The sequence below is a fragment of the Trueperaceae bacterium genome, from assembly GCA_002707365.1.
Lineage (GTDB): Bacteria > Deinococcota > Deinococci > Deinococcales > Trueperaceae > UBA6957.
The window spans coordinates 1-178499 of record PAMQ01000017.1; the positions used below are offsets into that span (position 1 = coordinate 1).

Genomic DNA, 178499 nt, shown 5'->3' on the forward strand with positions numbered 1-178499 from the left:
ATGGCTAAGGTTGAGTTTGAGCGTACCAAACCTCACGTGAACGTTGGAACGATCGGGCACGTTGATCATGGAAAGACGACCCTTACGGCGGCGATTACGTTTACTGCCGCGGCAGCGGATCCTAGTATCGAAACCCAGAGTTACGATCAGATTGATAAGGCTCCGGAGGAGAAAGCACGGGGGATCACTATTAATACTGCCCACGTTGAATACCAAACTCCTGATCGTCATTATAGTCATGTTGATTGCCCTGGGCACGCGGATTACATTAAGAATATGATCACGGGTGCTGCGCAAATGGATGGTGCTGTTCTAGTGGTTAATGCGGCCGATGGGCCCATGCCACAAACTAGGGAGCATATTCTGCTTGCGCGACAAGTGGGCGTACCTTACATCGTAGTATTTATGAACAAGGAAGACATGGTTGATGACGAAGAGTTACTTGAACTCGTAGAGATGGAAGTGCGGGATATGTTGTCCGAATACGAGTTTCCTGGGGATGATATTCCAGTGGTGAAGGGTAGTGCTTTGAAAGCGTTAGAAGCTTTGGACGCTAACCCAAATGCACAACGCGGAGAAGATGAGTGGGTCGACAGGATTTGGCAGCTTCTAGATGCTATTGACAGTTATATACCTACGCCTGAGCGGGATGTTGACAAGCCGTTCCTGCTACCCGTAGAGGACGTGTTCACGATTACTGGTCGTGGGACGGTGGCCACTGGCCGCGTGGAGCGGGGAACAGTTAACACTGGCGAAGAAGTAGAGATAGTCGGCCTAAAAGAGACTACTACTAGCGTGGTGACAGGTGTTGAGATGCACCGGAAGACCCTGAATCAGGGTTTAGCCGGGGATAATGTTGGTGTGTTGCTTCGAGGTATAGCTCGGGAAGAGATTGATCGAGGTCAGGTTTTAGCGAAGCCCGGTTCTATTACACCTCACACTGAGTTTAAAGGTAGCGTGTATGTTTTAGCCAAGGCAGAAGGTGGTCGGCATAGCGCGTTCTTTTCTGGGTATCGTCCACAGTTTTACTTTCGGACGACTGATGTTACAGGTGTTGTGACGTTACCGGATGATGTGGAGATGGTTATGCCTGGGGATAATGTGGAGCTGATGGTGAGTTTGATTAAGCCGATAGCTATGGAGGAAGGCTTGCGGTTTGCTATCCGCGAGGGTGGTCGTACCGTTGGTGCGGGTGTCGTGACACAAGTCACCAAATAATCCTGCAAGGCCTTAGTTTTAGTTTGGTGACTGTACTTTCTTAACGGGAAGGACTCGCAAGGTGCTTAGTCTGCTATCATGACTGGATTGGGAGGACGCCATGGCAAGTGACGTTCGGATCAAGCTGTTGCTTGAGTGTTCAGAATGCAAGCGTCGCAACTACGCGACAAACAAAAATCGACGCAATACTCAAGGTAAACTTGAGCTTCGGAAATATTGTCGCTGGGATAGAAAGCATACTCTTCATCGGGAGGTCAAGGTCTGAGATGAATCGAGTGATCAATTATCTTCGTAACTCGCGAGCTGAGTTAGGTCGAGTTACTTGGCCGACTAGGAGTGAGGTATTCCAGTCTACCCAGGCAACCCTAGTTTTTGTACTTTTGACAGTGGCATTTCTGCTGGTTGCAGATAAAACTCTTGGTAGCCTTATCGGCTTGATCACCTGAAATTCCCTAATCGGGGGAGTTAGAGAGAATAATGAGTATAGAGTGGTATGCAATTCACACCTATGTTGGGCATGAGGAAAAGGTCAAGCAAAACATCCTGAATCGTGCCAAATCTCTCGGGATAGTTGACCATATATACCAAGTGGTCGTACCGACCGAAGAGACAGTTGAGCATGCTGGTGGCGGCAAAAGGGAGATTGTCGATCGGAAAATTTTTCCCGGGTATATATTTGTTCAGATGGACCTTGGCGACAATCCTGACGAACCAAACGAGTCGTGGGAGGTTGTGCGGTACACCCCGGGAGTGACGGGATTTGTGGGTACAGCTACTCACGCTGTGCCGCTTACTCGGGATGAGGAAGAGCGCATGCTGGCTTCTCTAGGAATTACCGGATCAAAAGAAACTCCAAAAGTGAAAATTTCTTTTACTCTTGGCGATATGGTACAGGTGACTGCAGGGCCATTCGCCGATTTTACTGGAGTTGTTTCTGAGGTTAATCCTGAGCGGGGTAAGGTAAAAGTGTTAGTCTCGATCTTCGGTCGAGAAACACCTGTTGAACTGGATTTCGCGCAGGTCTTGCGTACATAACAGTTTGCCCATTGGCTTGGGTAAATGGCGATTGAACCCCACCAAGCAGACTGTCTTGGCTAGGGGGAGCTAATAAGGAGGAACAATGGCTAAGAAGATCGAAGGATTGATAAAGTTGCAGCTGCAAGCAGGTGGGGCTACCCCTGCCCCTCCGGTAGGCCCTGCATTAGGGCAGTATGGTGCAAACATCATGCAATTCGTAAAAGAGTATAACGCTGCCACAGCATCCCAAGGTGATGCTATAATTCCGGTTGAAATTACCGTTTATGCTGACCGTTCATTTAGTTTTGTTACTAAGACTCCTCCGGCAAGCTATTTGATTCGTAAAGCCGCAGGTATACCTAAAGGATCTGGTGAGCCGAATCGAGAGAAAGTGGCCACATTGGCTTGGGATCAGTGCATAGAGATCGGTAAGTTGAAGATTGAGGACCTCAACGCCAATGACGAGGTAGCAGCTGCCAGGATTATTGCAGGTACAGCCCGTTCAATGGGAGTAGTAGTAGAGGGTACACCAGATGCCTAGGCAGGGAAAGCGTTACCTAAGCTTGCAAGAAAAAGTCGACCGGAACAGGACATATTCTGCGTCTGAGGCAGCTGAATTAGTTAAGGAGCTTGCCACGGCCAAATTTGATGAGACCGTCGAGGTTCATTTCCGGCTTGGTATTGATCCAACGAAATCCGAACAAAGTGTTCGCGGTACGGTTTCATTGCCACACGGAACTGGAAAGACAATTAGGGTTTTGGCGATCGTACAAGCTGAACAGGTTGCTGATGCTGAAGAGGCTGGTGCTGATATGGCTGGTGGCGAGGAAATTATCGAGAAAATATTAAGCGGCTGGATGGAGTTCGACGCTGTTGTCGCCACACCAAACATGATGGGTCAGATTGGTAGCAAACTTGGACGGATTCTTGGTCCCCGCGGGCTGCTTCCTAACCCGAAATCTGGTACAGTTGGCACTAATGTAGGCGAAATCGTTGGCCAACTTAAGGCAGGTCGTATTGAGTTTCGTAGCGATAAGACCGGTGTGGTACATGCGGCAATAGGCAAAGCCAGCTTTGCACCCGAAAAGCTTGCCGAGAACCTGGAGACTTTAAGAACCGCGCTTGAGGCTGTCAAGCCGGAAGGATCTCGCGGTATTTTCCTTCGAACCGCCTATGTATCATCTACAATGGGCCCTAGTGTTAGGGTGACAGTTTGAATTGAGTAACACCGGTGTGTAAAGGTGACCTTCCCTTTTGGTCGGGATTCACCAAGAGCACCTTGAAGGCGTTGGAGACAGCAGGGGCCGGACCAGGCTTAAAGATCCTGCCGAGGCGTTTCATTCTGCTTCGTGGTTGTTCCTAGGAAGGAACTTAAGTTCTTTAGTAAGAGGAAAGGCGGCGATGACTAACCCCAAAAATGTGGCATCGGTCGAGATGCTCAAAAGTGTTCTCGCTGAGGCGAAAACCTTCTTTTTGGTTGATTATCAGGGACTGGGTGCCGAGGAAATCAATGTTCTTAGGACGAAGATTCGTGCTGCTGGCGGAAGGATGCTTGTAGCTAAAAATCGACTCATCAACGTAGTTCTTCAGGACCAAGGAGTGGATGGATTCCAAGACATACTTAAAGGGCCTACCGCTTTGGTTGTTGTGGGTGACGATCCAGTTGGTCCTGCAAAGGCATTGGTAGACTTTGCTGACGAACACCTCCTCGACCTGCCGTTTCCTAAAGGAGGATTACTTGAAGGCACTGTGGTAGCGAGCGAGGCCATAAATCGCATCGCTGAGCTACCTGGAAGAGAACAACTATTGAGCCAAATAATTGGCCTTCTGCAGGCCCCTATGCAGCAACTTGTTGGAGTACTAGAAGGACCGTCGCGCAATTTGGTCTCTGTTTTACAAAATTACTCAGAAAAAATTAAGGAGAATTGAAATGGCTTTCGATAAAGATGGAATGGTTGAACAATTGAGTGGCTTGACAGTGTTAGAACTTGTGGATTTGCTGGATACATTGAAGGATAAGTGGGGTGTTGAAGCTGCAGCGGCAATGCCAGCCGGCGCCATGATGGCAGTTCCCGGCGGAGATGCTGATGCAGGAGTCGGCGCCGAGGAGCAGACTGAATTTACGGTAAGTATAACTAGTGCAGGTGAGAAGAAATTGCAGGTTATTAAGGCTGTTCGGGAAGTTGTTTCGGGACTGGGCCTTAAAGAAGCTAAAGAACTCGTGGAGTCTAATGGCGTGGTGCGGGAAGACGTTCCCAAGGAAGAGGCGGAAGAAATCAAGACTAAACTCGAGGAAGCTGGTGCTTCTGTCGAAGTAAAATAACAGCATTTTCACGAGACTAGAGAGGCACCAAGTCACCGTAACCTAGAATACGGCCACCACCTTTGGCATTAGGTTTAATGGTAGGCTGTCGTTACCAAATAGCTTTACGTGTTGATCGTATCTGGGGAGGAAAATGGAGAGCTGCGCAAATCAAGGTGCAATCCTTTACTTGCTAGCTAAGCACAGAATTATCAATTTGGGACGGAGTGGTGCCAAACGTACTACGTATAGGTGAAGGTATCTAGGTTGCAGGGATTAGTTAGCGTAATTCTAATCGACGGCATTGAGGGGTATAGGATGCTAAGTGAAGAAAGTCCCTGCGGAACAGATGTCTAGGTTGACGTTGCCGTGAAAGGCGCGTGGGGTTTATACAAGAAGTGAATAAGGGGTGAAGATGCGCGAAATCCGGGCTTTCGGTAGCATTCGCGAGGTCATAGACCTGCCGAATTTGACCAATATCCAAATTTCGTCTTATCAGCAGTTTCTTCAACATGGCGTTATTGCGCCTGAAAGGCAAGAAACCGGTCTTCAAGCGGCCTTCAAAGAGGTTTTTCCGATCGATGAAACCGAACGAGGGCGACAGACGGGTCTGGTTCTTGATTTTTTAGAGTACACTCTCCAAGAACCTGAATATTCTCCCGAAGAATGTAGAGAAAAGGATTTGAGCTACCACACGGGTCTTTTTGCAAAGCTCCAGCTCGTCCACAAAGATACTGGTTTGATCAAAGAGGATCAGGTGTTTCTTGGTGATTTGCCGCTAATGACCGATGACGGCTCTTTCGTTATCAATGGTGCAGATCGAGTTATTGTTTCGCAGATACATCGGTCTCCAGGCGTGTACTTTACCTCGTCTTTGAAGGGCCCTAATCGGGGTCTTACTGCAAGCGTTATTCCAATGCCGAAACGTGGTCCTTGGATAGAGATCGAGTTTGATAATTCAGATGTACTTTGGATGAAAGTTAATAAACGCAAATTCCCATTCACGCTCATCCTGCGTGTTCTCGGCTACAGTGATGACCAAATCCTTAACTTGTTTTCAGGTAACGAGGACTTGGTTACGCCTACATTTGAGAGTGAAGGGGCTGCCGGCATTACGTCTGACGAGGCCTTGTTGAGGTTATTCACGGTATTGAGACCCGGCGATCCTCCGAAGGTAGACAAAGCTGCGAATTACCTTTCGAGCCTTCTTGCTGATCCGCGACGCTACGATTTAGGCGATTCAGGACGTTTTAAGGTAAATTCTAAGCTTGGCCTTGACCATGAAGTGGGTACGTTGCTTGGGTATGAGGATGGGAAGTTCGTCGATTACGGTTTATTACCGACAATCCAGTACCTTGTAAAACTTCAAGCCGGTGAGGACGGTTATCGAGAAGACGATATAGATCACTTGGGGAACCGTCGTATAAGAACAGTTGGAGAATTAGTAGGCGACCAAATTAGAGTAGGTCTTGGCCGCATGGCACGAGGGGTTCGAGAACGTATGTTACTAGGCAACCCTGACGCAGCCACCCCTCAAAAACTTGTTAATAACCGGCCTATTGTTGCTGCCTTAAGGGAATTTTTTGGTCGGAGTCAGCTGAGCCAGTTTAAAGATCAAGTTAACCCGCTTTCAGAATTGAGACACAAACGCCGTATTTCGGCTCTCGGGCCAGGTGGTTTGACCAGAGAACGGGCAGGGTTCGACGTGCGGGATGTTCATAGGACGCACTATGGTCGCATATGTCCCATCGAAACTCCTGAGGGAGCTAATATTGGACTAATAACTTCATTGGCGTCTTATGCCCAGGTTAATGGGCTCGGATTTATTGAAGCTCCGTACCGTAAGGTGGCAAAAGGCAAAGTTACGGACGACGTAGTTTACATGACGGCACATACTGAGGACGACTACATCATCGCCCAAGCAAATACTCCCGTTGGAGAAGGGGGATCTTTTTCGGCCGATTCAATAGTCGCTCGTAGCTTAGGAGATCCGGTATTTGTGGATCCGGCTGAGGTTGATTACATGGATGTTTCGCCTAAGCAGATAATATCTGTTCCGACGGCGCTGATTCCATTTCTTGAGCATGATGATGCCAACCGGGCCCTCATGGGTTCGAATATGCAGTCACAAGCTGTCCCCCTAGTCAAGGCCGATGCTCCTTATGTAGGTACTGGGGTAGAGGAGCGAGTTTCTCGAGATTCGGGGACAGTACTGGTTACAGAAGAATCTGGGACAGTAACTTATGTTGACGCTAATAGAATAGTTATTGAAAGTTCCCAAAAGGTCGAGAAGACGTACCCGCTTGTGCGGTTTCAGCGTTCAAATCAGAATACTAATCTTGATCAACATCCAATTGTTTCTCTTGGCGAAAAGGTCGAGGCCGGACAGGTAATAGCCGATGGTCCTGCTTCCCAGAATGGAAGGCTTGCTCTCGGACAGAATATTCTGATCGCAATAATGCCCTTCGATGGTTACAATTTTGAAGACGCTATTGTGCTTTCGGAAAAACTTGTTCGTACTGACGTCTATACTTCGATTCATATAGAGAAATTCGAGAAAGAAGCTCGTGATACCAAACTCGGACCTGAGAAAGTAACCCGTGATATCCCGGGGCTCTCTGAGGCTGCCTTGAGGGATCTTGATGAGGACGGAGTTGTGCGTATTGGGGCCGAGGTAAAACAAGGAGATATCCTCGTTGGGCATACGAGCTTTAAAGGTGAAAAAGATCCGACTCCTGAAGAACGGTTGCTACGGTCGATATTTGGCGAAAAGGCACGTGAGGTAAAGGACACATCCCTTAGGGTGCCTCCTGGCGATGGAGGTGTAGTGCTTCGCACAGTACGTTTTAATAGGGGTGACGATGGCGTTGAACTGAAACCTGGGGTTCAGGAGATGGTTCGCGTGTATATTGCCCAAAAACGTCGGCTGATTGAGGGAGACAAGTTAGCTAATCGTCATGGTAACAAGGGGGTAGTTGCTAAGATCCTTCCACCAGAGGATATGCCTTATTTGGAAGACGGAACTCCTGTTGATCTTGTTTTCAACCCTTTAGGAGTGCCTTCAAGGATGAATCTCGGTCAAATACTTGAAACGCATCTTGGTTTAGCTGCTTATAAGCATGGTGTTTCATTTGTGACACCAGTTTTTGACGGTGCAGGTGAGGAGAACATTAAATCGTTATTGGGGGAAGCAGCCGACAACGATATTTTGGAGAAAAACAAGTCAGGGTACGAACCTGATAAGCGACAACTAGAAGTACTTCGTCGCTCAGCTAAGTTAGGAATTATTCCTGACGATCTTGATCCTGATGAGGCTCAGAAAGCCCTATTAAAAGCTGGCAAAGCTGTTCTGTATGATGGGCGTACTGGTGAGGTAATTGATGCACCTATAGTCGTCGGCATCATGTACGTGATGAAGCTCTACCATATGGTGGAGGATAAGATGCATGCCCGCTCGACAGGGCCCTACTCTCTTATTACGCAACAGCCTCTAGGAGGTAAGGCCCAATTTGGTGGCCAAAGGTTGGGGGAAATGGAGTGTTGGGCTTTGCAAGCCCATGGGGCTGCTTATACGTTGCAGGAGATGCTTACTATCAAATCTGATGATATTGATGGTAGGAACGCTGCTTATGAAGCGATTGTTAAGGGTAATGACGTGCTCGAGCCCACGATTCCCGAGTCGTTTAAGGTATTGGTAAAGGAGCTCCACTCCCTTGGCCTTGACGTCAAGGTACTTGATGAAGCTGAAAAGGCTGTAACAATTTTTGACGAGTCCGGACGTCAGTGGTAAGGGGTTTCTTATGAATGACAGAGAATTCTCCCGAGTGCAGATTTCGATTGCGTCACCTGAGCGTATTCGTAATTGGAGCTATGGGGAGATTACTAAGCCCGAAACTATTAACTACCGAACACTTAAACCAGAACGAGACGGTTTGTTCGATGAGCGAGTTTTCGGCCCTGAAAGGGATTGGGAATGTGCTTGTGGAAAGTATCGGGGGCAGCGTTTCGCGAGTAAGCATTGTGAGCGTTGTGGGGTAGAAGTCACTAAATCTACGGTTCGACGTTACCGAATGGGGCACATTGAGCTAGCGACTCCTTGCACACACATCTGGTATGTCAAAGATATTCCTAGCAAGGTAGGTTCTTTGTTGAATCTTTCAACGAACCAACTAGAACAGGTTTTGTATTTCGCTAAGTACATAGTTACTGAGCCAGAGGGAGCCTTCAAAGAAGGTAAACCTTTGCGTCGCGGTGACCTTCTTACCGATGATGAGTACCGTAGGCTTAGGAATGGTCACATAGAAACTTATAGCGTGCAGCAGGGTGAAGACGCTGTTGTTGCGGATGGTGAGACAGTAGCAGCTGGACAACATCTTGCAAATGGTGTGAAATCAAAGCTGGATGGAGTGGCGCAATATCGATTCGTGCGTAAGATCTCTTTCGATTATTCTGAATCTAGAGAGATTCGATTTGAGGTACCGAAATCCTCCTGGATTGAAGAGGAGAGCTACAAAGGGGGCCAGCCCTTTGCTGAACTCGAGAAAGACCTAAGTTTAAAATCTTCCTGCGAAGGTGTTGTTGAATTACTGCCTATTGGCAGTGATGGAGGTGTACTTAATCTGCGGGATCCGGATGAGGATGAGTTGTTAGAAAGCTTTCTTATCCCTACTGGTTTAGAGCTAAGTGTTGGCGATGGTGAGTTTGTCGAAAAGGGAATAGAGTTAGCTCGAGGCGACAAGGATAGTACGATTACGATGCCAAGTGAGGTTTCCGCCCAAGTCCTGAGTAATAAGACTAAAAGCAAAATTACCACGGTTAATATGCGAGTCGAATGGGACCGTACTGAAGTACACGAAATTAATCCCACTATGCACGTGTTGGTTGGCGATGGTTCGCGTGTCGCTGAAGGACAAAAAGTTGTGGGTGCCATTGATGCCGCTCAGGAAATAGTCGCAGCTGCTGACGGCGTTGTTCGCCAATTTGAGCCGGCTAGCATAATGGTGTCGAGAGCTCAAGTGTATTCCTATAAGGATGAGCCAATCGTAGTTAACGGAGATCGTGTGAAGCCTGGTGATGAACTTGCAGATGAGGGTGGGGTCAAGACTGGTATATCAGGTCGAGTGGAGATTGATCTTATCCGTAAACAGGTTCGTGTTATTGAAAGCTACGACTTTGAAGCTAAGATGGGGGCCGATGCGGTTAAGGAGCTCCTGGAGACCCTAGACCTTAAGGAGCTTGAGGCGGAGCTTGTTGAGGAAATGTCTAGTCCCAGTCGCCATAAAAGGGCAAAAGCTCGTAAAAGGCTGGAAATCGTGCGCCATTTTCTACGGTCTGATAATAACCCTTCCTGGATGGTTCTCGATGCGGTTCCTATCATGCCACCAAATTTACGACCTATGGTTCAGGTGGAAGGTGGTCGTTTCGCTACCAGTGACCTTAATGATCTCTATCGTCGGCTGATAAATCGTAATAACCGTTTGAAAAAACTGATTTCGCAGGGTGCTCCTGAGATGATCATCAGAAACGAAAAACGGATGCTGCAAGAGGCTGTCGATGCCTTAATTGATAATGGCCGTCGTGGTTCGGCAGTTGTTCACCCAGGTAGTGATAGGCCCTTAAGATCACTTACTGATCTTCTTGGGGGTAAGCAAGGGCGTTTCCGACAAAACTTATTGGGCAAAAGAGTGGACTACTCTGGACGAAGCGTCATAGTAGTTGGACCGCAATTGCAATTGCACCAGTGTGGTGTGCCGAAACGTATGGCCCTGGAATTGTTTAAACCCTTTCTTTTCAAGAAGCTTGAAGAACGAGGAATTGTAAGCAACATTAAGAGTGCGAGGAAGTTGCTGGAACGGTATAGAGACACTAGGGACGAAATTTGGGACACACTTGAAGAGGTTATTCAGGACCGTGTGGTTCTTTTAAACCGAGCTCCTACACTTCACCGCCTTGGGATCCAAGCTTTTGAGCCAGTTTTGGTGGAGGGTCAGGCTATTCAGCTGCACCCATTGGTTTGCGAAGCTTTTAATGCCGATTTTGATGGCGATCAAATGGCTATTCACGTCCCTCTATCTGTATACGCTCAGTCTGAAGCCCGTCTTCTAATGCTCAGTTCCCATAATTTGTTATCCCCTGCTCATGGAAGTCCCAATGTGTCTGCTAGCCGGGATATTATTCTTGGGCTTTTTGTACTTACTCAAGTGCACAACGGCCGTAAAGGTGTTGGCAAAAAATACAAGAAAATTACCACAGCCTTTAAAGACTTTGATGATGGTAAATTAGACCTCAATTCTTCCATAACAGTTGAGGGAAACGAGACTAGTATAGGCAGGCTTAAGTACCGATTCAGCTCAGTCGATGAGGCTCTTTTGGCTGCTGATCGCCATGAAATTGACATGCAGGATGTAGTTTCTGTGAGAATTAATGGCGAAATGATACATACAAGTCCAGGGCGTATGTATTTTGCAAGATTAGTTAGGGAAACGGTTGCTGAGGATGGGGAAGAATTACCTGCCTCGATGATAAGGTATGACGTAGCTTACGAACGGACCGCCTTACGGGATCTTGTAACTGATTCCTTCGAGATGCTAGGGATTGACCGGACTGCTAAACTACTTGATGGCTTAAAGGAATCTGGATTTGCGCTATCAACTACTAGCGGAATAACTATCGGTATCGACGATGTCTCTATACCAGAGGCTAAACGGGCACTACTAGAGGAAGCTCAGGATAAACTTGATCGGATCAATGTTGCTTTTGATCGTGGTTTTGTGACTCCGCAAGAACGGTTTCAGCAAGTAGTACGCCTTTGGAACGACACAACGGAGAGTGTTAAAGAGGCGGTGTTCGATAATTTTGAGGAGAACCTGCCTTTCAACCCTCTTTTTGTCATGGCCCAATCTGGTGCTCGAGGGAACCCTCAGCAGATCAAACAATTGGCTGGAATGCGTGGCTTAATGGCCAAGCCTTCCGGTGAGACTATTGAGTTGCCAATTAGAGCAAATTTCCGTGAAGGCCTTGATGTACTAGAGTATTTTATTTCTACGCATGGGGCTCGAAAGGGTGGCGCGGATACTGCTCTCAGGACAGCGGATTCTGGTTACTTGACTAGGAAGCTTGTCGACGTGGCACACGAGCTTGTGGTGCGCGAACAAGATTGCAATACTGCGGAATCCATCTCCATAGATTTGTATACGACAGATTCACGTCTTCGTACTTTGTCCCAGATTGAGATGAGTCTTTACGGTCGATATTTAGCGTCGGACTTTCAGATAGGCGATGTAAGTCTGTCGGCAAATAAACTTCTTAGCAAGGTTGATGTCAATATGATTCATCAACGACTTGTTGAGCACCCAGATGTGACCACAATAGATATACGTAGCCCTCTTACTTGTCAAACTCGGGCGGGAGTATGTCGCACTTGTTACGGTATGGATATGTCCACAATGCGTGATGTGGGTCTTGGGGAAGCGGTTGGCGTGATTGCTGCTGAATCTATTGGTGAACCAGGTACACAGTTAACAATGCGAACTTTCCATACTGGTGGTATTGCTACTGGTAGCGATATTACCCAAGGTTTACCCCGGGTTATTGAGTTGGTTGAGGCTCGTAAGCCTAAGGTTCGGGCGGTTATATCCGATTTGGATGGCGTGGTTACTACGGAGGAGGATGACGATCGTATAAGACTCACAGTAACTAGCGAAGATGGAGATTTTGACAAGTCTTATCGCATCGATCGCAATGTACGTCTTCTTGTACGTGACGGCGACTCTGTAGAGGCAGGGGATCAATTGACGCGGGGTGCTGTAAATCCCCACGATCTTCTAGAATCCAGGGGACCTGATGCTGTCGAGCGGTATCTGGTAGAGGAAATACAAAGAGTTTATCGGGGACAGGGCGTAAGTGTTCATGACAAGCATATTGAGGTCATCGTTCGGCAGATGCTCAAATACGTAGAAATTTTAAGTCCTGGGGATAGTGGATTCCTAGAGGGACAAACAGTCGAAAAATTTGACGTCGAAGAGTCTAATAATACGCTTCTAGAGAATGGGGATGAGCCAGCGAGTTGGAAGCCAATTCTGCTCGGAATTACGAAAGCAAGTCTATCTACGAAGTCTTGGCTTTCAGCTGCTAGCTTTCAACACACTACTCATGTGCTTACAGAGGCTGCTGTTTCCGCAAAGACGGATATTTTAGTCGGCCTAAAGGAAAATGTCATCTTGGGGCGCCTGATACCGGCAGGTACGGGACTTGAGTCAATTCGGGAGACTCGGGTGGCAGATGAAAAAATGCTAGAACGTCAGCGACAGGCCGAATCGAATGCTCGAGTTTCGGCGCAGAAGCCGCCAAGTGAAGAACAACAAGTCGAAGCAAGTAATTCATCGAGCTAATCGAGCTAACCCTATTCCAGAAGGAATAGCACGACCAAACCATCAAATGATGGTTTGGTCGTTCTCGACGTTGAGCCGATGGGATTGTTATGCTCGATGAAGTGATTCTGGCTATAGATCCTGGTTTGAATATTGGTATAGCTTTAGTGCACTTAGATGGGAGCATAAAGCACCGAGAAATAGTTACGCTTGAGGAGTTACGTGATTATTGCTTGAGCCGTGGGGAGATAGTTGTAGTAGGTAACGGCACGGGTAGCGGAAAAGTCCTAGAGATACTACAACAAAAGGGATGCAATTACACTATCTGCGATGAAACTAACACCTCATTCGAGGCTCGCAATCTTTACTTTCAAGATTTCCCTCCTAAAGGGTTGGTTAGATTTCTTCCGCGCGGGTTATGGTTTCCTAACGTACCTATAGATGATTATGCAGCCTGTGTAATAGCTAGGCGCTACCTAACCGGTTCCTGTAATTCAGAAAAGCTGAAGCGATGAGGTTCGTCTGGTTGGTTACTTTATATTGTTCAGATAAATACGGCCAGTAAGGCCGATGATTACCTACAATAATCGGATTGTTCCCTGCTAACCTTAAATGTGAGGATGATTGATTCTTAGTTAAGGTCGTGGTCTTCGGAAGCTTCGAGAAGTGCTCTGGCTTCCACGTTGGTTAACTCCATAACGGCGCTTATTTCTCCAGCAAGTAGCCTTAGGGCTCTCCTATATGCCTGGCGATCTAAGTCGGGTAGGCCACGTTCAAGATCCCAACGGCGTAGCTCACTTGCAAGTGTTGCAATCTGATAAGGATCTCCGCTGGTGAGGATGTCCGTAACTTTTCGATGCCGCGCTGCCCATTGTTTCGGCAGGTTAATCCGTCCATTCTGGAGTCTTTCGAGGACATTTTGAACCTCTTCGCCAGTCAGAGCGGGTCTTAAGCCAGCTTCTTGCGGCGACTTGACTGGAACATAAGCTTTAGAGGTGCCGTTTGGGAATTCTACCTGGTAGTACTGGAGGTCCGCACCGGCAATGGTTTTAGTGGTTGTACCCGACACGATGCCAACGCCATAAGGTGGAAGGACAACTTGGTCACCGTTTTTGAAGTTCCTGGGAATATTTTTCAATTCGCTCTCCTTCCAATCAAAAACCGCCGCGGTAGGGGGCGGTTAGTTTAGGGTTAACTACCTCTAATCTGTACCAAATATTTTGTCTTTTCCGGCCGGCTTAAATGTTGGACCGAAAACTTAATCACTCAATAATCATAGCAAAAATTTTTGTCTTATGCACGGATTTAGTTTTGGACAAAAGTTTCTTCACAGGTCCCATCAGGTGACCTTGCTGAGGAGACCTGTGTGGTGACCGTTATGCCCAGTAAGATAACTAAAGCACCTAGTATAGTCATGAGTGGGGGTATTTCTTTAAAGAATAAATATGCCAAGATAGTTGCGCCAACAGGTTCGAGGAGAATAAGGGTTGCGACCAAAGTAGCGTCGAGGTGCTTCATGGCAAAATTAAGTCCCGTATGACCAATAAGAGTGGGTAACAATGCCAGCAAACTAATCCAGATAACGGTTTCAAATGTATAACCAAAATATGGGAAACCAATGATTCCTGGTAGAGGAATTAGGGAGACCGCAGCTATGCCGTAAGCTATCCCAATATAGGACTGTAACCCTAGACCGCTCCTTTGAGAAGCTTGGCCGAGCAAGAAATAGGCGGCTAGGAATATAGCGCCAGCCAAAGCAAGTGCGTCACCAAGGAGTGGCGATTTTCCTCCACCGAGATCGCCAAAACCAATCATGGCTGCTCCTAAGGTTGCAACGACCATGCCTATTACTATTAGCGATGAGGGAGGGGATGACATGAATAACCATTTCGCTAGCGTAATCCATAGGGGTGTAGTGGCAACCAGTATTGTACTTGACGCAACGGTAGTGAAAGATAGAGAAGTTATCCAGGTAGCGAAATGAGCGCCGAGAAACATTCCCGCCAAGATGCTCAACCAGAGGGTTCTTCGGGTGGGTGGAGTAATTTTCAAGCTACGTATGGTCAATGGTAAAAGTACGAGTCCAGCGAGCGCCATCCGATAGGCTGCCACAACTAATCCTGGGGCTTCGGCTAAGCGTACGAAGATCGCAGCGAAGCTTGTTGCCGATATAGCAATGGCTAGAACTATATATGCTCGCTTACTGGTGGTTACCGGCATACGTACTATGGTACCCCTGGAGAGATCTTATTATGTTTTGATCCCAATTCAGAGGGCTTGACTGGGCCGTTCCTTCTGTTAATTCAAGTAAAACGCCGAAAAAATAGTTTTGGCCTTAAGTCATCTAAACTCCCAATTAAATGCTTCGGTTAGTAGCTCTATAAATTTTCATCAGTACAAGACTCCGGTTACTTTCTTGACCCGTTTTTTTGAAACCTCCGGTATTTGGTTAGATAGCCTTTAATTTTACAGTGTTGATGGATGGGGGTGGTGACCGTGTCAGGTCAAATAGGTTGCTTCTATGGTTACGTTGACCGCCGTTCAAGGTTTAATTGCGAGATGCCAGACCAATACTGCTCAGCGTGAGAATGAACGCCCTAAGACTTCACCGGGATTTCCTAATGGGCCCAGGTCTTCGTCTCCAATGGCTAGGTGTACACCAATCCCGTTGCCCGCATGAATGTAGACTGGGAGTGGAAATTCGAACTCAGCCGGCGGTTCCACGGTGGCGTATACGAGTCGTTGGCCGTCGTTTCTCATACTACTTTTAAAAACTTCGAGCCAAGTGGTTGCGGTGATAGTTATTACGATAGTGGCGTCTTGGGGGGAGGTATAAGTACCAACTGTAGGTGTCTGTACTGAGGATTCTGGGGTTAGTGCAATTTCTAATCGCCGGTCTGAGCTTAAGTCAACCTGCTGTTTGTACACTTGGTAGCCATCAAGAGAAACAACTAATTGCCTAGAGGACAACGCCGTAATAGGCGCATCCTTGATGGGCGTGATATTGGCTAAAGTAAAAGAGTCGATACTCACTTCTGCTCCTGGGGGATCAGTAACGATAGTCAAGAGACTTATAGCGGTCGTTTCTTCGTGCTGCGCTTTAAGGGTGGCTCTAGGCTCAGGTGGTTCCTCAGTTTGGTTCAAAAGTTGTCCCGGTTGAGGCGGTATTTGGGGTTCTTTCTCTGACTGGAACAGTGAAGCGTTGAAACCCCAAAGAATGAGGAGTATTACAGCAGAAATAAGTAGCAAATAGGATAGAACGGGACCTAAATTAAGTTGTCTTCGCCGAAGTGATTCTTCCTGATAGATTTCTTCAGTGTTATTTTCGACCTGGTCAGATTTCTGAGCTTTAGAGCGTTCTTCAGCAAACAGCTTAAGAAGTGAATCAGGATTTTCTCCTATAGCGAGCGCAAAAAGTTTTAGAAAATTACGCGTGTATACGTCTTCTGGCAAATCGTCGTAACGAGCATTTTCCAGTGCCGAGAGATATTCTTTTCTCACATTAGTTAGCTCTGAAATGTCAGCCAAATCTAATCCTTGGCGGTCTCTTGCAGAGCGTAATCTCTCGTTTAGGTTTTTAGCTTGATCTTCGTCATAAAGCGGACTTTTGCTCATGATTTAACTTTCACCCTTGAAGGCCTATTAACAGTTGACCTAATTAGGGAAGCCGCGACCTGGGCAGCTAAAATAGCGTTTTCTTCTAGTATTTGTAAATTTACTTTGACGGTGCGGCCTTCAGATAGCTCGGCGAGACGATTAAGTAGGAACGGAGTTATTTCTTGTGCGCGAATTCCTGATGCGATAGCTTCATTGTCGGCGACTGACAGGTAAATCTTTAACTCTTCACTTGATAGGCCTTTTGAAACTGGATTACTCACCAATAATCCGGTCCCTCCAAGAGAGAGGTGTTGCTCAAACGCTTCAGCTATCTCGTTAGGGGTGTCTAGTTGGGACGGCAGCAGGAGTGTTGTCTCTGGGACATGAAAACCGGCAAGATAGGATGACCGGTATCCGACAGTAGGCACACCTAGACTTTCAAGGCGCTCGAGAGTGGCCGAGGCATTTAGAAAGCTCTTTGGGCCAGAACAAACTGTAATGAGTGGGAAACGTGAAAGCGCAACAAGGTCGGCCGATTGGTCATTCACATTTTTGTGCACGCCACCAATTCCACCTGTCGCAAAAACCTGGATACCGCTGAGGTGAGCTAGCTGCAGGGTAGTAGCTACCGTGGTACCTGCGGTTAACTTTTTTGGACCCAAGAGAGTCGCGAGGTTCCAAAGGCTTGCTTTTGCGGGATTTTCGCTGACCAGGGTTTTTAACTCGAATTCGTCCATTCCCACTATTGCCTCTCCCTTGGATATGCCGATCGTAGCGGGGACAGCTCCTTCACTACGTATGACTTCCTCGATATGATGTGCCAGTTCAAGGTTTTGAGGAGAGGGTAGTCCATGGGTCAGGACTGTGGACTCGAGAGCGACTATCGGCTGCCGTATATCCTGAGCCAATTTAACCTTCTTGGCGATCCGGAAATTCACTCTCTCATGATACCTCAAGCTTGGAATGAGGATGACGCCGGGCGGGTCCTGTGCTAGACTCCCGCCGTGGAGATTCCAAGCTTACAAACGGTGGCTCCTTATCTCGAGCAGCTGAGCTTTGGCCTTATTGCTGGTTTTGCGGCCGGATATGCTCTGAAGAAATTGGGCAAGGTAGTGGTGTTTGCTCTCGGATTGCTTTTCATTGTTATTCAGATACTCGCATATTATGATTTTGTCGCTATTAGTTGGATTGAAATTGAGAATTCCGTAAAACCTTTGCTTGAGGCTGATTCAATTACGCAAATGTGGCAAGCTTTAGTTCAACTTCTGACTCACAACGTAACCTTCGCGGGTGCGTTTGTTCCCGGCTTAATTATTGGTTTGCGGAGAGGTTAGTCAAGTCCGAATATTCCTTTGGTTCTGAATGGTTTTTAGTCTAAACAATCTTGTCTAGCTGATTCTTTAAGCGCCAAAAATTAACTTCATGCGGAAACTAGATAGTTCTCTGAATGTCTTCGAGTTAGTTTAGGCAAGTCCTTCGGATCTGAGCGATTAGCACTCAAGGTACTTGACATAGCACTTACGTCCGACTTACGATAGGTGGCCTTAGCACTCTTGGTTAGGGATTGCTAAGAATCATACGGAATAGTTTTATAATCCGGTACTTAAATTGCGGAGGAGACACATGAATCTAAAGCCCCTTGGTGACAAGGTCGTTGTTGAAGTGATCGAAGAATCACAGACGACGGCGAGCGGTATTGTACTGCCCGACACCGCACAGGAGAAGAGCCAGCGTGGGAAGGTCCTCGCTGTTGGTAGTGGCAAGGTTCTAGAGAGTGGTGAACGCGTTGCTCTAGAAGTTGCCGAAGGAGACACCGTGGTGTTCGCCAAATATGGTGGTACCGAGGTTAGTCTTGAGGGTAAGGAACTAATGGTTCTCTCTGAGCGTGACATTCACGCCATCGTCCAGTAACAGGAGCGCACAAATGGCTAAAGAGCTGATTTTTAAGGAAGAAGCCCGTCGGAGTCTCGAGCGAGGCGTTAACGCTGTAGCAAACGCCGTAAAGGTTACTCTCGGCCCGAAGGGCCGTAATGTAGTGCTCGAGAAAAAGTTCGGTAGTCCCACCATAACCAAAGATGGGGTTACCGTTGCTAAAGATATTGAACTTAATAATCATTTGGAGAACGTAGGCGCAAAACTCCTAATCGAGATTGCCAGCAAGACCAACGATATCACTGGTGATGGCACTACAACCGCCACCGTGTTAGGTCAATCTATTGTTCGAGAAGGCCTCCGGAATGTAGCAGCGGGTGCTAATCCACTTGCTTTGAAACGGGGAATCGATAAGGCAGTTGAGGCGGCAGTAACTAGCATTCAGGGTATGTCTCAGGCTGTGGAGGATAGCAAAGCTGTTGCCGAGGTTGCTGCGATTAGCGCCAACGAGCATGCTGTCGGTGAATTGATTGCTGATGCGATGGATAAAGTTGGTCGCGATGGAGTAATTACGGTTGAAGAGTCCAAGGGACTCGATACGGAACTCGATGTTGTTGATGGAATGCAGTTCGATAAAGGGTACTTGAGCCCTTACTTTATTACTGATTCGGACGCCATGGAAGCTATCCTTGAGGATCCGTACATTCTTATCCACGAAAAGAAGATTAGTGCTTTAAAGGACCTATTACCGTTATTAGAGCAAGTTGCACAGACTGGTAAGCCATTTCTAATCATTGCCGAGGATCTCGAGGGCGAAGCTCTTGCTACCTTGGTGGTTAATCGTCTACGCGGAACGTTAAATGTTGCTGCTGTAAAGGCCCCCGGTTTCGGTGATCGCCGTAAAGAAATGCTCAAGGACATTGCTTCAGTCACCGGTGGCGAAATGATTAGCGAGGAACTAGGTCACAAACTTGAGAATGTCTCGTTAAGTCAGTTAGGTAGCGCCAAGAGAGTCCGGATTTCCAAGGACGAGACTACTGTCATTGAAGGTCAGGGTGATAGTGGTGAGATCGAAAGTCGCGTTAAGGGTATCAAGGCCGAGATAGATACTACTGATAGCGATTATGCTCGCGAGAAGCTTCAAGAGCGGCTAGCCAAACTAGCTGGTGGAGTAGCCGTAATTCGTGTTGGAGCTGCTACTGAAACAGAATTAAAGGAAAAGAAGCATCGTTTTGAGGATGCCCTATCGACAGCAAGATCAGCTGTTGAGGAGGGGATTGTCGCAGGAGGCGGTGTTACCCTTATTCACGTACTTGATGCTGTCGAAAAGGTTTCAAATGATCTTGAAGGTGACGAACGCACTGGTGCGTTGATTTTGATGCGAGCACTTGAGGAGCCAGCACGCCAAATTGCTGCTAATGCTGGTGCGGAAGGATCGGTCGTAGTGAATGCCATCATGAATACCAACGATGGGCGTTACGGCTATGATGCTGCCAACGATGATTACGTAGATGACATGTTCGCTGCGGGTATTGTCGATCCGGCAAAAGTGACTCGTACTGCTTTGCAGAACGCCGCCTCGATTGGTGGCCTCATGCTTACTACCGAGGCGGTTATTGCTGATATGCCTGAGAAGGAAGCGCCTCCGGCTGGTGCTGGCGGTCCACCTGACATGGGCGGCATGGGCGGCATGGGCGGCATGGATTTCTGACCATCCGTAATTAACTAGTAAAAGTATTGGTTTCTGGATCGAACAACAATGTGGTGGACTTAATATTAAGTCCACCCCATTGTCAATGTTAAGAACATTTTGGCAGATGTCACAGGCTTGTTAGACAACGGTCAGTATTTTGGCACCGGCTAATATGTTTTGTTCAACTTAATTCTCTAAGAGAGACTGGCCGGTCATCTCCTTTGGTTGACTCAATCCCAGTAATTGTAAAACGGTCGGAGCCACATCTCCGAGAATTCCTCCTGCCCTAAGTTTCAGTTGTCTATCACTGCCGACCAAAATGCATGGCACAGGGTTGGTAGTGTGAGCGGTATGTGGCTCACCATCCTTCGCGCTCATCGTTTCGGCGTTACCGTGATCGGATAAGATAATGGCCGTTCCTCCTCTGGCCTGTACTGCTTCTACAATCATGCCCATACCGCTATCAGCAGCTTCGCAGGCTTTTACTGTAGCCTCAAAAATGCCGGTGTGGCCGACCATATCGGGGTTGGCAAAGTTTACCAAGATGAAGTCATCACGAACACTGAGGAGTCGCTTGACTGACTCGTTAGCTAGATCAGTAGCACTCATTTCCGGCTTTAAATCATACGTTGCTACTTTTGGCGAGGGCACTAAGAGGCGATCCTCTCCAGGGAAAGACTGCTCTCGTCTAGCGTTGAAGAAGTATGTCACATGAGCATATTTTTCTGACTCAGCAGAATGATACTGAATCAATCCCGAGTTGCTCAATACCTCAGCAAGACAGTTCTTGAGTGGTGGCATTTCAAATGCGAATGGAGTCTTAAACGACGAGTCAATTTCCATAAGAGAAGCAAAACGCAAATCTGGCGTTTTTATTCGAGGGAATTCAGCCCATTCTGAATTACTTATTAGGGCACGCGATAACTGACGAGCCCTATCAGCTCGGAAGTTAAAGAATACTAAGGAATCACCGTTGTTGATAGGGCCAACCGGTTGGCCATTTTTTGTTATGACGGTAGGGCTCAGGAACTCGTCTGTTTCGCCGCGCGTATACGCGGTTTCAACAGCTTCAATACCAGAGTTAGTCTTTTTGTCGGCTTTGCCCGCCACTATTGCATCGAATGCCCGAGATGTCCGGGACCAGCGATTGTCTCTATCCATAGCGAAGTAACGTCCCGAAACTGTAGCGATTTGGATATTGTGATTGAGAGATACTATGAAGTCTTGAAGTTCTTGTACGTATTGCAAGCCACTTGTAGGCGAAGTGTCACGGCCATCGGTAAAAACATGTACGTAGACGGGGCTAGTTCCTTTCAGCTTTGCTAACTTCAAAAGAGCGAAGAGGTGGTTTAGATCGCTGTGTACACCACCTCTACTTACCAGCCCTAGAAGGTGTAACGCTTGTTTTTCCACATGAAAACTGTTAGTTAAAACCGGGTTATCGAAAAAAGTGTTGGTATTGATCTGTTGTTGAATATAACTTAGGCTTTGCGGAACTACCCGACCTGCACCAATGTTCAAATGACCTACCTCACTATTACCAATTTGGCCCAGTGGGAGTCCTACGGCGGCACCCGATGCTTCCAGAGTGGTAAAAGGATGCGTTTTACGGTATCGATCGAAATTTGGGGTGGTGGCTCTAGATACTGCGTTGCTAGAGCTATCTGGCGCGATACCGAAGCCGTCGAGAATGATGACCGCAATAGGTTTAGACATAACTTCCTCTCAAAGTGAGCAAACTATAACTGGTGCTATTGGAACTCGCTAAATTAATTTTTTAAAGACCTGAGTTAGTTTTGGGGGAAGGTTATTAAAATCTTCCGAAGAGATATTAGTAAGGGATCGTTCTAGCCGTAGGGCTAGAAAACAGCAGGCTGCTGTTTTCAGTTGAGCACTTATAATGGGGTCAGTAAGGGCTTGAGGCAATAGTTCGTTGAGTTGCGTCAAGAGAGTTTGTTTTGCCAAATGACGGGCAACGTTACGTTCCTCCATGCTTAGTTCAGGTGTAACCGCATCAGGTTTTACCGTGAAAGTACGACTGGCCCTTTGTACGTTGCTTTGAGATGTATACCGCTGACAAGTATCACATAATCCTTGCTTCGGAGATATGGAGCTGCATAAAAAGCATGGGGTCCATCCTTCAGCTTCTTTGCGAGCGCGATAGGTAAGCATGGCTCGTCCCGCCTGCATAGCTTGACTGGCAAGATCCTTAGGCAAATTGAGTTCATCAAGTTGGAGAGCTAGTTGGTTAAGAGCTATCGGATCCAATGAAACGTCTAAGGAGCTAGGTTCATTTTCTTTCGAACGTGTTTTTAAGGCGGGCCGACCAGTGCGGAAACGTAAATCCTTTACCTCGTTAATATCGAAACGATCGCGGTAGGCATCTAAGAACCGTTCTCGCTGCATAGAAAGATGCATAGAAGTTTCGCTGTCAGGAACGTCAACGTAAAGGATGCCGTCCTTAAAAGATCGGCCGGTGGTAAAGCTGCCCAATTCTGGGCCGGCAATTTTGGGCCACAAAAGAACTACCTCGGCTCTACGAATGGCTCGCTTAATTCCTTTACGCTGGAAAAGTTTAGTGAGCAAGTAGGATACGTGTCGAGTGTCACGAGGCAACTATGGTTCCCCCATCTATTCGAAAGTCGTTGTGGGTCCCGGGTGGTGGTTCGGTCCCACTAACCAAAGCTTGAGAACTTGTGTTGGCTAAATCTAGCAGAAATTCTCTACGAGAAGCATCAAGTTCAGCACTGAAGTCGTCAAGTAGTAAAATCGGCGTTTCCTGATGTTTTGTTTCTAGCAGTCTGAATTCGGCTATCCGGAGTGCGAGGGCCGTAGTTCTTGCCTCACCCCGAGATCCATAAGTTTGAATGCTATGACCGGAAAGTCGCAGGTCTAGGTCGTCCCGATGAGGCCCAACAACTGTAATACCTCTGACTTTTTCTTCAGGTCGACTGGCGATTAGAGCTTCAGTAAACGGTAGATCACCGTAGGCTCGCTTCAGGGTGATAGTAAGTGGTTTTAGCGGACCAGCAATGTCTCGGTAAGCTTGGTTTGAAAGCTCCTCAATACGTACAGATACCCTTGTTCGTAAGCTGTCTATTTCTTGGGCTAGATTTGAAAGGCGTTCAGTCCATATATCTAGAGAGGTTCCTGCATTATGAGATTTTAGACAGGCATTTCGTTGTTCCACAACGCGATTATACTCGCGAAGAATGACCGTATAGCGAGGGGATAGCTTGGATAGTACCCCATCAATGTAACCACGTCTTTTTGAAGGAGATCCGTGTATAAGCTCGGCGTCATCTGGTGCTATCAGTACTGCGCTACTGATCCGAGAGATGTCTTGGGTACGAGCAATTTGACCGTCAATCTTCAAAATTTTTCGTCCTGGGGATAGGCCAACTTCGATAGAGTTTAGCCCTAACTGATTTTCTATAACAACCCCGATGTGGGCCTGCTCTTGCCCTAAAGATACTGACTCTGCTATTCGTTTCCCTACTAATTCTCCTGTTAGTCCTAGGTAAGCAGCATGAAACAAGTTAGATTTCCCCGCAGCATTTGGGACAACTACGCCTGTAATTCCTCCCTTGAAACAAAGAGAAGGTGTAACCAAATTACGGAAATTCAAAAGGGAGAGAGAGTAAAGTCTCACTTGACTAGTCTAACTCCCTGTTAATTGGAATCATGTTGACTTTGTTTTTAGGTAGGCAAAAAAGGTTATGTTTTATTGGTTTTGAGTATTGGTTGAAGTAGTGAGTTCAGTATTGTTGATAGGGGTATCAGTTTAGATCTGAGGAGTTATCTTATTTGCTTCTTCCGGTAAATTGCGTGATAGGGTTCCATCCTTTAACGTTTTGCATTGGACTAAAATACGGACGCTAATTGGTTATGAGAGACCGGAATCTTTGAATAAAGACTATTCGCAGAATGTTTCTAAAAAATAAACCTGCATTTTGTTTACAGAGCCCATTCTTACTGAAATACAGGTGTGTAAATATTATTCGGAATCGTTATGATTTATGTTAAGGTGAGGTTATGTTTTTGGATCCCCTTGTTTTACGGAGGGATTTTCCTATTTTGGACCGGCAGATCAATGGTAAGCCACTCGTTTATCTCGATAGTGCAGCGTCTTCACAAAAGCCGAAGCAGGTAATTGAAGCAATGACTGAATATTATTACCACCACCATGCCAATGTACATCGGGGGGCACATACGCTTGCTAGCGAAGCCACGCAAATGTATGAAGCAGCGCGCTGCAAGGTGGCTGGTTTCATAGGGGCAACAGATCCGGCCTCAGTGGTGTTCACCCGTAATACAACTGAAGCCATGAATCTAGTTGCGTATAGCTGGGCTAGGACTAATTTAGTAGCTGGCGACGAGATTGTCGTTACAGAAGCGGAACATCACGCTAATCTTGTGCCTTGGCACCAGCTAGTCGAAGAGCGTGATGTTCGCTTGCGGGTTGTGAGTTTAAGTTCGGACCATAGAACTCACCTTGAGGCTTTTCAAGAAGCAGTCACCAAGCGTACTCGATTGGTTTCTACCTGGCACATGTCGAATGTGCTTGGAGCTATCAACCCAATCGAGGAGATTGCTGATATCGCACATGCTGTCGGAGCATTATTGCTAGTGGATGGGGCTCAAGCAGTTCCTCACCTACCAGTAAATGTAGAATCGCTCGGTGCGGACTTTTATGCTATCAGCGGCCACAAAATGTGTGGTCCTACCGGGATAGGAGCTCTCTGGGCAAAACCTGAGATTCTCCGAGAGATGCCCCCGTTTATGGGAGGGGGGGAAATGATTGAAAGGGTAGCGTTGGAGGCTAGTACTTATGCGGATATTCCGACTCGGTTTGAGGCTGGAACCCCTAGTATTGCTGAAGCTATTGGGTTTGGTGCTGCTGTTGACTATCTTGAAACTATCACTATGGAAGCAATTGCAAAGCATGACGCGGAGCTAGTAAGTTACGCTTTAAATAGCTTAAAGGCCATTGAGGGTATCACTCTGTATGGTCCAGAGGGTGCTGATCGCGGCGGTATTGTCGCCTTTAACGTTGAAGGTGTACATCCTCATGATGTTGCAACTGCTCTTGACCAGGAAGGTATTGCGGTGCGGGCTGGTAAGCATTGCGCTCACCCTCTCATGGATGCGTTAGAGGCCCCCTCAATGGTGCGAGCGAGCTTCTACTTTTACAATACAGAGACAGAGATTGATCAGCTCTCATATGGACTCCAAAAGGCCCACGAATTTTTTACGGCTTTCTCCTGAGCAGGAGGGAATGTTGTGGCGTTTCTTGACAACCTCTACAAAGAAATAATTCTCGAGCACTATAAGAGACCCCGCAATCGTCGTGAGATACTTGATGCTACCGTGATCCAAGACGGTATTAATCCTTCGTGCGGCGATGAGCTGGAACTATATTTAGTCATAGATAGTGGGGTTATCAGTCAGGTCGGATTTATTGGTGAGGGTTGTGCAATTAGTCAGGCGAGTGCGTCGATGATGACCGAAGCAATTCAGGGGAAGTCAGTATTGCAAGCCCTTAAGACAAGTGAAAGTTTCAAGAAAATGATTCATAATGGCGAGCCTGATGAGGATTTAGGTGATTTGATAATGTTGCAGGGAGTTAGCAAGCTTCATGCTCGGGTAAAATGCGCAACCCTATCGTGGGTCACTCTTGAACGTGCTCTTGCAGAGGCTGATGAGTCGTAAAAGCCTCAAGGAGGTATAGGAGATTTACGGTAGCATTAGAATATGGACGTCTAAGGTAGAGATTGTTTACGATTAAATTAACTATATATTCAGAGAAGTATTCAGCATGCCAGATGTTAGATAATCCAGATAGGTTTCGATTCTTAAAAGTGGTTTTGAGGTAAATGAGGATAAGTATTGATTCGGTGGTCTGTTTACCTTAATATTTTGTTGCCCGCAAACCAGAAAGCCATCTCAATGCTTTAGTTCGTTCCCTATCTGAAACATAAGAATTCATAAGAACAGAGATGAACCAATACGTACTATGGTAGCCCCTTCTTCTATTGCTACTTCGAAGTCACCACTCATGCCCATTGACAAGACTGATAGCCCTAACTCATTGCATAGTTTGCGTAATCTTTGGAATGAAGCTCTTGACATTTCAGGATTAGGGTTAAAAGGTGCCATTCCCATTAGTCCCTCAACAGAAACGTGTTTTAACGTTCGGGTGTAGTCTAATAGAGCTGCTGCGTTTTCTGGTTCAATGCCTAGTTTGGTTGCTTCCCCCGTCATATTCACTTCGATGAGGGTACGGAAGCGGTGATTTAGTTTCAAGCCCTGCAATTCTAGGGCATCAGCTAACTTATGAGAGTTTAGGGAGTGAATAAGGTTTGCTTCGGTACAGTATTTAACCTTATTTCGCTGGAGGTTTCCCACTAGATGCCATTCGATGCCCTTAAGCGAAGAGGCTTTCTTCCTCCATTCTTGAATCCGATTCTCAGCAAGTATGCGATGTCCGTGGCTTAATACGGCGGTTTCGATCTCTTGCAGAGAGCGTCCTTTAGTTACTGCTACTAGTGTGATGTCTTCGATGTTTCGGCCTGAGCGTTTAGAAGCGTTAGCGATACGCTCCATAACTTCAGGAAACATGGAATATGTGATCTAAAGGACTATTAGAAACTATCCTTTGGAGTTTACAAAGAGGGCCGGCATCCACCTTCTTTGGCCTTAATTCTTTTTCGTGATGATTATAGTAAGCAGCTGAGCATCTGCTTGGATGGCATTTGAATCTCCACCTTAAAATGCATCGAAAGTGTCCCAACTTGACTTTCATGACCACGATTCACCCAAATCTTGATTCCATAATGCTCATTGTTTCGTAGTTAGAATTGGTTCTGTTTCAACGCCCATACCTTACCCTTCATTGACTTTAAAAGCCAAACTCACACCTAATTATCCTCCAATACTAGTAAAGGTTACTTTGTTAATAATGTAATTATTAGTAATTATTAAATGATCTATGAGAAGTTCTCACCGGAATCAATGTAGACTAATCTTAATGCTGCTCAGATCAGTTGTTATAGCCCTAGTTGTATTAGTCTCTTGGTGCGCATCGCAAGATCTCAAGGGGCCTCTTGCCGAAGTGGTAGTTGAAGGTACAGACAATTACACTGATTTGATTAAGGTGGTTATCAGTGCCCGACCAGGGACTCCGGTAGAGCGAATTCAACTTGAAGCTGAGAGAAATAGAATTTATTCACTTGGGACGTTCGAAGAGGTTTCTGTTAGCCTCCAGGACCGGGGTGCTGGTCCTGTACTGATGATAGTAGTTCGTGAGAACCCAAAAATATTTGAGGTGTCTTTTGACGGAGTTAAGGTGTTGGAAGCCCGATCCTTAAAAGACTATATTAGCCGACAGAATCTGGTTGAAGCTGGTGGGGTATACAACACAATTAGAGCCGAAGAAGCTATACGTACGCTCCAGTCTGCTTACCGCCAGGTAGGGTTTCCTTTTGATGTGTCAGTTGTTCTGACTGTCGAGCCTGTCCCAGGGGCGGGGGATGGGTACATGGAGGATCCAGTTCGCCTCCGGTACGAAATAACCGAAAATCAGTCGGTTAATGAGATTGCTTATGAGGGTATAAGTGTAATTGAAATTCCTAGGCTTAAATCTTTGTTCCGTCCGTTACGCGATAGGGAAGAGGGGTTTGATCTTAGAATCTTTAAGGCAGCTATTGATTCTATTTCAGATGAATATCAAAGTCTTGGATATCGTCAAAGTGGTGTCAATACAGATACTACCGAACTAGTTGATGGTGTGTTGACTATACGTTTTCGAGAGCTTCGTATTATTAGTATTGATACCACAGCGATTGGGATAGATCCTAAAGAGTTGAGTTCTGAAATTGGTGATCTATTTAATTTTGATGTGCTTTTGGAGGATGTTAGACGAATCTCAAAGGGTCGAAGTAGTGATGTAAGGCTGGTACCACGGGTAATTCCTGCCACAGGTGAAGTTCGCGTGATATTCGAGCTAGGCCCTCCGGAAACTGCCGGGCCCGTAGCCCAGATTAGGATTGAAGGTAACACTGTACTAGATGCAGAAGAGATCCTAGAAGTTCTTGAACTTCGAAAAGGCGATACTTTTACGTCTACGTTAGCGGAGGAAGACTTTTTCAAGATTAGGGACCGATATGCCGAGGATGGTTATCTTATTTTGAACCAGTCAGATTTTAATTATCTTGATGGTGTATATGTGCAACGCATTACCGAACTTAGGATTTCTGATTATCGAGTTACGTTTAGGGGCGGTAAAGATAACTCCGAAGAATTTCTTGTAACCCGCCAAATGCCAAATGTAGGAACAGTAGCGAATGAGGCCTTTATTTTAGAAGGACTACGTGCTTTGGCTAAAGAGGGAGCCGTAAGGCCTCTTGGTCGGGAAATCATACCCACTGAGGACCCTGAAATGGTCATCGTGAATTTGATAGTCGAAGAAACTAATACTGGTCTTTTTACGCCCTCAGCTCAATACGCTACAAACAATGGATTTTCAGCAGCAGTGGCTTTCAGTGAGGCTAATTTTTTTGGTCGTGCACATAATATTAGTGCTGATTTGACTGCGCAGACATCAGACATAGGGTTCCAATTCGGTGCAGCTGTTAGTTACGCGATTCCTTGGGTATATTTTGACCGATTTGGTTTCCGCGATAATCGTACTTCTGTCGCGTTCTCGCTCTTCAGCGAACCTACGATTAACACGCCGTTAACTGCAGATGGTAGCCTCCGAGTTCTCCATCCTGATGCAACTGGTGATAACGACGAGGCAAATCTGGTGCGGGTTGGTGAATACACCTCAAGAAAGACTGGAGTTCGCCTTAGTGTCGGACGGTCAATATTTCAGGATACTTTTTTGAAAGCTAGCATGTCAGGGGGTGTTAGTCAGAATTGGCTAGAGCCACCAAGTACGTTGTGTACATTTGATCAGGCCGGAAATGTTGAAAATGGTGGAGCATGTTTCTTACCAGAGGACGAAGCGACCTCGTTCATCCCACTGGGCGGGCTCTCATCATTTGTGAGTACCCGTTTAACTTTTGACAATCGAGACAGTATAGATTTCCCTCGGACTGGGGTGGTTGCAACTTCACATGCAGGAATAGGATTCGGGAACGACCTTCGCGGCGACGATGGCGGTCGGCAGAATTATGTTTATCAACAGTTGGAATTTGGGGTTAAGACTTATGCAGCTTTGAAAGGTCTCGCTTCAAGAGGGAGAAATTCTAACCACGTCGTGGCATTTAGGGTTAATGCCGGTCATCAGCTTGGTAATAATTATCCTGCTAGTCGTAGATTTCTGGTTGGGCGAACCAATGTCGAAGCGACACTAATCCGCGGGTATAAGCTTATTGACTTTAATTTTTCCCGTACCTACCTTACAGGTAGCCTGGAATATCGTTACGATTTTGAGCTGGCTACAGCTGCCACCCAGACAGTTATTGGGATAGCTTTCGTTGACCTCGGCTATGCTTCTAGCATGAGTGATTATTCTGACTATGGTACTCCTGTAGTCGGGAGTGCTGGTCTCGGTGTACAGGTAAATCTAGGTTTTGGTGGCGTGTTGCTACCAGCCTTGCGCTTCGACTACGGGTTTAGTCAGCGGAATCCCAAAGGGGTATTTTCTTTTAGGTTAGGGCCAGTGTTTTAAAGGGCTAACCCAATTTTGTCAACATATTGAATTTTGAGAGTAGCCTCTTAAACTAAAAGAATGAATTTCTCCCCCAATATCTTGTTTATTGACCGACAGGTTTAGAGCTAAGGGGTAATTATCAAACAAGTGTTGTTTTTGGAAAATTAGCAGTCAGCTTATTCGGAGAATTTCATGTGCAATCTCTGATCCCGTATTTTGGTAATTAGGTGGGGTTTAAACGTTGAATAGGAAATGAAGTACGTCACCGTCAAGTACTTCGTAATTTTTCCCTTCTGTGCGTAACTTCCACTTTGCTCTAGCTTCTACTAACCCGCCAGTTAGGATTAGTTCTTCGTATGTAATTGCTTCTGCTCGAATAAATCCGCGCTCGAAATCAGAGTGGATTGTACCTGCTGCTTGGGGGGCCTTAGTGCAACGTGTTGTTGTCCAAGCTCTAACCTCTTTTGTGCTGGCGGTAAAGAAGGTGATTAGGTCTAAAACTCTATAACCTGTCCTTACTACTCTGTGCAAACCTGGTTCTTTTAGGCCAAGGTCTTTGAGGAATTCCAATGCTTCTTCTGTCTCGAGATCACTGAGTTCTTGTTCAATTTGAGCAGACACTAATACAATTTCGCTGGTGCCGGTAGCAGAGGCTATGGCTTTTTGGACGTCTTCTACATGTTGATTGCCTCCTAATATATCTTTTTCAGCTACATTGCATACGTAAAATATGGGTTTGGCAGTTAAAAGGTTTAAATCTCTCGGGAGATCGATATCAATATCTCGTGCTGGTCGGCCTTGCGAGAGATGTTCAATCATGACTTCAGTTTTTCCAAGAAGGATTTCATCAGCTTTGTTAGCTTTGGCGCTCCGTTGCAGTTTTTCAAGACGCCGCTCTAATGTTGCTATGTCAGCTAGAGCGAGCTCGTTATCAATAATTTCTATGTCTTCTAAAGGATTGATTCTTCCATCAACATGGACAACGTTTGGGTCCTCGAAACACCTTACTACATGGGCAATTGCAGAGACCTCACGAATGTGTGCTAGGAATTGATTTCCTAAACCATCACCTTGGCTAGCTCCCCTCACTAGGCCTGCTATGTCGACGAATTCTACGGTGGTGGGTATAAGGGGCGCCAAGTTTCCTGCCTTGCTATAAAGTTTTCCTAGGACCTCAAGCCGCTCATCTGGTACTGGTACGACGCCGATGTTTTTATCTATTGTCGCAAACGGATAGTTAGCCGCTTCAACACCTGCTCTGGTAAGAGCATTAAAAAGGGTGCTCTTGCCGACATTTGGTAGTCCTACTATTCCGATTCCAAGCATGCGATTGTCACCTTTGGCTTGTGAAGTTCTGTTCGAAGGAGGAGTATAACAGGTGCTAAGTGCATGGTATCCTCCCTCGCATGACATCACTAGAACACAGTACGGTCAGGGTTGGTCTTCTTGGTGCTGGAACTGTCGGAAGTGCATTGATGGGATTAGCCAGCAGAAGACGGGATTCAGGCTTTCAGGTAAGTCAAGTGTTAGTGCAAGATTTAAAGAAAAGTCGACCGGCTTCAGTGGCTAAGGAACTTCTTACATTAGATCCCGACGAAGTAGTTAGTAATAGCGATATTCTCGTAGATGTGATGGGCGGCGTCGGGCTTGCCACCAAACTAACTTTAAGATTTCTGGAAAGCGGTAAGACTGTGGTGACGGCGAATAAAGCCGCTCTAGCTGAACGTTGGTCAGATTTTATTCCTCATTTCGCAGAAGGACGGATTCACTTTGAAGCAGCGGTAATGGCTGGCACCCCAGTTGTCGGGCCTCTCTGGCAAGTCTTACGAAGTTCTCAGCCTCTTGAACTTCATGCGATTCTTAACGGAACTTGTAATTACATCGTTGGTCAACTTGAGGCTGGAATTAGTTACCCCGAGGCATTAGCAGAAGCTCAGCGGCTGGGTTTTGCGGAAGCAGATCCCACCTTGGACGTGGGAGGATATGATACGGCACATAAATTATGTCTTCTGGCGCGTCTCGGTTTTTCACCTGAGTTGTTATGGGAAAGCGTAAAGTCTGACACCCGCGGGATTAACCATTTGACTCCGATGATTATCCGCGAGGTAATGGAACAAGGGGGAAGGGTCCGGCTTGTCGGGAGTGTAGTTCCCCGGGATGAGAGTTGGCGGCTGTGTGTTCGGCCAGTTATTTTACCTGAAGACCACCCTCTCATCTCAGCTTCGGGAAGTAAGAATGGATTACTTTTTAGAGGTGATCCTGTAGGCGAGGTATTAATTTCTGGGCCGGGCGCGGGTGGAGGTCCTACAGCTAGTGCGGTATTGGCAGATATTGAAGCTGTGGTGCAAGGTCGATCTGGACCAAAACAACCGACGTTTGCTGCTTCAGTTCCGAGAGACTACTCATTTGAAGATCTTGTTGAATTGGAGTGAAAGTGGTGACGCCGACCTATCAGAGCACCCGAGGTAAGTCTCCAGATATTTCTTTTGATGAAGCTCTCATGAGTGGCCTCGCCCCGGATGGTGGACTGTACTTACCCTCTTCTTACCCACAACTTCCAGGAGATTGGAAAAGCGCTAAGTCGCTCATCAAGCTTGCTAGCATCATATTTTCGTTGTACGTCAATCAGAGAATACAGGCGAGCCTTTTTGAGGATGCTCTAGATTTTCCAATCCCCATCAAGATTTTATCCAGAGAACGCTATGTCCTTGAGTTATTTCATGGTCCTACATTGGCCTTTAAAGATATTGGCGCTCGGGTAATGGCAAGGATGATGCAAACTGCTTATCAGGATTCCCCTCAGAAACTAACAATTTTGGTTGCAACTTCTGGCGACACAGGTAGTGCCGTGGCTGACGCCTTTTCAGGACTTGATGGCATCGAGGTTGTTGTATTTTACCCGAAAGGCCTGGTTAGTCAATTACAAGAAACTCAACTTATCACTGTTAGGCCAGGGGTAAGGACGTTTGCTGTAAACGGGACTTTTGATGATTGTCAGCGCCTGGTTAAGGCGGCATTTTTAGAGCCCAGATTGAAAGGTATGTTGCTTACAAGTGCTAACTCCATCAATATTGGTCGACTTCTTCCCCAGGCCCTTTACTATCTTTGGGGAGCTCTAGAGGTGGAACGAATATCAGCTGGTAAGACACAAGAGATCGTCGTTTCAGTGCCTGGGGGTAACCTTGGCAACATAACCGGTGGGGTTCTTGCTACTCGAATGGGATTATCCGTTCGACGTTTTATAGCAGCTCATAATGACAATGACTATTTTCCGGAGTTTCTGGCAGGAAATCGATGTGCGTTTGACTTTAAGAATACGATTCCTACGATTTCTAATGCTATGGACGTAGGGGCACCAAGTAATTTTGAGCGTATACATGCTTTATCCCGCAATAGTAGCGATGAGGCCATTTGGGGGGTTAGTGTCGATGATGAGACCACACTAAAAAGAATTAGTATCACTGATTCTGAAGATGACTATATTGTTTGCCCTCATACCGCAGTGGCTCTTGAGGCAGCTGAGCGTTATCGACTCTGTACAGAGGATAATTCTCCAATACTAATACTCGGAACTGCTCATCCAGCGAAATTCCCAACTGCTTTAGAAAAAGCCCTCAAACGTCCTCCTCCCTATAGCGAGAGGTTAGAAGAGCTCAGATCACTGCCAACTAACTTCGAAGAATTAGAGCCAACTAAGGATGCTTTGATTGAAATGTTGCTTCAGCATGGTGGTTCGTAGGGACCCTCTACACTAGCACCCAAGCGTTTGACCTTACCTTCCTGGATAAGTTTTGCTAGATGCGCTAGAAGAGTTCCGTTGGCAGGGTAGACGAGTCTGTTGTCCAGCTTTGGATATATACTTTTCCGTAATTCAGATAGGGTGATCGTATGTTCTTTGGAGACGGCTTTTAACACTTGTTCCTCACGAGCGAGGCGGTGAGATCGCACCGTGCCTAATCGTTGATTCGGGTTACAGCATACTGGACCATGTCCGGGCCCCAGGATTTCGCTGTAAAGGCTTTGGGCTAGGTCCAGACTGCTCAGATAGGCTTTAATATTTCCGTCTGGAAGGCCTATCCAAGTTGAACCCTGTCCGGATACTAGATCGCCTACCAGGATAGCTTGGCCTTCTAATATTTCAAATATTACGTGTCCTGGGGTGTGACCAGGGGTGTGATGAGTTCTGACCAATTTGCTTCCAGCGGTTAGGACGGTCCCTCCCTTTAGAGTGGTTGTCTCAATATTGTTTGGCATATGGTTAGAATCGTCATCGTGAAGATAAATTGTAAGACCGGGTTTATGGGCAAGGAGTCTGCCCAGGCCAGCATTGTGGTCAGGATGTCCGTGAGTTAGCAAGACTGCTTTCAGCTCGTTAATCCTTGCGAGTTCGAAGAGCCTCAATACCTCGTGGTACGAATAATCGTCTTTAAATCCCGGATCAACAAGTAGGCCGATTCCTTTGTCAGCGATAAGATAAGTATTTGTCGTCTGGTTAGGGGGGAGGGTGTCACTTGGTACCTCTATTCGCCAGAGCCAGGGTAGTAGCTTTTCAGGAACAATGGGTTTCATTGGGGTGTGGTCAGTAACCGTAGAGCTGTTGTAAGAGTATCGCTTGGGTGGGTATTAATATCAGGAATAACGCCTCGTCCTTCCCAAGTTGCTCCTACTATGGGAGCCAGTACCCCGGTCGCTATCCAGGCCTGAGATCCATCTGGGAAGCAAAATGGCAATATGGCCTCAACATTGCCAGCTGTTTTCTCGCCGATCAACGTGGCTCTTCCGGTATTTTGGAGAGCACCAGCTAATCCTTCGGCGGCACTGTGCACGTCACTATCTATAAGGATAGCAAGGGGTAGTTTAGTTTCTATTACACCAAGGGCTGGGTAGGGTATAGGAAGTGTCCAGTTAGTAATGGTTCGCCATAAGAACCCCCGGGTGAAGATACCTGCCACCTGCATCATTGCCAACAAACGGCCACCGGGGTTGCCGCGTAGGTCCAATACTATTCCAGTAGCTTGTTGTTCAACTAGCATCCGAACTGCTTGTCGTACATGCTTGGCTACGTTTTTTGAGGCTAATTCAGGAAGTTTTATATAGCCGAGGCCGTTTAGCATTAATTCAAAATGGATAGTATCTGGCATTTTGTCGGCTTGCATAAAGATTCCGATACAGGGAAGATCTCCGTAGGTGGAGCTAAAGGCTTCTAATCGGTTGGGAGGTACAAAAATTGAGTGATTGTCGCCTAGTTCCAGGTACATATTTTCGAGAATAGTGTAGAAACTAGTCTCATTAGTAGCTTCCAGTGCCTTGGCGCTGTACAGCTTACGAATTTGGTCCCAATCAATGTCTTGTTCTTCTAGGTTCCAATAACGATCATTAACTAATCGCCAAGCAGCTTCGAAGCGATCTCTGTAGTCAGTCTGACTTAGGCCAAGAGAAGCTCCTAGTATTAGGGTTAGGGTGATAAATAAACGCCTCATCTTAGTGGAGTACTTTATTCGTGATGACACTGGTTATTGCTGCTTAACCTGACTCCAGGTCATTAGTAAGATTTTCCAGAGCGCCCTTGTCTAGCCTGTAGGTTTGAGCACCAACTACCGTGGTACTTAAACCCCCAGCGACGTTACCGAGTCGAGCCGAATAGAGTAAATCGTGTCCTTTCATGATTCCGTACGCAAAGGCTGCTGTAAAGTAATCTCCAGCGCCAGTAGAATCAATTACGTCATCTATATTTAGGGCTTCAACAAGTTCGGTGATCTCTGGTGTGATAACTATTGAGCCCATCTCTCCAACTTTGACTACAAGTCGCTCGATTCCCTCCTTTCTCAATCCGGAGACAGCTTCGGAGATTGAAGTTTCTCCCGTCAAGGCGTAAAGCTCTGTCTCATTCATAATCAAGTAGTCAATCTCACCAATTAAAGAAACGACACGGCCCTCTAGTGCGTTCATTGCTCCGCTACCCATATCAACAAAGGTTGTTAGGCCTGCTTTACGAGCATGTCCTAGTGATTGAACGGCATATTCTCTTTGGCGTCCTGAAACTAAAGAATAAGCACTCATTACAAGAGCGTCATATTCTGCGACTATTTCATAACTTAGTTCGGCAGAGTCCAAATTACGGCTTGCCCCTGAGGCGCTGATCATGGTCCTTTGCGTGTCTGGAGTTATTAATAGTGTAACGCTACTAGTCTGAAGGTGTGTGTCGTTTTGTATTAGCTGGGTTTCAACACCAGATTCACGTACGTTACTCAAAGCTAGATCAGAAAAAGGTCCTAATCCTACTCGAGTAGCTATAGTTACTGGCGTAGATAATCTGGCCAAGACAGTAGCTATGGTACCGCCAGCTCCTCCGGGCTCCATTACTGCCCTAAGGGCTGTGCGTTCACCGCCTTGATCAGGCAGGGTTTCTACAAAGTACATTTGGTCAACGGTAACGTCGCCGACAACCAGGAACTTACACATCTTTTCCTCTCCGAGTTAGGAGCCAGATGAACTTGATTTGCTTAAATAAGTATAACCGAAAAAATGGGGTGGTTGTGGGTCAAGAATTCAGGGCTTCATATAGAGCCTGGAACTCAGCTAGGGAGAGTTCTTCGGCCCTAGATAACTTGTTTGTTTTAGACCCCTGCAAAGCTTTAGTTAAGGTAGTTCTCGCGTAACCAGCCTTAATTAAGTTTCCCATCAGTGTTTTTCGGCGGTGCTTAAAGGACTGTCGAACAAGCATAAAAAGATCTGGGTCGGGGGTTATGCCTTCATGCATGTCAAAACGCAGAATAGTACTGCGGACTTTCGGTTTGGGAAAGAAGCATCCGGGGGAAACATCACGGACCTTCCTTATCCTTGCGTAATAGCGGCAAAAAATGGTGAGAGCGCCATAGGTTTTTGTGCCAGGTTTTGCAAGTAATCGGTCGGCAACTTCAGATTGAATTAGAATTACCGCCATTTTAAACTTCCCTGAGCTTAGGACCCTTCGTAAGATCGGATTAGCAACGTTATAAGGAAGGTTTGAAACAAAGCAACTATACGGAGGCAAGTTGTTTAGATCAAATTTTAGGGCGTCTTTGAGTATTACTTCAACGTTTTTTGCTCCCTTGATTGTTTCCTCGAGGGCAGGAAGTAATCTTGAGTCAGCCTCTATAGCTGTAACGCCTTTAGCCTGGGCCGCAAGGTTTTTAGTTAGTACTCCAAGGCCGGGACCTATTTCCAGAACGGTGTCACTATTTTCAATTTTTGTAGCGCTAATTATTGACCTCATAGCAGTTTCGTCAATTAAGAAATTTTGTCCGAAAGCACGATCCGGCGAGATATTATGCCTTCGCATAATTTCAACAACTTTGTTTGGGGTGTGGAACCAAATCAACGGGTATCTTAAGGGATCAGGTGATCTTTTCGTCGATGATTGTTTCTAGCATTTCTACAGCCTCAGCTAGATCGATACCCTTCACTACGGCTACTTCACTGGCCAGGGCACCTTTAGCGCTTTCAAGGACTTCTCTTTCGGTCGCAGCTAATCCCTTTTCGAGATCACGTTGAGTCAAAACACCAATTAAGCGAGCTAATTCATAAGGATTACCTATTGCTAGTATCTCTTGTTCAGCTCTGTAACGAGGAGGCCATTGGGAAGGAAGGCTAATGTCTCCCTTAATCATTGCTTCGGTGAGTCGCTCAATTTCGTCCTTGCCGATGGCATGCCGAAGGCCCACCTCATCCCCCTTCTTTAAGGGTATAAGCACTTCGAGTCCACCGCGAACAAAAACTATCTTTAAATACTCATCAGTTTCGCCTAGCACTTCACGGGTGGTAGTTTCAGCAACTACACCCGCACCTTGGGAAGGATATACGACTCGATCTCCGATTGCGAAAGCCAACGAATGCCTCCGCTGATCAGGGTACCACAGCCTACTTTCAATGTAGAGATTAGCGCCCTAAATGTTTACCAATGATTGTCTTGTTGATCGTTTTCCGCATCGTAAAGATCAAGTAAAACTACCAAAAACTTGTACGGTTAACTCATAACTGAGGGTTCTAACCTAAGCCTTGATCCTAGGTTTTTTCAGTTTTTGAGGGATTGTTGGTAATTTAAGGTCGTTACCTTGAAGCTCGGCTTCAATTTCGCGGATTCGGTCCCGGATCGCAGCTGCCTGTTCGAAATCTAAATCTTCTGAAGCCGTCCACATACTGGTAGAAAGTTCGATTAGTTCTTGACGTAACTCATCGAATTCAAGTTCACGGTCCCACTGGCTAGAGGTTTCGGCAGGGAAAGTAGCTTCCTCAGTTTGAATGACGTTTCTAATTCCCTTACGTATTGTTTGTGGGATAATTCCATGCTTCTTGTTATAGGATATTTGTTTTTTGCGTCTCCTTTTAGTTTCTGTGATGGCCTTGTCCATCGCGTCGCTTATTTGATCTGCGTAGAGGAATACTTCACCGCGTAGGTGTCGTGCAGCTCTGCCTATCGTTTGAATTAGGCTTCGTTCGCTACGTAAGAACCCGGTCTTGTCAGCATCTAATATTGCTACTAAAGATACCTCAGGGAGATCGAGTCCTTCGCGAAGCAAGTTTATTCCGACTAGCACATCAAAGTGACCTAATCTTAGGTCCCTTATAATAACTTGGCGTTCAAGAGCATCAATATCCGAATGCATGTATCTAACCCGTACGCCATGTTCAGCAAAGTGCTCAGTCAAGTCCTCTGCCATTTTTTTAGTTAAGGTCGTTACGAGTACTCGTTCACTGTGTTTGACTCGGTCCCGAATTGAGAATAGTAGATCATCAATCTGGCCTTGGCTCGGTTTAATAAATATTTTTGGATCAATCAATCCTGTAGGTCGTATTACCTGTTCTACTACTCTGTCGCTGAGGCTTAACTCTTCATCTGCTGGTGTGGCTGAGACAAACACAATCTGTCCGACGCGTTCAAAAAACTCCACATGTTTTAAAGGTCGATTGTCGAGAGCAGCAGGAAGCCTGAAGCCATAGTCTACAAGTGTCTGTTTGCGTGATCTATCGCCATTGTACATACCTCGGATTTGCGGCACCATTACGTGAGATTCGTCTGCAAACACCAAAAAATCATCAGGGAAGTAGTCTAGGAGCGTGTGTGGTGGCTCTCCTTCCTTTCGTCCGTCAAGGTACCTAGAATAGTTTTCGATCCCGTTGCAGTAGCCGAGCGTCCGGAGCATTTCGAGGTCATAATTTGTACGTTCCTTGAGCCTCTGTGCTTCTAGAAGTTTACCCGTTTTCTGGAAAAAAGCTAATCGCTTAGCCAAATCCTCTTCAATAGTATTAATTACAGGTTGTAGTTCCTCGAATGGCTTAATGTAGTGCTTGGCAGGGAAAATCGTGATGCTTTCCAAACGGTTAAGTTCATTGCCAGTAACAGGATCTACGAGGGATAATCTTTCGATTTCGTTTCCCCATAACTCGATTCTTAGCGGCATTTCTTCATAAGCCGCCCAAATATCAACCACATCTCCCTTGGCTCGAAAGCGGCCAGGAGCAAGTTCTATATCGTTTCTCTCATATTGCTGGGCGACTAGCCTTGTAAGTAACTCTTCGCGAGGGCACTCTCCCCCTACTGATAAGATCAAATTTAGATCCCGATAAGCTTCAGGTGATCCTAGGCCATAGATCGCAGAGACAGAGGCTACGACAATCACATCCTTGCGCGTAAGTAGACTTCTGGTCGTAGAGTGGCGCAGTCTCTCTAACTCCGCATTTATGTTTGCGTCTTTTTCAATGAACAGGTCTCTTGCAGGTACATAAGCCTCCGGTTGGTAGTAGTCGTAATAGCTGATAAAAAATTCTACGGCAGCACTAGGAAAGAATTCCCGGAATTCAGCGGCTAGTTGTGCGGTTAAAATTTTGTTAGGGGCTAAGATCAATGCGGGGCGTTGCTGCGCTTCTATAATTTTAGCTGCTGCATAGGTCTTACCAGTTCCGGTTGCACCCAACAAAGTCTGGAAGCGAAGACCGTCGTTAAGGCCTTCGACTAAACTAGCGATTGCTTGAGGTTGGTCACCCTTTGGGGTAAAGGGGTAATCGACCTTTAGTGGCATAACTGTCTACATTCTAGACCTTTCCACGCCTAGTTGTCATTCTTCTGGTTTTCCAGTTGTTCGCATAAAAAAAGATCATAAACATGGTTCTCCAATCTTTGAGAACTCGACTCAGAACCTTACTAAGTTCCTAGGGCTTCTGAGCCCGAATATAGAAAAGTTGTGTTTATGGTCTGTTAAGAGGGTTTGTCTGATTTAGATGTAAGAGAGCCTTGTCAAAAACTAACTGCATAAGAGAAAAAAATCAGATCTATTCGATTAACTTTACCGTCTAGAGAACCAATTACGGCGTTAAAGACAGAAAGGTCAGGTCTTAACGATCAGTATTTTATTTCCAAAAACAGTTTAGGTTGCTGCAAAGGCAAATGTCAGCGATACCCAGGGAAGGTGGAATTATGTATAGGCAAGACTATTAGTGGTCCATTTGTTTACCGTATAGCTCTCTGTACAAGCCAGATTTATTTACGAGTTCTAAATGAGTACCTGTTTGCACAATTCTGCCCTCGTCTAGTACGACGATGCGGTCCGAATTAACAATAGTGGAGAGACGGTGGGCGATAATGAAAGTAGTCCGCCCTCTCATCAAAGTTTCAAGAGCCGCCTGCACCAGAGATTCAGATTCGCTATCAAGCGAACTAGTTGCTTCGTCTAGTATAAGTATCCTTGGGTCTTTTAACAGAGCCCGAGCAATTGATATGCGCTGGCGCTGGCCCCCGGAAAGTTTTATTCCTCGTTCACCTACAAGTGTGTTGTAACCGTCAGGAAACCTACTAATAAAGCTGTGAGCGTTTGCTGATTCAGCAGCTGCTAATAGCTCAGATTCTGAAGCCGTTGGTCGTCCATATCTTATGTTGGATGCGATTGAGCCTGAGAAGAGTGTTGTTTCCTTGGGGACAATGCCTATGTGACCCCTGAGTAACCTAGTTTCTAGTGAACGAAGATCTATACCATCCAGTTGAATTGAACCTTTAGTTGGGTCGTAAAATCTTGGAATGAGGGTGATTAGAGTGCTTTTGCCCGCACCTGATGGACCTACTAGGGCAATCACTTCACCTGGACAGGCTTCTAGGGTTAAATCTTTTAGGGTTGGGGTGAAGGGACGGTCCTTGTAGAAAAAGGTTACCCCATCGATGGAAATATGACCGTGTACCTGTTTCAGGTTTCTTGGGTTCTTGGGCTGCGAGAGGTCGGTATTAATATCGAGTAGCTCGAAAATCCTATATGAAGCTCCCAAAGCTTGTTGGAGTTGGGCATATAAGTTGGTAAAAGATCCGACAGATCCTGCAACGAATATAGTAAGCAACAGGAATGCAATTAAATCTCCTGGAAGGAGATTTCCGGTTAGCACCTGTCGTCCCCCGAACCAAAGGACAATAGTTATACCTGTGAAAACCGCCAGAATAATACTCGGCACAAAGAAAGACCTATATAATACCCGGAGTCGCGCTTGGTCAAAAGAGCTATCGATCAGTTGTCCGTAATGCTCTCGTTCATTTTGTTCGGCGGTAAATGATTGGACAACTCGAATACCAGCAATTGCCTCTTCAGCGCTCGCATTGGCGTCAGCAACTCTGTCTTGAAATCGAGTACTTATTCGTTTTAGGCGTGTGCCGAAATATGCACCAGCAATGATGATTCCCGGGATAACAGCCAACATCACCAGGGTGAGTTGAAGGTTTATTACGATCAAGACGCTTAAACCGCCTACCAGCGTGATCAATTGGGTCACAAATTGAGCTAGGTCTTGTGCTACAAGCCCTTGGACAGTACCTACGTCTGAGGTGAGTCGGGACGTAATTTCTCCGGTTTTCCGTTCCTCGAAGAATGGGATTGAAAGGCCAAGAAGGTGGCTAAAGAGTTTTTTCCTAAGGTCTGCTACTACGCGTTCCCCGACCAATCCAAGAAAATAAACGCGGACGAAATTGAACCCCGCCTGTGAGAGAAAAACGATTAGGAGGATCACTACGATTCGATTAATGTTAGGTAAGTCAGGATTGTTTCCGGTATGGGTAAACGCAGTGTTGAAAAGATCGCGTATTAGGAGGGGAAATATTATTTGCAAAGAACTAGCGACAACTACAGAAACTATACCAATCACCAATTGCCACTTGTAAGGTCGGGCAAAGGCTATGAGGCGCCAAAGTTGTGCAAAATTATCTTGCGTGAGCCGAGGTTGATTTCGGGGGTGGTCAGTACTAGTGGAGCGTTGAGGACTATTTGATCTGATACGGAACACAACTCAGTGTACTGCGTTCGAATCTCTTATTAAATTCAGGAGAATAACTAAGACCGTTAGAATGAGTTTATGGGCGCTACGACACCTGGTAGATATATGTGTAAGGAGGGCGAACAGCCATTGCCTCTTTGGACACCCTCGTCGAACCGGATTTCAACAACTAATTTAGAGAAGTTTAGGCAGGCTGTAGGAGTCTACGTAAGGCGGGAAGTGCCTGATTATGCTTCACTCCATGAGTGGTCAATTGGAGATATAGGTGATTTCTGGTCTTTCTACGCCGGATACGCAGGGATCGCTTTTTCTGATGAGCCGCGGTTTATCACCAATGGAGATCCAATGCCAAATACCCGATGGTTCGGTGGAGCTACATTGAACTATGCCCAGGCTTTACTCTACCCGCCTGGAGTCAAGGGTTCAGACGCAGCCGTGGTTTCTGTAGTTGAGGGAGGGGCTGAACAGGTAACTACCTTTGCTGATCTCAGGAGACAGGTGGCTCAGGTCCAGGTCGCTCTTCGCAGAGAGGGAGTAGAAATTGGTGACCGCGTTGCAGCGTTCGCCACAAACACCACAGAAACCGTGGTACTTTTTCTTGCTTGTGCTAGTTTAGGAGCGGTTTTTTCAAGCTGCTCACCTGATTTCGGGCCTGAATCTGCATTAGCTCGTTTCGGCCAGATCAAACCTAAGCTACTTTTTGTTTCGGAGGCTTACTTCTATGGCGGCCATTTCTTCGATACTAGTAGTCAATGTGCGGTACTAGCAGCTTCTCTAGGAGTCACCAATGTCATCTCCCTTCCCTATCTTAGTGAAACATGGGAAACCTCGTCTGGTGCAGTTGCTTGGTCTTCTTGGTTAGAATCAGGCGAGTGTGAATTAGAATTTTTACAACTACCTTTTGACCATCCTCTCTATATCCTTTTTTCTTCTGGCACAACAGGCCTACCTAAAGCCATTGTGCACAGGGCTGGTGGTGTACTAATAACGCACCATAAAGAACATCATTTACACAACGATATTAGCAGTGGAGATAGGGTCCTATACTTCTCAACTTGTGGGTGGATGATGTGGAACTGGTTAGTCTCGGGGTTGGCGCAAGGTGCAACTATTTTCTTATACGAGGGATCTCCCGCGTATCCAGATTTGGGTGTTTTGTGGCGCCTTGCTCAACGTTACCGGATGACATATTTCGGAATAAGTGCCCGGTTCCTACATGGCATGGCAGCCCAAGGTGTTTCGCCAAAGTCGGATGTTGATCTTGATGACCTCCGGACTATCGCTTCGACGGGTTCACCATTATCCCCAGCTGGGTTCCGTTACGTTTACGAGCACATTAAGGCTGATGTGCATCTAGCTAGTATCGCAGGGGGTACTGACGTGGTGGGTTGCTTTATGGCGGGGGTACCGACATTACCCGTTTTTGCTGGACAAATCCAGGGACCAACACTCGGGGTTGACTTAGTTGCACTAAACAATCATGGCCAAGTGGTGATTGGTGAGCCAGGTGAGTTGGTGATTCGCCAACCTATGCCATCGATGCCCCTTAAATTTTGGGATGATCCCAATGGAGGTAAATATAGAAGAGCCTATTTCACAGGTTTTGCAGGGTTATGGCAGCATGGAGATTTGATTGAACTAACAACTGAGCAAGGAATCGTAGTTTATGGTCGTAGTGATGCTACCTTGAATCCTGGTGGAGTTAGGATTGGTACGGCTGAGGTTTATCGACCCCTTGAAAGTCTTCCGGAAATTGTTGAGGCTGCTGCGGTTGGTCGGCAAGTTAAGGACGATGAAGATATATGGCTATTCGTGGTATTGAAACAGGGTGTGAACTTAGATTCCGGGTTAAAAGAACGTATTTGTCATGTTATTAGGATCGGTGCTAGTCCGCGGCATGTGCCTAAACGGTTTTTTCAGATTGATGAATTACCCCGGACTCAAAGTGGAAAGTTAATGGAGATTGCTGTTGCTCAACTAGTGAATGGTGCAGAGATTACTAATCTTTCAGCGGTAGCTAATCCTGGGGCGCTTGATCATATTGCTGATCAAATCCAAAAAATCTACTGAAATACACGAACTGGTAACTAAGGGAGGGTTATTTAAAATCACTATCGGTTGTACCTACCAATTAAGCTAGCTGATTGTTTCATAAGTTTGAGAATTATAGGTTGATATCGAAACGGTAGCAGGTTTGTACGAATGTCTCAAAATTGCCTCTGTTCAACTAGGACGGGCGCGGTTTTAGCTAGGACAGATTATTAATTGGTGGTGGTGAAAGCGGTTGGCTGTTCTGCAGACTATATTCTAAAGCAACACGATGCGTCAGGTTCGACTGTTTCGTTAGGCATCCGAATCATGGATATGGTTTTACGAGTCAGTAAGTAGGCTTGAAGGTTATGCTGATGTTATCGGATAACCAAGATGACCATAGGCATGTTCTGTCGCTGTTCGACCACGAGGAGTCCGCCGAAGTAAACCAAGTTGAATGAGGAAAGGCTCGTGTACTTCCTCTAGGGTGGTAGCATCTTCACCAATAGAGGTGGCAAGAGTTTCAAGTCCAACTGGGCCACCAGCAAATTTTTCAATTAGGCTTGTCAGAATTGCTCGGTCTCGCCCGTCTAGCCCTATTTGATCGATTTCTAACTCACCGAGAGCAGTCCTAGTTCTTGCTAGACCTATAGTGCTTTCTCCAGCTACATCAGCGAAGTCCCTTACCCGCCTTAGTAAGCGCTTAGCAATCCTCATGGTTCCACGTGCGCGACGTCCTATCTCAAGTGCTGCGTCTGCATCTAGTGCAAAATTAAGGATTGTAGCATCACGGGTGACGCCCTCAGCTAGTTCAGTTTCAGTGTAGTACTCGAGGTGTTCTATAATTCCAAACCTACTTCTCATCGGCCCCGTAATGAGCCCGGCTCTAGTGGTGGCTCCGACTAATGTGAAGTGAGGCAAATCGAGTCGGATAGTTCGTGCTGCTGGACCTTGGCCCAATACTATGTCGATCTTAAAATCCTCCATAGCGGGATAAAGATGTTCTTCTGCTATTCTTCCAAGCCGGTGCATTTCGTCAATGAAAAGGATATCGCCAGTTTCAAGAGTGTTAGTTAAGATTGCGGCAAGATCTCCAGGTTTTTCTATGGCAGGTCCGCTAGTTACTCGAATTCCAGTGTTTAGTTCGTAGGCAATAATGTGGGCTAGCGTTGTTTTTCCTAAACCTGGGGGTCCATATAACAGGACATGGTCTAAAGGTTGACCCCGATTTTTAGCCGCCTCGAGATACACTCGGAGCTTTTCCTTAAGTTTTTCTTGCCCTACGTAATCACTTAGGCTTTGGGGCCTTAGTGTACTTTCTTCCACGCTCCTTAGATTAACATGGGGTTAAGACCCATTCTATCAACCAAGGGAAATCGGAATGCGGAATTACCTGTTTTTGAGAAGGTGGTTATAAAATAATTTCGAAACCTAACTAACCCTTACGCATACAAACCAAAATTTTGTTGTCACATAATGATTGATGCAAGGTTCCAGGCTTGGTGCCTAATTAAACAAAATTATTTAGCGAGTCTTTAGGTTAGTCTATAGGGAATTCCAATCTGCTAGGAAGGCTTTAATGAACACACATCGGATACAAATCGGCGAGGAAATTAGAGATCTACAGGTAATTAACCTTGGCGATGTTTCGCTGGCCCTGCTAAATCTTTTAGGGGATGCCCGGTTGACAGAGGCTGCAGCAACCGAACTTGTACCTCTTATCCCTAGTCAAGTCGAGGTTTTAGTAACTCCAGAGGTTAAGGCGGTGCCTCTTGCACACGCTATGAGCGTTAGGACCGACCTACCTTATGTCGTTGCGCGTAAGACCGAGAAGGCGTATATGGTTGATCCCCATTCAAGGCCTGTTTCGTCTATAACCACACGGACTCCACAGCTACTCGTAATTGACGGTGCTGATGTGCCTAAAATAGAAGGCAAAGTGGTGGCCATAGTCGATGACGTGGTTAGTACTGGGGGTACTTTAGAAAGCCTAGTTAATCTAATAACTGACCTAGGTGGCGAGGTTGTGACCACTTTAGTCGTATTTACTGAAGGGGTGCGTAGAAATGATGTGATTTCTCTTGGTCATTTGCCCTTGTATGACAAAGTGGATGGGGTTTGAACCTGGTCATCATCAAGCCAAACAATTTTTCTTTTCTACGTTCTAAGGAAGAGTTATAAAGGGTTTCCATATGGAGGTAAGAACCGTATTCCGGGAGGTTATTTACCTGGTAAAATTTGTCCCCCCTAAAGAGACTCTGTGCTATATTGACTGACCTGCTTCCTTTGTGGGTTTTAACCGATTTGGGGGCATAAGGGTGATCATTCTTGATTGCCATTTTGGAGAACGATTTGCAGACCGATACCAAGGAGTTGATACGGCAACGCTTAGATATCGCCGAGGTGGTCGGGGAGATGGTTTCTCTCAAGCCAGCAGGTCGTAGCCAGCTCAAAGGCTTATGTCCGTTTCACAATGAGAAGACCCCGTCCTTTCACGTTCATCAGGATAGGGGCTTTTTTTATTGCTTTGGTTGTCAGGCTCGGGGTGATGTTTTCGATTTTGTGATGAGGACTCGGAGTTTAGAGTTTTTCGAAGCGCTACACTTTTTAGGCCAACGTGCCGGGATAGAAGTAGAGATAAATGCGCCGCGTGACCGTAGGCGGCGTGATTTGTTTGAAATAAACCGTATTGCAGCCGAGTTTTTCCGAACACATTTAAAGGGCGAGCCTCTCGAATACCTTCAAGGACGGGGATTGAGTGCTAATACGATTAGTTCGTTTGAACTTGGATATGCACCCAAGAGTTGGGATGATTTATTAAAGTTCGCGGTTACAAAAGGGGTGCCTGAAAAAGATCTCCTCGATGCTGGCTTAATCGTGGAGAATGAACGAGGGCGACGTTATGATCGCTTTCGTGATCGGGTTATGTTTCCGATCCGCGATTACTTAGGGCGTACTGTCGGCTTTTCGGGTAGGGTGATCGACGATGGTTCCCCTAAATACTTAAATACTTCAGAAACAGAAGTGTTCAAGAAGGCCGAGTTGCTTTATGGCTTAGATGTATCCAAGGCAGCGATACGTGCTAAATCAGAATGCATCGTTGTAGAGGGGTACATGGATGTTATAGCACTACAACAGGTAGGTTTAGAAAACGTGGTAGCTACTCTTGGGACTACTTTGACACCGCAGCAAGCGCTGCAGTTGTCGCGATTGGATGTTCAACGATTATTTCTAGCTTTTGATGCCGATGAAGCAGGTCAACGTGCCGTATTAACCGGGCTGGAGCAATCAGTCGGTAGGCAGTTTTTGGTAAGCGCAATAAGCATACCTGCAGGTAAGGATCCAGCTGATGCAGTTTTGGGAGGCCATCTTGAAGAATTCAAGGTAGCTCTTCGAGGAGGAATCTCGGAAGTAGAGTACCGGTTTAGCTCGGTTTTAGAAAAGCATGAATCAAATAGTATTGAAGGGAAAAGGGCCATTCTCAATGAACTGTTACCTTCGTTACGACCCCGAGATGTTTTTGATCCAGTCGCTACAGAGATGAGGCGCCGGGTAGTGGACTACTTGGGAATTGAAGGATCACGTCTCGATGATTGGTTAAATAGTCAGAGACAGGCACAGCTTAATAATACTCAAGCTCGGGGTTTGCTTCGGTCGACAGAGCAATACTCGCCGCTAGCCCTAATTGAGATTGAGGTTATCGCCCTTCTGCTTCTTGAGCCTGACAGGCTCAAGAAGCGTTTGCAAGTGGTAATCGCGGCACTGCCGCCAGGAGAAGATGAAGCATTACTACGGGAGTTTGAGGGTATATGTATTGATTGTGAATTTGATGATCAGGCAATCCTTATGCGTTATCGTGAACGGCCAGAGGCTCAAACACTGTTCGAGCGATTATTAATTAAGCCGGAGCAAGAGGAATTTCGTATCGACATTGATGGGCATATTGAGAAGTCCCTTTCACGTTTAAGGGAGCTTTATCTGGACGGAGAAAAGGAGACTCAGCGAGCGAGATTAATAGAAAGAATGAATGAAGTTAATCAGACTTTAACTGATCCAGATCTTTCGCCCACGAAGTTAGAGAAATACTATAAGGAACTTGGTGAAATTAACACTGTGCTAGCTGCTCGTGACGCAGAACGTAGACTGCGTACTTCTGCCTCACATAAAGAGCGTAAGCGTTAAAGTGATACTAAAGTCGTGTCTAAATTAAGAGCTTACAGGTAGTAAAACAATGGACTACAAGAGGGTGAGTGCCTGTTACATCTTTGTTTCCGATTGACTTTGTAAATTCGCCCCTGGTATGCTGACTTCAAGAGCGTTAAGCGGTGTAAAAAGCCTTGTTTTTCGCTATTTTTTTGACATCATTCTGGTTGACGTTTACCAAGAAAAGTGCGATTTGATTCGCAAAAATCATATTTGAGATAGTGATAGGAGAGTGGGTTGGAAGCCAAGGGCGAAAAACTCCTGCAAGACCTTGCAAGTCACGAGCAGATCCTTGTTGGCCAAGTTGAAGATGCTCGGAAGCAAGCACTGGATATCGTCCAGCGAGCAAAGGACGAGGCAGATAAACTAATTTCCAAGTCTAAAGAGGACGGAAGCGTTTCGGCAACAGCCCGATTAAAAGATGCCGAAGTGGAAGCGGAGAACATACGTCAGGGGATCTTAGAGGCTGCTAAATCGGAAGTTAATGGCCTTGAAAAGCGGGCCGAAGATAACATCGATGAAGCAATAAAGACAGTCCTCGATAAGGTTATTCCGTGATAGCAAAGATGGACCAAATTACGGTTGTTGGTTGCCGTAAAGATGCTCCTAAGGTACTTGTTAGCCTACAGAGCCTGGGAGTTGTTCAGCTTGATCCGCTAGAGGTTGAAGATTCACGGCTTAACCGGTTGCGTTTAGAAGGTGACGATCGTGCTGATAAAGAAGGATGGGAGGCCGTGGTTGCCCGGAGTGGTGCTCTTTTGGACGTACTTAATGCCTCGGACGTACAAGGTTCTGGTCGTTGGAAAGGCCCATCAGCGTTGTCAGACATTAATGAACACCTTGAGGCCGTTGGTTCGCAAGTAGACGAACTCGTCGCTGAGCGGGCAGAGTTAGCTGATACCCTAGATGTAATCGATACTTTTCTCCCAACTTTACGTGAGGTAGCTCCCTATCTTGCTCTGTTTGAAAATAGTAATTATTTATATTCCACCGCGTTTTCGGTACCGAGCGACATGTATGAAAAGGTCAGTGCAGCGCTATCAGCTACAGTGGAAGAACGTTTATTACTAGCTTCCATTGACCAGGGTAGGAATCTTTTAGTTGTATTAGTTGGCCTCAAGGCGGATTTGGATAAACTTCGTGGTGTTATTAACCGGTCGGGTCTAAGCGAGCTTGGCCTGCCAGATGACTATGGTGAACGGAGTATAGCCAAAGCCGTTCACATGATGGAAGAACAATCGCGGACTTTTCCTAGGCAATATGCTTTGATTGGCGAGAAGCTCTCCGAGTTAGCTAATGAGCAGGGCGGAAGATTAAGAGCTATGCGCACAATTGCCTCCAATAATAGTAATAGGTTGGGTCGCCTTGAGGACATGGTCCAAGGCCGTTATGGATTTGCCCTCCAGGGGTGGGTTCCAAGTAGTGAAAGGGTACGAGTTGCTGAAAGCTTAAAGAAGCAATATAAGGACGAACTAGTAATCGAATCCAGGGCCGCAGATCAGCACCACGATCAGAATATTCCAGTGCTGCTAGATAATCCATCCTGGGTAAAACCATTTCAGGGTCTACTTGCGCTCTTTTCACCACCAAAATACGGGTCTTTTGATCCAAGCTGGACCTTGGCGGTATTTTTCCCCTTCTTTTTTGGGCTTGTTGTTGGAGATATTGGATTTTCTCTGATGTTCGCTGGCATTGGTTTGTTTCTTAGGCGTCGTGGGCGTTCAGGTAGATCGCTTTCACTTGGACCGCTAGGCATAGTCATTCCGGTGCGAGCGCTAGCACCAATTAGTACTGTAATTTACTGGTGTGCTGGTTGGGGGGCGCTATTTGGTTTCCTGTTCGGTGAATTCTTTGGCAATTTCCTTGAACGGTTTCCTATTGGTCAGCCTGTTTTCTATACCAATCTTCACCACGAAGCTGGCTACGGACTGATACCAATAGCGCTGTTCAGGGTAGAGGTATTTACTCCTATACTCCTAGTTTCGCTCGCTTTTGGCGTTTTACAAGTGCTGGCAGGGTGGGCTATTCGAGTGATTTATGGAATTAAACACAATGACATGAGGCACGTATACGAGGGTGTGGGAATGTTCAGCGGACTGTTGGCATTAGTCATATTCGCTACTTCTTTTCTAACAGGTAATATCAATCCGGTGGTTACGGGGCTAGTGCTTACGGGATTACTGATATTTATTGTCGCTACAGTTTTGGCGCGTATGCCTCTGATGCTCTTAGAGATCTTTTCTAACTCGGGACATATTTTGAGTTATCTAAGGATATTCGCAGTAGGACTTTCTGCAGCCTTGGTAGCTAATTTGGCTACAGATTTAGGTTTTGCAATAGGCGGTAGCCTACCGATTATCGGGCCGATTCTTGGTATTTTGGTGGGACTTTCGGTTCACCTTATTGCAATCGCACTTACTATTATCGGTCATACACTTCAACCATTACGCCTTCAGTACGTTGAGTTCTTCACTAAATTTGGGTTTTACGATGAGAGCGGTCGCCCATACCGACCGTTTCGTCTCTTGGGAGGAAATTCATGAAGAAGATTGTAAGCATTATCGTGTCCATCGCAATTTTGACAATAGTCGTCGGAATTGGTTTCGCCGAGGAGGCGGTTCAGGCGGCGGAAGCTGCCCGCAGCTTAGGCGATGGCCTTCTCGGAATCGGGGCTGGTCTCGCGATTGGCTTGGCAGCTATTGGGGTTGGAATCGCCCAAGGGTACATCGGTTCTGCAGGCTTAGGGTTGCTAGCAGAACGGCCTGGGGCCTTTGGTCAGGTACTGATCTATTTGGTGATTCCCGAAACTTTAATCATCTTCGGTTTTGTAATAGCTTTCTTCCTCAACGGGCAGATTGGCGGTTAATGTGGCTAACCTCTCGGCTCTTCTCGACAAAGAGGTGAGTGCGGAGATCGAAGCAATCCTCTCTGAAGCGAAAGAAAGCGCAGCAGAATTACTTTCGCAGGCTCAGGCTGAGGCCGACGCCATAAGTGCTCAGTTGATGCGAGGTTCGGAGGTTCAACGTGACGCTGCTTTAGTGAGAGCCCAAAGTAGCGCTAAGTTGGAGGCGGCCTCCCTCAAATTAAAAGCCCAGCATGCGGCCGTGGAAAACGTCTTTGCTGGCGTCGGTAGGCGATTTGATTCTCTTAGACAAGATGCTGATGCGTACCGACTAATCCTGTCTAAGCTCATCAGTGAGGCTGCCTCTGCGTTTCCGGACAGTGGTGTAAAAGCTATTCATGTCAATCCTGCTGACGTAGAGTTGGCTGAGGGCATAATAGCCTCTCTCGGTTTGGTTGCTAGCATTCGCAGCGATAACGATGTTGGTGCTGGGGTACGACTACGGGGTCAGGATAACGTCGTAGTGGAAAATACATTAGGGCAACGCCTAGATGCGCTCAGAGATGAACTCGCTTCAGATGTTTCAGGACTTTTGTTTAGCGCGGAGACCTGAATGTCGAGCGACTACGGATTCATTAATGCCCGAGTTAAGGGGCTTAAGGCAGGATTGCTGCTCCAGGAGTTCTTTTCAGAAGTTTTAGACTCCAGTGATTTTGGTGCCTTCATGGCTCTTATGGGCCAGTCTTCTTATTCACAAGACTTAGAGGAGGCCAAAACTCGAAATTCAGGAATCCGTACGGTTGATTCGGCAGTAGCAAGGAACTTCTATCGCACAACACAAAACCTTTTGCACCTTGCTGATGGTATCCCAGGGCAGCTAGTAGCTTTGATGTTGTTAAGGTATGATTTAGCTAATATTAAAGCGATTGCACGTGCAAAGCATGCTGGTCGGGGGGCAGATGCTACCCAAGAGGCTCTTTTTCCGGCAGGTAAGTTAAAACCCGCTGTTCTGGATGTACTTGCAGAAGCGTCTGACATGGCTGCTGTAGGTCAGGCGCTCCTTAGTACTGGAACGCCCCTAAGAAGCTCTTTCGTTCGGGCTGCTGCTCAATATCAGTCGGACGGTGATCTTTACGCGCTAGAAGTTGCTCTCGACCGTTCCTACTATAGGTCTGTTTTTAATTTATTGAAACGAGTGTCAGCACCATCGGGTTTTGTCCGACATCTCAGGCGTGAAGTGGACGCTACTAACCTGCGTACAGCTTTGAAGCTTCGGGGTCAGGTCGTTGATGACCTAATGTTTGTTGAAGGCGGTAGAGAAATTACCCGTAGTTTATTCGATTCAGTCGTTAACGATGAATCTTCTGGAGGGCTTGCGGTTTTGGCAGGAACCAGCTTCGGGGTTGTGGACGAAAATGATAGCCTTAGTGAGGCAGAATCAAAGATCCGTGACATCATCAGCCAAAGCGCTAGGCGTATTGCCGCCAACCCGCGTCATATCGGTGTTATTACGAACTATCTTCAAGCTAAAGAAGAAGAGATATCTCGGGTACGACTTCTTGCTCGGGGTAAGTATTATGGCGTGGATAGAAGAGATCTAGAAAAGGAGCTCGGTGTCGATGCCTAGAATGCTGGTCTTAACGGATAGCGAAACGGCGATCGGGTTTAGACTTGCTGGCGTGGAAGTTAGGGAGACTACATCTGAGGAGGCACAAACGGATCTGGAAGAAATTATCCTATCTGATAAGTATGGACTTGTCGTGGTAGATGAGGCATTTATCGATGACCCCAATCGATCTAGCGAACGAGCCATGCGTGGGCGTAATCTACCGGTTTTGTTACCCATGCCTAGCTTAGCAGCGACTTTCGGTGAAGAGGCCGATGCAACCGAATACATGAAGAAGCTAGTACGTGACGCCATCGGCTTTGATGTCAGGATGGAGTAAACCCCTGCCGGGGAGTACCCAAGGCAGGCCGATTTAAGGAGGCCCTTGGTGGCAATTGAAGGTAAAGTACAGCGCATTTCTGGTCCCGCGGTGATTGCCGAGGGGATGATGGGTGCCCGAATGTACGACTTGGTACGAGTCGGCGAAGAAGAGTTAGTAGGCGAGATTATTCGTCTCGACGGGGATACTGCTTTTGTGCAGGTTTATGAAGATACTGCCGGTCTTACAGTAGGCCAAAAGGTTATATCAACCAACCTTCCATTAGCGGTAGAGCTTGGTCCCGGGATGCTCAACGGCATCTTTGATGGGATTCAACGTCCTCTTGACAAAATTCGTGAGGAGTCCGGCACCTATATTGAGCGAGGTCTAGTGGTTAACTCCCTATCCCGGGAAGCCAAATGGGAATTTACTCCTCAAGTAACTCCTGGCGACAAGGTTGAATCTGGAGCTATTTTGGGTACGGTGCCTGAATTTTCATTTACTCATAAAATCTTGGTACCACCAGGAGTCAGCGGTACAATACAAACCGTCAAGCCTGCCGGAGAGTATACGGTTGAAGAGGTCGTTGCAATTCTTGACGACGGTACAGAATTGAAACTGTATCACCGTTGGCCAGTGCGCCAGGGCCGGCCAGTTCAGGTAAAACTTGACCCAGTTACCCCTTTCCTTACTGGGATGCGAATCCTGGATGTACTGTTTCCTCTCACCATGGGCGGTACTGCTGCTATTCCGGGACCGTTTGGCTCGGGCAAGACTGTTACTCAACAGTCAGTCGCAAAATATGGGAATGCTGACATCGTTGTCTACGTAGGTTGTGGTGAGCGTGGCAATGAAATGACTGACGTGCTCGTGGAATTCCCAGAGCTCGAGGATCCCCAGACAGGTAACCCGCTGATGCACCGGACGGTACTCATAGCTAATACGTCTAATATGCCAGTGGCAGCTCGTGAGGCATCAATCTACACTGGGATTACATTGGCAGAATATTTTCGCGACCAGGGCTACGGTGTATCAGTAATGGCTGATTCTACTTCTCGTTGGGCGGAGGCTCTGCGAGAAATCGCTTCGCGTCTTGAGGAGATGCCTGCAGAGGAGGGTTACCCACCCTACCTTGCCTCACGCCTGGCTGCTTTCTATGAACGAGGAGGGCGAGTTACGACATTGGCTGGAGAAGAAGGAGCGGTATCTATTATCGGAGCTGTTTCCCCAGCTGGCGGTGATTTTTCCGAGCCGGTTACACAATCTACTTTGAGGATTACCGGCTGTTTCTGGGCGCTTGATGCTGGTTTGGCTAGGAGACGTCATTTTCCAGCAATTAATTGGAGCAATTCTTATACGTTATTCGGTAGCATTCTTGACGAATGGTACGGCGAAAATGTTGCCGAGGACTATACAGAACAGCGAGATTTAGCAATTGGAGTACTGCAACAAGAGGCTGATCTTCAGGAGGTAGTTCAATTGGTTGGGCCAGACGCCCTGCAGGATCAAGAGCGCCTAGTCATCGAGATGGGCCGCATTCTAAGAGAGGATTTCCTTCAGCAAAACGGTTTTGACCCAATTGATGCTTCTTGTTCTATGGAAAAATCGTATGGCATGCTTTTAATGATGACCAAATTGAATGCCTTGGCAGCGGAATTTATCCGTGAAGGTGGCACTGTCGACGAGGTCCTACAACAGCCCGTAGTTGAAAAAATTAGCCGCTCGCGCTACGTGCCGGAAAATGAGTTCGATGTATACCGGGACGAAGTGATGGGCGAGTTAGACACTGCCTTCGCGGTAGGGTCATAAGGAGGGTTTCGTGGCCAGCAACCTATTAAAAAAAGAATACAGTGACGTCAATTACATATCTGGACCTCTACTGTTCCTGGAAAATGCGCCTGACCTTGCATACAATGCTATTGTCCGCATTCGTGATGGTCAAGGTCGTGAGCGTGGAGGCCAAGTCATCGATGTTTCTGAAAAGACGACGATACTTCAGGTATTTGAGGAGCCTTCAGGAATTGATCTTTCTACTACTTCTGTTAGCTTAGTAGAAAACGTAGCTCGTCTCGGAGTAGCCCGGGACATGATTGGTAGACGCTTCAGTGGTAGCGGTAACCCGATTGATGGCTTGCCGGCTGTGGTTGCTGACAAGCGACTTCCAATCGGAGGGGCCCCTATCAATCCAGTATCGCGTCGGAAACCAGAGGAATTCATTCAGACAGGTGTATCAACTATTGACACCTTGTTGACTTTGGTTCGTGGTCAGAAACTTCCGATCTTTTCTGGGGCTGGTCTGCCCGCAAATGAATTGGCAGCACAAATTGCTCGCCAGGCTAAGGTGCTTGGGGAAGAAACTGAATTTGCTGTAGTTTTTGCTGCTATGGGTATTACCCAGAGGGAGGTAACATTTTTTACCCAGGAATTCGAACGGACTGGGGCTCTTGCCCGAAGCGTCTTATTCCTTAATAAGGCCGATGATCCAGCAGCAGAGCGTTTATTGACACCGCGCATGGCATTGACAGCAGCTGAATATCTCGCTTTCGAACATGACTTCCATGTTTTAGTAATTCTTACTGACCTCACTAATTATTGTGAGGCGTTAAGGGAGATTGGTGGTGCTCGTGAGGAGATTCCTGGGCGTCGTGGCTATCCTGGGTACATGTACACCGATCTTGCGTCTATTTATGAACGTGCTGGTGTAGTGGAGGGCGAGAGTGGATCTATCACTCAGCTACCAATCCTTACGATGCCAGATGACGACATCACCCACCCGATTCCTGATCTGACTGGTTACATCACTGAGGGGCAAATATTCTTAGCGCGGAATTTACATACCCAGGGAATTTATCCGCCAATCAATCCCGGTCCTAGCTTGAGTAGATTGATGAACAATGGGATCGGTGAGGGTAAGACCCGTGATGACCATGGAGATATGCAATCCCAGCTTCAGGCTGCTTATGCTAATGGGATTGACTTACGACGTCTTGTTGCCATTACCGGAGAAGATGCTCTTAGTGAGAATGACAAGCTTTACCTTGCCTTTGCTGACGATTTTGAGAGTCACTTTATCAGCCAAGGAGACGCAGAACGTAGTATTGAAGAATCACTACAGATTGGTTGGGCGCTACTTTCAACCCTCCCGAAAAGCGAGCTTACGCGTTTAAGCAGAGACCACATTGATAAATACTATGGTTCCAAAATGGATGAAATCTGGAGTTCCAATAAAGGGGTCTAGTTGACGATGGCTGAACAGGTTGCTCCCACTCGATCTAATCTTCTTCAGCGCAAGGACCAATTGGGACTTGCCCAGAGGGGTGTCGATCTCCTTAAGCGTAAACGTGATGCCCTAATATCGGAGTTCTTCGGACTGGTAAAAGAATCTCTCAACGCCAGGCGGATGTTAACGAAAACCAGTAGGGAAGCCTACTTTAGTCTTTTTTTGGCTAATGCTTGGGACGGCCCAGAAGCTGTTCAAAGCCTCAGTTTAGCTTCTAGTACAGAACTAGACCTTCGGGTAGATGTGGAGAACATATTCGGAGTTCGCGTACCGCAAGTTCAGCCTCCAGAGTTCAGTTCAGAGTTACCATTTTCTCCAATTAATGCTGGTGTCAAGACGCTTGATACGGCAGCCCAGTTCCGTAAGTTAACCGAAGCTATTATCAGAGTAGCAGCTACTGAGACACGGCTGAGACGCATAGGTGAGGAGATCAAGAAGACCAGTCGACGGGTGAATGCTCTAGAGCAGGTGGTTATTCCAGGGATTGGTTTAGAGATACAGCAAATTCGTAGTGTACTTGATCAGAGGGCTCTTGAGGAAGTCACGGTTTTGAAGCGAATCAAGGCTAAACTTCAAAACCGTGAAGAGAAAACAGATACCCAATCTGTTTCAACTTAAACCCATAGATTATTTCAAAGTGGAGTTGGATCGCAAAGGTCAATTGTGAGTACTGTAATGAGATATTTGGAAAAGATTTGCAGTAATGGGTCACTTACCAATTCTCTGCAAACTGAAAACAACATTTTCTTTGGAAGATTCATTGCTGTTGCGTTAATTTAGTTTGAGTCGCGCAAGGAAAGATCTTTGCTGTAGGAAAGTTGGATCACTTTGTAACGGGGTTGAACTGTAGCTTTCGAAGAAGTCCGGCGTAGAAGAAAGCGAGACATTAAGCTTTCATCGAGTAGAAATGTCGTTAAACCTGTACAAAAATTATGCTTAATTCCATTGCGGGACGGTAGGGGTCCAAGGGAGCGATTTTATTAATTTTCCTTCAAGGTCGTAAGGGGAGGTTGCTCCTGTAACTTTAGCCAAAACCCTGTCACCGATTTTCACTGTACCGTCGGTTTTAAGTACGATGGAACCATCGATTTCTGGTGAATCCACTAGGGTCCTACCTATTACTTCTCCCGGTAGGTCACCAAAGGCATCGATTATCACTTCAATGCTGGTTCCCACTCGTTCGCGGTTTTTTTCTTCACTAATTTTCTGTTGACATTCCATTAAACGGGCACGTCGTTCGCGGCTTAATTCTTCAGGAATGGGTTTGCCTAGATCATTAGCTGCAGCCCCATCGACGGCACTATAGGTGAAGGCCCCAACCTTTTCAAGTCGTGCTTCACGAAGAAAATCAAGAAGTAGTTCAAAATCATGAGGGGTTTCTCCAGGGAAACCAACAATGAAAGTTGAGCGAATAGTTAAATCTGGACATATGGATCGCCATTCGGAGATGGTCTTCAAGTGACTTTCGGGCCCGCCAGGCCTCCTCATAGCTTTCAGGATAGACGGGCTGGCGTGTTGAAGAGGAACATCGAGATAGGGAAGCACTTTCCCTTCAGCCATAAGCGGGATAATATCTCTTACGTGAGGATAAGGATAAATGTAATGTAATCGGATCCATATGCCCAGTTCAGCAAGTTCTTCCACTAGGGGCACAAGGTGAGCTCGAACCTTTTGGTCACCGAAAGTACTTTCACGGTGTCGGAGATCTGAGCCATATGCACTAGAGTCTTGCGATATTATGATCAACTCACGAGTTCCAGTAGCGACTAATCGGGTTGCCTCAACCAGAATGTCTGAAGCGTCTCGAGAGATTTGAAGGCCGCGGAGTTGCGGAATTATGCAGAAGCTACAGGTATGGTTACAACCCTCAGCAATCTTTAGGTAGCTATAGTGGCGCGGTGTAAGTTTAATACCGTTGGCGTTTGGTATTAGTCGCTTGAACGGATCTAATTCAGGGGGAAGAGCGTTGTGTACGGCAGACATCACCCCATTAAGGTCTGCTTGGCCGGTGACAGATAATACATTTGGATGTCGTTCCATGATTACTTCGGGGCGTTCACCGAGGCAACCTGTTACCACTACTCGGCCGTTCGACTCTAGTGCGTTTCCGATAGTTTCAAGAGATTCCTCTACTGCTGGAGTGATGAAACCACACGTATTAACAACGACAAGATCCGCATCCTCAAAGGTGGGTACTAGCTCATACCCTTCAGCGCGGAGCTGCGTAAGAATATGTTCACTATCAATTAAGGCTTTGGGGCACCCAAGACTTACAAAACCAATCTTTCCCGACATAAGAACCTAAGTATAGCTGGGGTTGGTCCCATATAGGTCTATAAAAATCACTTTCGTGGTTTTCGGCGGCGTCTACGGCGTTGCTTTTTCTTACGCGCGTTGCCAGTTCCAGAGAATTGGCCACCAGGCATTTGTGTGATTTCTTCAATTTTTGACAAGCTAGATTCTATATTTGAACCGGCCAGTCGCTGGGTTAAGTGCAAAATATGGTGAGGCTCTTCAGTATCAACATATACATGGCTACCGCCGGGGTACAGGGAGTAGGCCCAAGCCGTCTTTTTCCCTGAGGAAGTTTGCACTTGTGTAGTCCCCTTAGGAACTATGGCGACCTCTTTACCGAGTAATGGGATTTTCTTTGAACATCCGTCAGGGTTGTGCCAATTCCGTATTTCGAAGAGTACAGAAAGAGGATCGCGGTAGGGTACAAGGTAGGGGATAGAAGCTTCATCCTTCTTTCCCCGCCTTGCCGTAACAAGGCCTGAAGGCTGGTCAAAAACTACTTCGTAAAGTCGTTTCTCTCCGCGAGCTTCGGTAGTTTCAGAGAAGCGATAACTGAAAAAGCGGCTAGCGTGACAGGAGCTCTGTTGGGTAATCGTACTCTGGCTGAAGTTACCACGGAGTGATAATAGGCTTTCTAAATTTGTCGTCTGGTTTTGGGTACGGGTCCAGATGACGTTTCTGCCTATTTCGTTACCGCGTAGGCTTAGCCGATAAGTACTTACTTCAACCGACATCAATCAAGCGTAGCATGAGAGGTGTTAGATGAGGACATCCAGATAAACTAATGGAAATCTATTGGTGGGTTGGTTGATCTTATGCTGAACAGTAGTTATAGCCTTATTTCGAAGGACATCAAGTTATGAAAAGAGGCTTGGTTGGGCTTTAATGAGACGTTTATATGGTTGGTTGGTCAAAAATCGAAGTTGATCATGCAAATCAGTATTGTGGTGAATTATCATTGTCGACAAAAGTTTAGAAGAGTATCATTTTGCCTACGAGCCTAGGGTTAATAGCGCTAAAAGACCTCAAGCCTAGGGCTAAATATGATGCAAGTAGTCAGTTTAGCGTTTGACTTGGGGGCATCTAAGCCCAATAAAGGAGATAAAGAAAATGAAATCAAAGGGTCTGGCGACAAGGCTCACGCAGTATGGAGATGTGGAGTTCTCCAAATTTATGCGGCAGACATTTGCTTTGTCAATGGGTTACGGTACAGAAGCTATCGGTCGTCCGGTAGTCGGGATTATTAATACGGCGAGTGATCTAAATAATTGCCATCGAGGTCTCGTAGAACTCATACCAGCAATTAAACGAGGCATACTACTTGAGGGTGGTTTGCCGTTAGCGTTTCCCACTATTTCTCTTGGCGAGGCCTTCCTATCCCCGACAAGTATGCTATTTCGCAATCTGATGTCAATGGATGTCGAAGAGATGATACGGGCTCAACCAATTGACGCCGTAGTACTTGTAGGTGGTTGCGATAAGACCATACCAGCTCTACTTATGGGCGCCGCTAGCGCTGGCCTACCAGCACTAGTTGTGGTTGCTGGCCCTATGCTTACGGGTGGTTATAAAGGGGAGCAAATTGGAGCTTGTACAGATTGTAGGCGTTTCTGGGCATCTTATAGGCGTGGTGAGCTTAATCGTTTAGAAATTGACGAGATAAAAAGCGAGCTAGTAGTTACAACAGGAACCTGTGCTGTTATGGGTACTGCTAGTACTATGGCCTGTATGACTGAAGCCATGGGAATGATGTTGCCTGGCGGCGCGACCATTCCAGCTGTATATGCTGAAAGGTTACGTCATGGAGAGGAATCAGGGAGAAAGGCAACCCAACTAGCGAATAGTGGGCCAACTCCAGCAGATATTATGACGCCGGCCGCCTTTGGTAATGCCATCCGGGTACTCCAAACCATTGGTGGTTCGACTAACGCAGTTATACATCTTACCGCTATCGCAGGTCGCCTTGGAATTGAACTCGACTTAAATCAATTTGATGTCGTGAGTGAGCAAACACCTGTTTTACTTGATCTGAAACCAACGGGGAAGGGTTACATGGAGGATTTTCATCGTGCAGGAGGAATTCCTACAGTGTTGCAAGAATTAGGTGATCTGATCGACCGGAGTACTTTAACTGTTACGGGTCAGACGCTAGATGTTTTGTTGGGGGAAGCTGTAGATTTACCGAGATGGCAAGAGATAATTCGACCGGCCGCCGAACCTTTCCAGGCCAGTGGAGCTCTTATTGGTTTATGGGGAAACCTTGCCCCTGATGGAGCCGTGCTCAAGCGCTCAGCGGCTAGCCCCGAGCTTCTTCAAAAAAGAGCACGCGCGGTAGTGTTCACTTCACTTGAAGATTTAGCCCACAGGATAGATGACCCTAATCTTGACGTTACGCCGGAAGACATCCTTGTTCTACAAAATGCTGGATTAGTTGGAGCTCCCGGTATGCCTGAAGCAGGTTATTTTCCTATACCAGGCAAGCTTCATGGGGTGACCGATATGGTACGCATATCTGATGCTCGAATGAGTGGAACGGCTTTCGGGACAATAGTTTTGCACGTCTCACCGGAAGCTGCTGTAGGTGGCCCTCTAAGTCTCGTGAGAAATGGAGATATTATTGAGCTGGATGCAAAATCGAGGCGCCTAAGTCTTTTAGTATCCGAAGAAGAGCTCGATAGGCGTAGTGTTAATAACCCCGGCCGGCCAGAACTTCCCAAACGTGGATATGCCCGACTGTTTTCTCAAGCAGTTCAGCAGCCACACCTTGGGGCTGATTTTGATTTTCTTCGGCATGAGTCTCTCCAAGGCAAAGAAGAGCAAGGTGGATAGGACGCCTAATACAATTGACTTGTATTGGGAGTTCAAATCGCGGATAGTACAGACAAGATTAGGGAACCAGTTAACTAAGATTAGCATTTGGTTGTGCACAATGACTATAAATGTGGCATCTGGTACTAAATTACGAGGAAAAGCGGTAATGTCAGGTACAGCAGACCTAGGGTGATTTGGGTAGGTTGGCTGCAGCGTGAAATCTGGTTTTAACTTACGGAACCAAATGGCAGAGGAGGAACGATGACCATCAGGATTAATCCAGATCTTTCCGAAATACTGGGTGGAGCTGGTGATGCAGAGACCACTCGCATTGTCGGTGGTGGGCCAATAGGTAAATTGCCGCTTACCCCAGAAATGTTGCGGCAGGAGCCGAGTGGAAACTTATTCGGCCTCACCCAGAATGCCGGTATGGGTTGGGAGCCTTCTGAGGTAGCAAGAGGCCAGGTGCTCATAGTCAGTACTCAAGGGGGGCTTCGTGCAGAAGACGGTAGTCCGGTTGCGCTTGGGTACCATACGGGACACTGGGAAATTGGTCTAATGGTCAAACAGGCTGCCGAAACCCTTCGTGAACGGGGGGCATTGCCCTTTGCAGCTTACTGCAGCGATCCGTGTGATGGCCGTAGCCAAGGGACGACTGGAATGTTCGATAGCTTGCCATACCGAAATGACGCAGCTACTGTACTTAGACGCCTCATCCGTTCATTACCTACACGCGCTGCTGTAATGGGAGTCGCCACTTGTGACAAAGGCCTCCCTGCGACTTTACAGGCCTTAGCCGGTAGTAGCGGACTACCTGCAATTGCAGTTCCTGGGGGCGTGACTTTGCCGACCGTTGGCGGCGAAGATGCTGCACAGGTACAGACATTGGGAGCTCGTTTTTCTCACGAACTGATCGATATTGAATACGCTGCTGAAATGGGTTGCAAGGCGTGCGGGTCCAGTGGCGGGGGCTGCCAATTTCTCGGCACTGCAGCGACTGCTCAGGTCATTGCAGAGGCTCTAGGTATGGCTCTTCCTCATAGTGCCCTAAGCCCTTCTGGTGAACCAATTTGGTTAGATCTAGCTCATCGTTCAGCGCTGGCACTTCTACGCCTTACATCCCTCGAAACGCCTCTGTCCATGATATTGACTGAAGCTGCTGTCGATAATGCGTTACTTGTCCACGCTGCTTTCGGAGGATCCACTAACCTCTTACTACATATTCCCGCTATTGCTCATGCTGCTGGTCTCAGACCACCCACCGTTAGGGAATGGAATCAGGCCAATCGAGCAACCCCGCGTTTGGTAGACGCCTTGCCTAACGGACCTCGTAATCACCCAACTGTCCAGGTGTTCATGGCTGGTGGTGTGCCCGAGGTGATGCTTCACTTAAGGAATATGGGGCTTCTTGATACTCAGGTAAAAACGGTGACCGGGGAGACTTTAGCTAGCAACCTAGATTGGTGGGAATCAAGTGAACGCCGTGTAGCTGTACGGAATCGAATTGAACAAGCGGGTATTAATGTCGATCAGATCATTATGGATGCTGATACCGCTCGTTCCGCAGGATTGACAAGCACAGTCCTCTTTCCAGTAGGTAATCTTGCTCCGGAAGGTTCAGTGATAAAGGCTACAGCCATTGACCCTTCATTAGTTGGCAACGATGACGTGTATCGGCACAGTGGTTCTGCAAGGGTGTTTGTGGATGAGTCCGATGCTATTGAGGCGGTTAAGGGTGGAGGCGAAAGACCTATAGAGGTAGGTGAAGTACTAGTTCTCATAGGTGCAGGACCGTCCGGTACTGGGATGGAAGAAACAGCGCAACTCACGAGCGCCCTTAAATACTTACCGTGGGGAAAGCACATTCCGATACTTACTGATGCCCGTTTTTCTGGATTGTCGACTGGCGCCTGCATAGGTCATGTAGGACCTGAGGCCCTAGCAGGAGGACCAATTGGGTGTCTTCGTGACGGTGACCAAATAGAGATCATAATCGATCGCCATAATTTAGTAGGAACGATAGATTTGGTTGGCACTGCTGAAGGAACGCTAGGGTCTCAGGAAGCTACTGCTCTTCTAGCCTCTCGATCACCACATCCGGCGCTCAGTCCACACCCAGATCTACCGGATGACACTAGATTATGGGCGGCTCTGCAGCGTGTCAGTGGAGGTACATGGGCTGGATGTATCTATGATGTAGATAGGATAGTCGAAGTCCTTGATGCGGGTTTAGCAGCCTTGAATGGCCAAGAACCGTGGAAGAGTGAGGAATTTAGTGAACAATAATTAGTTAAACTAAAGCATTGGGGGCAAACTAGATATGGTGAGGCCTAATTATAGGCAATTCGTCTTAGAGGAGGGCTGTTGAGTTGAGTCCTAATTTTATTGATGGCACCACTGTAAACGAAAATGGGAGTATTGGAGGCTTCTACCGAGAAAACGGATATGTCGTGGTTCCCGATGCTCTGGGTCGAGCTGAAATTGATGAACTAATTGCTGAAACGCTACTTATTTGTCGTGGGGAACGGGGGGAGATAAATCGCCTCCAGCCTTCAGTCCCTGAAGAGGAGGATGCGGAGGTTCTTAAGAGAACGCTTTGTGTTCACTTTCCTCACAAGATTTCAGCTGTTATGCGCCGCTACTTGGCTCACCCAAATATGGTCAAAGTGCTTACAGAAATTATTGGGCTTAATGTCAAAGCTATGCAATCAATGCTGTTTATTAAGGCCAGTGGCAAGCCAGGCCAAGCATGGCACCAGGATGAGGCATTTATTCCTACTCGAGATCGTTCACTAACCGGTGGTTGGATAGCTCTCGATGATGCCACGTTAGAAAGTGGTTGCCTTTGGGTGATTCCAGGGTCTCATAAACTAGGTACGTTATGGCCGACACAGGTGCAGAACGATGACCGATTTGACTGTACGGCCGAGTCAACAGGATTCCCGTATTCCGATTCCGATGCAATACCCGTACAGGTCAAAGCTGGCGCCATTGTCTTTTTCAACGGGTACCTTCTGCACCGGTCGTTTCCTAACAAGTCCCATGGAAACTATCGGCGAGTGCTAGTAAACCACTATATGAATGCAGCGTCGTTGCTTCCCTGGCAGAAACCGCAGGAAGAAGAAGGAATGGGAAGTCTAGACTATCGAGATATTGTGATGGTAAGCGGTAAGGATCCGTACGCGTGGAAGGGAACAAAGAACATCGCTGAACCATCCGTACGCCCGTCTGGCGAAGGAGGTTGCGAAAAATGGGGTTCAAAAGAGTAAGATGACAACGGTAAATTCCCTTACCTCTTATTACGAAAAACATTTCGGCGTGGGTTTTATGTACCTTGTGTCCTAATAACGGCTCCAACTAAAGGTTAGATGAAAGGGTGGAAGTTGACAGATCTTAACCAAGCATTTTTTGAAATGGATGTGCATGGGTTTACTTTGCTCGAAGATGTTTTAACCGATGACCAAGTTACCAAGATGCGTGAGGTACTTATGGATCTCGACGCTAAAATCGGTGAAGAACAACGCTTTTTAGGAAGCGCTGGTCACGTTTCTAATCTGCCGGCCCTTGATCGTATCTACCATTCGATAATTGATCACGCTCGTACGTTGCCTGTCATTGAGCATGTCCTTGGGGAATCAATTGTGCTGGGTAGTTTGAATGCCCGGGTAGTGCGACCCGGAGATCCAGAACAAGGGCTTCACAGTGATATAAGAGCTGATCTTCTCAATTCGAACTCACCCGTAATGGTTAACACAGTGTGGTTGCTTGACGATTTTACTTTCGAGAATGGGGGAACTCGTATCGTTCCTGGTTCCCACCAGAGTGGTCTGGCCGGCCCACCCGATGGGATGATAGTTAAGCACGTTCATCATCTGGTCGCCCCAGCTGGAAGTGTATTGGTCTTTAATGGTCAGTGTTGGCACGGTGGAGGCGCAAATACTACCAACGAGAGGCGACACGCTCTTTTTGGGCATTACCGAAAAAACACGTTATTGTTTCAAAACGATCCACATGACGGCTTTAACCCTGATTGGCATCAAAGTCTATCGCTCAGACAGCGACAGTTGCTTAGGATGGAGGGCGGTGTCGGTACTCCGCACGCGTCTGATGCTCAGCTAAGAGCATCTTTCTCTCAAGGCAATATCCCAAAAGGGGAATGATTGGAATCCATCACAATCTACTCTGGTATTGTGCTTATCAACATACTTTCGGTAACCTTGTGGCGTTAAGAAAATTCACAGATCTACAAAGAGATTAAGAGTGAATTAATTAAGTGTAGTTACGATGCGGCAGTACCTAAAGGTTTTGATGTAGGTGCTAAGCGGATCACTCCAATATAGAGTAAGTTTTGACAGTGCAATTAAGCATTATAGGTACGTGATGAGACTTTTCCGCCTCGTCCAGTCCAGTTAGTGTGATGGAACTCTCCCCGCGGATGGTCAACCCTTTCATAAGTATGGGCCCCAAAGTAGTCTCGTTGGGCCTGGAGAAGATTCGCTGGCAGTTCGGCGTGACGATAACCATCAAAAAACGCTAGAGCTGCTCCCATAGCTGGTGTTGGTATCCCTGCCTGGACCGCAGTAGACACCGTACGCCTCCAAGACCCCTGAGAAGATTCGATTTCATCACGAAAGAAGTCATCAAGTAAAAGGTTTTTTAGGGCTTGGTTTTTGCTGTAAGCAGAGCGGATGTCTTTGAGAAAACTGGATCTGATGATGCAACCACCGCGCCACATTTGTGCTATGCCACCGTAATTGAGCTCCCAGTCGTATTGCTCAGCGGCAGCCCGTATGAGCATGTATCCCTGAGCGTAAGAGCATATTTTAGAAGCGTATAGTGCTTGCTCCAGGTCTTCAATGACCTTAGCCCGATCCAGTTTTGGGGAGACTGAAGGTCCTTTAAGGACCTGTGAGGCCTCTTCACGTTCAGCCTTGATAGAGGAAAGAAAACGAGAAAAGACAGCCTCACCAATGAGCGTAAGAGGGATACCCAGTTCTAAAGCATTGACAGCTGTCCATTTACCAGTTCCTTTTTGGCCTGCAACGTCAAGAATCTTTTCTACTAGAGGTTCCCCATCAGAATCTTTAACAGTGAATATTTCAGCTGTAATATCGATCAAGTAAGAATCAAGTTTGCCTGACCGCCAACCGGAAAATACTTCTCCGATTTCCTCGGCTTGCATCCCGAGGCCAGATTTCATTAAGTGATAGGCTTCAGTGATGAGCTGCATATCACCATATTCAATGCCGTTATGAACCATTTTTACGAAATGTCCTGCCCCACCATCACCAACCCAATCGCAACAAGGGGTACCGTCTACTTGGGCGGCGATACTTTGAAAAATGGGCCCAATGTGTTCCCAAGCTTGGTGAGAACCACCTGGCATTATTGAAGGTCCAGTCCGGGCGCCTTCTTCTCCTCCTGAAACTCCGGTACCGACAAATAAGAGTCCTCGAGACTCGAGATTTTCTGCTCGTCGTACTGAATCAGGATAGTTAGTGTTTCCGCCATCGATTACGATATCTCCAGCCTCAAGGTACGGCAATAGAGAATCAATAACTTTGTCGACTGCAGGTCCCGCCTGAACCATTAGCATGATCTTGCGGGGTCGCTTTAAATTTACAACGAGATCTTCTAGCGAATCGAAACCAACTACTGACGTTCCTTTGGCTGGGCCCTCAATAAATTCGGTCGTTACACTAGTCGTTCGGTTATAAACTCCAACTGTGAAGTTATGGTCGTTCATATTGAGGACCAAATTTTGGCCCATAACGGCGAGGCCAACAAGGCCAATATCAAGGTTCGGGGTGTCCATTAAGCTCTCCTCTTCCATCGGTATGCCTGGAGCAGTTGTAATCAGCCGCCTTTGCTCTAGTTAAAACCTTTCTTCCACTCTGCGTGTGAGGACCAAGGCCTAAGGACTAACATAAGCCGATTGGAGCAGAAGAATTCGCCGAATTTAAGGCGGCTTGCATCAATACTGCCGCCCTAGTCTAACATCGGAACCGCCAATAAATCATAAAGCTTCATTACCTTAATCACCTTAATCTTCGTGATTCAAATCGGTTAGGATGCTGGTTCGTTACTCCACCGATTGTCTTGGCTGTGGAATGGAAAAGTGATCCAAAGAACGGAGGGTCTTGGTTTTGTGCACAGGGAACTAAACCGAGTCATCCTAACGCCTATCAAAAAATATTTTCCCAACTCCTTTTAGAGCGCTATGGTCTATGTCAGCAGCTTGTTTAATTGCTTTGAGGGAAGGAACGCTGTGCAATGTATCGGAGAGGCCAGAAAGATATAGTTCGTAAGACTTTGCTATTTGCCCCCCAAGAATGATGCTTTCGGCACCAAAAGGAATAATGTGGCGTTCCAGGAGTACGTTACCAATTATTGTAGCCACTTCTCTGAAAACCCCTCTAGCTGTATTATCTCCAGCAAAGGCTTTATTGGCGATATCTACGACTTCAAGGCTTTCGCCTCTGCGTTCCCGATAAAGCTTCATAATGTGAGAATTTGAAGTGTAGTGATCCACGAGACCGTCGCGGTACGGTTGTCCCGCAACCCAACCAAGCCTAGGTACTCCTGGGCCTTTTTCAACAACCTCTCCATCCACAATAAATGCGCTACCGAGGCCGGTTCCCAATGTTAGGACAATCGTTCGGCGATAATCGCGGGCAGCACCACACCAAGCTTCGCCCCGGGCAAAGCTCGCAGCATCAGGATCAAAAATCATCGGGATATTGACATGAAGATTGAGGCGTTCACGGAGTTCTTTCTGAATGTTAACCCCGTAAATAGCTTCGTACTTGTTCAAGCCCCTAATTCGACTGATTCCTTCCTTGTAATTCAAAGGGCCGCAGATGGAAATGCCGATTCCTAAAATATCTAGGTTGTTGAGTCGCGCAAACGAAAGAGCAGAATCTAGTATCGCTGCGAAGGTTGTAACTATGATTTCGGCAGGTCCGGTGGAATCAATTTCGCAGTGATTAAGAGAGTCAGGTAGGACAAAACCGGAGTTGTCGACTATAGCTGAGGCCAAAGAGGTCCCACCTACGTCCATAACCGCAGCGTAATCAACGCGAGTACTCACAGCTCAGCTTTCTGAATCCAGTGTTTTTGAGTGCGCAATGCCATGGATGTTTTACCTAACTTTTGTGGGTGTCCAGAATTTCATAAGGCTTTCCGATGTTTTGAAACAGGCCTCTTCGGGGCTCATCTTAAAAAGCTCACTCTTGAAAGGTTCGACGCCTATGGGCCCATTAAAGCCGAGGTCCTTTAGGGTGCCAAGGAAACTAGAAATCGGGATTACACCTGTAGCACCAGGCAGATCGCGAACACCGTCAAGCTGGTCAGCTACTGGGCAATCAGGAGCATCGTTTATGTGCACTTCAACAACCTCTTCAAGATTGAGTTTAGCAATGTCGCCTATGGTTTCCTTAGCCGTATACCAGTGGAAGCAGTCGAGTAGCAAACCGGTATTCTGACCCACCGCTTTAGTTAGCTCTTTCATCTCTATCATCGTGTGGATAAAAGGGTAGCGCATGGCCGACCACATTGTTTTGGGTCCCACGTATTCGAGGCCGAGTCGCAATCCATGATCGTTAAGTATTTCCGCAACAGGCTTGAGCCGTCGTACATGAAGATCAAAATTCTGCCGATACGTGAGGTCATCAGAGGAAGGCAGGACGTAGGTTGAAGTACGCGATATACCTAAACTCGCAGCTAACGCGGCTAGTTCGGGTAGCTCAGAAAGGTCTTCGCTATAGGCTGATTGACTGACACGAAAATCCACTGGTAGCGTAAAAGAGGAAAGCTTTAGTTTGCATTCGTTAGCAAAGTCTGTGACCTTATTAACATCCAGCTCGGAAGCCTCCCTAATATCAATATGGCAAGCCTCAAAACCATGCTCCGATGCGAGGCGCAGTGTCGCTAAAAGGGGTTCAGAAATACCGATTGCCCGAGGTAGTAGTGTTGTGTACATAAAAATCCCCTTGTGATTACTGGCATTGAAGGCTACTTATCTTCAAGTTCGGCCCATACACTCGTCAATCCTACCTGCCCGTAAAGTTAAAATGTTGGAATTGGTAATGTTCCATATAGAAACACTATGATTCTGATGAGCTTTTTCAAGTCATTTGATTTATGGTTCGGTGGTTCACAAGTTGGGGTACAGAAAAATCTTAGAAAGTATCAGTACGGCAAAATATCAGAATGGGGCGTCAAGTTATGAGCGAAACTCTTAAGGTAGGGGTCATAGGTGTAGGTGGGATCAATCGTTCTCATATGCCAGGCTGGGAAGCTTCTGATCACGCTGAAGTTATCGCTGGAGCCGACATTAACGAGGAGGCTTTAAAGCAATGGGGCGCGAAACACAACATTAACCAGCTTACAACCAATCCACAGGAAATCTTTGATAATCCTGATATCGATATTATTGATGTCTGCACCCCGAACATGTATCACATGCCAATTACAGTTAGTGCTCTAAACGCAGGAAAGCACGTAATTTGTGAAAAGCCCCTAGCTCCCACTACAGACGATATCCGTACAATGATTAAGGCACGTGATCGCTCTGGAAAACAACTAATGACCGCTCAGCACTGGCGCTTTGCTGGTACCTCGCAAGCTATTAAACGTGAAGCTGATAGTGGTGTTTTGGGCGATGTGTACCATGCCCGCGCTTGGATGCTTCGTCGTAACCACTTCATTCCCACACCTACTTTTATTCACAAGCAGCATTCTGGTGGAGGAGCCTGCATTGACATTGGTGTACACGTTCTTGATCTCACTCTGTGGTTAATGGGTAATCCTCAACCGGTTGCAGTGAGTGGTGTCGCTCGTACGGAGTTAGCGATGAAGGACGGACAGTTCACTCCCTGGCGTCCTGGAGTAGAAATCCCTAAAACATGGGATGTTGAGGAATTCGCGTCTGCTTTTGTCCGTTTTGAAAATGGTGCGACGTTAATTCTAGAAGTGAGCTGGTTATTGCATCATGATACGCAAGGGGACGATATGCAGGTGTGGCTTTATGGTTCTGAAGGAGGATGCCATTGGCCCAGTGCGAAGTTTCTCAATAGTAATTACCAAACTAAAGAACTCTACAAACGTTATCTAGGTATGACAGCTGATCTTATGGAACCCCATGCACTAGAATGCGTCGAGTTCGCCAAGGCGATTGCGGAAGGTAGGCCATCACCAGTCCCAGCTGAACAATCGCTACAAGTACAAAGTATTTTGAACGGTATTTACGAGAGCCAGAAAAAAGGTCGGGAGATCCGATTAGATATCTAGGTCAGGAGGGGAGAAAAAAATATGAAGACAAGGACAGCTGCGGTACCAATTGGGGTAAGGCGTACTAATTTAGAAGCTTGGCAAAGAAATATTCACGACCTCATCGACTGGTTAAACAGTGTGGAAATCAATGTGGTTGACCTTGGTCCTGACGGCGACAAAATTGCTGAGGTAGTTTCTTTGGCGGGGCTGCAAGTTGGCTCGGCAGACCTTCCCGATCCAGAGGGCTTAATTTCTCCAGATTTAGAGACGAGGCAGCAAGCCTTAACCGTAAATACTAAATACGTACAAGAATGCTCCGAGTTTGGGGTGGAAAACTTTTTTGTTCTGATGAAGCCAGAAGACCCAATGTGCTCTAGGGATCAGAACTTCGGGTACATGGTTGAATCATTTACCGAACTTACCCCTGTTCTGGAAAAAACAAGTTCCAGGATCGTGATAGAAGGATGGCCTGGACCTGGGGTTCTCGTCTCTACTCCAGAGACGTACCGGGCTTTCTTTAATGAGTGCCCGTCACCCAACATTGGCGTTAACTACGACCCATCTCACTTGATTCGCATGGGCATAGATCACATCCGTTTTCTGGAAGAGTTCATCGACCGCATCTATCACGTACATGGTAAAGACACGGAGATTTCTAATGAACGTCTCTATACTTACGGCAATGAAGTGCCAACAACTTTTACTACACGTGACTATGGCGGACCGCATTGGCGTTACACTATTCCCGGACACGGCGAGGCGCGTTGGGTCCGAATTCTAGAGATCCTAAAAGCATCCAGGTACAAAGGTTACATTTCTATAGAGCTTGAGGACACTAACTATAACGGTTCTGAGGAAGGCGAAAAAGCCGGGCTGATCAACAGTGCTACTTTCCTCGCCAGCTGTTGAGCGTGTCTTTGCCCTCAGTTAGTTCTAGGTCGATCTTTGACTAAGCCACCACCTGTTTTCAGCTAAGTGACGTACACTGTGGTTCATGACCAGACCGACCATAGGTCTCCTTCATCCGGGTTCAATGGGATCCTCTATAGGTAGAGCAGCTACGACAGGGGGACTAGATGTCCTTTGGGCCTCTGAACATAGGTCAAGAGAGACATGTGAAAGAGCAGAAAAAGACGGCCTGAGCGACGTTATTAAGGTGGTTAAATTAGCCCGCACGTCCGATATTGTGCTTTCCGTCTGCCCGCCTCATGCGGCTATTGATGTGGCTGAAACAGTCATCCAAGCAGGGTTTAAAGGCATCTATGCGGATCTTAACGCACTTTCTCCAGAAACCGCTCGGGGAGTTTCTCAAATCATTATGGAGTCAGGCGCGGACTATGTCGATGGAAGCATAATCGGGCCTCCAGCCAGAAGCGAGGGAAGCACTCGTTTATACCTGTCGGGGTTCCGGGCACAAGAACTCAACAGTCTCTTCGCAGGTTCGCCCCTTGCTGTCGTCGTTATGAATGGTAATGGAGTAGAAGCATCTGCACTTAAGATGGCGTACGCCTCTTGGACGAAAGGCACGACTGCGCTACTCTTAGCGGTCCGGGCGCTCGCGGTTGCGGAGGGAGTTGAGGACGAATTAATGTCCGAATGGGACGTATCTCAAAAAGGATTACGAGATCGTTCAGAGAAAGCCGCGGAAGGAACTACCGAAAAAGCATGGCGTTTCGTAGGCGAAATGAACGAAATAGCGGCTACTTATGATTCAGCGGGCCTCCCTGATGGATTCCATTGTGCAGCAGCAACTGTTTATGAGCGAATGAGTAAATTCCGGGGGGTAGAAGCAACTATGCAAGAAATCTTAAGCGCCTTATATGAAGAACAAGGCAATGGCTGAGCCTGAACCTTTGAACCCACCAGCACTTTACTGGAGGGTCGGATGAAGGCAATTTATCTTGACGCTCCCGGATCTTTCCGCCTCGCGGAAGTATCAGAGCCAAAAAAGCCCACAACTGGTGAAGTTTTAGTTCGAGTCCTACGGGTAGGAATTTGCGGTACAGATCTTCACGCCTTTCAAGGCAATCAAGCTTTCATAAAATTCCCACTTATTCTTGGCCATGAACTTGCAGTTGAGGTTCTGGAAGTTGACCCTAGCGTGTCCGGACTAAATCCAGGAGATATTTGCACCGTAATGCCATACCTATCGTGCGGGACTTGCATAGCGTGCCGGAGTGGGAAGACCAACTGCTGCGTGACGTTACAGGTCCTCGGTGTTCATTCTGACGGTGGAATGTGTGAGCGGATAGTACTTCCCTCCGACTTGCTTTTCAAGCTTGGTGACATCCCAATTGCTGAGGGGGCTCTTGTAGAAATGCTTTCTATAGGCGCCCACGCTGTAAGCCGCGCAAGCATAGAACCCGACGAAGTTGTGTTAGTCATTGGTCTCGGACCGATTGGATTAGGCACGATTGCTTTTGCTAAAGAACGAGCGGCCAGGGTTGTGGGAGTAGACATTAGTGAGAGTCGCCTAGATTTTGCGCGAAGCCTCGGTTTGGCGGCAGTCATTGACGGCCGTGATTACGCCGAAGGAGGTATTGAAGGGTTGCTGGAGGAGCTTGGCATTAGGGAGTTACCCATTGTCGTTTTTGACGCTACCGGTAATTCTAAATCAATGATGACTGCAATTGATGTTGTCCCTAACGGCGGTAGGTTAGTTTTCGTTGGGCACACCGTCGATCAACTATCGTTCTTTAACCCTGAGCTACATAGGCGAGAGATCACAATCCTTTGTAGTCGAAATGCAAACCGAGGGGATTTCAAAACCGTCCTGGATTTATTACGTGCTAGAGAAATTGAAGTAGGATCTTGGATCACTCATCGAGCATCTCCTGAACAGCTTATAGCTGACTTCTCCACTTGGATTGATCCCGAAGAAGGAGTTGTGAAGGCCATGTTGGAGTTTTGAAATTCTGTAGCTAATTATAAGGGTCTTGGGCAAAGTCATAGTTGTTGCTTCCAAATTAACCAACACACTCAGGAAAACAAGGCTAGGGATTAAAAAATAAATTGTGGAGTCGTTGTTTCGCAATAATCGATAGGAGTAAATCGCATGGTCGAAAAATGGACAGTAGACCAGGTTAATCCGGAGGCAGTAGGAATATCCTCACTAAGGCTCGAGCGAGTTCGCAAGTGGCTTGATTCGCAGGTGAGTTCAGGAAGAGTTCCGGGCGTCAGCGCCCTGATAGCTCGTCGGGGAAGAGTAGCATTCTTTGAAGCTAGTGGGATTGCCGATGTTGATTCTTCAAGGCCTTTTACCCAAGACACTATCGTACGTATCTTCTCAATGACCAAGCCGATCACTTCCGTTGCAGCCATGATGCTTTACGAGGAAGGACTTTTCCAACTAGATGATCCAGTTGGACTCTATTTACCAGAGTTCACCAAAACACGGGTTTGGGCGGGTGGCGATGCGGTTTTGTCACAAACTATACCCACGGAACGACCAATGACAGTGCGTCACCTTTTGACGCATACTTCGGGCCTCACTAAGGGATCAGGAGTAGATCCAACAGGTTTCATGCAAGATAATCCAGTTGCCGAAGAGTACCGTGCTCGCGGAATAAATTTTCATGGAAAGCACGGTACTCTCTCAGAGGTAATATCCAGGCTTCCTGGAATTCCCCTCTTGTGCCAACCAGGCACTGCCTGGAATTATGGCGTCTCCACAGATGTGCTCGGACACCTAATAGAAATTTGGTCAGGACTCTCCCTCGAAGAGTTTTTCCGTGTCCGAATTTTCGAGCCTCTAGGTATGAACGACACGGATTTTCATGTGGAACCTAGTAAACACGATCGTTTTGCAGCTTGTTATCGCCCGCTGGAGGATATCCGGGTTAGTCAGGACGGTACTAAGGATGAATCAACTGCCAACCCTACTGGCTATAGGTTGTTTGACGGTATTAACGATAGTCGTTTCATACGTCCGGCTGGAACGTTCTCGGGCGGTGCTGGGTTAGTTGGTTCAATGCCGGATTACGCTCGCTTCTGCCAAATGTTGCTTAATCGAGGGCAGTTAGATGGCAAAAGGTTATTGAGCCGTCCTACTGTAGAGTACATGTGTACCAACCAGTTGCCGCAGAATCGTGATTTGCCAGCTATGAACCAGGAAGCCTGGAATTCAACTAGTTACGCTGGGATTGGTTTTGGACTTGGTTTTGCTGTGGTAGTAAACCCCGTTAAAGCCCACTTGATTGCTTCGCTTGGTGAGTGCCACTGGGGTGGTTCCGCGAGTACCATGTTTTGGATAGATCCTAAAGAGGATTTATTCGCTATCTTTTTCACGCAATTGCGTCCGTCTAACACTCACCCATTCCGTCGGGAATTTCGTGTTCAGGTGAACCAAGCTTTAATAGATTAATCAGTGGTTTTTGTGGAACCAAACAAATTGCATTGAAGTTAATCAAACATAGGTGAGGGCCCGTGCTTAGGTTACGACAACCCGAAATTCTTATGGAGGAATTTCCAGCATGATGCAGCCTCCTCGTCAAAATTTTGCCAGTTGCATTCAACGGAAATCATTCCGGTGTACTCAGCTAGTTTTAGCTCAGTGTAAAAATCACTCAGTGGCCAATTGCCTAAGCCAGGGGCAACTCTACCTGTGTCAGCAACATGGACGTGTCCCAGCCAATCACCAAGATCACGAAGTGACTTGATTGGTTCTTCTTCGACCTGCATGTGGTAAAAGTCCGCAAGGACCCGTACGGTGAGGCGATTAACTTGTTTAGCTAGTTCTACGCCCTCCACAACAGTGTTGATGATGTTGCTTTCACCTTTGTTCAGCGGCTCAATAACTATTGTTACGCCCGTGCCTTCTGCCGTATCACCAACTAATTGAAAGAAGCTTGTTAGTTGATCGAGGGCCCGCTCATGGGAAAATCCCTCGGGTACATTACGGGCGCCCGCACTACCGATGACGGCTATGCGAGCACCTAGAGAATCAAGGCGACTGACGGCCCTGCAGACGTAAGTAGTTAAACGCTCTTGGTCGATCGTGTTGCCGACGATTTTCAGGTCTTTCGGAAGAAACACATTGAATGCTCTTGTCCGAATTGGTGAGTTGATAAAGCGTTGGTAAATCGGTTCGTAAACGCTGTCGTTTTCGTCTGGAATTAGGGATGTTACCTTAGGCTCAATGTAGTTGAAGCCGGCAGTCTGGACGGTATGGGCTTTCTCAATCGGTGCGCAACATCCCAAAAGCACTAATGTTCTCCTATCTTCAGTCTATACGTGTTTATTTCTTTAACCCCATCGCTTGTAAGTTCCGGTAGCTAATCGCTAGGCTCTCGAAAGGGTCGCGTTGACATATGTCTTGCTCAACCGCGTAAATTTCTGTGCCTGAGGACCGACAAGCATCAAGGATGGCAGGCCAGTTTAAGTTTCCCTCACCCACCTCTGCCATAATCTGCTGCCCATTTTGATGGATAACCATATCTTTCAAGTGAATCACGGGAATCCGGCTAGATAGCGCCTTGATCCAGGCGGCTGGGTCACCACCGCCATGTTGGATCCAATAAGTATCGAGTTCTGAAAATACATACCGGGGGTCTAACTCCTCAAATAGCATTTCGAATAATGAACGTCCATTTACGCGGAGGAACTCGAAACTGTGATTATGGTAGCTGAAGGTAAGGCCAGCTTGGTTTAAGCGAAATCCAATTTCGTTAGCTTCAGTTGCGAAGTTTCGTACTCCGTCCACACCTGATTCGCGAAAGGCACTAGGCATACTTCCAATTGCCACATGACGACAGCCCCATAGTTGGTGTTCGGCTATGACAGCTTGTAAGTCATCCTTGAGGCGTTCATACGAAATGTGGGTAGCGCCACAAGATAGTCCGTGCTCATCAAGCAGGGATTTAACTTCGTGCGGGTCGATGGCTCCAAACTGAGAAATCTGTACTGACTTGTAGCCGATAGCTGCAATCTTTCGGAGTGTTTCAGCTATATCCTTTGGGGTCTGTGTGTAATCACGAACTGTGAAAAGCTGAGCAGCAAGAACTTTATTCGGCATTGGGACTCCCAACCATGCGACTTACGTAAACATAATAAGCGCCAACAGAAAACCCCTAATCGCTAAGAAATTCGGTCACTTGTTTTCCGAGTAAGGCGTCATTGTAGCCCAATCAAACTCGACGCCTAAACGACCCAAAAGATCAACAAGATAGGGGAGATTAACTACTTTTAACTTCAGGAGGCACCTGCCTTTAAAATCTCGCGTGACGAAGGAGTTTGCTTCTCCTCACGGTTACAGTACTAGGCTTTCCTCTCCGAGATTGTCTCTAAGCCATGTTTTTAACGGTACGTCTTCTTCTCTTGGTGATGTGAAAGAGTAGTTGGCGCCTGCTCCTAGTAGTTGCCTGCGGATGGGGTCGCTTCTTTCCATGTAATGGGCGACAGTCATGTCATCCCTTGGTTTTAACCAGCGGTAACTATAGCCGTAGAACAATACCTTACGAGTTATATCTGAAGTGTTGTGTCCACCAGCGTGCCATAACCTACGGTCAAAAAACACTGCAGTTCCGGGAGGAACACGTACAGGTATTGCTCCTTCAGGTTCGCTAACGCCGTCATCTGGCAGTTCAATACTGTTCTTCAAGTGACTTCCTGGAATTACGTGAAAATTACCTCGGTTGGTATCGGTTGTATCAGTAAGGAAAAAACCAACTTTTAGCGACACGCGTGGTCGCGGTGTAGTCTCAAGATCGTTATTGAGTTGTCCTGTGTCTTGATGCCAACCGAGCCTCTTTAATTGAGGTCTTTCTTCTATTGGTACTGGTGGGGTCATGAGCATGTGACTGTGATACAGCTGAATGTGCCAACCAAGAATGCCCCAAACCTTACCAAAGGTCTTAGGGCAATCAAGGAGTTCTAGAAAAGCGGCGTCCCGACCGATGAAATCCATGTACTGTATTTTGGTGTGTGGTTCTAGATTCTGTTCAACTCGACGTTCAGCCTCAAGCCGGTCAACCACTTGGTTAAGATTGTCTACTACTTCTGTTGGGATTGCGTTCGGTACTATGAGGAAGCCGTTCTGTTCGAAGAGTTCCTTTTCCTCCTCGGACAACAGATGATTCAGTATCTCGGGGTTCATAATGCACCTCCCCAGGCTGATTGTGGTTACCACAATTCATATTACCTCTAACCTTTAAAAATATGCACCCTGAATTTGTGTCTAGGCAATTTCACCTGAATCCTTCAACTGCTTTAGTTAGCATCTCAAACTCAACCAGGAACGGCTTCTAACTTCTTTTTAAGGTTGGGATTAGCTAAATACATTTCGAATATGAAGAGTTTATCGACACCCCACGTCCTGATTCGGTAACCTTTGAGCATATGCTAGACATAAGATTCATTCGCGAGAATACTGAGGTCATTCGGAAAGCTATCCTCAACAAGCAGCTGCCCCAGGCGTTAGAACGCTTAGACGCACTCCTGTTAGCAGATGAGGAATTTCGTAGTTTACGTAAGGATTTAGAGGAACTACAAGCCGTGCGTAATCAGCGGAGCAAAGAGATCGGTGAACGTAAAAGATTAGGTGAGAGCGCCGAAAGTCTCATCGAAGATATGGGCAGGGTATCTAGTGACGTTAAGAGGTTAGAGGAAAAATCACGAAGTTTAGAAGAGGCAATCCAAGGGCATCTCCTTGAAATCCCAAATATTCCCCACTCTAGCGTCCCTTATGGGGAAGGTGAACAAGACAACACGGTGGTTAAGGAATGGGGAAAGAAAAGTGATTTCCCCTTCGAAGCAAAACCACATTGGGACTTAGCAGTCCAACGCGGATGGATAGACTTCGAAGCTGGCGTTAAACTCACGGGAGCAGGTTTTCCGGTATTCAAAGGAGACGGAGCGCTCCTCGTTAGGGCACTCAAAACATTTTTTCTAGATTCTCTGGTTTCCGCAGGCTATTTTGAGATTCGCCCACCGATACTGGTTAATGAAGAATCAGCAACAGCGACTGGACAGCTCCCTGACAAAGAAGGACAAATGTACCAGAATACTGATGGTTACTATTTAATCCCAACATCAGAGGTGTCAGTAACTAACTTGCATCGTGACGAAATCCTCAGCCAAACTGATTTGCCAGTACGATACGCAGCATTCACGCCGAACTTTCGTCGTGAGGCTGGGAGTTACGGCAAGGAAGTAAGGGGTTTAAATCGACTTCATCAATTCGACAAGGTAGAGATGGTTCAGTTCGTCAAGCCAGAAGATAGTTATGAGGCTCTCGAAGAGATGGTTGCCTTCGCTGAAAGCTTACTAGAGGCTCTCGAATTACCGTACAGAAGGCTGTTGATGTGTAGTGGGGATATGGGTTTCACGCAAGCCAAAAAATACGATTTAGAAGTGTGGAGTGGTGGACAAAACCGATGGTTAGAAGTTTCTAGTGTAAGTAACATGGAAGCTTTCCAGGCAAGTCGTCTGCAAACTAGATATCGGCCGGATAGCACAGGTAGTAAAGTCAGGCCAGAACTAGTTCACACTCTGAACGGTAGTGCTCTTGCTTTCCCGCGTACCATAGCAGCGATCCTGGAGAAGTTCCAGCAGACTGATGGCCGCGTAGAAATACCTAAAGTGTTACGGCCGATAATGAACAAGTCGTTTATGGATTAGATGAAGCAATTACTTCCACGGCAGACCCCCCCTGGGTGCATCCGCTCTTATAGAAACTTACCAAAAACAATGTTGTTTAGCCAAAAAGAACATCAAGAAATTTGAAAGTTACTAGTGTGGGTAACGAAGGTGGAACGCGCCCATAAGTGGGAGCAGCGTGATCTTCATAACGCTCATGGTAGCCTGACTTGCAGCTTTTTGGTTGAACATTGGGGTTTTATGACATCAAAGAGCGAAACAAGGAGGTCGCCCCATGAGGAACCTATCGGTTTTTGACCTGGCTTATCCGGATGAAGCTAAGCAGCGTGTCATCATTAATACAGATGCAAAGAATGAGGCAGATGATCAATTTGCAATCGTTCACGCATTACTTACGCCCTCTTTTGAACTTCATGGCATTATCCCAGCTCATTACGGGACGGTCAAAACCCCGCATAGTTTGCAGGAAAGTTACGAAGAAACGGTAAAACTTCTTAAGCTAATGGACCTTGAAGATGAAGTGCTAGTCGAAAAGGGTGCTCCTTGTGCTCTGCCAGACGCTGTGACCCCGGTGGCTTCTCCAGGCGCCAATCTGATTATTGAAGAGGCCATTAAGGCCGACTCTAGGACGCTCAATGTTGCCTTTTATGGGCCACTCACTGATATGGCTTCGGCGATCTTGCTTGCACCGGAGATCCAGGAACGACATGTTCGGGTAATTTGGATTGGTGGTGGCCCCTGGCCTAATGGAGGCCCAGAGTTTAACCTTTCGAACGACATTAACGCCGCCAATGTGGTGATGCAGTCGAAGATCGAACTGTGGCAGGTTCCCCGAAGTGTTTACCAAACTATGGGCGTTACCCATGCCGAACTAATTGAGAAGGTCTACCCTCACGGCAAGATAGGTGAGTATCTTGTCGAGCAGCTATTGGAATTCAATGCGAAGGCAAATCCGCATATGGAGTATCGCTCCCTGGGTGATTCACCTTGCGTTGGCATCATATTAGACCCCAACTGTGGCCAGTGGTCATGGTGCCCCGCACCGATATTCGACCCACAGATGCACTACATTCACACTGGAAAGCACCGGCCTATTAAGGTTTATCGAACAGTGAACACCCGGTTTATTCACGAAGATTTGTTCGCGAAACTTGCGCAGCGTCACCGTCTTAGTCAGGTCGACAGAGATTGAGGAGATTGAGTCTCTTGTAGTCAAGCATCTCTAACCTCTAGGGCCTCAAGCCTTTCGTTCATCTCTTCAAGCACTAGAAGAATGTCAAGAAAAAAGGGTTAGTTGTTAGCCTCAGGTTCCATTGCGTACTCTTTGTCCCCAGATTGAGGCTCTGGTTACAGTTATTTGTCCAAAATGGATTTGTGCTTACATTTCGTTTGTGTGCGGGCATATTGTGCCTCCCCGTGATTGGTTCGGAGATGAATAGCGATGAAGGCGGAAGTCCAATTGACTGACACCATCTACGAGTAAATCCGCCTCCATCAAATGGTCCCATTGGCGCAGGTGTTCCAGTGCACCTGCGCCTCCCTGGTTTACCTGTGGCAGTGCAAGTGCAGTGGGGTGTAGGGTTTTGTAGCTTCGCTCTTAGAAAAACTCTTTCTTGGTTAACCGCGAAAAAGCCTGCATTAACTTGCACGTGCACCAACTCTTGTCTGCACCCTCAACAAGTACCAGAAGAATGTCAAGAAAACGGGTTAGTCGTCAGCCCGGAACTACCTCTTCTACTTTAGTTACCACTTCCACTAAGGCAGGTTTGCCTTCTCGATTGGCGTCCAAAGAACGCTGGAAAGCTGAAGAAAGGTCGTTCGGTGTTTCAACGCGCTCGGCATGAGCACCTAAGCCTTCAGCAACCTGAGCGTAATTTCCCCCCAAAGCATTGCTGGCATAACGGGTTGTTGCAGTTGGCATGTGTGAATCGTATTTAGTCATAACGCCGTTATTAAGAACTACAGTAATAATGGGGATCTCTTCACGTACAGCAGTCTCCAAATCCATGCCGCCCATACCAAACGCAGCATCACCCATGACATTCACCACGGTTTTTTGTGGAGCTGCAAGTTTCGCCCCGATAGCCAAACCCATGCCATACCCTAACTGAGTAGATTTACCCCAGCCGAGGTAACCCCGCGGGGTATTTGTATTCCAAGTTGGGACTAATTGGTCACGCGGGTAGCCAGAGTCATGCGTGATGATCGTGTTGCTAGTACCGCAGGCCGCCTTTATTTCCTGGAAAACCCGGTAGGGACTGATAGGTACTTCTTCACTATTGAATCGAGAATTCCAGTCCTCCTGAAACTTTTGCTGCAGGGTTGCTAGGCGTCCCACCACATCACGATTATCAGGTGCACCTTCATCTCCGAGATGGTTTTTAACTTCTTCAATCATTTGGCGTAGAACAAGTTTAGCGTCACCTACCGCTGCATAAGCAACTTCGTAATCTTTCCCAATGTCCTCCGGACAGTTAGTCACTTGAGCCAAAACTACCCCGTCAGGCATAGGGGTAGTAAACGTATTACGAGTAAAGCTAGTGCCAACTCCCAGGCCGAAGTCCATTTGCCCTAAGAAGTGACTTACTGCTGGTGTGCAACTGTGACCACCCGTTCCTAAGGAGAGAGCATGATCTTCGGGAAAAGCACTCTTTCCCGCAAGGGTAGTCATTACCGGGGTGTTTGTAAGTTCTGCAAATTCAATTAATTCAGGTGTAGCTTGAGCGTAGAGAATCCCCTGACCAGCTACTATTACTGGTTCCTTCGCATCCAACAATGCCCCAACGACTCCTTCTATGTCTTTTGGTGATGCCATTGAAAGATGATGTTGGACTGGATAGTACGAGAAATCCTCTTCTGGAAAATCTTGTGTCATGACATCGACAGGCATTTCAAGAAGAACCGGACCAGGATTTCCACTCCGCATCCTAGTGATAGCAGTTCGCATCAGAGTTGGGATGTCCTGAATCCTATGAATACGGGCTGCCCATTTTGTAATGGGCGTATATGTTGTAACTGCATCAAAGGTTGGGTTTATTCCTAATCGAGGTAAGCGTTCTCCGCCAGGTAGATGAAGCATAGGTACTGAATCAGCATAGGCTTGAGCTACGCCAGCAAACGCATTTTCTGAACCGGGTCCTTGCTGCATTGTGAACACACCGAAATTACGACCGTTACTAACACGGCTGAAACCATCTGCGATGTTCACTCCTGCGCGCTCCTGGCGGCAGATTATAGGGCGGATTCCAATCTTAGCTGCTGCATCGATCAGTGTCTGGTGGGGAAAAGCAGCGAGAAACTCGACCCCTTCGGCTTGTAGTACTCGCGCCATAACATCGTAACCATTCATGTTTTCTAGTTTATCAAGCTAACGCAGGATCCTCTGGTCGCTAAGGTCCTTGCCGCCAATAGTACGAGTTAAGCTTGAACCCCGGTATTCAAGGATGTCCAAGTCATAAAAGGCGTTGATGATGTTGTATTGCGTTGGTACGTCTTCCCATCGGGCTTGATGGAAAGCAACACTACCATCACCCACAGCCCTGTATTTCGTGATTGCGTTGGAATTTCCTGCTGGAGTTAAGCACGCGTATTCAATATCGGCGGTGCCCCACTCGCCAGTTCGGGGCATGTACTTGTAGTGTAATAAACCGTCGATGTTGCTAACAGAATTGCTGGTTCCACCAAGTTCCTGTTCAGTCAAGTTGAATGCCTTGAGGTTAAGGAAACGGAAACCCATCCAGCTGGCAGTGGCATGATGCTCTCCGGACAGAACATTTGGTTCTGGAAGTTCGCAGTAGATTTTTGAAAACCCAAGTTCTTCTCGGCCAGTGATAATCGGGTCTGTGAGGTTTTCCCACAATACTGTGAGAAACGGACCTCTAGCTGTATCTTGTTCGCCTTGGAAGATTGCAGGGAAGGTAACGCCAAGGGTGTTATAGCCCCGTCCTGCCAGCCACTTGATTTCAGTCATGTACGAGGCAGTGACGGTTACTACCGGTTCCCCTGCGAGAGAGAATCCTTCTGGTAAGAATCGTTCGAGTTTTTCTGGGTCGGTAATAAAACTAACTGAAATACTGGTACTTTTGGGGCTGTCGGCACCATCGAACGTACGCCCGTCCGGTCCGCGACGGGGTCCAGTGCGCGGACCAAAGTGAATTGGCATGCGGTACATATTGGGAGCTTTTCGGTTTCCTGCCATCAGATTATCCGTACCTTTCTTTCAAGTGTAGGCGTAAGCTTAGTACAAGGAATGGAGAATTACTGCTCTTCAATCGTCCGAGGTACCTTAAAGAACCCGTCTTCAAGTTCTACCCCAACTTGTAGGGCCACATTTTGATCTAGGGGAGGTATAGGAATGTCTTCGCGGTACACGTTCTCTGTATGGATTGGACGAGCTAGCTCTTCGACATTTTCAGTATTTAACTCAGAAAGTTGTTCAAAGTAACCTAGAATTGAATTGAGATCAGCCTTCACCTTTTCCATTTCATCCGGCTTTAACTCGAGCCGAGCAAGAGTCATTAGGTGTTGAAGGTCATCGTTGGTAATCACTGACAAGAAGTCTAACACTCACTGTGAGTTATGGAGTTATATAACTATTGTTTTTCTTCTGGACGCCGATTGGTAAAAACAACAACTGCAGTAACAATTAGAGCGACAATTGTTGGTATTCCAACTAGCCAAATAAGCCAGGTTGAGATGGTGCGAGAGGAAGTTGCAGTTGGTGGGAAGACAAAGGTAATAGGTTCGATTGGTTCTCCAGTACCAATTGTTAATTCTAGGGTAGCGCTTGCCTCCTCCTGTCTAAAAGTTTGGTCTCGCAGAAGCAAAGAGTAAACTCCAGGGCTAGTGAAGGTTAATGCCCCAAGATAGATTCCAGGTACTTCGTTTTCGAAAAGTTCAATAGCGATTGTGTCATTAGAAACGGATGATGTTAATTCTGCTTTTAGGATGGCATCTTCTATTGGTACGAGGATAGGATCCGTCATGATTACAGTTAAGCGGACCTTTTCATTCAGCACCGGGGGGTTTGGGTCTACAGTAACGTTACCCAGCACCAGAGTGGCGTGGGCAGAAGCAAATTGGGCAGCTAAACCAAAAAAAATAACCATAAGTAAGGTTGCGAGCGATATTGTCCTCATTGCACATCCCTTTCTTCCCACAACCAAGATCTTAACGATTGGTTACTTTCAATAAACTGTTTTGCAACGTCCCGACCTAGGTAACGATAGTGCCATGGTTCGTACATATAGCAGGTTTCTTTTTCCTGACCCTGGTTGTAACTCATGACGAAGCCAAAGCGCCAACTGTTGTTAGTCAACCAAGATCCTTCTGGCGTCATACTCCAATCTGGCACATCCCAAGGAGCTGGGCCTCCAGCAGCACGAAAGTCTATGGTGGTTCCTAGTTGGTGTTCGGAATGACCAGCCCTTGCGCTTGACCGTAGTGCGGATTCTTCGCCTTCCAGGCTAACCCAGTAATCGAAGGTGTTCGCCTGGTATTGATAACTTCGATAGGCTGACTGGACTTCTAATGGGCTCCCAGCCACCTTTGCAGCTTCTAATAGGGCTACTAAATCATCTACGACGAGGCGTCGAACAAAGTGATTGCCTGGCAAACCAATGTCTGACAATGGTGTCAGATCAATGGGTACGTAGTCAACTGAAAGTGAGTAAATTGTGTCTAATAATGTCGATTGCCATGCATCGTATGTAGCGTGGGTAGCTGGTAAGTCGTCATAACGACATTCTGGTAACGAGATTTGGTTATGTTGGTTGCCTAGCACTAACAAGGCTGTAATTACGATTAGGAACACTCTGGAAGCTTACGTGTGGTGGGGCTGTTAGTCAATCTTGTGATTGGTTCCTCTTAATGAAAATTAGGAAAGTATTAGGCATCCCGATTCCCTTTTTCCCAATAATGAGATCAATTAGGGGTTGTTGATTTTACTTATGGTTGACAACAGAATAAAACCCAGTACACGTTGACATTGCATTCCATATAAGTTGCAGAAAGGATTTGTCCTCCAAGGCGTCATGAACGTGTCGAGAATGAGGAGTGCGTTTCGGGTCAAGCATGGCTATGTTGGAGGCCAGTTGTTAGAAGCTTGGGCCTAAGACGGTCCCACGCATCTCCATTGGTTGTCCTAGAATTAGGAGTGCTAGAGCCCCGAAGCTAAGGACAAAAATCAACATTGGCCACATCGCTATAACGCCCCGACTACCAAAGTCCCTCAATGCTATCCAGATGGTTACTAAGATTGCCAACATCGTATAAATAGTGGTTATTGAGGCTGTTATTGGGAAGAGCCAGGCGGTCGGCACAATTTGAGCGAGCCGCCAATTAGGGTCTACAGCGAAACCACGGTATTCCAAGAAGTGCTGAAATACCGGGATCGTTGATAAAGCACCGGTTAAGAAATGGAAAAGGTAATGGGAGCTCCAAAAGCCCACGCCAAGAACTAAGGTTACGTACCCCCATCGTTGAAGCGACCGCGAGAGATTAAACCCAGCACCCCCGATAAGATCAGCGGTCATAGCTGTTAAACCCGTTATTAAAAGCCCTATGGCCGTTACGAGTAGGAAAATAGTTCCAAGTAAAGTCAGCTCATTTTTCAAGGCGAAAATACCTGCAATGCTTTGCGCAACATCAAAGAATGGCCCGGTCATAGCAACAGCATTTAGGAGGCCCCAGTGAGCTAGTAGGATAGCGAAAATAGTAAGAGCTAGTCGCCCGCGCCGTAACCATGGGGCGGCTACTAGCTCCCACCAAGGTGGCCTAACGCTCAACGCAACGTTATCGTATGGACAGGCTCGGACGCAGTTAAAGCAACTTGTGCAATCCATGTTCGATTGGAGAGTTGGAACAAATAAATCAGTTTCACAACCAGGAAAGTAACCTTTCCCATTAGGATTCTTGATTTCATCTAGCGGGATGAAGGCAGCTACTTCTGAATTACCCTTTTTGATGTCCGTGACGCGCCCGTGAAGGCAGGGTTTGTGAACGCACTCACGACATACGTTATGGTCAATGGCAGTAATCATTGTTGGTGAAGAACTAGAAAGAACGAAATTGAAATTACCTAAAGGACACACGAAACGACAAAAAGTGCCGGCTGGAAATAGTGAGTCAACTACTAATGCTGATCCAAAGTAGCCCAAAGCCAACCAGGCTGTTAGCCACGGGCTAGCCCACAGGTCGAAATACTCGTAACTAAACAGGTAAACGAGAGTAAGTACCCCAACAAGCCACTTGTTTTGGAGTGCACGAGGCCAATTAAAGCTTGGTAGGATCTTCATCAATTTTTTCGTTGCTCCGCGAGTAAGCATTAAAGGGCACGCTGCGCAGAAGGCGTTGCCAAATATAGCAAGGGCTAAAACTAGAAGGCCGCGATATTGCAGCCAAACTGTTGTGGTGGCAATGTTTCGTGGAGCTAGCTGCCTTCCAGTTAGTCCATCAATAATCACGAAAGCTGCAAGAATCAGTAGGGGCAACTGGAAGGCTAAACGAGAGTATTTCCAGCGAACTATGTCACGTAAGCCAGGGATCCGAAATAGGTCTTTTCCCACTGGTTGGCGGGTAATTGGTCCCGCACTCGGGAGCAGCATATTCTCGTCTTGTTGGGAATGGTTCGAGGGAAGCATGGTTCAGACTCTATTCATCCAATACCATAGTCGAGAACTCGATTACCTCTTCGTTGCTACCAAGAATATGAAGAAGGACGTCCCACTCGCCAGCCATAGCGAAGTTTAGTTTTACCCGATTCACCATAGCTCCTAACGTACCTTTGGTAGCTTCGTTAAGGTCCTGTAAATGATCATGGATTAAGGTCAGATTATCTCCATCGGTGCTATGTTGCATTCCCGGCATGCTCCGCTGAACTTTCATTCCGGAGTGTACGGGTTTTTCCTCTCTGAAGACAAATGCTAGGGCCTCTGTCTGACCACCATTGGTAAGGCTTGGTGCTGGTAGGAAAGCAGTAAACACTTGTGTCGCTTTTTCGCTAATGAGGCTACTAGCATTAAACGCTATACTGGCCTCTTCATTTCCATACTTTAAAACAACCCGCCAAGTTCCTTGGTGGAACTCTTCGGCACCAGTGAACCAAGGAACTACAATCCCGGAAAATCTCTGATGGTCGTCTTCCGAATCATGGTGATGATGTTCATGTCCATCATCCTCCTGAGTCGCGTGGTGTTCTTCAATTGCTGGTTTTCCGTGGAGTAGGACTGTAGTCTCGGCAATGTCTTGGTTGGGATTTATTAACTGTACCTTTAGGCTAGAGTCTTCCTTGATGCCGTTAATTAACAGCACGAGATTACCAATATAGGTTTTTTCTGCGGGGATCACGACTGGGTATGTATGGACCTCTAATGTCCCAAGGTTAAGCATGTTAAGCGGTCCTTCTGGCATGCTAGTTAGACTAGAGGACTCGTGTTGGTGTCCCTCTCCATGATCATGATGATGCTCTTCTTTATGGCCATCGTGCTGGGCAAGGCCGAGACTGTAGGTAGTTACTAGCACTGCAACTATCCATTTGAAGAGCTGGCGGGCATTGAGGAAAATTATCTTCATAATGATCTCCTAGAATTTGCACATCGTTAGTTCTGCACGACGTGTTTATTGTAGTAACTAAGGCATTTCAGTGAACGAATTATTGTTGAGCCTAGCACCCAATATGGGTTTAGGGACCCATGAAGAGAGCGTCAAACAATGGGCGTTCGAAGTGATAGGCATGGGGGTGCTCGACTCCGGCTACCCTGAAATCTTATTCGAAAGGGTTTGGGGGTAGAAGAGGCTTGACGTGGAATAAGTAGAGGAGGAGGGAATACCCATACGGTAGGGTTATCGGCCTCCACTGCCAACCAACTATCAGAGAAATAATGAACATGAAAACCGGCCTGATCAGAATGTACGTGGCCAACGTCTGAATGATCACCATTAGAGGAAGCTCCTTGGGCGACAATCAGCAAAGCAGCAAAATACGTTTTTGTCCCTATCCGAAAGGCCTGTTGCCAACGCTTCGGCATTACTTGCTCCCTGGAACAGCGATTTTTAAGGTACCTTGAGCCTTATCACCGTCCATGAGTTCGATTTCAGCAGTTATTACCCAATCTCCTGCCATAGTGAACTCAAACGTATCGGCGCGATATTGGCCTGTTAGGATTTTCTTTGCTGTTCGGATAACGGGGATCATTCCGGCATGTGTCATATCGCCCGTTATTTTTACTGCAGCTGCGTCAGTTGGAGCGTTGTCTTTGTAAACCTTAACTATCATTGGAGTGATACCTAGGGTAGGTTCCGAGGCGGGCTGGATTATTACATCCACCTTTGAATTGGAGGAGGTAGACCCACTTCTATCTTTTGGTGGCTGACACGACGTTAGGATGATACAAATGAGAAAGACCCATGCATATGAACGCATTAACGGGCGTAGTTTAGCACGGTATTATGAGCGGAAATCTGTCCTTGAACGCAATTCGCGGTAGATATTTGGCAAGCAAACCCAAAGTCTTTAGGGAGGCGTTAGCCTCCCCCTGAGCTGTAAGAACTCTACTATGCTTTTCGCTAAGGCATGAGCAGGAGCCTGGCTGTCTTCTAAATACGACAAATCTTTCGGGTTAGAAAGGTAGCCGAGTTCAACGATTAAACTTGGTGTATCGCGATGGACACTATGTCGAAATCGTTTGTAGTTAAAAGCGTAATATTCTAGCATTCCACTAGTTAAATTAGCCTCATCATCAGGAAAGCCGCTAGCTAACAAATAGGTCCGATCTACCAACTTCTTAAGTTCAGGTTCCGCAGGGTTTCGAGCAGGCATGAAATGGGCGCTCTTGTACCCACGACGGTGGCGGTTGACGTTAGCATCAATATGAATTGAAAGTACCAGATCCGCACTATAACGACGAGGTATTTTTGCTGGGAGAAGATCAACCACAATGCCTTGGGCCTCCAATAAACGTTGGAGGTGTTGAGCGATTGCAAGATTAAGCGAAACTTCGTCTATCCCATCAATGGATCCACCTGTATTATTCCTCAAAACTGCTAATTCATCAGGATGGTTGTTAGCATTAAGATGTCCAACCTGGATCCCAACACGAGGATTAGGTAACAATAACTTCGAGACTAATTTTGTAAAATTAACATGGGCTGAAGTTGGATGGGATGCGATTAATCCACTTTTATACCAATTAAGTCCGAAATAAAAGCTAATAGCCAAAAGCAAGACCACAAAGGCTGTAAGACGTCGTCGACCATTCACAGTTGGAAAAAAGTTCTTTGGCTCACGACTTTATTAGCAACTCGCGAGATCTCTTAATTTCAAAAATACCCTCATGGGTCGGTGGATCTATTTGTGTTACTGAGTAGCTTATAAACGTTCTCCCGTAAGCCAGAAGATTATGTGCTCGTTCACGTTCTCAATATGGTCTCCTAATCGCTCAAGAGAACGTCCGACACTAAGAAGCTGACTAGCTACGCTTATCGTATTAGCATCTTCAATCATATACGTTAGTAGTTCACGTTCCATCTGGCCATAAAGGTCGTCTATCTCGTCATCCATTACCCAAGCGTGCCTAGCGGCCTCAATGTCAGATTCAGTCAGGGCCTTAATGGTGACTTCAATCATTGTACTTAAAATCGTTAAAATGCGATCCATATCAAGGTATTTTTTTAACGGAGGTTTTTCAGAAAGAGCTATTGAGGCCCTTGCAACTCTCACTGCGTAATCCCCTGCGCGTTCTATGTCACTTAGAGCACGATGAACAGCACCAAGGAAACGTAGATCCCTTGCTGCGGGTTGCCTGCGAGCTATGACACTTAGAATCCGTTGCTCTAATTGTTCCTGAATCTTGTCAATATGTACATCATCATCAATGCATTTTTGAGCTGACTTGACGTCAGCCTCGACTAGACCACGCTGTGCCAGATTGACTGATTCTCTCACCTGGCTAAGCATTCGAACTGTAGAAGCATTTATTTTCTGGAGTTCCTGGTCTAGGGCATTCATAAAAGTTGAGCCTATCATAAGGCCATAGTATTAACTGCGTCTGTCATGCAGAAGTCAGCTCCGCCTAATACGCTAACTTACTAGGTTCGCTAAGAAGATGACAGTTTGCTGACAAAGTAGCGGTAGAATTGCGGACGTGAATTTTGCTCCAAATAGGAGGCCCTAGGCTTAAGATGATAGGTGCGAGCCTTTTAGTCGTAGAGGATGACCCTACTGTACTTGCGCTAGTGTCTTTTCATCTTGAGCGTGCTGGCTTTAAGGTTGTACAGGCTCAGGATGCTCGGTCAGCATGGTCGTTAGTAGAAACTGTTGATTTGATCGTTTTAGACCGTATGCTTCCTGACGAATCCGGAATTACATTCTTAGATAGGATACGACGCACAGCCGCTATTTCTTCGCTACCTATCCTAATGTTGACTGCCCGCGCTACGGAAAATGATCGCGTGGAGGGTCTGGAATCAGGTGCCGACGACTATATGGTAAAACCCTTTAGCGTGGCAGAGCTTGTCGCGCGGGTTCGCGCTTTACTACGGCGAACGAAGCCCGTAAAGAATATCGATGTTGATGAGCTTCATATTGACTATGTAGCGGTTCAAGTTACTTTTCAGGGAATTCCAGTCTCGTTAACTCGGCGGGAATTTGAGTTGATTTACTTCTTGGCGTCTCATCCTGGACGGGTGTTTTCCAGATCAGAACTTCTTGATCGTGTATGGGGAGAAGATTTTCTTGGTACCGAGAGGACTGTAGACCAGCATATTGCTCAATTGCGTGCTAGCCTCAAAGATGAACTAATTGAAACAGTACGGGGAAGGGGGTATCGGCTTGTCAGTAGAAAATAGCCCTGGCCTTTGGTTTGATGACCTAGTCGAAGGGGTCATCTTAGTCGAAGAAGGTCGAGTTACTGCTCTTAATCGCGTCGCTTTGGAGTTGCTTGATGTTGACCAGGATGCCGCGATTGGCGTGCCCCTAATTGCCGTGCTTAGGGATCATAGGCTCGAGGAAGCATATACCGAGCAGCAAACAGTTGAGGTAGAAACACGTGGTCGTATCATAAGCGCTAAACCTATCGTGAATGGCCTTTCCTTATCCGATGTCACTGGGGTGCGATCTAGCGTCAAGAATGCACAAGAGTTATTAGCTGTATTGTCACATGAACTGCGTACCCCGACGACTTCGGTTCGCGCAATACTGGAGACTTTACGGTTAGAAATTGATGATGACATGCGCATGCAGTTCCTGGGTCGAGCCAGTGAAGAGTGCGAACGTCTTGTCCGTCTCATTGAGGATCTTACTGTCGATGTGAAACCACCACGAGAAAGACGCCTAAAGTTAGAAGACGTTTTGGGTAGGGCCCGCACTATAGTTGAGCCGACACTTGAACAGCATGGGGTGAGCCTAGAATTGATGATTTCTGATCTGACTGTTTGGGCTGATTCGGATAAGCTTCTTCAGGCAGTGATTAATCTTATTGAAAATGCCGCAATTCATGGTCCAGATTTTGCTTCGATCAAGGTCTGGGCAGACATTGACCCTGAAAATCAAGGTTTCGCAAGGGTTTTTGTAAGGGATACTGGAAATCCACTAGACTCGTCTCGCTTTGAAGAGCTTTTCAAGCTTCATGCTCGTGGACCGTCTGCCAAAGCAAGGGGAACCGGTCTCGGCCTATACATTGTTCGCTCTATTACGGAGGCTTGGGGCGGGAAAGTATGGATAGAAAGAGACAAACAAGGTGGCGGAAACACCTTCGCGGTCACAGTACCCTTAGTAGCTTGTGGCGCAAGCGAAGGGAGTCAAAAGGAAATTAATCCATCCGAGCACATATCACTAGAAGTGTTGTAGTAATTGAACTTAAAGTCGTTTAAATTTTCGTTTATTTGGTAGTCCTAGGTCCAAGGAATACCCAAGTGGGGTTATTTTCCTTACCTCAAATTACTAGGCAGAGTTTCCTGCCACCGCAATTTTTATGACAGTTTCATCACCAAGTCGATAGTCGCCGTTTAAAGCTTTAAACCCAGCTTCCACCTTATCAAGTGGAAGGATATGGCTAATCATCTTTCGGAATGGGAATTCATTTTTCTCCAGGATGGGAAGGCCCCTCGTAAAGTGCTCGTATGTGCTACCCCAGATTGCTTCTATACGCATGTTTCGTTTCATCATTAGGCGGTTGATGTTCATTTCTATAGAACCCATGTCTACGTAATGCCCTACTTCAACAAACGTACCGCCGTAACGGACGTAACCCATACCTTCGATAGTGGCAGGGAGAAATCCAGCGCATTCGAATACCACATCAGCCCCACCCTGGTGTTGAGTGTGGCCAAGTACAAGTTCTTTTCTAGATTCTATTGAGGGAACTTCTTCTATGTTTATGACTACGTCAGCTCCCATCATTTTCGCCAAAGAGAGTCGGTCTTCTGGCCCTCCAATTACAATAATTTTTCCTGCACCACTTATTTTGGCGCAAGCGACAGTCAGAAGTCCTATCGCACCCGATCCCTGGACCACAACAGTATCCCCAATTTCAATACCAGCTCGCATGGCTGCGTGTACTCCGATAGTGAAGGGTTCAGTTAGCACGGCCACCTCAGGAGGCAAGTCAGTTTTTAGGTAGCAAGTGTTTTCCAGATATAACGCGATGTAATCGCTGAATCCACCGTGAAAGCATGGGTCTTTTTCTGGACCGAGAAAACCATAGACTCCGCTCTTCGTACCAGGAGCAAAAACTATACGATCTCCCTCTCGTAAAGGTCTACCAACATGGTCAGATGTGACCTCATCGCCCATAGCTACAATCACGCCGACATTTTCATGTACCAGAACTGTTTTAACTTGGAGGCCATTTTGCCACATATGCAGGTCGGTTCCGCAAATTCCGGCTAATTCTTGACGTAGTAGAATTCCGTGTGGTGGGGGGGAGGGAATTTTGTGCTCCTGCACTTCAAAATCTTTTTTATTGGTTACTACTACCCGGCCAGTCATATTCATATGCTTCCCCCTTAACTAGATCTGCACGTACCATCGATCTTAGTCGTTAATGTAGACAAAAAAATCCGCCCATCGAGAATATTACTTTACAATGGACGAGGCGTTCCTCAGTTCCCGAGTTTTAGGAGGGACGATTCGACTGTCAGGAAAAAACTTTTGGTAAAAGGAAGGTCCTACTAGCCAGAGCGCTATTATGCAAACAGCGGTAGCTACAATAGTAGATTCATGTAATGCAAAAATCTTTGCAACCGATATTTTGTCTTCATTCGCTGCAACTAGGGCAATTCCCCCCGTAGACCAAGCTAGTAGATAAGCCAGAGTCGCGTTAAAACTACCGGCCCAACGAGTTAAGTGAGGGGAAGGGTAAAGAGCCAACCATCCAAGGATGATGAGCTCAAGGCCAAAGACTAATATGCCTAAACTATGCATTCCGGTATTTGTTTCAAAAGCAGCAAATAAAGTCACGGCCAATAGCCCGGTGGTTGGTCCATATGCTAGCGCCAAAACATAGAGCGGGAAGCGATGCAAAGCACCCAGCACACTTAACAACTGCAGAGGGTCATTAAGGTAATTGGATAGTTCGCCAGCGTAAGTCCCAAGGAAGCTTATTAGAGTTGCTAGTGTTACCAGCAATATCACGTGTATAACAACCTTAGGTTGGGCGAGTGCGCAAAAATCGCGCTTAAGGATACCTCCAGAGAGAGAGACTAGGACAAGAAATACAGCCGCAACTGAACAGTAGGCAACTACAGGATTGGCCCAAAGAATATCTAAAAGAGCCTTAGCGTTTTGCACGTGGCGAGTGTAGCATGGCTTGTATGGTCATTCTATAATCTTGGAATCGTCCAAAGTGCGACCAAAAGGACTCTCGTTAAACGTCTTCTTGCGGAACATATCCGCTATGTCAGAATATGCCTTGCGCTGCTGTTCTTGACGCGCAGTACGTTTGCGGACATTAGCTTCCATCTTGACAATTAAACTGTGCAGCACTCTAAACCAAGGAGGTCTATAACGGCGAGAGACTTGCATTGCTCCACGGTAGCCTTCTACAAGAAATCGAGGTGCATCTGGAGTCGAACTACCACCTATGTGGGTGACTCTAGTTGGAATAAGTAAACATTTGTAGCCAGATTGTCTCAGCCTATAGCACCACTCAACGTCCTCGTTATAGAACCTAAGGCTGGTATCCATCCCGCCAACAACCTGAATAGCTGATTTGCGAATTACCTGTAGAGCTCCGGATAGCCAGGAAACTGCCCGTTGCCCAGCAGCCGAAAGCCCCCAAAAATTTGGTTCGTAAAAAGGACCGTGTTGTTGACGGACGCCCTCTCCAGTTAAAAAAATAGGCCCGGTCATTGCCACGGCTGGATCAACGAATGGGCGCATTAAATGATCGAATGTTTCAGCTTCAACATAAACGTCTGCGTTCATGTGGACGACGAAAGGAGTATGGTGACGCAGGAGCCCGACATTTACTGCATTGGCAAGACTGTGATTAGCAGTCTCGATTATTTCGACATTGGCGAAACGGTTACATAGTTCATCTACAAATGTTTTATCGGGAGCGGTATCAACAACACATATTTTGCTTTCCGGTACGAATCGGGCAATTCGTTCTAGGCATTCCTCCAGCATCGTGGGGGTCTTATGGTGCACAACAATTATTCCAAGGTTTCTGTCTCCCACAGGAACAGTGTTACACGTCCTGATGAGAAACCGGGTTTTGAAGGTTAAGACGGTAGTCAGTACGAAAGTTAGTTCGCCTCACTGTCCTTTAGTTCTATTAGAGAAAGGTTATTCCGAAGGTTCATGCATATAAAAAATTTGTTTAGTTTTCTGCGGGGTGCCATTGGCGATCTTGGGCCTCTAGAAACATATCAGCGGCTTTTGGCCCCTGAGTACCTGCCGGATAGAAGTGGGGCTCTTCGGGACTTAGGTCAACGTGCTTAATCAGAGGCCCGATTATGCGCCATTGCCCTTCAACTTCGTCGGCCCGTACGAATAGTGTTGCGTCACCCATCAGAGCATCGCAAAGGAGGGTTTCATAAGCATCGGGGATTGGGTGGTCAATATTGCTGTCGTAAGAGAAGTTGAGGTTGATGCGGTTTAAATTCATTCCCTGGCCCGGTATTTTGCTATTTAGTTGTAGAGCGATTCCTTCGTTAGGCCCAAGCCTTAACACAATCCGGTCTGATTCAAGAGCAGAGGTTTGCGCAAATGGTATTTTTTGGGCTGCTTTGAGCGCTATTACTATTTGCGTGAATTTTGCCTCGAGGCGTTTACCGGACCGTATGAAGAACGGAACTCCCGACCATCGGGAGTTAAGGATGTCGAGACGGATAGCAGCAAAAGTAGCTTGGTGGGAATGCGGTGAGACGCCATCTTCAGCCCGATAACCTATCATCTCTCCTGAGGCGGAGTACTGACCTAGTATGGCCTTATCTGGGCCTATGTCTTTTATGGCGTCAAACACCTTGACCTTTTCGTTTCTGACGTTCATTGCGTTGTAATCCAAGGGAGGCTCCATAGCGATTAAGGCGACCAATTGGAGTAGGTGATTTTGGATTACGTCCCTGATAACGCCTGTCTGTTCATAAAAGCTTCCCCTACCTTCCATTCCCATTGGCTCGGCCATCGTGATTTGAATATTATCGATATATTTATTAGACCAGATCGGCTCTAACAAGGTGTTTGCAAAGCGCAATACAGCCAAGTTTTGAGCCGTTTCCTTGGCTAAGTAGTGGTCTATCCTATAGATTTGATCTTCCTTGAAGTTCTTAAGAATAGAAGCATTGAGCCTTTGAGCGCTACCGAGGTCAGATCCAAATGGTTTCTCAACTATTAATCGCGTGAAACCAGATGAGTGATTAAGGCCAGCGCCAGCAATTCCGAGAGCGATTCCCTCATAGGTGTCTGGAGGAGTGGCTGTGTAAAAGATTCTGTTCTGTAGGCCTAAACTATCTAGGAAGTTACGTAAGGATTCGAACCCAGATTCATGTTCATAATCACCCTGCACGTAGTGAATGCGATCAACGAGACTCGACCAAACCTTTTCATCGAAATCTGGCTCGAAATTGCGTAAAGATTCTGTCAGCCTATTGCGTAAGGCATCTCTAGTTAGATCACTACGGGCATACCCAACAATCTCAGTTTTAGGGTGGATGCGCCCTTTAAGGCATAGTTGATAAAGGGCTGGAAGTAATTTTCGAGCCGCCAGGTCACCAGTGATGCCGAATATAACAAAGGCGCAATCAGGTGTTTGTTTCATTTCAGGCCCCAACAATTCTGTAGAGACCGGTATGTTGAAATCATTAAGTCGGATTGCATTTCCACGTTAAATCTCCGGGAATGGTTATACCATTTGTCGGTTATTAAGGAGCGAAAGAAAGGTTGAAGAGTCGGTTAAACCAGTCTAATGCTGTTTGGGGGGAGTTATTTAACCAGCGATATTGGGCTAAGATTTTTTTACTAGGCCTAAGTTGTTACATAAAACATCTTTGCTGCTTTTCAGTGTCCCATTGGGTTAGGCAAGTGGTTTCAGGCCCTGGTCTTTTGAATTATTGCCAAGCGCTTGGCGGAATTACGGTTATTCATGGGTTGGGCTTATGGATTCAGCTTTGTTAGACTCCTTTTCTATACCTTCAGCCTCATGGCGGAAACAGTAACATCTAGAATCCAAGAAGGTATGGCTAAAGAGGTTAACGGCAGCGACTGTGTTGGTTTTAGTGAACGTAATTGGGAGATATAAGCCGCGTTGCATGTTGTAGGACGAAAGGATTATTGATGGGTCAGACCGCTCTTCAACGTTTACAAAAGGGGGCTAAGGTTGTTCCCGAAAGAGGGCTTGAGCTTAAACTAGCGGAGGCTGAAAAGGACGGTCGTCAGCTAAGAGTTAAACACGGGGTCGACCCTTCTACCCCCGACCTCCACATAGGACATGCAGTGCAACTAAGGAAAATGCGAGAGTTTCAAGACCTTGGGCATCGAGTTGTACTGATAATTGGTGATTTTACGGCCACCATAGGAGATCCTTCCGGCAGGTCTAAAACTAGGCCCTCATTGTCCCTTGAGCAAACCAGGATCAATGGGGAAACGTATGTCGATCAAGCCACGTTAATTCTGGACAAAGACCCAGAGCGCCTTGAGGTACGACATAACTCTGAGTGGTTGGAACCTCTAGATTTCGGTGATCTAGTGTGGTTAGCGTCAACTTACACTGTTGCTCGTATGCTTGAGCGAGATGACTTTACTAGCCGGCATAGAGATGGGATTCCAATTAGCCTGCATGAGTTTCTTTACCCGCTCGCGCAAGCTTATGACTCCGTAGCTGTTTTTGCAGACATTGAAATTGGTGGGACAGATCAACTATTTAATCTTTTAGTCGGGCGTGATGTGCAAAAGGCATACGGTCAGGAGCCGCAGTTGGCGTTGGTTCAGGGTCTTCTTGAAGGCCTTGATGGTACTGAAAAGATGTCGAAATCTCTAGGAAATTTTATAGGAATATCAGAATCTCCCGAGGTTATGTTTAAGAAATCTATGCAAGTGCCAGATTCTTTACTCCTGCGGTATGTGGAGCTGTGTACCGACTTAGAGGTAGATCGATTCAAGGATATGGTCTCCAGCGACATTAAAGCAGCACATCGGTTGTTTGCTCAGGAATTAGTTCGGACCTATCATGGCCAGCCAATGGTAAAGATAGCTGAAGAGCGCTACGACTATGTGGCTACGGGTGGCATTCCAGAAGACATACCTGAGGTAAAAATACGAAATAACGAGCTTGAGGGTACGTTGATTGGAATCCTCGCTCTAGCAACATTGGCTGGCCTAACCGATTCCAACGGGGAGGCCAGGAGGTTGATCAATAACCGAGGACTTAGGCTTGAGGGAGAGGTCGTAAGCGACTGGCGGATAAAGGTAGATATTAGTAAGGACCCAGTGCTGCAGAAAGGTAAAGATAGTTTCGTACGAGTTCGACGAGAACAGTAGGAGAGAAATGTTTACTTTATTTCACGCTCCGCATCGTATTCGTTAGTAAGAATTAGGGTAACAAGGAAGATTTTCTTCTTAACCCAGGGGATGAGGATTGAACGGCAACAAAGATAGATAAGGCCAACGTATTACCAGTAGGGCCTAGTATGAACTAAGTGGTTATCTATTGTCTTGTTAATTATGGAAGTTGAATTTACTGAGAAGTTATCTGCGCTATATGGTGAAGATGCCAGTCGATATCTTTTACGTTTGAACATGTGATTTCAAAGGGCACCAGGACAGTTTCACCTTTGTCGATCCCTATCATTAGACTACCTTTACCCGCTTTCAATTGCATTACAGCCTCGTAACCCAACCGTGAGGCGAATACTCGGTCCTGAGTAGATGGACTACCACCGCGAATTACGTGCCCAAGTATGCTCGATCTGACCTCGAATTCACAGCGTTGACGGATGGAATCCTGGAGCGCTATCGCACCACCTTCATACGCTCCTTCTGCCACTATTACGATGCTAGAACTCTTCCCAGGTTGTTTGGCTTGCATCACTAGTTCAGCAGCCTGTTCGCCTTGCAAGTTTTGTTCAGGTAGCAGAATCGCCTCGGCTCCTCCACCTAGACCAACGTGAAGCGCTAGATTGCCTGAATCGCGGCCCATAAGTTCCACCAAGAAGAGTCGGTCATGGCTCGCGGCCGTATCGCGGAGGCGGTCTACAAAATCTAATGCAACATTAATAGCTGTGTCAAATCCAATCGATAAATCTGTACCAAAAATATCATTGTCAATCGTGGCAGGAATACCGATGACCGGAATTTCGTGTTCGATGGAAAGCTGTGAAGCCCCTCTGAAAGAGCCGTCACCCCCGATAATCAAAAGTCCGTCTACGGCTCGGTTTTTGAGGGCCGTAGCAGCTCGGGCGCGTGCTGCTGGCTGGTAAAATTCTTCGGACCGAGCCGACCTGAGAATTGTGCCCCCAAGCTGAATAATATTACTTACACTACGAGTATTTAAATCAGCAAAATTATCTTCGATGAGGCCCTGGTATCCATTAAAGACTCCGGAAACTTTAATTTCGTTATGGGCTGCGCTTCGGACTATAGCGCGGATTGCTGCATTCATGCCAGGTGCGTCGCCACCACTAGTAAGAACAGCAATATGCTTCATCGAAAACCAGTATAGCGGGTAATCTATCCTTGATCGGCTATCGAACATGGCTTTAGGTATCGCAATTAGATCCCGTATCAGTCATAATGCTCCAGTGATGATAATTTTTTCTGGGTTGACTCAAAAAAATGATTCCCGAATAGCGCTTACCCTCCAATCGGTGGGAAAGCTAGTTACGCTGGGAGCCACCGTAGAGATAGAAGCTGGATACGGTGCTCGGCAAGGGATAACTGACGGCGAGTTTGAAAAGGCTGGGGCTGTCGTGCGTTCGGACGGCGATGTGGCCTTAAGCGAGGCTGACGTAGTTGTTGGATTGTCTGAGCCTGGTGTCGGAACAGTAGAGAAACTAAAGGAGGGGGCCATATGGGTTGGCTTTTTAGATCCTTTCCGGCAGCTTGAACTTGTACGTGCATTAGCAGCAGGGTCAATTAGTAGTCTGTGTATGGAATTGATTCCACGAACTACTTACGCGCAAAAGATGGATGCGTTGTCGTCACAAGCAAGCCTGGCGGGGTATAGCGCTGTTATTGCGGCAGCCGACAGGATAAGAAAATCTTTGCCGATGATGACTACTCCGGCAGGTACGATTCCGCCTGCGCGAGTTTTCATAATTGGAGTCGGTGTAGCTGGATTACAAGCAATCGCTACAGCTAAACGACTTGGTGCGAGAGTAGAAGCCTTTGACACTCGGCCTGTTGTAGAGGAGCAAGTTCAGTCTCTTGGAGCTAGATTCGTCAAGATCGACGTTGGTGAGACGGGTCAAGGTGCTCAGGGCTATGCTAAAGAGCTTACCGAAGAACAACTGGAATCGCAGAGAAAGCAAATGGCCCGGCATTGTGCTGACGCTGACATTGTGATTACAACTGCCCAGTTATTTGGCCGTCCCGCACCTCGCATTGTGACTCAGGAGATGCTCGATGGGATGAGGCCTGGGAGTGTTGTGGTGGACCTTGCAGCGTCGACCGGAGGAAATGTAGAGGGTAGCGTACCCGATGAAGAAGTGGTTCTGGAAAATGGTCCGACGATCCTTGGATTTTCTAATCTTGAAGATCAGGTTGCAGTTGATGCTAGTCAAATGTATGCAAACAATGTCTTTAACTTAATTGAACATGCTTGGGATAAGGAGAACAAAAAAATGACTCTAAATCTCGAAGATGAAGTAGTCGGTGCTTGTATGCTCACCCACGAAAAACAAGTTATACATGACGGTGTACGCGAACGCTTGGAGGAAGACGCATGACCATTCTGCTTTTATTTATATTTGTTTTAGCCATCTTTCTTGGCCTTGAGCTAATCACTAAGGTTCCGTCTCAGCTTCATACCCCGCTAATGTCTGGGTCTAATGCTATAAGCGGCATCACTCTTGTTGGAGCAATACTTGCCTCAGGTTTGGGTGGGTCTTTCGGCACGGTCCTTGGCACTTTGGCTATTGTGTTCGCGACGGTTAACGTCATTGGTGGTTATTTGGTTACTGATCGGATGCTAAGCATGTTCCGAACCGGTCAGAAGGGGTAGCAGTGGACTTTCTAGTCAATCTAGCCTACATTGTCGCTTCAGTACTTTTCATCTTTGGCCTTAAGATGCTAGGCCGAGCCGAAACAGCACGCAGAGGAAATATGATCTCGGCGATCGGTATGTTCCTAGCAGTTGTAGTTACTCTCTTGGTGGGAGGTCTAGACTTTACGTGGATAATTGTTGGGATCGTCGTTGGTGGGGCGATTGGGGTTTTTGCTGCCCGCACAGTACAGATGACGTCAATGCCAGAAATGGTGGCCCTGTTCAACGGTTCAGGAGGGTTGGCTAGTCTCTTAGTTGGTTGGGCTGAGTATTTGCGCAATCCAGAAGTTGCTACCTTCACCGTTACTGCTGTAGTCCTCACTGTCCTCATCGGTGGCGTTGCGTTTACGGGAAGCTTGGTAGCCTTAGGTAAGTTAGCTGGATGGATAACTGGGCGGCCTATTCTCTATCGCGGTCAGCAGATTGTCAATGCCCTAATTTTAGTTGGAGTTGGGGTAGTTGCTGTTCTATTCATATTGGAGCCCGGAGTAAACGGGACTCTATTCCTCGTAATCATTGGAGCCGCTCTTCTCTTGGGCGTTTTAGCCGTGATACCGATTGGTGGAGCGGATATGCCAATCGTTATCTCTTTGTTGAATAGCTATTCTGGGTTAGCTGCAAGTGCTGCTGGATTCATTCTTGGGAATAACGTATTGATTGTTGCGGGTTCTCTTGTAGGTGCCAGCGGCTTAATACTCACCCGAATTATGTGCAAGAGTATGAACCGATCTTTGGCAAATGTACTCTTCAGTGGTTTTGGGGCTGTGATTGAAAGCACTTCTAAACAGGTAGAAGGTGAAGTGAAGCCTTTGACCAATCAGGACGCCTATTTTATCCTTGAGGCGGCAAGTAGTGTTGTTTTCGTACCAGGTTACGGCATGGCAGTAGCTCAAGCTCAACATGCTGTTCGAGAGTTGGCTGATCTTTTGCAGAGTAATGGGGCAGATGTGCGTTATGCAATCCACCCGGTGGCAGGTAGGATGCCAGGGCATATGAATGTGCTTCTCGCAGAAGCAAATGTACCCTATGAACAGCTTGTAGAGCCTGAAGATGTCAACCCCACTATGGATACGATAGATGTTGCGGTAGTGATTGGGGCTAATGACGTGGTTAACCCTTCTGCACGAGAGGATAAGGCGAGTCCTTTGTTCGGCATGCCTATTATTAACGTAGATAGTGCCAGAACCGTTTTTGTTTTGAAGCGATCTATGAGTCCAGGGTTTTCTGGCGTACAAAATCCTCTTTTCTTTAAAGACAATACGAGAATGCTTTTCGGAGATGCTAAGTCGACCATTGCTGAACTTGTCTCTGAATTTAAAGACTCACTTTCAGCTTAGAGGGAGACAGGTAAAGAGCCCGCTAATACGGGTACTGTTTAGCAGGTAAATCGTTTTGCCTGAGGGCGTAAATACACAACTCTTAAGTAGGATTTGAAGATTTGGATTAGCTGGGGCGCTGAGCGAATAGCGCCCCAGCAGTAGCTAAGGGGGGAGGTAGAGCTCGTCTGACTGACACTTAGTTAGTTTGGGACCAAGCCTAATGACCGTATAGAAATGCTTTATCGTCGCCACACGCATTAAACTTGACAAGACTAGACTCAGGTAACATAATAGTGGTATGAACAATGATCGGTTGACAGAAGCAGCTCTCAAGGCTTTGCTGGATGCTCAGAACATGGCCCGGACACGTGGCCACCAGGTTATTACGGCTTCTCATTTGGCAGCGGCGCTACTTTCTGATTCAAAGGGGTTAGCGGCGAAGGTCTTTGTGCATGCTGGCGGTGACCTGGATAACAGTCGCCAAGCACTTAGTACCTTTATCAATGAATTGCCAAGAGTATCTAACTGTGACCAGCAATATATGGCACCCGAGATGGCATCTGTGTTTCAAGAGGCTGAGGGGCTAGCTATCTCTTGGGGAGACAGGCACATTGAGGTTGACAATCTGTTGGTTTCAGTGTGGAAGTCAATCACTGCAATCATTCCAGTACCAGTTGGGAGCGATCTCTTAGAAACAGCGTTACTACTACGCGATGGAAAAAAGATAGACAGCCGATCTGGTGCTCCGGAGGTAGAGGCACTTTCCATCTATGGAGTGGATTTAACCCAACGAGCACGTGACGGCGAGCTAGATCCTGTTATTGGGCGTGACGAGGAGATACGGCGTGCTGTTCAGATTCTTTTACGTCGGACAAAAAATAATCCAGTCCTTATTGGGGAACCAGGCGTGGGGAAGACAGCTATAGCAGAAGGTCTTGCGCAACGAATTATTAATAAAGATGTCCCCGACGGGTTACAAGAAAAGCGGATTATCCAATTGGATATGGGTAGCCTCCTTGCCGGGGCTAAGTATCGTGGTGAGTTTGAGGAGAGGTTAAAGTCGGTTATTCAAGAAACTGTAGACTCGAATGGCGAAATAGTTCTTTTCATAGATGAGTTACACACAATAGTTGATGCTGGCAAATCTGAAGGATCTGTCGATGCTGGTAATATGTTTAAGCCACCACTTGCCCGCGGTCTTCTGCGTTTGCTTGGTGCAACGACTCTCAATGAGTACCGTAAGATCGAAAAAGATGCTGCTCTTGAACGTCGCTTCCAGCCAATTATTGTCGACGAACCTTCTGTGAGTGAGGCAATTAGTATCTTGCGTGGAGTTAAGGGGAAATACGAGGTTCATCATGGAGTACGAATCAGCGAGTCTGCGATCATTGCAGCGGCAAAAATGTCGCACCGGTATTTAGCTGATAGGCAACTGCCGGATAAGGCAATCGACATTATCGATGAGGCAGCTAGCCGAATCAGAGTACAGATGGATAGCCTCCCTGAAGAGTTAGATCGCTTGGGACGCCAGAAATTACAACTTCAGGTCGAACATAAAGCGCTCAACCAGGAGAATGACGCTAACAGTAAAAATCGGGTCAATCTGATTGAAGGCGAATTAAAGGCATTGGAGGTAATTATTGATAAAGGTCAGTCTGATTGGGAATCAGAACGAGCGGTTTTAGAGCAAATAAGAATCACCCAAGAAAATCTAGATAGCGTGTGTACTCAGATTGAAGCCGCTGAAAGAGATTACGACCTAAATAGAGCTGCTGAACTTCGATACGGTCACCTTCCTAAATTGCAAGACTCTCTTAGCGAATTGTCTTCTAAGCTTGAAGGAGCAAAATATCTTAGTCTTGAAGTTCGTGAAAATGCAGTTGCCGAGATCGTGGCGCGCTCTACCGGCATTCCTGTTTCAAGACTTGTTGAGGCTGAACGTTCGAAGCTCCTTCGTCTCGAAGAAGAGCTACATCACCAGGTGATTGGTCAGGATAGGGCTGTTTCGGCAGTAGCAGACGCTATTAGGCGTTCGCGGGCAGGGCTATCTGATGAAACTCAACCCATCGGGTCTTTTATTTTTTTGGGTCCCACTGGCGTAGGAAAAACTGAAACGGCTAAGGCTCTTGCCCGAAATTTGTTCGATTCTGAGGACAACATTGTTCGAATCGATATGTCAGAGTATATGGAGAAGCACGCTGTTTCCCGGCTAATAGGAGCTCCTCCAGGTTACGTTGGTTATGAGCAAGGTGGCCAACTTACGGAGGCTATTCGCCGGAAGCCGTATAGCGTAATTTTGTTTGACGAGATCGAAAAAGCACACCCTGACGTGTTTAATGCGCTTTTACAGCTTCTTGACGAAGGTTGGCTAACCGATAGCCAAGGTCGTACGGTAGATTTCCGTAACACTGTGGTGATAATGACGAGCAATATTGGGAGTCCGGAGATTCTCGCAGCCAATCATAGTGGGGCTGATCATAAGGACATACGTAAGACTGCCGTGGGGCTTTTGCAAAAGCGTTTTCTTCCGGAATTTCTTAATCGAGTAGACGACATAATTGTCTACCACGCTCTAAATCAAGAACAGGTCTCAGCTATCGCAGAGATCCAACTGGCAAAGATTAGGTCTAGATTAGCTAAGAAACGTATCGATTTACACCTTTCTCCTTTTGCCTTAGAATATCTTTCCAAGTTGGGATTTGATCCTGTATTTGGAGCCAGGCCTCTCCAAAGAACAATTAGAGAAACTGTTGCAACTCCTCTTTCGAAAATGCTGATTAGTGGAGAGTTGCAGGAGGGGCAGCATGTCAATTTAGAAGCTACTTCTGAGGGATTGCAGTTTAATGTCCGAGGCCTAATGGCAGTTAATTGAAAATTAGGGCTAACCTAAAGATTCCTGTTTGAGTGTGTAATAGCCCCCTTATTCGGGTGTAGGACGTTTAACATCTTACCCCCGGGGGGCCCGTGGTAGCTTTAAGAATGCTTTTCAGGCGATCGCCTTTGGCTGAATTGGGACCGACCCATAAGGCCCTTGCGCAGGGTGAATATGAGGCGGCTTTTGCCCTTCTAGAGACTGTTGCGAAACGGCCGCGAAACTTAACGTTCCAGGCAACTTATCGGTTGCATCTTGCCGCACTTTATGCCCTTTATGAGGAAGAAGGCATCGAGGGTGGCGCGTTGGAACTTAGGACTGCAGTTGGGATAGATCAGACTATTGTGCACGAACCTCTTTATCAAGCGCTTTATTGGGAATTTGCTGCTTATCGTGGTGAATCATTAGGAGAAGTTAAGCTAGGCATAAGAGAGATTTCTGTTCTTGAAGATCCTATAGCTGGGTATCATGCAGCCTGCGCTTTGCTTGCTGTTGATGGTAACAAGAGCGCAGCCGTGATCCTTGATTTGCTCGGTGCTACAACACTTCCAAGGCACCTGGACTGGCGGCGTTGGTCCCGACTTGGTCAGGCTCAACAGAAGCTTGGTAAGTTTGAACAGGCTATCCATTGCTTTGAGCAAGCGGTGGCCCTTACTGAGGGCTACGAAAGAGAATCAGAACGTATTAATCTCGCTAGTTGCCAATTTGAGACAGCCAACCATCAGGGGGCTCTAACTACCCTCAAAGACGTTAATGACGAGGTGCTTGGGGATAACGAAGAATTTGCTGTAAAACGGTACCTCCTTGGCCGCATTCATCTTGAAAATAATAATCCTAATCAGGCCCTAGAAGTTCTTTTAGAGGGGTATATGATTAGAGGATTAGCTAGAGAAACGGCATTTAGTATCGCCTACGCCATCGGACAGGTCTTAATGACTCTGGGTAGATTTAAGGAAGCAGTCAAGGCTTTTGCTGAAGCAGTTGAACTTTCAGAAGGTGACAATAGGACCATAGCCCTCCATGAACAGGCTCACGCTCTCACCGAATCTAAATGTTACGCAGAGGCTCAACTTGTTTACGAAGACATTCTTTCTGATCCTAGCTATGCCCGTCGCGTAGAGGTATTTGCTGGCTTAGCCGAGGTTCTGTTTAGAAGTGGAGATTATGAGGCAGCAGAAACAATATCTAGGCGTGCCCTAGATAACGGTGCTACTGCGGCAGCATGTTTTTGTTTGGGAAACATATCATTTGAGTGTTTTCGGTACGAAGACGCCGCGACATGGTATGAAAAAGCTGCAAGTGCTTCTAAAAAAGGCAGCCCCGACTGGGTCGGGGCGCAACAGATGCTTGCCGATGTATTTGCTCAAATTGGATCGAAGGCTGCCCCCCGCTTGCTTCAACACGCTGAGGCTGCTATAGAATACACCGATCCCAGTAATGAATGGCATCTGACATTAAGCCGTTATATTGAATTAGCGCAATCCCAGCTCAGAAGAAACTATCAAAAGGTTAATTGAGAACCAAACCACATATTTAGTACCAAGGTGGTTTACTTAGGGACGGTTTAAGTGGCCATAAACATAGCTTTTTATATCTTTTAAAGTTTTTACAGAAGTTAAATGGGTTGAATGAATCTTATAAAGCAACCAGAGGGAACTTAGTTTATACAAGGGCAGACTTATGTTGGTTGTCACCAAACTTTGACTGGCCTCGGCTTTAAGTAATCACCCAGGACACAGCGTGGGCCCAATAACTACAAGCTCACCAATTTAGATTATCCTGAAAGAAGTAAGGGAACCGTGGTTCAGATATGCGGGCAATCTCGTCTTATTAAAGCCTAAGGCCCTAGAACTAGTTAGCAGTCTTTTGATAAACATATCCTCAAGTGACTGGAAGCAGGTGATGTCATTATAGAAGGCCTACTGATTGCAGAGAAGCTTGATCGCTTGAAGGGAATTCTCCCTAGCAAGGAAAGCTCATGGCGCTTCCCTGATCCTCAAACATTTGTGCTGTCTATGGGGGATACTAGTTTGTGGTTATGGATAAAGCCCCCGCACCCAGAAATGACAGTCAGTTGCGATATGGCGAAACGAGGAAAGTATCAGACTGGTTTTCAGGAGTTATTGCGGGCTAAGGCTAGTGGAAGTCTAATTTCGGCTGCACAAAAAAAATTAGATCGAGTGGTTGTTCTTTCTTTTTCTGCAGAGACTGGCTTTGTGCCTATTCCCCCAGTACAACTCGTGGTGGAGTTGACAGGCCGTAATTGTAATCTTGTTCTAATTGATGAGAATAGGACGATCCTTGGAGTTGCTCGGGATGTTGACATAGATAAAAATCGTTTCAGGCAACTGGGTCGTGGAATTAGGTATGCATTCCCTCCGCCTTACAAAAAACTTAATCCGATTCATTCTTCTTCTCAGGAGTTGACAGAGGCGCTTAGTGGCAAAAGCCTAAAGCATGTAAAAAGCATAGTTGACGGCATAGGTCCTAATCTAACAGAGGTCCTAGGTAGGGTTGTAGGGATTTCCACCATAGACGAGCTTAAGGAGGACTCTCTCAAAAAAGTGGTCTCATACCTCAAGATTCTTGCAAAAAACCCAACAGATATTATTAATCAAGTAATTGAAATGCCAAAACTTTCGATACGAAGAGAAAGTGAACGGCATCATCGGGCTAGGCAGAAAGTTGAAAAGGAGCAGCTTAAACGTTTAACCGTCATTGAGCGTAGGCTTTCGGATATTGATCGGGCTCGCAAAGCAGTTAAGGTCGGAGGTCAAATTAAACAGGAAGCAGATCTGCTTATGGCCTATACACAAACGATTCCTGAGGGGGCGAATAGTGTGACTTTGATTGATTTTGAGGGAGAGGAGAGAACCTTCTTAATAGATGCTCGGATAAGTCCTGTAGAGAATGCTCAGATTCGTTATGCATCGGTCAAAAGGCGGCGAGATAGACTCGCACAAGCGCAGAAGCTTGAGCAGGATTTACAAAAAGAACGCGAATCAATCAAGGAGTTCCTTGAAAATCTGGATGTCTTGCCCGTGGAAGCCCTTGAAGCTGAGTTGGAGGGTTTTCAAAATAGGGTAACCATCTATCGTAAGCAGTCACCAGGCCTTGCATTTGTATCACCCCGTGGTTTAAATATTCTAGTCGGACGTAATGCTACCGAGAACGACGCAATTACTTTCAAGCTTGGTAAGAGTCTGGATATATGGCTCCATGTTCAAGGGTATCGAGGCTCACATGTTCTGATCCAAGCTAAGAATAAAGAGGTGCCATTTGATACGATCCTTATAGCTGCCTCCTTGGCAGCAGGGTATTCACAAGCCCGTAACTCCGAGAATGTAGCTGTAGATTACGCTTTGAGGAAAAATGTGTGGCGGGTTAAAGGCATGCCAAAAGGAAGCGTGCACTTTAGTCACCAGAAAACCGTTTATGTTGACCCAATTCGCAAGTTATCTGACAGAGATAACCTATAGTCAGAAACTATAACCGCATTTAGATCCTGGTTTTAGACGATAAAATCGGTTTCCAGGTTGGGCCGTGGTTACTTCTTAGTCTTGCTTTTTTGGAGATAAAGCCTCTTGGACGTTGGTTATTCTAACTGTGTTAGCCCTAGGTTTTCTTATCTAAGCTTTTCCAGTAGAGCCAAATAGTTTAAGTCGACTTTTCACCATACTCTTTACTTCTTCCCGGGCGGGGCCAATAAGGTTGCGTGGGTCATATTCATCAGCCTTATCAGCCAAAACCTCTCGTAATCGCGCAGTGAAAGCTAGGCGTAAATCGGTATCAGTATTTATTTTAGCGATACCGTGCGTTATTGCCTTGCGAACGTCCTCTTCAAAGATGCCTGAAGCATTTTTCAGAGAACCACCCGCATTGTTGAGTCTACTGACTATCTCTTTAGGCACCCCACTAGCTCCGTGCATAACCAGTGGGTTGGGTAACCTTAGGGCAATTTCTTTAATTCGGTCGTGGTCTATAAAAGGTCGGCCAATCCCCTTGTTTGCTCCATGGGAAGTGCCTATTGCAATGGCGAGGTAATCAGCTCCACTGCGAGATATAAACCGTTCAGCTTCATCGGGTTTGGTAAGCAGCGCGTCTTCCTGAGATACTACTATATGTTCCTCAACGCCACCGAGACGACCAATTTCTGCTTCTACAGTAACTCCAACAGCGTGTGCAGCTGTCACCACAATTTTAGTTTCGGCAATGTTGACTTCTTCATCTTCATGCGATTTATCAATCATCACCGATGTGAAACCGTAACGTAGAGCTTTAATGCACGATTCATAGGATGAACCGTGATCTAAATGAATCGCTACTGGAACGGAGGCGTCTTCACCCATCGTTTTAACGATGTCCACCAATTGTTTGTCTCCGTATTTAAGCGCGCCTTCTGAAAGAGATAAAATCACAGGGCTTTTGGATTCTTCGGCAGCTTCAATAATAGCCTGCGTAATCTCCATGTTAGTGGTATTAAACGCACCAACACCGTATTTACCGAGACGGGCAGGCTTCAACAGTTCTAGCCCAGACTTTAATGACATTTAGAAAGTATACCTTAGTCCAATTTAGTTAATTGGAAGGCTATTCAAGTCTATTTTTGAGTTGATTCATTACCTGTTTTATCTATTTCATGTTCAGATGTGTTGTCAGGCTCATTCGTTTGTTGTTTGCCTCGAAGAGCCCGAATTTTTGCCATGTCCATAGCTCTTCCATTAAGATAGCCACTGCCGAAACCTAGCGCAGCAAAAAGGATAACAACCAACAAATTGTCCTTATTGTCTACCACTAGTAGTAAAGCAACGATAAGAAGCAGGGTAGAGGCAATACGTATGGGTAATCGCCATTTGGCAGTAATTTGGTTTTGATCCTCAGACGGTAAACCTCGGAGGTGCCCAGCTATGTAAATAACAGCTATAGCTATGAAGAATACCCAATTTGGTAAGTCAATCACTTTAACTCCCTTCGTGGGCCAGGCACGATAATGTTTTTACCATAGCCCCGTTCACGGCACTAATTGCGCCTGGTATGTCCCAGGCTTCTCGCTTTCTTTCTCCTACTATATTGCTAATCCCACGCAATTCTGCGAAAGGCACTCCAAGCTCATGACATACTTGAGCAGCAGCAGCGCCTTCCATAGATTCTACCGAGACTTTGAAGCGGTCTTTAAGGAAAGCTGCTTCTTCTAACGTACCAGTTACTGTTTCAGAAGTTCCAAAAGTTACTGTAGCTAAACTGTTGCTGTCGGCTACTACAGAAGTTAAATAAGGATCAACTGGAAACTCGTTATAGAGGGGAGGATTCCCCCCAGATAGGGGGATTCCAATGCTTGACATGTCTTCCCAGCCATTATTTCCACGAACACCAGTATCAAGATGTATCTCTCTACTAGCTAGGGCAACCTGTCCGACATTCAGAGATGTACCTAGGTAGCTTCCCCCAATCCCAAATTGAATAACCCCTCTTGGATTTAGTTGTTTGATTGCAAGCGCAAGCCCAGCAGCAGCATTCACCTTGCCAACGCCATGGTGCAGAACAAAGAGTTCTAAACTTTCAAGTCGGCCTATAAAACCCTTTCCAAAAGACAATTCTGCAGGTTCTTTTAACTTGATTATGCTGTACAGAAGACTCGCTTCCTTTGCGGTGGCTGTAGCGAGGAGAAAACCTGTCATAGCACAGTTTACTGGAGAGCGGTGGATGGTATCACAAGTAGAGAATAGGTAACCAATAACATAGGTTGGTTCTGCAAATGAATTTAGTTAGCACCGTTATTAAGCATCAAGTTTATTCTCAAATCCCCTCTTCTAAAGAAGGGTGACAGAGAGAATCATGATTCTCTCTGTCACCCTTCCGAATACACAAAGCAACAGGTGTAAGCTCACGCTTGCAGACAAACCATTTATTCTGCCTATTGTTTGGAATTATTCGTTTCGCCTAACTTATTAGTAAATAGTAGATCCAGGTTGAGGTTTATGATTCGGGCCTGAAATTAGGTTGTGTGATCAGGTCGGTGCAGTAAGGCTTTAACGTAGGAAGCTGCATCATACGGTTGTAGGTCATCGAGAGTTTCTCCGATACCGATGAATTTAATAGGCACATGTAAATCGCGGACAATAGGGACAATAACACCCCCCTTTCCGCTACCATCAAGCTTAGTCACTATTATTCCTGTTAGGGGGATAGCCTGGTGAAACCTCTTTGCCTGCTCCAAACCATTCTGCCCTGTTATCGCATCGAGCACTAGCCAAACATCAGCTGGTTCAGAATCTTCAACTTTACTTATTACACGATGAATCTTTTTCAATTCTTCCATTAAATTGTGTTTCGTATGTAGGCGACCAGCAGTGTCGACGAGAAGCAAGTCGCTGCCATTGGCTTTACGAGCAGTGGCAGCGTCAAAAGCAACAGCACCAGGGTCTCCTCCGTGCCCCCCCGTAATAGTTGATATGTCAAGTTTGTCTCCCCAAAATTCAAGTTGAGCAGATGCCGCTGCTCTAAAGGTGTCAGCTGCCCCAAACATTACAGAACGTCCAAGATTACGATAGTAGTGTGCAAGTTTGGCTATTGTGGTTGTCTTGCCTACCCCATTGACCCCGACTACCATTATCACTTGGCCTTTAGGTTCAACAACTTTCCTAGTGACGTCAATATTGAAACCAACCTGACGTAACTTATGTCTAATTCCAGGTGGTTCTAGTTGGTGCAACAAAGCTTTTTCTAAGGCGCTTTGAAAAGGGGTCCCGTCCTCAAGATTGGCTTTGGTGTCGTTGATTATTTCGTCTGACAACTCCATACCAACATCAGCAGATATCAGGGAAAATTCAAGAGAATCCCAATCCACATGTGATGTTTTTGAGGACGAGGGGAAATCGAAAAATAGGCCCTTACGTGTTTTACTGAGCCCGTTTGTTAATCGAGAAAACCAGCTCATTGATCAGCAGTCTTTGCCTTCTTTTTAGGGTCATTAGAGCCTGTTTCCTTTTGGGGGCGGTCGTCTAAGAGCCCGGCGTTGATTACTTGCAAAGCACGGCTAATGCGTCCAAGTGCTGTTTGTTTACCAAGAATTGTTAATAAATCAGTGACACCAGGGGCTTGACTACGGCCCGTCAAAGCTGCTCTAAGCGGTTGTAAAACCTTGCTCATGCTTACGGCTTGGGACTGAACATAGTCTCGTAATAGGTCATCGATACTATCGTAATCATAAAATTCCAGTATCGATAACCGTCGCTCAAGGTCCTCCAGGTACTTTTGTCCGGCGAATAATCGCTTAAGGGCATCATCCTCATAAGGAAAACCACTGTCAAAGAAGTAACGCGCTTGGTCTACGAAATCGATTAGAGTTTCAGTTCTGGGTCGGAGAACATCAATAACATCGAGAAGATAATCTTCGTCGGACCATTTGTATCCTGCCTTGACAAACAGTGGTTCGACCCGAACTGCCAAGTTTTCTAAAGAGAAGATCTCTCTGAGATATTTAGCGTTAAAGTGACGTAAACGTTTTGAATCGAAAATAGGTTCACCTGGAGATAATCTTTTAAGAGTGAAATGCTCAATCATATCGTGTATTCCAAAGAATTCACGGCCATCGGGCATGCTCCACCCAAGCGTCGCTAGGTAGTTTAAAAGGGCTTCCGGGATTATTCCTTGTTCGCGATAAGACTCAAGGCTTGTATCGGTTTTCCGCTTACTTATTTTGCTTTTGTCAAGGTTACGTAATAAAGGTAGGTGTAGGAACTCGGGCTGTTGCCAGCCGAAAGAGCGATAAAGGTGAATATGTAGTGCTGTGCTGGAAATCCACTCTTCAGCCCTAACGACGTGAGTCACTCCCATTAAATGATCGTCAACTACTACTGCAAAGTGATAGGTAGGATAACCGTCACTCTTTATCAGAACGGCGTCACGAATTTCTGTATGAGGCCAGCAAATCTCGCCACGCAAGCTATCAATGAATCTTGTTTCTCCTTCGTCTGGCGCCTTAAAGCGTATTACGTGCGGCTCTCCCTCAGTAGCTCTTCTTTCTTGTTCATTACGCGCCAGGTTTCTACCACGGCCGTCATAGCCTTGGGGTTGGCCAAGTTGTTTCTGCTTGTGGGCCATAGATTCAAGCTCATCGTCAGTCTCAAAGGCCCTATATGCGCAACCAGATTCGAGGAGGAGTTCTGCATGATTTCGATATAAATCGAGTCGCTCGCTCTGTCGATAAGGGCCATTATTTCCACCAACCTCAGGTCCCTCATCTGGGGTTAAACCAAGCCAATCCATAGCGGACAAGATCCGTCGTTCTGAGTTAGGATCGTAACGCTGTCTGTCAGTATCTTCAAGTCGAAATATGAATCGGCCGTTCCCTTGTTTTGCCAAGACATAGTCAAAAAGACCAACGTACGCGGTGCCAACATGGGGGTCACCGGTTGGAGAGGGAGCGATTCGAGTCACGACAGTCATGCTAGGAGCCTCCGATGGAATAGAGCCCAGGTCATAGGACGTTAGGCTAGGTACAGGAAGCATTGTAGCTCAGGTTGGGCATGCCTTGGGGTCGTCTGGACGTTAGGTACGTTTGTCGCGACTACCTTAAGAGAGGAAGTTCCAAAGTAAAGTAAAGGTCGCTAGTAACCAAAGATAAGGAGCAAACCAGCGGAATTTTCCGCGCCGCAACACAGCGAACAAACAGTATAGGGCAATGTAACCTGTCACGAATGACGTAAGTGTCATTAGCGTAAGGGAGCCTAGTCTGATTTCTTTTGGTAGGTCAAAAAGGCCTAGAACCGCTACACCAAGGGAGATTACCAAGTACATCATAAAAGAAAAGCGCGGGGCTAGTTCATTAGAAGCGCCTCGGGATAGTAATGCAGATATAGTTATGCCAGATCGTGATATCCCAGGGATAACTGCCAGGCCTTGGGCCACCCCAGTAAATACAACGTCAAAAATAGTTAGATTACCCACCTTGGTTTTCGAGCCAGAACATGGTGCGAACCAGAGGAAAAGCCCTGTAATAATTAGGGCAAACGAAACTGGAATCGGAGAATTAAGTTGTTCGAAAACCTCTCTTAGGCCGAGACCAAGAAAAATCGTCGGGATAGAAGCTAAGAGCACTCGGATTGCAAGAGCCCATCCTTCTTGTGTTCTGCCCCGAGGAGATTTAAGGCCTGAGAAAAAACCCGTTACAGCAAAATACACATCTCGCCTTAAGAAGACAATAACCGCTAGGAGTGTACCCGTATTGGTTGCTATATCAACGTGGAGAGGAAGCGACTTTCCCCAACCAAGATAGTAGTTGACGAGAACAAGGTGGCCTGAACTGGATATAGGGAGGAACTCTGTCAGGCCCTGTACGAAACCGAGAATTATCGCTTGCAAAGAACTCAAGGTAAGTTCGTGGGAGTTTGATTAAGAGGGTTTGCTACTTCTACCTGGTCATATTGACGGATTTGGGGAATTCTTGATCTTAGGCTCATTATGACTGAGGTGAAAATAATCCTGGGAACTATTGTTATGCCAGTAATTCTAGGTTCTCGATCCCGGACTCCACTCGTATCCGATTTTGGGCTGGTCCAGTCTATCGTTTACTGTATTGGGGGGCACGTCTAGCCTTATGTAGGCCGTACTTTTTACGTTCCACCACTCGGGCGTCTCGCTTGAGGTACCCTCCTTGCTTAAGGGTGGGTCGGAAATCAGGGTCTAATTTCAAGAGTGCTCGTGCTACTCCAAGTTTAATGGCATCCGCCTGGCCGGAAGGGCCACCGCCAGCCACAGTGATTAAGGCATCATATCTACCTGCGGTGTTGGTTGCCTTGAGAGGTTCCAGCGCCTGAACGGCAGCCAGGATACCTCTAAAATAGGTTTGGAAATCCTTGCCATTAACAATGATTCGTCCATTGCCAGCGCGGAGAAACACACGAGCCACTGCTTCTTTGCGACGGCCAGTTCCATAGTATTGTTCTTTCATCAGCTAAGCTCCATATCCACGGGTTTCTGGGCTTGATGTGGGTGATTTGATCCAGCATACACTTTAAGACGACGAATCAATTTTCTGCCAAGACGATTTTTTGGGAGCATGCCCCAAACAGCACGTTCAATTACTCGTTCAGGACGCTTTTGAAGCATGTCGCGCGCCTTTATTTCTTTGAGGCCACCTTGGTAACCACTGTACCGAGTGTAGATTTTCTTGTCTAGCTTTGCCCCAGTGAATACAACTTTCTTAGCGTTAATAACGATTATGAAATCTCCTCCCGGTTGGTTGGGAGTGTAATCTACCTTATGTTTGCCACGCAGGAACTGTGCGATTTGAGTTGCGAGGCGACCAACTGTTTGGTCCTTAGCATCAACCAGTAACCAGTCGTTATGGGGTTCTTGGGGAAAGTACGTCTTCACGTCCGTCACGTCCTTAAGGGATCGGCTTTGATAAATACCCACACGATAAATCGTTGCGTAGAAATCAAGCCAGACGCGAGTTTAGCATACGGTTGGCTGAGCGTAAAGGTAATCTCACTGGTAATTGGGGGCTATCCTACGGCAGTTACTTAATATTATGCGAATTGGTGGGGTATGATTGAGTAGAAAATGAAATTGCGTTTAGACCCATGGGCAGTCGAGTACCAATCGTCATTTCAAGCTAATGAAAGTGTTTCCGATACGGTGGACGCAGTTGATATTTCGGTCGAGCGAGAAGAAGAGGATTGGATCCCGCTCAAACCGATCAACCCTGCTGAGCCTACGGCGTTAGTATTCTTAGATGGGAGCCGACGCATTGAGGCTCGAGTTTTTCTGGAAGATGGCGGTGACGAATTTGTTTATGGGGCTCTAGGAAGTTACGGAGTCGGGGCAGTGGTGTCAGATTTGAAAATTGCTACCTATCCTGATGCCTTCCAAGTTGAACGTATATGTGCTTTGAGTGGAGGGCAAGGCTACGAAGACCTTTCCTTGCCGGAAACGGGAATACACAGTTTAGGGGACATGCGGTACCGGGTGGTTAGTACCAACGAACGGGACCCTGATGCAGTTGTACGGCGCCTTCAGGCCGAAATGCGTGACGCTGAAGCGCAACTAGCAGCCAGACTGGTCACCCAATACCCTAATGCTTTTGTAATTTGTGATGGGCCAAGGCCATTGTTGGCTTCAGAACCTAATTTGATCGGTTATATTAAGTCAATCCACGAGTTAAAGATTGGGGATGCGCAACTTGAAATTGTGCGAAAACTCGAAGAAGGACAACGATCCCCGATATATTTGTTAAGAAGTGCAAATCCTCAACATCAAAGATTTGAGTGGTTTTTACGTTTGAGGGACCCGAATCCTTGGTTCTTTAGTCTTGCAGGTATGGTCCGTCTTCAGGCCCTTGCTGGTCCAAATCCAGATAATACAGTTGAGGCTGCTGCTGCTATAGCTGATTGGAGCTGTTCTGTGTTACCTCACTTTGCAACCAGGCAACATCAAGACCCCCGTGCACCACAGCAACTGCTCCCAGTCCGGGCTCTTGAGGAGGAATTACGTAGACGAATGGGCAATCCAGAATTGATTCGACGCCGAATTACACGCTTCCTTTCTACCTCTAGCGGCGTAGCGTGAGTACAAAACAGGCGATTGGGATTGTCCTCGGCTCCGAGGACGCGACCCCACTCCAGTTTTGGTTCGCTGTCAACGAGTCAGTCAAGGTACAGCTTGACGATCTTGTAAATGTTGAAGTTGAAGACCCTTCGAAGTCGGGTGCCTTGGTGAAGTTCTACGGTGTCGTGGATGAAGTGCGTCGTAAACTCGAAGGGATTCAATTCGAAGGCGACACCGTACTGGTCGCTGAGGGTCTTCTGCCAGCCAATATTTCATATGCTGCGCACGTGCTAGTTTCTCGTGTTGAACCTGAAGAGTTTCTCCCACCCGGTCCCGGCGATACCGTCTTAGCGGCTACAGGAGAGGCGTTGGAGAAAGTTTTATACCTCGATACCATGGAAGCGCCTTTTCCGGCTGGCGTTCTTCGCAGTGGCGATCCGGGGTATATAAACTTTGATTTTATAAGTGGAGAAAAGGGTGCTCACGTCAATATTTCTGGGATTTCTGGTATCGCAACAAAGACGAGTTATGGACTATTCCTGCTTTATAGCATGTTTAACGCCCGCCAACTTAAGAATCCTGAAAGACCTGTTCTGGATGGCGGTTCAGCCAAGGCAGTTGTATTTAACGTCAAGGGAGAAGACTTGATGTTTTTAGATAAGCCCAACCAACGGCTCATGACCGAAGAGGGTCGTTGGCAGGAGCGGTCTCGTAGCGACCAAACCCGTTACGATTTACTGGGATTGCCTGCTAGGCCGTTCGAACTTTGTCAGATGCATGCGCCTGCACGTGAAGCATCCAAAGGTGGGGCTCTCATGCCTGACCTTCAGCAGCGCGAAGGTGAAGGGGTGGCTCCTTACGTGTGGACTGTGCATGAATTTGCGGACGAACGAATGCTTCCCTTTGTTTTGTCCGATCGCGATGCCATGAGCAATCTCGGTTTCTTAGTTAGTCATCTTGAAGAACGGCTTTATCGTTTGAGTGAAAAACAGCGTGGACCCCACATTGAAGTTGAACGGTTTTCAGAGGCTCCTGAACAATTCTTAGGTGGGGATGACCTCGGCCCCCCAATCCAGATTAACGAGGATATTGGTCCTGAAAGCTTTAATGATCAGGGAACAGAGTCCAATGATGTAGGACTTACGGAAAAGCTTGAAACGTTCGGCGACCTTATCGATTTTTTAGAGTTCAAGTTGTTAATGGATAACGAGGGTGACGGCGATAGAGCTTGGACAGCTAATCAGGCCAAGGCAACTCGTGAGGCATTTATCCGTCGCTTGAGGGGAGCAGGTAAACATTTGGCTCGCTTGATTCGAGGGGACCTGGCTCTACGTACTTTGGAGCGACGTCAATTAACAGACATATTTGATAGTACAAAACAAGTCCATGTCGTAGATATCCATCAATTGCACCCAATAGCACAGATGTTTACCGTCGGCGTTATCCTTAAGCAAATATTTGACAAGAAAGAAGCTGGGCGTTCGGAACGAGTCTTTATAGTCCTTGACGAGCTCAACAAGTACGCACCGTCTGAAGGCGAAAGCCCCATCAAGGATGTTCTATTAGACATAGCGGAACGAGGAAGAAGCCTCGGGGTAGTTCTGATTGGGGCTCAGCAAACAGCTTCTCAGGTGGAGCGTAGGGTTGTTGCTAACGCTGCTGTAAGAGTAGTGGGACGCCTTGATCCTGCTGAGGCAGAACGTCCAGAGTACCGATTTATGCCAGGAGGGTTCCGCCTTCGGTCAACAATTTTGGCTCCAGGAACCATGATTGTGCACCAACCTGATGTTCCTAGCCCAATGATGCTTACTTTTCCTTTCCCAGCATGGGCAACTCGACCTAAAGAAGTGGACGCATTTGTTTCGGACGAAGAAGCGCTCGACATTCTTGGTTGATTACGAGGCACAAGAAAGTGGTAGGTGAAAAAGATTCAGAACGGCTTCACTGGATCTGATTAGCAACGTACTGCAGGTCCTTGTGCCACTCCAGCTTCCTCGAAAGACTAAACACAAAGTTTTGATCTACGAATATGGAAAAATTTCAGAACTCACCATATGCTTTTTGAGTAGGCAAATAGGGTGTTTCTGTGATTTCTGTTCGGGAAAAACCTGAGGCTATTATTTATTGGCAATAGTGGTGGTTTCATACGGGCACGTTAGACTGGTCGAGTGAGGATACTCCACACTGCTGATTGGCATGCCGGCCGGTCGTTACTTGGAATCGATCGGACGCCTGAGGTCGCAGAAGTACTCCTTGAAATTGCTGAGGTGGCCCTACTTTCCGAAGTAGACCTCATTTTGGTAGCGGGAGACCTATTCGATGGGAAAAGTCCTGGAGCTGCTGCAGAGGAAGCCGTGTTTTCCTTCTTCTTGCGCACTGGGCAAGCGGGGATCCAAAGCGTGGTCATTGCTGGTAATCACGATTCTCCGGCGCGACTTGATGCTTTTGGTGGTGTTTTAAAACTAACTAATGTTCACATGGTGGGGCAACCCAGGGTCGCTGGGGGCGGGGGAGTCTTCCGAACCGAGATTAACGGACAGGCTCTACAGGTAGCCACGTTACCTTTCGTTTCCGAGAGGCGCATAGTGCGGGTCGGAGAGCTTCTAGGGGGTGATGCAGGCCAACACCGAGAGGGATATCAACACAGTATGCGCAAGTTGATTTACAACTTGACTAGTAACTTTGACCCACAAAGCGTCAATCTACTTATGTTGCATGCCACGATGGATGGCGCAACAATGGCGAACTCCGAGTACGCCTTTCACAGTACTGAGAGCTATACCTTAGGTGCTGATATGTTGCCAGAAACAGCTAATTACGTCGCCTTGGGCCACATTCACAAGGCGCAATCGGTTCAAGGTATGGCGAGCTACCGTGCACGTTATCCCGGTAGCGTAATTCAACTCGACTTTGGGGAACAAGGAGACAATAAGACAGTTCTACTCCTAGAAGCTGAACCGGGTAAACCTACTGAGATTATTGATGAGGTGCCGATACGTAGCGGCCGCAAACTCCGGAAGATTTCGGTTGATCTGTCTACCCTAGACCAGGAAACTCCTAAAATAACGGAGTTCGACGGTTGGTTAAAGTTAGCCATTAAACTAGATTCTCCAAGGCCTGGTTTAAAAGAGCGGATATTGTCTGGCTTCCCGAACGTAATAGCTGTAGAGACTGAATTCTTTCAGTCCGACAATCTAGCAGAACAAGGAATAGACGTCGAACAGTTGCCACTAACAGAAGCCTATGAACAATACTACCAAGCCGAGAAGAAGCAGAACTTACCCGAAAATCTTGCTAAAGAGTTTCAGGAGCTACACGAAAATGTGTATGACGAGGACGATACATGATTCCGCTGAGATTAGAGTTACGTGGATTTACCTGTTTTATAGGGACTACAGTTGTGGATTTTGAGGCACTTGAGGTAGACCTATTTGCAATAGCTGGTCCGACAGGAGCGGGGAAAAGCACCCTATTAGATGGACTTACATACGCTCTTTATGGAGAGACTGCCCGGCTTGGCGGTCGAGCAGCCTCTTTGATGAGTCCAGGTGTCAACGAGATGACTGCTCAAGTCGTGTTCCGTAGTGGCGATAGGACGTATCGAGTTACCCGGTACGCTTCGCGCAAAAAGAGTGGAGTCCAGAGTCAGGTGCGTCTAGAACGACTGTCCGAAGATAGTACTTGGGTGCAATTGCCAGAAAGCGAAAAGATACGTGAAGCCAATTACAGAATATCGGCGGTAGTGGGTTTAGATTTCGATGGTTTTACCCGGGCTGTTTTTTTGCCACAGGGAGAATTCCACGAGTTCTTACGTGGCGATGCTGGCAAACGCCGAAGGTTGCTTTCCCGATTGATGGGGCTTGATACGGTGGAAAAAATGCAGACAATGGCTGGCGAGAGGGCAAGGGAGGCTGAGGCAGAAACGCAGGCAATAACCACTCGTTTAAAAGAGGACTATTCTGGTGCTAATCCTCAAACTCTTAGGTCGCTCCGTGGTGAGCGTGAAAGGCTTGTAAGCAGCGTTGAAGAACTCACTGATCAACAGAGACAACTTACAGCTGAACAACAAGAACTACATGGTTTGAAGGTTATTTGGGAGGAGAAAAGAAGATTCGAGAACCTCCTGGAAGGGTTTGCTAAGAAAGAATCGGAAATGGCTAATGCATCTCAGCGATGCCAGCAGGCATTAGCTGCAAGGACTCTACTTCCTCAGGTACAACACATGGGTGGAATTAAGCAACGTCTGGGAGTTGCTAAATTCGAACTTGATAAATCGCACCAGGATTTACTAGTAGCGGAGGAGGCGTTGGTTCTGGCTAAGAGATCTCAAGCCGAATCTGTGCAGGCGCGCTCTAGAGAAATGCCGGAAATAGAGAAGGGGTTAATGGCCATCGCTGAGGCTGGACCCTTCGCAGAGCGTCTCATTGCTCGTGGAGGAACGCTTGATATGGCTAAAGAGGGAGTTGAGGAGTATCAGGAGGCAGCTTGGGAGGCTTTCCAACGCCAAGAAGCACGAGTTGATGAAATTATTCGTCTAAGAGCAGACCTCGAGGATATTACTGCGAAAGTTTCGACTATTAAGACTGCTATAGGTAGCTTAGAAGTTGTTATTTCTAAACAAGAGCCGCACCTCAAGAAAATTAAGAATCATGGAATCAAAGCTAGAGAGAAAGCGCGAGAAGCCGAATTGGCTTTCACTGCAGCTGAAAATGCTAACCGTGCTGCTAACCTATGTGCCCACTTAAAATTGGGTGATTCTTGTCCTGTGTGTGGCAACCTAGTGAAACAAATACCGATTAATGAGGAAACCGACTCGGGCCAATTAAAGGTTACTAAGGACAAGGCCGCCCAGAAGGTAGAAGATTTGCTTGAATCCTATCGGGGGTTAAAGGCTACCCTAGAGATTGATCGTACCCGTCTAGCAGAACGTACATCTGTAATGAAAGACCTGGAAGCTGAGATCAGTGAAAAACGGAAAACCCTTGATTCTCTTTCTGAAACCTTTTCCAGCACCGGTATTGCCCTAGACGGAGATCCTAAAGAGGAATTGCGAAACCGTCGCAAATCTCTGCTTGCAAGTTTGGCGTTGTGGGTTTACAAGCGGACTGGTGGAGAAGATCCTGCAACAGCTAATTCAAGGTATATTTCCCGCCGGGATGAACTTCAGTTCCAATTAGATCGTGCGAGTGAAACCCTAGCAAACTCTAATCAAGACGTAGAACGGAACCGGATGTCTCATGAAATGAATGGTCGAAGAGTTTCAGAATTAACGGACGAGCTTTCTTCCACTGAGAGGCAGAATTTAGCGGCAATCAAGGAAGCCGGTTTTGTTTCGACCGAAGCGGTTTTTGAGGCTGTACTCTCGGATGAAAATATTGCGGAGCTCAAAAATAGGTTAGATAGCTATCAGGGTGAGAAAGAGGCAACTGAAATTCGACTTATGGAGGTCGAAAAGAGAAGGGGCGGTCGACAATTTGAGATTGCGCAGTATGAAGAGCATAGCCAATTGGCCACCGGGGTTGCTATTAAGCTTTCTGACTCGCAGAACGCTTTAGGAAGAATAGAAAGGGAACTACAGGATCTTGAAGAACGATTTCTGAAAGCAAAGGACCTTCGCAAAAGCTTAACGAAGGCCCAAGAGCGGTCTGACATTTACCGGACTTTAAGCCTCGATCTTCGAGGGGATCGGTTTCAGGAGTTTTTAATGACACGTATTCAGGCCCGTCTCGCTAAACGCGCCTCGCATATTGTTAGGAACGTAACTGACGACCGCTACGATCTTCAATTGGTTGATGGGGAATTCTATGTTTCTGACGCATGGAATCCTGGGGAGAACCGTAGTGCTAGGACCCTTTCTGGTGGCGAGACTTTTATCGCTAGCTTAGCGTTGGCTCTAGCTCTATCTGATACTCTCGCTGGAAACAAAACTCTTGGGGCTCTGTTTTTGGATGAAGGCTTTGGGACCCTGGATAGGATCACGCTTGATGCTGTCACAGCAGTTTTGGAAAACCTAACTCGTGAAGGCAGGATGGTTGGAGTGATTACTCATGTTGAAGCCCTGACAGAAAGAATGCCTGCCAGGTTGTTGGTTACCAAGGGGAGGGAAGGATCGTCGGTTCACTGGGATTTATAAGTTTATAGGTTGGATTACGCCTGAACCCAAAAATTCTTTTAAGGAACCTGTTTCATGAAATATAGCCCAAAGTTTTGATTGGGATTTGCGGAAGTTAGGAAGAAGGGTCTTCTCCAAGTTGTTGTATTTCTTCAATGAATCGATCCACGCTATCAAAGTCTCGATACACGCTAAGGAATCTAATGTAAGCCACCCCGTCCCTTATTTTTAGGAACTTAAGGGTTCGAAGGCCTATTTCCTCAGAAGCAATCTCAGGGACCTGGACCTCGTCTTCGAAGCTGTAAGTAAACTCACGCATTTGCTTTTCGGTGATTGGTCGCTTGTTGCAAGCCATGCGTAATTTGTCGAGAAGCTTATCTGGATTAAAAGCTTCTTGGCGGCCAGACCTTTTATGCACCATTAGTGCCTCAAACTGAGCTCGCTCATAGGTTGTGAAGCGACGGTGGCAGTCATCGCATTCTCGCCTACGCCTGATTGCTGCACCTTCGTCAGAGGGTCTTGAGTTTATTACCCGAGTTTCTTCGGATGAACAGTAAGGACACTTCATTGTTCTATGTTATCTAGGCTAGCCGCCATAGGTATATTAGAACGTTGTCTTGTCATCGTCGTTAAACTGTAAAATTCGGTCAAAATCTTTATCTAGACTGCCCGCTTCTGAATCACTCTCATGCATAGTTTCCGTTGGATTTATTTTGTGGGCTGACCATGTTCGTCCATACGTTTTTGAATAATTATTTCCATTCCGTTCTGTATCGTCTACATTATTATCGTTACCTATTGTTGCTTCCAGATCGTCTTGCCTGACACTCTCATCTAAGGCTGCTCGTACCTCAGGAGATAATTCAGTACTAAATTCGGGGCGTTTTGGGAGGGTAATATTGAAGATTTGACCAGATATGCCGGAGGCTTGGCTAGAACCAAGGAATAGTGCAGTTTTTGAAAGGCGAGCATCGTGTCTGGGGTCCGAAGAAATTCTGGACGGGAAGATGAGATTGACCCTGACTGAAGCAATTTGACCATTAATTGCTGCTGAAAGCTCCTGCATGGCCCCCCTAACCGAAACCATATGAGGTTCGGAAGAGCTAGTTGGGGGACCAACTATAACAAACCAAAGCGGTCTTCCCAAATCGGAAGCCGCCTTAAGAGTTAAGAATGAACTAATTACGTTTTCCTGCTGTATAGTTCTGAACTCGGTTTCAGTGAGATTGCAGAAAGGAGTATTGCTTTGTTGGGTTGCTGTATGAACCACGCCAGTTAAATCCCCAAATATCTCACGAACTTTTGTAAAGACTTTTGTTACATCAAACTGTACTGACATGTTAGCTTGGATAGGAATAGCGCGACCACCTTGTGATTCAATTTCTGCGGCAGTTTTTGAGGCGAGGTCAGCATCGGGATCTGTGCACACTACATCGTGACTAGTTTGACCAAACGCAAAGGCAGCTGCCCGTCCGTAGCCCTGCCCGACGTTTGTGATGATTACAACATTAGCGGACGCCATATCTATAAGCCTACTGCGCATTGCAGTAACTCTACAACCTCTACCCCAGAGTTCCCACTGATCTAACCCAAAAAAGAGCTGAATAATGCTTAGAGGAGAGACCTAGGGTGATTAGTCAGGCTGAAATTATATGTTTTTAAGGTGCAAGGACGGAGAAAAACCACAACTCAGCAGTGGGGAATAAGTGGATACTTAAGTTGTATTGGGTAGGATTGTTAGGACGCTGCTAGAATAGGGCGTGTTAGATCAAAGAGTACCCTCGAAGGGGGGGTTGGGTCTTGGCGCTTGAACGGTTTTTCCGCCGTAACCGGCCGACACGTGGGGATGATGAAAATAGCCCAGCTGGGCTGTGGTTGAAATGCGACTCTTGTAACTCCCAGATTTACCGGAAGGATCTGGTTGGGAACCTTTACGTTTGTCCTGAGTGTGATCACCATCATCGTATGCCTGTCGAAGCTCGAATTGAATTTCTTGTAGATGAAGGAAGTTTTCAACGGTGGTCAGGTGATGTTATGCCTGAAGATCCGCTGGCTTTTGTTGATACTGAGACTTACACCGAACGTATGTCTAAAGTTCAACAGAAAGCTGGTCGACCGGATGCAATTGTAACAGGAGCAGCTCAAATAGATGCAGAGCCTATTGCGATAGCAGTAATGGATTTTTTCTTTATGGGTGGTTCGATGGGGTCTGTCGTTGGCGAAGAGTTCGTGCGAGCTGCGGAACGAGCAGTAGACGAGGGCCGGTCATTAGTTGTATTTACGGCCTCAGGGGGCGCAAGAATGCAGGAGGGCGCTCTTAGTCTTATGCAGATGGCAAAGACTACTGTTGTTCTCGAAGCGCTGTCCCAGAAGCGATTACCATTCATTAGCGTTTTGACTGATCCTACGACCGGTGGGGTAACTGCTAGTTTCGCTACCTTGGGAGATTTGATTCTTGCGGAGCCTCGAGCCCTGATATGTTTCGCGGGTCCCAGGGTGATACAACAGACGATTAAGCAGGAACTACCTGAAGGCTTTCAGCGTTCTGAATTTTTATTGCGGAAAGGCATGTTGGACGATGTAGTTCAACGTCGTGATTTGCGAGACAGATTGGCGATATATATCCGTATGCTGCGGGGTGGACTACGTGAACCGTCGGCGGAGGTTAAACGTGCCACTGTCTTTTGAAAAGCCTATCGAGGATTTAGAAATAAAGATCAGCGATATGAAGACTTACGCCAGTGACCAGGAACTTGATTTGACCGAAGAAATTGATCTTCTTGAGCGACGTCTTGACCGTTTAAAGGTAGAGACGTTTTCTAGTCTTTCACGGTGGCAGCGTGTTCAGGTTGCAAGAGCACCAGGAAGGCCTACCAGTTTTGACTATTTGCAAACTGTGTTTACTGATTTTCAAGAACTTCATGGAGATCGAATTCTTGGTGATGATCCAGCGGTAGTTACGGGTTTAGCTAGGCTTGATGGACGCAATTTGATTGTAATTGCACAACAAAAGGGGAGGGATACGAAAGAGAATATACAACGAAATTTTGGTATGTCACATCCGAGTGGTTATAGGAAAGCCATCAGGATGTTTGATCTGGCAGACAAGTTCAGATTGCCAGTTATCACTCTTATAGATACGCCAGGTGCCTACCCGGGAGTTGCCGCAGAGGAACAGGGGCAAGCATGGGTTATTGCTGAAAGCATTAAACGTATGAGTCGATTAGAGGTTCCTTCTGTTGCGGTCATAGTCGGGGAAGGGGGATCTGGTGGTGCCTTAGCGATAGGGGTTGCTAATAGGGTGCTGATACTAGAGAACGCTATTTATTCGGTAATTAGCCCCGAGTCGTGCGCAGCTATTTTATGGCGTGATGCAGCGGAAGCTCCTAAGGCAGCCGAATCACTTCGACTTACCGCTCGAGATCTTATCGAATTAGAAATTGTTGACCGGGTGGTTTCTGAACCTATAGGCGGTGCCCATAAAGAACCTGACGAGGCCATGAGACTAGTAGGTAGAGCTATTATCGAAGAAATCGATAAGCTAGTTGACCTGACGCCTAACGAGCTTATTCAACAGCGCCAAACTCGATTCAGGGAATTAGGTCGGTACCAGCTTGTTTAAGAGCTTCATGGAACCTGCCAAGATTTTCCGTGGCATTTGTGGATCTGTTGAATACAGCGCTTCCTGCAACAAGTATATCAGCACCCGCTGAAGCCACAGAGGCTGCATTATTGGGTGTAATCCCACCGTCGACCTCAATTAGGCATGAAGGGTTGTATTGGTCTCGCCAACTTCTAACTTTCTCTAAACGGGTATAAGTATTATGGATGAATTTTTGTCCACCGAACCCTGGGTTAACGCTCATTATCAGGACTACATCCAGCATAGGCAGCGCTTGCTTAATGACTTCCAAGTGAGTCAAAGGATTTACTGCTAGTCCTACACTGATTCCTAATTGTCTAATTTTGCCTAAAGCACTGTGCAAATGATGAGTTGCTTCAGCATGGATAGTCAGACCGGAAGCGCCAGCTTGAGCGAACGAGGTTAGGTAACGCTCTGGGTCCTTAATCATAAGATGAACATCTAAATAGAGGTTGGTAGTTCTTTTGCAAGCCTCTAGGACAAGAGGTCCAAAAGAAATATTTGGGACGAAATTTCCATCCATTACATCCAAGTGGAGCCAGTCTACTCCAGCAGCTTCAACTTCAGTAATTTCATGTTCCAGGCAACTGAAATTCGCTGCAAGGATAGAAGGGGCAATCTGCACAGCCATATTAACAAGTGTAGCAGTGCCAGGCTTATAAAGGGCGTTAGGGAAAATTTATCGAGGTATCTTTGTCCTGGGGGTCTAGTTATAAGATCGGGGTAAAGTCAGTTACATTAAAGGTGATTTGATTTTTCCCTAACGCTTTCAGATAGGACTCAGAGGAGATTTCCACGGGGAGGGAACTAGTAAAATGTTTCGGACAAGTATGTTCTTAACCGTAGACGTATGTCGTCTGTTTTTTGACGATATTGCTTCCTAGGAATTAATGTAATGATTGGGATTTCTGCGGCAGAGGATCACCTGCATCAGCGGGCAAGTTTGATAGCGGAGAATTATGGGTTGCCGATCTTGCCGCCTGGGGAAAATACTTCGCCGTTTAGCCTTCTATTAACTCAAAAACACCTTGAATTACGAGAGGATAACCGATATTCTCCACCTTTATACGTGGATTTCGGAAAGCCCGACTTCCTTCGACGGTTTTCTGGTCGCAGAAGGAGCGAGGAACTTTTTAAAGCTCTAGGGAGTGGCGTATCAGTTGATTCAGATCTAATAGTAGATACTACAGCGGGTTTAGGTAAAGATGCTTTTATGCTTGCTGCTTGGGGGTATCGAGTCCAAGCCATTGAACGTGTACCGGCGGTAGCTGCCTTGCTCGATGACGGTCTCAAGAGAGCCCGGGTCAGTAAAAGTTTAGAGAAAGCGGCTAATAGGATAACTAGTGATTTTGGTGATGCGCGAGAGTTGTTACCAAGCTTAATAGAGCGACCTGCTGTTGTATATCTTGACCCGATGTATCCTCAATCTGCTAAACGTGCACGTAAATCTTTGGGCATGCATCGCTTACGCCAAGTTCTAGGTGACGATACCGATGCTAAATCTCTTCTCGAAATTGCTCTTAGGACTGCTCGCTACAGGGTCATAGTCAAGAGGTCACGGCGAGCTCCAATTCTTGGCGGAGTTTCTAGTGGTTCTATTGTTGGCCGGACTATACGTTTTGACCTTTACGCCCCTATAGGAAATCTATCTTTGTGTTAAGGAAGGATAATGAGAGTAAAACTTATAAAGCTTGGTTGAGGAGTTATTCGATTTAATTTTGTTCACCAAAAGGTGACTAAATAATGTTGTGAGGAAAACGTAAAAGGGAGACAAAACATGGTTTGTCGAATAATTAAGTATTCGCTACTTGACTGATAATAAATCTTGTTTGGCATAGAGCTCGTACCGTCGGAAGGAGAAATGGTGAAATCAGAACTGACCATCGCACACATAGCTGTTATAGGTGCAGGAATCATGGGTAGCGGCATCGCGAAGGTATGCTTGGCGGGTGGCTTTCAAGTTAGGTTATTTGATCCAGATCCGGAGGCTTTACGGCATGCTGAGTCACGGATAACTAAGAATGGCCAAGCTAAGGAAGACTTACTAAGGTTAGATGTTACGGGCGACCTTAAAGTAGCCCTCGAAAATACTGATATGTTGATTGAGGCTGCACCTGAGATGATTGAGATAAAGCAGCAGATTTTTCGCAGGGCGTCTGATTTAGCTCCTAAGAACGCTATACTTGCTACTAATACTAGCCAACTCTCGGTAACCGATATTGGATCAGTGGTTGAAAGGCCCCACAACGTTGTTGGCATGCATTGGTTTAATCCGCCAGAGAGAATGGAGCTTGTTGAAATAGTCCAAGCCACCAAGACCTCTCAAGTCACGGTTTCGGCCACTGAGGAAGTAGTTCGTCGATGTGGAAAAACTTCGGTTGTGGTAGCCGACCGACGAGGATTCGTAGTTACAAGGGCCGTTGCTGCAAGTATCCTTGAAGGAATTCGAATATACGAAGAGGGAGTTGCCCAGCTCGAGGATATTGATACGGCAATAAAGCTTGGTCTTAATCACCCGATGGGACCATTGGAGCTTGCAGACTATATTGGCTTGGACACGCTTCTTTTGATCGCTGATTCTATGACAAGCACAATGGGTGACCGCTTTCAGGCCCCTCAGGTTCTTAGGGCTCTAGTTAAAGCTAACAGATTAGGTCGCAAAACAGGTCGGGGATTTTACAGTTATGACGTTAAAAATTAAAGCACATTGATGATATTTCGTTAGAAGGTGGTTTAGCAGCGCAGTTGGCTAATAAAATAATATTTGACATTTCGGGGTCTTACCTTCTCGCAAAAAAGCCTCCTAAGAAGGAGGCTTTTGGCTGGCCCACAGGGATTCGAACCCCGACCGACCGGACCAAAACCGGTTGTCCTGCCATTAGACGATGGGCCAATGCAAGCTGTCGGATTTTAACGGTGTGCGTGGTCAGGTGTCAAGGAATTTCGGTGGATGATTGTCTTTTTATAATTACCACTAGGGTGGCTGGCCCACAGGGATTCGAACCCCGACCGACCGGACCAGAACCGGTTGTCCTGCCATTAGACGATGGGCCATCACACATTCCCAAGTCTAGAAGCGAGGACGCTAGGAGTCAATAGTAAATAGTTGTAACCAAAGTTCATTGGATAAGATATACTCGTTTCGCTTACCAAATTGATGGTAGCAAGGAGAGGTGCCGGAGTGGTTGAACGGGGCGGTCTCGAAAACCGTTGTACGGCTGTTGTCGTACCGTGGGTTCGAATCCCACCCTCTCCGCCAACACAAAGATAGCTTAGGGGTTAAATGCTGGTTATTATATAACCAATGCCAGTCAAGTTAATCGACCATCCACTTATTCAAGATAAACTTTCGTATCTTAGGGATAAATATACTAACGTTGGCGATTTTCGTTTGCTCTGTGGTGAAATGAGCCAACTTATGGCTTATGAAGCGACGAGAGACCTGCCTCTTAAAGAATTAGAAGTTGATACGCCAATCTCTCGCGCAAAAGTAAAACGACTTGTTCGCAAACCAGTGGCTCTAGTTGGAATCTTGCGAGCTGGCCTAGTGATGATTGACGGTATGCTTCGGGTTTTACCTTCTGCTGACGTCGGGCATATCGGTCTTTCTCGTGACCCAAAGACTTTGAAGCCTATGGAGTATTACTGTAATTTACCTCCGAATCTAAGAGACCGACAGGTATTTCTCCTTGACCCAATGCTAGCAACTGGGGGTAGTGCCGTGGCATCAATAGATTTACTTAAGGCGAAAGGGGCCGCAAATATTAGACTACTTTGTATTCTCGGGTCACCCGAAGGAGTAGAGGCTGTAACTAATGCCCATTCTGATACTGATATTTTGCTTGGTGGGCTCGACCCTAGATTAAATGAAAAGGGTTATATAGTTCCAGGTTTAGGTGATGCCGGGGATAGAATTTACGGAACTCGGTAAACTTCGCATTGTAATGCTTGAAGTAACCGTATGATGGAATTTACATGAACCTAAACTACCTGCTGATGGCCACCCTCGCATTTTTGGCCGCACTTATTTCCGTCGCTTCTTTAGTACCTCTTGTTCGTAAGTTCGCAGAAAGAATTGGTGCTGTACAACAAGGTGGCGGTCGTTGGGTCCATAGCGGGGCGTTACCTAACATAGGCGGCATTGCCATCCTTGGGGGCTTCCTTTTGTCTCTGGTAGTAGGGAGCCTTGTCCGACCAACGTTAATTGACGCTTTTCGGGTAGAACTTTTAGCCATTGTCATTGGTGGTGTTTTGATGACTTTGGTCGGTTTCATTGACGATATTTGGGAGATATCGCCAGTTATGCGCCTTGCGACGCAAACGGTTGCGGCAGCCATACTTGTTGTAAATGGTGTGCGAATTGGATTTATTACCAACTACTTCGGTGATTCAAGTTATCTGTTCATCCCAGATGTTCTCGCGATTGTTTTGACTTTGGTTTGGGTAGTAGGCTTTACGAATGCTTTTAACTTTATTGACGGGCTAGATGGTCTGTCGTCTGGTATAGCGGCAATAGCAAGTATGTGTCTTCTAGTAGTGTCGTTACAACTCCCTGATAGAGGAGCGGCTGTTCTCCTACTTGCTGCGTTAGCTGGGTCTTCACTAGGGTTTTTGAGGCATAATGTTAGTCCTGCGAAGATAATAATGGGTGATTCTGGCGCTTATCTTCTCGGCTACATTCTTGCGGCTGTAAGTGTGCTCGGTGCTCTCAAAGTAACGGCAGCTGTTACTGTTGTAACCCCAATATTGATACTGGCTTTACCTGTTGTGAATATTACTCAGGTTACGCTGAGACGCCTAAGCCGAGGGGAGAACCCTGCGGTTGCTGCAAACGACCATATACATGATTTGTTGCGTGAGCGGAGTGGTTCCCACCGAGTAACGGTGTTATTGCTTTGGGTAGTTACGTTATTGCTCGGAGGATTGGGCATGATTTTATCTAACACCCCACCCCTTCTCACATATTTTACTCTTTTGATGATTGTGTTGATGATAGCAGCCGTAACTTTATTAAGATTATTTGAATTGCGGCGAGAACGAATATCGGCATCGTGATTCACCGTGTTTGCGTTGCATTTGGTACTCGTCCCGAGGCTTCAAAAATGGGACCAGTTGTAAGAGCGCTTCGCGACCAACCGAATCTAGAGCCAATCGTATTGGTAACGGGGCAACATAGAGAACAGCTGGATTCTATGCTGAGAATGTTTGAGATTCCGGTTGATGTTGATCTCGGGGTTATGACTGAGCGTCAGGCTCTATCTGATCTGGTTGGAAGAATTGTTCCTGCAGTCGGGCAAGTGCTTCGGGAGTTAGCTCCCGAATATGTACTTGTGCACGGTGATACCTTAACGACTTTTGCAGTGTCTTTGGCATCTTTTTTCGAGAACATTCCTATTGGTCATGTAGAAGCTGGACTACGTTCGCATGATCTCACCCAGCCGTTTCCTGAGGAGGCTAATCGTCGACTCACGGATGTGATTACCGATCTTGATTTTCCACCGACCTCTTTAGCGAAGGACAATTTGATCAACGAAGGTAAGCCAAGAGAAACCATAGTCGTTACTGGGAACACAGCAGTTGATGCAGTACGGTTCGTTGCTGGTCGGTTTCCGCCACCGTCAGCTATACCTGATGGTGAGGTGATAGGAATTACCCTCCACCGAAGAGAAAATTTGTCAATACTGCCTGAACTAGCTGAGGTAATCGCAGAAGTCGCTTTGGCTTATCCCCATATTACGTTTATTTATCCGGTCCACCTTAATCCGGTCGTTAGGGAAGCAGTGTGGCCTGCGCTTGGTTCTATTAGCAACGTAATACTTGATGATCCGTGGGATTATCCGAGCCTAATTAGCCTCCTTCAGGCGTCCAGGTTGTTCATTACGGACTCTGGGGGTATTCAAGAGGAAGGGGCGGCTTTAGGTGTACCAGTAGTTGTTGTTCGCAATGTTACTGAGCGGCCTGAGGGTGTTGATACCGGGATACTTCGCCTAGTCGGTACTAACCCTAATCGAGTTAAAAGCCAATTGTTGCAGCTAATTGGTGATGATGAGGAGCTTTTTACCATGCGTGCATCTCCTAATCCCTATGGTGATGGCAAAGCTGCTAGTCGGATTACCCAAGCTGTAGCTTGGCGGCTTGGTGAGGCCGATCGGCCAGAAGATTGGTTTCCCGACGACTACAGGGGCTAACAACTGTTACGATGCACGCCGTGAGGCGTAACGAACTATACTTTCGAAGGTTTGTAGCAGGTGCTGAGCCTGATGGCGATAGTTTTGTATTGCGTTGGTCCGGAACAGCTGTAATGGGTATCATAAACGTTACGCCAGACAGTTTTAGTGACGGTGGGGCGTATGGTAGCCCTAAGGAAGCAATTGATGCAGGTCGGCTCATGGCGGCTAGTGGGGCATTGATGATTGATGTGGGAGGAGAATCTTCGAGGCCCGGCGCTCGACCTGTTTCTGCGGAAGAGGAACTCAGGCGGGTGTTGCCGGTTGTCGAGGTGCTTGCCTCGGATGGGTTGATTGTCAGCATTGATACTACCAAGGCGATCGTAGCAAAGTCAGCTCTAGCTGCTGGAGCTAGCCTTGTTAACGATATTGGGGGACTAAGGGATCCCGAAATGCGCATTACATGTGCTAATGCCGGTGTGCCTGCGATTCTAATGCATATGCGTGGTTTACCTGCCTCGATGCAGGAAGACCCTGTGTATCGGGATGTGGTTTCAGAAGTCAGTAAAATTTTACATCAGAGTGCAGAGTTAGCCCAAAAAGAGGGCGTCCCGGATGTTATTTTGGATCCTGGAATAGGATTCGGCAAGAGCTTTGAACACAATTTGATGCTTCTCCGCTCCCTCCCAACAATTGCTAAGGGTCGTCCTATGCTGGTTGGGGCCTCTCGTAAGAGTTTAGTTGCTCGCCTTACTGGAGAGTCAAACCCTGCGGCTCGGGACCCTGGAAGTATCGCTCTGCACCTTATGGCAGCTTCGCTCGGCGTGGCGATGGTCCGGGTCCATAATGTTGAGGCTCATATTCAAGCGCTCCGGGCTTGGGAGGGCATTCGTGGACAAAATTGTACTTGAGGGACTAGCATTTCATGGTAATCACGGTGTGTTTGAAGAAGAGGTACGGTTTGGTTCCCGGTTCATTGTTGACGTTGAGTTGTATTTTAAGATTCCAGATCACGACGAATTAGTAAACACTGTGGATTACGGCAGAGTTTATGAAGTAATTCGGGAGGAGGTAACGGGAAAGCGTTATCAGTTAATTGAGATTCTGGCCCACAGCATCGGTGGGCGCATTCTGGATTCTGAGCCCATTGTTTGCCGAATAATTACTCGAGTCCATAAGCCTCATGCACCTCTTCCCGGCATATTTGGTGATGTTTATGCAGAGGTGGTCCGTGATCGAACCAATATCTAGCGGCGAAGCAGCCTATATTGCAATAGGCAGTAATCTTGGAGAGTCATACGAACATCTTCTTTTCGGCGTAAATAACTTGAGTTCAATTGGGCGTGTGATTGCCCGATCGAGTATTTATCAAACTGTTCCAGTTGGTGGACCTCAAGAACAATCGTGCTTTCTCAATGCTTTGGTGATCGTTGAACCTATTGGATATTTTAAGGGACAACCTGAAAGAATTTTAAAGGTTCTCTTAGATATTGAGCATCGACGTGGCAGGATTCGCGACACCACTTGGGGTCCTCGAACCTTAGACCTAGATCTTATCTGCCTAGGGGATTTAGTGGCAAATAAGACCGGCCTAAAGGTCCCTCACCCGAGGATGATGGACCGAGCTTTTGTACTAACACCACTTTGTGAAGTAGATTCGGAGTGGACTCATCCAATTACAGGCGATCGGGCGTGTGAAGTGCTTATTAAGCTAGATACCTCTGGTGTGGTCCGGACTGAACTAAGTTGGAGAAAACGCTAGGCGTGGGAGCGATGCGTATTTTTGCTATTGGCGATCCTCATTTGTCGAGCGTGAAGCCGAAACCAATGTCGGTCTTTGGTCCGAGATGGGCAGGCCATCCGGACCTATTGTTCCAAGAGTGGAGTCGCGTGGTGGGAGAAAGAGATCTTGTAATGATTCCCGGGGACCTATCTTGGGCTATGACGCTGCAAGAGGCAATGCCTGATTTAGAAGCGATCGCAAGCTTGCCCGGAAAAAAGGTTATTGTTCGGGGGAATCACGATTATTGGTGGCCTTCAATAAGTAAGCTAAGGGCGGCATTACCAGATGGAATGTGGGTTATTCAAAATGATGCCTTAGTGTTTGATGACATTGTAATTGCTGGTACCCGTGGGTGGACTTGCCCGGGTAGTAACGGATTTACTGCAGAGGATCAGAAAATTTATCAAAGAGAACTCCAACGATTAGATCTATCGCTTAAAGCCGCTTCACAGTGTGGCGGGTCGAGGTTAGTAGTAATGCTTCATTATCCCCCAACTAATTCACGTTTGGAGCCTTCGGGTTTTACTGAACGTTTAATTCAGGCTGATCCCGAGATAATTGTTTATGGCCACCTGCATACCGAGCAGCATGTACAAGTGCCTTTAATGGGTAAGGCAGATGTCCATTTTGTGGCGGCTGACGCTTTGGGATTCACCCCAAAGGTTGTCGGAACCTACGGTAAGGCTAGGATGGAGCAGAGTAGCTTATCAAAAGACCAAATAAACCAAGGATAATTTAGGCTTTCGCTACAAAACTGTTGTTGTCTGCATGTGGAAGTGGTTGTGGTGTGCTATCACCTGTCATTCTTTTAAAATGTGTAATAGCATTTTGACCTCGTTCCCAAGTTAACAAGATCATTTCGGCTCCGAGTTGACTCGGAAAGTCTACAAGTCCGGATTCAATATCGTGCAATTGAACACCCAGTTTATCTAGTTCTACTTTGCGTTCACGAATTACTGTTACTAGAGATCCTATTTCTCGTGCTAAATTCTGTGCTTGGAGGCTTTTAGATCTCAGACTCTTCAACAATTCTCGTAGGTTATTCATGTCTCGTATAGCCTCCTGCATTTCACCAACATTGCAGTCAACTACTGGGAGTAAAGTTGTGGCTTCCTCTAGCGTGAACAAACGATACATCGAGACCGATCCCCCTGCTTCACATTGTAACTTTGACCTGTCCTATATATCTGTAGTAGCAATTACCCAAAATGACCGAAGATCAGGGCCTTGAATCTAATCAAAACTTTATACTTAATTCAAGACTTCCTAGCCGAAAACATTATGAAGGCTAATGCGCTTTCCTGTCAATTTAGAACCCTAGAGTGTTCTAACAGGAGGCCTAGGTGGTCTAGGCCTAGATCGATTATTGTATACAAGTAGTTGCTTAGGGTGCGTGTGAATTAATCGGCGGAAGATATCTATTGAACGGCCACCAATCTAGATTATTCTGTGCCTGAGGCGCTTCCAGGATTCTTACAGCTAATATCTGTTACAGCTTGTTATTCGTTGTCTGGTTCTTCTGGATCGATTCTGCTTTCTTGTTTTTTGTGAAAGTCTGGATTAGCTCGTATTTCCAAGGGAAGCTTGTGTTCTGTTGAGTCAACCGTATAGGAAGTGAATCTGGGATCATTTTTACGATCTTTCCACATTCGTGGTCGGGCAGGAATCCCAAGCCCAACCACGTGGGGCTCTAGATGTTTTGTAGCTAGAGCCATGGCTCCCAGCATACTGTCGTCGGATAAAATTGTGCCCGCTAAGACGGTAGAATGATAAGCCACACGTGCGCCCTTACCAATAATGGTCCTTTTAAGGCTTACATCATCACTAGCGATTACATCATGGTGATGTGAATAAACATTTGCATAATCTGAGAGGCTAGCGCCATCATGTATCTCGACTCCACCAATGTCATCAATCAGAACATGACGGTGAATTGTTACGTCGTCCCCAACCTCAATGTTATAACCGACAGAAAATTCAACATATGGAAAAATTCTTATGTTACGACCTACTTTTTTAAAAATGCGGCTGGCTAATATTGCTCTAATAGGCATGCCAGTGGAAAGGGATTGGCCAAGAGGTGTTGGATCTAGACAACGCCAGAGCCATAATAAAGGTTTGACTTTCGCAAATTTGTTTTGATCGGTCGCAATATAGCGCTCAGCTTCGAGAGTTGTTTGCCTAGGATCCAGCGCAAACGCAGCCAGGGGATCACGTTCTTGAAGTTCTTTATAAGGCGAAGCGTACAAAATGCGTGATAGCAAAGAACAAACTACGTCACTATTATCGGTTCCGTCGTCGTCAAGTAATTCGGTTAGTTCCCCCATGAAGTTGGTAATCCATTGCTTTGATGTGGGATTAAGAGGGCGTTCAATAAGCCAAGGCATAAGTTTAGTATTCGCTCCCGGAAACTGTTTGGTGCATTATACGACTAACACCGGACCCTGGAATTGATCCCACCTGGATATTTCGGCCAAGGATCTCTTGAACGTCTTCCAATAAAGGCTGCGGCGCTGGTATTTCGTTAGGGGGTTGGCACAGTATTGGCCCAGCGAGGTTAGGAGAGTTAACTTTTTTGTTAAGGTGCTGGGCAATTCGTTCAGCTGTCCACGCCTCACGCCAAAGAGATTTTACGGCCATTAGAGCAGATCTTCCACTGACTTTGATCTGGCCGCCTTGGCCAGGAAGACGTATACGTATGTAGTCACCAAGAGGGTCCAAGCTAAGGTAGATGTTGTCTATTACTTCATCAAGTAAATAGTGGGAATCAATCAATGGCTGCGCTTCAGTCGCCACATCTTCGAGATCATCCTCATCAAGGTTACTTACATCGAGTGACCCTAGTAGATGGTTAAGGCGGGCTTCCAAGTTATTAAGGCGAAAGAATTCTTCTTCGATCTCTTTCGGTATTACTACGGTTTGGGTTACCGGTATGCCAGCCTCTTCAATAGTTTTTAGGGCTAACAATTCTTTGGGCCAGGATGGATCAATTTTGAGTGTTTTGAGGTCGGTTGGGATTGCCCGAAGGGACCGCATGATCACTTAACATTGTAACAGGGTAATTAAGTAACTCCAGTTCTATGCGTGTCATGGGTCGTGATAAACTTCCGCCGTGAGTTCGGTATTGGATTCAGAGAAGCAACGGTCAGGGACAGGTCGACTTATCTTGCTGATGATTCTGCTTGGCCTGGTCCTTGTAACTAGTTTTGTTGCTTTACGAAAATTTTTCGAGATTAAGGAGGTGCCGCTTCCTGACGTCATCGGACTTGATTTGCGAGATGCAATTCGTGTGCTCCATCTAGCTCAGTTGAAAGTTAGTACTTACCCTGAGTCTGTTCCTAAAGCAGGGATCAATCAGGTTACTTCACAAAGTCCTTTTCCAAATTCCGTTCTCAGGCCAGGTCGACGTGTGAGCCTTGGTGTTAATACACCTAGGGAGGCTTTTCCGGTTCCTAGTGTGGTGGGCCTAGACCTTGATGAGGCTAAACGTGTAACGATTGTTGTCAACATGGAAATTTCTGAAGTGAATTACGGTTTCAGCGAACTACCGATTGGGCGCATTATTTCGCAGGTGCCAAAGGCAGGAGAATCCTTAAACGGATTAGAGGGTCTTTCCTTGAATGTGAGCCGAGGTCGGGCACAAACAGTCGTGTCAATTCCCGACCTTCGAGGGACAACGATCGAACTTGCAGTTAACGGCTTAAAGGATATAGGGTTCCGGCGGATAGAAACCGTTCCTTCGTTACTCAGTTTAGGCCAGGCGGGATTGGTGCAATCTCAACGTCCTCAGGCTGGAGCAGAGGTAACAACAAGCACCCCAATCATGCTTTCTTACAGTCTTTCGGGGGATCAGATTGTCAGGATACCTAGTTTGCAGGGTCTTGATTTAAGACAGGCTGAGCTACTAATTCGTGGAGCCGGACTCGTTTTAGGCAAGGTCAACTTTGTTGATGAGGTAGACGAACCCCCGAACATATTGTTGTGGGAGCCGGTTGGACATACCATAGTTGGGTCAATGGTTAGCTTGGTTGTAAACAGAGATCAAAGGGGATCAACCGGGAACTCTATACAATTGGGGGAAGGAATTTTCCAGCAAGGACGAGAGGAATCTAATGATGAGTCCCGGGCCGATCGGAGAGTTGTACCAATCATATTTGACTCAGTCAAGCTCGGATTTAATCAGGAATTTCATTTACGACTTGTTGTCTCAGATGCTGGTGGGTTACGCACTGTTATTGATCGTCGCGTTAATGGTGGAGAGGTGGTTTCGACTAAGGTTACGGTCTTTGGAGACGCCGAGATACAAACGTTTATTGATGGTCGGTTTTACCAGGCTTGGAGCCCCTAACGTGTTGATATGCCCGCCAAGAGAGTAGACCCCCATCAACGGTGTAGACCTTACGAAACCCTGCAGCTTTAAGGTAGGCCCCAACAAGATCGCTATAAAGACCTCGATCGCAGATTAGGTACACAGGGGTTTCTTTGGGTAGGTCAGGAAGTGCGCCTGCTGAAGCACTTTCTGGGGATAAACTGGGAATTTCTTTTATAGGGTCGCGTTTAGAAAGAGCCAATGGGCGAGCGTCGAAAGCTGCAGCGCCCTTTTCTAACTGTTGTTCAAAGGTTTTAACATCTATTCTTTTCATAGGTTTAATCCTAGTTATTTAGATACAGCTAGAATGTTTTGAAGGTAAGTGTCCATTGTCGAATGCACTAAATAGACGATCCCAAATTACTTCTATTAACGATATAAACAAACCCATAAGCATAGAGTACACTGCCAGGCTCTGGAACCGACGTATTTAGTTGCCAAATGGGAAGGAAAGAGGCAACTCTAAACATGCTTTTCCAACTTGAAGTAACAGAAAATGATTCATTGAGTTTAAGGGGATTATTTACGAATATTTTTTGCTGAACTTTACTTCGTGGAGGTGTGATAGTTGGGGTTGTCGTATTTCAAGTAAGCAAGGCGACGAGTACGTTTTGAGGTTGATTATAACTTTGGTTTCCAGAGGAAACTAAGGTATCGTGACGCCGTGGCTATAGGTGGAGTTAATTTACAGCGACTTGTCGTTGGTATTTCCGGTGGGAGTGGAATAGTTTACGCCTTAGATCTACTAGATACTTTATCTCCGTTATCGGTTGAGAGTCATGTTGTGGTTACCGCGGGAGCTAAGCGAGTTATAGCTGAAGAGTACAGGGAGCCTTCTCTGGATTCTGAAATCCCAGCTGACGTCTTATATAACAATACCGATTTGGGGGCTGGGATTGCCTCTGGGTCCTATCGGACCATGGGTATGGTGGTAGTCCCCTGTAGTTCTGGAACTTTGGCAAAGATTGCTCAGGGGTTTACTGACAATTTACTCACTCGGGCTGCACATGTGACTCTAAAAGAGCGTAGGCCATTAGTTCTAGTGGTTCGTGAAGCACCATTTTCAAGGCCCATGTTAGTCAATATGCTTGCTTTACATGATGCTGGCGCTATTATTTTGCCAGCGTCCCCAAGCTTCTACCACAAACCCGGAAGCATAACGGAGTTAATTGGGACGGTTACTGCACGCGTATTGGATCGGGTCGGGATAGTACACGACCGGTCTCCGAGGTGGAAAGAAGCTGATGTCTAAATGGGGTTGGATGGTTTTTCAGCGTTAATTCCAGCTGCAGGTGAAGGAAATAGGTTGGGGCTAGGCCCCAAGGCATTTGTGAGGCTAGGTAGTCGAATGCTTTTGCAGTACGTTGTAGAAGCATTCCGACCGTACGCTCAGGAAATTATTGCTGCGGTCCCTAAAGATCAGGTTAGCCAAGCGAAAGATCTTTTACCAGGAGTCAAAGTTATTGTTGGTGGTGACACGAGGCAACAGACTGTGCGGAGGCTAGTGGCTTTAGCCACTAAAGATTTGGTACTTGTACACGATGTCGCACGACCGCTTCTGAGGGCAGATGTGATACGAAGAACTGCTAGAGCCGCAGCTGAAAATGGTGCAGCAACAGCGGCAGTACCTGTTCAAGATAGTTTGATGGATATTGATACGGAGACTATGGTCAACAGGGAAAGTCTGTGGGCAATACAAACTCCTCAAGCGTTTCGACGGGAAGTTCTCCTTAGGGCACATGAAACTGCTTTCCAAAACGGACGTTGTGGTACGGACGATGCGGGTTTAGTTCGTGAACTCGGGCATCCGGTTACTCTTGTAAAGGCTGATTCTCTTCTTTTAAAGATTACTACGCAAGAAGACTTATTTATTGCGCGATCGGTAATAAGGAGTGACTATCCTATAGATGAATAGTTTGCGAATTAAGGCACCAGCGAAGATAAATCTAGGCCTTGGTGTAATGGCAAAGCGAGGCGACGGGTTTCATGAAATTGACACTCTTTTAGTACGGCTTGCTCTGCACGATGTTGTTAACCTCAAAGTAATTCCTAAGGGCATTAATATTGCTTGTAACGATACAAGGGTTCCTAAAGGAAAAGATAACCTAGCGGCTCAAGCGGCCCAGTCCTATTTCGATGCGACAGGAGTGAAAGGGGGGATAGCTATAGAGATTGATAAAAATATACCCGTTGCTGCTGGTTTAGGTGGGGGGTCAAGCAATGCAGCGGCAGTCCTTCTTGGTCTTTTGCAACTCTATCCACACCAAGTTGACTTACTCTCGTTAGCTCAAGAGCTAGGTAGTGATGTTCCTTTTTTTGTGCTGAATTTACCTGCTGCCCGCGCAAGAGGTAGGGGAGAAAGGTTACAAGAAATTGGCATCACTAAGCGGGAAGTTGTTCTTATTAATCCAGGGATCGAAGTTCGGTCTAAAGATGCCTATAGGGCTTTAAATAATTTTACTCCAAGACTACAAATAGCTAACATATTAACGGCCTTGGGCGGCCAAGGTGAATTGCGTTATTTTAACGGCTTGCAATCTGGGATATCTCGGAGACATGCCGGTGTCCGGTCAGCTCTCAAGGCTCTCCGAGGACAAAAGTTGGAAGGTGTACTAATGTCTGGTTCTGGGTCTACCTGCTTTGGGTTAGCCTCTGGTTGTGAAAGCGGACTCGATATTGCCAGGAAATTACGATCAGATAATCCGACATGGTGGGTGCACACCACGACTTTAGGTTGAAAAAACTAATTCAAAGCGTCTTAGCCTCCTGTTATCCCCTCTAGCCGGTTTGCTGCTGGGATCGTTCTAAGAAAAACTAAATACAATTGAGATATTCGATGGTTAGCAAAATGCTGCACCTAGGTACAGGAATATGTGCCAAAAACCGTACTAGAGTATGTGTTTTTTAGTAGGGCTCGGTACTACCTCCAGAGCCTTCTTTACATTGACACATTCTTGGGCGTTTATGGATACTCGTCGTTTTGCCCAGCTTGCGGAGTTTGCCACTAATCGTAAAATTTCTTTGTTGTGGTAAATTGGCAGTGTTTCATGGCCCGGACGAACGTACACAACCCGTCCGTAGCCGCGTGACCAGGTGCATACACTTCGGAAGACTTCACCACCCTGAAACCAAGACATCATTAATAGTTCATCTGGAGTTGGAATGTCGAATCTCTCACCATACATTTCTGTTTCCTTGATCTCAATATAATCACCAATACCATCCATGATCGGATGGTTAGGTTGAAGGTTCCAAAGACGCTCTTTCTCATCCGCCTCTCGCCATTTTAATCCGCAACTGGTGCCCATTAGAAGTTTGAAAGGCTTGCTGAAATGAGCCGAATGCAAGCCAATGAATCCCATCCCATCAAGTACTTTTTCCTGTACCAATCTAGCGGTTTCGTCTGCAACCTGATTATGGGCTGCGTGTCCCCACCATATTAAAGTATCGGTTTGGTCGAGAATTTCCGGTCCGAGGCCATGATTTGGTTCCTTGAGGGTAGCAGTACGGATTGAAAAATCGCCGAATTCAGATATTCCAGTCGCAAGTTGCTTATGAATGCCATCAGGGTAAATTGAACGAACCGTGTCATCCTTAAGTTCGTGCACATATTCGTTCCAGATCGTAACTCGGATGGGTTGACTCATTGTTAACTCCTATAGAGCAATAAATGTTTAGGCCGCTCGTAAAGCCATTCTACGATGAGTTTTGTCTAGGTGCTATACGTTAGCGTAGGAACAAATCATACGAACCATACTGATCATAAATATGGACGTCTGGGTGAGGTGATTTTGGACCCGATCATTTTTATGATTCAGTCAGTAACTGCTCCCTGGTCAGCACTTGAAACTAACCGTGCGTATTTGGCGAGTACTCCGCGCTGGTAACGTGCTGGTGGTTGTGACCATTGATTGCGTCTCGTTTCCAGTTCGTTTTCGTCTAGAGCAACAGATAGGCGGTTGTCTTTGGCGTCAATTGTAATTTCGTCACCTTCTTCGAGAAGGCCGATCGCACCACCAACGTACGCTTCGGGGGCTACATGACCTACTACTAATCCGTAGGTTCCTCCCGAGAAGCGACCGTCTGTTATTAGTGCGACTGAATCTCCAAGACCCTTGCCAATGATAGCGCTTGTGGGAGATAGCATTTCCCTAATACCGGGCCCACCTTTGGGACCTTCATATCGAACCACGATTATGTCCCCAGCATTAATCTGATCTTCTAAGATCGCGGTCATGCAATCTTCCTCTGAGTTAAAGATTCGAGCTGGACCAGTGATTGCTGTGTATTTAAGTCCACTTGTTTTTGCCACAGCCCCGTCGGGCGCAAGGTTTCCTCGGAGAATGGCGAGATGGCCGTGGGTGTATTTGGGGCGGTCAATTGGTAGAACAACGTCTTGATCTTTTGGGGGCTTTGAAGGAATATCGCGAAGGTTCTCAGCTACGGTTTTTCCAGTTACTGTGAGACACTCACCGTTTAGCAAGCCTGAGTCGAGAAGCATTTTCATCACTAATGGAATGCCGCCGACTCGGTGTAGGTCTGTTGCGACATAACGTCCAGATGGTTTAAGGTCGGCAAAGTGCGGCGTGTCAAGGCGTATGCGTTCGAAGTCATCTAAGGAAAGCGGTATGTGTGCTGCGTGAGCAGCGGCTAGTAGGTGCAATACGGCATTTGTGGAGCCGCCGACAGCCATGACTACCCTTATTGCATTTTCAAAAGATTCACTAGTCATAATGTCCCGGGTAGTAATGTCATCGTGAATCAGACGAATTAGTGCTTGGCCACTTAGTTCTGCTGAAATACGTTTTTCCTCATCTACGGCAGCCATTGTTGACGAGTATGGGAGGCTTAATCCCATTGCTTCGAAGGCAGATGACATTGTATTAGCTGTGTACATTCCCCCGCATGATCCTGCCCCTGGGCAAGCGTTATTCTCTATAGCTTTGAAGGTATCGAGTGAAATTCGGCCAGCACTATATTCCCCAACGGCCTCGAATGTACTGACGATAGTCAGGTCTTGACCGTCATGTTTACCCGGTTTTATGGTACCCCCGTAAACGAATACTGATGGGATATCTAGCCTAGCCATTGCAATCATGCAGCCTGGCATGTTCTTGTCGCATCCGCCAATTGCCAATAAGCCATCCATACTCTGGCCACGACAAACGGTTTCGATCGAGTCAGCGATTACGTCTCGAGATACGAGGCTACATTTCATGCCCTCAGTGCCCATGCTAATTCCATCAGAGATAGTTATTGTTCCAAAGGTTTGGGGCATTCCGCCTGCATTCTTGAGGGCTAATTCGGTAGCCTCTGCAAGACCACCGAGGCCAGAGTTGCATGGGGTTATGGTGCTGTGGCCATTAGCCACGCCAATTATCGGTTTGGTGAAATCACTATCTGTAAAACCTACAGCTCGAAGCATCGAACGATTAGGCGCTCTGTGATCCCCCTCAGTAACAACGGCGCTACGCCGATTGAGCTTTTTCGCATTGTGCGAGATTTTCTGAGCCATTTAATCCTCCACGTTTTATGTGAGCATTCTACCCGATACTCTTCCTGCCTCGTCCCTTAATGTTCCTGAGACCTTATGGTTAAAGTCATTTTTGATTAAATTGCGAATCTGGAAATCTGTAACCAGGTCAGGCGAGTATCGGGCTAGTAGGTCCAAATTTATATTTTCAATTGTGTGTTTTGCATAAGGTTAAGCAAGGAACGAATTGAGTCGTAATAACGCTTTGTCTAGGATAGTATCGTTCTTGCAAAAGGCAAACCGAACAAAAGCATCTCCGAGTTGAGCGTGTGCTTTGGAGTAAAAGGCGCTAGCTGGGATAGCTCCCACCCCAATACGTTCAGGCATTTCGTGACAAACCCGCAAGGAATTACCGTGGTTAAGTTCGCTGATGTTAGCCATGACATAATAGCTACCATCCGGTACTAGTGGTTGGAAGGGTGTTTGTTGGAGACCTTTAATAAAGCGATCACGTTTCGCCAGATAAAAAGACCGGAGTTCAGAAAAGTAGTTGTTTTTGGTAGCGTATCGAATCATTTCTGATGCCGCGATTTGCAGGGGTGTAGCTACCGTAAAAGGTATCCATTGATGGGCTAAACGTAGGGCCTGAATCATCCATTCCGGCCCTATAGCCCAACCGATTTTCCAACCCGTGACTGAGAAAGTTTTTCCTAAGCTAGATATTGACAGGGTACGTTCCCAAGATCCCGGTCGAGTTGCTACATGCATGTGCGGCTTGTAAGCTATGTGTTCGTATACTTGATCGGTCACGATGTTGAAATCGAAGTGATCAGCCATCTCTACGATGGCATCGATCTCCTCTCCGCTAAAAATTTTCCCCGTTGGGTTGTGTGGGCTATTTAAAACCAATAAACGGGTGCGATTATTACAGGCCTTACGGAGTTTTGTTAGGTCTAAGTACCACTCTCCATCGGTAGTTGGTTGAAGTGGCACGTAGATGGGTTTTCCACCAGCCATGATCACGTCAGCCGGATATGCATCGTAAAACGGTTCGATTACGATTACTTCGTCACCAGGGTTAACAAGAGCTTGGGTGATAGCGAAAAGAGCCTCAGTCGCACCAACAGTTACTTGAACATTTCTGATTGGGTCAAGCTGTCTGCCGATAAAGTCGCCGTACATTAAGGCTAGCTCATCGTTTAAAACTGCTTCTCCTGGTACTGGGGAGTATTGATGCGGTCCGGTGGCCGCACCTTGGAAAGCGTCAATTGCAAATGCAGGGGGGTTAAAATCAGGGAAGCCTTGGCCAAGATTAATAGCTTTGTGTTCGAGGGCCAATCTTGTAAAGGTAGTAAAAACGGTTTCGTCAAGAGATTGTATTCGCTGGCTTCTTGAGTCAGTAAATTGTCGTGGCAAAGTAACAACACCTACTGGTTCAGAGGTATTTGGTTTCGAAGGGCCTCGATTATTGCCTGGGTCATATCGGTTGTGGTTAGGTTGCCACCAAGGTCCTTTGTAGAACCTTTAGCTAGGGCAATTTGCACTGCGTTGTCAATCGCCTCGGCGGCTCCAGCCTGGCCACACCCGTAGCGAAGCATCATGGATACTGAAAGTATAGTTCCTACAGGGTTAGCGATTCCGGCGCCAGCAATATCCGGGGCGCTTCCATGGACTGGTTCGAAAAGGCCTATGTCCCCTCCTAGGCTAGCAGAAGGTAGGACCCCAATAGAACCTGGAATTACGGCTGCCAGGTCGGATAATATGTCGCCAAAAATATTGCCCGTTACTACAACGTCGAATTCTTTAGGAACCTGGACTATCTGCATAGCCGCGTTGTCTACATAAAGGTGCTCTAGGGTTATTTGGGGGAACTCACTCGCATGGACTCCTACGACAACGTCTCGCCAAAATTGTGACACGTCGAGGACATTAGCCTTGTCAACGTTAGTAACTTTGCCTGATCGCTGGATTGCACTTTCAAATGCAATACGAGCGATGCGTTCTACCTCATGTCGGTCATAAACCATTGTTGCAAGACCTTGGTCTTTTCTATTGTAAGAGGGTTTTCCAAAGTAAATTCCACCGGTTAATTCCCGAAGGATCAGCATGTCTGTTCCGGTAGCAACCTCTTCTCGAAGAGGGGATAGGTGTTCTAGGCCCGCAAAGACAGTGACTGGTCTCAGATTAGCAAATACACCAAGTAAACGACGGAGATTTAAGATGCCGGTTTCTACTCGTAACTCACGTGGCAATTGATTCCATGGGTGATCTCCAACAGGCCCTCCAGAAGAGCCCATAAGAACAGCGTCTGCATTTACAACGGCCGCCCTTGTCTGTTCGGGTAGCGGATCCCCGAAATTTTCCACAGCACCACCACCAAATGGGTAGCTTGTCACGTCGACTTCGAAGTCAAATATTGTGCTAGACACCTCAAGGATTTCAAGGGCAGCGTTTATCACCTCAGGACCAATAAAATCTCCGGGTAGGACAGCTATTTTCTTAGGTTCCATCTCTTATCTCCCTCACGCTATTTTCTTTGTGGTTAGTACCAAAACAATGGCGATGCGACAGGTTTCGGATATTAATCGGTTGAATATTTTGTTTAGTCACTAAGATAAGATAGAGAAGAAGCAGTTTCAGTCACCGCTGGCATTCCTTCTAATAGGTCGGCGATAGGATCCCAGCGCCCAGCCAGGAAAGCAGACTGGGTGCCTTCTGGAAGGTAAACTGAGACAGTCTCCTTATCAAAATTAAGGCTCAGATCTTCGATATTCAAGGTTGCTATGCTTTCTGGCCTATCAGATGTTAGCGTGGCTAGGCGTTGAATGTCTGAAGCAGATGCTTGGAAGCATGGAAGACCTAACGTAGTACTGTTTCCAAAGAAAATCTCAGCGAAACTTACAGCTATTATTGCTCGAATGCCGTATCTATAGATAGCTTGGGGAGCATGTTCACGGGACGAACCACAGCCAAAATTACTACCTCCAAGAAGAATTGTCGATTTGGCGAACCGACGGTCGTTCAGGGGGTGTGTTTTTTCGTTACCATCGGCATCAAATCGTTCGTCCTCGAACAAGTGGTCACCCAGACCATCAAAAGTAACGCATTTTAAAAATCTAGCAGGGATGATGCGATCAGTGTCAGTATCGTCTCCTAAAACTGGTACGCATTGTCCTGCGATGACTCTCAGTGGCTTAAGGCTACTCATTATGCTCCTCCCGTGACATCAAAAACTGACCGCGCGTCACTTATGGTTCCGGTAATTGCGGCAGCAGCTACCATTACCGGACTCATGAGTATGGTTCGACCAGTTGGACTACCTTGACGGCCTTTGAAGTTGCGGTTGGAAGAGCTAGCGCAAAGTTGGTCGCCTATCAGCTTATCTGGGTTCATTGCTAGGCACATTGAGCAGCCTGCCTCCCGCCATTCGAAACCAGCTTCTCGAAAAATTCGATCAATTCCAAGCTCTTCGCAAGCTGCCTTTACAAGTTGAGACCCGGGTACAGCTATAGCTTTTACCCCGGGTTGAACATGATGGCCCTTCAGCAATTGAGCGACCTCTAAAAAATCTGAAAGACGTCCGTTGGTACAACTACCTAAGAAAGCAACATCGACCGGAGTTCCAGCAATTGGAAGCCCAGGCGACAGTTTCATGTGTTCGAGGGCCTCAGCTACGCTTTCACGGTCTTCGGGCTGAGAACCTTCAACAGTTGGAATAGATTCATCAATAAAAATAGCTTGTCCGGGATTTATTCCCCAGGTAACGGTGGGAGCGATTTCTGAAGCCTGAATTTCTATGTAGTCATCGTAATGACAGTTGGGATCAGAGGCAAAAGAGCTCCAAAGCTCAATAGTTTGTTCCCATTTGTTTCCATTTGGAGCATATGGGCGACCTTTTAGGAAATCGAAGGTTGTCTTATCAGGATTTACGTATCCACAGCGGGCGCCGCCCTCAATTGACATGTTGCACACTGTCATGCGCTCTTCCATTGTCATGCGGTCGAAAACCTCGCCACCGTACTCATACGCAAAACCAAGTCCTCCCTTTACCCCAAGGTGCCGAATTATGTGCAGGATTACGTCCTTGGCGAAAACCCCTGGTGGCAGTTGGCCATTCACTTCAATCCGTCGTACTTTTAGTTTGGATACGGCAAGAGTCTGAGTCGCGAGGATATCCCGCACTTGACTAGTTCCGATACCTATTGCGATCGCTCCGAATGCTCCGTGTGTACTAGTGTGGGAGTCCCCGCACGCAATTGTGGTACCAGGTTGGGTGATTCCCTGTTCTGGACCAACCATATGCGCTATTCCTTGCTTCCCGCTGGGGAGATCGAATAGTTTGATGCCGTACTGGTCGCAGTTAGCACGTAATTCAGTAATCATCTCATTTGCCAACGAGTCTTCGAATGGTTCAAGTTGCGAAATAGTTGGAACGATATGGTCAACCGTAGCGAATGTGCGTCCGGGCATTTTGACTGATAGATCAAGGTCGCGGAGCATTCCGAAGGCTTGAGGGCTAGTAACTTCATGGATCAGGTGGGTTCCGATTAAAAGTTGAGTCTGTCCATTTGGGAGGGTTCTTACAGTGTGTTTATCCCAAACCTTCTCGAATAGGTTTTTTGCTTTGGACATTGTTACCCTCCTATAATTATGTGTTTCACTGGGTTAATCATTATTTCAATCTTAAGTTTACCTAACTCGTGATAAGTACGAACCAATTGTGAATATCGGACTCTAGCTACTGATAACGTAAAAGTACGATCTACTAATACTGAGTGAAAAGCGGACCGGTTATTGGTCACGGCGTCACCGGCAAGCATAGCGCAGGGTATACGGAACCAAAGGGAGCTGTCAAACAATCTGCTTGAACATTTATGGGGGTTGCGGCGAAGGCTGAAGAAGTATTGTCTGGGTTAGCTTTATTAAGAAACTCGACTGTATATATTCAGTATTTGTTGTTCAACAAACAAGTCCGCGCTAGCTCCCAATATGATAATTTCCTGGGCACTCTTGTAGGATTTTGAGAAAAGGCTTAGGGCCTTCTTACGATAATGTTTTCGAATTTCCGGAGTAGACGAGTGTGTGGAAGGCGGCCTGCAGTAAGAGGACGGACAAGAATTGAAAATATGCCTGTGATGTTGGCTCCAAGTACATCGGTAAAAAGTTGATCACCTAGCATCGCAGTCTCAGACGGTTGATGTCCGAGTCGTTTCAAGCCTCTCTTAAAAGCGAAGGAAAACGGCTTTCCTACCAAAGCTACCCCATCGACTCCAAGATTATTCGCCCAATAATGAACTCTTTCGGGTTGGCCGTTGCTTAGGATTAATATAGCGATATCGTCTTTCTTTAATGTTTTAAACCAGCTCTTAAAGGACGGAGCCATTAAGGAACTATTGGATGGGATAACGGTATCATCAAGGTCCACCATAAGGGCAGATTTGCCGTGACTCTTGAGTAACGTTGAGTCCACTTCATAGGCAGCCTCAACCAAAAGATCAGGCTTCAATAACATGGTGGACTTTAGCACGAATATTTAGGTTGGAGAGCCAACGGATGGTTGACGTTTGCATCTCGCCTAGCTCTGGCTTGGAATTGATTAGCATTTGAGATAGACGGCTGGCAGTCGGTATGTAAATTAAGGTTTTGATAGGTTAGTTGTTGAGTTTGGCTGGTAAACTACTATCTATCAGGTTTCCGTAGAAAGGCTAAGTATTTCTTGTAATAATTTGACAAAACTCTCGTCATCATCTAGCCAAGGATAATGCCCACCTTCGATTAGGCTCATTAGGGAATTGGGCATTTGTTGAAGTCCTGCTTCTAATTGATCGGGATATATTGTTTGGTCGTTGCGGCTTCCAAGAAAAAATGTTGGTGTCGAGATTGCTTTAAGAATCTCGAGGGCGTCCAATTGCCATGTTCCGTGAAGCTCTGCCTGAGTTTGAGGGCCTAGAAGGGCTGTGCTATCACTGTGTTCTAGCTGTAGCCGAGAGGCAGGGTTAGGAAATTCGAGAGCATCGAAAAGCTTTTTAGGGTTTACCCATTGGAAAGCTTGATTCGTTGCCTCTATTGGGTCATGAACTGCAGTGTTGGATAAAATCTCTTCATTAGGGAGGGCTTCTTCTAAATGACCGCTAAGTTTCGCAGCGTGGCGTTGAAGTGTGCGGCTAAGTAGTGGCATAGATAGCCAAGGATTTATTAGGATTAGTTGCGTAAAACGTTCTGGAGAATCTAACGCTGCCCTAGCCCCAATTTGGGCGCCGAATCCATGTGCAATTAATGCAGCCCGTTCAATTTCAAGTGAATCAAGAACGACTTTAACGTCGTTGACCAAATTGTCAACCGTAAAGTCATTTTCCGTATAGCTGCGGCCCCCACCACGTTGATCGGCATAAATCATTTGATAAGACTCCAACTCCTCGCCCATCAAATCGCGAAATGAATGACTGTTGTAACCTGGTCCTCCGTGTAAAAAATAGATCGGTTCTCCTTCTTTAGGTCCAACAAGTTCAACGTAAAGGTCGGCATCTGCGCACGTGATGTGGAAAGGCTGGTCGAGAAACACTATCACTCCACCCCTACTTCCTTAGCAACTTTAAAAACCCACACCTTAGGACCTTTGGGAGTGTTTTGCAAGGCATGAGGAAAGCTGCATTGGAGCAAATAGAGGTTGGGCTGACTAACGCTTCGAAGGACGCCCTGGGAGACAGCTCCCTGGGATAATAAATCCCGTTCAATGACTTTAAGAGCGCGGTAGGCATCTGGTTCGTTCAGTTCAAAAAAATAGGTCCACATTACTCTCAGTGTATCCTTCGCATAAAATTGAGGCTTATTAATGGCGGGTTTTGCATATGGTAATCTCCCCGTGATTTTAGAGTGGGTTGCCGGCTAAACCGTTGAACGGTTTTGGCGTTAAGTCCCGGAGGTACGCCCTAGGATTGTTGATAGTTGGTACGGTTATCGCGCTAGGACTGCTCGATGGACACATAATAGACCCAAAAGAAGGAGCCTACCAGAACTGAGGTCGCTGATTAAGAGAGGGAGATACCGTTAGGCAAACATGTGCATACATGCATGCGGTCAGTGAAGGAACTACAGAACCTGACATAGTGAAGACGATCCTCTATGGTCGAGAGCTTATTCGTTACTGGGAAGACGAGAGATTGCTTGCCTTTGGTTGCATTGCTTTTATTAAAACGGTTAAGAAGCCTCTTCACGTTGTACTTGAATTCAGTAAACCAAAATGGGTCGACGTAGAGAGAGCCTTTATGGCTCCTGATCCACACCGGGTTACGTCCTGAGAGTGCCTTGCGTAAATTATTAGGTACGATCAAAACTCGGCATGTGCCAAAATTGGCGGTACAAAATAGTCTATGAGATTTTAGAGAGGTTGAATATTAATGCTGCATTAGCATCTGTTTGTCGTTCTAGTTCTACTATTGAAATGCCTCTTATTGCTGCCATGAAATTCGCGACGATCCAAACATTGCTTGGAACGTTAGGCTTACCTCGTTTTGGATTAGGACTCAAGAAAGGACTATCAGTTTCTAATAAGAGTCGGTGAGAAGGAACCAATTCTGCCGCTTTGTGTAAAGCTTTTGAATTCTTATAGGTTAGGTTCCCAGCAAAAGAAACCATCCAACCCATATCTAAACCTATCTCAAGTAAAGCTTCATTTCCGTTAAAGCAATGCAGAATGCCCTTCTTCAAATTAGATTCGGCAATTGCTTTTGCGGCTTTTTCCGAGGCCGCAAAACTACCTTTTTTGTCTCTAACATGTAGGATTAATGGTTTATCTACGGCCCTCGCTACAGTAACGTGCCACTCGAATAATTCGAGCTGTGCTTCTAGAGATTGAACATCCCAATGATTGTCGAAACCTGTTTCGCCGATCGCTACCACCTGAGAGTTTTGGGCGAGGGTGGAGATCTTAAGTCGAGCTTCAGGATTCGCAGCCTCATCTTTCTCGTTAGGGTGAATACCAACTGCTGCCCAAACTTTTTCAATTTGTTGGGCTAATTTTACAGTCGTCTGGCTAATACGTGCAGTCGTCCCGACGGTTATCAAGGCAGACAAGTCCTTGCCTATAACAGAATAAGGGACTTCACATTGATCAAGATGGCAATGGCTGTCTATCACACTTTCCAGAGTACACTTTTGGCAGGATAGGAAGGCGATTTTAGCTAGGTCAAGTTCAAGTTAAACGGAAGCGAGCTAAGGCTTAAAAATTTACATGATTTAAGTCTTGATCTTCAGGCGAAAAATCTGATAGGTCTAGACGGTCGATCAAACAAGGATGATCACGGTTGTTTAGCAAGAGGGGAGCAAAAAATTTCACGCTTTCGTGGTGAAATCATGCGTACTATTCTTTATAATGAGACAATTGAAGAGGCTTGTTGCTATTGCTTTTCTTGGTTTTAGCTTTACGCAAAATTTGCCATCAACAATTGACTTAGAGGTGTCGGGGTCGACAAGTAATATAGGCACGGACCCGATCCAGGTTAAGGAACAGGGAATCGCGTCATGGTATGGGCCAGGATTCCACGGAAAGACTACCGCTAATGGCGAGCGATTTGATACCACCCAGTTTACTGCTGCCCACAAGAGCCTCCCCTTCGATTCAATGGTCTCCGTGACCCGTTTGGATACTCAAAAGGAGGTTGTGGTTAGGATAAACGACCGTGGCCCCTTTGTCCCGGGTAGGATTATTGATCTTTCACGTGCTGCAGCAGAGGTACTTGGACTTGTCGAGACAGGAGTAACTTGGGTTGAGTTAGAGATAATGCAAATACGAGATGGGGAAGTTCCCCTAATTGGTGAGCCAAACCTGGTTGGACGACAAGTAAGATCTTGGCAACACAAACCGGGACAACTGCTTGTTCTATCATCTGGTAGCTATCCAGTGCCAATTATTGTTCGGGTTGTGAAGTCAGAGCTTATGGGTGTGGGTAATGGACTTATGGTTTCCCCAAATGTAGCCACATTACTGGGTGATCGAGCTACCATTATCGCTGATTAGATTGTTTCAGGTTAACCTACACTTTACTTTCCAATTAACCTCGTTTACAGGCGCCTGTTATCTCTTTAGCAAGACGCTTGGTGGTGCCCTCTTTTCGGATTGCATGGATTAGAGCTGAACCAACCACGACTCCATCTGCCACTTCGGCGATTGCCCGGGCAGTCGTTTGGGATGAAACACCAAAACCTACGGCCACTGGTAAAGACGTTACCTCTCTAGTACGATTTACGAGTGCAGGTACCTCAGCAGGGAGCGCAGCTCTCGAACCAGTAACACCTGTGACAGAAACTGCATAAACGAAACCACTGCAGGAAGAAGTTACTTTTTGCAAACGCTCCGTTGTTGAGGTTGGGGCTACTAAGAAAATAGTGGAAAGGTCGATAGGTATTGCCGCTTCGCGGAGAGCAGTTGCTTCTTCCGGAGGCAAATCCGGAAGTATTATCCCATCAGCGCCAGCTTGCTGAGCTGTGTGGACAAAACCGCTTTCGCCATTAGCGTAACAATAGATGGGATTGTAGTAAGTCATGATTACTATTGGTTTGTTTGTCAATGACCGGAGTTCTCTAATTAATTCAAAAGTTGTTTCTGTTGTTACGCCCTGAGATAGAGCGGCTTCTGACGATTCTTGGATGGTGGCTCCATCGCCGAGTGGGTCTGAAAACGGTAGTCCCACTTCCAGGATGTCAGCGAATTTAAGTAGATCAATTGCATGTTGCAAAAAATCGGTTGGATTAGGAAATCCAGCTGTGAGAAAGGGGATAAAAGCCGCCCTATTCTCCTGTGCAGCAGTTTTGAAAGCGGTAGTAATGCGATTCATAAATCGGCCTCGCTGTTCATCACCTGCATTGCCTCAGTGGCGTCTTTATCGCCTCTACCAGAAAGATTAACAACAAGGATTTGTTCGGCATCCATATTTGGGGCTACTTGGATGCTGTGGGCGATAGCGTGGGCGCTTTCAAGAGCAGGGATAATGCCTTCGGTTTCACTCAAAACCCGAAAGCCGTTAAGAGCTTCATCATCGTTGACTGAGACATATGTAGCCAAACCATTGTCCGCAAAAAAGCTATGTTCTGGACCAACACCAGGGTAGTCCAATCCAGCAGAAATTGAGTGAGCAGGAGTGATCTGACCATTATCGTCAGACATCAGGTGCATCATGGCACCGTGTAAAACCCCAATCTTCCCAGCATTTATGCTAGCTGCGTGTTGGCCGCTATCCATACCCTTTCCTGCTGCCTCAACGCCGACTAGAGTTGGTCGTAGTTCAGGAGGAAGATAAGCAAACGGTGCGAACATTCCAATTGCATTAGAACCGCCACCAACACACGCAATTACGGTATCTGGTATTTCACGACCTTCAGCAAGTTTAAGCTGAGACATAGTTTCCTGACCGATTATGCTCTGGAAGTCACGAACAATCATAGGGTACGGATGGGGGCCGACGACAGACCCAATAATATAGAAAGTATCCCGAACATTTGTCACCCAATCCCGGATAGCCTCGTTGGTAGCATCTTTTAGAGTTTTGCTACCGCTCGATACTGGACGCACCTCAGCACCAAGTAATTTCATGCGAAAAACATTTAAAGACTGCCTTCGTACATCTTCCTCTCCCATATAAACAACGCAATCAAGCCCAAAAAGGGCTGCTGCTGTGGCACTTGCGACACCATGCTGACCTGCTCCTGTTTCAGCAATAATCCGTTTTTTACCCATACGTACGGCTAATAAGGCCTGCCCTATAGTGTTGTTGATTTTATGGGCACCCGTATGATTTAGATCCTCTCGTTTCAAATAGATTCTAGCTCCGCCTAAATACTTGCTGAGATTTTCCGCTTGATATAGCAGGCTTGGACGTCCTACATAGGTTTCCAAATATCTCTTGAACTCGCATTTAAACGCTTCTTCTTGACTTGCTTGTAAGTAGGTTTCCGTTAACTGGTCCAGAGCTGGGATTAAAGTTTCTGGGACGTAACGACCACCATAAGGACCAAAACGACCTTGGGCATCGGGGTAGGGAAACATTCAGGGGACTCCTAAAAAGTAAACAGTGGTTGTTTGAAAACGATAGGGGCGGATTAATGAAGACGCCACTACCAACGTTGGTGGTGCCACTTGAAGCTTCTTGGAGTACGCTCTCGTCTCCTATAGGCCATGACACACTGTAGCTGAACTAACAGGACTTCGCTAGTGGGGGGAGTAGCAACCTAAAAGGTTTTAAGCCAGGTGAGATGAGAATCCGAAAGTCTAAATGGCCTAGGTCTGATTCTGTCGATATCAAAATAGGGCAGAAGATCAATTGCTGAAAGAGGCTCTGGCTTCTCAATAAGGCCCAGAGAAAAACCAAGAAGACCCACGATCCGATTTGCTGGGACTCCGGCCTCCCTAAGAGCTCGGAGGGTAAGAGAACCCGTGCGTTTCGACATGCGCTTCCCTTCGGCCGTATGTACCATAGGTACGTGAGCAAATACGGGAGGCGAGCTACCCAGCAATTTATAGAGAACGATCTGAGTTGGGGTGCTACTAAGTAAATCGTCACCCCGAACTACTTCTGTTATGCCCATGGCTGCGTCGTCAAGGACAGTAGCAAAGTGGTATGCCCAAGCGCCATCGGCTCTACAAACTAGGATATCCCCAACACTTTCCAGTGCTGAAGCGGATTTGGTGCCAGTCAAGATATCTACAAAATTGACTATTGATTCAGATATACGTAGCCTCGTGCTAGGCAATTTTCCTGAACTAATCTTTTGGGGAGAAGTTAGTTTATTTGCCTGCCGTTCGGCCTCGCCATAAACTATAGGTTGTCCATGGGGAGCAGAGGATAACGTACGAAGATCCTTCCGAGAGAGGAAGCAGGGGAAGGTCAACCCATTTGATTTAAGAAATTGTAATGCGGCTTCGTAACGATCGTTAAGTTGACTTTGTCGATAGGGACCATAAGGACCACCGATATCTGGGCCCTCATCCCAATCAATACCTAGCCAACGAAGTTCATCGAGATTCCCGAGTACAGTTTCTGGAACTGTACGGGTGCTATCTAGATCGTCAACTCTGATAACAAATGTGCCTAGATTCTTTCTGGCCCGCCACCAAGAAATCAGTGCTGTCCGGGCATTACCTAAGTGGAGCCAACCGGTGGGACTAGGTGCAAATCGACCGCGGTACAAAATTCAAGCACCTAGTTCAATCTTACCAGCGTTAATGGCTGTAATACGTGCCAGGCTTATCACGGGAATGTCCAGATCCTTGAGTCGTTCTCGACCCCCCTCGAAGACTTTTTCAATCACGCATCCGACACCTAGAAGGGTTGCGCCTGCCTCTCGTACTAAATTAATTAGGCTTTGTAAAGTCTTTCCAGTGGATAGGAAATCATCGATAAGAATAACTTTGTCACTCTGATTTAGGTATTGGCTGGATATTATAAGGTCGCTCAAGTCTTTCTTTGTGGGGCTGATTATCTTCGTACTGTATGTTTTACCGGACATAGTTATGGGTAATTTCTTCCGAGCGAAAACGACCGGTACCTTATAGAATAATCCGGTAGCTAGTGCCGGCGCGATGCCACTAACTTCTGCTGTGACAATTTTACTTGCAGTTTTGACGCCTTGTTCTTGAAAAGCTTTATGGAGCTCCCGACCTATAGACACAGTCAATTCGGGATCAAGCTGATGATTCAAGAAGCTGTCTACTTTGAGGATCCCACCAGCAAGACCTTGGCCTTCTGTTAGGATGCGTCTTTTAAGTTCATCCATCGTACATTTACAAAGCCTTCGATTGGTTAATAGCGGAGAGCATGGCTTTTCCCATGCCTGAAGGGCTTTCAGCTATTACCACGCTCGCATTCCGTAGAGCTTTAATTTTATTCCCGGCAGCGCCTTCGCTCCCAGAAATGATAGCGCCTGCATGTCCCATTCGCCTTCCAGGGGGAGCAGTTGTGCCCGCAATATAGGCTGCAACAGGTTTGGTCATGTTCTCCTCAATCCACGTTGCTGCCTCTTCTTCGGCAGATCCACCAATTTCGCCAATTAACATTACTCCGTCTGTGTCTGGGTCATCTTCAAACAGTGTAAGTGCGTCAACAAAATTGGTCCCTATTATTGGATCACCACCAATTCCTATGGCTGTAGTCTGTCCCAGGCTATTCTGAGAAAGTTGATTGACAGCCTCGTATGTGAGCGTGCCGGATCGACTGATAACTCCGATCCGACCGGTCTTGTGGATATAACCAGGCATAATCCCGATTTTGCACTCTTGGGGAGTAATGATCCCAGGGCAATTTGGGCCAATGAGGCGGGTTGAATGTCTTTCTAAGTAGTGCTTTACGCGAATCATGTCTAGGGTTGGAATGTGTTCGGTTATCGTAATGATTAAGGGAATGCCTGCTTCAGCTGATTCCATGATTGCGTCGGCAGCAAATGGTGCTGGAACAAATATGATTGCTGCGTTAGCTTTAGTCTCTTTGACAGCCTCGCGGACGGTTGAAAATATAGGGACGCTTTGTCTGTAAGTATCTGGCCGGCCTTGGACTCCACTGTGGTCTGTTGTCCCTTCAAATACTATCTGTTCTCCGGCGCGAGTTGGGTGTGTGGCTGCAACAACTTTCGTCCCATACGCGATACATTTGTCGGTATGAAAGTGTCCGGCACTGCCGAGCCCTTGGATTAGAAGTCTAGTGTTTTTATCGACGAGAACGCTCATTGGGAGAGCCTCACGATTTGTACTGCGCCGTCCTTCATTTCTGCGGCAGAGATTACGTTTAAGCCAGACGCATTTATGATTTGTCTGCCGAGGTCGACATTGGTTCCTTCTAGGCGAACTACTAGGGGTACCTTTAGACCTGTTTGCATTACTGCTTCAACTATCCCGTTAGCGATAACATCGCACCGCATGATCCCACCGAAGATGTTGACGAAAATTCCGCGAACTTTTGGATCTTGAGTGATGATTTTGAAGGCGGCAGTGACATTTTCAGTACTAGCGCTACCCCCAACGTCAAGGAAATTAGCTGGTTCGCCGCCAACTTGCTTAATCATGTCCATCGTGGCCATAGCGAGCCCTGCTCCATTTACTAAACAACCGATATTGCCAGTTAACTTAATAAAGTTAAGTTCATACTTACTAGCTTCTATCTCTGCAGGGTCCTCTTCACTAAGGTCACGGAGTTCGAGCAGGTCTTTTTGCCGAAACAAAGAGTTATCGTCGATAGAAAATTTCGCGTCAAGCGCGATTACTTCATCGTCTTGAGTTACTACTACTGGGTTTAACTCAATCAGGTCACTATCAACGGTTTCCGCTAACCTACTAACACGGCTTATAAACGTGCTGCAATTTCGGAGACTGTTCCCTCGGAGGCCTAATTTCCAAGATAACGCGTGTGCCTGGAAGGGAAGAAGGCCTAGTGCTGGGTCAATTGTTTCTTTAAGAAGCGTACTTGGGTTGGCACTAGCCAATTCTTCTACGGCTGTCCCTCCCTGGTCTAATGCTAATACCATGTTTCTGTGTTGTTTACGGTCTAGCACAATGGAAATATATAGTTCACGTCTGATTTCGACACCCTGTTCGATATATAACCTGTTTACGAGCTTTCCTTCATGCCCAGTTTGTGTAGTTACGAGAGTAGATCCGAGCATTCTTCTAGCGAGGTCCCGGACCTGCTGTTCAGCTGACTTAACCCCCTGTTGAAGGTCTGCACGGACTACGTTAATACCAGGCAGGTGGGAATCCTCCAAGAAACTACCTTTACCTCGGCCACCAGCGTGAATCTGGGCTTTGACAATTAGAACTTTATAACTCGAGTTTTCCAGGAGAGGACGAACGGATTGAACAGCTTCGTCGACTGTGTGGACCATGCGTCCCTGGGGGACCATAATGCCGTGTTTTTGTAAGATATGCTTTGCCTGGTATTCGTGCAAATTCAAAAGAGGCTCCAAACTTGTTTCGGCACCTTAAATATTTTGAAGAGTGAGAGGCATTCAGAAAAAATCCCGCTTCTTCTTCCGTTCCTCTTCTACCGTTATTCTATGGTTCAAGAATATTCTACGAGGAATTTCGTGGTTATCCCCTCTACAACCGGGGCTACAGTAGTTTAACCTAAAGTCTATTTAAGTTTTTGGTGTTATTTCTAGCAACCTCATGTTTATTGGACTAACGGTAATTGCGACAAGGATTAGACAGCGGAAGGATACGATACGTCACTGTTTCCGTTGAATCTAGCTCAGGTGTTTGTCAATCGTTACAGGGAAGTTCGTGCCATGTCTATGTGATGGAGCCTAGGACATTTTTGTCCAGACTTAGAGCATTTAGAAAGTCCCATAGCATAGAAATGGGATATTGGCCTTTTGGCTTGTGAAAAAAACTTAAGTGATCCTCGGGTGCGTCCCTTTTCGTTCTTATCGTTTAACCCGTTGCTCTTTAGAATCCAGAGGCCATTCAGTACAAATATGGTGACTACTTTGTGCGAAAGCGTCGGGATCTCTGAGTTATCCTGGCTTAAGGCTGGCATGACGACAGTCTGATTACTGTGACTGGTAAGCTTGATTTAGGGCCTGTGAATAGTTGACCCTAATTGAGGTGACGCATGGATCCTGTGATGCTACAAATTGGACCTGTGATGATTCGCTGGTACGGCTTCCTCATAGCTATGGGTGTGATGCTCGGTACCCTTTGGGCAGCCAGATTGGCTGTGAGGCGTAATTTAGACGTTGACGCCTTGTTAGAGATGGCTCCCTATCTTGTGTTTTCAGGATTAATTGGCGCCCGCCTTGTATACGTGATTACTAGCCCACAAGCTTTTTTCGGACTAGATGGCAGATTTCTTGACGTAATAAAGATTTGGGAGGGCGGGATAAGTATTCATGGTGGAATTTTGGGCGTGATGATTGCTGCCCAGGTTTTCACGAAAATTAAGAAGATAAACATGTGGTCCTATTTAGACCTTATGACCCCGCTTGGCGCACTAGGCATTATGGGAGGTAGGGTCGGTAATTTCCTTAACGGTACTGACACAGGAGGAAGGCTTACCGAGTGGGGTATAGGCTTTGTTTGGCCGAAAATTGGCTCACCAACTTTCGGGGAATTTGGGCGACTTTTTTTCGGGGATACATTATGGCGGTATTATCCCCCTGCCTGCGGTTCCGTAATTGCAGGAGGAGATTCGTGTGTTGTTCATCTTACTCCGCTCTACGGCTTCCTAGTTGGCCTAATACTACTGTTTGTTTCTCTTTGGGCTTTACAAGGTCGTAAGTCTCCGGGTTTTGCCTTTGCGCAGTTTGCGCTTTGGTATTCTATATTGCGAAGCACTATAGAAGAGCCTTTTCGAGACAACCCGCTTTTTTGGAAGGTTTACCTCAACGATCAGGTGGGCATTGGGGGATTAACTTTAACGCAAATTGTAAGTGTTCCGATAATATTACTTGCTATATATTCTTTGCTAGTTATAAATTCCAATAGAAATGTTCAGTCTGATCAAATAGCTGTTAGTGATAGGCGTCCTTGATGAAAAATGATGGTCTGTTGAGGCCAGAAGATAACGAAATTATGAAAAATAAAGGCAGGGGTTGTGGTGCTATAAGTCCTGCGGTTGATCCCCCAACTAAATCTTCTCGAAGGCCGTTGGCGGTTGTTGTGCTCGCCGGAGGCAAAGGCACCAGGATGAAGTCTTCTATTCACAAGATGCTGCAACCGTTAGCAGGTAGGCCGATGCTTGAATATGTTCTTATGGCTGTCTCGGGTTTATCTCCCGAGCGCACTGTCGTAGTAGTTGGTCATGATGCGGAGGCAGTCTCTGCTCGCTTCAGGAAATCGGGAATTAGCTTTGCTTATCAATCAGAACAGCTCGGTACTGGTCACGCTTTACTTCAGTCGTACCGGATCTTAAAAGGTTTTGGGGGCGATATTTTGGTTGTTAATGGAGATGCACCTCTAATTACCACGGGACTACTAAGAAGGCTTTATCGTCATCATTTAGTTAAGCACGGCAATATGTCGTTACTAACCTTCTGCGTTAAAGATCCCAACGGTTTTGGCCGCATATTCCGGAAATCTGACGGGCGGGTATCACGAATCATTGAACACAAGGATTGTGATGTTGAGGCTCTTGGCATACATGAGGTAAATACGGGTCTTTATGTATTTGACTATAGGGTATTTGATTTAGCTCAGGATATCTCAAACTCAAATCATGCAGGAGAGTACCTAATTACTGACCTAGTACAGCTATATACGGAGGGGGGTTATAAGGTCGAAGCTGTTAAGGGTGCTGGTTCGGTAGGGGTAGCTTTAGGTGTTAATGATCGAAGTCAACTGGTTGAGGCTGAGAAAGTTTTAAGGCACCGGATCAGGCAGCGATGGTTAAAAAGGGGGGTTACCTTTACGGATATCAAGTCAATTACAATCGATGACACGGTTAGCATTGGGCGTGCTGTTGAACTTGGCGCGAAAGTCAAGTTGTTAGGTACAACCTCAGTTGGAGACTTAGCCCAAGTTGGAGCGCACTCTGAGTTAACGGATTGTGAAGTTATAAAAGGCGCCGAGGTGCCCTGCCATACAGTCGCAAAGAACGAAAAATTTGATTCCTAGAGTAGGTGCTAGAGATAGAAATACGAGCCATAATTAGGGCAAGATACGTGGTAAAGTACGTCTAATGAAGATGTTCAACAAACCAGCTGCGGTTTTGGCTCTTGAAGACGGAACAATATATAAAGGCTTTGCGTTTGGCTATACCGGTAGGACCGTTGGTGAAGTGATTTTTAACACCTCTATGACGGGGTATCAAGAGATACTTACCGATCCTAGCTATAACGGGCAAATTGTTACCATGACGTATCCGCACATCGGAAATTACGGAGTATCTGTTTACGATATGGAATCAAACAGGCCATACGCTAAAGGATTTATTGTTCGTGAGTTTAGTAGAACTGCCAGTAATCACAGGTCCAATCAAGATCTACAAAGCTTTATGGAACAGCATAAGATTGTAGGTATTGAAGGTATAGACACACGAGCTCTTACCCGGCGTTTACGTAGTGGTGGCGTGATTAAAGGCGCAATTATTCATGGTGAGACGAACGCTGAATCAGAGGGAGCGTTGGTTCGTCAAGCCAGAGAGCATGAAGACATAGACGGGAGGGATATGACTCCTGAGGTGACAACTGCCCTTCCGTACGCTCGGCCAACCTTTAGAGAGAACCCTAGGGTGGTTGTTATAGATTTTGGTATCAAACACTCGATCGTGTATAAACTTGAGTTAGCGGGAGCAGAGGTAATAGTAGTGCCAGCACAGACAACCCCAGCTCAAATTATGGCTCTTAACCCTTATGGCCTGGTTCTTTCAAACGGCCCTGGCGATCCCGATGGGCCGACCTATGCTCACGACACTGTGTGGCAGCTTCTAGGACTGCTGCCGACATATGGGATTTGCCTCGGACATCAGTTACTGGGATTGGCTGTTGGCGGCCGGAAGTTCAAATTAAAGTATGGTCATCATGGTGCCAACACGCCAGTCAAAAATGTCATTACGGGTGCTGTTGAGATAACCAGCCAGAATCACAACTACGCTGTTGATATTGATACCTTACCTAGTAAGCAATTCCAAGCGACACATATTAATCTAAATGATGGCACTCTCGAGGGAATGGCTCATACACGTTATCCAGTATTTAGTGTTCAATACCACCCAGAAGCAAGCCCAGGTCCTCATGATGCTGGGTACCTGTTCCACCGATTTATCGAAGAAGTTAACGCTTTTGAGGGGGCATCTGCTTTACCCGCAGTTAGGAACCAAAGCCTTATTTAGCTCATTAGACGAAGTCATAAGATTGAAGTGTAAAAACTCAGTTTAGCGTTTGGGCAGGATCATTCCGCATTTTACGTTGGCGGGATAGTAGGTAGAGGCCTAAACCGAGAGGACCTGCAAACATTGTCAGAATGAGGTAAAAACCAGACCGGATCCTCCAGTATTTAGCGTCTCGAAATATCCAAACCCCGGCGAATAAGTCCAATGTTATGAAATGTGTCCAAGCAACTACCACGCCCCAGTCACTTGAGAGAACAGATTTAAGCCCTTCAAAACTGAGATTAAATCCCCCAAGGTTGGTAGAAATAGCTGAGGCTATTACAAGAAAGTAAATACATCCAAAGGCTATAAAAGGCCAATAGCTAGTGACAAGGTTTTGTGTGAACTTGTTACGCGGGAAAAGAATCATGGAGACCCAGAACGGTATTGATAATAATTGAATGAGCTGCAAGAAATTATCGGCCATGAGTTAGTTTAGTCGATATGAATTCGGATTGATTTGATCAATAAACAATCCCGGTTCTTATTGCCAATCTAGTTAGCCAAGAGAAGTATGAAAAGTTACAGTTCATTGGTATCGTACCAAAGTGTCACTGGCCCCATATTTACTAACTCAATTTCCATCTCAGCTCCGAAGACCCCTGTGGCAACCGAGGCGTCCTCATCAGAAGCCTGAGCGATAAATTCTTTATACAGAGGCTCAGCAATCTCGGAAGGAGCAGCTTCGGAGAATCCTGGTCGATTGCCACGTTTTAGCTCTGCGAAGAGGGTGAATTGACTAACTACAAGCATCGATCCGTTAGCGGTTTTGAGGTCAAAGTTCATCCGGCCCGCTCCGTCAGGAAAGAGGCGAGCCCTTATGATTTTTTTTGCGAGTGCCTGAGCGTCTCTCGTACTGTCGCACAGGCCGATACCTAAAAACACCAACAAGCCTTTATCTATTTGGCTTAATGTGTCTCCGTTTACTTTTACCTCTGCTCGTGAGACTCTTTGTACGAGGGCTCTCATTTTTTGTAGGCCTCCTTTACGACGTCAAAATTCATTGTCTAACATTTTCTCTTCCAAGGTTAATTACCTGGAAATTATTAAAGTAAATTCTTTTTGAAAGAAGTCGTACTTTATAAAGCATCTTCTAAAGATTTGGGTCCAAGGGTATCCAAATGCTTTTTGAGGGCCTTCATGTCCTCCCACATTTGCCATTTGGGACCCCCTTGGTCACGACTGGGGTTCCTTAGTAGATAAGCTGGGTGAAACAGGGGGAAAATAGGAATTTGGTTCCATGAGTACCATTTACCGTGAGTTTTCGTAATCCCATCCAAGGTCTGAAGAAAATATCGAGTAGGAACATTACCGAGTGTTGCAATAACCTGTGGTTGGATAAGGTTGATCTGTTCCATCAAGACAGGTGTGCTAGCCGCAATCTCGGCGGGCTTGGGGTTACGGTTCTTGGGCGGCCTAAATTTGACGATATTAGTTATATAAATATCGTCCCGGGTGATTCCTACACTCGAAATAATCTTATCGAGAAGTTGGCCAGCCCTACCGACAAAGGGGCGGCCACTTTGATCTTCTTCTTGGCCAGGCCCTTCACCGATCAACATAAGGTCAGCGTTCGGATTACCTTCGCCAAATACTTGATTCTCGCTTAAATCGGAGAGGGCTTGTGGTTTCTGCGAAGCAAGGCGTTCAAGTTCATCCAAGGTCACGAGTTAAGCATACCAATGTCGCTGATTGAGAAATCCTGATGTGTTCATAAATCGGCAGGAAGAGGCAAATTACAAATGGATGGACCGAAAAAAATCGGTCCATCTAAATTCGAGTAATTACGTTCAACCCTATATAGGTGGTCGCAAAAAATCTAGAGACTATTGCCGGGCCATATAGGGTTATTTTTACAGGTTTGGTTTCGTGAACGCATAACCACGTCTAGGTTATTTGCAAATATCCTAATCCTGACCTAATTATTTAAGCTGATGTTGATTAATAGGTTAATCATCGAACTGGATTAGGATTACTTTGTGTCGGTGTACTTAACATGGGGCTTTAGCTAATTGCGGTCTAATGATTGTGTAAATCTTAATTAGGTTCTAGTTGTTTCTTACGCTATTTGATGGAATCAATTAGCTGTGATACTTACTGCTGGTTACGTGACCTTCACTAAAAGATTAATCTTTCAGATTTGGGGTTTGTGGTCCTAGTTGAGGCAAGATCCCAGGCAATATCAGGCCTTCAAAGGCCTGATATTGCCTGGGATCTTGATGGTTGCATCTGATGTGAGGAGGTCTCCGAGGTCTTGTTGTAACCTTGCAGCGTCCTTCCAATCGGACTGGAAATAGCAAGATTCACATTCCAGCTCTGTGAATCCTTCTGTGAAATAAAAAGTTACTGTCTGCTTGCTTCCACAATTTGGGCAAGGAATTCCTTCTTTAAAACCCTCCGCATCCATGTTGTTTAGTCTAACGCATTGATTCGACTACTCTTTAGGGGTACCGCATTTGGCGTGACCTAAGTGACCTTCATTGCTTGTTGTTTGGTGGTGCTTCTTCTAGTTCTTCTGCTATTGCCTGTAATACAAGATCCTGAGTTGCGTCAATGCCAGCGTCTACAGTGGCCCCTGCTGCTACGATATGGCCACCGCCACCAAGGCCTAAGCATATTTTCTGAGCTGAAACACCGTGACGCGTACGGATACTTACTTTTGTGGTGGTTCCCCGCTCTTTTAGGAGCACTGCAATCGAAGTACCCTCTGCGTAACGGATTAGCCCAATAAAATCTTCTGAATCTAGTAAAGCTCCGCCTGGGCCACTCCGCATTTGATCTGTAACGCGGGCGAGAATCACTCTGTCATCCAAAGCGAAATCCACTGTGGACATGACTTGTGCGAGGAGAACATAGTATTCCTTGGGGCGCCATTGCAGTCTATCGGTAAGTTCAGCATAGTTCAGTCCCGTCGAGAGAAGTGCAGCTACGGCTTGTAAGGCATCTGGGGAGGTATTAGCAAAAGTAAGGAAGCCAGTATCAGTAAGAATACCGGTGAGGCATGGTATTGACAGATCTTGGTTCCAGGACACCCCAAGGTGTTCAACCAAGTCTTTGATTATTAAAGCGGTAGCGGCTTTGTTAGGGTCTATTAAGGAATAGTCGCCGAATAATTCGTTGGTTCCGTGATGATCAATGTTGATGGTCATTTTGGCTGATTCCATAGTTACGCCGGCTACTCGTGACGCTGTTGCAGCATCAAGTGTAATAAGTAGAGATTCGGCTAGTGAGAAATCTATTTGGGGGACCAATTCATTCGGTTGGGGCAGAAATTCCAGAAAGTTTGGTACTACAAGGCTAACTATTGTCGATTTGCCCATAATCTTTAGGGCACGGTTGAGCGTTAAGGTACTTCCGACCGCGTCGCCATCAGGGTCTACATGAGTCGCAAGGACAATAGGGCCTTGCCAGCCTAAAAGGAAATTAGCGATTTCAGTAAGTTTCTCATGGTAATTGGACTCAACGTTACTTTGTTCATTTGATGTCATAAAGACGATGATAACCGCGAGTACGGTTCAGGGTGCCATCTGAATTAATTAAGGTGGTGGAGTAGATTGTTGCTTAACTGGCAGTTTCTGAACTCTTTAAGCCGGATAATGATAAATGTGCCAATAAGTTTTAAGTCTCGATTTCCAGAGAACAATATTGGTCGAGGTCATCTCCTTCTTTTTGCCCTTCTAGGTGTTGCGGCGATGATTGTGGATGATTCGCAGCCTAAACCCGCAGCGGTAAAGGTTAATGAAATACCGCCACCCGTAATTGAGGCCAGCGGGAAGTTCGCGTTAGTATTCCAAGAGTCCCGGGCTGCTACTTTACGTATCGAAGCCCGGTTTAAAGGACAAAAAACTACGCCAACCCCGATAGGCATTGGTAGCGGGTTTTTTGTAAGTGAAGCTGGCCATGTAATGACTGCTTATCACGTTGTAGAGTCTCAGCGAATCAACAATTGGCCTGTAGAATATGTGGGGATAACGTCTAGTGGTGAAGAATATGCCCTAAAGCTAATTGGTTTTGATGCTTATGTTGATCTTGCTATGCTTAAAACTGATACCCAAAAGCCAGTACCTTACCTTCAACTAGCTCTTGACCCGCCGCGACCGGGCCAAGAAATTGTGACAATTGGAAATAGTAGGGGCGAGTATTTGGAAGATCGTAGTGGACAAGTAACTCGTCTGGGGGTTGGGGCGCCAGAGGCGACATTTGCAGACGGCACGATAGAGCTTACCGCTTCTCTCGGACCTGGTGACTCTGGCGGCCCAGTCCTAAATGGTAATGGTCGGGTAATTGGCGTAGTAAGTTACATTAGCTTTAACCCGAAAGAAATGAGTTCAGAGGAAAGCGGATTTATTCCCCCATTCTTGCTAGGTCGTAAATTACCCAGAGATTTTGCATCTTATGCGGTTCCTCTATTGAAGGACGGTAAGATAGTTGAAGCATTGTTTTTGGGAGTAGCCCGAGATATTCCCGTAATCGGATTTAGCTGGGCTGGTTTCGATTATGAGCCTCTTAGAGATAAAGAGCTTGATCTAGGGCGTGAGCCTGGGACAGTTATTGGTAATATTGCCAATGGTGGCCCAGCCGCGGTAGCTGGACTAAGAGGTATCCAGAGTTATCCGATCTTTGATTCTGGCCGGCGGGTAGGCACTCGGATTGAAGCCGACGTAATTGTTGCTGTAGATGAAGAGGGGACGCCCAATTTTCATTCCTTAGTTGAGGTCCTGCGGCGCAGAAACGTCGGTCAGGAAGTAAAGCTAACTGTTCAGCGGGGAAAAGAGACCCTGAGGATCAACTTAAAACTCGGTGCAAGGCGACTAGTGTTCAGATGAACCATTGTTTCCAGAGGAGAATATTAAACGACTATCGAAACAAGAAAGTAAAGTTCAGATAAGGTGCAGGGCTTTGGTGGGCGATGGTGGATTTGAACCACCGACCTCGTCGTTATCAGCGACGCGCTCTAACCGACTGAGCTAATCGCCCTTGTTCAGCCGAAAACGGCTGCGAGTCTATCATGGGGATGAGGGGCGGTCAAGGAACATTTAGCCTACACAAAAAACATATGAAGAGGTTAAGAAGGTCACGAGGCTGGGGTTTATGCCTACAGAGGCCAAAGGTTAGGTAGCCTTGTTCTGCCAATTCACGTGTTTAGTAAGCCTGGGGGGGTAAACCAGTTTTAGAAAAAAGCTTTATCGTGTTGATTGTTACAAAACCTTTCATTCCAAACGACGATTACCCTTCCTAAACAGTTATAGATTTTACCTGTTGCTAGGAAGGGCATGACCGCGGTTATCATATGTGTATGATCGAGCGTATTTATTTGGCTAGGCCTCGTGGGTTTTGTGCCGGCGTGGTAATGGCTATCAAGGCCGTAGAAAACGCTGCTGAAGAGAATGATCTTAGCGGGGCAGGTGATATATCTGTGTATCACGCTATCGTTCATAACGATACCGTCGTCGGTCGGTTAGAGCGTGACCATGCACTTCATTTTGTAGAAGATCTGGAAGAGCTACAAGGGATTCGGAACAGGCTTGAGGATCAAGGTAATCGACTGGATTCCACTGTAGTTTTTAGTGCGCATGGCGTTAGTCCATCCGTTAGGGAGAAGGCCAGCCAATTAGGGCTTACTACGATTGATGCAACCTGCCCGTTGGTTACGAAGGTTCATAGCGAGGCCAAAAAATACGCCCGTTTGGGATATCAGATCCTTTTGATAGGTGACTCTTCGCATCATCAGGAGGTTATAGGCACGCTTGGGGAAGCACCTGAAGCAACCACTATGGTTAGTGTCTTAGGGAACCGCAAGTACGATCCTGACCTTGCAGATCCCTACACTGTTGAGGTGCCAGATCCAAACCGGGTAGCTGTATTGACTCAAACTACCTTATCGGTTGATGATACGCTCCGAACAGTAGAAGTTCTTCGCCGTCGATTCCCAAAATTGGTTGTACCGCCCAGAGACGATCTTTGTTTTGCCACCAAAAATCGTCAGGATGCCGTTAAGGCTATTGCGCCTAATGTGGATCTCTTCCTTGTAGTCACGAGTGATTATAGTTCAAACGGGATGCGGCTATTTGAGTTGGCTGAAAGCCTAACAAATAGGGCTTATCGGGTAGAAGGCCCTGAAGGACTTAAGGAGAGTTGGTTCAGAGATTCGAGGAGCGTAGGAATCACTTCGGCTGCTTCTACGCCGGAAGATCTAGTGCAAAGTATTGTTACCTGGTTTAGAGACCTAAATCCGGATCTTGGCCTTATTGAAGAGGGAGATTGGGAGGATATCGCCTTTAGGCACCCAGTTAGAGTCCCTCCATCGTGAAGAATCAAAAAGTGGGAAAGTTGGAAAGGTGGCCGGTTAGCGTTGCTCCGATGATGGATCGGACAGATCGGCACTTCCGGGCTTTTATGCGTCTAATCAGTTCAAAGGCTCTCCTATACTCTGAGATGATTACAACTTCCGCCATACTGCACGGTAATCGACAGCATCTTCTCGGTTTTAGTGCTCAAGAAAAGCCGCTCTCGTTGCAGCTGGGTGGTGACGATCCCCGTGCTTTAGCAGAGTGCGCTACCGTTGCTGAAGGACTGGGTTATGACGAAGTCAATCTTAATGTTGGTTGTCCTAGCAATCGTGTACAAGAGGCTAATTTTGGGGCCTGCTTAATGAAGATTCCTGAAAAAGTGGCTGAAGGCGTTCAAGCCATGCGTAATGCAGTGAATATTCCAGTTACGGTTAAACATAGGATTGGCGTAGACGATAAAGACCACTATAAAGATCTCGCTCATTTTGTGCAGATTGTTGCGGAATCAGGAGCGCAACGATTCTCAATACATGCCAGGAAGGCGTGGCTTTCAGGTTTAAGCCCTAAGGAGAACAGGGAAATACCGCCCCTTCGATATGAAGATGTTTACCGACTTAAAAGTGAATATCCCCAGTTAACTATCGACATCAATGGTGGAGTTACGAAAATAGATCAAATACGGAAACATTTGGAAAACGTAGATGGTGTAATGGTTGGACGAGCTGTCTACCAGGACCCATTTTTATTTGCTACGGTTGATCAAGAGTTTTACGGTTCTACTAAGTTCTGTCCGAGTCGGCGGGAGGTTATTGAGGGAACAATTGCTTACGCAGAAATGTGGTTAGAGCAAGGTCAAGAGCTTAGGCGAATTTGTCGGCACCTTATCGGCTTGATGAAAGGATGTAAAGGCGCAAGAAGTTGGAGGAGGACTCTCAGTGAGGGATTTTGCAAGGTCCAAGCAGGAACTGAAGTGTTATTAGCTGCTATCGAAACGGTGCCGGATAATGTTCTTGATGATAGGCCCCTAATCAAAGAAGCTTAGAGTTACAAATACCTTCGACAATAGTTGTTATTCCACAGATATTCCTGAGATTATGCGCTCCTAGGAAATATGGAGAGAGCTCTACAAGGTTCCGAGTCACGCGACTACCTCTCGGAACTTATTCGTCCGAATAGTAAGTCTCCTATTTCAAATTCGTCTGGGGAGCCAGTCGGGTTGTTGAAGCTCTGATAAACTCCATTGTATGGAAAGCTACTGGCTACGAGGAATCCGAGGCGCTACCTCGGTCGAGGAAGATGAAAAAGAGGGTATCCTTGTCTCGACTGAGGAACTTCTTTCTGCGATGCTTGAAGCAAATAACCTAGATGATTATGAGGTGATTGCAGCTATATTTTTCACGAGTACTCCGGACCTAGTTTCCGCCTTTCCGGCTGAAGCAGCCCGTCATCTGGGATTGAGCTTAGTCCCACTTCTTTGTTTTCAAGAGATTCCAGTGATTGGTTCGATACCGCGTGTGATTAGAATAATGATCCAGGTGAACACAACGAAGAGGCAGGATGAAATAAAGCACATATATCTGGGTGATGCTAGTGCCTTGAGGCCAGATCTTGTTTAGGAACTAAATAGGACCTAAGACGGATTGGCGTCTTAACTTTAGACGCTTTTGCAACTAAAGAATGGGGATGCTTAGTTGGAAGCAAAAACCCCAATAATCTTACTGAAGAAAGCTTTTGAAGCAGCTGTCGAGGCAGCTTTACCTTCTCGGGTTTTGCCAGGTCACCTTCCTCCTTACCCTGACGGGAGGCTCATAGTGATAGGTGCTGGCAAGGCTGCTGCCTCTATGGCCCAGGTTGTTGAAAGGCACTACGAAGCTCCTTTGGAAGGGGTAGTCGTTACTCGTTATGGACATGCACTCGCAACTGAAAAGATTAAAGTGATAGAGGCCGGGCATCCTGTGCCAGATAAAGCTGGCCAGAAAGCTACAAAAGAGCTTCTTGATTCTCTACAAGGTCTGTCTAGACAAGATTTAGTATTGTTTCTTGTTTCAGGTGGAGGATCAGCGCTTTTGGTGGCACCGACCGGCATAACGTTTCAAGAAAAAAGTAAATTGACTAAAAACTTGCTAACCTGCGGCGCGGACATCTCTGAGATTAATTGTGTCCGCAAACATCTTTCCTTAGTTAAAGGTGGTCGACTCGCTGAAGCCGCGTATCCTGCGAAAATAATGACGTTAGCAATCTCAGATGTGGTTGGAGACAAACCTAGTGTCATTGCCTCAGGTCCTACCGTTCCTGACCCAAGTACCTATAGTGATGCGTTAGAGATATTGGATCGATACCACATCGTATCTCGAGGTGCTAGAAAGCACTTTGAGCTAGGGATGTTAGGGCAGATAAGTGACACCCCTAAACCCGGAGCATTTCCAGAGAATCGCGTTGCAATGAAGGTCGTAGCAACAAACCAAACAAGCTTAGAGGCTGCCGCAAAGGTCTTTGCGGAGGCTGGGATAGAAGCCCACATCTTGAGCTCCAACATTACGGGTGAAGCTCGGGTAGCTGGTACAGAGCAAGCTGCAATAGTTAGAAGGATAATAGAGAAATCTTTACCCTTACGGGCTCCGTGTGTGCTTTTATCCGGTGGGGAGACAACGGTTACTGTAAGTCACCAAGGACGTGGCGGGCCCAATGGGGAATTTGCTCTAGCCCTAGCTCTAGGCTTACCTCAAGATCTCCCTCTATACGCGTTAATCGCAGATAGTGATGGCATTGATGGTAGTGAAAAAAATGCAGGTGCTTTCCTCACGCCAGCTCTATTTGATGTTGTTTCTCGCGAACGGGCCCTTTCTCTTCTCGAAAATAACAGCAGTTATGAATTTTTTGATCACGCGAAGCATCTTTTTTTTACCGGACCCACCCACACTAATGTTAACGACGTACGCATTGTTATGATTCTAGATAGTTGATTAGCCTGTCGACTAATTTTGGATTAGATCAATTGATAGTGTTGGGGATAGGGTTAAACTCTGAATGAAGTGAGTAAAGCAGAGTCGACCAGTGTAGTTTGCGCAAACTCAAAATATATCGAGCGAGCAGCTGAGATTCTGCTCGCTGGAGGATTGGTTGCTTTTCCAACAGAAACCGTTTACGGTCTTGGCGCCTTAGCCACGGATGATCAGGCAATTAGTCGACTTTTCTCAGCGAAAGGACGTCCAGCAGAACATCCTGTTATCGTCCACATCGGTAGTGTAGATGGTCTTGAGGGCTGGGGAAGGTCCATTACGCAGTCAGCCTACGATCTAGCTGAGGCATTTTGGCCTGGACCATTGACCTTAGTGGTTTCACGTTCTCCTGGGGTGTCGGACAAGGTAACAGGAGGTCAAGATACTGTTGGAGTTAGAGTTCCTTCCCACCCTGTCGCCCAGGACCTTTTGCGATCTGTCGGGGAAGCTATTGCCGCGCCTTCTGCTAATCGATTTGGGCGGATCAGCCCAACGTTAGCGCAGCATGTATTTGAAGACCTTGATGGGAAAATCGACCTTATTCTTGATTCAGGCGCTAGCAAACTTGGTTTGGAGTCTACTATTATTGATGTTAGGGGACCGCGACCGCGATTATTAAGACCAGGATTGATTTCTGCGGAAGATGTAATCGGTGTTTTAGGGACCAGACCTCTTCCGTATGATGGTGCGACTACGAGAGCTCCCGGGCTTCTTGCCCGGCATTACGCCCCAAATACCCCTGCTAGGCTGCTATCCCGTGAAGAAATCTTGATGTTAGAAAAAGGTAGCCGCGGCCTTGGGGTACTGTCCCGGGAGAACAGCCGAACGAGATTTCTTGGAGACTGGCGGGTTATGCCACAAGACCCAATCAACTACGGCGAACAACTCTACGCCAATCTTCGTAACTTGGATCGCGAAGGGATCGTAGAGATCTTAATTGAAAATGTCCCAGATGAAGCCGCATGGGCAGCGATATATGATCGTCTTGCACGCGCAACTAGGAGGTAAACCGTGACTAAGTCAAATCCACTAGCCGCCATTGTCATGGGGAGCTCGAGCGATTGGGAGACCATGTCGCGAGCTGACGATATTCTTGACATTTTAAAAGTACCTCACATTTGCCAAGTAATATCTGCGCATCGGACGCCAGACCGTATGGCTAAATTCGCATGCAGCGCAGAGAGTCGCGGAATTGCCGTGATAATTGCAGGGGCGGGTGGTGCAGCACATTTACCGGGCATGATCGCTGCGCACACGCACTTACCAATACTCGGAGTCCCGGTCAGCAGCCAGTCTCTGAACGGCTTGGACTCTCTTCTTTCTATAGTTCAAATGCCCCGAGGGATACCAGTCGGGTCACTTGCTATCGGTAAGCCTGGTGCAGAGAATGCAGCTCTCCTTGCAGTCTCCATACTTGCTTTGACAAGGCCTGCGCTTCGGGATCGGCTTATTGCCTACCGGGGGAAGCAAACAAAAGAGTCGCTGGAAAGTGAACTCCCTAGTCAAAACTTCAGTCGCGATCTATGAAAGGCCGCGTTCTTCCTGGAGCTACGGTTGGGGTTTTTGGTGGCGGGCAGCTTGGGAGGATGTTAGGTTTTGTGGCTAAGAGAATGGGTTATCAGGTAGGAGTTTTTACGCCTGACGAAGGAGGACCTGCTTCTCAGATTGCGGATTGGACAGTAACGGCACAATACGAAGATCTAGACCGGATAGAGGCGTTCGCAAAGCGGACTGATGTAATTACAATGGAATTCGAAAATGTCCCCGGCGCGTCTCTTCGGCATGCTAGTCAGTATGCGCCGGTGTTGCCGGATCCTTCTGTTCAGGAAATAGCTCAGCATAGGATTAGAGAAAAGACCTTTCTTGCGAAGAACAGTTTTCCCATAGCTGCAAATGTTTCAGTAGTAACCGACGAAGAATTGGTTGCTGGTGGCAGGTTCGTTGGTTTTCCGGCTGTACTTAAAACTGCTGGATTTGGTTACGATGGGAAAGGACAACGTTATGTGGAAAACGCAGAAGAGCTTCAATCAGCGTGGGGATCCCTTGGCCAAAGTCCGGTCGTTTTAGAAGCTTGGATTAAGCATGAAATGGAAATCTCAATAGTAATCGCTCGAGACTCCTTAGGAAGGTCCGTGGTTTATCCCCCGATTGAAAATAGGCATCATAATCACATCTTGGATTTATCGTTAGCGCCAGCGTTAATCGATAAACGAATTAAGCAGGAAGCGATTAGTCAGGCCTTAGCCCTTGCAGAGGCATTAGAACTGGTTGGGGTGATGGCCATAGAGTTTTTTTTGACACAAAGTGGAGATTTGCTGATTAATGAGATCGCGCCGAGGCCGCATAACTCAGGACATCTCACTATTGAGGCTACGGTTTGCAGTCAGTTTGAACAACAACTTCGGGCAGTATGTGGACTTCCGCTAGGCGACACAACCCTGCTGCAACCGGCAGTAACAGGGAATCTTTTGGGAGATTTGTGGGCTTCCGGTGAACCAAATTGGTCGGCAGCAGCTGAAATTAGGGAGGTTTCCATACACCTCTATGGCAAGGGGGTCGCTAGGATAGGGCGTAAAATGGGCCATTTAACGGCACTACATTACGATCGCAACGAAGCAGAACGTAAGGTGATTGCTGCTCGAAATGTGCTTGTAAAGCCTTGACAATTCAATTTTTAGCTTGATGTTCCGTTTTCAATAAACTTGTTCGAGACAATATTTTTCGCGTCTTGTTTCTAGCGGTTTATTGAAGGAGCTGCCCAAATTTTGTTCCGAGCTAATTATTCCTCCTAGACAGTATGAACCAAGCAACTTGATTTTTGTCTGTCTGCCTTGCTACTATAGGCAGGTTTGTGGTCCCCCCCCGGCTCGCAGCGATGAGTTAGGGGGCAGATTTGCGTCTGGAGCAGGTCGTTTTTGACCCTCAACCACAAAATATTTTATGCGTCGGTCGCTCTTGGTGAGCGATTCGGGAAAGAGAGTGGTTACGCTGCCAACTGTGAACCAGCTACTCCGCAAGGGGCGGAAAAGGCTTGCCAAAAAGACTAAGGTCCCAGCCCTAAAAGGGAGCCCGCACCGACGTGGGGTGTGTACTGTGGTTAAGACTCAGACACCTAAAAAGCCTAATTCAGCCTTACGAAAGATTGCTCGAGTTCGGTTATCGACAGGTTTTGAGGTAACGGCTTATATTCCTGGCGAAAAACACAACTTGCAGGAACACTCAGTCGTACTAATCAGAGGTGGTCGTATAAAGGATCTTCCCGGAGTCCGTTATCACATAGTCCGTGGTGCTTTAGATGCCCAGGGCGTTGAGATTGGTCGCTTCGTGCAAAGAAATCAGGCTCGTAGCAAATATGGGACAAAGAAGCCGAGAGGATGAGGACATAAATGGCGCGTAGAAGAAGGGCCGAGATCCGCAAGCTTGAGGCTGATCTGGTCTATGGGGACACTACAGTTACGGCATTTATTAACAAGTTGATGCGTAGCGGGAAAAAGAATCTTGCTAGTAGAGTATTTTATGGTGCCTGTCGACTGATCCAGGAACGTAGCGGTCAGGAACCATTAAAGGTGTTCCGGCAGGCTTTAGATAATGTTAGGCCCAGGATTGAAGTAAAGAGTCGTCGAGTCGGTGGTGCAACTTACCAAGTTCCTGTTGAAGTTGGGCCCCGAAGAGCCCAGTCTCTATCGTTAAGGTGGCTTGTTGCTGCGTCAGATACCCGACCAGAACGAACCGCGGTCGAGCGAGTCGCTGGAGAAATTCTGGATGCCTCAGGAAGTCGTGGAGGAGCAGTTAAAAAACGTGAAGATATCGAGCGGATGGCGGAGGCCAATAGGGCCTATTCGCACTACCGCTGGTAAGGAGAACCAAGCTGCCTGTCCCTAAGCGTTTAGGGCGGACAGGTATTTTTTTGGGAGTTGCTTATGCCAACGCAAATTGAGATAGATCTGAGCAAGACCCGAAACATCGGGATAGCAGCGCATATAGATGCTGGTAAAACCACACTGACTGAAAGGATTCTTTATTTCACAGGAAAGATCCATAAGGTTGGGGAAACTCATGACGGCGCTTCTCAAATGGACTGGATGGCCCAAGAAAAAGAGCGCGGTATCACAATTACTTCAGCAGTAACAGAAGCCTTCTGGGGTGATACCAGGATTAACATTATTGACACTCCGGGGCACGTTGATTTCACCATGGAAGTAGAGCGGTCCATGCGTGTCCTAGATGCAGCTGTGGCGGTGTTTGATGCAAGTCAAGGGGTTGAGCCCCAGTCTGAGACTGTCTGGCGTCAGGCTGATAAGTATCAGGTCCCTCGCGTCGCATTCGCTAACAAGATGGATAAGACCGGAGCTGATTTCCAACTCGTTCTCGATTCTATGGAAGAGCGACTCGGGGCCAATGCAGTTCCAATACATTGGCCGCTTGGGGCAGAAGATGAATTCGCTGGTTTGATTGATTTGGTCGAGAGGAAGGCCTATTTATACAATGACGATTTAGGTGAAGACATTGTTATTAGTGAAGTCCCAGCTGAGTACGCCGAGGTAGCTGAGGAAAAACGCTTGTTAATGGTTGAGAAACTTGCCGATATTGATGACGAGATAGCACTTTTATTTTTAGAAGGCGAAGAAGTTCCGAGCGAGCTTATTCATGCAGCTATACGTAAAGGGACTATCGAGCTTGAGATTTTTCCTGTTCTTGCTGGTTCAGCCCTCAAAAACAAGGGCGTACAGCGCGTTTTGGATGCCGTTGCGCTTTACCTACCGAGTCCGCTTGATGTTCCAGCCATTCAGGGTGTAGTGCCTGACACTTTGGCCGAAGAGACCCGCGTAGCCGAAGAGGATGGGCCAACCGCTGCCCTTGCTTTTAAGATCATGACTGATCCCTATGTCGGGCGCGTCACTTTTGTGAGGGTGTACTCAGGAGCTTTGGTTTCCGGTTCATATGTTTACAACGCTACACAAGGTACTAGGGAACGGATTGGTCGGTTGATGAAGATGCATGCCAATAACCGTGAGGAAGTCGATCGGATAGGAGCAGGCGACCTAGGCGCAGTCATTGGTTTGAAAAATACGACGACAGGCAACACTCTGAGTGACACCGAGAACCCTATCCTACTGGAATCGATTGAGATTCCAGACCCGGTCATTACAGTGGCGATAGAGCCGGCCTCGAAGGCGGACCAGGACAAGTTATCTGCTGGCTTGGTTAAACTTGCTGAAGAAGACCCTACGTTCCGAGTCGAGACAGATAGTGAAACTGGACAAACGAAGATTTCGGGTATGGGCGAGCTTCACCTAGAGATTATTGTTGATCGGTTGAGACGTGAATTTAGTGTCAACGCGAATGTGGGTGCCCCCCAAGTTGCCTATAGAGAAACCATACGACGGCATGTTGATGTGGAAGGAAAATTTGTCCGGCAAACTGGCGGCCGTGGGCAGTATGGTCATGTGAAAATAGAAGCTGAACCTTTAGCTCGGGGCTCAGGCTTTGAGTTTGAAAATAGCGTTGTAGGAGGATCTGTCCCACGGGAGTATATCTCCGCAGTTCAAAAGGGGGTAGAAGAGGCTTTACAAAACGGCCCCTTACTTGGATTCCCCATAGTTGATATGAAAGTTAAACTTTATGATGGTTCATATCACGAGGTGGACTCTTCTGAAATAGCCTTTAAAGTTGCTGCAGGAATGGCTATTCGCGAAGCTATGGCTAAAGGCGATGCCGCAGTCCTGGAGCCGATTATGCGCGTTGAAGTAGTAACCCCTGAACAGTATTTGGGTGATGTGATAGGCAATCTTAATTCCCGACGAGGACAGATCCAGGGTATGGAACCCCGGGGTAGTGCTCAGGTCGTTAATGTCCACGTTCCATTGTCAGAGATGTTCGGTTACGCGACGGATCTACGCAGTCTAAGTCAAGGCCGCGCTACTTTCTCGATGTTTCTCGACCATTACGCCGAAGTGCCGAAGAGTATCCAGCAAGAACTGGTTAGTAATTAAAGGAATCTGGAGGAAAACATGGCTAAGGTTGAGTTTGAGCGTACCAAACCTCACGTGAACGTTGGAACGATCGGGCACGTTGATCATGGAAAGACGACCCTTACGGCGGCGATTACG

164 protein-coding genes and 4 tRNA genes are annotated in these 178499 nt (G+C 46.7%); 88 read left to right on the forward strand and 80 right to left on the reverse strand.

Annotation, left to right across the window (positions count from 1 at the left end):
• From tuf to CMO31_08005, 11 genes are all read left to right on the forward strand, one after another.
• Positions 1 to 1218, forward strand: coding sequence for an elongation factor Tu (gene tuf, locus CMO31_07955; protein MAZ53925.1), 1218 nt, complete (start codon positions 1 to 3; stop codon positions 1216 to 1218).
• Positions 1219 to 1318: 100 nt separating this feature from the next.
• Complete coding sequence (gene rpmG, locus CMO31_07960) at positions 1319 to 1483, forward strand: 50S ribosomal protein L33 (protein ID MAZ53926.1); 165 nt, start codon at positions 1319 to 1321, stop codon at positions 1481 to 1483.
• A 1-nt stretch (position 1484) separates the two neighbouring features.
• Positions 1485 to 1664 (forward strand): preprotein translocase subunit SecE, encoded by a 180-nt coding sequence (locus tag CMO31_07965; GenBank protein MAZ53927.1) that lies wholly within the window; start codon positions 1485 to 1487, stop codon positions 1662 to 1664.
• A gap of 31 nt (positions 1665 to 1695) precedes the next feature.
• The gene (nusG, locus tag CMO31_07970) at positions 1696 to 2253 is read left to right on the forward strand and encodes a transcription termination/antitermination factor NusG (protein ID MAZ53928.1); all 558 of its coding nucleotides are present in this window, start codon (positions 1696 to 1698) and stop codon (positions 2251 to 2253) included.
• A gap of 85 nt (positions 2254 to 2338) precedes the next feature.
• Positions 2339 to 2776 (forward strand): 50S ribosomal protein L11, encoded by a 438-nt coding sequence (gene rplK / locus CMO31_07975; protein ID MAZ53929.1) that lies wholly within the window; start codon positions 2339 to 2341, stop codon positions 2774 to 2776.
• Complete coding sequence (locus CMO31_07980) at positions 2769 to 3452, forward strand: 50S ribosomal protein L1 (protein ID MAZ53930.1); 684 nt, start codon at positions 2769 to 2771, stop codon at positions 3450 to 3452. Before rplK ends, CMO31_07980 begins: the two co-directional genes overlap by 8 nt.
• Before the next feature lie 37 nt (positions 3453 to 3489).
• Positions 3490 to 4164, forward strand: a complete 675-nt coding sequence (gene rplJ, locus CMO31_07985; protein MAZ53931.1) for a 50S ribosomal protein L10 — start codon at positions 3490 to 3492, stop codon at positions 4162 to 4164.
• Position 4165: 1 nt separating this feature from the next.
• Entirely contained in the window at positions 4166 to 4558 is a 393-nt protein-coding gene (locus CMO31_07990) for a 50S ribosomal protein L7/L12 (protein ID MAZ53932.1), read from the forward strand.
• 394 nt (positions 4559 to 4952) lie between these two features.
• A complete protein-coding gene (locus tag CMO31_07995; GenBank protein MAZ53933.1) occupies positions 4953 to 8327 on the forward strand; it encodes a DNA-directed RNA polymerase subunit beta in 3375 nt (1124 codons plus the stop codon).
• Positions 8328 to 8337: 10 nt separating this feature from the next.
• A complete protein-coding gene (rpoC, locus tag CMO31_08000; GenBank protein MAZ53934.1) occupies positions 8338 to 12927 on the forward strand; it encodes a DNA-directed RNA polymerase subunit beta' in 4590 nt (1529 codons plus the stop codon).
• A gap of 89 nt (positions 12928 to 13016) precedes the next feature.
• Positions 13017 to 13421 carry a resolvase gene (locus CMO31_08005; GenBank protein MAZ53935.1) on the forward strand — a complete coding sequence of 135 codons (405 nt, stop codon included), beginning with the start codon at positions 13017 to 13019 and terminating at the stop codon, positions 13419 to 13421.
• 116 nt (positions 13422 to 13537) lie between these two features.
• Here the strand turns inward: CMO31_08005 and CMO31_08010 are convergent, their stop codons facing one another.
• The 4 genes from CMO31_08010 to CMO31_08025 form a co-directional block, all read right to left on the reverse strand.
• The gene (locus tag CMO31_08010) at positions 13538 to 14044 is read right to left on the reverse strand and encodes a CarD family transcriptional regulator (protein MAZ53936.1); all 507 of its coding nucleotides are present in this window, start codon (positions 14042 to 14044) and stop codon (positions 13538 to 13540) included.
• Between the two features lie 167 nt (positions 14045 to 14211).
• Positions 14212 to 15126, reverse strand: coding sequence for an EamA family transporter (locus CMO31_08015; GenBank protein MAZ53937.1), 915 nt, complete (start codon positions 15124 to 15126; stop codon positions 14212 to 14214).
• 357 nt (positions 15127 to 15483) lie between these two features.
• The gene (locus CMO31_08020) at positions 15484 to 16521 is read right to left on the reverse strand and encodes a hypothetical protein (GenBank protein MAZ53938.1); all 1038 of its coding nucleotides are present in this window, start codon (positions 16519 to 16521) and stop codon (positions 15484 to 15486) included.
• Positions 16518 to 17429: a pseudouridine-5-phosphate glycosidase gene (locus tag CMO31_08025; GenBank protein MAZ53939.1), complete on the reverse strand. Its 912-nt coding sequence runs from the start codon at positions 17427 to 17429 to the stop codon at positions 16518 to 16520. The genes CMO31_08020 and CMO31_08025 overlap by 4 nt, the downstream gene beginning before the upstream one ends.
• Before the next feature lie 78 nt (positions 17430 to 17507).
• Between CMO31_08025 and CMO31_08030 the strand changes: the two genes are divergently transcribed.
• The 3 genes from CMO31_08030 to groL all read left to right on the forward strand — a co-directional run bounded on the left by CMO31_08030 (position 17508) and on the right by groL (position 20086).
• Positions 17508 to 17837, forward strand: a complete 330-nt coding sequence (locus CMO31_08030) for a hypothetical protein (GenBank protein MAZ53940.1) — start codon at positions 17508 to 17510, stop codon at positions 17835 to 17837.
• Positions 17838 to 18126: 289 nt separating this feature from the next.
• Positions 18127 to 18414, forward strand: a complete 288-nt coding sequence (locus CMO31_08035) for a co-chaperone GroES (protein MAZ53941.1) — start codon at positions 18127 to 18129, stop codon at positions 18412 to 18414.
• A 13-nt stretch (positions 18415 to 18427) separates the two neighbouring features.
• Positions 18428 to 20086 (forward strand): chaperonin GroEL, encoded by a 1659-nt coding sequence (gene groL / locus CMO31_08040; GenBank protein MAZ53942.1) that lies wholly within the window; start codon positions 18428 to 18430, stop codon positions 20084 to 20086.
• Positions 20087 to 20254: 168 nt separating this feature from the next.
• Here groL and CMO31_08045 read toward each other — a convergent pair whose 3' ends face one another.
• Genes CMO31_08045 through CMO31_08055 form a run of 3 tightly spaced genes read right to left on the reverse strand, consistent with a single transcriptional unit; the run spans position 20255 to position 23720 of the window.
• On the reverse strand, positions 20255 to 21784 hold the full coding sequence (locus CMO31_08045) for a phosphoglycerate mutase (2,3-diphosphoglycerate-independent) (protein MAZ53943.1): 1530 nt from the start codon (positions 21782 to 21784) through the stop codon (positions 20255 to 20257).
• 48 nt (positions 21785 to 21832) lie between these two features.
• Entirely contained in the window at positions 21833 to 22684 is an 852-nt protein-coding gene (locus tag CMO31_08050) for a hypothetical protein (GenBank protein ID MAZ53944.1), read from the reverse strand.
• Positions 22674 to 23720 carry a DNA replication and repair protein RecF gene (locus tag CMO31_08055; protein ID MAZ53945.1) on the reverse strand — a complete coding sequence of 349 codons (1047 nt, stop codon included), beginning with the start codon at positions 23718 to 23720 and terminating at the stop codon, positions 22674 to 22676. Before CMO31_08055 ends, CMO31_08050 begins: the two co-directional genes overlap by 11 nt.
• A 383-nt stretch (positions 23721 to 24103) precedes the next feature.
• Between CMO31_08055 and CMO31_08060 the strand changes: the two genes are divergently transcribed.
• Both CMO31_08060 and CMO31_08065 read left to right on the forward strand, forming a co-directional pair.
• The gene (locus tag CMO31_08060) at positions 24104 to 25336 is read left to right on the forward strand and encodes a cysteine desulfurase (protein ID MAZ53946.1); all 1233 of its coding nucleotides are present in this window, start codon (positions 24104 to 24106) and stop codon (positions 25334 to 25336) included.
• A 15-nt stretch (positions 25337 to 25351) separates the two neighbouring features.
• Positions 25352 to 25780 (forward strand): SUF system NifU family Fe-S cluster assembly protein, encoded by a 429-nt coding sequence (locus tag CMO31_08065; protein MAZ53947.1) that lies wholly within the window; start codon positions 25352 to 25354, stop codon positions 25778 to 25780.
• Between the two features lie 273 nt (positions 25781 to 26053).
• Here the strand turns inward: CMO31_08065 and CMO31_08070 are convergent, their stop codons facing one another.
• Positions 26054 to 26689 carry a YggS family pyridoxal phosphate-dependent enzyme gene (locus CMO31_08070; GenBank protein ID MAZ53948.1) on the reverse strand — a complete coding sequence of 212 codons (636 nt, stop codon included), beginning with the start codon at positions 26687 to 26689 and terminating at the stop codon, positions 26054 to 26056.
• Positions 26690 to 27059: 370 nt separating this feature from the next.
• Here CMO31_08070 and CMO31_08075 point away from each other — a divergent pair, with 370 nt between their 5' ends.
• Positions 27060 to 29744 (forward strand): hypothetical protein, encoded by a 2685-nt coding sequence (locus CMO31_08075; GenBank protein ID MAZ53949.1) that lies wholly within the window; start codon positions 27060 to 27062, stop codon positions 29742 to 29744.
• Between the two features lie 216 nt (positions 29745 to 29960).
• Here CMO31_08075 and CMO31_08080 read toward each other — a convergent pair whose 3' ends face one another.
• The gene (locus CMO31_08080) at positions 29961 to 31052 is read right to left on the reverse strand and encodes a redox-regulated ATPase YchF (GenBank protein MAZ53950.1); all 1092 of its coding nucleotides are present in this window, start codon (positions 31050 to 31052) and stop codon (positions 29961 to 29963) included.
• Positions 31053 to 31132: 80 nt separating this feature from the next.
• Here CMO31_08080 and CMO31_08085 point away from each other — a divergent pair, with 80 nt between their 5' ends.
• Positions 31133 to 32158: a homoserine dehydrogenase gene (locus CMO31_08085; GenBank protein MAZ53951.1), complete on the forward strand. Its 1026-nt coding sequence runs from the start codon at positions 31133 to 31135 to the stop codon at positions 32156 to 32158.
• A gap of 5 nt (positions 32159 to 32163) precedes the next feature.
• The gene (locus CMO31_08090; protein MAZ53952.1) at positions 32164 to 33465 is read left to right on the forward strand and encodes a threonine synthase; all 1302 of its coding nucleotides are present in this window, start codon (positions 32164 to 32166) and stop codon (positions 33463 to 33465) included.
• Here CMO31_08090 and CMO31_08095 read toward each other — a convergent pair.
• From CMO31_08095 to CMO31_08125, 7 genes are all read right to left on the reverse strand, one after another.
• Complete coding sequence (locus tag CMO31_08095) at positions 33447 to 34295, reverse strand: hypothetical protein (protein ID MAZ53953.1); 849 nt, start codon at positions 34293 to 34295, stop codon at positions 33447 to 33449. The two genes, CMO31_08090 and CMO31_08095, sit on opposite strands and share 19 nt — an antisense overlap.
• Positions 34292 to 34984, reverse strand: coding sequence for a hypothetical protein (locus CMO31_08100; protein ID MAZ53954.1), 693 nt, complete (start codon positions 34982 to 34984; stop codon positions 34292 to 34294). The genes CMO31_08095 and CMO31_08100 overlap by 4 nt, the downstream gene beginning before the upstream one ends.
• Positions 34985 to 35249: 265 nt before the next feature.
• Positions 35250 to 36188 (reverse strand): sugar kinase, encoded by a 939-nt coding sequence (locus CMO31_08105; protein MAZ53955.1) that lies wholly within the window; start codon positions 36186 to 36188, stop codon positions 35250 to 35252.
• A 79-nt stretch (positions 36189 to 36267) separates the two neighbouring features.
• A complete protein-coding gene (gene rsmA, locus CMO31_08110; protein ID MAZ53956.1) occupies positions 36268 to 37086 on the reverse strand; it encodes a ribosomal RNA small subunit methyltransferase A in 819 nt (272 codons plus the stop codon).
• A gap of 16 nt (positions 37087 to 37102) precedes the next feature.
• Positions 37103 to 37636 carry a CarD family transcriptional regulator gene (locus CMO31_08115; protein MAZ53957.1) on the reverse strand — a complete coding sequence of 178 codons (534 nt, stop codon included), beginning with the start codon at positions 37634 to 37636 and terminating at the stop codon, positions 37103 to 37105.
• Between the two features lie 120 nt (positions 37637 to 37756).
• Complete coding sequence (locus CMO31_08120; GenBank protein MAZ53958.1) at positions 37757 to 39784, reverse strand: excinuclease ABC subunit B; 2028 nt, start codon at positions 39782 to 39784, stop codon at positions 37757 to 37759.
• A 412-nt stretch (positions 39785 to 40196) separates the two neighbouring features.
• Positions 40197 to 42011 (reverse strand): ABC transporter ATP-binding protein, encoded by a 1815-nt coding sequence (locus tag CMO31_08125; protein ID MAZ53959.1) that lies wholly within the window; start codon positions 42009 to 42011, stop codon positions 40197 to 40199.
• A gap of 105 nt (positions 42012 to 42116) precedes the next feature.
• On the opposite strand from CMO31_08125, the gene CMO31_08130 reads away from it, so the two are divergent.
• Positions 42117 to 44081 carry an acetoacetate--CoA ligase gene (locus CMO31_08130; GenBank protein MAZ53960.1) on the forward strand — a complete coding sequence of 655 codons (1965 nt, stop codon included), beginning with the start codon at positions 42117 to 42119 and terminating at the stop codon, positions 44079 to 44081.
• 327 nt (positions 44082 to 44408) lie between these two features.
• Here CMO31_08130 and CMO31_08135 read toward each other — a convergent pair whose 3' ends face one another.
• A complete protein-coding gene (locus CMO31_08135) occupies positions 44409 to 45368 on the reverse strand; it encodes a Holliday junction branch migration DNA helicase RuvB (GenBank protein ID MAZ53961.1) in 960 nt (319 codons plus the stop codon).
• Between the two features lie 253 nt (positions 45369 to 45621).
• Here CMO31_08135 and CMO31_08140 point away from each other — a divergent pair, with 253 nt between their 5' ends.
• The 11 genes from CMO31_08140 to CMO31_08190 all read left to right on the forward strand — a co-directional run bounded on the left by CMO31_08140 (position 45622) and on the right by CMO31_08190 (position 56910).
• Positions 45622 to 46164 carry an adenine phosphoribosyltransferase gene (locus CMO31_08140; GenBank protein ID MAZ53962.1) on the forward strand — a complete coding sequence of 181 codons (543 nt, stop codon included), beginning with the start codon at positions 45622 to 45624 and terminating at the stop codon, positions 46162 to 46164.
• Between the two features lie 230 nt (positions 46165 to 46394).
• The gene (locus tag CMO31_08145) at positions 46395 to 48224 is read left to right on the forward strand and encodes a DNA primase (GenBank protein ID MAZ53963.1); all 1830 of its coding nucleotides are present in this window, start codon (positions 46395 to 46397) and stop codon (positions 48222 to 48224) included.
• A gap of 258 nt (positions 48225 to 48482) precedes the next feature.
• The gene (locus CMO31_08150; protein MAZ53964.1) at positions 48483 to 48803 is read left to right on the forward strand and encodes a hypothetical protein; all 321 of its coding nucleotides are present in this window, start codon (positions 48483 to 48485) and stop codon (positions 48801 to 48803) included.
• Positions 48800 to 50788, forward strand: coding sequence for a V-type ATP synthase subunit I (locus CMO31_08155; GenBank protein MAZ53965.1), 1989 nt, complete (start codon positions 48800 to 48802; stop codon positions 50786 to 50788). Before CMO31_08150 ends, CMO31_08155 begins: the two co-directional genes overlap by 4 nt.
• Positions 50785 to 51111 carry a V-type ATP synthase subunit K gene (locus CMO31_08160; GenBank protein ID MAZ53966.1) on the forward strand — a complete coding sequence of 109 codons (327 nt, stop codon included), beginning with the start codon at positions 50785 to 50787 and terminating at the stop codon, positions 51109 to 51111. Before CMO31_08155 ends, CMO31_08160 begins: the two co-directional genes overlap by 4 nt.
• Positions 51101 to 51700: a hypothetical protein gene (locus CMO31_08165; GenBank protein MAZ53967.1), complete on the forward strand. Its 600-nt coding sequence runs from the start codon at positions 51101 to 51103 to the stop codon at positions 51698 to 51700. The genes CMO31_08160 and CMO31_08165 overlap by 11 nt, the downstream gene beginning before the upstream one ends.
• Entirely contained in the window at positions 51701 to 52714 is a 1014-nt protein-coding gene (locus CMO31_08170) for a hypothetical protein (GenBank protein MAZ53968.1), read from the forward strand.
• Entirely contained in the window at positions 52707 to 53033 is a 327-nt protein-coding gene (locus CMO31_08175; protein ID MAZ53969.1) for a V-type ATP synthase subunit F, read from the forward strand. Before CMO31_08170 ends, CMO31_08175 begins: the two co-directional genes overlap by 8 nt.
• Before the next feature lie 48 nt (positions 53034 to 53081).
• On the forward strand, positions 53082 to 54821 hold the full coding sequence (locus CMO31_08180) for a V-type ATP synthase subunit A (GenBank protein MAZ53970.1): 1740 nt from the start codon (positions 53082 to 53084) through the stop codon (positions 54819 to 54821).
• A 10-nt stretch (positions 54822 to 54831) separates the two neighbouring features.
• On the forward strand, positions 54832 to 56250 hold the full coding sequence (locus CMO31_08185) for a V-type ATP synthase subunit B (GenBank protein MAZ53971.1): 1419 nt from the start codon (positions 54832 to 54834) through the stop codon (positions 56248 to 56250).
• Positions 56251 to 56256: 6 nt separating this feature from the next.
• Positions 56257 to 56910, forward strand: a complete 654-nt coding sequence (locus CMO31_08190; protein ID MAZ53972.1) for a V-type ATP synthase subunit D — start codon at positions 56257 to 56259, stop codon at positions 56908 to 56910.
• A gap of 318 nt (positions 56911 to 57228) precedes the next feature.
• Here CMO31_08190 and CMO31_08195 read toward each other — a convergent pair whose 3' ends face one another.
• Positions 57229 to 58587, reverse strand: coding sequence for a 30S ribosomal protein S12 methylthiotransferase RimO (locus CMO31_08195; GenBank protein ID MAZ53973.1), 1359 nt, complete (start codon positions 58585 to 58587; stop codon positions 57229 to 57231).
• Positions 58588 to 58634: 47 nt separating this feature from the next.
• Positions 58635 to 59324: a hypothetical protein gene (locus tag CMO31_08200; protein ID MAZ53974.1), complete on the reverse strand. Its 690-nt coding sequence runs from the start codon at positions 59322 to 59324 to the stop codon at positions 58635 to 58637.
• 373 nt (positions 59325 to 59697) lie between these two features.
• On the opposite strand from CMO31_08200, the gene CMO31_08205 reads away from it, so the two are divergent.
• The 4 genes from CMO31_08205 to CMO31_08220 all read left to right on the forward strand — a co-directional run bounded on the left by CMO31_08205 (position 59698) and on the right by CMO31_08220 (position 65558).
• On the forward strand, positions 59698 to 61416 hold the full coding sequence (locus CMO31_08205; protein MAZ53975.1) for a dihydroxy-acid dehydratase: 1719 nt from the start codon (positions 59698 to 59700) through the stop codon (positions 61414 to 61416).
• A 243-nt stretch (positions 61417 to 61659) separates the two neighbouring features.
• Positions 61660 to 63684: a YjhG/YagF family D-xylonate dehydratase gene (locus tag CMO31_08210; GenBank protein ID MAZ53976.1), complete on the forward strand. Its 2025-nt coding sequence runs from the start codon at positions 61660 to 61662 to the stop codon at positions 63682 to 63684.
• 83 nt (positions 63685 to 63767) lie between these two features.
• On the forward strand, positions 63768 to 64667 hold the full coding sequence (locus CMO31_08215; GenBank protein ID MAZ53977.1) for a phytanoyl-CoA dioxygenase: 900 nt from the start codon (positions 63768 to 63770) through the stop codon (positions 64665 to 64667).
• 99 nt (positions 64668 to 64766) lie between these two features.
• Entirely contained in the window at positions 64767 to 65558 is a 792-nt protein-coding gene (locus CMO31_08220; GenBank protein ID MAZ53978.1) for a hypothetical protein, read from the forward strand.
• A 200-nt stretch (positions 65559 to 65758) separates the two neighbouring features.
• On the opposite strand, the gene CMO31_08225 is transcribed toward CMO31_08220, so the two are convergent.
• The 3 genes from CMO31_08225 to CMO31_08235 all read right to left on the reverse strand — a co-directional run bounded on the left by CMO31_08225 (position 65759) and on the right by CMO31_08235 (position 69379).
• The gene (locus tag CMO31_08225) at positions 65759 to 67213 is read right to left on the reverse strand and encodes a phosphogluconate dehydrogenase (NADP(+)-dependent, decarboxylating) (GenBank protein ID MAZ53979.1); all 1455 of its coding nucleotides are present in this window, start codon (positions 67211 to 67213) and stop codon (positions 65759 to 65761) included.
• A 360-nt stretch (positions 67214 to 67573) separates the two neighbouring features.
• Positions 67574 to 68488: a hypothetical protein gene (locus CMO31_08230; protein ID MAZ53980.1), complete on the reverse strand. Its 915-nt coding sequence runs from the start codon at positions 68486 to 68488 to the stop codon at positions 67574 to 67576.
• 51 nt (positions 68489 to 68539) lie between these two features.
• A complete protein-coding gene (locus CMO31_08235) occupies positions 68540 to 69379 on the reverse strand; it encodes a hypothetical protein (GenBank protein MAZ53981.1) in 840 nt (279 codons plus the stop codon).
• Between the two features lie 245 nt (positions 69380 to 69624).
• On the opposite strand from CMO31_08235, the gene CMO31_08240 reads away from it, so the two are divergent.
• The 5 genes from CMO31_08240 (at position 69625) to CMO31_08260 (ending at position 75034) form a co-directional block, all read left to right on the forward strand.
• A complete protein-coding gene (locus tag CMO31_08240; protein MAZ53982.1) occupies positions 69625 to 70689 on the forward strand; it encodes an oxidoreductase in 1065 nt (354 codons plus the stop codon).
• 21 nt (positions 70690 to 70710) lie between these two features.
• Positions 70711 to 71580: a hypothetical protein gene (locus CMO31_08245; protein MAZ53983.1), complete on the forward strand. Its 870-nt coding sequence runs from the start codon at positions 70711 to 70713 to the stop codon at positions 71578 to 71580.
• A gap of 85 nt (positions 71581 to 71665) precedes the next feature.
• Positions 71666 to 72514, forward strand: a complete 849-nt coding sequence (locus CMO31_08250) for a phosphogluconate dehydrogenase (protein MAZ53984.1) — start codon at positions 71666 to 71668, stop codon at positions 72512 to 72514.
• Between the two features lie 42 nt (positions 72515 to 72556).
• Complete coding sequence (locus CMO31_08255; protein MAZ53985.1) at positions 72557 to 73582, forward strand: alcohol dehydrogenase; 1026 nt, start codon at positions 72557 to 72559, stop codon at positions 73580 to 73582.
• 144 nt (positions 73583 to 73726) lie between these two features.
• The gene (locus tag CMO31_08260) at positions 73727 to 75034 is read left to right on the forward strand and encodes a serine hydrolase (GenBank protein MAZ53986.1); all 1308 of its coding nucleotides are present in this window, start codon (positions 73727 to 73729) and stop codon (positions 75032 to 75034) included.
• A 71-nt stretch (positions 75035 to 75105) separates the two neighbouring features.
• On the opposite strand, the gene CMO31_08265 is transcribed toward CMO31_08260, so the two are convergent.
• The 3 genes from CMO31_08265 to CMO31_08275 form a co-directional block, all read right to left on the reverse strand.
• Positions 75106 to 75876 (reverse strand): xylose isomerase, encoded by a 771-nt coding sequence (locus CMO31_08265; GenBank protein ID MAZ53987.1) that lies wholly within the window; start codon positions 75874 to 75876, stop codon positions 75106 to 75108.
• Positions 75877 to 75907: 31 nt separating this feature from the next.
• Positions 75908 to 76684, reverse strand: coding sequence for a xylose isomerase (locus tag CMO31_08270; protein ID MAZ53988.1), 777 nt, complete (start codon positions 76682 to 76684; stop codon positions 75908 to 75910).
• A 234-nt stretch (positions 76685 to 76918) separates the two neighbouring features.
• Entirely contained in the window at positions 76919 to 77764 is an 846-nt protein-coding gene (locus CMO31_08275; GenBank protein ID MAZ53989.1) for a hypothetical protein, read from the reverse strand.
• 242 nt (positions 77765 to 78006) lie between these two features.
• Here CMO31_08275 and CMO31_08280 point away from each other — a divergent pair, with 242 nt between their 5' ends.
• Both CMO31_08280 and CMO31_08285 read left to right on the forward strand, forming a co-directional pair.
• Positions 78007 to 79287, forward strand: coding sequence for a serine--tRNA ligase (locus CMO31_08280; GenBank protein ID MAZ53990.1), 1281 nt, complete (start codon positions 78007 to 78009; stop codon positions 79285 to 79287).
• Between the two features lie 253 nt (positions 79288 to 79540).
• The gene (locus CMO31_08285; protein MAZ53991.1) at positions 79541 to 80458 is read left to right on the forward strand and encodes a nucleoside hydrolase; all 918 of its coding nucleotides are present in this window, start codon (positions 79541 to 79543) and stop codon (positions 80456 to 80458) included.
• Between the two features lie 522 nt (positions 80459 to 80980).
• On the opposite strand, the gene CMO31_08290 is transcribed toward CMO31_08285, so the two are convergent.
• From CMO31_08290 to phoU, 11 genes are all read right to left on the reverse strand, one after another.
• Positions 80981 to 82615, reverse strand: coding sequence for a hypothetical protein (locus tag CMO31_08290; GenBank protein ID MAZ53992.1), 1635 nt, complete (start codon positions 82613 to 82615; stop codon positions 80981 to 80983).
• Positions 82616 to 82633: 18 nt separating this feature from the next.
• Positions 82634 to 83464: a hypothetical protein gene (locus tag CMO31_08295; GenBank protein ID MAZ53993.1), complete on the reverse strand. Its 831-nt coding sequence runs from the start codon at positions 83462 to 83464 to the stop codon at positions 82634 to 82636.
• A 59-nt stretch (positions 83465 to 83523) separates the two neighbouring features.
• The gene (locus tag CMO31_08300) at positions 83524 to 83814 is read right to left on the reverse strand and encodes an Asp-tRNA(Asn)/Glu-tRNA(Gln) amidotransferase GatCAB subunit C (protein ID MAZ53994.1); all 291 of its coding nucleotides are present in this window, start codon (positions 83812 to 83814) and stop codon (positions 83524 to 83526) included.
• Positions 83815 to 83858: 44 nt separating this feature from the next.
• Positions 83859 to 84404 (reverse strand): hypothetical protein, encoded by a 546-nt coding sequence (locus CMO31_08305; GenBank protein ID MAZ53995.1) that lies wholly within the window; start codon positions 84402 to 84404, stop codon positions 83859 to 83861.
• The gene (locus CMO31_08310; protein MAZ53996.1) at positions 84401 to 85078 is read right to left on the reverse strand and encodes a hypothetical protein; all 678 of its coding nucleotides are present in this window, start codon (positions 85076 to 85078) and stop codon (positions 84401 to 84403) included. Before CMO31_08310 ends, CMO31_08305 begins: the two co-directional genes overlap by 4 nt.
• Positions 85079 to 85361: 283 nt before the next feature.
• Positions 85362 to 86870, reverse strand: a complete 1509-nt coding sequence (locus tag CMO31_08315; protein ID MAZ53997.1) for a 4Fe-4S ferredoxin — start codon at positions 86868 to 86870, stop codon at positions 85362 to 85364.
• A gap of 46 nt (positions 86871 to 86916) precedes the next feature.
• Positions 86917 to 87837, reverse strand: coding sequence for a hypothetical protein (locus CMO31_08320; protein MAZ53998.1), 921 nt, complete (start codon positions 87835 to 87837; stop codon positions 86917 to 86919).
• Between the two features lie 131 nt (positions 87838 to 87968).
• Positions 87969 to 88292: a hypothetical protein gene (locus CMO31_08325; GenBank protein MAZ53999.1), complete on the reverse strand. Its 324-nt coding sequence runs from the start codon at positions 88290 to 88292 to the stop codon at positions 87969 to 87971.
• The gene (locus CMO31_08330) at positions 88292 to 88687 is read right to left on the reverse strand and encodes a hypothetical protein (GenBank protein ID MAZ54000.1); all 396 of its coding nucleotides are present in this window, start codon (positions 88685 to 88687) and stop codon (positions 88292 to 88294) included. Before CMO31_08330 ends, CMO31_08325 begins: the two co-directional genes overlap by 1 nt.
• 90 nt (positions 88688 to 88777) lie before the next feature.
• Positions 88778 to 89524: a hypothetical protein gene (locus tag CMO31_08335; protein ID MAZ54001.1), complete on the reverse strand. Its 747-nt coding sequence runs from the start codon at positions 89522 to 89524 to the stop codon at positions 88778 to 88780.
• A 108-nt stretch (positions 89525 to 89632) separates the two neighbouring features.
• The gene (gene phoU / locus CMO31_08340) at positions 89633 to 90289 is read right to left on the reverse strand and encodes a phosphate transport system regulatory protein PhoU (GenBank protein MAZ54002.1); all 657 of its coding nucleotides are present in this window, start codon (positions 90287 to 90289) and stop codon (positions 89633 to 89635) included.
• 155 nt (positions 90290 to 90444) lie between these two features.
• Here phoU and CMO31_08345 point away from each other — a divergent pair, with 155 nt between their 5' ends.
• Together CMO31_08345 and CMO31_08350 are read left to right on the forward strand one after the other, a co-directional pair.
• The gene (locus tag CMO31_08345) at positions 90445 to 91110 is read left to right on the forward strand and encodes a DNA-binding response regulator (GenBank protein ID MAZ54003.1); all 666 of its coding nucleotides are present in this window, start codon (positions 90445 to 90447) and stop codon (positions 91108 to 91110) included.
• Positions 91064 to 92110, forward strand: coding sequence for a histidine kinase (locus CMO31_08350; GenBank protein MAZ54004.1), 1047 nt, complete (start codon positions 91064 to 91066; stop codon positions 92108 to 92110). Before CMO31_08345 ends, CMO31_08350 begins: the two co-directional genes overlap by 47 nt.
• Positions 92111 to 92203: 93 nt before the next feature.
• Here CMO31_08350 and CMO31_08355 read toward each other — a convergent pair whose 3' ends face one another.
• From CMO31_08355 to zwf, 4 genes are all read right to left on the reverse strand, one after another.
• Entirely contained in the window at positions 92204 to 93256 is a 1053-nt protein-coding gene (locus CMO31_08355) for a hypothetical protein (GenBank protein MAZ54005.1), read from the reverse strand.
• Between the two features lie 81 nt (positions 93257 to 93337).
• A complete protein-coding gene (locus CMO31_08360; protein MAZ54006.1) occupies positions 93338 to 94051 on the reverse strand; it encodes a hypothetical protein in 714 nt (237 codons plus the stop codon).
• A gap of 27 nt (positions 94052 to 94078) precedes the next feature.
• Positions 94079 to 94942: a glycosyl transferase family 2 gene (locus tag CMO31_08365; protein ID MAZ54007.1), complete on the reverse strand. Its 864-nt coding sequence runs from the start codon at positions 94940 to 94942 to the stop codon at positions 94079 to 94081.
• Positions 94943 to 95084: 142 nt separating this feature from the next.
• Positions 95085 to 96524 (reverse strand): glucose-6-phosphate dehydrogenase, encoded by a 1440-nt coding sequence (gene zwf / locus CMO31_08370; GenBank protein ID MAZ54008.1) that lies wholly within the window; start codon positions 96522 to 96524, stop codon positions 95085 to 95087.
• 515 nt (positions 96525 to 97039) lie between these two features.
• Here zwf and CMO31_08375 point away from each other — a divergent pair.
• Positions 97040 to 98242, forward strand: a complete 1203-nt coding sequence (locus tag CMO31_08375) for a tyrosine--tRNA ligase (protein MAZ54009.1) — start codon at positions 97040 to 97042, stop codon at positions 98240 to 98242.
• A 196-nt stretch (positions 98243 to 98438) separates the two neighbouring features.
• On the opposite strand, the gene pfkA is transcribed toward CMO31_08375, so the two are convergent.
• Positions 98439 to 99407: a 6-phosphofructokinase gene (gene pfkA, locus CMO31_08380; protein ID MAZ54010.1), complete on the reverse strand. Its 969-nt coding sequence runs from the start codon at positions 99405 to 99407 to the stop codon at positions 98439 to 98441.
• A gap of 97 nt (positions 99408 to 99504) precedes the next feature.
• On the opposite strand from pfkA, the gene CMO31_08385 reads away from it, so the two are divergent.
• The 6 genes from CMO31_08385 (at position 99505) to CMO31_08410 (ending at position 108634) form a co-directional block, all read left to right on the forward strand.
• The gene (locus tag CMO31_08385; GenBank protein MAZ54011.1) at positions 99505 to 100647 is read left to right on the forward strand and encodes an NAD(P)(+) transhydrogenase (Re/Si-specific) subunit alpha; all 1143 of its coding nucleotides are present in this window, start codon (positions 99505 to 99507) and stop codon (positions 100645 to 100647) included.
• Entirely contained in the window at positions 100644 to 100922 is a 279-nt protein-coding gene (locus tag CMO31_08390; GenBank protein MAZ54012.1) for an NAD(P) transhydrogenase subunit alpha, read from the forward strand. The genes CMO31_08385 and CMO31_08390 overlap by 4 nt, the downstream gene beginning before the upstream one ends.
• A gap of 2 nt (positions 100923 to 100924) precedes the next feature.
• The gene (locus tag CMO31_08395) at positions 100925 to 102301 is read left to right on the forward strand and encodes an NAD synthetase (protein ID MAZ54013.1); all 1377 of its coding nucleotides are present in this window, start codon (positions 100925 to 100927) and stop codon (positions 102299 to 102301) included.
• 280 nt (positions 102302 to 102581) lie between these two features.
• Positions 102582 to 105155, forward strand: coding sequence for a type VI secretion system ATPase TssH (locus CMO31_08400; protein MAZ54014.1), 2574 nt, complete (start codon positions 102582 to 102584; stop codon positions 105153 to 105155).
• A gap of 92 nt (positions 105156 to 105247) precedes the next feature.
• Positions 105248 to 106672: a hypothetical protein gene (locus CMO31_08405; protein MAZ54015.1), complete on the forward strand. Its 1425-nt coding sequence runs from the start codon at positions 105248 to 105250 to the stop codon at positions 106670 to 106672.
• A 489-nt stretch (positions 106673 to 107161) separates the two neighbouring features.
• A complete protein-coding gene (locus tag CMO31_08410; protein ID MAZ54016.1) occupies positions 107162 to 108634 on the forward strand; it encodes a hypothetical protein in 1473 nt (490 codons plus the stop codon).
• Between the two features lie 150 nt (positions 108635 to 108784).
• Here CMO31_08410 and fba read toward each other — a convergent pair whose 3' ends face one another.
• From fba to CMO31_08450, 8 genes are all read right to left on the reverse strand, one after another.
• Positions 108785 to 109705, reverse strand: coding sequence for a fructose-1,6-bisphosphate aldolase, class II (gene fba / locus CMO31_08415; GenBank protein MAZ54017.1), 921 nt, complete (start codon positions 109703 to 109705; stop codon positions 108785 to 108787).
• Positions 109706 to 109755: 50 nt separating this feature from the next.
• The gene (locus CMO31_08420; GenBank protein MAZ54018.1) at positions 109756 to 110115 is read right to left on the reverse strand and encodes a hypothetical protein; all 360 of its coding nucleotides are present in this window, start codon (positions 110113 to 110115) and stop codon (positions 109756 to 109758) included.
• 1 nt (position 110116) lies between these two features.
• Complete coding sequence (gene mqnB, locus CMO31_08425; protein MAZ54019.1) at positions 110117 to 110833, reverse strand: futalosine hydrolase; 717 nt, start codon at positions 110831 to 110833, stop codon at positions 110117 to 110119.
• A 317-nt stretch (positions 110834 to 111150) separates the two neighbouring features.
• Entirely contained in the window at positions 111151 to 112092 is a 942-nt protein-coding gene (locus tag CMO31_08430) for a signal recognition particle-docking protein FtsY (protein MAZ54020.1), read from the reverse strand.
• Entirely contained in the window at positions 112089 to 113603 is a 1515-nt protein-coding gene (locus CMO31_08435; protein ID MAZ54021.1) for a glutamate--tRNA ligase, read from the reverse strand. Before CMO31_08435 ends, CMO31_08430 begins: the two co-directional genes overlap by 4 nt.
• Positions 113604 to 113729: 126 nt before the next feature.
• Positions 113730 to 114527: a UDP-diphosphatase gene (locus tag CMO31_08440; GenBank protein MAZ54022.1), complete on the reverse strand. Its 798-nt coding sequence runs from the start codon at positions 114525 to 114527 to the stop codon at positions 113730 to 113732.
• 190 nt (positions 114528 to 114717) lie between these two features.
• Entirely contained in the window at positions 114718 to 115107 is a 390-nt protein-coding gene (locus tag CMO31_08445; GenBank protein ID MAZ54023.1) for a 30S ribosomal protein S9, read from the reverse strand.
• Positions 115107 to 115532, reverse strand: a complete 426-nt coding sequence (locus CMO31_08450) for a 50S ribosomal protein L13 (GenBank protein MAZ54024.1) — start codon at positions 115530 to 115532, stop codon at positions 115107 to 115109. Before CMO31_08450 ends, CMO31_08445 begins: the two co-directional genes overlap by 1 nt.
• A 189-nt stretch (positions 115533 to 115721) precedes the next feature.
• Between CMO31_08450 and CMO31_08455 the strand changes: the two genes are divergently transcribed.
• The 4 genes from CMO31_08455 (at position 115722) to CMO31_08470 (ending at position 122838) form a co-directional block, all read left to right on the forward strand.
• Positions 115722 to 116726 (forward strand): hypothetical protein, encoded by a 1005-nt coding sequence (locus tag CMO31_08455; GenBank protein ID MAZ54025.1) that lies wholly within the window; start codon positions 115722 to 115724, stop codon positions 116724 to 116726.
• The gene (locus tag CMO31_08460; GenBank protein MAZ54026.1) at positions 116723 to 118600 is read left to right on the forward strand and encodes an ATPase; all 1878 of its coding nucleotides are present in this window, start codon (positions 116723 to 116725) and stop codon (positions 118598 to 118600) included. Before CMO31_08455 ends, CMO31_08460 begins: the two co-directional genes overlap by 4 nt.
• 273 nt (positions 118601 to 118873) lie before the next feature.
• Positions 118874 to 120052 (forward strand): exonuclease sbcCD subunit D, encoded by a 1179-nt coding sequence (locus tag CMO31_08465; GenBank protein MAZ54027.1) that lies wholly within the window; start codon positions 118874 to 118876, stop codon positions 120050 to 120052.
• The gene (locus tag CMO31_08470; protein MAZ54028.1) at positions 120049 to 122838 is read left to right on the forward strand and encodes a hypothetical protein; all 2790 of its coding nucleotides are present in this window, start codon (positions 120049 to 120051) and stop codon (positions 122836 to 122838) included. The genes CMO31_08465 and CMO31_08470 overlap by 4 nt, the downstream gene beginning before the upstream one ends.
• 94 nt (positions 122839 to 122932) lie before the next feature.
• Here the strand turns inward: CMO31_08470 and CMO31_08475 are convergent, their stop codons facing one another.
• On the reverse strand, positions 122933 to 123385 hold the full coding sequence (locus CMO31_08475) for a transcriptional regulator NrdR (protein ID MAZ54029.1): 453 nt from the start codon (positions 123383 to 123385) through the stop codon (positions 122933 to 122935).
• Positions 123386 to 123421: 36 nt separating this feature from the next.
• On the reverse strand, positions 123422 to 124360 hold the full coding sequence (locus tag CMO31_08480; GenBank protein ID MAZ54030.1) for a hypothetical protein: 939 nt from the start codon (positions 124358 to 124360) through the stop codon (positions 123422 to 123424).
• A 257-nt stretch (positions 124361 to 124617) separates the two neighbouring features.
• Between CMO31_08480 and CMO31_08485 the strand changes: the two genes are divergently transcribed.
• Positions 124618 to 125505, forward strand: a complete 888-nt coding sequence (locus tag CMO31_08485; GenBank protein MAZ54031.1) for an acetyl-CoA carboxylase carboxyl transferase subunit beta — start codon at positions 124618 to 124620, stop codon at positions 125503 to 125505.
• Positions 125489 to 126439, forward strand: coding sequence for an acetyl-CoA carboxylase carboxyl transferase subunit alpha (locus CMO31_08490; GenBank protein MAZ54032.1), 951 nt, complete (start codon positions 125489 to 125491; stop codon positions 126437 to 126439). Before CMO31_08485 ends, CMO31_08490 begins: the two co-directional genes overlap by 17 nt.
• On the opposite strand, the gene rpe is transcribed toward CMO31_08490, so the two are convergent.
• Positions 126408 to 127091, reverse strand: coding sequence for a ribulose-phosphate 3-epimerase (rpe, locus tag CMO31_08495; GenBank protein ID MAZ54033.1), 684 nt, complete (start codon positions 127089 to 127091; stop codon positions 126408 to 126410). The genes CMO31_08490 and rpe overlap by 32 nt on opposite strands.
• 264 nt (positions 127092 to 127355) lie before the next feature.
• Here rpe and CMO31_08500 point away from each other — a divergent pair, with 264 nt between their 5' ends.
• Both CMO31_08500 and CMO31_08505 read left to right on the forward strand, forming a co-directional pair.
• Positions 127356 to 128120 carry an rRNA methyltransferase gene (locus CMO31_08500; protein MAZ54034.1) on the forward strand — a complete coding sequence of 255 codons (765 nt, stop codon included), beginning with the start codon at positions 127356 to 127358 and terminating at the stop codon, positions 128118 to 128120.
• 201 nt (positions 128121 to 128321) lie between these two features.
• Positions 128322 to 129161 carry a 3-hydroxybutyryl-CoA dehydrogenase gene (locus CMO31_08505; protein MAZ54035.1) on the forward strand — a complete coding sequence of 280 codons (840 nt, stop codon included), beginning with the start codon at positions 128322 to 128324 and terminating at the stop codon, positions 129159 to 129161.
• Between the two features lie 118 nt (positions 129162 to 129279).
• Here CMO31_08505 and CMO31_08510 read toward each other — a convergent pair.
• Positions 129280 to 129353 (reverse strand) — tRNA-Gln (locus CMO31_08510).
• 87 nt (positions 129354 to 129440) lie between these two features.
• Positions 129441 to 129514 (reverse strand) — tRNA-Gln (locus tag CMO31_08515).
• 113 nt (positions 129515 to 129627) lie between these two features.
• On the opposite strand from CMO31_08515, the gene CMO31_08520 reads away from it, so the two are divergent.
• From CMO31_08520 to CMO31_08555, 8 genes are all read left to right on the forward strand, one after another.
• Positions 129628 to 129719: transfer RNA gene (locus tag CMO31_08520), tRNA-Ser, on the forward strand.
• Positions 129720 to 129764: 45 nt separating this feature from the next.
• Positions 129765 to 130391, forward strand: a complete 627-nt coding sequence (locus tag CMO31_08525; protein MAZ54036.1) for a uracil phosphoribosyltransferase — start codon at positions 129765 to 129767, stop codon at positions 130389 to 130391.
• A 44-nt stretch (positions 130392 to 130435) separates the two neighbouring features.
• Entirely contained in the window at positions 130436 to 131515 is a 1080-nt protein-coding gene (locus tag CMO31_08530) for an undecaprenyl-phosphate alpha-N-acetylglucosaminyl 1-phosphate transferase (GenBank protein ID MAZ54037.1), read from the forward strand.
• Positions 131515 to 132648, forward strand: coding sequence for a UDP-N-acetylglucosamine 2-epimerase (non-hydrolyzing) (locus tag CMO31_08535; protein ID MAZ54038.1), 1134 nt, complete (start codon positions 131515 to 131517; stop codon positions 132646 to 132648). The genes CMO31_08530 and CMO31_08535 overlap by 1 nt, the downstream gene beginning before the upstream one ends.
• An 11-nt stretch (positions 132649 to 132659) precedes the next feature.
• The gene (gene folP, locus CMO31_08540; GenBank protein ID MAZ54039.1) at positions 132660 to 133538 is read left to right on the forward strand and encodes a dihydropteroate synthase; all 879 of its coding nucleotides are present in this window, start codon (positions 132660 to 132662) and stop codon (positions 133536 to 133538) included.
• Positions 133519 to 133878, forward strand: a complete 360-nt coding sequence (gene folB / locus CMO31_08545; protein ID MAZ54040.1) for a dihydroneopterin aldolase — start codon at positions 133519 to 133521, stop codon at positions 133876 to 133878. The genes folP and folB overlap by 20 nt, the downstream gene beginning before the upstream one ends.
• On the forward strand, positions 133811 to 134389 hold the full coding sequence (gene folK / locus CMO31_08550; protein ID MAZ54041.1) for a 2-amino-4-hydroxy-6-hydroxymethyldihydropteridine diphosphokinase: 579 nt from the start codon (positions 133811 to 133813) through the stop codon (positions 134387 to 134389). Before folB ends, folK begins: the two co-directional genes overlap by 68 nt.
• A gap of 11 nt (positions 134390 to 134400) precedes the next feature.
• Positions 134401 to 135144, forward strand: coding sequence for a phosphohydrolase (locus CMO31_08555; protein ID MAZ54042.1), 744 nt, complete (start codon positions 134401 to 134403; stop codon positions 135142 to 135144).
• Position 135145: 1 nt separating this feature from the next.
• Here CMO31_08555 and CMO31_08560 read toward each other — a convergent pair whose 3' ends face one another.
• The 3 genes from CMO31_08560 to CMO31_08570 all read right to left on the reverse strand — a co-directional run bounded on the left by CMO31_08560 (position 135146) and on the right by CMO31_08570 (position 137446).
• Entirely contained in the window at positions 135146 to 135547 is a 402-nt protein-coding gene (locus tag CMO31_08560) for a hypothetical protein (protein MAZ54043.1), read from the reverse strand.
• Between the two features lie 362 nt (positions 135548 to 135909).
• A complete protein-coding gene (locus tag CMO31_08565; GenBank protein MAZ54044.1) occupies positions 135910 to 136797 on the reverse strand; it encodes an acetyltransferase in 888 nt (295 codons plus the stop codon).
• Positions 136798 to 136801: 4 nt separating this feature from the next.
• Positions 136802 to 137446, reverse strand: coding sequence for a hypothetical protein (locus CMO31_08570; GenBank protein ID MAZ54045.1), 645 nt, complete (start codon positions 137444 to 137446; stop codon positions 136802 to 136804).
• A 136-nt stretch (positions 137447 to 137582) separates the two neighbouring features.
• Here CMO31_08570 and CMO31_08575 point away from each other — a divergent pair, with 136 nt between their 5' ends.
• Positions 137583 to 138758, forward strand: a complete 1176-nt coding sequence (locus CMO31_08575) for a hypothetical protein (GenBank protein MAZ54046.1) — start codon at positions 137583 to 137585, stop codon at positions 138756 to 138758.
• On the opposite strand, the gene CMO31_08580 is transcribed toward CMO31_08575, so the two are convergent.
• Complete coding sequence (locus CMO31_08580) at positions 138721 to 139053, reverse strand: hypothetical protein (protein ID MAZ54047.1); 333 nt, start codon at positions 139051 to 139053, stop codon at positions 138721 to 138723. The genes CMO31_08575 and CMO31_08580 overlap by 38 nt on opposite strands.
• 396 nt (positions 139054 to 139449) lie before the next feature.
• On the opposite strand from CMO31_08580, the gene CMO31_08585 reads away from it, so the two are divergent.
• The 3 genes from CMO31_08585 to ispE are packed head-to-tail and all read left to right on the forward strand — an operon-like array spanning position 139450 to position 141517.
• Positions 139450 to 140031, forward strand: coding sequence for a 3-octaprenyl-4-hydroxybenzoate carboxy-lyase (locus CMO31_08585; protein MAZ54048.1), 582 nt, complete (start codon positions 139450 to 139452; stop codon positions 140029 to 140031).
• Complete coding sequence (gene ispD, locus CMO31_08590; protein ID MAZ54049.1) at positions 140032 to 140694, forward strand: 2-C-methyl-D-erythritol 4-phosphate cytidylyltransferase; 663 nt, start codon at positions 140032 to 140034, stop codon at positions 140692 to 140694.
• Positions 140687 to 141517 carry a 4-(cytidine 5'-diphospho)-2-C-methyl-D-erythritol kinase gene (ispE, locus tag CMO31_08595; GenBank protein MAZ54050.1) on the forward strand — a complete coding sequence of 277 codons (831 nt, stop codon included), beginning with the start codon at positions 140687 to 140689 and terminating at the stop codon, positions 141515 to 141517. The genes ispD and ispE overlap by 8 nt, the downstream gene beginning before the upstream one ends.
• A gap of 150 nt (positions 141518 to 141667) precedes the next feature.
• Here ispE and CMO31_08600 read toward each other — a convergent pair whose 3' ends face one another.
• The 9 genes from CMO31_08600 to CMO31_08640 form a co-directional block, all read right to left on the reverse strand.
• Positions 141668 to 142426, reverse strand: a complete 759-nt coding sequence (locus CMO31_08600; GenBank protein MAZ54051.1) for a trehalose utilization protein ThuA — start codon at positions 142424 to 142426, stop codon at positions 141668 to 141670.
• A gap of 167 nt (positions 142427 to 142593) precedes the next feature.
• Positions 142594 to 144294, reverse strand: a complete 1701-nt coding sequence (ilvD, locus tag CMO31_08605) for a dihydroxy-acid dehydratase (protein ID MAZ54052.1) — start codon at positions 144292 to 144294, stop codon at positions 142594 to 142596.
• Between the two features lie 189 nt (positions 144295 to 144483).
• The gene (locus CMO31_08610) at positions 144484 to 145668 is read right to left on the reverse strand and encodes an aminotransferase (protein MAZ54053.1); all 1185 of its coding nucleotides are present in this window, start codon (positions 145666 to 145668) and stop codon (positions 144484 to 144486) included.
• 11 nt (positions 145669 to 145679) lie between these two features.
• Positions 145680 to 146762, reverse strand: a complete 1083-nt coding sequence (gene leuB, locus CMO31_08615; GenBank protein MAZ54054.1) for a 3-isopropylmalate dehydrogenase — start codon at positions 146760 to 146762, stop codon at positions 145680 to 145682.
• Positions 146763 to 146854: 92 nt separating this feature from the next.
• Positions 146855 to 147460 carry an isopropylmalate isomerase gene (locus tag CMO31_08620; GenBank protein ID MAZ54055.1) on the reverse strand — a complete coding sequence of 202 codons (606 nt, stop codon included), beginning with the start codon at positions 147458 to 147460 and terminating at the stop codon, positions 146855 to 146857.
• Entirely contained in the window at positions 147460 to 148884 is a 1425-nt protein-coding gene (leuC, locus tag CMO31_08625) for a 3-isopropylmalate dehydratase large subunit (GenBank protein ID MAZ54056.1), read from the reverse strand. Before leuC ends, CMO31_08620 begins: the two co-directional genes overlap by 1 nt.
• Before the next feature lie 400 nt (positions 148885 to 149284).
• On the reverse strand, positions 149285 to 149764 hold the full coding sequence (locus tag CMO31_08630) for a YqeG family HAD IIIA-type phosphatase (protein MAZ54057.1): 480 nt from the start codon (positions 149762 to 149764) through the stop codon (positions 149285 to 149287).
• A 174-nt stretch (positions 149765 to 149938) separates the two neighbouring features.
• Positions 149939 to 150820, reverse strand: coding sequence for a hypothetical protein (locus CMO31_08635; GenBank protein MAZ54058.1), 882 nt, complete (start codon positions 150818 to 150820; stop codon positions 149939 to 149941).
• Positions 150817 to 151044, reverse strand: coding sequence for a hypothetical protein (locus tag CMO31_08640; GenBank protein MAZ54059.1), 228 nt, complete (start codon positions 151042 to 151044; stop codon positions 150817 to 150819). The genes CMO31_08635 and CMO31_08640 overlap by 4 nt, the downstream gene beginning before the upstream one ends.
• Positions 151045 to 151319: 275 nt before the next feature.
• On the opposite strand from CMO31_08640, the gene CMO31_08645 reads away from it, so the two are divergent.
• Positions 151320 to 151550 carry a hypothetical protein gene (locus CMO31_08645; protein MAZ54060.1) on the forward strand — a complete coding sequence of 77 codons (231 nt, stop codon included), beginning with the start codon at positions 151320 to 151322 and terminating at the stop codon, positions 151548 to 151550.
• A 70-nt stretch (positions 151551 to 151620) separates the two neighbouring features.
• On the opposite strand, the gene CMO31_08650 is transcribed toward CMO31_08645, so the two are convergent.
• Complete coding sequence (locus tag CMO31_08650) at positions 151621 to 152427, reverse strand: deoxyribonuclease (GenBank protein MAZ54061.1); 807 nt, start codon at positions 152425 to 152427, stop codon at positions 151621 to 151623.
• Between the two features lie 196 nt (positions 152428 to 152623).
• On the opposite strand from CMO31_08650, the gene CMO31_08655 reads away from it, so the two are divergent.
• Positions 152624 to 153268, forward strand: coding sequence for a hypothetical protein (locus CMO31_08655; GenBank protein ID MAZ54062.1), 645 nt, complete (start codon positions 152624 to 152626; stop codon positions 153266 to 153268).
• 34 nt (positions 153269 to 153302) lie between these two features.
• Here the strand turns inward: CMO31_08655 and CMO31_08660 are convergent, their stop codons facing one another.
• The 6 genes from CMO31_08660 to CMO31_08685 form a co-directional block, all read right to left on the reverse strand.
• A complete protein-coding gene (locus tag CMO31_08660; protein ID MAZ54063.1) occupies positions 153303 to 154085 on the reverse strand; it encodes a tryptophan synthase subunit alpha in 783 nt (260 codons plus the stop codon).
• Positions 154082 to 155293, reverse strand: a complete 1212-nt coding sequence (trpB, locus tag CMO31_08665) for a tryptophan synthase subunit beta (protein MAZ54064.1) — start codon at positions 155291 to 155293, stop codon at positions 154082 to 154084. The genes CMO31_08660 and trpB overlap by 4 nt, the downstream gene beginning before the upstream one ends.
• Positions 155294 to 155475: 182 nt before the next feature.
• Complete coding sequence (locus tag CMO31_08670; protein ID MAZ54065.1) at positions 155476 to 156438, reverse strand: tRNA glutamyl-Q(34) synthetase GluQRS; 963 nt, start codon at positions 156436 to 156438, stop codon at positions 155476 to 155478.
• On the reverse strand, positions 156439 to 157020 hold the full coding sequence (xpt, locus tag CMO31_08675; protein ID MAZ54066.1) for a xanthine phosphoribosyltransferase: 582 nt from the start codon (positions 157018 to 157020) through the stop codon (positions 156439 to 156441). It lies immediately after the preceding gene.
• Positions 157021 to 157027: 7 nt separating this feature from the next.
• A complete protein-coding gene (locus tag CMO31_08680) occupies positions 157028 to 157966 on the reverse strand; it encodes a succinate--CoA ligase subunit alpha (GenBank protein ID MAZ54067.1) in 939 nt (312 codons plus the stop codon).
• On the reverse strand, positions 157963 to 159186 hold the full coding sequence (locus CMO31_08685) for an ADP-forming succinate--CoA ligase subunit beta (protein MAZ54068.1): 1224 nt from the start codon (positions 159184 to 159186) through the stop codon (positions 157963 to 157965). Before CMO31_08685 ends, CMO31_08680 begins: the two co-directional genes overlap by 4 nt.
• A 659-nt stretch (positions 159187 to 159845) precedes the next feature.
• On the opposite strand from CMO31_08685, the gene lgt reads away from it, so the two are divergent.
• The 3 genes from lgt to CMO31_08700 all read left to right on the forward strand — a co-directional run bounded on the left by lgt (position 159846) and on the right by CMO31_08700 (position 163061).
• Positions 159846 to 160763 carry a prolipoprotein diacylglyceryl transferase gene (gene lgt / locus CMO31_08690; protein ID MAZ54069.1) on the forward strand — a complete coding sequence of 306 codons (918 nt, stop codon included), beginning with the start codon at positions 159846 to 159848 and terminating at the stop codon, positions 160761 to 160763.
• Complete coding sequence (locus tag CMO31_08695; GenBank protein MAZ54070.1) at positions 160763 to 161845, forward strand: hypothetical protein; 1083 nt, start codon at positions 160763 to 160765, stop codon at positions 161843 to 161845. Before lgt ends, CMO31_08695 begins: the two co-directional genes overlap by 1 nt.
• Before the next feature lie 64 nt (positions 161846 to 161909).
• A complete protein-coding gene (locus CMO31_08700; GenBank protein MAZ54071.1) occupies positions 161910 to 163061 on the forward strand; it encodes a carbamoyl phosphate synthase small subunit in 1152 nt (383 codons plus the stop codon).
• A gap of 37 nt (positions 163062 to 163098) precedes the next feature.
• On the opposite strand, the gene CMO31_08705 is transcribed toward CMO31_08700, so the two are convergent.
• From CMO31_08705 to CMO31_08725, 5 genes are all read right to left on the reverse strand, one after another.
• Positions 163099 to 163527 carry a hypothetical protein gene (locus CMO31_08705; GenBank protein ID MAZ54072.1) on the reverse strand — a complete coding sequence of 143 codons (429 nt, stop codon included), beginning with the start codon at positions 163525 to 163527 and terminating at the stop codon, positions 163099 to 163101.
• Between the two features lie 95 nt (positions 163528 to 163622).
• Positions 163623 to 164069, reverse strand: a complete 447-nt coding sequence (locus CMO31_08710; GenBank protein MAZ54073.1) for a D-tyrosyl-tRNA(Tyr) deacylase — start codon at positions 164067 to 164069, stop codon at positions 163623 to 163625.
• 110 nt (positions 164070 to 164179) lie between these two features.
• On the reverse strand, positions 164180 to 164761 hold the full coding sequence (locus tag CMO31_08715; protein ID MAZ54074.1) for a uracil-DNA glycosylase: 582 nt from the start codon (positions 164759 to 164761) through the stop codon (positions 164180 to 164182).
• 521 nt (positions 164762 to 165282) lie between these two features.
• On the reverse strand, positions 165283 to 165507 hold the full coding sequence (locus CMO31_08720) for a hypothetical protein (protein MAZ54075.1): 225 nt from the start codon (positions 165505 to 165507) through the stop codon (positions 165283 to 165285).
• Positions 165508 to 165577: 70 nt separating this feature from the next.
• Positions 165578 to 166588 (reverse strand): exopolyphosphatase, encoded by a 1011-nt coding sequence (locus tag CMO31_08725; GenBank protein MAZ54076.1) that lies wholly within the window; start codon positions 166586 to 166588, stop codon positions 165578 to 165580.
• Between the two features lie 66 nt (positions 166589 to 166654).
• Between CMO31_08725 and CMO31_08730 the strand changes: the two genes are divergently transcribed.
• Entirely contained in the window at positions 166655 to 167926 is a 1272-nt protein-coding gene (locus CMO31_08730) for a hypothetical protein (GenBank protein ID MAZ54077.1), read from the forward strand.
• A gap of 74 nt (positions 167927 to 168000) precedes the next feature.
• On the opposite strand, the gene CMO31_08735 is transcribed toward CMO31_08730, so the two are convergent.
• A tRNA-Ile gene (locus CMO31_08735) sits at positions 168001 to 168077 on the reverse strand.
• A 319-nt stretch (positions 168078 to 168396) separates the two neighbouring features.
• Between CMO31_08735 and ispH the strand changes: the two genes are divergently transcribed.
• The 11 genes from ispH to CMO31_08790 all read left to right on the forward strand — a co-directional run.
• Positions 168397 to 169410 (forward strand): 4-hydroxy-3-methylbut-2-enyl diphosphate reductase, encoded by a 1014-nt coding sequence (ispH, locus tag CMO31_08740; protein MAZ54078.1) that lies wholly within the window; start codon positions 168397 to 168399, stop codon positions 169408 to 169410.
• 50 nt (positions 169411 to 169460) lie between these two features.
• Positions 169461 to 170432, forward strand: coding sequence for a tRNA dihydrouridine(20/20a) synthase DusA (locus CMO31_08745; GenBank protein ID MAZ54079.1), 972 nt, complete (start codon positions 169461 to 169463; stop codon positions 170430 to 170432).
• A gap of 202 nt (positions 170433 to 170634) precedes the next feature.
• The gene (gene aroH, locus CMO31_08750) at positions 170635 to 171006 is read left to right on the forward strand and encodes a chorismate mutase (protein MAZ54080.1); all 372 of its coding nucleotides are present in this window, start codon (positions 170635 to 170637) and stop codon (positions 171004 to 171006) included.
• Between the two features lie 75 nt (positions 171007 to 171081).
• Positions 171082 to 172353, forward strand: coding sequence for a glycerate kinase (locus tag CMO31_08755; protein ID MAZ54081.1), 1272 nt, complete (start codon positions 171082 to 171084; stop codon positions 172351 to 172353).
• 117 nt (positions 172354 to 172470) lie between these two features.
• Positions 172471 to 173397 carry a threonylcarbamoyl-AMP synthase gene (locus CMO31_08760; GenBank protein MAZ54082.1) on the forward strand — a complete coding sequence of 309 codons (927 nt, stop codon included), beginning with the start codon at positions 172471 to 172473 and terminating at the stop codon, positions 173395 to 173397.
• 36 nt (positions 173398 to 173433) lie between these two features.
• Positions 173434 to 173916, forward strand: coding sequence for a 5-(carboxyamino)imidazole ribonucleotide mutase (purE, locus tag CMO31_08765; GenBank protein ID MAZ54083.1), 483 nt, complete (start codon positions 173434 to 173436; stop codon positions 173914 to 173916).
• Positions 173913 to 175052, forward strand: a complete 1140-nt coding sequence (locus CMO31_08770; protein MAZ54084.1) for a 5-(carboxyamino)imidazole ribonucleotide synthase — start codon at positions 173913 to 173915, stop codon at positions 175050 to 175052. The genes purE and CMO31_08770 overlap by 4 nt, the downstream gene beginning before the upstream one ends.
• Positions 175053 to 175377: 325 nt before the next feature.
• A complete protein-coding gene (locus CMO31_08775) occupies positions 175378 to 175767 on the forward strand; it encodes a 30S ribosomal protein S12 (protein ID MAZ54085.1) in 390 nt (129 codons plus the stop codon).
• 8 nt (positions 175768 to 175775) lie between these two features.
• Positions 175776 to 176246, forward strand: coding sequence for a 30S ribosomal protein S7 (locus CMO31_08780; GenBank protein ID MAZ54086.1), 471 nt, complete (start codon positions 175776 to 175778; stop codon positions 176244 to 176246).
• A gap of 63 nt (positions 176247 to 176309) precedes the next feature.
• Positions 176310 to 178382 (forward strand): elongation factor G, encoded by a 2073-nt coding sequence (fusA, locus tag CMO31_08785; protein ID MAZ54087.1) that lies wholly within the window; start codon positions 176310 to 176312, stop codon positions 178380 to 178382.
• 18 nt (positions 178383 to 178400) lie between these two features.
• The coding region (locus CMO31_08790; GenBank protein ID MAZ54088.1) for a hypothetical protein at positions 178401 to 178499 on the forward strand (99 nt) is incomplete at its 3' end.

Excerpts from the sequence above, each read along its gene's own strand:
- tuf (MAZ53925.1), top strand. The coding sequence starts at position 1 with ATGGCTAAGGTTGAGTTTGAGCGTACCAAACCTCACGTGAACGTTGGA.
- rpmG (MAZ53926.1), top strand. The coding sequence starts at position 1,319 with ATGGCAAGTGACGTTCGGATCAAGCTGTTGCTTGAGTGTTCAGAATGC.
- CMO31_07965 (MAZ53927.1), top strand. The coding sequence starts at position 1,485 with ATGAATCGAGTGATCAATTATCTTCGTAACTCGCGAGCTGAGTTAGGT.
- nusG (MAZ53928.1), top strand. The coding sequence starts at position 1,696 with ATGAGTATAGAGTGGTATGCAATTCACACCTATGTTGGGCATGAGGAA.
- rplK (MAZ53929.1), top strand. The coding sequence starts at position 2,339 with ATGGCTAAGAAGATCGAAGGATTGATAAAGTTGCAGCTGCAAGCAGGT.
- CMO31_07980 (MAZ53930.1), top strand. The coding sequence starts at position 2,769 with ATGCCTAGGCAGGGAAAGCGTTACCTAAGCTTGCAAGAAAAAGTCGAC.
- CMO31_07990 (MAZ53932.1), top strand. The coding sequence starts at position 4,166 with ATGGCTTTCGATAAAGATGGAATGGTTGAACAATTGAGTGGCTTGACA.
- CMO31_07995 (MAZ53933.1), top strand. The coding sequence starts at position 4,953 with ATGCGCGAAATCCGGGCTTTCGGTAGCATTCGCGAGGTCATAGACCTG.
- rpoC (MAZ53934.1), top strand. The coding sequence starts at position 8,338 with ATGAATGACAGAGAATTCTCCCGAGTGCAGATTTCGATTGCGTCACCT.
- CMO31_08005 (MAZ53935.1), top strand. The coding sequence starts at position 13,017 with ATGCTCGATGAAGTGATTCTGGCTATAGATCCTGGTTTGAATATTGGT.
- CMO31_08015 (MAZ53937.1), bottom strand. The coding sequence starts at position 15,126 with ATGCCGGTAACCACCAGTAAGCGAGCATATATAGTTCTAGCCATTGCT.
- CMO31_08020 (MAZ53938.1), bottom strand. The coding sequence starts at position 16,521 with ATGAGCAAAAGTCCGCTTTATGACGAAGATCAAGCTAAAAACCTAAAC.
- CMO31_08035 (MAZ53941.1), top strand. The coding sequence starts at position 18,127 with ATGAATCTAAAGCCCCTTGGTGACAAGGTCGTTGTTGAAGTGATCGAA.
- groL (MAZ53942.1), top strand. The coding sequence starts at position 18,428 with ATGGCTAAAGAGCTGATTTTTAAGGAAGAAGCCCGTCGGAGTCTCGAG.
- CMO31_08045 (MAZ53943.1), bottom strand. The coding sequence starts at position 21,784 with ATGTCTAAACCTATTGCGGTCATCATTCTCGACGGCTTCGGTATCGCG.
- CMO31_08060 (MAZ53946.1), top strand. The coding sequence starts at position 24,104 with ATGTTTTTGGATCCCCTTGTTTTACGGAGGGATTTTCCTATTTTGGAC.
- CMO31_08070 (MAZ53948.1), bottom strand. The coding sequence starts at position 26,689 with ATGTTTCCTGAAGTTATGGAGCGTATCGCTAACGCTTCTAAACGCTCA.
- CMO31_08075 (MAZ53949.1), top strand. The coding sequence starts at position 27,060 with ATGAGAAGTTCTCACCGGAATCAATGTAGACTAATCTTAATGCTGCTC.
- CMO31_08080 (MAZ53950.1), bottom strand. The coding sequence starts at position 31,052 with ATGCTTGGAATCGGAATAGTAGGACTACCAAATGTCGGCAAGAGCACC.
- CMO31_08085 (MAZ53951.1), top strand. The coding sequence starts at position 31,133 with ATGACATCACTAGAACACAGTACGGTCAGGGTTGGTCTTCTTGGTGCT.
- CMO31_08095 (MAZ53953.1), bottom strand. The coding sequence starts at position 34,295 with ATGAAACCCATTGTTCCTGAAAAGCTACTACCCTGGCTCTGGCGAATA.
- CMO31_08100 (MAZ53954.1), bottom strand. The coding sequence starts at position 34,984 with ATGTACCTGGAACTAGGCGACAATCACTCAATTTTTGTACCTCCCAAC.
- CMO31_08105 (MAZ53955.1), bottom strand. The coding sequence starts at position 36,188 with ATGTGTAAGTTCCTGGTTGTCGGCGACGTTACCGTTGACCAAATGTAC.
- CMO31_08120 (MAZ53958.1), bottom strand. The coding sequence starts at position 39,784 with ATGCCACTAAAGGTCGATTACCCCTTTACCCCAAAGGGTGACCAACCT.
- CMO31_08130 (MAZ53960.1), top strand. The coding sequence starts at position 42,117 with ATGTGTAAGGAGGGCGAACAGCCATTGCCTCTTTGGACACCCTCGTCG.
- CMO31_08140 (MAZ53962.1), top strand. The coding sequence starts at position 45,622 with ATGAACACACATCGGATACAAATCGGCGAGGAAATTAGAGATCTACAG.
- CMO31_08160 (MAZ53966.1), top strand. The coding sequence starts at position 50,785 with ATGAAGAAGATTGTAAGCATTATCGTGTCCATCGCAATTTTGACAATA.
- CMO31_08170 (MAZ53968.1), top strand. The coding sequence starts at position 51,701 with ATGTCGAGCGACTACGGATTCATTAATGCCCGAGTTAAGGGGCTTAAG.
- CMO31_08175 (MAZ53969.1), top strand. The coding sequence starts at position 52,707 with ATGCCTAGAATGCTGGTCTTAACGGATAGCGAAACGGCGATCGGGTTT.
- CMO31_08190 (MAZ53972.1), top strand. The coding sequence starts at position 56,257 with ATGGCTGAACAGGTTGCTCCCACTCGATCTAATCTTCTTCAGCGCAAG.
- CMO31_08195 (MAZ53973.1), bottom strand. The coding sequence starts at position 58,587 with ATGTCGGGAAAGATTGGTTTTGTAAGTCTTGGGTGCCCCAAAGCCTTA.
- CMO31_08205 (MAZ53975.1), top strand. The coding sequence starts at position 59,698 with ATGAAATCAAAGGGTCTGGCGACAAGGCTCACGCAGTATGGAGATGTG.
- CMO31_08210 (MAZ53976.1), top strand. The coding sequence starts at position 61,660 with ATGACCATCAGGATTAATCCAGATCTTTCCGAAATACTGGGTGGAGCT.
- CMO31_08220 (MAZ53978.1), top strand. The coding sequence starts at position 64,767 with ATGAAAGGGTGGAAGTTGACAGATCTTAACCAAGCATTTTTTGAAATG.
- CMO31_08225 (MAZ53979.1), bottom strand. The coding sequence starts at position 67,213 with ATGGACACCCCGAACCTTGATATTGGCCTTGTTGGCCTCGCCGTTATG.
- CMO31_08235 (MAZ53981.1), bottom strand. The coding sequence starts at position 69,379 with ATGTACACAACACTACTACCTCGGGCAATCGGTATTTCTGAACCCCTT.
- CMO31_08240 (MAZ53982.1), top strand. The coding sequence starts at position 69,625 with ATGAGCGAAACTCTTAAGGTAGGGGTCATAGGTGTAGGTGGGATCAAT.
- CMO31_08245 (MAZ53983.1), top strand. The coding sequence starts at position 70,711 with ATGAAGACAAGGACAGCTGCGGTACCAATTGGGGTAAGGCGTACTAAT.
- CMO31_08250 (MAZ53984.1), top strand. The coding sequence starts at position 71,666 with ATGACCAGACCGACCATAGGTCTCCTTCATCCGGGTTCAATGGGATCC.
- CMO31_08255 (MAZ53985.1), top strand. The coding sequence starts at position 72,557 with ATGAAGGCAATTTATCTTGACGCTCCCGGATCTTTCCGCCTCGCGGAA.
- CMO31_08260 (MAZ53986.1), top strand. The coding sequence starts at position 73,727 with ATGGTCGAAAAATGGACAGTAGACCAGGTTAATCCGGAGGCAGTAGGA.
- CMO31_08270 (MAZ53988.1), bottom strand. The coding sequence starts at position 76,684 with ATGCCGAATAAAGTTCTTGCTGCTCAGCTTTTCACAGTTCGTGATTAC.
- CMO31_08275 (MAZ53989.1), bottom strand. The coding sequence starts at position 77,764 with ATGAACCCCGAGATACTGAATCATCTGTTGTCCGAGGAGGAAAAGGAA.
- CMO31_08280 (MAZ53990.1), top strand. The coding sequence starts at position 78,007 with ATGCTAGACATAAGATTCATTCGCGAGAATACTGAGGTCATTCGGAAA.
- CMO31_08285 (MAZ53991.1), top strand. The coding sequence starts at position 79,541 with ATGAGGAACCTATCGGTTTTTGACCTGGCTTATCCGGATGAAGCTAAG.
- CMO31_08290 (MAZ53992.1), bottom strand. The coding sequence starts at position 82,615 with ATGAATGGTTACGATGTTATGGCGCGAGTACTACAAGCCGAAGGGGTC.
- CMO31_08295 (MAZ53993.1), bottom strand. The coding sequence starts at position 83,464 with ATGGCAGGAAACCGAAAAGCTCCCAATATGTACCGCATGCCAATTCAC.
- CMO31_08305 (MAZ53995.1), bottom strand. The coding sequence starts at position 84,404 with ATGAGGACAATATCGCTCGCAACCTTACTTATGGTTATTTTTTTTGGT.
- CMO31_08315 (MAZ53997.1), bottom strand. The coding sequence starts at position 86,870 with ATGCTGCTCCCGAGTGCGGGACCAATTACCCGCCAACCAGTGGGAAAA.
- CMO31_08320 (MAZ53998.1), bottom strand. The coding sequence starts at position 87,837 with ATGAAGATAATTTTCCTCAATGCCCGCCAGCTCTTCAAATGGATAGTT.
- CMO31_08325 (MAZ53999.1), bottom strand. The coding sequence starts at position 88,292 with ATGCCGAAGCGTTGGCAACAGGCCTTTCGGATAGGGACAAAAACGTAT.
- CMO31_08330 (MAZ54000.1), bottom strand. The coding sequence starts at position 88,687 with ATGCGTTCATATGCATGGGTCTTTCTCATTTGTATCATCCTAACGTCG.
- phoU (MAZ54002.1), bottom strand. The coding sequence starts at position 90,289 with ATGATAGGCTCAACTTTTATGAATGCCCTAGACCAGGAACTCCAGAAA.
- CMO31_08345 (MAZ54003.1), top strand. The coding sequence starts at position 90,445 with ATGATAGGTGCGAGCCTTTTAGTCGTAGAGGATGACCCTACTGTACTT.
- CMO31_08355 (MAZ54005.1), bottom strand. The coding sequence starts at position 93,256 with ATGAATATGACTGGCCGGGTAGTAGTAACCAATAAAAAAGATTTTGAA.
- zwf (MAZ54008.1), bottom strand. The coding sequence starts at position 96,524 with ATGAAACAAACACCTGATTGCGCCTTTGTTATATTCGGCATCACTGGT.
- CMO31_08375 (MAZ54009.1), top strand. The coding sequence starts at position 97,040 with ATGGGTCAGACCGCTCTTCAACGTTTACAAAAGGGGGCTAAGGTTGTT.
- pfkA (MAZ54010.1), bottom strand. The coding sequence starts at position 99,407 with ATGAAGCATATTGCTGTTCTTACTAGTGGTGGCGACGCACCTGGCATG.
- CMO31_08385 (MAZ54011.1), top strand. The coding sequence starts at position 99,505 with ATGATAATTTTTTCTGGGTTGACTCAAAAAAATGATTCCCGAATAGCG.
- CMO31_08390 (MAZ54012.1), top strand. The coding sequence starts at position 100,644 with ATGACCATTCTGCTTTTATTTATATTTGTTTTAGCCATCTTTCTTGGC.
- CMO31_08400 (MAZ54014.1), top strand. The coding sequence starts at position 102,582 with ATGAACAATGATCGGTTGACAGAAGCAGCTCTCAAGGCTTTGCTGGAT.
- fba (MAZ54017.1), bottom strand. The coding sequence starts at position 109,705 with ATGTCATTAAAGTCTGGGCTAGAACTGTTGAAGCCTGCCCGTCTCGGT.
- mqnB (MAZ54019.1), bottom strand. The coding sequence starts at position 110,833 with ATGACAGGTTTTCTCCTCGCTACAGCCACCGCAAAGGAAGCGAGTCTT.
- CMO31_08430 (MAZ54020.1), bottom strand. The coding sequence starts at position 112,092 with ATGAGCTGGTTTTCTCGATTAACAAACGGGCTCAGTAAAACACGTAAG.
- CMO31_08435 (MAZ54021.1), bottom strand. The coding sequence starts at position 113,603 with ATGACTGTCGTGACTCGAATCGCTCCCTCTCCAACCGGTGACCCCCAT.
- CMO31_08445 (MAZ54023.1), bottom strand. The coding sequence starts at position 115,107 with ATGAAAGAACAATACTATGGAACTGGCCGTCGCAAAGAAGCAGTGGCT.
- CMO31_08455 (MAZ54025.1), top strand. The coding sequence starts at position 115,722 with ATGAAATTGCGTTTAGACCCATGGGCAGTCGAGTACCAATCGTCATTT.
- CMO31_08470 (MAZ54028.1), top strand. The coding sequence starts at position 120,049 with ATGATTCCGCTGAGATTAGAGTTACGTGGATTTACCTGTTTTATAGGG.
- CMO31_08475 (MAZ54029.1), bottom strand. The coding sequence starts at position 123,385 with ATGAAGTGTCCTTACTGTTCATCCGAAGAAACTCGGGTAATAAACTCA.
- CMO31_08480 (MAZ54030.1), bottom strand. The coding sequence starts at position 124,360 with ATGCGCAGTAGGCTTATAGATATGGCGTCCGCTAATGTTGTAATCATC.
- rpe (MAZ54033.1), bottom strand. The coding sequence starts at position 127,091 with ATGGCTGTGCAGATTGCCCCTTCTATCCTTGCAGCGAATTTCAGTTGC.
- CMO31_08500 (MAZ54034.1), top strand. The coding sequence starts at position 127,356 with ATGATTGGGATTTCTGCGGCAGAGGATCACCTGCATCAGCGGGCAAGT.
- CMO31_08505 (MAZ54035.1), top strand. The coding sequence starts at position 128,322 with ATGGTGAAATCAGAACTGACCATCGCACACATAGCTGTTATAGGTGCA.
- CMO31_08525 (MAZ54036.1), top strand. The coding sequence starts at position 129,765 with ATGCCAGTCAAGTTAATCGACCATCCACTTATTCAAGATAAACTTTCG.
- CMO31_08530 (MAZ54037.1), top strand. The coding sequence starts at position 130,436 with ATGAACCTAAACTACCTGCTGATGGCCACCCTCGCATTTTTGGCCGCA.
- folP (MAZ54039.1), top strand. The coding sequence starts at position 132,660 with ATGCACGCCGTGAGGCGTAACGAACTATACTTTCGAAGGTTTGTAGCA.
- folK (MAZ54041.1), top strand. The coding sequence starts at position 133,811 with ATGCACCTCTTCCCGGCATATTTGGTGATGTTTATGCAGAGGTGGTCC.
- CMO31_08555 (MAZ54042.1), top strand. The coding sequence starts at position 134,401 with ATGCGTATTTTTGCTATTGGCGATCCTCATTTGTCGAGCGTGAAGCCG.
- CMO31_08560 (MAZ54043.1), bottom strand. The coding sequence starts at position 135,547 with ATGTATCGTTTGTTCACGCTAGAGGAAGCCACAACTTTACTCCCAGTA.
- CMO31_08565 (MAZ54044.1), bottom strand. The coding sequence starts at position 136,797 with ATGCCTTGGCTTATTGAACGCCCTCTTAATCCCACATCAAAGCAATGG.
- CMO31_08570 (MAZ54045.1), bottom strand. The coding sequence starts at position 137,446 with ATGCGGTCCCTTCGGGCAATCCCAACCGACCTCAAAACACTCAAAATT.
- CMO31_08575 (MAZ54046.1), top strand. The coding sequence starts at position 137,583 with ATGATTCTGCTTGGCCTGGTCCTTGTAACTAGTTTTGTTGCTTTACGA.
- CMO31_08580 (MAZ54047.1), bottom strand. The coding sequence starts at position 139,053 with ATGAAAAGAATAGATGTTAAAACCTTTGAACAACAGTTAGAAAAGGGC.
- ispD (MAZ54049.1), top strand. The coding sequence starts at position 140,032 with ATGGGGTTGGATGGTTTTTCAGCGTTAATTCCAGCTGCAGGTGAAGGA.
- ispE (MAZ54050.1), top strand. The coding sequence starts at position 140,687 with ATGAATAGTTTGCGAATTAAGGCACCAGCGAAGATAAATCTAGGCCTT.
- CMO31_08600 (MAZ54051.1), bottom strand. The coding sequence starts at position 142,426 with ATGAGTCAACCCATCCGAGTTACGATCTGGAACGAATATGTGCACGAA.
- ilvD (MAZ54052.1), bottom strand. The coding sequence starts at position 144,294 with ATGGCTCAGAAAATCTCGCACAATGCGAAAAAGCTCAATCGGCGTAGC.
- leuB (MAZ54054.1), bottom strand. The coding sequence starts at position 146,762 with ATGGAACCTAAGAAAATAGCTGTCCTACCCGGAGATTTTATTGGTCCT.
- CMO31_08620 (MAZ54055.1), bottom strand. The coding sequence starts at position 147,460 with ATGAGTAGCCTTAAGCCACTGAGAGTCATCGCAGGACAATGCGTACCA.
- leuC (MAZ54056.1), bottom strand. The coding sequence starts at position 148,884 with ATGTCCAAAGCAAAAAACCTATTCGAGAAGGTTTGGGATAAACACACT.
- CMO31_08630 (MAZ54057.1), bottom strand. The coding sequence starts at position 149,764 with ATGTTATTGAAGCCTGATCTTTTGGTTGAGGCTGCCTATGAAGTGGAC.
- CMO31_08640 (MAZ54059.1), bottom strand. The coding sequence starts at position 151,044 with ATGTGGACCTATTTTTTTGAACTGAACGAACCAGATGCCTACCGCGCT.
- CMO31_08645 (MAZ54060.1), top strand. The coding sequence starts at position 151,320 with ATGCATGCGGTCAGTGAAGGAACTACAGAACCTGACATAGTGAAGACG.
- CMO31_08655 (MAZ54062.1), top strand. The coding sequence starts at position 152,624 with ATGAGACAATTGAAGAGGCTTGTTGCTATTGCTTTTCTTGGTTTTAGC.
- CMO31_08660 (MAZ54063.1), bottom strand. The coding sequence starts at position 154,085 with ATGAATCGCATTACTACCGCTTTCAAAACTGCTGCACAGGAGAATAGG.
- trpB (MAZ54064.1), bottom strand. The coding sequence starts at position 155,293 with ATGTTTCCCTACCCCGATGCCCAAGGTCGTTTTGGTCCTTATGGTGGT.
- xpt (MAZ54066.1), bottom strand. The coding sequence starts at position 157,020 with ATGGATGAACTTAAAAGACGCATCCTAACAGAAGGCCAAGGTCTTGCT.
- CMO31_08680 (MAZ54067.1), bottom strand. The coding sequence starts at position 157,966 with ATGAGCGTTCTCGTCGATAAAAACACTAGACTTCTAATCCAAGGGCTC.
- lgt (MAZ54069.1), top strand. The coding sequence starts at position 159,846 with ATGGATCCTGTGATGCTACAAATTGGACCTGTGATGATTCGCTGGTAC.
- CMO31_08695 (MAZ54070.1), top strand. The coding sequence starts at position 160,763 with ATGAAAAATGATGGTCTGTTGAGGCCAGAAGATAACGAAATTATGAAA.
- CMO31_08700 (MAZ54071.1), top strand. The coding sequence starts at position 161,910 with ATGAAGATGTTCAACAAACCAGCTGCGGTTTTGGCTCTTGAAGACGGA.
- CMO31_08705 (MAZ54072.1), bottom strand. The coding sequence starts at position 163,527 with ATGGCCGATAATTTCTTGCAGCTCATTCAATTATTATCAATACCGTTC.
- CMO31_08710 (MAZ54073.1), bottom strand. The coding sequence starts at position 164,069 with ATGAGAGCCCTCGTACAAAGAGTCTCACGAGCAGAGGTAAAAGTAAAC.
- CMO31_08720 (MAZ54075.1), bottom strand. The coding sequence starts at position 165,507 with ATGGATGCGGAGGGTTTTAAAGAAGGAATTCCTTGCCCAAATTGTGGA.
- CMO31_08725 (MAZ54076.1), bottom strand. The coding sequence starts at position 166,588 with ATGACATCAAATGAACAAAGTAACGTTGAGTCCAATTACCATGAGAAA.
- ispH (MAZ54078.1), top strand. The coding sequence starts at position 168,397 with ATGATCGAGCGTATTTATTTGGCTAGGCCTCGTGGGTTTTGTGCCGGC.
- CMO31_08745 (MAZ54079.1), top strand. The coding sequence starts at position 169,461 with ATGATGGATCGGACAGATCGGCACTTCCGGGCTTTTATGCGTCTAATC.
- aroH (MAZ54080.1), top strand. The coding sequence starts at position 170,635 with ATGGAAAGCTACTGGCTACGAGGAATCCGAGGCGCTACCTCGGTCGAG.
- purE (MAZ54083.1), top strand. The coding sequence starts at position 173,434 with ATGGGGAGCTCGAGCGATTGGGAGACCATGTCGCGAGCTGACGATATT.
- CMO31_08770 (MAZ54084.1), top strand. The coding sequence starts at position 173,913 with ATGAAAGGCCGCGTTCTTCCTGGAGCTACGGTTGGGGTTTTTGGTGGC.
- CMO31_08780 (MAZ54086.1), top strand. The coding sequence starts at position 175,776 with ATGGCGCGTAGAAGAAGGGCCGAGATCCGCAAGCTTGAGGCTGATCTG.
- fusA (MAZ54087.1), top strand. The coding sequence starts at position 176,310 with ATGCCAACGCAAATTGAGATAGATCTGAGCAAGACCCGAAACATCGGG.